The 230,686-nt window shown below is 43.9% G+C and carries 192 protein-coding genes, 1 tRNA gene and 4 pseudogenes (2 of these 197 running past the window's edge); 122 read left to right on the forward strand and 75 right to left on the reverse strand.

Annotation, left to right across the window (positions count from 1 at the left end; translation table 11 throughout):
- Together P4S59_RS19815 and P4S59_RS19820 are read left to right on the forward strand one after the other, a co-directional pair.
- Positions 1–957: the 3' portion of a DUF2804 domain-containing protein gene (locus P4S59_RS19815; RefSeq protein ID WP_104973594.1), read on the forward strand. It extends 54 nt beyond the left edge of the window; 957 of the gene's 1,011 nt are visible here — the last part of the coding sequence; its start codon lies off the left edge, out of view; the stop codon is at positions 955–957.
- 7 nt (positions 958–964) lie between these two features.
- Entirely contained in the window at positions 965–1,822 is an 858-nt protein-coding gene (locus P4S59_RS19820) for a sterol desaturase family protein (protein ID WP_005397136.1), read from the forward strand.
- A 17-nt stretch (positions 1,823–1,839) separates the two neighbouring features.
- Here the strand turns inward: P4S59_RS19820 and P4S59_RS19825 are convergent.
- Positions 1,840–1,914 (reverse strand) — tRNA-Gly (locus P4S59_RS19825).
- 371 nt (positions 1,915–2,285) lie between these two features.
- Between P4S59_RS19825 and P4S59_RS19830 the strand changes: the two genes are divergently transcribed.
- Both P4S59_RS19830 and P4S59_RS19835 read left to right on the forward strand, forming a co-directional pair.
- Positions 2,286–2,804: a DUF4136 domain-containing protein gene (locus tag P4S59_RS19830; RefSeq protein ID WP_005397138.1), complete on the forward strand. Its 519-nt coding sequence runs from the start codon at positions 2,286–2,288 to the stop codon at positions 2,802–2,804.
- A 575-nt stretch (positions 2,805–3,379) separates the two neighbouring features.
- Complete coding sequence (locus P4S59_RS19835; protein ID WP_164665540.1) at positions 3,380–4,060, forward strand: DedA family protein; 681 nt, start codon at positions 3,380–3,382, stop codon at positions 4,058–4,060.
- Between the two features lie 125 nt (positions 4,061–4,185).
- On the opposite strand, the gene P4S59_RS19840 is transcribed toward P4S59_RS19835, so the two are convergent.
- The 3 genes from P4S59_RS19840 to P4S59_RS19850 all read right to left on the reverse strand — a co-directional run bounded on the left by P4S59_RS19840 (position 4,186) and on the right by P4S59_RS19850 (position 6,027).
- Positions 4,186–4,509, reverse strand: a complete 324-nt coding sequence (locus P4S59_RS19840; protein ID WP_046875977.1) for a hypothetical protein — start codon at positions 4,507–4,509, stop codon at positions 4,186–4,188.
- 86 nt (positions 4,510–4,595) lie between these two features.
- Complete coding sequence (locus tag P4S59_RS19845; RefSeq protein ID WP_164665869.1) at positions 4,596–5,054, reverse strand: hypothetical protein; 459 nt, start codon at positions 5,052–5,054, stop codon at positions 4,596–4,598.
- Positions 5,055–5,385: 331 nt separating this feature from the next.
- A complete protein-coding gene (locus P4S59_RS19850) occupies positions 5,386–6,027 on the reverse strand; it encodes a murein L,D-transpeptidase catalytic domain family protein (RefSeq protein WP_006741014.1) in 642 nt (213 codons plus the stop codon).
- Positions 6,028–7,032: 1,005 nt separating this feature from the next.
- On the opposite strand from P4S59_RS19850, the gene P4S59_RS19855 reads away from it, so the two are divergent.
- Positions 7,033–7,608: an imm11 family protein gene (locus P4S59_RS19855; RefSeq protein ID WP_074190569.1), complete on the forward strand. Its 576-nt coding sequence runs from the start codon at positions 7,033–7,035 to the stop codon at positions 7,606–7,608.
- 141 nt (positions 7,609–7,749) lie between these two features.
- Here the strand turns inward: P4S59_RS19855 and P4S59_RS19860 are convergent, their stop codons facing one another.
- The gene (locus tag P4S59_RS19860; protein ID WP_337168922.1) at positions 7,750–10,116 is read right to left on the reverse strand and encodes an EAL domain-containing protein; all 2,367 of its coding nucleotides are present in this window, start codon (positions 10,114–10,116) and stop codon (positions 7,750–7,752) included.
- Positions 10,117–10,588: 472 nt separating this feature from the next.
- On the opposite strand from P4S59_RS19860, the gene rbsD reads away from it, so the two are divergent.
- The 14 genes from rbsD to vctC all read left to right on the forward strand — a co-directional run bounded on the left by rbsD (position 10,589) and on the right by vctC (position 23,284).
- Positions 10,589–11,008, forward strand: a complete 420-nt coding sequence (gene rbsD / locus P4S59_RS19865) for a D-ribose pyranase (protein WP_005397153.1) — start codon at positions 10,589–10,591, stop codon at positions 11,006–11,008.
- Between the two features lie 23 nt (positions 11,009–11,031).
- Complete coding sequence (gene rbsA / locus P4S59_RS19870; protein ID WP_337168923.1) at positions 11,032–12,537, forward strand: ribose ABC transporter ATP-binding protein RbsA; 1,506 nt, start codon at positions 11,032–11,034, stop codon at positions 12,535–12,537.
- On the forward strand, positions 12,534–13,517 hold the full coding sequence (rbsC, locus tag P4S59_RS19875) for a ribose ABC transporter permease (protein ID WP_006741011.1): 984 nt from the start codon (positions 12,534–12,536) through the stop codon (positions 13,515–13,517). Before rbsA ends, rbsC begins: the two co-directional genes overlap by 4 nt.
- 77 nt (positions 13,518–13,594) lie before the next feature.
- A complete protein-coding gene (rbsB, locus tag P4S59_RS19880) occupies positions 13,595–14,473 on the forward strand; it encodes a ribose ABC transporter substrate-binding protein RbsB (protein ID WP_005397160.1) in 879 nt (292 codons plus the stop codon).
- Positions 14,474–14,698: 225 nt separating this feature from the next.
- Complete coding sequence (gene rbsK, locus P4S59_RS19885; RefSeq protein WP_281189599.1) at positions 14,699–15,616, forward strand: ribokinase; 918 nt, start codon at positions 14,699–14,701, stop codon at positions 15,614–15,616.
- Between the two features lie 33 nt (positions 15,617–15,649).
- Positions 15,650–16,657 (forward strand): substrate-binding domain-containing protein, encoded by a 1,008-nt coding sequence (locus P4S59_RS19890; RefSeq protein WP_337168924.1) that lies wholly within the window; start codon positions 15,650–15,652, stop codon positions 16,655–16,657.
- Between the two features lie 229 nt (positions 16,658–16,886).
- The gene (locus P4S59_RS19895; RefSeq protein WP_005499106.1) at positions 16,887–17,105 is read left to right on the forward strand and encodes a hypothetical protein; all 219 of its coding nucleotides are present in this window, start codon (positions 16,887–16,889) and stop codon (positions 17,103–17,105) included.
- 161 nt (positions 17,106–17,266) lie between these two features.
- The gene (gene pnuC, locus P4S59_RS19900) at positions 17,267–17,998 is read left to right on the forward strand and encodes a nicotinamide riboside transporter PnuC (protein ID WP_005397168.1); all 732 of its coding nucleotides are present in this window, start codon (positions 17,267–17,269) and stop codon (positions 17,996–17,998) included.
- Positions 17,999–18,008: 10 nt separating this feature from the next.
- Positions 18,009–18,740: a nucleoside phosphorylase gene (locus P4S59_RS19905; RefSeq protein ID WP_301659046.1), complete on the forward strand. Its 732-nt coding sequence runs from the start codon at positions 18,009–18,011 to the stop codon at positions 18,738–18,740.
- A 132-nt stretch (positions 18,741–18,872) separates the two neighbouring features.
- The gene (locus tag P4S59_RS19910; protein ID WP_005397172.1) at positions 18,873–19,553 is read left to right on the forward strand and encodes a Crp/Fnr family transcriptional regulator; all 681 of its coding nucleotides are present in this window, start codon (positions 18,873–18,875) and stop codon (positions 19,551–19,553) included.
- Positions 19,554–19,716: 163 nt separating this feature from the next.
- Positions 19,717–20,625: a siderophore ABC transporter substrate-binding protein gene (locus P4S59_RS19915; RefSeq protein ID WP_134645591.1), complete on the forward strand. Its 909-nt coding sequence runs from the start codon at positions 19,717–19,719 to the stop codon at positions 20,623–20,625.
- Positions 20,626–20,647: 22 nt separating this feature from the next.
- The gene (gene vctD, locus P4S59_RS19920) at positions 20,648–21,583 is read left to right on the forward strand and encodes an iron chelate uptake ABC transporter permease subunit VctD (protein WP_041853077.1); all 936 of its coding nucleotides are present in this window, start codon (positions 20,648–20,650) and stop codon (positions 21,581–21,583) included.
- Positions 21,576–22,526, forward strand: a complete 951-nt coding sequence (gene vctG, locus P4S59_RS19925; RefSeq protein WP_012842333.1) for an iron chelate uptake ABC transporter permease subunit VctG — start codon at positions 21,576–21,578, stop codon at positions 22,524–22,526. Before vctD ends, vctG begins: the two co-directional genes overlap by 8 nt.
- A 2-nt stretch (positions 22,527–22,528) precedes the next feature.
- A complete protein-coding gene (gene vctC, locus P4S59_RS19930) occupies positions 22,529–23,284 on the forward strand; it encodes an iron chelate ABC transporter ATP-binding protein VctC (RefSeq protein WP_005397181.1) in 756 nt (251 codons plus the stop codon).
- A 54-nt stretch (positions 23,285–23,338) separates the two neighbouring features.
- Here vctC and cueR read toward each other — a convergent pair whose 3' ends face one another.
- Together cueR and P4S59_RS19940 are read right to left on the reverse strand one after the other, a co-directional pair.
- Positions 23,339–23,725 (reverse strand): Cu(I)-responsive transcriptional regulator, encoded by a 387-nt coding sequence (cueR, locus tag P4S59_RS19935; RefSeq protein WP_012842332.1) that lies wholly within the window; start codon positions 23,723–23,725, stop codon positions 23,339–23,341.
- 87 nt (positions 23,726–23,812) lie between these two features.
- Entirely contained in the window at positions 23,813–24,781 is a 969-nt protein-coding gene (locus tag P4S59_RS19940; RefSeq protein ID WP_337168925.1) for an AraC family transcriptional regulator, read from the reverse strand.
- 116 nt (positions 24,782–24,897) lie between these two features.
- On the opposite strand from P4S59_RS19940, the gene P4S59_RS19945 reads away from it, so the two are divergent.
- Positions 24,898–26,904 (forward strand): TonB-dependent siderophore receptor, encoded by a 2,007-nt coding sequence (locus P4S59_RS19945; RefSeq protein WP_256950865.1) that lies wholly within the window; start codon positions 24,898–24,900, stop codon positions 26,902–26,904.
- A 42-nt stretch (positions 26,905–26,946) separates the two neighbouring features.
- A complete protein-coding gene (locus tag P4S59_RS19950; protein ID WP_005397185.1) occupies positions 26,947–27,228 on the forward strand; it encodes a DUF2218 domain-containing protein in 282 nt (93 codons plus the stop codon).
- Between the two features lie 105 nt (positions 27,229–27,333).
- Here the strand turns inward: P4S59_RS19950 and P4S59_RS19955 are convergent, their stop codons facing one another.
- A complete protein-coding gene (locus tag P4S59_RS19955) occupies positions 27,334–27,570 on the reverse strand; it encodes a YgjV family protein (protein WP_337168926.1) in 237 nt (78 codons plus the stop codon).
- Between the two features lie 859 nt (positions 27,571–28,429).
- Between P4S59_RS19955 and P4S59_RS19960 the strand changes: the two genes are divergently transcribed.
- A complete protein-coding gene (locus P4S59_RS19960) occupies positions 28,430–43,801 on the forward strand; it encodes a retention module-containing protein (RefSeq protein ID WP_337168927.1) in 15,372 nt (5,123 codons plus the stop codon).
- Between the two features lie 159 nt (positions 43,802–43,960).
- Here P4S59_RS19960 and P4S59_RS19965 read toward each other — a convergent pair whose 3' ends face one another.
- The gene (locus P4S59_RS19965) at positions 43,961–44,263 is read right to left on the reverse strand and encodes a hypothetical protein (protein ID WP_104972471.1); all 303 of its coding nucleotides are present in this window, start codon (positions 44,261–44,263) and stop codon (positions 43,961–43,963) included.
- Positions 44,264–44,758: 495 nt separating this feature from the next.
- Positions 44,759–46,912 (reverse strand): YccS family putative transporter, encoded by a 2,154-nt coding sequence (gene yccS / locus P4S59_RS19970; RefSeq protein WP_337168928.1) that lies wholly within the window; start codon positions 46,910–46,912, stop codon positions 44,759–44,761.
- Positions 46,913–47,235: 323 nt separating this feature from the next.
- Between yccS and helD the strand changes: the two genes are divergently transcribed.
- Positions 47,236–49,305: a DNA helicase IV gene (gene helD, locus P4S59_RS19975; RefSeq protein ID WP_006742784.1), complete on the forward strand. Its 2,070-nt coding sequence runs from the start codon at positions 47,236–47,238 to the stop codon at positions 49,303–49,305.
- 77 nt (positions 49,306–49,382) lie between these two features.
- On the opposite strand, the gene P4S59_RS19980 is transcribed toward helD, so the two are convergent.
- Together P4S59_RS19980 and torT are read right to left on the reverse strand one after the other, a co-directional pair.
- Positions 49,383–49,838 carry a methylglyoxal synthase gene (locus P4S59_RS19980; RefSeq protein ID WP_005376571.1) on the reverse strand — a complete coding sequence of 152 codons (456 nt, stop codon included), beginning with the start codon at positions 49,836–49,838 and terminating at the stop codon, positions 49,383–49,385.
- Between the two features lie 64 nt (positions 49,839–49,902).
- Positions 49,903–50,952 carry a TMAO reductase system periplasmic protein TorT gene (gene torT / locus P4S59_RS19985; protein ID WP_301568498.1) on the reverse strand — a complete coding sequence of 350 codons (1,050 nt, stop codon included), beginning with the start codon at positions 50,950–50,952 and terminating at the stop codon, positions 49,903–49,905.
- A 43-nt stretch (positions 50,953–50,995) separates the two neighbouring features.
- On the opposite strand from torT, the gene torS reads away from it, so the two are divergent.
- Complete coding sequence (gene torS / locus P4S59_RS19990; RefSeq protein ID WP_258460035.1) at positions 50,996–53,959, forward strand: TMAO reductase system sensor histidine kinase/response regulator TorS; 2,964 nt, start codon at positions 50,996–50,998, stop codon at positions 53,957–53,959.
- Positions 53,960–54,008: 49 nt separating this feature from the next.
- On the opposite strand, the gene P4S59_RS19995 is transcribed toward torS, so the two are convergent.
- From P4S59_RS19995 to P4S59_RS20005, 3 genes are all read right to left on the reverse strand, one after another.
- Positions 54,009–54,200: a hypothetical protein gene (locus P4S59_RS19995; protein ID WP_005376565.1), complete on the reverse strand. Its 192-nt coding sequence runs from the start codon at positions 54,198–54,200 to the stop codon at positions 54,009–54,011.
- Between the two features lie 18 nt (positions 54,201–54,218).
- Positions 54,219–56,573 (reverse strand): fatty acid cis/trans isomerase, encoded by a 2,355-nt coding sequence (locus tag P4S59_RS20000; RefSeq protein WP_337168929.1) that lies wholly within the window; start codon positions 56,571–56,573, stop codon positions 54,219–54,221.
- An 89-nt stretch (positions 56,574–56,662) separates the two neighbouring features.
- A complete protein-coding gene (locus P4S59_RS20005; RefSeq protein WP_337168930.1) occupies positions 56,663–57,034 on the reverse strand; it encodes a winged helix-turn-helix domain-containing protein in 372 nt (123 codons plus the stop codon).
- 330 nt (positions 57,035–57,364) lie between these two features.
- On the opposite strand from P4S59_RS20005, the gene P4S59_RS20010 reads away from it, so the two are divergent.
- Positions 57,365–58,912 carry an arylsulfatase gene (locus P4S59_RS20010; RefSeq protein WP_005396662.1) on the forward strand — a complete coding sequence of 516 codons (1,548 nt, stop codon included), beginning with the start codon at positions 57,365–57,367 and terminating at the stop codon, positions 58,910–58,912.
- 124 nt (positions 58,913–59,036) lie between these two features.
- On the opposite strand, the gene P4S59_RS20015 is transcribed toward P4S59_RS20010, so the two are convergent.
- Positions 59,037–59,894 carry a LysR family transcriptional regulator gene (locus P4S59_RS20015; protein ID WP_337168931.1) on the reverse strand — a complete coding sequence of 286 codons (858 nt, stop codon included), beginning with the start codon at positions 59,892–59,894 and terminating at the stop codon, positions 59,037–59,039.
- Between the two features lie 140 nt (positions 59,895–60,034).
- On the opposite strand from P4S59_RS20015, the gene P4S59_RS20020 reads away from it, so the two are divergent.
- From P4S59_RS20020 to yegS, 11 genes are all read left to right on the forward strand, one after another.
- The gene (locus tag P4S59_RS20020) at positions 60,035–61,561 is read left to right on the forward strand and encodes an arylsulfatase (RefSeq protein WP_104973610.1); all 1,527 of its coding nucleotides are present in this window, start codon (positions 60,035–60,037) and stop codon (positions 61,559–61,561) included.
- A gap of 106 nt (positions 61,562–61,667) precedes the next feature.
- Entirely contained in the window at positions 61,668–62,969 is a 1,302-nt protein-coding gene (locus P4S59_RS20025; protein WP_337168932.1) for an anaerobic sulfatase maturase, read from the forward strand.
- Between the two features lie 85 nt (positions 62,970–63,054).
- A complete protein-coding gene (locus P4S59_RS20030) occupies positions 63,055–64,038 on the forward strand; it encodes an AAA family ATPase (protein WP_005376549.1) in 984 nt (327 codons plus the stop codon).
- A 12-nt stretch (positions 64,039–64,050) separates the two neighbouring features.
- Positions 64,051–65,013: a DUF58 domain-containing protein gene (locus P4S59_RS20035; RefSeq protein WP_021485282.1), complete on the forward strand. Its 963-nt coding sequence runs from the start codon at positions 64,051–64,053 to the stop codon at positions 65,011–65,013.
- On the forward strand, positions 65,014–65,592 hold the full coding sequence (locus P4S59_RS20040) for a DUF4381 domain-containing protein (RefSeq protein ID WP_104973613.1): 579 nt from the start codon (positions 65,014–65,016) through the stop codon (positions 65,590–65,592).
- Complete coding sequence (locus P4S59_RS20045) at positions 65,585–66,655, forward strand: vWA domain-containing protein (RefSeq protein ID WP_337168933.1); 1,071 nt, start codon at positions 65,585–65,587, stop codon at positions 66,653–66,655. Before P4S59_RS20040 ends, P4S59_RS20045 begins: the two co-directional genes overlap by 8 nt.
- Positions 66,648–68,378, forward strand: a complete 1,731-nt coding sequence (locus P4S59_RS20050; RefSeq protein WP_337168934.1) for a VWA domain-containing protein — start codon at positions 66,648–66,650, stop codon at positions 68,376–68,378. The genes P4S59_RS20045 and P4S59_RS20050 overlap by 8 nt, the downstream gene beginning before the upstream one ends.
- Positions 68,375–69,691 carry a BatD family protein gene (locus tag P4S59_RS20055; RefSeq protein WP_337168935.1) on the forward strand — a complete coding sequence of 439 codons (1,317 nt, stop codon included), beginning with the start codon at positions 68,375–68,377 and terminating at the stop codon, positions 69,689–69,691. Before P4S59_RS20050 ends, P4S59_RS20055 begins: the two co-directional genes overlap by 4 nt.
- 49 nt (positions 69,692–69,740) lie before the next feature.
- Positions 69,741–70,166: a bifunctional diaminohydroxyphosphoribosylaminopyrimidine deaminase/5-amino-6-(5-phosphoribosylamino)uracil reductase RibD gene (locus P4S59_RS20060; protein ID WP_337168936.1), complete on the forward strand. Its 426-nt coding sequence runs from the start codon at positions 69,741–69,743 to the stop codon at positions 70,164–70,166.
- Between the two features lie 173 nt (positions 70,167–70,339).
- Positions 70,340–71,245: a LysR family transcriptional regulator gene (locus P4S59_RS20065; RefSeq protein WP_337168937.1), complete on the forward strand. Its 906-nt coding sequence runs from the start codon at positions 70,340–70,342 to the stop codon at positions 71,243–71,245.
- A gap of 8 nt (positions 71,246–71,253) precedes the next feature.
- Positions 71,254–72,156: a lipid kinase YegS gene (yegS, locus tag P4S59_RS20070; protein WP_006742800.1), complete on the forward strand. Its 903-nt coding sequence runs from the start codon at positions 71,254–71,256 to the stop codon at positions 72,154–72,156.
- Positions 72,157–72,234: 78 nt separating this feature from the next.
- Here the strand turns inward: yegS and P4S59_RS20075 are convergent, their stop codons facing one another.
- The 4 genes from P4S59_RS20075 to P4S59_RS20090 all read right to left on the reverse strand — a co-directional run bounded on the left by P4S59_RS20075 (position 72,235) and on the right by P4S59_RS20090 (position 76,312).
- Positions 72,235–72,570 (reverse strand): NirD/YgiW/YdeI family stress tolerance protein, encoded by a 336-nt coding sequence (locus P4S59_RS20075; protein WP_054867424.1) that lies wholly within the window; start codon positions 72,568–72,570, stop codon positions 72,235–72,237.
- A 15-nt stretch (positions 72,571–72,585) separates the two neighbouring features.
- Positions 72,586–73,233 carry an AcfA family outer membrane beta-barrel protein gene (locus P4S59_RS20080; RefSeq protein ID WP_337168938.1) on the reverse strand — a complete coding sequence of 216 codons (648 nt, stop codon included), beginning with the start codon at positions 73,231–73,233 and terminating at the stop codon, positions 72,586–72,588.
- Positions 73,234–73,398: 165 nt separating this feature from the next.
- Positions 73,399–75,012: a VRR-NUC domain-containing protein gene (locus tag P4S59_RS20085; protein WP_337168939.1), complete on the reverse strand. Its 1,614-nt coding sequence runs from the start codon at positions 75,010–75,012 to the stop codon at positions 73,399–73,401.
- A 67-nt stretch (positions 75,013–75,079) separates the two neighbouring features.
- The gene (locus P4S59_RS20090; RefSeq protein ID WP_031780690.1) at positions 75,080–76,312 is read right to left on the reverse strand and encodes an L-lactate MFS transporter; all 1,233 of its coding nucleotides are present in this window, start codon (positions 76,310–76,312) and stop codon (positions 75,080–75,082) included.
- Between the two features lie 577 nt (positions 76,313–76,889).
- Between P4S59_RS20090 and P4S59_RS20095 the strand changes: the two genes are divergently transcribed.
- Positions 76,890–77,246 carry a hypothetical protein gene (locus tag P4S59_RS20095; protein ID WP_005398137.1) on the forward strand — a complete coding sequence of 119 codons (357 nt, stop codon included), beginning with the start codon at positions 76,890–76,892 and terminating at the stop codon, positions 77,244–77,246.
- Between the two features lie 68 nt (positions 77,247–77,314).
- Here P4S59_RS20095 and P4S59_RS20100 read toward each other — a convergent pair whose 3' ends face one another.
- The 4 genes from P4S59_RS20100 to P4S59_RS20115 form a co-directional block, all read right to left on the reverse strand.
- Positions 77,315–79,204, reverse strand: a complete 1,890-nt coding sequence (locus P4S59_RS20100) for a M48 family metallopeptidase (RefSeq protein ID WP_337168940.1) — start codon at positions 79,202–79,204, stop codon at positions 77,315–77,317.
- Positions 79,204–79,794: a LemA family protein gene (locus P4S59_RS20105; RefSeq protein WP_258687078.1), complete on the reverse strand. Its 591-nt coding sequence runs from the start codon at positions 79,792–79,794 to the stop codon at positions 79,204–79,206. Before P4S59_RS20105 ends, P4S59_RS20100 begins: the two co-directional genes overlap by 1 nt.
- Positions 79,795–80,020: 226 nt before the next feature.
- Positions 80,021–81,388 (reverse strand): anaerobic C4-dicarboxylate transporter DcuC, encoded by a 1,368-nt coding sequence (gene dcuC, locus P4S59_RS20110; protein ID WP_005398199.1) that lies wholly within the window; start codon positions 81,386–81,388, stop codon positions 80,021–80,023.
- A 355-nt stretch (positions 81,389–81,743) separates the two neighbouring features.
- Entirely contained in the window at positions 81,744–82,868 is a 1,125-nt protein-coding gene (locus tag P4S59_RS20115; protein ID WP_005398197.1) for an acyl-CoA desaturase, read from the reverse strand.
- A gap of 272 nt (positions 82,869–83,140) precedes the next feature.
- On the opposite strand from P4S59_RS20115, the gene P4S59_RS20120 reads away from it, so the two are divergent.
- Positions 83,141–83,689, forward strand: coding sequence for a GNAT family N-acetyltransferase (locus P4S59_RS20120; protein ID WP_005398196.1), 549 nt, complete (start codon positions 83,141–83,143; stop codon positions 83,687–83,689).
- An 86-nt stretch (positions 83,690–83,775) separates the two neighbouring features.
- Here the strand turns inward: P4S59_RS20120 and P4S59_RS20125 are convergent, their stop codons facing one another.
- A complete protein-coding gene (locus P4S59_RS20125; protein WP_337168941.1) occupies positions 83,776–84,393 on the reverse strand; it encodes an HAD family hydrolase in 618 nt (205 codons plus the stop codon).
- A gap of 367 nt (positions 84,394–84,760) precedes the next feature.
- Here P4S59_RS20125 and P4S59_RS20130 point away from each other — a divergent pair, with 367 nt between their 5' ends.
- Positions 84,761–86,806, forward strand: coding sequence for a hybrid sensor histidine kinase/response regulator (locus P4S59_RS20130; RefSeq protein ID WP_182033029.1), 2,046 nt, complete (start codon positions 84,761–84,763; stop codon positions 86,804–86,806).
- Between the two features lie 103 nt (positions 86,807–86,909).
- On the opposite strand, the gene cqsA is transcribed toward P4S59_RS20130, so the two are convergent.
- Positions 86,910–88,091: an alpha-hydroxyketone-type quorum-sensing autoinducer synthase gene (gene cqsA, locus P4S59_RS20135; RefSeq protein WP_161444694.1), complete on the reverse strand. Its 1,182-nt coding sequence runs from the start codon at positions 88,089–88,091 to the stop codon at positions 86,910–86,912.
- 339 nt (positions 88,092–88,430) lie between these two features.
- A complete protein-coding gene (gene ylqF, locus P4S59_RS20140) occupies positions 88,431–89,375 on the reverse strand; it encodes a ribosome biogenesis GTPase YlqF (RefSeq protein ID WP_005376521.1) in 945 nt (314 codons plus the stop codon).
- Between the two features lie 807 nt (positions 89,376–90,182).
- Here ylqF and P4S59_RS20145 point away from each other — a divergent pair.
- Genes P4S59_RS20145 through P4S59_RS20155 form a run of 3 tightly spaced genes read left to right on the forward strand, consistent with a single transcriptional unit; the run spans position 90,183 to position 93,269 of the window.
- Positions 90,183–90,617: a type III secretion system chaperone gene (locus P4S59_RS20145; protein WP_124007818.1), complete on the forward strand. Its 435-nt coding sequence runs from the start codon at positions 90,183–90,185 to the stop codon at positions 90,615–90,617.
- Positions 90,618–90,627: 10 nt separating this feature from the next.
- Positions 90,628–90,870, forward strand: a complete 243-nt coding sequence (locus P4S59_RS20150) for a hypothetical protein (protein ID WP_337168942.1) — start codon at positions 90,628–90,630, stop codon at positions 90,868–90,870.
- A complete protein-coding gene (locus tag P4S59_RS20155; protein WP_337168943.1) occupies positions 90,852–93,269 on the forward strand; it encodes a hypothetical protein in 2,418 nt (805 codons plus the stop codon). Before P4S59_RS20150 ends, P4S59_RS20155 begins: the two co-directional genes overlap by 19 nt.
- Positions 93,270–93,738: 469 nt before the next feature.
- Here P4S59_RS20155 and P4S59_RS20160 read toward each other — a convergent pair whose 3' ends face one another.
- Entirely contained in the window at positions 93,739–94,476 is a 738-nt protein-coding gene (locus P4S59_RS20160; protein WP_337169205.1) for an EAL domain-containing protein, read from the reverse strand.
- Between the two features lie 179 nt (positions 94,477–94,655).
- Positions 94,656–96,866, reverse strand: coding sequence for a M9 family metallopeptidase (locus P4S59_RS20165; protein ID WP_337169206.1), 2,211 nt, complete (start codon positions 96,864–96,866; stop codon positions 94,656–94,658).
- Positions 96,867–97,131: 265 nt separating this feature from the next.
- Here P4S59_RS20165 and P4S59_RS20170 point away from each other — a divergent pair, with 265 nt between their 5' ends.
- From P4S59_RS20170 to P4S59_RS20180, 3 genes are all read left to right on the forward strand, one after another.
- Positions 97,132–100,167, forward strand: a complete 3,036-nt coding sequence (locus P4S59_RS20170; RefSeq protein ID WP_337168944.1) for a M6 family metalloprotease domain-containing protein — start codon at positions 97,132–97,134, stop codon at positions 100,165–100,167.
- Positions 100,168–100,213: 46 nt separating this feature from the next.
- Positions 100,214–101,194: a GlxA family transcriptional regulator gene (locus P4S59_RS20175; protein ID WP_046876016.1), complete on the forward strand. Its 981-nt coding sequence runs from the start codon at positions 100,214–100,216 to the stop codon at positions 101,192–101,194.
- A 609-nt stretch (positions 101,195–101,803) separates the two neighbouring features.
- Positions 101,804–102,712, forward strand: a complete 909-nt coding sequence (locus tag P4S59_RS20180; protein ID WP_046876017.1) for a LysR family transcriptional regulator — start codon at positions 101,804–101,806, stop codon at positions 102,710–102,712.
- 57 nt (positions 102,713–102,769) lie between these two features.
- Here P4S59_RS20180 and P4S59_RS20185 read toward each other — a convergent pair whose 3' ends face one another.
- On the reverse strand, positions 102,770–103,207 hold the full coding sequence (locus tag P4S59_RS20185; protein WP_337168945.1) for an A24 family peptidase: 438 nt from the start codon (positions 103,205–103,207) through the stop codon (positions 102,770–102,772).
- A 194-nt stretch (positions 103,208–103,401) separates the two neighbouring features.
- Between P4S59_RS20185 and P4S59_RS20190 the strand changes: the two genes are divergently transcribed.
- The 16 genes from P4S59_RS20190 (at position 103,402) to P4S59_RS20265 (ending at position 116,727) form a co-directional block, all read left to right on the forward strand.
- The gene (locus tag P4S59_RS20190) at positions 103,402–103,653 is read left to right on the forward strand and encodes a Flp family type IVb pilin (RefSeq protein WP_046876019.1); all 252 of its coding nucleotides are present in this window, start codon (positions 103,402–103,404) and stop codon (positions 103,651–103,653) included.
- 56 nt (positions 103,654–103,709) lie between these two features.
- Positions 103,710–104,465 (forward strand): pilus assembly protein CpaB, encoded by a 756-nt coding sequence (locus tag P4S59_RS20195; protein WP_124007824.1) that lies wholly within the window; start codon positions 103,710–103,712, stop codon positions 104,463–104,465.
- Positions 104,466–104,467: 2 nt separating this feature from the next.
- Positions 104,468–105,811: a type II and III secretion system protein family protein gene (locus P4S59_RS20200; protein ID WP_337168946.1), complete on the forward strand. Its 1,344-nt coding sequence runs from the start codon at positions 104,468–104,470 to the stop codon at positions 105,809–105,811.
- Entirely contained in the window at positions 105,811–106,260 is a 450-nt protein-coding gene (locus P4S59_RS20205) for a hypothetical protein (protein WP_005445974.1), read from the forward strand. The genes P4S59_RS20200 and P4S59_RS20205 overlap by 1 nt, the downstream gene beginning before the upstream one ends.
- Before the next feature lie 3 nt (positions 106,261–106,263).
- Positions 106,264–107,463 carry an AAA family ATPase gene (locus tag P4S59_RS20210; protein WP_005445972.1) on the forward strand — a complete coding sequence of 400 codons (1,200 nt, stop codon included), beginning with the start codon at positions 106,264–106,266 and terminating at the stop codon, positions 107,461–107,463.
- Positions 107,460–108,725, forward strand: a complete 1,266-nt coding sequence (locus P4S59_RS20215; protein WP_005445970.1) for a CpaF family protein — start codon at positions 107,460–107,462, stop codon at positions 108,723–108,725. Before P4S59_RS20210 ends, P4S59_RS20215 begins: the two co-directional genes overlap by 4 nt.
- The gene (locus P4S59_RS20220) at positions 108,722–109,636 is read left to right on the forward strand and encodes a type II secretion system F family protein (RefSeq protein ID WP_301570909.1); all 915 of its coding nucleotides are present in this window, start codon (positions 108,722–108,724) and stop codon (positions 109,634–109,636) included. Before P4S59_RS20215 ends, P4S59_RS20220 begins: the two co-directional genes overlap by 4 nt.
- Positions 109,636–110,502: a type II secretion system F family protein gene (locus P4S59_RS20225; RefSeq protein ID WP_337168947.1), complete on the forward strand. Its 867-nt coding sequence runs from the start codon at positions 109,636–109,638 to the stop codon at positions 110,500–110,502. The genes P4S59_RS20220 and P4S59_RS20225 overlap by 1 nt, the downstream gene beginning before the upstream one ends.
- Positions 110,502–111,590, forward strand: a complete 1,089-nt coding sequence (locus P4S59_RS20230; protein WP_337168948.1) for a tetratricopeptide repeat protein — start codon at positions 110,502–110,504, stop codon at positions 111,588–111,590. Before P4S59_RS20225 ends, P4S59_RS20230 begins: the two co-directional genes overlap by 1 nt.
- Positions 111,587–112,129, forward strand: coding sequence for a TadE family protein (locus P4S59_RS20235; RefSeq protein WP_005445962.1), 543 nt, complete (start codon positions 111,587–111,589; stop codon positions 112,127–112,129). The genes P4S59_RS20230 and P4S59_RS20235 overlap by 4 nt, the downstream gene beginning before the upstream one ends.
- Complete coding sequence (gene tadF / locus P4S59_RS20240) at positions 112,119–112,697, forward strand: tight adherence pilus pseudopilin TadF (RefSeq protein ID WP_124007830.1); 579 nt, start codon at positions 112,119–112,121, stop codon at positions 112,695–112,697. The genes P4S59_RS20235 and tadF overlap by 11 nt, the downstream gene beginning before the upstream one ends.
- A 1-nt stretch (position 112,698) precedes the next feature.
- Entirely contained in the window at positions 112,699–114,081 is a 1,383-nt protein-coding gene (locus tag P4S59_RS20245) for a TadE/TadG family type IV pilus assembly protein (RefSeq protein WP_226420581.1), read from the forward strand.
- Positions 114,082–114,324: 243 nt separating this feature from the next.
- A complete protein-coding gene (locus P4S59_RS20250; protein ID WP_337168949.1) occupies positions 114,325–114,645 on the forward strand; it encodes an OmpA family protein in 321 nt (106 codons plus the stop codon).
- 309 nt (positions 114,646–114,954) lie between these two features.
- The gene (locus P4S59_RS20255) at positions 114,955–115,497 is read left to right on the forward strand and encodes a chromosome segregation ATPase (RefSeq protein ID WP_118789547.1); all 543 of its coding nucleotides are present in this window, start codon (positions 114,955–114,957) and stop codon (positions 115,495–115,497) included.
- Between the two features lie 20 nt (positions 115,498–115,517).
- Complete coding sequence (locus P4S59_RS20260) at positions 115,518–115,703, forward strand: diguanylate cyclase domain-containing protein (RefSeq protein ID WP_395188707.1); 186 nt, start codon at positions 115,518–115,520, stop codon at positions 115,701–115,703.
- A gap of 136 nt (positions 115,704–115,839) precedes the next feature.
- Positions 115,840–116,727 carry a LysR family transcriptional regulator gene (locus tag P4S59_RS20265; RefSeq protein ID WP_134645616.1) on the forward strand — a complete coding sequence of 296 codons (888 nt, stop codon included), beginning with the start codon at positions 115,840–115,842 and terminating at the stop codon, positions 116,725–116,727.
- Here P4S59_RS20265 and P4S59_RS20270 read toward each other — a convergent pair.
- A complete protein-coding gene (locus P4S59_RS20270; protein WP_053808489.1) occupies positions 116,724–117,332 on the reverse strand; it encodes a response regulator transcription factor in 609 nt (202 codons plus the stop codon). The genes P4S59_RS20265 and P4S59_RS20270 overlap by 4 nt on opposite strands.
- Before the next feature lie 478 nt (positions 117,333–117,810).
- Here P4S59_RS20270 and P4S59_RS20275 point away from each other — a divergent pair, with 478 nt between their 5' ends.
- Positions 117,811–118,791: a chemotaxis protein gene (locus P4S59_RS20275; protein ID WP_025998672.1), complete on the forward strand. Its 981-nt coding sequence runs from the start codon at positions 117,811–117,813 to the stop codon at positions 118,789–118,791.
- 48 nt (positions 118,792–118,839) lie between these two features.
- Here the strand turns inward: P4S59_RS20275 and P4S59_RS20280 are convergent, their stop codons facing one another.
- Entirely contained in the window at positions 118,840–119,376 is a 537-nt protein-coding gene (locus tag P4S59_RS20280; RefSeq protein WP_104972517.1) for a type II secretion system protein, read from the reverse strand.
- A 446-nt stretch (positions 119,377–119,822) separates the two neighbouring features.
- On the opposite strand from P4S59_RS20280, the gene P4S59_RS20285 reads away from it, so the two are divergent.
- The 4 genes from P4S59_RS20285 to P4S59_RS20300 all read left to right on the forward strand — a co-directional run bounded on the left by P4S59_RS20285 (position 119,823) and on the right by P4S59_RS20300 (position 122,673).
- Positions 119,823–120,545 carry a sulfite exporter TauE/SafE family protein gene (locus tag P4S59_RS20285; RefSeq protein ID WP_048624973.1) on the forward strand — a complete coding sequence of 241 codons (723 nt, stop codon included), beginning with the start codon at positions 119,823–119,825 and terminating at the stop codon, positions 120,543–120,545.
- Positions 120,546–120,646: 101 nt separating this feature from the next.
- Entirely contained in the window at positions 120,647–121,552 is a 906-nt protein-coding gene (gene rarD, locus P4S59_RS20290; protein WP_065646305.1) for an EamA family transporter RarD, read from the forward strand.
- 207 nt (positions 121,553–121,759) lie between these two features.
- Positions 121,760–122,146: an MAPEG family protein gene (locus P4S59_RS20295; RefSeq protein ID WP_170901745.1), complete on the forward strand. Its 387-nt coding sequence runs from the start codon at positions 121,760–121,762 to the stop codon at positions 122,144–122,146.
- Positions 122,140–122,673 carry a hypothetical protein gene (locus P4S59_RS20300; protein ID WP_047008291.1) on the forward strand — a complete coding sequence of 178 codons (534 nt, stop codon included), beginning with the start codon at positions 122,140–122,142 and terminating at the stop codon, positions 122,671–122,673. The genes P4S59_RS20295 and P4S59_RS20300 overlap by 7 nt, the downstream gene beginning before the upstream one ends.
- A gap of 291 nt (positions 122,674–122,964) precedes the next feature.
- Here P4S59_RS20300 and P4S59_RS20305 read toward each other — a convergent pair whose 3' ends face one another.
- Positions 122,965–124,329: an endonuclease/exonuclease/phosphatase family protein gene (locus tag P4S59_RS20305; protein ID WP_337168950.1), complete on the reverse strand. Its 1,365-nt coding sequence runs from the start codon at positions 124,327–124,329 to the stop codon at positions 122,965–122,967.
- A 352-nt stretch (positions 124,330–124,681) separates the two neighbouring features.
- On the opposite strand from P4S59_RS20305, the gene P4S59_RS20310 reads away from it, so the two are divergent.
- Positions 124,682–126,787, forward strand: coding sequence for a M4 family metallopeptidase (locus tag P4S59_RS20310; protein WP_337168951.1), 2,106 nt, complete (start codon positions 124,682–124,684; stop codon positions 126,785–126,787).
- Positions 126,788–126,937: 150 nt separating this feature from the next.
- The gene (locus P4S59_RS20315; RefSeq protein WP_005395239.1) at positions 126,938–127,252 is read left to right on the forward strand and encodes a DMT family transporter; all 315 of its coding nucleotides are present in this window, start codon (positions 126,938–126,940) and stop codon (positions 127,250–127,252) included.
- An 82-nt stretch (positions 127,253–127,334) separates the two neighbouring features.
- On the opposite strand, the gene P4S59_RS20320 is transcribed toward P4S59_RS20315, so the two are convergent.
- Entirely contained in the window at positions 127,335–128,240 is a 906-nt protein-coding gene (locus P4S59_RS20320) for a DMT family transporter (protein WP_054867480.1), read from the reverse strand.
- 184 nt (positions 128,241–128,424) lie between these two features.
- Here P4S59_RS20320 and P4S59_RS20325 point away from each other — a divergent pair, with 184 nt between their 5' ends.
- The 3 genes from P4S59_RS20325 (at position 128,425) to P4S59_RS20335 (ending at position 131,108) form a co-directional block, all read left to right on the forward strand.
- A complete protein-coding gene (locus P4S59_RS20325; RefSeq protein ID WP_337168952.1) occupies positions 128,425–128,883 on the forward strand; it encodes an NUDIX hydrolase in 459 nt (152 codons plus the stop codon).
- A 114-nt stretch (positions 128,884–128,997) separates the two neighbouring features.
- Positions 128,998–129,570 (forward strand): GNAT family N-acetyltransferase, encoded by a 573-nt coding sequence (locus P4S59_RS20330; RefSeq protein ID WP_337168953.1) that lies wholly within the window; start codon positions 128,998–129,000, stop codon positions 129,568–129,570.
- A gap of 125 nt (positions 129,571–129,695) precedes the next feature.
- Complete coding sequence (locus tag P4S59_RS20335; protein WP_337168954.1) at positions 129,696–131,108, forward strand: coniferyl aldehyde dehydrogenase; 1,413 nt, start codon at positions 129,696–129,698, stop codon at positions 131,106–131,108.
- A gap of 166 nt (positions 131,109–131,274) precedes the next feature.
- Here P4S59_RS20335 and P4S59_RS20340 read toward each other — a convergent pair whose 3' ends face one another.
- A complete protein-coding gene (locus P4S59_RS20340; RefSeq protein WP_006742302.1) occupies positions 131,275–131,754 on the reverse strand; it encodes an aminoacyl-tRNA deacylase in 480 nt (159 codons plus the stop codon).
- A gap of 157 nt (positions 131,755–131,911) precedes the next feature.
- Here P4S59_RS20340 and P4S59_RS20345 point away from each other — a divergent pair.
- From P4S59_RS20345 to P4S59_RS20360, 4 genes and pseudogenes are all read left to right on the forward strand, one after another.
- Positions 131,912–133,452 (forward strand): annotated as a pseudogene (locus P4S59_RS20345) (glutamate synthase-related protein).
- 185 nt (positions 133,453–133,637) lie between these two features.
- On the forward strand, positions 133,638–135,809 hold the full coding sequence (katG, locus tag P4S59_RS20350) for a catalase/peroxidase HPI (RefSeq protein WP_114323685.1): 2,172 nt from the start codon (positions 133,638–133,640) through the stop codon (positions 135,807–135,809).
- A gap of 165 nt (positions 135,810–135,974) precedes the next feature.
- Positions 135,975–136,427 (forward strand): type II RES/Xre toxin-antitoxin system antitoxin, encoded by a 453-nt coding sequence (gene parS / locus P4S59_RS20355; protein WP_006742299.1) that lies wholly within the window; start codon positions 135,975–135,977, stop codon positions 136,425–136,427.
- Position 136,428: 1 nt separating this feature from the next.
- A complete protein-coding gene (locus P4S59_RS20360) occupies positions 136,429–136,899 on the forward strand; it encodes an RES family NAD+ phosphorylase (protein WP_005376497.1) in 471 nt (156 codons plus the stop codon).
- An 80-nt stretch (positions 136,900–136,979) separates the two neighbouring features.
- Here P4S59_RS20360 and P4S59_RS20365 read toward each other — a convergent pair whose 3' ends face one another.
- Positions 136,980–138,830: an acyltransferase family protein gene (locus P4S59_RS20365; RefSeq protein ID WP_282174860.1), complete on the reverse strand. Its 1,851-nt coding sequence runs from the start codon at positions 138,828–138,830 to the stop codon at positions 136,980–136,982.
- Between the two features lie 241 nt (positions 138,831–139,071).
- Between P4S59_RS20365 and P4S59_RS20370 the strand changes: the two genes are divergently transcribed.
- The gene (locus tag P4S59_RS20370; protein WP_337168955.1) at positions 139,072–139,347 is read left to right on the forward strand and encodes a nitrogenase-stabilizing/protective protein NifW; all 276 of its coding nucleotides are present in this window, start codon (positions 139,072–139,074) and stop codon (positions 139,345–139,347) included.
- Positions 139,348–139,465: 118 nt separating this feature from the next.
- Here the strand turns inward: P4S59_RS20370 and P4S59_RS20375 are convergent, their stop codons facing one another.
- Both P4S59_RS20375 and gloA read right to left on the reverse strand, forming a co-directional pair.
- Positions 139,466–140,566 carry an alkene reductase gene (locus P4S59_RS20375; protein WP_337168956.1) on the reverse strand — a complete coding sequence of 367 codons (1,101 nt, stop codon included), beginning with the start codon at positions 140,564–140,566 and terminating at the stop codon, positions 139,466–139,468.
- A gap of 11 nt (positions 140,567–140,577) precedes the next feature.
- The gene (gloA, locus tag P4S59_RS20380) at positions 140,578–140,964 is read right to left on the reverse strand and encodes a lactoylglutathione lyase (protein WP_337168957.1); all 387 of its coding nucleotides are present in this window, start codon (positions 140,962–140,964) and stop codon (positions 140,578–140,580) included.
- A gap of 210 nt (positions 140,965–141,174) precedes the next feature.
- Between gloA and P4S59_RS20385 the strand changes: the two genes are divergently transcribed.
- Together P4S59_RS20385 and P4S59_RS20390 are read left to right on the forward strand one after the other, a co-directional pair.
- Positions 141,175–141,603 carry a PaaI family thioesterase gene (locus P4S59_RS20385; RefSeq protein ID WP_025604569.1) on the forward strand — a complete coding sequence of 143 codons (429 nt, stop codon included), beginning with the start codon at positions 141,175–141,177 and terminating at the stop codon, positions 141,601–141,603.
- Positions 141,604–141,629: 26 nt separating this feature from the next.
- The gene (locus tag P4S59_RS20390) at positions 141,630–142,019 is read left to right on the forward strand and encodes a MazG nucleotide pyrophosphohydrolase domain-containing protein (protein ID WP_337168958.1); all 390 of its coding nucleotides are present in this window, start codon (positions 141,630–141,632) and stop codon (positions 142,017–142,019) included.
- Positions 142,020–142,064: 45 nt separating this feature from the next.
- Here P4S59_RS20390 and P4S59_RS20395 read toward each other — a convergent pair whose 3' ends face one another.
- Positions 142,065–142,940 carry a universal stress protein gene (locus tag P4S59_RS20395; protein ID WP_005395202.1) on the reverse strand — a complete coding sequence of 292 codons (876 nt, stop codon included), beginning with the start codon at positions 142,938–142,940 and terminating at the stop codon, positions 142,065–142,067.
- 212 nt (positions 142,941–143,152) lie between these two features.
- Between P4S59_RS20395 and P4S59_RS20400 the strand changes: the two genes are divergently transcribed.
- The 7 genes from P4S59_RS20400 (at position 143,153) to def (ending at position 149,101) form a co-directional block, all read left to right on the forward strand.
- Positions 143,153–144,499 (forward strand): magnesium transporter, encoded by a 1,347-nt coding sequence (locus tag P4S59_RS20400; RefSeq protein WP_337168959.1) that lies wholly within the window; start codon positions 143,153–143,155, stop codon positions 144,497–144,499.
- 292 nt (positions 144,500–144,791) lie between these two features.
- Entirely contained in the window at positions 144,792–145,328 is a 537-nt protein-coding gene (locus P4S59_RS20405; protein ID WP_337168960.1) for an AAA family ATPase, read from the forward strand.
- A gap of 113 nt (positions 145,329–145,441) precedes the next feature.
- Entirely contained in the window at positions 145,442–146,887 is a 1,446-nt protein-coding gene (locus tag P4S59_RS20410) for an N-acylglucosamine 2-epimerase (RefSeq protein WP_337168961.1), read from the forward strand.
- Positions 146,888–146,987: 100 nt separating this feature from the next.
- On the forward strand, positions 146,988–147,239 hold the full coding sequence (locus tag P4S59_RS20415) for a DUF2999 family protein (RefSeq protein WP_005395194.1): 252 nt from the start codon (positions 146,988–146,990) through the stop codon (positions 147,237–147,239).
- A gap of 316 nt (positions 147,240–147,555) precedes the next feature.
- Positions 147,556–147,885, forward strand: a complete 330-nt coding sequence (locus P4S59_RS20420) for a YceK/YidQ family lipoprotein (protein WP_337168962.1) — start codon at positions 147,556–147,558, stop codon at positions 147,883–147,885.
- Positions 147,886–147,916: 31 nt separating this feature from the next.
- Complete coding sequence (locus tag P4S59_RS20425) at positions 147,917–148,375, forward strand: ABZJ_00895 family protein (protein WP_337168963.1); 459 nt, start codon at positions 147,917–147,919, stop codon at positions 148,373–148,375.
- A gap of 219 nt (positions 148,376–148,594) precedes the next feature.
- Complete coding sequence (gene def / locus P4S59_RS20430) at positions 148,595–149,101, forward strand: peptide deformylase (RefSeq protein ID WP_020842054.1); 507 nt, start codon at positions 148,595–148,597, stop codon at positions 149,099–149,101.
- Between the two features lie 66 nt (positions 149,102–149,167).
- Here the strand turns inward: def and P4S59_RS20435 are convergent, their stop codons facing one another.
- On the reverse strand, positions 149,168–149,575 hold the full coding sequence (locus tag P4S59_RS20435; protein ID WP_301575843.1) for a helix-turn-helix domain-containing protein: 408 nt from the start codon (positions 149,573–149,575) through the stop codon (positions 149,168–149,170).
- Between the two features lie 85 nt (positions 149,576–149,660).
- Between P4S59_RS20435 and P4S59_RS20440 the strand changes: the two genes are divergently transcribed.
- The 4 genes from P4S59_RS20440 to P4S59_RS20455 all read left to right on the forward strand — a co-directional run bounded on the left by P4S59_RS20440 (position 149,661) and on the right by P4S59_RS20455 (position 153,316).
- Positions 149,661–150,164, forward strand: coding sequence for a DUF2938 domain-containing protein (locus P4S59_RS20440; RefSeq protein WP_337168964.1), 504 nt, complete (start codon positions 149,661–149,663; stop codon positions 150,162–150,164).
- Between the two features lie 232 nt (positions 150,165–150,396).
- Positions 150,397–151,425 (forward strand): phospholipase A, encoded by a 1,029-nt coding sequence (locus P4S59_RS20445; protein ID WP_006742284.1) that lies wholly within the window; start codon positions 150,397–150,399, stop codon positions 151,423–151,425.
- 94 nt (positions 151,426–151,519) lie between these two features.
- The gene (locus tag P4S59_RS20450) at positions 151,520–151,978 is read left to right on the forward strand and encodes a hypothetical protein (RefSeq protein ID WP_005395188.1); all 459 of its coding nucleotides are present in this window, start codon (positions 151,520–151,522) and stop codon (positions 151,976–151,978) included.
- A 333-nt stretch (positions 151,979–152,311) separates the two neighbouring features.
- On the forward strand, positions 152,312–153,316 hold the full coding sequence (locus P4S59_RS20455) for a metal-dependent hydrolase (protein WP_337168965.1): 1,005 nt from the start codon (positions 152,312–152,314) through the stop codon (positions 153,314–153,316).
- Between the two features lie 41 nt (positions 153,317–153,357).
- Here the strand turns inward: P4S59_RS20455 and P4S59_RS20460 are convergent, their stop codons facing one another.
- The 3 genes from P4S59_RS20460 to P4S59_RS20470 form a co-directional block, all read right to left on the reverse strand.
- Positions 153,358–153,750, reverse strand: coding sequence for a hypothetical protein (locus tag P4S59_RS20460; protein ID WP_114323694.1), 393 nt, complete (start codon positions 153,748–153,750; stop codon positions 153,358–153,360).
- 490 nt (positions 153,751–154,240) lie between these two features.
- On the reverse strand, positions 154,241–156,001 hold the full coding sequence (locus P4S59_RS20465; RefSeq protein ID WP_337168966.1) for an ABC transporter ATP-binding protein/permease: 1,761 nt from the start codon (positions 155,999–156,001) through the stop codon (positions 154,241–154,243).
- Positions 156,002–156,175: 174 nt separating this feature from the next.
- Positions 156,176–156,790, reverse strand: coding sequence for a 3'-5' exonuclease (locus tag P4S59_RS20470; protein ID WP_181869542.1), 615 nt, complete (start codon positions 156,788–156,790; stop codon positions 156,176–156,178).
- A gap of 356 nt (positions 156,791–157,146) precedes the next feature.
- Here P4S59_RS20470 and P4S59_RS20475 point away from each other — a divergent pair, with 356 nt between their 5' ends.
- The 3 genes from P4S59_RS20475 (at position 157,147) to P4S59_RS20485 (ending at position 159,173) form a co-directional block, all read left to right on the forward strand.
- On the forward strand, positions 157,147–157,998 hold the full coding sequence (locus P4S59_RS20475; RefSeq protein WP_114323697.1) for an immunity 49 family protein: 852 nt from the start codon (positions 157,147–157,149) through the stop codon (positions 157,996–157,998).
- A gap of 196 nt (positions 157,999–158,194) precedes the next feature.
- On the forward strand, positions 158,195–158,455 hold the full coding sequence (locus P4S59_RS20480; protein ID WP_005376453.1) for a DUF5062 family protein: 261 nt from the start codon (positions 158,195–158,197) through the stop codon (positions 158,453–158,455).
- A 223-nt stretch (positions 158,456–158,678) separates the two neighbouring features.
- Positions 158,679–159,173, forward strand: coding sequence for a YcxB family protein (locus P4S59_RS20485; protein ID WP_114323698.1), 495 nt, complete (start codon positions 158,679–158,681; stop codon positions 159,171–159,173).
- 119 nt (positions 159,174–159,292) lie between these two features.
- On the opposite strand, the gene P4S59_RS20490 is transcribed toward P4S59_RS20485, so the two are convergent.
- Both P4S59_RS20490 and P4S59_RS20495 read right to left on the reverse strand, forming a co-directional pair.
- Positions 159,293–160,033 (reverse strand): helix-turn-helix domain-containing protein, encoded by a 741-nt coding sequence (locus P4S59_RS20490; RefSeq protein ID WP_181869543.1) that lies wholly within the window; start codon positions 160,031–160,033, stop codon positions 159,293–159,295.
- A gap of 104 nt (positions 160,034–160,137) precedes the next feature.
- Complete coding sequence (locus tag P4S59_RS20495) at positions 160,138–160,599, reverse strand: carboxymuconolactone decarboxylase family protein (RefSeq protein ID WP_109169927.1); 462 nt, start codon at positions 160,597–160,599, stop codon at positions 160,138–160,140.
- A 241-nt stretch (positions 160,600–160,840) separates the two neighbouring features.
- Here P4S59_RS20495 and P4S59_RS20500 point away from each other — a divergent pair, with 241 nt between their 5' ends.
- Positions 160,841–161,242, forward strand: a complete 402-nt coding sequence (locus P4S59_RS20500; protein WP_109169928.1) for a VOC family protein — start codon at positions 160,841–160,843, stop codon at positions 161,240–161,242.
- A 243-nt stretch (positions 161,243–161,485) separates the two neighbouring features.
- Here P4S59_RS20500 and gcvP read toward each other — a convergent pair whose 3' ends face one another.
- The 3 genes from gcvP to P4S59_RS20515 all read right to left on the reverse strand — a co-directional run bounded on the left by gcvP (position 161,486) and on the right by P4S59_RS20515 (position 166,208).
- The gene (gene gcvP, locus P4S59_RS20505; protein WP_225461076.1) at positions 161,486–164,350 is read right to left on the reverse strand and encodes an aminomethyl-transferring glycine dehydrogenase; all 2,865 of its coding nucleotides are present in this window, start codon (positions 164,348–164,350) and stop codon (positions 161,486–161,488) included.
- Positions 164,351–164,478: 128 nt separating this feature from the next.
- Entirely contained in the window at positions 164,479–164,859 is a 381-nt protein-coding gene (gene gcvH, locus P4S59_RS20510) for a glycine cleavage system protein GcvH (RefSeq protein WP_046876056.1), read from the reverse strand.
- 53 nt (positions 164,860–164,912) lie between these two features.
- Positions 164,913–166,208 carry a serine hydroxymethyltransferase gene (locus P4S59_RS20515; protein WP_337168967.1) on the reverse strand — a complete coding sequence of 432 codons (1,296 nt, stop codon included), beginning with the start codon at positions 166,206–166,208 and terminating at the stop codon, positions 164,913–164,915.
- A gap of 377 nt (positions 166,209–166,585) precedes the next feature.
- Here P4S59_RS20515 and P4S59_RS20520 point away from each other — a divergent pair, with 377 nt between their 5' ends.
- Together P4S59_RS20520 and gcvT are read left to right on the forward strand one after the other, a co-directional pair.
- Positions 166,586–167,209 (forward strand): helix-turn-helix domain-containing protein, encoded by a 624-nt coding sequence (locus tag P4S59_RS20520; RefSeq protein WP_164665596.1) that lies wholly within the window; start codon positions 166,586–166,588, stop codon positions 167,207–167,209.
- 260 nt (positions 167,210–167,469) lie between these two features.
- Positions 167,470–168,588, forward strand: a complete 1,119-nt coding sequence (gene gcvT / locus P4S59_RS20525; protein ID WP_337168968.1) for a glycine cleavage system aminomethyltransferase GcvT — start codon at positions 167,470–167,472, stop codon at positions 168,586–168,588.
- Between the two features lie 133 nt (positions 168,589–168,721).
- Here gcvT and vdeR read toward each other — a convergent pair whose 3' ends face one another.
- Positions 168,722–169,450 (reverse strand): efflux transporter transcriptional repressor VdeR, encoded by a 729-nt coding sequence (vdeR, locus tag P4S59_RS20530; RefSeq protein ID WP_006742273.1) that lies wholly within the window; start codon positions 169,448–169,450, stop codon positions 168,722–168,724.
- A 161-nt stretch (positions 169,451–169,611) separates the two neighbouring features.
- Between vdeR and P4S59_RS20535 the strand changes: the two genes are divergently transcribed.
- The 4 genes from P4S59_RS20535 to P4S59_RS20550 all read left to right on the forward strand — a co-directional run bounded on the left by P4S59_RS20535 (position 169,612) and on the right by P4S59_RS20550 (position 175,694).
- Complete coding sequence (locus tag P4S59_RS20535) at positions 169,612–170,685, forward strand: efflux RND transporter periplasmic adaptor subunit (RefSeq protein ID WP_074190630.1); 1,074 nt, start codon at positions 169,612–169,614, stop codon at positions 170,683–170,685.
- Positions 170,685–171,746, forward strand: coding sequence for an efflux RND transporter periplasmic adaptor subunit (locus P4S59_RS20540; protein ID WP_337168969.1), 1,062 nt, complete (start codon positions 170,685–170,687; stop codon positions 171,744–171,746). The genes P4S59_RS20535 and P4S59_RS20540 overlap by 1 nt, the downstream gene beginning before the upstream one ends.
- Positions 171,746–174,805, forward strand: a complete 3,060-nt coding sequence (locus tag P4S59_RS20545; RefSeq protein WP_074190632.1) for an efflux RND transporter permease subunit — start codon at positions 171,746–171,748, stop codon at positions 174,803–174,805. The genes P4S59_RS20540 and P4S59_RS20545 overlap by 1 nt, the downstream gene beginning before the upstream one ends.
- Positions 174,806–174,980: 175 nt before the next feature.
- Complete coding sequence (locus tag P4S59_RS20550; protein ID WP_337169207.1) at positions 174,981–175,694, forward strand: hypothetical protein; 714 nt, start codon at positions 174,981–174,983, stop codon at positions 175,692–175,694.
- Between the two features lie 82 nt (positions 175,695–175,776).
- On the opposite strand, the gene fruA is transcribed toward P4S59_RS20550, so the two are convergent.
- From fruA to fruB, 3 genes and pseudogenes are all read right to left on the reverse strand, one after another.
- Positions 175,777–177,516, reverse strand: coding sequence for a PTS fructose transporter subunit IIBC (gene fruA, locus P4S59_RS20555; protein WP_203347455.1), 1,740 nt, complete (start codon positions 177,514–177,516; stop codon positions 175,777–175,779).
- Between the two features lie 18 nt (positions 177,517–177,534).
- Positions 177,535–178,505: pseudogene (pfkB, locus tag P4S59_RS20560) on the reverse strand (1-phosphofructokinase).
- A 9-nt stretch (positions 178,506–178,514) separates the two neighbouring features.
- Positions 178,515–179,648: a fused PTS fructose transporter subunit IIA/HPr protein gene (fruB, locus tag P4S59_RS20565; RefSeq protein WP_005397987.1), complete on the reverse strand. Its 1,134-nt coding sequence runs from the start codon at positions 179,646–179,648 to the stop codon at positions 178,515–178,517.
- 374 nt (positions 179,649–180,022) lie between these two features.
- On the opposite strand from fruB, the gene cra reads away from it, so the two are divergent.
- Positions 180,023–181,003: a catabolite repressor/activator gene (gene cra, locus P4S59_RS20570; protein WP_006742265.1), complete on the forward strand. Its 981-nt coding sequence runs from the start codon at positions 180,023–180,025 to the stop codon at positions 181,001–181,003.
- 9 nt (positions 181,004–181,012) lie between these two features.
- Here cra and P4S59_RS20575 read toward each other — a convergent pair whose 3' ends face one another.
- The gene (locus tag P4S59_RS20575) at positions 181,013–181,966 is read right to left on the reverse strand and encodes an endonuclease/exonuclease/phosphatase family protein (RefSeq protein WP_337168970.1); all 954 of its coding nucleotides are present in this window, start codon (positions 181,964–181,966) and stop codon (positions 181,013–181,015) included.
- Between the two features lie 226 nt (positions 181,967–182,192).
- On the opposite strand from P4S59_RS20575, the gene P4S59_RS20580 reads away from it, so the two are divergent.
- Positions 182,193–182,726, forward strand: a complete 534-nt coding sequence (locus tag P4S59_RS20580) for an RNA-binding S4 domain-containing protein (protein ID WP_054867581.1) — start codon at positions 182,193–182,195, stop codon at positions 182,724–182,726.
- Positions 182,727–182,830: 104 nt separating this feature from the next.
- On the opposite strand, the gene P4S59_RS20585 is transcribed toward P4S59_RS20580, so the two are convergent.
- The 7 genes and pseudogenes from P4S59_RS20585 to P4S59_RS20615 all read right to left on the reverse strand — a co-directional run bounded on the left by P4S59_RS20585 (position 182,831) and on the right by P4S59_RS20615 (position 189,367).
- Positions 182,831–183,649, reverse strand: a complete 819-nt coding sequence (locus P4S59_RS20585; RefSeq protein WP_046876068.1) for an EAL domain-containing protein — start codon at positions 183,647–183,649, stop codon at positions 182,831–182,833.
- A 92-nt stretch (positions 183,650–183,741) separates the two neighbouring features.
- Positions 183,742–184,662, reverse strand: a complete 921-nt coding sequence (locus P4S59_RS20590) for an amino acid ABC transporter permease (protein ID WP_253651134.1) — start codon at positions 184,660–184,662, stop codon at positions 183,742–183,744.
- A gap of 81 nt (positions 184,663–184,743) precedes the next feature.
- A complete protein-coding gene (locus P4S59_RS20595) occupies positions 184,744–185,562 on the reverse strand; it encodes a transporter substrate-binding domain-containing protein (protein ID WP_182018566.1) in 819 nt (272 codons plus the stop codon).
- 9 nt (positions 185,563–185,571) lie between these two features.
- A pseudogene (locus P4S59_RS20600) lies at positions 185,572–186,370 on the reverse strand (amino acid ABC transporter permease).
- A complete protein-coding gene (locus P4S59_RS20605; protein WP_337168971.1) occupies positions 186,370–187,104 on the reverse strand; it encodes an amino acid ABC transporter ATP-binding protein in 735 nt (244 codons plus the stop codon). The pseudogene P4S59_RS20600 and the gene P4S59_RS20605 overlap by 1 nt, the downstream one beginning before the upstream one ends.
- A 170-nt stretch (positions 187,105–187,274) precedes the next feature.
- Complete coding sequence (locus P4S59_RS20610; RefSeq protein ID WP_337168972.1) at positions 187,275–187,922, reverse strand: lysoplasmalogenase; 648 nt, start codon at positions 187,920–187,922, stop codon at positions 187,275–187,277.
- 296 nt (positions 187,923–188,218) lie between these two features.
- Positions 188,219–189,367, reverse strand: a complete 1,149-nt coding sequence (locus tag P4S59_RS20615; protein WP_006742257.1) for an iron-containing alcohol dehydrogenase — start codon at positions 189,365–189,367, stop codon at positions 188,219–188,221.
- Between the two features lie 206 nt (positions 189,368–189,573).
- Between P4S59_RS20615 and P4S59_RS20620 the strand changes: the two genes are divergently transcribed.
- Entirely contained in the window at positions 189,574–190,455 is an 882-nt protein-coding gene (locus P4S59_RS20620; protein ID WP_053808441.1) for an AraC family transcriptional regulator, read from the forward strand.
- Positions 190,456–190,732: 277 nt separating this feature from the next.
- Positions 190,733–193,897: a chitinase C-terminal domain-containing protein gene (locus tag P4S59_RS20625; RefSeq protein WP_145535014.1), complete on the forward strand. Its 3,165-nt coding sequence runs from the start codon at positions 190,733–190,735 to the stop codon at positions 193,895–193,897.
- 97 nt (positions 193,898–193,994) lie between these two features.
- Here P4S59_RS20625 and glgC read toward each other — a convergent pair whose 3' ends face one another.
- The 4 genes from glgC to P4S59_RS20645 form a co-directional block, all read right to left on the reverse strand.
- On the reverse strand, positions 193,995–195,212 hold the full coding sequence (gene glgC / locus P4S59_RS20630; RefSeq protein ID WP_006742254.1) for a glucose-1-phosphate adenylyltransferase: 1,218 nt from the start codon (positions 195,210–195,212) through the stop codon (positions 193,995–193,997).
- Positions 195,213–195,622: 410 nt separating this feature from the next.
- Positions 195,623–197,371, reverse strand: coding sequence for a formate--tetrahydrofolate ligase (locus P4S59_RS20635; protein WP_337168973.1), 1,749 nt, complete (start codon positions 197,369–197,371; stop codon positions 195,623–195,625).
- Positions 197,372–197,607: 236 nt separating this feature from the next.
- Complete coding sequence (locus P4S59_RS20640) at positions 197,608–198,912, reverse strand: inosine/guanosine kinase (RefSeq protein WP_164665612.1); 1,305 nt, start codon at positions 198,910–198,912, stop codon at positions 197,608–197,610.
- A 231-nt stretch (positions 198,913–199,143) separates the two neighbouring features.
- Entirely contained in the window at positions 199,144–199,614 is a 471-nt protein-coding gene (locus tag P4S59_RS20645) for a CreA family protein (RefSeq protein WP_005397614.1), read from the reverse strand.
- Positions 199,615–199,876: 262 nt separating this feature from the next.
- On the opposite strand from P4S59_RS20645, the gene P4S59_RS20650 reads away from it, so the two are divergent.
- Both P4S59_RS20650 and P4S59_RS20655 read left to right on the forward strand, forming a co-directional pair.
- Positions 199,877–200,386, forward strand: a complete 510-nt coding sequence (locus P4S59_RS20650; RefSeq protein WP_048625018.1) for a hypothetical protein — start codon at positions 199,877–199,879, stop codon at positions 200,384–200,386.
- Positions 200,387–200,580: 194 nt separating this feature from the next.
- Positions 200,581–201,249 carry an HAD-IA family hydrolase gene (locus P4S59_RS20655; RefSeq protein ID WP_337168974.1) on the forward strand — a complete coding sequence of 223 codons (669 nt, stop codon included), beginning with the start codon at positions 200,581–200,583 and terminating at the stop codon, positions 201,247–201,249.
- Between the two features lie 429 nt (positions 201,250–201,678).
- On the opposite strand, the gene P4S59_RS20660 is transcribed toward P4S59_RS20655, so the two are convergent.
- Positions 201,679–203,109: a methyl-accepting chemotaxis protein gene (locus P4S59_RS20660; RefSeq protein ID WP_203342511.1), complete on the reverse strand. Its 1,431-nt coding sequence runs from the start codon at positions 203,107–203,109 to the stop codon at positions 201,679–201,681.
- Between the two features lie 569 nt (positions 203,110–203,678).
- On the opposite strand from P4S59_RS20660, the gene P4S59_RS20665 reads away from it, so the two are divergent.
- The gene (locus P4S59_RS20665) at positions 203,679–204,281 is read left to right on the forward strand and encodes an acyl carrier protein phosphodiesterase (protein ID WP_337168975.1); all 603 of its coding nucleotides are present in this window, start codon (positions 203,679–203,681) and stop codon (positions 204,279–204,281) included.
- Positions 204,282–204,348: 67 nt separating this feature from the next.
- Positions 204,349–205,607: pseudogene (locus tag P4S59_RS20670) on the forward strand (DEAD/DEAH box helicase).
- A gap of 27 nt (positions 205,608–205,634) precedes the next feature.
- Here the strand turns inward: P4S59_RS20670 and P4S59_RS20675 are convergent.
- Together P4S59_RS20675 and P4S59_RS20680 are read right to left on the reverse strand one after the other, a co-directional pair.
- Complete coding sequence (locus tag P4S59_RS20675) at positions 205,635–206,423, reverse strand: EAL domain-containing protein (protein ID WP_268853396.1); 789 nt, start codon at positions 206,421–206,423, stop codon at positions 205,635–205,637.
- 186 nt (positions 206,424–206,609) lie between these two features.
- Positions 206,610–207,242 (reverse strand): hypothetical protein, encoded by a 633-nt coding sequence (locus tag P4S59_RS20680; protein WP_337168976.1) that lies wholly within the window; start codon positions 207,240–207,242, stop codon positions 206,610–206,612.
- 186 nt (positions 207,243–207,428) lie between these two features.
- On the opposite strand from P4S59_RS20680, the gene P4S59_RS20685 reads away from it, so the two are divergent.
- From P4S59_RS20685 to P4S59_RS20695, 3 genes are all read left to right on the forward strand, one after another.
- A complete protein-coding gene (locus tag P4S59_RS20685; RefSeq protein ID WP_134645652.1) occupies positions 207,429–207,671 on the forward strand; it encodes a DUF2164 domain-containing protein in 243 nt (80 codons plus the stop codon).
- Positions 207,672–207,845: 174 nt separating this feature from the next.
- On the forward strand, positions 207,846–208,385 hold the full coding sequence (locus P4S59_RS20690; RefSeq protein ID WP_048625024.1) for a cytochrome b: 540 nt from the start codon (positions 207,846–207,848) through the stop codon (positions 208,383–208,385).
- Complete coding sequence (locus P4S59_RS20695; protein ID WP_005395526.1) at positions 208,382–208,951, forward strand: YceI family protein; 570 nt, start codon at positions 208,382–208,384, stop codon at positions 208,949–208,951. Before P4S59_RS20690 ends, P4S59_RS20695 begins: the two co-directional genes overlap by 4 nt.
- Before the next feature lie 138 nt (positions 208,952–209,089).
- On the opposite strand, the gene focA is transcribed toward P4S59_RS20695, so the two are convergent.
- A complete protein-coding gene (gene focA / locus P4S59_RS20700) occupies positions 209,090–210,541 on the reverse strand; it encodes a formate transporter FocA (RefSeq protein ID WP_203347438.1) in 1,452 nt (483 codons plus the stop codon).
- A gap of 303 nt (positions 210,542–210,844) precedes the next feature.
- Between focA and P4S59_RS20705 the strand changes: the two genes are divergently transcribed.
- Positions 210,845–211,750 (forward strand): LysR substrate-binding domain-containing protein, encoded by a 906-nt coding sequence (locus P4S59_RS20705; RefSeq protein ID WP_005395522.1) that lies wholly within the window; start codon positions 210,845–210,847, stop codon positions 211,748–211,750.
- Between the two features lie 442 nt (positions 211,751–212,192).
- Entirely contained in the window at positions 212,193–212,675 is a 483-nt protein-coding gene (locus P4S59_RS20710; protein WP_005395520.1) for a DUF1097 domain-containing protein, read from the forward strand.
- 150 nt (positions 212,676–212,825) lie between these two features.
- Here the strand turns inward: P4S59_RS20710 and P4S59_RS20715 are convergent, their stop codons facing one another.
- Positions 212,826–214,460, reverse strand: coding sequence for an ATP-dependent endonuclease (locus tag P4S59_RS20715; RefSeq protein WP_012842315.1), 1,635 nt, complete (start codon positions 214,458–214,460; stop codon positions 212,826–212,828).
- Between the two features lie 271 nt (positions 214,461–214,731).
- Here P4S59_RS20715 and P4S59_RS20720 point away from each other — a divergent pair, with 271 nt between their 5' ends.
- The 3 genes from P4S59_RS20720 (at position 214,732) to P4S59_RS20730 (ending at position 218,590) form a co-directional block, all read left to right on the forward strand.
- Complete coding sequence (locus P4S59_RS20720; protein ID WP_337168977.1) at positions 214,732–216,474, forward strand: bifunctional metallophosphatase/5'-nucleotidase; 1,743 nt, start codon at positions 214,732–214,734, stop codon at positions 216,472–216,474.
- Positions 216,475–217,100: 626 nt separating this feature from the next.
- Positions 217,101–218,120, forward strand: coding sequence for a TerC/Alx family metal homeostasis membrane protein (locus P4S59_RS20725; RefSeq protein ID WP_337168978.1), 1,020 nt, complete (start codon positions 217,101–217,103; stop codon positions 218,118–218,120).
- A 278-nt stretch (positions 218,121–218,398) separates the two neighbouring features.
- Positions 218,399–218,590 (forward strand): hypothetical protein, encoded by a 192-nt coding sequence (locus tag P4S59_RS20730; RefSeq protein WP_005376351.1) that lies wholly within the window; start codon positions 218,399–218,401, stop codon positions 218,588–218,590.
- Between the two features lie 190 nt (positions 218,591–218,780).
- On the opposite strand, the gene P4S59_RS20735 is transcribed toward P4S59_RS20730, so the two are convergent.
- The 4 genes from P4S59_RS20735 to P4S59_RS20750 form a co-directional block, all read right to left on the reverse strand.
- Positions 218,781–219,338 (reverse strand): PhnA domain-containing protein, encoded by a 558-nt coding sequence (locus P4S59_RS20735; RefSeq protein WP_005395511.1) that lies wholly within the window; start codon positions 219,336–219,338, stop codon positions 218,781–218,783.
- Positions 219,339–219,627: 289 nt separating this feature from the next.
- Positions 219,628–219,837: a YgdI/YgdR family lipoprotein gene (locus P4S59_RS20740; RefSeq protein WP_041853072.1), complete on the reverse strand. Its 210-nt coding sequence runs from the start codon at positions 219,835–219,837 to the stop codon at positions 219,628–219,630.
- Between the two features lie 135 nt (positions 219,838–219,972).
- The gene (locus P4S59_RS20745; RefSeq protein ID WP_337168979.1) at positions 219,973–222,381 is read right to left on the reverse strand and encodes a VolA/Pla-1 family phospholipase; all 2,409 of its coding nucleotides are present in this window, start codon (positions 222,379–222,381) and stop codon (positions 219,973–219,975) included.
- Positions 222,382–222,401: 20 nt separating this feature from the next.
- Positions 222,402–223,646, reverse strand: coding sequence for an outer membrane protein transport protein (locus P4S59_RS20750; protein WP_337168980.1), 1,245 nt, complete (start codon positions 223,644–223,646; stop codon positions 222,402–222,404).
- A gap of 423 nt (positions 223,647–224,069) precedes the next feature.
- Here P4S59_RS20750 and P4S59_RS20755 point away from each other — a divergent pair, with 423 nt between their 5' ends.
- The gene (locus P4S59_RS20755) at positions 224,070–225,098 is read left to right on the forward strand and encodes a site-2 protease family protein (protein WP_047010406.1); all 1,029 of its coding nucleotides are present in this window, start codon (positions 224,070–224,072) and stop codon (positions 225,096–225,098) included.
- A 74-nt stretch (positions 225,099–225,172) separates the two neighbouring features.
- Here P4S59_RS20755 and P4S59_RS20760 read toward each other — a convergent pair whose 3' ends face one another.
- On the reverse strand, positions 225,173–225,961 hold the full coding sequence (locus tag P4S59_RS20760) for a M48 family metallopeptidase (RefSeq protein WP_237285079.1): 789 nt from the start codon (positions 225,959–225,961) through the stop codon (positions 225,173–225,175).
- A gap of 203 nt (positions 225,962–226,164) precedes the next feature.
- Here P4S59_RS20760 and P4S59_RS20765 point away from each other — a divergent pair, with 203 nt between their 5' ends.
- From P4S59_RS20765 to cutA, 5 genes are all read left to right on the forward strand, one after another.
- Positions 226,165–226,599: a hotdog fold thioesterase gene (locus P4S59_RS20765; RefSeq protein ID WP_012842307.1), complete on the forward strand. Its 435-nt coding sequence runs from the start codon at positions 226,165–226,167 to the stop codon at positions 226,597–226,599.
- Between the two features lie 6 nt (positions 226,600–226,605).
- Positions 226,606–226,839: a DUF3389 domain-containing protein gene (locus P4S59_RS20770; protein WP_005395503.1), complete on the forward strand. Its 234-nt coding sequence runs from the start codon at positions 226,606–226,608 to the stop codon at positions 226,837–226,839.
- A 79-nt stretch (positions 226,840–226,918) separates the two neighbouring features.
- A complete protein-coding gene (locus P4S59_RS20775) occupies positions 226,919–228,628 on the forward strand; it encodes an SgrR family transcriptional regulator (RefSeq protein WP_012842305.1) in 1,710 nt (569 codons plus the stop codon).
- The gene (locus P4S59_RS20780) at positions 228,612–228,863 is read left to right on the forward strand and encodes a hypothetical protein (protein ID WP_012842304.1); all 252 of its coding nucleotides are present in this window, start codon (positions 228,612–228,614) and stop codon (positions 228,861–228,863) included. The genes P4S59_RS20775 and P4S59_RS20780 overlap by 17 nt, the downstream gene beginning before the upstream one ends.
- Before the next feature lie 14 nt (positions 228,864–228,877).
- Complete coding sequence (cutA, locus tag P4S59_RS20785) at positions 228,878–229,210, forward strand: divalent-cation tolerance protein CutA (RefSeq protein WP_041853070.1); 333 nt, start codon at positions 228,878–228,880, stop codon at positions 229,208–229,210.
- Here cutA and P4S59_RS20790 read toward each other — a convergent pair.
- Positions 229,172–229,768 (reverse strand): DUF2238 domain-containing protein, encoded by a 597-nt coding sequence (locus tag P4S59_RS20790; RefSeq protein ID WP_301657113.1) that lies wholly within the window; start codon positions 229,766–229,768, stop codon positions 229,172–229,174. The two genes, cutA and P4S59_RS20790, sit on opposite strands and share 39 nt — an antisense overlap.
- 242 nt (positions 229,769–230,010) lie before the next feature.
- On the opposite strand from P4S59_RS20790, the gene P4S59_RS20795 reads away from it, so the two are divergent.
- On the forward strand, positions 230,011–230,686 hold the 5' portion of the coding sequence (locus P4S59_RS20795; RefSeq protein ID WP_005376329.1) for an isopenicillin N synthase family dioxygenase. It continues 164 nt past the right edge of the window; only the first 676 of its 840 coding nucleotides appear in the window; the start codon lies at positions 230,011–230,013; its stop codon lies off the right edge, out of view.

The raw sequence follows: 230,686 nt of genomic DNA on the forward strand, positions 1-230,686 counted from the left end.
TTTGGCCATCTTGATGGGATTCCCACATCTTTACAGTTAGACAAGTTTACCTACCTTGACGAGATGGATAAGCCAGCGTCTAAGTGGCGCCGTTACTGTGACTATAAGCAGTTTCAGTTCGTTAATTTGGTCACACCTAACTACGTGATTGGGGTTGCGATTGCGGATATTAGGTATTTAGCATCTGGTTTTTGCTATCTGTTTGATATTCAAAATAATGAGTTAGTGGAGCAGCAGTGGTTAAAGCCTTTTAATATTGATTATCAAACTCAGCCTTCCAGTTGGTCTAGTCATGCCCATCTTGCTGACAAAAGTATTCAGTTTTCTATTCAGAATGGTATTTGGCACGTCCACTTTGTGACGAAATCTGTCAATGCTGATCTCTACTTACGTCCAGAAAGTATGAGTTTGCCATTAATGTTATGTACACCAACCGGTTATGCGGGTTGGACTTATACGCAGAAGCACAATGCGTTAACGGTAGATGGCAATTTATTCATATTAGGAAAGGAACAAGATCTCTCAGAAGTGGCTGCTGGTTACGACTTTTCCGCTGGGTACATGCGACGGGAGACAAGCTGGCGGTGGGCGAGTATTAATTGCTTTGAAAGCGGCAGACGGTTGGGGCTGAACTTAGCTGCGGGTGTCAATGAAACGGGCTACTGTGAAAATGTATTCTGGATTAATGGTGAACGGCATTTTTTACAGCCTGTTCAGTTTCAATTTTCACGAAATGATGAAGGACAAAGATGGCATATCACGTCGGAAGATAAACGGATTGACCTAGTATTCACGCCTTTAAATCTGCGTTCAGAAAAGAAGAACTTTTGGTTTCTCAAAAGCAATTTTCGTCAATATATCGGCTATTTCTCTGGCTACATCGTTGATGGGAATGGCATCAAACATCAGTTAGAAGAAGTCATAGGTCTTACTGAAGATCACTATGCAAAATGGTAGAAACACAATGGATTGGACACAGTTGATGGAACGCCCTGAATTACTTCTGATGATTTTGGCGCCAGTTTTCTTTTTATGTATGGTTGCAGAGTACTGGTTTGGACAACGAAGGGGACGTTTGCCTGAAAGCGCGACGTATTATATTCCGGAAGTTGTATGTAATTTTGTACTTGCGGGCTTACACCAAGCGACAGACATACTCACGGGTTTACTGATTGCTCAGTTATATTTGTGGTGGTTTGATTGGCGATTGTTTGATATCGAAATGAGCGTTTCAGCGTTTTTGCTACTTGTCGTTCTGCAAGACTTTTTCTATTACTGGTTTCATCGAGCTAGCCACCGTATTCGTTGGATGTGGGCTGCGCACGTGGTCCATCACAGCTCGGAGAGAATGAATTTCAGCACCGCGTTTCGTCAAAGCTTGATGTATCCGTTAGCGGGAATGTGGATTTTCTGGTTGCCTTTGGTGATTATTGGCTTTGATCCCAAGTGGGTCGTCTTCGTTGTGCTGTTTAATCTGGGCTTACAGTTTTTTGTTCATACTCAATCAATTCGCTCGCTTGGACCGCTAGAGTGGGTATTTAATACGCCATCTCATCATCGTGTTCATCATGGTATAAACCGTCAGTACATCGACAAAAATTACGCGGGAGTGTTGATTATCTGGGATCGGATGTTTGGAACGTTTGAACCAGAAGTGGAAACCGTTAGGTATGGAATTTCTAAACCTGTAAACAGCTTTAATCCCATTCGTGTGACGTTTGCAGAATGGAAAGATATGTTTTATGACGTAACACGACCAAATTTAACGTGGAAACAACGTTGGCGCTGTCTATTTGCTCCGCCATCGGATTCTTTTGAGTAGATTGAGATAAAAGAGATTGGAGCGGGCAGCGGGAATCGAACCCGCATCATCAGCTTGGAAGGCTGAGGTAATAGCCATTATACGATGCCCGCGCATCGATAGGACGCAGTTAATATGCCACACTGAACGAAAAAGAAAAGTCTTTTCTCATCAATTGTTTGTCAGGTGCCTAAAAAAGTAGCGTCTTGGTGTTAAAGTGTCCATTGTCTCTGTTTTTCAGGAGGGGCAGCGATTCCGCTTCTAAAATCGATGGCTGCTAATTAGGGGCAAACACACTGTCTACTAGCGTTTAGGCATTGATGATATTCAAGATTGTCAGTGTAAAGGTTAATCGCGTTTATTGAACAGTCAGGTTTCATGGTCAAGACTAGATATTGAAATGATTACTTTTTACTGCTGAAGCGTATGTATAGCACTAGCGTAATTCCGCTGAAACAGTCAGCTTAACCAAAGGAGATTTAACATGTGGAAAGGTTTGATATTAGGGGCGGTGATGATGCTCGTATCTGCTTGTACAACCGTAACGACGGATGTCGATAAGCAAGCCGATTTTTCAGCTTACAGAACGTTTGATTTCGGTGCCCAAGCAGAAGCCCCTACGAGTATTGATGGTCGACGTATTGAACAAGGATTGGCTGAACAGCTTGAAGACAAGGGCTTAATTAAAGTGAATAGTGGTGGGGACCTTTACGTTCATCATGATATCGTCGAAGAGTCCGAGCTTGTCTCTTCTGGGTCTTCGGTGAGTTTCGGTTATGGTTGGAATAGCTTTGGCGTGATCACTTCAAGCCCGGAACGATACAAAGAACGTAAGTATGGCAAACTGGTGGTAGAACTTGTTGATGCAAAGGCTAATCAGGTTGTGTGGAAAGGTGTTTCAAGCAGGAAACTATCTGAGTCTATGAGCTCTGAGAAAAGAGAGTCTCTGATTGAAGAAGAAATTGCGAAAATGTTTGAAAACTACCCTTACGGTGAAAAATAATTAGTATTCTTAACGATTAAGAATACTAATTGCCAATCGTTACGCACAGAGTTAAAAGAACTTACTATTTTGGTTTTGGTTACCTTTGTGCGTACGACTCTGATTGCTTTACTCGGACTACTTTTCTGCTTGTTGGCTCCGAGCATGAGTCTGGCGCACTCATACCCAAATTTTCTTTCCTTTCATAACCAGAATATTGCTGTTGACGCTAAGTCGAAGCACTTTTCAGAACACCCTGTCTCTCCAATACAACAAGACTATCCGAGTTTAAACAGCCGGAATATATTGAGGGTTAGCCATTCTAAGGAAACGAGCTCGAACGACGATGTAGAACTCGAATGGTTTGAAACGCTTGCTGTAGTATGGTGGATACATCGTTCGGCAATTCACTCGATGGGGCTGCTAAAACGCATCGGCAATGAGGCTTTAGGTCGTTGTGTTGAAAGTATTTTTACTCATTCTAAATACAGAATCGGTGCGAGGAAAGAATCGAATCTCATATACCGCTTTATACATGCTCGCTAACACATTCCATGTTTTTACAATTTTTGGTTAGTTATGCTTAGGAGCGGTTTATGTTTGATTCGATAATTCAGGTCTTGAGTGCCTTTTGGCATCAAGATTTCACGGCGTTAATGGCGCCAGGCGGTGCAGGATTGGTTTATTTTGTTGTTGCTGCGCTTATCTTTTTGGAAAGTGGTTTTATTCCTGCTGCGCCATTCCCATGCGACAGTGTCGTCGTATTATCCGGTACGCTGGCGGCGGTTGGTGTCCTTGATCCAATAATGATCATGTTGGTGATAGCTGTTAGTGCGGGATTGGGAAGTTGGGCGGCTTACTTACAAGGCAAGTGGCTAAATCGCTTACCTAAGGTCCAAGGCTGGGTGAGCGCGGTTCCTCAAAAGCGTTTGGAACAGGTCGACGTATTGCTCAGTAAACATGGATTGATCGCGCTTTTTTGTGCGCGGTTTATTCCGGTTGTTCGTTCCCTATTGCCATTAATGATGGGGTTGCGAGTGAAACGTATTAGTAAATTCCATTACTTTGCGTGGTTGAGTGCGATTTTATGGACGCTGATATTATGCGGTTTTGGTTTATTGCTTCCTTTGCTACCAGAGAATATGAGCAAAGCGATCACAATGCTATTAATGGCGGCCCCAATAATTACTCTTGTGATTGGGGTGCTTAGTTTCTTGTTTGTTAAAGCACGTCGAGCGTTCTGTAAATCCAAGGATGTGTCAGAGTTTTCTCAGTAAGTTTACTTTGATTTGCACTTTTAAGCTTGTATACAGATTAGACATCTAATCGGCTGGTTTTTATCAGTAAAAAGAAAGGCGCAATGTGTGCGCCTTTCTTTTTGAGTGTCGTTAGGGTTTCGAGTTTAATAGCCAATGCTATATAGGTACTCGCCAACCTCTTTACACTGAGACTTGTAGATAGTTTCTACTTCGGATTCATTCTTATCTGCTGCTTTAAATTCAAGCTCAGCAGAAGATAACTGGCTGAAACTATAGTTTCTTTCAGACATTAGGTAGTGTCTGAACATCGCTCTGTGTTCAGGAACCGCAATACGTGCATTAGAAACATTGGCACACTCTAGCAGAGTCTCATTGCTCATTTCTTCTGGCTTTGCTTCTGTGTTAGCGAAGGCTGAGCCCGTTGCAAATAGTAATGCTAGTGCGATAGTCGTAGCGAATTTTGTCATTATATGGACCTCAAATTGGTTCTAGTAACAATGAGCGTATTGGTTCTCATCGTTACATTTCCGTGTTCTCTGTATGTCATAAAAAGTTAAACAACAGGGAAGGCGTTGCGACCATGAGTAAAGACGTACATTAAATTAGCTTCTTTTCTTCCTGAAAGTCGATAGAGAGAGCGTTTACTCATCAGCCCGCCGTAACCATCAAGAGGTAAGCGAGATGCTTGTTTTGCCAATTCCAATAGTGGTGGGGAAGCGAAAGCAACAAGTAAAAAGTAATCAGGAGTAAAATCAGATGATAAAACACCATCAGTGGCGGATGTTCGGCGGCAGGAAACCAGCGCTAACAACTCGCGCTTTATGTGCAGATAATAACCTTCTGAGCCCCAAGAACTTGGAGAGGCAAATGTATGGAATTCGCTGTGTGCTAGTTCAAAGTCGTCTTGTTGCGCGAGTTTAAGCAAGCGTTCAGAGGTGTAATGTTTAGCGTGGTGATACGTATGCGCATATGAGGCAGCGATGAACCCTGAAAATAGGGACAATGAAAGCATCAATAATATACGGTGTAGATAACGCAAGAAGTAACCCTAAACATATAACGTCATAGACTATCACTATGACTACGGAATCTCAGTGACACTATGATAACAATGAAAATCGGTGTCTGACCAACTCAGCGTATACTAACGAGATGGAAGAGGGATGAACAGAGTTTTCTGATGTTATTTGGGTATAAGCTAATACCTAAATAATTTTAGCGTTGAAGCAAGCGAAAACTGGAGAAACAGGTAAAGAGAGTCATGAGACAAGGAAGCTTGAGTCAATCCGATTATTTGTTGGGGAAGAAATAGAGCATTCTTCCCCACATGAGTTGCACCCGTGTTATGCGCTTGCATAAATAACACTGCCGCCTTTTATGGTGTCAATGATCTCACGAGACAACTTCTTTGGCAGTGCAGGGCAACCCCAACTGCGCCCAAGGTAACCATTCTTCTTGATAAAAGAAGGGTTAGCATAGTCGGCACCGTGCACAACGATATAACGCTCGCGAGCTTTATCGTTCAACCCTGAGCTTAGACCATCTAGTCGAAGTGAATAGCCATTTGAGCCGTAGTAGGTGGTGTCAGTCAAAAACGTACCCAGTGATGTTTTACGCGAGTTCACCACATTTGAAAACTGCGTCGCTGTTTTCTTTCCACTGTTCACACCGTGAGAAACATAAGTATTGTAGATAAGCTTCTTTTTATCTAAATCAACCACATAAAAGCGTTTTTCAGTCGATGGTTTACTATAGTCGATGATGGTTAGTACTGATTTCTTTCTATCTGGTGTTTTTTGGTACGCGATATAAGCGTCACGAAACAATTTAAAGTCTACTACGCCATCTAACTTTGCTTGTTTGAACACTTGTTCAATTTGATTCTGTGGTATGTGACTTTTGACTTCGTTATCTGCTTGTTTTGCAAAGGCAAAAGGAGAGGCAGACAGAAATGTCCATATAAATAATAAAATTAACTTTTTCATCTTGGCTAAATAAAACTCTATGGTGTTACAAATTTACCGATTGCTTCATGCATTCGTTAAAACAACATGCACATCAATATAATTCTATTCCCAATGTTTCTTATTGTACGCTTAGGTACTTAATATTGGGTTAACGATAAGTTTTCAAGTTAAAAACTAACTGTTTGAAACTCAAATAAATTATGAAGTTAATCGATTGTTTCGATAAACTTCGGCATAAATAATATCTGATATGCGTAATTAATAAAACTGTGTTTAAGGATATTTGTGAGATGGCGAATTTATAAAAACAATGTTTTATTTTTTCTATATTAGAAACTCTTTTTATTTCAATGTTTTTGTCTTTTGTACGTCTATTCAGCCTGCCTTTAGGTTTGTGATTTGACTCGTAACAAATCGTAACGTCAACTCGTTATGTGTGTTAGTGCATTTTAAGTGAGTGGGTAAACAACAAGATGGATAAGAAAGGTAGAGAAATACCGAGAAGAAGGGCATTTCCTGTTCACAAGTGATAAAGCTAAGTCTAAGTTGAGCCGACAAATGAGCTTCTACACGAATCATCTAAGCCGGTGATTAGCAGTACAAAAGTAAGTTTTGTCAGCTTTTACTTATTTCCTCATGTTTTCAATTAAATACATAAAAGTCTGAACTAAACTTACCAGAAATTAATTCTATCGTTTTGATTAAATATTTAAATAACTGAGAGATTTCATCGAAAAACAATAATACCAAAAATTAACGTACGAACTTGTATCAATTTTTATCTTGTTGAATCTAAGAGTGATTTTTTATGTTGGACCTTATGTTTGATTCATAGAGAAAAATCCCCTTTCTTAGCTGAGTATCGAGTTTTTAATTTTGATCTTTAAACCTATTTTGTCATACCTGATAATGCAGTGACATTAACATACCAAGCATAATTGATATATTTAGCTAAGTAGGCGAAAATCTTGAGGGTGGAGAGTTCCCATTAAAAGAAGCTATTCAACCTGTTTAAGGATGGTTATGACAGCATTTAACAAAGTGTTTATTGTCACACCCAATGCGCATGATTTTGCAATCTTGCAAGAATCTGCATTGGAAATGTCCCTTCAAGTAACCACAAACGAACCTATCCAGCTGTATGGAGAATCTGTTAAAGACAGTTGGAGAAGTATTGATATTGAATGGTTAGATGTTGAAGGTGAAAACACATTACCTAGGCCTGATGTTGCTGCTTGGGGAGCGGTTACTTTCGCTGTGCCAGCTGCCATTGCTGATAAGCTTGGTGCGTTAAGCGAGAATGTCGAATTCTTGCCATTGAGTCTAAAAGGACAGCCTTGGCGAGCATTAAATATTATTACTCAAATCGATGCTATTGATAGCTCTGCTACCAAGTATAACCTTCGTAATGGGAAACCGAGTCGTACTAGGCCGTTTAAGAAACTCGTTTTGAATAGAGAAGCCATTAATGAAGCTGGCTTATTCAGAGTAAAAGGTGCGGGACTCAGAACGTTTTGCACGGACAAAAAAGGTGGATTGTACGATAGAGTCAAAGAACTAAATTTGACTGGATTGGATTTCAAAGAGGTGCTTGTTTAAGAGTAGATAAACGGTAATTTTATGCAACTGTATTATATCTATAGGTGTGTGATAGTAAGAGCTAGATTTTTTGTTCTCTTTATGAATCACACGTGACCAAGTACGTACAGCAGCCACATACATGGCTTCTGTACTTAATCTTTAATAAGATGTCCCTTGAACAGTAATTGAACTTACTATGGAACCATCGAAGCGGCTATCGTCATTTGCGGATTGCCACCACAAATTCAGTTGTTCCTTACTCATTGGCTTACCAAATAAATAGCCTTGCATATAGTCACAGCGGTAGGACGATAACCATTCATGCATCACATTGTGCTCAATACCTTCTGCGGTGACCGTTTTATTTTGAGCGTGGCATAGATCGATGATGGGTTTGATCACATGACCGTTGTTGGTTTTCATCAATGTAACGAGGAACTCTCGGTCAAACTTGATCTTTTGAACTGGATATTGAACAAGTTGAGTCAGCGATGTATAGCCAGAGCCAAAGTCATCAATGGCGAGACGATAGCCACGCTTCGACAGCTCATCAAGTAACGCTGTACCTTGTTGTTCTGCGGCAAAGGTTTCTGTTATTTCTAACTCAATACATTCTGGTTTCACACCGTTTTTGCTTGCTTGGTCATGAATATAATTCGCCATTTCGATGGAGTTAAGTTCTGCTGAAGAGAGGTTAATCGAAAGGACAATGTCTTTGCCAAAAATATTTCTTAGCTGGTGATATTCTGCAGTTGCATTGGCGAAAACCCATCGATCAATTTTATCAAATAAGCCCGCCTGTTCCGCGATTGGGATAAACTCTTTCGGAGGCACGGGACCAATGCCTTCCGCTTCCCAGCGCAATAATACCTCTAGTCCTTCAATCTCGTTGTCCCGATTATTCATATAGGGCTGAAAAACGAGATGGAACTCTTCTTCTACGTTGCCTTTTCTGAGCGCTCGCTCAAGCTGACTGCGTCTTTGAGACTCAACATTGAGAGCTGCTGAGTAATAAGCGTACTGGTTTTTCCCGGCTCGTTTGGCTTGATACATTGCCGCATCGGCACTGGAGAGTAATTTCGCGACGTCTGTACCGTCTTGAGGGTACTGAGCGATACCTACGCTTGCAGTCACGGGGAATGAATTACTCCAAGATGGACTGAGATTGCTAATCGGTTTTAGCAACTCTGAGGCCAGCAAGTCGGGTAGGCGTTGTGCATCCTGATTTGAGCTCAATAAAATAGCAAATTCGTCACCAGACAATCTTGCTGCAAAACAGGGACTATCGTAGTCGTGCGAGAATTTTTGACAGACATTTTTGATGTGTGATGAAAACACCTTTAATAAGTTGTCTCCCAGTTCATGCCCGTATTTGTCATTAACGTACTTAAAGTTATCGAGATCGACATAAATGACCCACAAATGCTGCGAAGGGGAGACGAGTTCACGAGTTGCAAGTTCATGGAAACGATGGCGATTAGCGAGTTGCGTTAGGTGATCCGTTTCAGCCAGGCGTTTTGTCTTCTTATATATGACGTTGAGCTCTTCATACATATCAAAAAAGCGTGAGGATAAGCGTCCTATTTCATCGTTTGTTTCTAGCTTTTCAATGTTGCCGCGTTGATTTGTTTCCAGCTCTTGTAGCTGTTTATCGAGGCGAGAAACGGGGTGTAATACATAACGATACAAAACCAAAACAATTAAGGTGATGGTGCAAAACGCCGCCACACCAAAGGAAAGGGCCAGTTCTAGCCACACTTTATCGACTTTATTCCACATCAAATATTCAGCGGGGGAGAGTACTGCATAAAAGTGTGGCAATAGTTCAATCGTCTGAGCGAGAGGAATATCGAGATAAATAGGCTTGTCGGCAAAAGTTATCACGCTATGCGTGTCGAACTCGATTTCGTGCTTGATCTCATTGAAGGCTTCGAGCGATACCGATACCACCACGAAAAAGACATTTTGCGGATCAAAACTTAGAGGTTGTGTCCCTGTTCGTTTGTCGATGAGTTCGTATTGCAGAAGAATACTTTGTCCGCTGGAATTGTAAATAAAGCCAGTATGGTTAAACGCTTCTCTCGTACTAAAGCTTCGCGAGATGTAATCCAATACCTTAGGGTCGACTACACCTGAAGATTCGTAGTATTTATTTTCTGTGTAATAAAGAAGGTTTTGTTTCCCGTCGAGAATCGCCATGCTTGCATCGCCTGTATAGCCATGGCTTAACACATCTGCGGTTTCATCGAGTCGGTTAAATAACACGCGCTCACGATACGGATTGCTATGATTCACCAAGTAGTCTTGCAATACATCACTTTTGCTTAATGTGTATGCATAACTATTGAGGAATATGTTGGCTTGTCGGAACTGCCCTGCGAGCTTTTCCATTTGCAATTGGATATAGCTGTCTTCTCGCTTGATGAGCGTTACTTTTTGAATGCTGTAAATAATATAACTTGATACCAGCGCGCTTAATAAGATCACTGGCGCGACAAGCAAGATGACTCGATTGCTTAACTTCATTATGGCTTTTAGTTTCCGTTTGTGTCCCTACAAACGTCGCATACCATATAAGGTACTGAACGGATGATGTGTTTTGCAAATTGTAACCAGATTGTAAGGTGAGCGTTCTCCAAAATCAGACAACCATCCAAGAACTGTGATGATGTGTAAGGTTTCCATCTCATTAACTAGAGTGTTTCTCAGTAATGGGACGTACCTCTTTTTCAACTGTCTTTAAAAACCTCACTTCAAGTGTCGATTAAATCAGCCATCGAAACGTTTCGATGGCAAAGTGTGACTCATGTACCTTTTTACTATTCGATGACCCGCTAATTACGGATCATTCTCACACCTTATCGATCTCACTCTGGTCAAATTACCACAACGAATTATTATTTCATCGAAACGTTTCGATGAGTTTTCTGTTAATAACGAAAACACTTTAAAACAGGCGCTCATGGTTGTATGAACGTGTAACCGAAAGGTCGATGAGATGAAAAAAAGTACCCTAATTAACTCAGATATTTCTTACTTGGTGGCGACGCTAGGCCACACCGATGAGATCACGATATGTGACGCTGGCCTGCCAATCCCTGAGCATGTACAGCGAATTGATTTGGCGCTAACGCATGGCGTACCAAGTTTTCTTGATACTGTTCGCGTGATTCTATCTGAGTCGCAAATCGAAGGGGTCATCATTGCGGAAGAGTTTTCTGATGTAAGCCCTGTTTTGCATCAAGCATTGCTTAACGAACTGAGCAAAGAGAGCGAAGAAACGGGTAAATCTATCGAGATCAGCTACGTGTCACATGAAGCATTTAAAGCACGCACGGCACAAAGCCGCGCTGTCGTTCGAACTGGCGAATGCTCGCCATACGCGAACGTTATCTTTCAAGCGGGCGTGGTTTTTTAAGCCAGAGATATTGAGGACAGATTATGACTCAAGCCATTCTACAACTGAGCGACATTGAGAAAGCGTTCCCGGGCGTGAAAGCACTGGACAAAGCGAGCCTGAATGTTTACCCAGGCCGTGTCATGGCGCTCATGGGAGAAAATGGAGCAGGCAAGTCAACATTGATGAAGGTGCTGACTGGCATCTATCACATGGATGCGGGTAGCATCCAATATCAAGGCCAACCTGCCGCGTTTAAAGGGCCGCGTGATTCACAGGAAGCGGGCATCAGCATCATTCACCAAGAATTGAACTTGATCCCTGAACTAACGATTGCTGAAAACATCTATCTAGGTCGTGAATTTACCGGCACGATGGGGCGTATTCAGTGGGGCAAGATGTATGAAGAAGCAGACAAGTTGCTTCAACGCCTTAACGTAAAGCACTCATCGAAAACGTTGCTTGGTGATTTGAGCCTAGGTGAACAGCAAATGGTGGAGATCGCGAAAGCGCTTTCGTTTGAATCGAAAGTCATCATTATGGATGAGCCAACTGACGCGCTGACTGATACCGAGACGGAGTCACTATTTAAAGTGATCAACGAGCTTCGAGAGCAGGGCTGCGGTATCGTTTACATCTCACACCGTCTTAAAGAAATCTTTGAAATCTGTGATGACATCACGGTGCTTCGTGACGGTAAATTTATCGGTGAATGTAAAGTAGCAGACACTGATGAAGACGGCCTGATCGAAATGATGGTTGGTCGTAAGTTAGAAGAACAATACCCACGTATTGATGTGCGACATGGCGAAACTTGCCTTGAAGTGATTGGCCTGACTGGCTCTGGCGTTCACAATGTGAGCTTCACGCTGAAACGCGGTGAAATTTTGGGTATTTCTGGTTTGATGGGGGCAGGCCGCACCGAACTGATGAAAGTGATTTACGGCGCGTTGCCAAGTGAGCATGGTGTTATCAACCTCGATAACAAAACCATTAACCCGGTTAGCCCACAAGATGGCTTAGCAAATGGCATCGCTTATATCTCTGAAGACCGCAAAGGCGATGGCTTGGTGTTAGGTCTCTCGGTTAAGGAGAATATGTCACTTTGTTCTCTCAATCATTTGACTAAAGGCTTCCAAATCCAACATAGCGACGAAGTGATTGCCGTGGAAGATTTTATCAAGCTATTTAATATCAAAACCCCTACGCGCGACCAAATCATTGGTAACTTATCCGGCGGTAACCAGCAAAAAGTGGCGATCGCGAAAGGGTTAATGACCAAACCTAAAGTTCTGATTCTCGATGAGCCAACACGTGGCGTCGATGTCGGTGCGAAAAAAGAAATTTATCAACTCATCAACAAGTTCAAAGCCGAAGGCATGAGCATCATCTTGGTGTCTTCCGAGATGCCAGAAGTGCTCGGTATGAGTGACCGCATTCTGGTTATGCATGAAGGTCGTATTACTGGCGAATTCGATGCGAAAGACGCCGATCAAGAAAAATTACTCGCCTGTGCCGTAGGCAAAAAGATCAATGAGGAAGCAGCATGAGTACTAATACCATGAGCAAACCAACCGAAGCTAGCAACAAGAAGTTGTTCACAAAAGAGTGGTTGATTGAGCAAAAATCACTGATAGCACTGATTTTTTTGATTGTTGTTGTGTCATTTTTGAACCCGAACTTCTTTACGGTCGACAACATTCTCAACATTCTTCGTCAAACCTCAGTGAATGCCATTATCGCGGTAGGTATGACACTGGTTATTTTAACCGCAGGCATCGACTTGAGTGTTGGTTCCGTACTGGCGCTATGTGGTGCCTTTGCGGCAAGCATGATTGCGCTTGAAGTCCCGGTGCTGGTGGCGGTTCCGACTGCTTTAGTCGCAGGTGCAGCGTTAGGTGCAATTAGCGGCATCATCATTGCTAAGGGCAAAGTACAGGCCTTTATCGCTACGCTGGTTACCATGACGTTACTACGCGGTGTGACTATGGTGTACACCGAAGGTCGTCCAATCTCGACAGGTTTTACTGACACAGCTGATGCGTTTGCATGGTTTGGTACCGGCTACGCGCTAGGTATTCCAGTACCTGTTTGGTTAATGGTGGTTGTGTTCGCAGCGGCTTGGTACTTACTTAACCACACTCGCTTTGGTCGCTACGTTTACGCACTAGGTGGCAACGAATCAGCGACTCGTCTATCTGGTATCAATGTAGACCGAGTGAAGATTGGTGTATACGCAATCTGCGGTATGCTGGCAGCGCTTGCAGGCATCATCGTGACTTCTCGTCTGTCTTCGGCGCAGCCAACAGCGGGTATGGGTTACGAGTTAGATGCGATTGCTGCGGTTGTACTTGGCGGTACCAGCTTGATGGGCGGTAAAGGACGCATCATGGGTACGCTAATTGGTGCGCTGATCATCGGTTTCTTAAACAACGCTCTTAACCTACTAGACGTTTCCTCATACTACCAAATGATTGCCAAAGCAGTGGTTATCTTGCTCGCAGTACTGGTAGACAACAAAAACAAATAATCCATAACCATTAAATCCTGAATACAAACCGAGCCAGTGGGCGTGTGCTGGCTCACCCTACACAAAGGACTAGAACGATGAAAAAACTTGCAACTCTTATCTCTGCTGCACTTCTTTCTTCCACTGTATCAGTAGCGGCACAAGCCCAAGATACGATGGCGATTGTGGTTTCGACGCTAAACAACCCGTTCTTCGTAACGATGAAAGACGGTGCGGAAGCTAAAGCCAAAGAATTGGGGTACGACTTAATTGTACTGGACTCGCAAAATGACCCGAGCAAAGAACTGTCGAACATCGAGGATTTAAGTATTCGCGGTGTAAAAGCAATTCTTATCAACCCAACGGATTCTGATGCTGTGTCTAATGCGATTCGTATGGCGAACCGTTCTAAGATCCCTGTATTGACACTAGACCGTGGCGCAAGCCGTGGTGAAGTCGTGAGTCACATCGCGTCCGACAACGTGATCGGTGGTGAAATGGCAGGCCACTACATCATGGAAAAAGTTGGCGAAAAAGCAAAAGTAATTCAGCTTGAAGGTATTGCGGGCACATCGGCGGCGCGCGAGCGTGGTGAAGGTTTCATGAATGCCGTGAAGGGCAGCGATATGGATCTTCTTGCCAGCCAGCCAGCAGACTTTGACCGTACTAAAGGCCTAAACGTGATGGAAAACCTACTCGCGGCTAACCCTGATGTACAAGCGGTGTTCGCACAGAATGATGAAATGGCGCTAGGTGCACTTCGCGCCGTTCAAGCTTCTGGCAAAGACGTCGTTATCGTTGGTTTTGATGGCACGGAAGACGGCATTGCCGCAGTTAACCGTGGCAAGCTAGCAGCAACCATCGCACAGCAACCAGATCTTATCGGTGCTTTAGGTGTTGAAACGGCTGACAAAGTCTTGAAAGGTGAAAAAGTAGAAGAATACATTCCGGTGCCACTAAAAGTAGTGACTAAATAAGTTTGACGTTCAATAAAGCGTCCTAATTTTTGCTCTCTCCTCCGTTTATATCTGTCGTTTAGGAGGAGAGGGCAAACATACCCAAGTGACTTAAAAATGCAGGGTATAGATGCCTTTGGCTTTTTATCGTGACTCCTTCGCTAAGAAGAGAAGTTAAAGTCATCTAATGTATTTTCCAAAATAGTTTTTCAAAAAAAGGGTTCATTCAGAACCGAGGATAACCGTATGAATAAGTTAGTGGTGTTAGGTAGTGTAAACGCTGACCATGTTCTTCAAGTGCCTTCTTTCCCTCGCCCTGGCGAAACGCTACATGGTCGCAACTATCAAGTTATCCCAGGTGGCAAAGGTGCCAACCAAGCTGTTGCTGCAGCTCGACTCAAGGCTGATATTGGCTTTATTGCTTGTGTAGGCGATGACTCGTTCGGCATCAATATTCGTGAAAACTTCAATATGGACGGCATCGACATCACTGGTGTGAAGATGCAACCAAACTGCCCAACTGGCATTGCGATGATTCAAGTGTCGGATAGTGGTGAAAACAGCATTTGTATTTCAGCAGAAGCGAATGCCAAATTGACAGCAGAAGCGATTGAGCCAGATTTAGAACGCATTCGCCAAGCGGATTACCTGCTGATGCAATTGGAAACGCCGATGTGCGGCATTGAGAAAGCCGCGCGAGTGGCGAAAGATGCAAAAACTAACGTCATTTTAAACCCAGCCCCTGCTCGTGAACTGTCAGACGAACTGCTTGCTTGTATTGATGTTATTACACCAAATGAAACCGAAGCTGAAGTGTTGACGGGGGTAACGGTAACGGATAATGACAGCGCGCAAGAAGCGGCGAATGTGCTTCATAGCAAAGGTATCGAAATTGTCATGATCACTCTCGGTGCGAAGGGTGTTTGGTTAAGTCAAAATGGTAGAGGTGAGCTCATCCCGGGGTTCCGTGTTGACGCGACCGATACCACCGCAGCAGGGGATACGTTTAATGGGGCATTCGTCACTGGCCTGTTAGAGGGTTTACCTTTAGAATCAGCAATTAAGTTTGCACATGCGGCGGCTGCAATTTCTGTGACCCGCTTTGGCGCGCAGACGTCGATCCCAACTCGCGAAGAGGTGGACGCGTTTCTCGCTGCACAATAGGGCTTAAACGCCTCATCAATTAGGAGTAATAACATGGCGACGATGAAAGACATCGCAAAACTGGCAGGGGTTTCCACTTCAACAGTGAGCCATGTTATTAACAAGACGCGTTTTGTGAGTGAAGAGATCTCCGAACGCGTCAATAATGCCGCAAAAGAACTTAACTACTATGCGCCATCAGCTTTGGCGCGTAGCCTCAAAGTCAATCGTACCCAAACCATTGGTATGCTGGTGACAACTTCAACCAACCCATTCTTTGGCGAAGTCGTAAAAGGCGTCGAACGCAGTTGCTATAACAAAGGTTATAGCCTCATTTTATGCAATACCGAAGGTGATAACGAACGCATGCGCCAATCCATTAATACGCTTTTGCAAAAGCGTGTCGATGGTTTGATCTTGATGTGCTCCTCGCTAGAAGGGGAGCGTATCGATGTATTTGAGCGTTATCCTGATATCCCTGTCGTGGTGATGGATTGGGGGCCGATGCTGTTTACGAGCGACAAAATTCAAGATAACTCGCTTCGTGGCGGTTACCTAGCGGCGAAATACCTGATTGATTGTGGCCACACAGAAATAGGATGTATCACCGGCCCTTTGATTAAACACCAAGCGCAAATGCGATACGAAGGTTACAAACGTGCGATGAACGAAGCAGGCTTGGAATTTAATGCCAACTGGATAATTGAATCGGACTTCGAATGTGAAGGCGGATATCAAGCATTTATGAAAATGGCGCAGCGAGGCACCTTACCCAGTTCGATTTTTGTTTCCAATGATATGATGGCGATGGGTGTGATTAACGCCGCAAATGAGCTCAATATTAAAGTCCCGGAACAGATTTCAATCATCGGTTACGATGACATACATATCGCGAAGTTCATGTCGCCTTCCTTAACGACCATCCACCAACCCAAATATCGACTCGGCCAAGCCGCCGTCGAAACTCTTGTCCGAAGACTGGACGACAAATCTAACGAAGCTCAAGTCGTTCAACTGGAACCAGCATTGGTTGTACGCAACAGTGTGACGAATTTCTCTTAATTAAAAACAAACGTATGGTTAACAAATTTAGTGCATATAATTTATAAAGAATGGGCTAAAAATAAATAAGCATGCAAAACAGATGTTCGAATTTATTAACTCAATATTTGAAAAGTGTGATTTTTTGCGAGTAACTCGAAAGATTTCGTGTAGATAGTGCTTAAAAAGCTTATTATTAATAAAGTCTATAATTAGATTTATAAATTATTGAGATGAATGGAAAATCTTTATGTTAGTTAAGAGATATGCACAGTATTCAGTAAAGAGGCCGTGGTTTCACCGTTTCAATATTTCACTAGTATTAACGGTGTTTGTCGTGAGTGTTTATGAGCTACTTGCGAATGAAGAGTATGTATACTTGGCTGGCGTGGTGTTTACATTTGCTTCGACTTTACTGTTCGCGTCAGCATCTACGTTCAAAAAGCGCTACCTAGGACACGAGTCCTAGTTCATTTGGAATGAATGGTTGAGATAAATAGGCGCTTTCAAGCAAATATTGAACTGAATTATGATCGAGTGCATCAAGAGGGGGACAAATGTCCTCCTTTTTGTTAGGTGTCACGCCCTAATATAGGCATATTCCCAAACAAAATAATAAAGGACATCGACATGGACCTACTTGCCTTACTCGATATAAACAACACCCTGGTTAACATTCCAATAGGCGGCGGTTACGCAATGAGTTGGATCGAAGCTTTCGGTACGGTTTTTGGATTGCTTTGCATTTGGTTTGCTAGCCAAGAAAAAACCATCAACTACTTATTCGGTTTGCTGAATGTCACTCTTTTTGCCGTTATCTTTTTCCAAATTCAGTTATACGGATTATTACTTCTTCAACTGTTTTTCTTCTGTGCGAACATTTACGGTTGGTATGCTTGGACTCGTCCAAATGCGGAAGGTGAAACGCTGGAAGTACGCTGGTTAAACAAACAGAAACTCATCGCCACTGCTTCTATTAGCGTTGTGTCTATCGCGTTGTTAACCATCTACATCGACCCTTTTTTCTTTGCATTAGCAAACATTGCTGTTGATAGCTTGAATCTCTTTGGTGCAGGTTTGGCTGATCCGGTACTTGAACCAGATGCGTTCCCGTTTTGGGATGCAACCATGACAGTACTTTCTGTTGTTGCACAAATTCTGATGACACGTAAATATGTGGAAAACTGGATTCTTTGGGTTGTGATTAACATCATCAGTGTTGGTATCTACGCGACACAGGGTGTTTATGCGATGTCCGTTCAGTATGCGATTTTGATGTTCATTGCTGCCAATGGTACGCGTGAATGGGCCCGTAGCGCCAAGCGCAATGGCGATAAAACCTTAGCTCAAGCTGCAGCTTAAGGAACGAAAAATGGCGAAACAACCTCATATTGGTGTTGATGAAACACAAGTCGCTCCTCTCGTCATTGTATGTGGTGAGCCAGACCGAGCTAATCGTATTGCCGCATTATTGGATGATGCAGAAATGATCTCGGAAAATCGCGAGTACCGAGTTTTTACTGGCAAATACAAAGACCAGCCTGTTTCAGTATGCAGCACAGGCATCGGCGCGCCATCGATGATCATCGCAGTTGAAGAGCTAAAACAGTGCGGTGTGACTCATGTGGTACGTGTCGGATCGGCAGGTGCGATGCAATCTGGGATTCAGCTTGGCGAGCTAATCATTGCCGAAGGTGCGGTAAGAGATGAAGGCGGCTCCAAAGCGTATGTGGATTCGGCTTATCCGGCGTACGCAAGCTTTTCCTTATTAAAGGAAGTTGAGCGTTACCTGTCAGTACAAGAGGCGCGTTATCATTTCGGTGTGGTACGTTCTCACGACAGTTTCTATACCGATGACGAAGATGCGATATGCCAATACTGGAACAAGAAGGGCGTCTTAGGTGCTGATATGGAAACCTCAGCTTTGTTTGCCGTTGGCCGATTACGTGGTCTTCATGTGGCTTCGATCTTAAATAACGTCGTTCTGTACCAACAAGATGTGAAAGAAGGGGTTGGCCAGTACGTTGATGAAGCGAAAGTAATGATGCAAGGTGAGAAGCTTGCTGTAATGACGGCGTTAGAAGCGCTGATTGCTCAGAGGTAGTCCGTACTAACCTCAGTAACTCTTATAAATCAATGAATGTAAAGCGACAGGCCACTGTCGCTTTTTTATTTGGTGTTACGGGGTACAATCCACCTGAGATAGTTATCAGTAACTTTTCTGAGAGAGCAGAGAATGAAAATCAGCCCGTATCCAACTGGCCGCTTCAAAACATACCTTGAAAAAAAGAGCGTTGCCTTTCGTGAGATGATCTATCAGTGTCAAATTAGTACGCGTTACTTTGATGCTGGGGAAGAAATTCTCCGCCAAGGTGAGCAACTTCAGTACTTATATGTTGTGCCGGTAGGTCGAGTGTCAATGAGCATATTGGCCGCGAATGGGCGACGCTTTCAATTAGGAGAGGCAAACTGCGACTACCATATCTATGGTGAAATGGAGTACTTCACTCAGACTCCTTGCCAATGGAATGTGATTGCAGATGAGCACATGCAGGTTGATGTCATCTGCATCCAAAAACTAACTGAAGCGCTACAAAAGCATCCAGAAATGATGGTGTTCTTTGCTTCAGCGTTGGCCGAAGATTATCAAGACTCTATGGATATCTATACCAATCGGTTATTGCATCCCATTACTTATAATATTGCGTATGATCTTTTCGTCCGTAATCAAACCAATACATTGCTCGGTGGCTTTGACAAAGTAAATCAAGAAGCTGAGCGATTTGGTACTTCTGGCCGTGTTTATCGACGTGCAGTTAAAGATTTGATTGAAAAGGGATTGATTGCAAAAACGGAAAACGGGTTGGAGATTATTGATGAGCCAGCACTCAAAGCATTTATCGAAGCGCATGAATGATACACCTAGATATTGCAATGAATGGTTTTTATAAGTCTTTGATATAGTTGAAGCTCGAATAAGCGTAACTAATGTAAAGTACCTTAAATTTTGTTGAATGCAGTAAAGAGTAACGCTATATTGCGAACGCGCATGATAATAGATCTCATTAAGGCTTAACAAAATGAAAAAATTCGTCGGTGCGGCTATGCTGTCGCTATTTACTGTTTCTCCTTCTTTCGCTGCTAAGGTTGTGATTGACCATTACATGGGTCAAACCGAGCTAGAACAATCACCAGAACGCGTGGTTGTGATTGGCTTTGGACCGCTAGATGCGCTGGACAACTTTGGCATCGATCCTGTTGCAGTTTCTAACTCTTCTAATCTGCCTAGCTACCTTTCAAAGTACAGCAAAGATAACTACACCTCTGCGGGTAGTTTGTTTGAACCTGACTTTGAAACCATTTACATGCAAAAACCGGATTTGATATTGGTTGGTCCGCGAGCGTCTGCGAAATATGAAGAGCTGAGTGAAATTGCTCCTACGGTCGTTTTTGCTGCGAAAGAGAATCAAGGTTACTGGGAAGGTACGCAAGCACAGTGGCGCAATATTGGTAAAATCTTCGATATCGAAGAAAAAGTAGAGCAGAAAATTGAAGCGCTAGATGCTCAATTCAAAGCAATCCGTGACTACAATCAATCAAATAACAATGATGCGTTAACGATTTTAAGCATGGGTGACAACATCAGTGCGTTTGGAGCTCAATCACGATTTGGTGTTATTTATAACGATTTCGGTTTCTTGGAAACGGTTGAACACGTGAAAACGGGCACTCACGGAGATGTTATTTCTTATGAATTTATTCGTGAAGCTAACCCGAAAAATATACTCGTAGTTGACCGCAATTCGCTGAAAGGCACGCCAGATAACGATATTCGTAAGTCCATGGATAACGACTTAGTCAAAGCAACCGCCGCATATAAGAATCACAAAATCACTTATTTAGATGTGGACGCGTGGTACTTGTCGATGTCTGGTGTGACTGCAACAGAAAAAATGGTCAGTGAGATCAAGCAAACCGTTGAACTGTAATCCAAGATAGCAGAGGTTAACTTTGAAAAAGTTATTGCTAACCCTTGTGGTTTTAAGCACGGTTTCGTTATTTGTTGGGGTGGCAAACATGACGCCCCAACAGTTATTTTCGGGTGATGAGAAAGCGTTAGAGCTTTTCTTTACCAGCCGTATACCACGTTTATTCGCCATACTGCTTGCTGGTGCAGGCTTAAGTATTGCAGGCCTTATTATGCAGCAAATCAGTCAGAACCGATTTGCTGCACCTTCTACAACCGGTACGATCGAATGTGCCATGCTGGGCTACGTACTGAGCGTGGTTTTCTTTGGAAACGACAATCACCTATGGCTTGTCTTTGGTATCTCGGTGTTCGGGACGCTAGCATTTATTTTCTTTATTCAACGCATTCAATTTAAGAGTGTGGTCTTTGTGCCACTTGTCGGAATTATTTTCGGCAATGTCATCCAATCCATGACTACATTTATTGCTTACAAATACGATGCGTTACAAAGTCTAAACGCTTGGACGGTAGCGAATTTTGCCAACATCTTACGTGGTGACTTTGAGCTACTGTACATCGCGGTACCAATGGCTATTCTAAGCTATCTTTTTGCCGCACGGATTTCAGCCGTGGGTATCGGAAAAGATTTCGCGGTTAACTTGGGGTTAAATTATCAGCAGGTTGTCACGATTGGTGTGCTGTTGGTGTCCATCATGTCGGCAAGTGTCGTGATGATTGTTGGGCAGCTGCCATTCCTGGGTCTGATTGTGCCAAATCTCGTTAGTCACTTTTATGGTGATAACCTCAAAAAGAACATCCCGCTTACGGCCATGTATGGGGCGACTTTAGTGCTGTGTTGCGACTTGGTGAGTCGTTTGATTATCTTCCCTCATGAAATGCCAATCTCTATCGTGATCAGCATATTGGGTGGTGTGGTATTCATCGCGATGTTGTTGCGAGGTAAGCAACATGCGTGATTCAACGAAAATCCTACTGCTAGGTGGCATTGCGGTACTTTTTGCATGTTTGTTTATTGGTATTGGGCTAACGGCTGACAACTACCAGTATTTTTTATCTCGTAGAGTTCCTAAAGTATTGGCGATAGTGCTAGCGGGTGTGGCTATTGCTCAGTCTTCACTTGTATTTCAAACCATTACGCACAACCGAATTTTAACGCCAAGTATCATGGGGTTTGATGCGTTGTATGTGTTGACGCAAATTTTGATCGTGCTGATTTTTGGTGGTTTGAGTACTTTAGTTCTTAACTTGTACGTCAATTTCACGATTGCCGTAATTGTAATGGTGTCGTTTTCGTTATTGTTGTTTGGTTTTTACTTTTCTAAAGGAAGCAAGAACTTGATTACGTTGCTATTGGTCGGCTTGATCTTTGGTCAGCTATTTTCCAATGCGGCGTCATTTTTCTCTTTGCTGATGGACCCAAATACGTTTGCAATCGTTCAATCGAAACTTTACGCCAGCTTTAATAATGTCAAAGTGAATTTGGTTTACTTTAGTGCGCCAGCTTTGATGTTTGCATGTTGGTTGCTATTTAGTATGCATCGCACTTTAGATGTGTTTTGGCTCGACCAAGACAATGCGAAAAGTTTGGGCGTCGACGTACCTAAGGTGACGCGAAATGTATTCATTATCTCGGCGGTTCTGATTGCTATTTCTACGGCTCTAGTGGGACCAATCATGTTCTTTGGTTTGCTGGTGACCAACTTAAGCCGAGAAATGTTCCGAAGTTACCAACACAAAACGCTATTGGTTGGTTGTTCGTTTCTCTCCATCAGCTCGTTACTGGCTGGGCAATGGATTATCGAGAACGTGTTCAGTTTTGAGACGACGTTGAGTGTCGTTATTAACTTTATTGGTGGTGCGTATTTCTTATACCTACTACTGAAAAACAAAGTTGTATAAATATGATAGTGATAGACAAATTAACGAAGGCCTTCGGTTCAAACAAAGTAGTTGATGAGGCCAATACTCAGTTTGAAAAGGGCAAGGTAACATCGATTATTGGCCCGAATGGTGCGGGAAAGAGCACGCTGTTATCTATGGCTTCGCGCTTAACGGAGCGGGATGGTGGTAGTGTTATCATTGATTGCAAGGAAATTGCGGAATGGGACACTAAAGAGTTAGCGAAAAAGCTGGCGGTACTTCGTCAAGCCAACTCTATTACCATGCGATTTACCGTGAAGGAGTTGGTCTCTTTTGGCCGTTTCCCATACTCCAAAGGAAATCTGACCAAAGAAGATCATGCGGTGATTGAACAAGCGATCGACTATCTAGATTTACAAGGTATCCAAGACAAATATTTGGATGAATTAAGTGGTGGTCAGCGACAGCTTGCGTTTATTGCCATGGTGATTGCACAAGATACAGACTACGTTTTTCTTGATGAACCACTTAACAATCTAGATATCAAACACTCTCTTCAGATCATGAAAGTGGTCCAGCGGTTAGCTCATGACATGAACAAAGCCATGGTGGTGGTTATTCATGATATTAATTTCGCAGCGTGCTACTCGGATGTCATATTGGCGCTTAAGCAAGGCAAAGTTGTGGCAAGTGGTGCGGTTGAAGAGGTGATTCAGGCGTCTACGCTAGAGGATATCTACGAAACGCCGTTTAACATTATCGAATTAAACGGCAAGCGCATGTGTACTTACCACTAATCCGACCTCAGGGCTTAATGAAAGCGATTCCTCAATGAGGATAGATAGGCGAGTTTACTTGGTGAGCTCGTCTATGATTGGGCATCGGCTTTCAGCGTCTCCCGGACAAGAAGAAACCCAACCTTCAAGTTGCGTTTTGATCTCCATAAGGTGCGCGATTTTTTCTTCAACCTCTCTCAGCTTATCCATGGTTCTTGCTTTTACTTCGCTGCTTTTTCGGTTGGGATTATGGGCAAGCTGCACAAACTCTTTGCATTCTTGCAGTGAAAAGCCAGCGTTTTTTGCGCGTGATACTAAGTTAAGCTCTTGAATATGATTATCTGAATATTCGCGATAGCCAGAGTCGCTGCGCGCTGGTGGAGATATGATCCCTTTGTCTTCATACAATCGAATCGACTTAGATGAAAGCCCAGTAAGCTTTGCGACAGCACCAATATTCATGTTCAACCTCCATAACGTTTAAGGCGAGTATATACCGATGTAGTGGATAAGACACTCCTAAATAACAGTCAGTTACCTGGGGCCTCTTTACTCTTTTATCACTTCATGCGGTGGTACACCAAATACCTTTTTGAAAGCGCAGGTGAAGTTGGAAGGGTGGTGGTATCCGGCTTCATAAGCCGCTTCCGTGATCGTCACTAGGCCACGTTCCAAGTGTTGCCTCGCAATCTCAAGGCGACGAAAGCGAATATAACCATTTACGGTCATATTCAGTGATTGTTTAAATCGGCGCTGCAGGTTTGAAACGCTCATTGAAAACACGCTTGCCAACTTTTCTAAGCCTAGTTCTTGCTCAAGGTGAGTTTCTATATAGCTAACAATATCCTCTATTCGACCATCTGTGTGCCGTTCATGGTTATTTTTATTAGCACTGAAGTTTTTGGGGATTTGCTCAGTCGCTTGATGCAAAATTTGATAGATCAAGCTTTCAACTTCCAACTTATCTTGGAATTCTTGTGGTGTTTCTCGGCTTGTCAGCGTTTCAGCCAGTTCGCATAACGCCTGGTTAAGCTCTAGAGGATGAAACGCCTGATGAGAGTTAAAAAAGGACCGATGACGACAGGTTTGGTCAAGGCGAGCCTCTAGCCACTGGGGCTTAACCAATATGTTGATCTTATTAATGACGTTATCTTTGAGCAGTGAACGACGAAAGTTTGCAGGTTTGAGTAGGTTCACCACAACACCTTTAGGGCCGTCGCTTGCGTCTAAATCAAATTGCAAATCGTCATAGCCAAACGAGAGCTTACCTTCTAAAAGAATAGTGACCAACAGTGAGGCGTGTACAGTAGAAACAATATGTGAATCAACAAGCTCTAGGCAACGTCCTCCATGAACAAAGATTTGATCATTGTACTGATATGATAGGAATTTGCCTTCTGCCAGTTGAGTTTGACAAGGTTGACCTTGAGTGACGATCCACTGCTTTTCTGTGGCTTCCAGTTTTTGGGTTAAAGCGATCTTGGCAATTCTAGTTCGTTTTGGTGTGACTTCCTGCATTTGACACTTCCTCATAACACTTGTGCGATTTCGCATAATCAAATCGCCTTTGTATTTATAAAACTCATGCTTATTATACCTGAGAATTATTATCATTAATATTTAGGAATGAAGTTATGGAAAGCCCTGCTTGTTCATCTATCAAGCTTTCAAGCCTTTGCCTTGCAGTGGGAATGGCGCTATCAAACCCTGTTTTAGCTCAAGATACCGAGTCACATTTTGAAGAAGTCGTTGTATGGGGAACAAAAGTTTCTAGCAATACCGAGTCGATGTTTGCAGACGATATGTCACTGAAGCAAGCGGATCATATGTCTGATTTACTGCGCGATATTCCCGGTGTGGATGTTGGTGGAACACACTCTGTGAATCAACGTATTACCATTCGTGGTTTGAGCGAAACCGATTTGGACATTCGTCTTGATGGTGCTTCTCAGCATGCGAGCATGTTCCATCACATTGGGAACTTGACGCTAAACCCTGACATTCTCAAATCTGCCGATATCCAGGTAGGTAATAACTCTGTGACTCAAAATGGCTTAGGCGGCTCGGTTTATTTTGAAACGAAAGACGCTCGCGATTTACTTCGTTACGATGAAACGTTTGGCGCTCGTGTTTATGGCGGTTATGCATCCAACGACAACCAACAAGGCTCGTTGACACTGTACGGGCTTTTGTCCGAAAACATTGATGCGATGGTTTATGGCCATTACGTTACGCGTGATGACTTCGAAGATGGTGACGGCAACAAAACCTATGGCGCTGCGGGTGATGTTTACAACATTCTGGCTAAGTTGGGGTATGAACTAAACGACATCCATCGTTTTGAGCTCTCTTATGACATGTACCGAGACAGTGGTGATTACAGTCCGCGTCCTGATATGTCGGGTAGTGCGAACAATGGCTTATCGAGCACGTTACTTATTCCTACGGATTATGACCGAGATACCGTTACCTTGAGTTACGAGCTGCGAGGCGAACAGCATAAAGGTAACGTCACACTTTATAATACCGAGACAGAAATTAAACGGGATGAGAGCGTTATGGCTCCTCGCTGGCCTTCGAACCGTTTATCGAAGAACACCGCTAAAAACCAAAACTTTGGTTTGAATGGTAAGTTCCAGTCGGATGTTATGTTAGGTGAGTTTGATAATCGAATCACCTATGGTTTCGACTACATGGATAAGACATCTTCAAGTTACTACGGTAGTCGTAAGTTCATGGATGAATCGGCCATTTCAACCGCATTGTTTGTAGAAGACCAGTTCTTCTTCTCTGATGCTTTCTTTGTTACCGCAGGTATGCGTTTTGATGATTACAAACGTGAAGCTGAAACGGGGACGAGTAACTATGATGATGTGACCTGGGCCCTAGCAGCAGAATGGGCAGTCACTCAGGATTGGACGTTGTTTGCGAGCGCACGCTCTCTATTCAAAGGCCCTGAGCTGATGGAAACCTTTATTGCTTACCAAGACGTTGCATTTTTAGAGGATGGACTAAAGCCAGAAACGGGGTTGAACACACAGGGTGGTGTCCGTTTTGATAAAACCTTTGATAAGCATTTCTTTGGAGCGAATATTACGGCATTCCAAACGGAAATTGATGATTACATTGCAGACCAGTACCAAAACGCGACTCAAACTTACCTGATTTACAACTTAGGTGATGTTGAGATTAAAGGCTTTGAGGCAAGTGCTTCTTATGGCTACGACAAGTTTAACAGCAAACTTTCTTACTCTAAGTCGGACACCAAAAACAAGAATACCGGTGGCCCTGTTGCTGGGGGTAATGGGCGTAGCATTGATATGGGTGATAGTATTGCTCTAACTTTGGATTACCAGTCAGACGCTTTAGAAACGATCTTCGGGTGGAACTCAATGTTTGTTCTAGAGGAAGACAACGTCTTTGATGGTCAGCCAAAGAAAGCAAGTTATGATGTACATAATCTATATGCTCAATGGGTGCCGTCTAATATTGATGGACTGTCGGTGACCTTTGGTATTGATAATGTATTTGACGAGTTGTACAGCTCTCATGCGTCTCGTTCGGGTACGGCACGTGGCTTCACGCTTGATGACTACGAGCCGGGTCGCAACTTCAAACTTTCTGCTGCTTATCAATTCTAATAGGGCTCCCGAGAGGGGGCGCTTCAAAACACGAGTAAATTCATGATTAAAGAAAGCACCCGAATAGATAGCGAACACGCTGACAAATACTTAGTGACACTTTGTCGGCATTTTGGACGAAAGGTTCCTGCTACTTGGAATGAAAACAGCGGTTTGGTGACATTTCCGACGGGAAAAGCGGAGTTTGCTCTTTGCGAGTCTAGCTTGACCATTATTTGTGAGGCGGATTCCGAAGAGAAACTGGGCAAAGTGAAGGCGATAATCTCATCACATGTAGACATGTTCTCTCGTCGAGAAACATTAGCACTTAACTGGGTTCGCTAGAGCTATTGATGAATGTGCAGAAAGTGAGAGCTCATTAAAAGCAAAAAGCCCGCGATCTTATCATTCGCGGGCTTTTATTGTTCGAATGCTATTGCTTTTTAGGCTCTAGATTCTAGGCTTTTTTTCCTGTTGCATTTTTGCTAGGAAGTAGATATTAACGCAAGCAATAAAGCCGTTAGTTAATACTACAGGCCAAGAATCAATCATTAGTCCGTAAGCAGTAAATAGCGCACAACCAATAAAGTTAAGGATACGAAGCTTAACAATATCTTTCATAGTTAGCGAAATTGCGACCATGATTGAAGCTGCATAACCTAAAATCTCAACCATATTCATGTCCATTTTTTGACCCTCTTAAAATCTGCCGAATTTTGTCGGTACCAATTCTTCTCATCTTGAGATTAATGAGGAAGCTCCATGCCTCGAATGGTCTTTTTTTGTTGTATGGACGCACTATATCAATGGAAAAACCGTGATAAAAGCCTCAAATCAAGGTTAAGAGAAGGTTAGCGATTACGCAAACGTTTAGGACGGGAATTACTGATAATTTTACTTATTGTGTTGATTGATAATAACGATGGTATTAATAGCTCTCACATCATTGAAAGTGGGGGAATATTTACATATGATTGAAAATGATAATTATTTTCAAGTGTGATGTTTATGTATTTTCTTATTAGCTTGCTCGTATTTTTTTACTGTATATCAGGACAAAGCCGAATTCGTGGTGCTCGGGAATTCATATTGTGAGCCACATTTTTATGGTTATATTTTGTCCAACGATTTATGTCATTCAATATTTAATCGTCACATTTTTCTCGTCACCAATATTGATTAAGTTGTCATCACGTTCAGGTGTATACAACATTCTTATTGCTTTTCTTCCATTATTGATTGCAACCGGTAGTTTGGCGTTTAGCTGAGCGTTTTCATCTATCTTCTTTTTTAAAACGACTACACTTATACGGAATAAGATATCAATTTCATATAATTAATCGATATTGCGGCGTTAGGACATGTGTCACATTTCTGTGACTACTAGTAAGTTTTACTTACTTTGCTCATTAGTGCGCCATTTATCGATTGTTTAATGAGTTGATACTTAGTCTAATCGTCTAAAGGTGTGCAGTATGCCGCACTAAATCATTTAAAAACTATCTAAAAAGGTTAATGGGAAACGTAGGCCATTAGCGGAGGTCAGATGAGTACGCAAACCGTGCCGCAGAACGCGATTGTAAATGCTGTCAAAGGTGAAGTCTTGGTTTTAGGTCTGGATGGAAAAGTCAGGTCTATAAAAGCGGGGGATGAGTTAATATCTGGCGAAGTGATCATTACTGAAAATAACGCTTCTCTTGATGTACAGATACATAATGAGCTGTATCTGGTTGATGCTAATTGTGTCGCGTGCCTTCCAGAACCTTCTTTTGAACAACCAGAAACCTTGCTGCAATCTCCAGTTAATGGCCAGGTTACTTTCGATCCAACAGCTATCGAAGGTGCTAACTTTGACGCTAATGATGTCGCGGCTATCCAACAGGCCATTTTAGATGGTGCTGACCCGACTGCTATTTTGGAAGCAACGGCTGCTGGTGCTGGCGCTGAAGGCTCAGCCAATGCTGGCTATGTGACCGTTGAATATAATAATCCGGAAGTACTTGCCTCCACCTTTTTTGAGACGTCAGCGACTCGTAGCGGTGTAGAAGAACGCGATGAAGCTGATGATTTGGATGTCACTATCTTTGCCGGTGGCGGACAATCATTGCAATCTAGCGTAACAGAAGGCTCAATTTCTCTATCAAGCTACCCGCAAACCATTTCGTCTAGTGTGCTGGTTGAAGCAGGGGATCTCGCACTTGATACCGCTTCATTTGTACCAGAAACGTCTTCTTTAGAGTCTTTGTTAACCGAGTTAAATAGTGACATTACCTCTGGTGGTCAGCCTGTGGCGTTCGTTTACGACGAAGCGCAAAATGCCATTATCGGCACTCAAGGTGGTAACGAAGTGCTTCGTATCGAGATCGAAGCGACATCTTTAGGCCGTGATTTAGAGTTAGAGGTCGTTACCACGATTAGCCAGGGTATTGACCATGTGGCGTCCATCGCTGATGGCCAAGTATCTATCGTCGGTGATCAAATCAATATTGCTTTTGATATTACAGGCGCAGATATTGGTGGTAACAGTATTCAAGCCCCTATTGATTTTACGACAACCGTTATTGATGGCGATGATCCGGCGCCGCAAAACGTTACTTTCGAAAACGTTGAATCTTCTTCTACTCCGATTACTGGCACCTTTGTTGATATTGGTAGTGATCAATTGGCAACGGTCACATTTAATCAAGAAGGACTTAGTCAATTTGATGGCCTATTGAGTGATAATCAGGCAACAGAGGCGGTACTCTCTGAAGACGGCAGCACTATCACCTTGTCCATTGCTGGCTCGAATGAAACCGTCTTAACCATCAGTCTGAATACTGATGGTACTTACCAATTTGAGCAATTTAAGCCGTTAGAACAAACAAACGGTGAAGATACGATTGAGCTCTCTTTACCAACCACAATCGTCGACTTTGACCAAGATACGGCAAGTAACACCTTTACGATGACCATCCTTGATGGCGATAATCCAGTGATTGAAAACGTGACGGGATTGTCTTTAGACGAAGCGGGTGTTGACCAAGGTTCACAGGAAGGCGCGGTAGTAACAAGTGGCGCTGGGTCGATCACGACAGCGGTCGGTAGTGACATCATTGATCACTATGAGTTGGAACCTACAGAGTTTAATGTTGGTGGAGGACTTCAATCTCAAGGGCAGGTTGTTCAACTAGAATTAGCGTCCGAGAGTAACGGCGTGCGTACTTACGAGGGCTTCATCGAGCTGGATGGCGTGCGTATCACAGTATTTGATGTGGCGATTGATACCCCTGTATTGGGCGAATACCAATTCAACTTGTATGAACAACTCGACCATACGGGTGCTAACGATGACTCGCTCACTTTCTCACTGCCAGTTTACGCGGTAGATGCGGATGGCGACCGCTCCTCGATTACCGACGGTTCGAACACACCAGAAGCGGCGCAAATTGTCATTCAAGTTCAAGATGACGTTCCTTCGATTGATGGCGTTGATGCGCTAGCCGTCGATGAAGACGATTTATCAAGCATTGGCTCCGATCAAAGCGACTCTGTGCTCGCGCAAGGTAGCTTCACGACGACTCAGGGCTCAGACCGAGTTGTAAGTTATCAATTAGAGAGCGGAACTGATCCACTCAATGGGTTGGAATCACAGGGTCGATCTATTTCTCTGACGGAAACAGCCAACTCAGATGGCAGCTTTACCTATTCTGCAACGGCAGAAGGGGACGCTATCTTCACCTTACAAGTGAACCCTGACGGTTCTTATTCATTTACTCTTGAAGGTCCAATCGATCATGCTGTGGGTAGCGATAGCTTAACTTTAGACTTCAATATTGTCGCAACGGACTTTGACGGTGACACCAGTTCACTTATTCTACCAGTGACCATTGCTGATGATGTGCCAACCATTAACGACGTTGTTGCTCTTACCGTCGATGAAGATGACTTAAGTTCGGTAGGCTCTGACCAATCACAGCCAACGCTGGTTGAAGGTCAGTTCACGACGACTCAGGGCTCAGATGGCGTCGTACAGTATCAGTTGGATGTAAACGCTGATCCTTTAAATGGCCTGCAATCTCAAGGGCAAACCGTCTCCATTGCCGAAACGCAAAATGCAGACGGCAGTTACACCTACAGCGCAACGGCAAATGGCAGTGCAGTTTTCACATTAATTTTGAATACCGACGGCTCGTACAGTTTTGAGTTGCAAGGTCCAATCGACCATGCGGCAAATAGCGACAGTTTAACTCTTGATTTTAGCGTTATTGCGACAGACTTCGATGGTGATACAAGCCAAATCGTGTTGCCAGTTACCATCGTGGATGATAAGCCAACCATTACCGATGTCGATGCGATTACCGTTGATGAAGATGACTTAGCAGCAATTGGCTCAGACCAGACTGATCCGATTTCAATTGATGGCAACTTCACCACCACACAAGGCTCGGACCGAGTGGTGAGCTATCAGCTCGATGCTTCTGCAACACCAGTTGACGGCCTTACATCACAAGGCGTTGCAGTCACGCTAACTGAAACCGCAAACGGCGATGGCAGTTTTACCTACCAAGCAACAGCAGGTACTGAGTCGGTCTTTACACTGACAGTGAACACTGATGGCTCTTATAACTTCACGCTAGAAGGGCCAATTGATCATGCTGTCGATAGCGACGAGTTGACGCTCAACTTCCCAATCATCGTGACCGACTTTGATAGTGATACCACAAACGCCACGATCCCTGTGACGATCGTGGACGATAAGCCAGTCATCACTGACGTAGATGCCATTACGGTTGATGAAGATGATCTAGCGTCAATTGGTTCAGACCAAAGTAATCCAATTTCTATTGATGGCAGCTTCATAACCACGCAAGGCTCAGACCGTGTGGTGAGCTACCAACTCGATGCTTCATCAACACCGGTTGACGGTTTAACATCTCAAGGTGTGGCGGTAACGCTAACAGAAAGCGCAAATGGTGATGGTAGTTTCACTTATGAAGCGACAGCGGGTTTTGAAGCGATCTTTACGCTGACTGTGAATACTGATGGTACTTACAACTTCACGCTTGAAAGACCAATTGATCATGCGGTTGATAGTGATGAGTTGACACTGAACTTCCCAATTATAGCCACCGACTTTGATGGCGACACAGTAACTGAAATCATTCCAGTCACGATTGTTGATGATGTACCGACTATTACAGCGGTTGATGCGTTGAGTGTCGATGAAGATGACCTTAGCGGTGTGGGCTCAGACCCAGGCGGCGATCTATTCGTTGAAGGCGCGTTTACCACCACTCAAGGCTCTGACCGAGTGGTGAGCTATCAACTGGATTCAACCGCTGATCCTGTTGCGGGGCTGACCTCTCAAGGTGAGGCGATTACCCTGGTGGAAACCGCGAATGGTGATGGCAGCTTTACCTATGTTGCGACCGCAGATGGCAATCCAGTATTCACGTTAAACGTCGCAACAGATGGTACTTACGACTTTACGCTGCAAGGCCCGGTTGACCATGCAGTAAATAGCGACAGCCTAACGATTGATTTCCCAATTGTTGCCACCGATTTTGATGGTGATACAACTTCAGCAAGCATACCAGTTACGATCACCGATGATGCACCAATCATCGATAATGTCGTGCCTCTGGCTGTGGATGAAGATGATTTATCAGGTATTGGCTCAGACCAAAGTGACGCTGTTTATGTAGAAGGTGCGTTCACGACCACTCAAGGCTCAGACCGTGTGGTGAGCTACCAACTTGATTCAACGGCTGATCCTGTTGCAGGTTTAACCTCTCAAGGTGAGCCTGTTACTCTGGTAGAGACTGCGAATGCCGATGGCAGCTTTACTTACGTTGCTACCGCGGATGGTAACCCTGTCTTCACCATGAATGTGAATGCAGACGGTACATACAACTTCCGTCTGGAAGGTCCGGTCGACCATGCGTTAAACAGCGATGAGTTAGTACTGAACTTCCCAATCATTGCGACGGATTTTGATGGTGATACGACGACCGCGACCATTCCAGTCACCATTACTGATGACGTTCCAAGCATCGACAACGTTGTTCCACTGACAGTAGACGAAGATGATCTCGCCACAATAGGCTCAGACCAAAACGATGATGCGTTTATGTCTGGTTCGTTTAGTACGACAGAAGGCTCGGACAGCGTTGTTAAATACCAGCTTGATGCAACGGCAAATCCAGTTGCTGGATTGACCTCTCATGGTGAACCTGTCGTGCTTGCTGAGACGGCAAACGGTGATGGTAGCTTTACTTACACTGCCACAGCAGATGGCAATGCCGTATTTGAGTTAGTGCTGAAGCCAGATGGCAGCTACACCTTTACTCTGCAAGGTCCACTAGACCATGCGATGAATAGCGACAGCCTACAAATCGATTTCCCGATTATCGCAACAGACTTTGATGGCGACACTTCAACTAAAATACTGCCTGTCACTATTGTTGATGATCAGCCAAGCATCATTAATGTTGATGCGATCAGCGTGGATGAAGATGACTTGGCTACGATTGGCTCTGATCAAAACGAGTCCGTGTCGATTGATGGTCACTTTGTCACGATGGGTTCTGATCATGTTGTGAGTTATCAGTTAGACGCGTCCTCTAACCCTATTAATGGCTTAACCTCACACGGGGTAGTGGTGACAATGACGGAAAGCGCGAATGCGGATGGCAGTTTCACCTATACCGCTACCGCAGGATCAGAAGCCGTATTTACCTTGACGGTGAACAGCGACGGCAGTTACAACTTCACGCTTGAAGGTCCAATTGACCATGCAACAGGTAGTGATGAGCTGACGCTGAACTTCCCAATCATCGCGACAGATTTTGATGGTGATACCACCACAGAAACGATCCCAGTCACCATCGTCGATGACAAGCCGACTATTACTGATGTCGATGCGATTACCGTGGATGAAGATGATTTAGCCACGATTGGCTCGGATCAAAACGATCCAATATCAATCGATGGCAACTTCACCACAACGCAAGGCTCTGACCGAGTGGTGAGCTATCAGCTTGATGCTTCTGCAACACCGGTGGCTGGACTCACATCACAAGGCGTGGCAGTTACATTGGCTGAAACCGCAAACGGCGATGGAAGCTTTACCTATAAAGCAACAGCGGGTTCTGAAGCGGTCTTTACGCTGACGGTGAATACCGATGGTAGCTATCAGTTTACGCTTGAAGGGCCAATCGACCATGCTGTTGATAGCGATGAGCTGACACTCAATTTCCCAATTATTGCGACAGACTTTGATTGCGACACCTTTGCTGAGACAATTCCTGTCAAGATCGTTGATGACAAGCCGACACTTGGTGGCATCGAAGCAACAAGTGTGCAAACGGTTGACGAGGACGATATCCCAACAGTTGGATCTGATGGTACGCAGTCGAACAGCATTGCCGGTAACTTCATCGCGACTGATGGCTCTGATGGCATTGTAGAGTATGGTGTTTCTGACCTAACGACGCCAGTACAAGGCCTGACCTCTGGTGGTCAATCACTGGTCATGGTTGAAGTCTCAAACGCAGGTGGCGTTTCAGTTTACGAAGCTCGTATTGATGGCACGACGACACCAGTATTCCGAGTGACCCTCGATGCCTCTGATGATAGCTACACGTTCGATTTGCTTGCTCCTCTCGATCATCCAAATGCTGATGGCCAAAATGAACTGGTCATCAATTTGCCGATAAACGCGACTGACTTTGATGGAGACGTGTCGAACAACATCACCTTACCAATTACGGTTGTGGATGATGTTCCGACCATTGATGGTTTACTAGCAGGCAGCGAACAAACCGTTGATGAAGATGACCTACCAGCAGGTACGGATGCTGCAAGTGCAGAAGATACTGTTATTTCAGGTACTTTTGATATAACCGAAGGTGCTGACCAAGTTGCTTCTATTCAGCTTAGTGACCTGACCACGCCTGTTGCGTCACTGACTTCAGATGGTGACGCTATCACCTTAGTTCTGTCTTCTAGCGCAAATGGCGTGAACGTATACCAAGGGATCGCTGGCAATCCTGCTGAAGTGGTGTTCGAACTGACGTTGGATGCAACGAACAACACCTACGAGTTCGATTTACAAAAGCCGCTTGATCACCCAGATGGTAACCAGCAAAACGAAATCATTATTAACCTTCCTGTGACGGCGACGGATAATGATGGTGATACGTCACCAGCCTTCACATTGCCAATTACCGTTGTGGACGATGTTCCAGTTGTTACCAATATTGAAAGTCTACGTGTCGACGAAGATGACTTACCTCTTGGTTCTGATGGCACTAAAGAGCCATTAACGGTATCAGGTGAGTTTGAAGTCACTAGCGCAGATGGTATTGATGCGTTCGAATTGGATCTGAGCTCAAATCCTATCCCGAATCTGAAATCGGGTGGAGAAGAGGTAACACTTTCTCAAGACGTTGGTGCTTCAACTGCTGATGCGCTTGTTTACGTGGGACAAACTCCGGGTGGAGTGACTGTCTTCACGTTGACACTTCATCAAGATGGTAAATACGACTTTGAGTTATCTGGTCAGTTAGATCACGCGGTTAACTCTGATGAGATTTTGTTGAATCTACCTGTGAAGATTACAGATGGCGACAACGATACCATCACTGCGACCTTGCCAGTGACGATCGTAGATGACAAGCCAACCATTGATGCTATTAGCTCTGGTAGTACCTTGTCTGTGGATGAGGATGATATTCCAAGCCAAGGTTCGGACGACACGCCAGAATCCAATATCATTGGTGGCAATTTTGACGTTACCGATGGTGCCGATACTATCGTTAGCTTCCAGCTGGATAGCTTAACGTCACCTGTTTCTGGACTTACTTCAGGTGGTCAAGCGCTTGAATTGGTTGAGTTTTCAAATTCAAATGGTGTGATTGAGTACCGAGCTTACGTACAAGGTACGACGGATATCGTCTTTAAACTGACGCTAAATGGTTCAGCAGACAGCTATGAATTTGAACTGTTGGGTGCACTTGATCATCCTGGGGGTAACGATGAAAACTCGTTAGTCATCAACTTCCCTGTCAACGCGACCGATTTTGACGGCGATGTGTCCAATAACATCACCTTGCCGATCACTGTGGTGGACGATGTTCCAGCGATTGTGAAAGTGACAGACTCTAGCCAACAAACCGTTGATGAAGATGATCTTGCCGGTGGCTCTGATACGACAAGTAATGATTCTACGGTATTAAACGGCGGATTTGAGGTCGTTGCTGGTGCAGACAAGATTGTCAGCTACCAAGTTTCTGACCTCGATGCAGTCGTGTCAGGCTTAACGTCGAATGGCAGCAGCATCGAGTTGAATCTAGTAGGCACCAATGGTGGAGTAACCAGTTACGAAGCGGTTATTACTGGCACATCAACTAAGATCTTCACGCTGTCTCTTGATGCGAATAATGACAGCTACCAATTTGAGCTGTTGGGACCCATCGACCATGACGCTGTTCAAGGTGAAAACAACCTTGTCATTGATATCCCAATTACAGTAACAGACTTTGATGGTGACACGTCATCATCACTGAATCTTCCAATTACCGTGGTTGATGACATTCCCGAAATTAAATCAGCAGATGCTTTGGCTGTTGATGAGGATGACCTTGCCAACGGCTCTCAGGCAACCAACAAAGGCAGCCTAGAAGCAACGGGCAATTTCGATACGCTGGAAGGGGCAGATACCGTTGTCTCTTACCAACTGGACCTGACATCTAACCCGATCCCAGGAGTAACTTCCGGTGGGTTAGCGGTGACACTTGTTCAAACTGCAGTAAGCAACAACAACTACACTTATCAAGGGCAGACTCCGGATGGAAACTCAGTATTCACGCTAGTTTTGAACGCTGACGGCTCTTACAAGTTTACGCTTGAGGGTGTGCTAGACCACTCAATCCAAGGCGAAGATACACTCATACTCGATCTTCCAGTCTTTGCTACAGATGTCGATGGCGATACGGCAGGTATTAACTTACCAGTGACGATTACCGATGATGTTCCAACCTTGCACGATGCATCTATTTCGCGTGTTGAGGGACAAGGCAGCCGCACGGTTCACTTATTCCAAGACCCTGTAGAAGCTGATGACGATCTTGGTGCTGACGGCGCACAAGTGACTTCATTTTCGGCTGATGATTCAGGCATTTACTTTAAGCAAAACGGTGTTGATTCTGATTCTGTCGATTTGAACGGCAGCGACCAAGTCGTATTTGTTCACAAGGTTCTTGACGGAGTGGATACTGAAATCGGTCGTTTGGTTGTTCGAACTGATGGCAGTGTGTCATTCCGTCCTAATGACGATCTTGACCATACCGAAACCGACTCGATTGATTTCACCATCAACGTTGTTGCAACCGATGGTGATGGCGATATCGCAGATGCCGATGTGGATATCTCGATAAGAGACCGTAATGCGCAAATTGACACGTCTACCGTTACTGCGTTCGAGGACCAAGGGCGTGATGGCGTCGTTGTGGGCGTTGACTCTGCAAATACTCAGGATAACTTGTCGACGCTGGATGTGACGCCGGCGAAAGTCAATTTGGTTATCGATTTGCATGATATCGATCGTAACGAAAGCTTAGGTGACATCACGATTCGAGATGCAAGCACGCACAACGGTACTTTCTATTACCGAGATGGCAGCGGTAACTTCATTGAACTGACACCAGTAGGCAATACGGTTGTTCTCGACGCATCAAATGTCGAGCAGTCATTCAATGGTGAGCTTGTCTCGTTAGATAACTTGTACTTCGTACCAGATCGTCATACATCAACCGATGCTTCTGGTATCGATCCTCGTATCCGTGTGGAAATTCTTAACAATGGTACGCCAGATCATACGATTAATGGTCGTTTAGACATTGAAGTTGCTGCCGTTGCAGATATTGCGACTTGGACGACGAGCAGCGAGTTTAACTATTCTGTCGATGAAGACGGAAACAACGTCGCACTTAACATCACGGCTGAAACTCAAGATACTAGTAACCCTGAAGGAATTGTGTACGAACTCGTCTTTACACAAGGGGAAGATAACGCAGAGTTAGTCTATTCAGATGGTAGTGCGATACCAAAATCTGGTGGTGTTTATCTCGTAGATGCCAGCCGAATTGGTGACGTTCAAATTGATCCAATCGATAATTTCTCGGGCGAAATCAAGATTGATGTAACCGCGATTACAACAGAAAACAATAATCCGTTATCAGGGAAGGAAACGGCACGTTCAGAGACAGAAACTATCATCATTGATGTTAACCCAATCGCGGACCCAGGTAGTTTTACGGTCAACCGAATCAATGTCTTTGAGGATAACGCTCGAACTCAAGATACCGTCAATCCTGTCACGGATCATGATCCACTTCAGTTAAGTGAAGTGATTACCATGAAGCCGTCTGCGGATTTAGATGGTTCTGAAGCACTATTTGTGCGTATTTCTGACTTCTCAATTGATGGCGTTACGTTAGTGTGGCTTGATTCAGCAAACCCAAGCCAAATCGTAGAAGTAACCGATTCAAGCGGCAATGTACTCTATTACGAAGTGCCAGAATCTGAGTTAGCCAAGGTCGAAGTGCTTCCTCCGTTGCACAGCAATGATGACTTTACTTTCAACGTTGAAGGTATCGTCAAAGACACGGCATCGTTATCTAGTGGGGTTGCCGAAGATATGTTGTCACTAGGCAGCAAAACAGTGATCGTCGGTGTGAAAGGCGTAGCTGACATACCATTTATTGAGCTTAATGATAAATCAGGGATCTGGCATGAGTTTAATGACGGCAATGTGAGAGGTATTGAGACTAATATCGATGAGAATGGTCAAGTAGAGTTGGGCTTTAGTGTCATCTCTGGCGAGTTACCAGATAACCCGAATGATCACTCAGAGTCGGTTACGGTTCTGCTATCCAATATTCCGGCAGGTGTCGAGGTATTTGATAGCGATGGTGCATCCGTCGATCTGACCTTTGTAGGCTATGACGCGCAAAATCAGCCAATCTATGAAGCCAATATCACCACGGCGAATATTAATTCTGGAATTGTTATTAAACCGGAAGCGTCATCGACGGAGAACATTCATATTACAGCGACGACGATCGTCACAGAGAATGATGGTCACAGTCGAACCTCATCGGGTGAGATCCGAATTATTGTCGCTCCTGTCATTGATGCGCAAGATAACTACACAGTTCAATCAGAAGGTGATGAAGATACACGCTTTAATATTGATTGGAAGCCAACGTTGGCTCAAAGCCCTGATACAGACGAGTTCTTTAGTGATGTGACGATTTCTGGATTTCCTCCAGGCAGCACGGTTTATGTCGATGGCGTAGCACAAACATTGGTTTCTGGAACATTAACACTTTCGCCACTAGCGAACGAGTCGGAGCAAGACTTTTCTGCTCGAATCTCTCAAAGCGGGTATGTCCAGGTGCAATTAGAGCAAGACTCTAGTACTGACTTTGATTTGAATACTACGGTGACGGTGAAAGAGATTGACCACGAATATGTCGATGCTTCTAATCCAGGGCAGGGAATTGCAGAAAAAACCATCAATGGCATGGTGCATGTCCAAGTCAATCCAATCGTTGAGCCAGAAAATACAACAGGATCGCTAGACGCCCAGACACGTTTGCTTGTTACTGAAAGCACTGGCGTTGTCACTGACATCGTGAAGTCAGACGGTCAAGGGAACATTGATTTTACGATCAATACTTCAACGGGTGGGGAGTCTGGTGCGAATATCATCAAATACCAAGAGTTTGACGCCTCTTCAGATGAAGTAGTGACTCAGCTTGTTGTTCAGTTCCACAATGTTGACCCTGAGATTCTCAATCAATTGGTCATTGTTGGTGCATTGAACGAAGGCGGCGGTCGATGGACAGTCATTGACGAAGAAAACTTCTCGATTAAAGCGCCTTCGGGTCTTGATTTAACGCCAAACGACGACAGCGATGATGGTGACAACGGCGGTCTATCTCAAATTGGGTTAACCATCTATGCCGAGGTCAACGATTTAGGTGAAGATGCCGTTGAAAAAGACGCAACAGTAGTAAGAGAGACTGACGTGACACTTGAGTTTCCGACGGTTCTCACGCCGCAAACAAGTGTTGCAGCTGAAATTCAGGTGACTGATGGCGTCCAAATTGAAGCATCGGAAGATAATGCGATCGACCTTGGCACTCAATTGACGTCGAAAGTCGATGCGATTAATGCGGATGGTGTGGAAGATGTTTTGACTGTTGTTATTGATCCATCTGCACCCGGTATTCCTCCAGGCTTGGTGATAACAGGCACTGATATCGATTTTGTCAATGGTAAATACGTTTTCCAAGCAGATATTGATGCTAGTGGCAATATCACAGGTTTGGACGGTTTAACGATGCACTTGGCTGAAGATTACGCTGGTGATTTCGAATTGCCTGTGAGGTTTGTCACCAAAGACACAGAGTCTGGCGACGAAAAAGAAAACAACGTGCGAATTCCAGTCCAGGTTTTACCGATTGCAGATGTTCCGAGTTCGGCGGGTGATCAGCCATTAGATGGTGATGTTACACCAAATGTGACAGTGGATATCACAGGTACTCTCGGTTTAGACGCTAACAAACAACCAGTTAATGACCTCAATAACGATGTACCAACGGCGGATGGTGTGGGTTATGAAGATGGTTTAATCCAACTTAATCTAAATGTCGATTTTGCTGACCGTTATAACAATATCCAAGGTGGTCAGGAAACGCTAACGAACATCAAGTTAGCACTCGATGATGCAACACTGGGGGAGTTTGTTGACGCAAATGGCAATAGCTTAGGGACAAGTATTGAGTTTAATGAAGCTGAGATTTTAGCGGGTGCGCTTGATAATGTTCTGTTTAAGCCGAAAGAAAATTATCCCGTAGGTGGGGGACAAAACACCGTCAAGATTAATATCGAAGGAGAGATCACGGACGAGGCTGTATTTGATCAGTCTATCCTAAATAACCCTGGCGATAATATCGATATAAGAACTTTTACTGATGACGTGACATTCGAAGTTACGCCAGTGGTGGACGATATTACGATTACAGGTGCCGATCCTACGAAGCCAATTACCGTGGTTGGTGACGAAGATACTTTAATTTCGTTGAATCAATCAGGCTCTGGGGTTTCGATCAGCTTAAACGATAATGATGGCTCTGAAAGTTTCGTTTCACTCAAGTTAACAGGGATCCCTGATGATTTTGTCGTGCAATCCAATTCCTCTGATTATGTTGTTAAGAACAACGGCGGAGGAGAATGGAGTATTCAGCTAAAAGACCTTACTCAGACATCCGTTGATTTGAGTGACATCCAAATCAAACCGCCGAAAAACTTCAGTGGCGAGGCAGAGATTGGCATTACCGTGTTCATCCAAGAAGAATTGTTACAAGTACCAACAGAGCGAACTAATAACTTTACGCTGGTTGTGAATCCTATTGGCGATGATGTCGATGTGAATCCTGATACTTCAGTTGCGGGGAATGAGGGAGAAGATATTGTTATCAACGTCAATGCGCTGGTGGTTGATAACAAAGAGTCCATCGGAGATGGCGCAACCTACCAGGAAAATGATCCAGAGACGCTGAGAGTTGAGATTTCAAATGTCCCTGATGGGGCGAGTGTTTCATTACCTGATGGAACGGTGTTTACTGACCAAGGAAATGGCGTCTTCGTATTAGAAATCGATGCTCAAGATTTGGATCAAGTGGTCTTTAATTCTGGTGATCGCAACGATAACTCATGGGGTGGGTCACTGCATTTCAAAGTGCAAGCGGTTGATACCGGGCTCGATGGTCGCCAAAGTTTAGGTTCAGCCGAGGAGTTTGACGTAGCTGTTGATGTTGAAGCGGTGAATGATCGACCGGACTTCGTGAATGTCATTGACGTTGAAACACCAGAAGACAACGCTATCCTGCTGGATACATTTGGTATTTCGGATGTGGATGCGGTACTTGATGATCCTACCGCAGAGTATGTCTTGAATATTGCTGTCGATAGCGGTTACTTGGCGCTCGAACCATCGATTATTGCCAATTACGGATTGACGGTTTCTGGAGACGGCACGGGTTCAATTGAACTGAAAGGAACCGTATCTGACCTTAACGCCGCTATCGCTGATGGTTTAGTGGAGTTTAACCCAGCGCTTAACTTCTTTGGTAACGTCAATGTCGATATCACTGTCGATGACCAAGGCAACGAAGGGATTGTGATTAGCGGTGTCGATGAAACACTCAATTCAAATAGCAGCCAATTTGTAATTGAAGTCACAGAGGTGAACGATGCACCAACAACATCTGAAGTGACGTTGACAAGTATTGATGAAGACAGCGGCGCTGTTATTGTTACCGCAGCAGACTTGCTGGTTAATGCGGTTGATATTGAGTCGGACAATTTAACCGTTAGCAATGTTACGCTTGTCGACCCTGCAGCAGGGACGCTTACTCAACTGAGCTCAACGGAGTGGAGCTTTGAACCTGATCCTGATTTTTACGGGGATGTAAGCTTTAATTACGATATTACGGATGATGGCATGACCAATGGCGTCTCGGATCCGAAGACCGTCAGTGGCTCAGCCGTGATGACAGTGCAGGCGATTAACGATGCTCCGGAGGTTGATGGCTCAATGGTCACAAATACGATTGTGGAGTCATCGGATCAAAAAATCTCAGGTTTCGAAATTACCGATGTTGATTTTGCAGGTATTCATGAGAATGAAATCATGACGGTGTCACTCAGCATCGATGAGGGTGATATAAGTGTCGTTGTCCCGGCGGGGAGTGGCATTACTCAAGGCGTTGGTTTAGCAGGTGAAACTGTACTGATGGGGACTTTGTCTCAGCTTAATAGTCTTTTCGCTTCGACGGATCCGGATGTCGGTGTATTTATTGATGCCAGTGACGTGAACAGCAATTCTATTGCGCTTACCGTTACCGCTGATGACAACGGTATCTTCTATGACAACTTAACGGGTACCTCACTACAAACATCAGAAACGTTTGATATTAACGTAACGCCTGTCGCTGACGTACCAAACTTGGCCATTGATCAGAACTTTAGTTACATTCAAAGAATTAGTGCGAGTCAAAGTGCAAGCCGTCAAGGCATCGCGCTAGTGGGTATTATGGCGGCGTTGACCGATGTCGATGAAGTACTGGCTTTAGAGCTCACTGGCGTGCCAAGAGGAGCCACTATCACGAGTGAAGCTACAACATCGAATATCAGCTTTGATGGTACAACATGGACTGTTCCAGAAGATGAAATTGATACGCTACATATCAATAATGCGATCCCGGGAGATTACGATATTACATTGACTGCGGTTTCTACTGCATCAAATGGTGACCAAGCGTATTCAACGCCATTAGACATTAATCTAAACGTTACACTAAATAGTCAAGATATTGATCAGTCAGCTGAAAGTGAAGACAGCTATCTTATTGGTAGTGATGCAGGCATTACTTTAGCAGCCGGTACGGGAGATGATTATATCCTAGGAGGAGATGGAGATGACGTGCTTATTGGCGGACTAGGCTCTGATATTCTGACTGGTGGTGCGGGTAGCGATATCTTTAAATGGACAGAAGACACGGTGGATAATGGTGCGATTGACACCATCACTGACTTTAGCGTCAATGAGGACACCATTGACCTCAAAGACGTGATCGCTGATTTGAATGATCCAACGGCAGGTATTGATGATTTACTTGCGCACATTCAAGCCGATTACGACGCATCAACAGAAAATGTTTCTCTGAACATTACGACGGATGCAAATGTCCAGCAAACCATTGTTGTGGAAAACTTAGGTACATCGATAGACTTCAACGGTCTTAGCTCCAATGAGATTGTAGAGTCATTGCTGAATCACGGTGTTATTGATAACGGATAAATTTGGATTCAACATAAAACGGGCGGCTTTAACAAGGCGTCCGTTTTTATTGGGAGTTATTGATTTTTATTGAGACTTATTGAATCGAAATAGCACAACATTAGGTAGCAAGAGAGGGCTTGTTACGGATTTGTAGTGACAGGTCGGAACTAAGAAGTTTTAGACGTGAATATCGAGTAAGCTGCCAATGACTTCATTGTTTTTCTCAATGACGGACGCACCCACTCGGTTGTAACCTGCAGCTTGCGTAAGGTTGATGAGTGATTCAACTTTTTGAGAAGGGAGGCTAGGAGTTGAAGCGGTTATTGCGACATCTGCCACTTTAGCCAAATCGATGTTGTGAGAAGCGATCTCTTCTTTCACTTTACCTAAGTTATCATTAATACCATGCGCGGCTTTTTCAGCCATCTGCTGTGACATCTGAAGAATTTGGTGCCCAGATTGAATTCCTGATACAGGCATATCACCACTCCCAATACTATGCTAATGAGAGCATAGGTGGAGTTTATAAAACGTTCAAGTGTTTTATATCAATGATTTGATTAAGCAAACAGTTTAGAAAGCATTTCTCTTTCTTCAACAGAAAGTACTGGGTTTTGTGTTTTTTTAACTTTACGCTTATCTCACCCTGTAATGATTTCAACTGACTCGCCGTTAAATCACTGAGCTTTTGTTTAAGTTCATTAAATTGTTGTGCGTTCATCTCAATACCCTCGTTGTAATTCGGTTTATCCTTCATTTCCCGAAATTCTTCGTCCTTTGGATACAACATATTTATTCAACCTAGATAGATTAGAATTTGATCGATTGCTTTTTGTCCGAACATTGTCAAGGTGTGTTAAGTGATACGTCAGATTTTTCCTATGAAGGTACATAATTACCCACTTTGGGGTAGATAGAAAAGTAGAAAGAAAAAAAGGAAGCGACAATTCGCTTCCCTTTTCTATCCGTGTGTTACTAGTTCACCCTCACTGCAAACTTACTGGCAAGTGAATGTAGCTCTGGGAGCATGCGATAGATAAGGTGAAGTTGCTGCAGCACCATGCGAGCGGAACTATCATCTTCATCTCGCCACTCATTCAAGCGTTGCTCAAGTCCTGCGTCGTCAATATTAGATAAATCGCACTCTTCGCAATGCTGGTGAAGCTGTTTATGGAGAACGTCTAAATGCTGATGAATACAGCGGTGTGCATCTAAAACGAGCTTATGAATCGACTCATCTTCAATGCGAGTTCGGTGCGCACCAAGAGCAGAAATATAGTTCAGCATTGCGTGATTTAACGTTAAGAAGCGGAAGCTCTCATCAACGGCAGCACGATATTTACCAGGTTCCGCAAGCATTGTACTGATGGCAGAAGAAAGTGAGGCATCACTGTTATGGGCTTGACGACGAGCAATGCGATAGCTCAAGTTGTCCTTTTTACCAATTCGATACTGACCAATGATCTGATCGAGATACTGTTTGTTAGCATCTATCGCATCCGACATGACTTTGTGCAGCCTTCTCGATTGCCAATCTGGCAAAATAACCAGCACGGCTCCTACAGCAAGCACACACCCGATGAGGGTATCAGCTAGTCGAGGAAGCACAACCGCGTAACCTTCACCTAACTGGTTGAATAAGAAGAGGACCAGAAGTGTGATGAATCCAGTTGCGTATCCGTAATTGTTCATCCGAAAGGCGAAAAACATCACGCCAGAAATAACGATGAATACTAACTGGCTTTCTTGAGAAGGGAAGAAAGTCAGTAATGGTACGCCAATTAACAAACCAGCTAATGTGCCTATGACTCGCGCAGTCAGTTTTTGACGCGTTGCACTGTAGTTCGGCTGACACACGAAGAGAGTGGTTAAGAGTATCCAGTAACCTCGGTCGATATTGAATACTTGAATGATTCCATAACCAATCGTCAAGGCAATCGACATACGCAATGCGTGTCGAAACAGCATCGAATCTTTGTGTAAATTCGCGGATATACGCTGCCACATGGCTTTTAATGTGTGCGGGTTAGTATCGGCGAGCGTATCTTCCTCTAGGCCCTCAACATCTGGGTTGTTAATGTTATTCAGTTGCTTTTCCACCGTCGCTAAGTTATTGAATAAATATGTTAACTGCATTAGCAGACGTTTCCAGTGTCCTTGCTTTTGTTCTTCTAAGTAAGCAAGTGAATTTTGCACTTCAGCTAAGGCCAAGATGGACTGATCGGTATGTGAGTATTCATTCCCTAGCTGAATCGCTAATGCAATATCACGACACGCTTGGGCTTGAGATTCCAAAAGATATTTAAAACGAAACAGCACATCAGAACGTTCAAATTCAGTTGCTAAATCTTGATAGCGGTAATGGCTAGAGCTGACTCGTTCGTGGATGTCTTGAGCGATGAAGTAGATATTTAAGAATCGATCACTAGGGCCATCAATGTGGCCGCGTTTCGAGCGGTTTAGTAATGTGGCTTTGCAAGCGTTTAGCGCCATCACCGTCGCTGCGTTGCACTTGGCGGCTTCAATCCGAAGTGGCTGTGGCGTTAGGTTGGTGACAGGGTGAAAAAGCTTGGCTTTCGCATCGAGATAATTTGCCATTTGGAAGAACACATTGGCTAAGCTTTGTTGCACAGGCTGAAGAGGCCAAAATATATGCCAAATCATCGACATGAAGTAATACCAAGCAGCACCAGTTAAAAGCAGTAGTGGCTGAAACCAAATGTTAGTACTTTCATGCGCACCAAGCATGGTGTAAATGGCGATCAGCAAAGAGCCAAAAGCAATGCTCGCGTATTTAGGACCTATCGCTCCAAGAATGATAAAACCAAAGGTTGAGATAAATAACCCTAATGCAAATGCCCAAGGGGTGTCGAACAAGATTTCAATTGAGAAAGCGGCGAGCGCAAAACAGAGAAAGGTCAGAATCAGCGCCTTGATGCGCCCAGTGAAACTATCATCACTCTCTGCCAAAGCAGCAGCAATAACGCCCAGTATTAGCGGCGTGATCAGCGTGTTTTGCTCGAAGTACCAAGTCGGGATAACTACACCCAGTAAGGTGATTAGGATAAGAACGCTGTAATTTATGGTCTTGTTTGCCCAATAGAGCCGAAATTTAGAAGTTGCTTGCACAATGCGCCTTATGTTTCCGATGAAAAACGGGGGAATACTACCAAACCCACTATAGCGCGTTTATGATTTACTTTAAGAAAAATTCGTTGTTGCTGATAAAATCAACAGGGATGTCATTGACTTATACTAAAGCAGCCATGCAATGTGTCTATAATTGTAAAGTCAGCTTCAAATAGAATGAGCTTTAGGTTACTAAATCGACAGTAATGTGAATTTTATTAAAGAATAAAAGAAGATGCTTACTTAGGTGCTCGCCATTGCTACAATTTGGCGCCTTAAAATGATATAAATCGACAACTTCTAAATTAAAAGGCGCACGTTTCATGCAGCTCACTGCCACTAGCAAAGCACAGTTTTTTATTCAAAATGAGTACCATCACGTCGAAATAAAAGAGAACAGTGTTTTATTAAGCTCAATAGGCAGTGAAGAACATATTCCTTTTACGATCTGGAATGGCAAAGTTAGCGTAAAGCGTGGGTTGTTATGGAGCTCTTTGCAGTTTTTTGCTCATGAGCACGAAGGCAAACAACAAAGTTGGCTAGTACAAGGGCTACCGTGGCCACAATGCCGTAAGTTTGCTCTTGAAGCTGTTCGTCAGTATCAAGAATGGCACAATACTCAGTGCCGAAAACTGGCTGAGTATCTACCTAAGTGGGAAGAAGAGCTCTACAAACTTAAGCATCTTCCTGCCTATCTATCGCACTCTCAAGTGGTCTCCTGGGTGGAAAGTCTTAACCAAGAGTTAAGCGAAATGAAAACCACTCTAGAAGAAGCCAAAATGCGGATGCCGAATCGCATGGCGGAAATCGAACCTTGGCTTATTGATACGTCTGCGACGCTTGGTGAGCGTAATCGTGATTGGCTTGAGGAAGAACGTCCGAATTGGGAAGTGCTGTTTAATCGCATAGAATCTTCGCCTTTAAACTTATCCCAGCAATATGCGGTGTTGCTTAACGATGATCACAACTTAGTCCTTGCTGGCGCAGGCTCTGGCAAAACCAGTGTTTTAACGGCTCGAGTTGCATACTTGTTGCAAAGCCACCAGGCTCAAGCAGAAGAGTTGCTTATGCTGGCTTTCGGTCGTGATGCCGCGACTGAAATGAAAGAGCGTTTAGTGGATAAAGTAGGCATGGCCGCAGACGGTGTGCGTGTGAATACGTTCCATCAACTAGGCTTATATATACTTAATCAAGTTGAGCAACAGCCTGTTGAGATCAGTCCGTTGGCGTTAGATGACAACCAGCGAACGGCATGGTGTGTAGATTGGCTGAAAAAGCATTGGATGACGCCTACTAACTTTAAACGTTGGCAAAAACATTTAGACAAATGGCCGATTGCCTATTTAAAAGGGGACGATGAGTTAGGAAGTCACTCAGAAAACCCAAAACTGATCGCGTGGCTAGACTCTCAGTTGTCTCACTTAGCTGCGGTAGGGCTAACCAAAAAGCAAGTGCAAGAAAAGTTGGTAAATCACCAAGACTATACTCGTTTAAACAGCGAACTCGCCTTGTGTTGGCCATGTTTTACGGCGTGGCAGAAAATGCTTAAAGAAAGCAATCAAGTGGATTTCCCTACCATGATCAGTCGTGCGACAGATTATGTAAATAAAGGGAAATTTGTCTCTCCATGGCGCTTCATTATGGTCGATGAGTACCAAGATATCTCTCCAGACCGTTTAGCACTGATTGAAGCACTGTGTGAATCCACACAGAAACAAGCGGGTGCGACGTTGTTTGCGGTTGGTGATGACTGGCAGGCCATCTATCAGTTTGCTGGTGCGGACGTCGATCTTATCACTGGGTTTAAAGAGCGCTTTGCTCACTCTACCGTTCATCATCTAGATACGACTTATCGTTTCAACAATCAGATTGGTGATGTGGCAAACACTTTTGTTCAGCAAAACCCATCGCAATTGCCGAAAACATTAAATAGCCACAAGCAACGTAAGCAGAAGAGTGTGCATACCGCACCGAGTAACCAAGTTGAAAAGATCTTGGATCAATTGAATCAACAAGCCAAGCAAACCAAGTCAGTCTTATTGTTAGGACGTAATCATTATCACAAGCCCGACTTGTATGACGATTGGTTGCGACGTTTTCCTAATCTCGATATTCGTTTTATGACTTGTCATGCGAGTAAAGGGCGAGAGGCTGATTTTGTCATTATTCTTTCTGTGGATGAGGGGCAATTCCCTGCGAAGAAGAAGCAAATTCACATTGATGGCGCACTGACCGAGTCCAAAGACAAATTCCCTCACGCAGAAGAGCGCAGGCTGTTTTACGTGGCGATTACGCGTGCGAAAGAGAAGGTTTGGATTACGCACACTGGCGCTGGATCCGCATTTGTTCAAGAGCTCGTCAATGGTGATTATCCGATCATCACTTCGCGTTGAAGGCAGAGTTCTGAATTTTAGAAATAATAAAGGCGATACTCAGTATCGCCTTTACGTTATTCGGTTGGCATCAAAGCTTACATGCGTTCAGCAAGATACGCTTCGTAATCCGGTACTTCAATATCCACTTCTTGCTCAAGAAGAGGGGAGTTAAACAAGAACTTAGCGGTGGCTCGGTTCGTTGCCACAGGAATATTCCAAACGCTAGCAATACGAAGAAGCGCTTTAACGTCTGGGTCGTGAGGTACGGCGTTTAGCGGATCCCAGAAGAAAACGAGAACGTCGATTTTGCCTTCTGAAATGAGCGCGCCAAGTTGTTGGTCACCGCCCATTGGGCCACTGATCATGCTCTTAATCGCCAGTCCAGTTTCTTTGCTCAACATGTGTCCGGTTGTGCCTGTCGCGTAAAGAAAGTGACTCTGCAGTTTTTCTTTGTTTTCTTTTACCCAGCGAAGTAGCTCAGGTTTGCAGTTGTCATGGGCAACCAAAGCCACATGTTTGTGGGTTGGCATGGTACGAATGGTTTTTTGCATCAAGATGTTTCCGTTTATATGATTTTAAAATTGTTGTTATTCAATAGAACACGTTTTTTGTCTTTCAATCAACAGCCTTAACACGGAATGTCGGCCTATATTCTGACGGAGATAACGATTCTTCGATCGTATCGTCATGAAGTGTCTTCGGAGTCAGTGGTTTGATCGTTGGTGAGGCATGTTTGTCATACTCTTCACCCCTCAAGTAATGCGCTGCTTGCATGACGGAAAGCCTGCCTTGCTGCACCATTTTATCTGTTGGCGCGAAGAGTACTTTGTTACGCAATAGGCCTCGGTAAACACCGTGACTTAAGTACACAGAAACCAAACCGATCTCCTCAGCTTTGCCTGCGCTACGCAGTTCACTGATAGCGGCTTCAATCGCAACCGCGCTGCCAACGATATAATCTATATTTCCCATATCAATCACACGTTGAACCAGGTTACGCTGTAACTCTTTGTCGTTGTCTGCCCAAAACGAGTCAACGATGTTGATATCACTTCCTTGGATCGCTTCATAAAATCCGGCAGTCACGGGCTTCGTACCTCCACGAGTACGCGGCCCCAGAAGTAAGGCAATGTTTGTTTTTCCTGATCCCTTTGGATGGCGAGCAGCCAGATATTTTCCTGCTTCGTATCCCATCCAGTGCCAGTCAACACCGACCGTACCTTTTAACAGCTCACTTTGCTCTTCATCCAGATCGAGTTGGTTCACAGTAGCAAAGACAGGAATGTTTCCGACCCAATTCTTAAGCGAATGTTCATAGGCTTGTGGGTCCACTGTCCCAAGAACAATCGCATCTGCTCCCCATTGGCTGCACAGTGCGAGTTGTTGCTCTTGACGCGTTTTGTTTGGGTAGCCACCCGCTTCAAGGACTCTCAGCTCGACGCCTTCTTTTTTCGCTTCGGACACCATTCCATAGTTTACTGATAACCAGTATGAATCCTTTAGGTGAGGGTAAATGGCACATACTTTTTCTGCTGCAACCACTGGTAAAGAAGCGACGAGGGCTAATGTGACTGCTGAATGTTTGAAAGTTGTGCGAAATGCGTGTTGATTTTTAACCATGAAATGAAGTTCGTTGGCATAGATTAAGTAAACACTGCAAAATATAACGTAATATGTCGCTGAACACGAACATTAAGGTCATGAAAATATGTTGCTAGCAACCGCAAGCATCGGTCGTAAACTCTTGTTGTCTTTCATTGCGATGGCAATGCTGGTTATGTTATCGGCACTTATTGGTGTGTCTGGATTTTCTTTAGTTGCCAAGACGGAAAGAAATGTCGTGGATTCTGCAATTCCCGCCATGATTGAAGCGAGGCAAGTCTCTGAGTTGAGTACTCGCATCATTTCGTCTGTGCAACTGTTATCAAACGCAAGAAACGAACAAGAACGGAAAGAGTCTGGACGTGTGCTTTTCGAACAGCTCGAATCATTGCTTACTCATATCAAAGAGCTGGGGAGTGAGTCGTTTGATTCTCAATTGCTAGAAGATCTCGAGAGTAACGTCCAGAACGTTATCGACAACTTGGCAGAACTTGGTGTTTCGGTTGAAAGAAAGCTGTGGCTGGCAAAAGAGATTGATACTCGTGTCGAAGAGATGCGCTTACTGAGTGAAGAGTTGGAACAGCTAACTCGGACGCAAGTTCAGAACACGAGCACCATTGCCGTTGCTAACGTCACACATATCTATGACTTATTAGAATCGAATAAAAAATCGCAAGTTTATCAGGCACTAGATGCGCTGGTGGAAGTGGATCTAGATCTGACAGAGCGATTGCATGAGCTGCACTTATTGGCTTTTAAAATGCTGAATCAAATTGAAGAAGCTCGCACATTAACCAATATTGAGCGAATCCAGCAGGTGCAAAGTGATTTTGAAAGTAATCTCAAAATCATGAAGCGCCGTGTGCTTGCCGTAGAAGATCCCACTCGCTCCAAACAAATGAGCCAACTACTAACAGAGCTCGGTAAGCGTCAGGTCGTGTTCACTATTTTGATGCAGCAGTATGAGAATAACGAACAATCTCAACAACTGATGCAAAAGACACTGGAATTGTTTTCGGAGCTGAATGGTACCGTAAACAAATTGGTTGATGATTCAAACAAAACAACAACCGTCGCTGTGGATGAATTGACGAGCACGCTGAAATTCGCTCAGTGGTCTCTAACGGTGATTTCAATTGTTGGTTTGATTGTGTTGGTGCTGATTTTATGGCGTGTTGTATACCTTTCTGTGGTTAAGCGATTGGCAGAGTACTCTGCTGCGCTGCTTTCTGTGGCGCAGGGTAACTTAGCCGTCGAGCTGGAGGTAAAAGGCAAAGATGAGCTAGCGCATATGGGGCAAGCTATCATCACGGCTCGAAATACAGCGCAAGCGCTAAAAGTGGTCGCAGAGGGAGAAGCTCAAGCCAAGCGAGAGCTCGAAGAGCACAAAGAGCATTTGGAAGAGCTCGTTGAGCAACGCACTTCACAGTTAAAACAAGCGAACCGCCGTTTGAATGAAGAGGTTTTGAATCACGCGAAAGCTCGTAAGCAAGCAGAGCAAGCGAGTCGAGCTAAATCAGCATTCTTGGCGACCATGAGCCATGAGATCAGAACGCCGATGAATGGAGTGCTCGGAACAGCACGTCTGTTGATTGACTCCGGCCTCAACCCTATTCAAAAGCGTTATGCGGAAATCATCAACCGCAGTGGTAAAACGTTGCTCGCGATTCTGAATGATGTGCTGGACTACTCCAAGATTGAAGCAGGGCATTTAGAGATTCGCCACATGGGCTTCGATTTACACCAAATGGTTGAAGACACTTTCCAGTTAATGAACAGCCGAGCTCAAGAGAAGAAGCTGTTGTTTTCCTATCATATTGAAAGTGATGTAAGTCGCTATTGGAAAGGGGATGTCACCAGAATCAGTCAAGTGCTTAACAACCTTGTCGGAAACGCGATTAAATTTACTGACGAAGGTGAAATTGATATCTACGTTAGCCTCAACCCAGAGGATGAGTCGCAAGTCCTATTCGAAGTATCAGATACCGGGATAGGTATTGCCAAAAAAGATCAGAGAACGTTGTTTGATGCCTTCACGCAAGCCGAAGGTGGGATGAGTCAAACTGGAGGAACGGGGCTTGGCCTTGCCATCAGTAAACGAATCATTGAAGCGATGGGCGGTATTTTAGAAGTCGATTCTGAAGAAGGACATGGCAGTCGATTCTGGTTCTCCATTCCATTAGAGGAAAGTGAGCCTGTTGAAACCGGTGCAGTGGCAACCGCGCGCTGCAAAGTGAAAGCGAAAGTCTTGTTGGTAGAAGACAATGAAGTAAACCGAGTGGTTGCGGAAGGCTTTTTAGAAAGCATGGGCCACCAGGTCGTGATGGCAGAAAACGGTTCACAGGCAGAGCAACTGATCAGCACGCAGGATTTTGATATCGCTTTAGTCGACATCAACTTGCCAGACTGTGATGGAACCGAGTTAATCCAACGTTTAAAACAAATTGAATGTAACAAACCAGCCAATAAAGCCCTTGCTGCTACGCCTATGATCGCAGTGTCTGCGCACGTTTTTGCCGAAGAAGTTGAGCGCTATTTAGCTGCAGGTTTTGACGGGTATTTACCTAAACCATTGGCAAAAGAAGCACTAGCGGCATTGATTCAGGATGTGCTGGATGGAAAACCGTTGTTATTGCCACAAAATGCCGACTGTACCCCGTTTGATCAAACTTCGCCTCAAGAACAAGCGATACAATCAAAGGTTGTTCAAGTCCCTAAAACAGAGGAATCAGATGTGGTCATCATTAACCCGAGCGTGATTGAGTCCGATATGAAAATCTTGGGCAGAGAGAAGATGTTGCACATCATTAATCTGTTTAGAACGACCAGTGCCGATGTACTAAGCAAGCTGCAAGCGTCTGCTGGTGGTAATGACAGTAAAGAAGTGAAGAACCTTGCTCACAAACTAAAAGGCAGCGCAGGGAGTTTAGGGCTTACGGCATTAATGAACTCTTGCCAAGCAATTGAAGCTGCGCCTCAACCTTTAGATACCTATATGGCGACTAAAGATCAATTGGCGTCTCAAGTGTCTGAATCAATTCAAGCTCTTGATGAGTTGATGGCGAAGTAAATCAATTGCATCCCAAAAACAAAAACCTCCGGCAAGCCGGAGGTTTTTTCTATTCGGTCATGTCATCTTCCCACTCGAATCGAGTGTCTAGGGCATAAGGGTCGTCATCAAAAGGATGCTCCACTTTGCCACGCAAGTATTCGAGTTGATGCTCAAGCATGTTGACCGTTTCGTAGTCTCCCTCAGAACAAGCAACGTAAATCTGTTGTTCAAGAGCGGCAATGTTATCTCGGATACCCATGAGAACCCCCTTAAATCATCATCGATTCTCAAAACGATTATAGTCAAGTAATCCAAATTCGATCGGTTGTTTTGTACGGTACCAATTGTGCAGACGATCGCTAAACGGCCAGAATTTTTCTGAGCTTCTGCGAATCGCAAAATTATCCAACAACTTAACGTAATCGGATTCATTTTGGATGGCACTAAATTGATCGACAAATTCTTTTACTTGATTTTCGTTGATCGAGAAAAATGCCGCTGGGTAGCTTCCCACAACGCCACGTACGATGGTCATATCATCGTTAGCAAAGTCGCGGTTGCTTTCTTCATCAAACAAGCTAGAAATATTCGTGTGTGCATTATTGTGAAGTAGGGTGAATAACTCATCTTTTCCAGACTGGCTTCTCACCATAAGCATGGTGATTTGCGGAACTGTTTTCAGGCCTTCTCCACGAACTTGGCCAATACGTCTGAGCTGTTTTTCACTTTGAGCAGAAAGCTCAGTATCTTTAATCTCGTAGCGCGGAAGAAGAACATCTGAGACTCGTTCTCTAAGCAACTCGACTAACTCTGTTTTTGGATCGTCAGTTTTGTACTCGACGCTGGTTGGTTGGTTAAATGGCTTCACGTTGCGTTGTAAAAAGTCACTTAACTGTGGACTTTGATCTTTATACCAGCTTGATTGCAGTTCATGACGCATGTCGGTTGGCAGCAAAGATATAAAGTTACTTTCGCCTTCCAGACGCAAGAAGTCCATGAACATTCGTGTCATGAGTTGGTGGCCGAAGTTGCCGTACACATCAAACCCAGCAACGAGCAAATAGTGGATGCGTTCTAGCAACGCGTAGTCAAGAATCCATACCGTTTTCGGCTGCTCGCCAACTAACCCTTGTACGACTGACGCGCTGTCAAAGTGGCGGAAAATCGTTAATGCCGCATTGTGGTTGGTGCCATTACCGTCCCAAATTACGTCGGTGGATAGGTTTTCGCCTTCCTTAAACCAGTTATTGGTAAATTCAGACTTGGCTTCTAGGTAGCGAGCTTGCTGACGCGCGTATTTAACCCAGTTGGTAACAGGCAGCGTGTTGCTTTCCTGCTCTGCTGGCAGTCTTAGGTTATCAGCCTGAGATCGGTAAAACTCATTTACTTCAGGGATATCTGCTTTATCTGGATCTAGAAAGAATATCCAAAAGCGATCATTGATAACGTTCAGTGCAAGTTGGCCACGACAAACAGGCCCTTTAATGTAAGCCATGATCGTGTTTTGCGCATTGTCCAACATAAACTTGAAGCGTGATTTAACCGGAAGATCGATAAATGATGTCATCGGGTTTGCAGCAACTTCAGGTTCATAACTCGGTAGTTGATTAACCGTGTAATCAGCATCGATAAACCAAGTGTTCCAGTTTTCAATACGTTGCTTGTTTAACGCGAACGGCATGTGTGTTTTATCTACAATCGTCCCTTGTTCTGGAATAATTCGATAAAACACGCGCTCAACCCCGGGAGCATCGTACGGGCGACGTGTTGAAATACGTTTTACTGGTTGCCCCGGTGGAGTAGAAGAACGAACTAACGTAAAGAATCGAGGATCTTCAGTGAGTTCTGAAAAGTAGAGGTGAGACAAAAACAAATGCTCGTAAATATAGCGAGCCATCAGTTGATTTTTTAGATCAGCGCGATTGAGCAAAGTTTCATACTTGTCGATTTGAGCTTGCTCTTGTTCACTAATTGGTTGGTGAACGTTCATTATCGCGCCGTTTTCCAGCCAAGTCATCAGTGTGTGGTATTCACTGTTTGATAGGTTTGGCATACCAAAAGGCATTCCCCAGGTTGGGTTATCTTTTTCGTACTGTTCGTACTCTTCAATTGTTGGACAGGTTTGTTCTCGGTCTATCGAAAAATCAAAACCTTCTAACTGGACTTGATCAGGCAGCGGGTGGCGTTCTTTTTGTTGTAGCAAACGTGCAATGAGGCCTGCATCAATGTTGGCCGCCATGCTCTGATCACGTTCGTTAAGTACCGGATGAAAACCCGCATCGCGCCACTCTTGGGTTGTTTCTGCATCTTCGAATAAGCGTGTTGGCGCGGCGGCAGTAAGTCTTGTTCCTTCATATACCAGTGCTTTGCTCGCGCCACGGTCAATACCCTCAACGGAAGAAAGCTTAAGCTGACATGGTGCATCGTAGCACGCATGACAGACGACACAGCGGTTATCCATAATGGGTTTGACTTCGCTTTGGAAGAAGTTTGCTTGAGGCGTAGCTACGTCCGCCGTACGTTCACGAACGAGCTGTGGACCAAACAGTTGGTCATAGTTAAGGCCCGCATAGGTTGCACAGCCAGCAAACAATGTAGCAATGCAAAGTATAAAAATTAAGCGCAAATTCATTGAGTTATTTTACGTGATTAGAATTTGCATTAATTAAAGCAAAATAAGCGGTCAATTACCAAAAGTTGGAGCAATTCGCCGCGATTTCTTTACTTTTTCGCATGCTTAAATACATAACCTTGTCGATGAACGGTCTGAATTCGATCCGCTTTAATCCCTTCGCTAACCAGGCGTTTTCTTATTCTACTAATGTGCATATCGAGTGCTCGGTCATGCTCTGAGAACGTGCGCTTCAGTACCGTTTCATAAAGGAAAGGTTTGCTAAGCACTTGATCTTGATAATGAGTCAGAGTACGGAGCAGCTCGAATTGAACGCTTGTAAGCTGAACTAACTTTTTGTCTGACGGACGATTTATCATCACAGTATGGCTGTGCTTATCCAGTACGAGCTCATATTCATTATTGAGACCGTTATCGGAAGCTGCCGTCTTAGGAGCAGACGAAAGGGTAGACTCAAACATATTGGTATTTTAATTATTAATGATAGTAAAAACTATTATCATTAATGTTGGCGTGAAATCAATGCTGTATTTTATTTGTAATGCAATATGTCGGAGTCATATCAAAATTCTGATATTGAAGAAATAACTCTTCGAGGGAACGAGCACCAATTTAAATCGCCAAATCAATAAGTACTACCACAATTTCTAAAGTAAATAATCAGCTATTTTGGGGACTAGAGCAGCTGTTAATGTCTCTAAAGTTCTTATTTCTAAGATTCGCTTATCCACTATTTCTAGACTATACATTCTGTTGCAGGAAGCTCTTTTCTAATACACACAGAGGTTTATATGACAGCGAAATATGGCGTAAAACGTCGATTAGCGATTCTTGCCGCCGCCTTAATTGGCGCGACAAGTAGCAGTATCGCGGCAGAGAAACCTAACATTCTCGTCATTTGGGGTGATGATATTGGCCAGTCCAATCTCAGTGCTTACACCTTCGGCTTGATGGGATACAAAACACCAAACATAGACAGCATCGCGAAAGAGGGCATGATGTTCACGGATTATTACGGTGAACAATCTTGTACTGCGGGCCGTTCTACTTTTATCACCGGCCAGACCGTCCTTAGAACGGGTTTAAGTAAAGTAGGGCTTCCTGGCGCAGATCTTGGCTTGAAGGAAGAAGATGCCACCATTGCCGAAATGTTGAAGCCGATGGGCTATATGACGGGCCAATTTGGTAAAAATCATTTAGGCGACAAAGACGAACACTTGCCTACTAACCACGGCTTCGATGAATTTTTTGGCAACCTTTATCACTTGAACGCCGAGGAAGAACCAGAAAACGTCGATTACCCTAAAGATCCAGAATTTCGTAAAAAGTTTGGTCCACGAGGCGTTATTCGCTCGTACGCTGACGGCAAAATCGAGGACACCGGGCCTCTGACTCGCAAGCGTATGGAAACCGTGGATGAAGAGACGTTGGATGCGGCACTCGATTTTATGGATCGTGCCGTCAAAGCTGAAAAACCTTTCTTCGTCTGGTGGAACGCAACGCGTATGCATTTCCGCACCCACGTGAAAGAAGAGAATTCGGGAAAAACAGGCATCAGTGAGTATGCAGATGGCATGGTTGAGCATGATAATCATGTCGGCCAACTACTGAAAAAAGTGGATGATTTGGGTATAAAAGACAACACGATAGTCTTTTATTCAACCGATAATGGCCCACACATGAACTCGTGGCCAGATGCAGGTACCACGCCATTCCGTGGAGAGAAAAATACCAACTGGGAAGGTGCGTACCGAGTTCCTGCAATGGTACGTTGGCCGGGTAAAATTAAAGCTGGCTCTGTCTCGAATGATATCATGCATCACATGGACTGGATGCCAACGTTCGTTGCTGCCGCGGGTGATGACGGTATCAAAGAGAAATTACTCAAAGGCTATAGTGCGAATGGTAAGAAATTCAAAGTGCATCTCGATGGTTACAACTTCCTGCCATATTTAACTGGCAAAGAAGAGAAAGCACCGCGTGAAGAGATTTTTTACTTCTCGGATGATGGAGACTTAACCGCACTTCGTTATAACAAGTGGAAACTGGTTTTCATGGAGCAACGAGCAAAAGGTACGCTGCGCATTTGGGCGGAACCATTCACCACACTTCGAGTTCCTAAGATCTTCAACTTACGTATGGACCCTTACGAAGTCGCTGATATCACTTCCAACACCTACTATGATTGGATGCTAGACCGTGCTTATATGCTGGTTCCTGCCCAAGCTTACGTAGGACGATTCCTCGAAACGTTTAAAGAGTTCCCACCAAGGCAAAAAGCGGCAAGCTTCTCGCTCGATCAGGTGATGGAGAAATTAAAAGAGAACCCAAATAAGTAGGCTAGTGCTACGTAAGCAATACGATGCAACCATATAGAAAAGAGGCTCATATGAGCCTCTTTTTTTCCGTCTAATAAAAGCTTTCAGAGCAACGAATGGCAAAGAAAATGCGAATCAACAAGTCCTACAAGGAAACTGGCTCGTAGTGGGCTGCCGTTAAGTTCGCTTTAATTTTTTCACGTAGCGCAATATGAGCAGGGTTGTTCATCTCTCGCTTGTGGTAAACAAACTTGTAAGGGATAGCGCATATAGAAATAGGGCAGTGCAGAACTTGAAGCTTAAGGGCTTTACTCCATTTGTTTGCAAAAGATTGAGACACTAAGCCTAAACAATCGCGTTGCGCGACGTACAACGCCATACCAGCAAGCGAAGATGTGATCAAATCGACTTTTCTCTCTTGAATAGTTTCTTGGGATAGCTGTTCAAAACCGCTCATGTTGTTCCATTTCCCTGAAAACAAACAGTGAGTTTCCTCATAAAACTGTTCTTTTGAGAGCGAGCCTTGCACGCGGGGATGATTCTCACGACAGATAATCACCGCCTCTTCTTCGTAGGCATCTTCAATATTAAACGCCGCATCTTTTGTGATAACAGTATCAATGACAAGATCGACTTTTTGTTGTCTTAGAAGCTCAAATAATAAGAACTTTTCGGGTGGTGATTCATAAAAAATAGTGTTCTTTATCGGGTCCATAATGTGCAATAAAATTTCGGAACAACACACTTCAAAATGATTCTTATCGGATATCGCATTATCAATGATATTAACCGCTTGCTGGAATTGCGGTAGCAGCTGATAGGCGGTAGATGTTAGTGCAATACCTCGCCCTTTTTTGACAAATAATTGCTTATCGACCACTTGTTCTAAACGCTTTATTGCAGCGCTCACAGCGGGTTGTGTCAGCCCCAATTGTTCCGCGGCTTTCGTATAAGATTGGAACTCCGCGACAACAAGAAAAGTTTGGATCAAATTCAAGTCCATAACGTTACTCATAAATTTAATTTATAGGTTAACTAATTCTGACTGCATTTATCGCCTGAAATTAGTGCTTTATCTTATATCAACAATGGTATTGAAAAGCGAATACCATTTTTACGCACTAGCGAACTCTTGGAGATAATATGAAAAATGCGACCAAAACGAGCAGTAAAAAACTCGTACTTAACGCATGTACGTTAGCATTAGGCGCTGCATCTGCAGTTGCACACGCAGCGGACAAACCCAACATTCTTGTCATCTTTGGTGATGATGTTGGTTACTGGAACCTTAGTACCTACAACCAAGGCATGATGGCGTACAACACGCCGAACATCGATAGCATTGCTAAAGAAGGTGCGAAGTTCACTAACTTCTACGCACAGCAAAGTTCGACAGCAGGCCGTTCTGCATTCATTACTGGTCAAATGCCAAAACGTACTGGTCTATCAAAAGTGGGCTTACCAGGCGCTCCGCAAGGTATCTCGGAAAAAGATCCAACGATTGCAACCGTGCTTAAGCAAATGGGTTATGCAACCGGACAATTTGGTAAGAACCATTTAGGCGACCGAGACGAACACCTTCCTACCAACCACGGTTTTGATGAGTTTTTCGGCAACCTATATCACTTGAACGCGGAAGAAGAGCCAGAGAACGTGGATTATCCTAAAGATCCAGAGTTCAAGAAGAAATTTGGCCCTCGTGGCGTAATCCACTCTTACGCTGACGGCAAAATTGAAGATACCGGTCCACTTACGCGTAAGCGTATGGAAAATGTTGACGGTGAATTCCTTGATGCTGCGGAAACCTTCATAGAAAAACAAGTAAAAGCGGATAAGCCGTTCTTTACTTGGTTTAACACCACTCGCATGCACAACTTCACGCATGTTCCTGAAGAATACAAAGGTAAAACAGGTGCTGGTTTCTACGCGGATGGTGTTAAGCAGCACGATGATCAAATCGGTCAGCTACTTAATAAGATCAAAGAGTTGGGTGTAGATGACAATACAATCATTGTTTACACCACTGACAACGGTCCTATGGTTGATTTGTGGCCTGATGCAGGGATGACACCATTCCGCTCTGAGAAAAACACTGGCTGGGAAGGCAGTTTCCGCGTGCCGATGTTGATTAAATGGCCAGGAAACATCGAAGCAGGTAAAACGTTCAACGGCATGATGTCATTAGAGGATTTCTTCCCGACATTGGTTGCTGCAGCGGGTGACACCAAAGTTAAAGATGAATTACTAAAAGGTAAGAAAGTTGGTGATATGGACTATAAAGTTCACCTAGATGGTTATAACCAACTGCCATATCTAACGGGTAAATCAGACAAATCTGCTCGTAATGAGTTCGTTTACTGGAGCGATGACGGCGATCTTGTGGCATTACGCCAAGGAAAGTACAAGTTCCACTTTATGATTCAAGAGAATGAAACAGGCATGGATGTATGGCGCAAGCCGTTTACTAAACTTCGTGTTCCATTGATCTTCGACTTGAGTATCGACCCATTCGAACGTGGTGACCAAGGTATGGGTTACTCTCGTTGGATGTACGAGCGTTCATTCTTAATGATGCCAGCGATGGATACAGTGAAAGAAGTGATGGGTACATTCAAAGAATTCCCACCTCGTATGGAAGCAGGTTCGTTCGTACCTAAGTCTTCTAAGTAATTAATATTATATAGCGCTTTTCGGAGCGCTATATACCCAAATAGCTTCAATTCCTGCTGAAATGTGATTACGAGGTTATTTGGGTATATTAAATAGTGAGAAACGTATGAGTAAGATTTCCCCTCGCCATTCTACTACTATGCCTATTGTTCCTCTTAAAACGGCGTCTAAAGCAACGGTTTCGGGTGCGTACGACCGTCGATTCCATGTGATGGCAAAGCCAGGCGGAGCAAAATGCAATATCGATTGTCAGTACTGCTTTTATCTGCATAAAGAAAATCTACTGCACCAAGAAAAGCAGCCAAAAATGGACGACGCAACATTGGAAGCGTTCGTGAAAAGCTACATCGAAAGTCAGGATGGCGAAGAAATTGTATTCTCATGGCAGGGCGGGGAGCCAACGCTGCTTGGGTTGGACTATTTCCGCAATGTTGTAGCTCTGCAAAGGAAACATCAGCCGAAAGGCGTTCGCATTGAAAACGACCTTCAGACCAACGGCATTTTGCTAAACGATGAGTGGTGTGCGTTTTTAAAAGAGCACAACTTCCTAGTTGGCTTGTCGATTGATGGGCCACGAGAGCTGCACGACAAATATCGCAAAACCCGCAGCGGTAAGCCGACGTCTGATCTGGTGATGAAAGCGGTAGATAAGCTCAAAGCGCATGGCGTGAAATTCAATGCGTTGGTGACGGTCAATCGGCACAATGCGAAATACCCGCTCGAAGTGTATCGATTTTTAACCCAAGAATTGGGTGTGACTTACATTCAGTTTGCACCGGTGGTTGAAGCAAACGACTTCCAAACAACCGCACCGCAGTTTTGGAACGAACAGATGATCCCAACCAAAGGCAGTGATCTGGCGAAACCGGGTCATCCAATGTCTATTGTGACGGATTGGTCGGTCGATCCTGAAGACTGGGGACTCTTTTTAATGGCGACCTTTGAAGAGTGGGTGAATAACGATCTTGGCCGTGTGCTGGTTAACCTGTTTGAAACCGCGGTAGCGCAAGTAATGGGGAAACCGTCTCAGCTTTGCGTGACGGCTGAGTTTTGTGGCAAAGGCTTGGCGATTGAGCACAATGGCGACGTGTTCAGTTGCGACCACTATGTGTACCCAGAATACAAACTCGCCAACATTCATGAACACTCATTGAATGACATGGCATTCTCTACACGACAATACACCTTTGGCATGGCAAAACGCGAATCTTTGCCGACGTATTGTAAGCAGTGTCCCTACTTGCCTTATTGCTGGGGCGAGTGTCCGAAAAACCGTTTGATCAAAACGCCGAATGGCGAGGCTGGACTAAACTATCTGTGTTCGGGAATCAAAATGTTCTTTGATTACGCATTACCGATGTTGGTTGGTCTTGAACAGCTTCTCCAATCTGAAGAACCGCAAAGATAACATAGTGAATATAACCTTAAGTTATTTCATTTGTTCTTATACTTAACTATTGAAAAGACGGCTTAAACCACTGAAAAGGTACCCTATGAACCACGCACAACAAGCGATAAAAGAACTCATCGAACAAACAGAAAAAAGCGTCATTGGACAAAGCCACGTGGTTCGAGCTTTAGTCATCGGGTTATTAACGAACGGGCACATTCTTCTAGAAGGTTTGCCGGGAACGGCAAAAACACGTTCTGTAAAATCGTTGGCCAACTTGTTAAACACCAGTTTTGGTCGAATCCAGTTTACGCCGGACCTTTTGCCATCGGACGTGACGGGAACCGAGGTTTATCAAGAGTTGGATGGCAAGCCGCAACTTCATTTTCAACCAGGGCCAATTTTTAACAGCATAGTGCTTGCCGATGAGGTCAACCGTGCGCCAGCCAAAGTACAAGCGGCACTGCTTGAAGCCATGGCAGAAGGCACAATCACGGTAGGCGATAAAACTCACGTATTGCCAGACTTGTTTATGGTGCTTGCAACGCAAAACCCAGTAGAACAAGAGGGCACGTACCCGCTGCCAGAAGCGCAAATGGACCGTTTTATCATGAAGGTTACCGTCGATTACCCAGAAGACGACGCTGAACGTGACATCATTCGTTTGGTACGCAGTGAAGAATTAGGTGCGGAAACCAGCAGCGAAATTATTACGCCAAAACACATCGAGCCAGACGTGGTGCTAGAAGCGCGCCGTCAGTTACCAAACATCGTGGTATCAGACCTAGTGGAGAACTACATTGTCGCGTTGGTGATGGCGACTCGTAAGCCAGAGCGTTATGCAGATTCAAACTTAGCAAAATGGATTGAGATTGGCTCTAGTCCTCGTGCTTCCATCGCACTAGACAAATGCGCTCGTGCGTATGCGTGGATGCAAGGACGTGACCATGTCACTCCTGACGATGTGCGAGCCATGGTTCCGTCTGTACTGGGCCACCGTTTTTCTTTGACCTACGATGCACTAGCAGACGGGGTCGATCACCAACGCGTCGTGCAAGAGCTGCTAGATTGTGTAGAAATTGGGTAAGCGGGAGGCATTATGGCTAAGCCAACTCTTGCGCCAAAATCACAGGGGATGGATCCCCGTTTGTACTGCGATTACGCTCGCTTAGTACGCTTGCAAGCACAAGCAGAATCATTCAGTTTACTTCCTCACCTAAAAGCGGGTAGCGTACTCTCAGGCCGCCACAATTCGCTGTTTCGTGGTCGTGGATTGAACTTCGAAGAGCTGCGCCATTATCAATTGGGTGACGACATTCGTAACCTGGATTGGAAAGTCACGATGCGCACAGGCAAGCCGCACGTGCGCAGCTACACCGAAGAAAAAGATCGCAACGTGATCGTGTGTGTCGACCAGCGCAGCGCAATGTTTTTTGCTTCGACACAAGTAATGAAATCGGTTGTCGCGGCAGAAATCGCGGCCATGTGCGGGTGGCGCGTTTTAAAAGATGGCGACCGAGTTGGTTTTGTCATCGCATCCCAACAGGCGTTGTTTCACAGCAAGGCACAGCGTTCGCAAAACGATCTTCTGGCGCAACTTAAGCGCCTCGCTAAAGCCAATCAATCGCTCAATGTGGACTCCCGCAATTCCGAAAAAGTGACGTTCAGTCAATGGATTGAGCTCATTAAACGCATGAAGCTCAAACAATCCACTTTGATTTTTATCAGCGACTGGAGCGACTGCGAGGAGCACCACCTTGATCACCTTAAACAGCTACAACAGCACAACGATGTTCTCGCCGTGATGGTCAGTGACCCATTAGAACAAGCGCTACCAGACGATTTGGCAAAATCGAAATGGGTGGTTGGTGATGGGCAGTATCAACTCAATTTAGACAGCCAAGCAAAGGTAGAAGCCGCGAGCGCAAAGCTTGAGGCTCGAACTAGCTTACAGCGACAATCACTCTCTCAACTTATGGCGATGAAACACCTTCCGCACATCGAACTCGATACGACAGGCGAGCACATTAAACAATTTCAAAAACTGGTAGGAGGGCGTTAAATGAGTGGTCTTCCTACGCCTCCGAGTACTTACATACTCAGAGAGCTACATGATGTGGCCGTGCCACCAAGTGTGAGTTGGTATCCGCAAACTATTGGCTGGAAGATTTTAGCGGCGGTTGCGCTCATTGCATTGGTGTATGTCGCGTATCGTTTGGTTCAACAGTGGTGGTGTAACCGCTACCGACAAGAAGCTCTGTTGACGATTTCGCAAATCAAACCGAGCGACAAAGGCATGCCTAAAGCATTGTTCTCTGTGCTTAAAATTGTGTTGATTCATGTTGATAGCCGTAACGCGAAATTGTTTGATACCGCCTTTTTGCGCAAGCTCGATGCGCTATATCCGCAAACCGGAGATTCTCAAGCAAACTCGCAAGTGGTCTTTAACGATGAGCTTTCAAAGCGCTGGCTACAAAGTATTGTTGACCCAAGCGTTATACTAACCAACGAAGAGCGAGTAACGCTTATTGCTCGTGCGAAAAACTGGGTGAGTGAACACCGTTGTGATGTTCAAAAAAGCGCGGCAAAGAAATCTCCATTATTGAAACGCAAAGCAAATCAGGGAGGTCAACATGAATGATCTTCTTGTATCGCTAACTGGTTTGTCTGGTTTTGAATTTGCTCACCCAATGTGGTTTCTGATTTTGCCGCTGCCATTGGTGGTGTACTACTTGGTGCCTGCATATCGCACTAAGCAAATGGCGATCAAAGTGCCGTTTTTTAGTCAGTTGGTGGAAGCGATTGGCGAGACGCCATCAGAAGGTGCAAGCCAGTTAACCCCAAGCTGGTGGCAACGAGCAACGTTAATTCTCTCATGGCTTTTTGTGGTGTGTGCGATGGCCAAACCCACCGTGTTAGGCGAGCCTCAAGTTCGCGAGAGTTTAGGGCGCGATGTGATGGTCGTGGTGGATCTTTCGGGTTCCATGGCTGAGCCTGATTTCACGTCTCGTACAGGTGAAAAAATTTCTCGCCTTGATGCGGCAAAAGAAGTGCTGACGGAGTTTGTTCAGTCTCGTAAAGGTGACCGATTAGGCTTGGTACTTTTTGGAGATGCCGCTTTCGTGCAAACGCCATTCACCGCAGACCAAAAAGTGTGGCTCGAACTGCTTAACCAAACCGATGTGGCGATGGCAGGGCAGAGTACCCATCTTGGTGATGCGATTGGCTTAGCGATTAAAGTTTTTGAGCAAAGCGATAAGTCGCGTGGTGCTTTGGAACAAACCCAAAACCGTGAAAAAGTCGCGATTGTATTAACCGATGGTAACGACACGGGCAGCTTTGTCGAACCGATTGATGCGGCGAAAGTTGCGAAAGCCAAAGGCGTGCGAGTGCACGTGATTGCGATGGGCGATCCGGAAACGATAGGTGAAACCGCGTTGGATATGGACACGATTCAGCGCATTGCAAAAGAATCCGGCGGTGAAGCGTTTGAAGCACTCAACCGTGATGAACTGTCGGCTGCCTACGACGAGATTGGCAAACTGGAACCTCAACTTTACGAAAGCACCACATACCGCCCAAAACAAAGTCTTCACCATTACTTGATGGCGTTAGTGGTCATCATGCATTTACTCGCGTTCAGCGTCGCGACACTCAAAAGAAGGGCTGCAACACGATCATCATTAGGAGAGAGCGATGTTTGATTCTCTTAGTTGGACGCAATTCTTTACGCAGTTTCATTTTATCCGACCGCTGTGGTTACTGGCTTTGATCCCTATGTTTTTCTTGGTGTGGTTGCGCTGGCGAGAAGAAAGCAAACCAAGCTGGAAGGATATTCTGCCCGAACATTTACGCAATGCTTTGACGATAGGCGAGCGAGGTTGGCGTAAGCAACTGCCGCTTAAACTCTTGATGCTGATTGTGCTAATCGCCATTGTGATTTGTGCAGGCCCAACGTGGCAACGTGAATCTTCTCCCTTTGGTGAAGATAAAGCCTCTCTGCTTGTGGTGCTTGATAACAGCGACTCGATGCTGCAAAAAGATCTCCCACCAAGCCGCCTTGAGCGTTCCAAACAGAAAATACGCGATTTGTTAGTTGCGCGAAAAGGCGGAAGAACGGGTTTAGTCGTGTTTGCGGGCAGTGCTCATGTGGCGATGCCTGTGACTCAAGACAGCAAAGTATTTGACCCATTCTTGGCGGCCATTACGCCAGAAATCATGCCCGTGCAAGGTAAGCTTGCTGAAAAAGCCTTGCCGTTAATTGATCAACAATTGCAAGGTCAACCAGGCTCCACCGTTCTGTTGGTGAGCGACGGCGTGAACCCGGCCACGATTAAGCAATACCAAGCGTATTTTGCAGGTAAACCTTATCAACTGTTAATTCTTGCTGCGGGGAATACAGACATCGTGAGTAACAACCCGATGGATTTGGATTCTCTGCAAAAACTGGCCAGCCAGACCAACGGTCGATTGGTGGAAGTGACGGTCGATAACAGTGATGTCGAACAACTGAATCGATACGTTGAGCGCAATATGCAGCTTAATGGCGAATCCTCAATGCCTTGGAAAGACATGGGTTATCAACTGCTGTTCCCAATCGCGTTAATCATGATGCTGTGGTTTAGAAAAGGGTGGTTAGTGCAGTGGTGCGTGATTGCAATGGTGAGCGGTACACTGTTGATGCCGACCAGTGCAATGGCGGAGAACATTTCTGTTAAAGCCGAACAGCCACAAGTTGTGCAAAAAGTGACGACCTTCGACAAGGTGGCGCAATGGTGGTGGGATTTGTGGCTGACGCCAGACCAACAAGGACAGCGTTTGTTCAACCAACAAGCGTATTTAGAAGCTGCAAAACACTTTGTCGATCCATTACGTAAAGGCACGGCGTACTACTACGCTAGCGAGTTTGAGCTCGCGCACAGTGCGTTTTTGGAAATGCAAAACGACCCGTCCGAAGAGGTTAGAGATTACGGTCTTTACAATGCGGCGAGCGCATTGGCGCGCCAGCGTGAATATTTGGCTGCTCGTGACTTGTTAAAATCCCTAGCCAGCAAGCCAACGTTGAGCGAGTCGTTAAGACCTGATGTTGAGCACAACTTGAAAGTGATTGCTGGCATCGTCGATGAGATAAATCAGATGAGTGAAAGTCAAGCCGGAACAGAGCAAGAGGCGTCAACCGAGCTAGGCGACAACCCTCAAACCGCAGAAGGAGCGGATGAACAAACGTCAGCAGAGTTGATGATTAAAGAGACGTTAAGCGCAGACGACATCTTAGGTAGCCAAGAACTAGCCGACAAGTGGCTAAAGCGAGTCGAAGCTGATCCGAAGTATTTCTTACGCGCTAAATTCCAAATTCAATTACGCTCGCCAACAACGGGTAGATCAACTACGACAACGGAACACAATACAGAGGAGGCTGCCCAATGATGATGAATGTCCATCGCGTTACCTCTTTTGCACTTCCTGTACGGATAGTGGCATGGTTAGTGGTTTGTTTGAGTCTGTTCGTAAGTCGTCACGTTTTCGCTCAGGACATTTACGATCTTCAACGCAATCATGGTGTTGAGTTGCAAGCGTGGGTTGGTCAACAACCAACGGCTGGAGAAAAGCGTAAAACGCCAAGTTTTAGTGTCAACGAGCAAGTCATTTTAACCATCGAAGTGGCAACGCCGCGCTGGTTTACGGGTGGGACGCGAATTGGCAGTATTGAAATGCCCAATGTTATCGCCAAACAGCGTAATCAGTTAGCCACTAACTTCACGGAGCACAAGGGCGGACAAACTTGGTCGCGTCAACGCTGGGAAGTGACTTTGTATCCACAAGCATCTGGTGATTTTGTGATTCCACCTGTCGCTGTGGGCATTCAGGTGTCGGCGCCGGACGGCGAGAAGGTGTCAGGCACACTTTACACGCAGCCGATTAAGTTCAAAACTGTCTTGCCATCGGGATTGTTGAGCGGTGATACGCCTTGGTTTTCTGCAACGCACGTAGACGTAAAACAAGAGTGGGAAACCTCCACTGAGTCACTCAAAGTTGGGGATGCAATCACGCGTAAAATCACCATTTTGGCTCATGATTCGCTATCTGTGTTGCTACCAGACTTGTTGAAAGGAGAATCAACAACCCGTTACCAAGCGTATCCTCAACCTCATCGTCTTACAGATACGCAAACACGTGGTGATTACCAGTCAACACGCACAGAAGAGAGCGTGTACGTGATTCAACAAGGTGGTGAATTAATCCTGCCAGATTATGAGTTCCGTTGGTGGAACAGTAAGACGCAGCAAGTGGAAACGGTGGTGTTAGAGGGCAAAACATTTGCCGCGAAGCACACGTTGAAATCCTTCATCAAAACGTATTTTGCATGGATTGTTTCCACGCTTGTATTGCTGGGTTTTGTGGTTATTTCATTGGTAGCCATTAAACGTTACTACCGCAACAGACCGACACCAGCATGGTTGACGTTCCACCGTTTGTTAAAGGCTAAACGTTGGTCTGAAGCAAGGACCGTATTGTACAAACAATTGCGTTTAAATACGGCAGAGTTGGAAATGACCAAAGCCGATTCGAGTGAATCGTGGCAAAAAAGTGCGTCGCGACTGCAAAGTGGTGAAAATAGCGCTCATTTAATGAAGTCGATGTGGCGCAAAATACAGACCAAACAACAACGCTTGAAACTCCGTATTCCGCGAGCGTTACCAGAACTGGACAAAGTCATTGGAAGAGATGGCAATGAATAAAACGGGGCGCTAATATAGCGCCTCGTTTTTATTAGAGAATAGAGTTCAAATGAGCCACGAGTTTATGCGCCGCGCATTGGAAGTGTCCAAAAATGCGCTTCCTGAATGTCAACCCAACCCGCCGGTTGGCTGCGTGTTAGTGAAAGACAATCAAATCGTTTCAGAAGGTCATACTCAAGCTATTGGTGGCAATCACGCGGAAGTAGAAGCGCTGAATGCATATCAAGGCTCGTTAGAATCGGTGACGGCATACGTTACGCTCGAACCGTGTTCGTTTGTTGGTCGCACGCCAGCGTGCGCGGTGACATTAGTAAAATCCGGTATTGGCAAAGTCGTCGTAGCCATGTTGGACCCAGATCCGCGCAACAGTGGTCGAGGAATCGAGATTCTAGAACAAGCGGGTATTGAGGTGGAAATTGGTTTATGCGGTGAGGAAGTCTGCGAGTTTCTTACCCCATATTTAGGCAAATCTTAATGTAAGCTTTGGCTTGCACGCTAGCTGCTCACTTATGCGGTGAATGGAGTACGTCAAAATTGAGTTAAAACTCATTAAAACAGGTCTTACCGCCCATTTCTTGTACTTGGTTGCGTTAACTATCATGCTGTTAGATTAAAATAGAAAAAGTGATTTTCGAAAAATTTAATAGCATGAAACCGACCGATCTGAATCTTATCCCCATCTTTATTGCCATCTATGAAGAGGGGAATTTATCTAAAGCGGCAGCACGTCTCAGTATCACGCAGCCCGCAGTCAGCAAAGCGTTGGCACGCCTTCGTGATATTTATGACGAACCTTTATTTCATCGCTGTACCAAGGGGGTAGAACCTACCTCTTTTGCTATGGATATTTACCCTGCGCTGCTTACTTCGGTGCAAAACTTTACTTCAACTCTGACGGCTTCTAGCGAATTTGACCCTAAAGTGTCGAATCGAGTGTTTTCCATTGCTTGTGTCTCTGTTGCAAGTTTTGAGTTGCTCCCTCAAGTCATGAAACAGATCCGTGAGTTAGCACCACATATTGCTTTAGAGGTTCATCCACTCTTTACGGAAGATTTTGAAAGCGATCTACGTTTGCAACGTTACGACTTGATCATTGATATCGCGCCAAGAGCACGAACGGTTTTAAAAGTTGAAACTGTGCTTACTGAGCGCTTGGTGGTGGTGTGTAGCGAGGATCACCCACGCTTAAAGCACGAGGTTACGACTGAACAATTTTTTGAAGAAGAACATGTGGTGGTTTCGCAGTGGCAGAGTCGTAAGAGCTTGTTAAACGCCGATGATATTGTCGACTTGGACAAAAGAAAGATAAAGTATCGAGCTTCTGGCGTGTTGGAAATGCTACCTGTTATCTGCGGTAGTGAATATATTGGTTTAATGCCCGAGTCGATGATCAACTTGTTCAACCACACCTATCATGTTAAATCTTTATCTATGCCATTTGATGAACAAACCTATGAGCTCTGCACAATATGGCATCCTAGTCGGACAAACGACAGTGCTCATCAATGGTTGCGATCACAGATTAAACAAGCAGGGAAAGTCATCAACCAATAGGAAGTGCAATGAAGAAGACAATACGTGCCATCCTTAACGGCAAAAAAGCTGGGAACCCAGAGTTAAGAGATGCAATCATGAAAATGAGAGACAAGGGCGTCGATGTGCAAGTGCGAGTGACTTGGGAATCTCAAGACATGCCGCGCTTGGTGAAAGAAGCGGTTGATGAAGGGATTGAACGTATTGTTGTCGCTGGTGGCGATGGGACCGTCAATGAGGCGGCTTCTGCGATTATCCAAATTGAAGAAGAAAAACGCCCTGAGTTAGCCATTATCCCTCTTGGTACCGCAAATGATTTTGCCACCGCGATTCAAGTGCCAGCTTCTATCAAGGCGTCTTTATCTCTCGCCGTAGAAGGGCAGTCTGCTTTGGTCGATTGTGTCAAGGCTAACGATCGCTACTTTATTAACGTGGCAACAGCAGGGTTTGGCGCAGAAGTTACGGCAGAAACGCCTGTTGAACTTAAAAACTTTCTTGGTGGCGGCGCTTATACACTAACTGGCGTTGTAAAAGCGCTCGGCTTTAAACCTTATGACGGAACAATAACAATTGAAGGCGGGGCTTATCAGGGAGAAATGTTGCTTGGCGCTTTCTGCAATGGTCGCTTAGCTGGAGGTGGGCAAGAGTTAGCATCGAAAGCGATGATTAATGATGGCTTGATGGATCTAACATTGGTGCGTCCATTCTTACCTCATGAGCTGCCAAAAGTTATCGAAGAGATCAATAATCCTAGCGAGAAAGGTGAGTTTGTAAAACACACAAGAGCAAGCTGGTTGGAGATAGACTTCCCAAATCCACTACCGCTTAATTTAGATGGCGAACCATATCATTCGAGAACAATACGGTTTGATGTTCAGCCTAAGAGTATACGATTAGTCTTGCCGCAAGATTGTCCTTGCTTGGTCAGTTAAAACGAGTAGTTTCACGGCCCATAAACAACACAGCCTCCAATATGTGGCTGTGTTGTTTGTGTTGAGGTGTCAGGCGAATTAAAGCTTTTGAATGGTCTCTACGTCGATCTGCTTGGTTGTCCACTCTGAGTCAACTTCGCCTCGAATCGTCACTTTATCGTTTGGACCAACGTCTAGCCCCATCCAATCTTCATTGTCGATTTCCACTTCGATTTCACCAGTCTCATCTTTGAACAAGTAAGTCTCGTTACCAAGAGATTGAACAATGTGCCCGGTTAACATGACTGCGCTGTCGTCGGTTGCGTTGTGCGCCTCTTTCACCGAATTAATTACGCCTATTTCTGGACCATTAAACGCGGCGAAAGCTGAGCTTGAAAGTAGGGCAAACATGGCTGCTAAAATCTTTTTTTTCATTATCGTCTCCTTAAATTAGAAGTAGTAAGTTGTGCCTACGTTAAAGGATGCAGTGTTCGCGTATCGGTCTAGTTGATATTTTGCGTTTACACCTATGGTGAGCTGCGGGAAAATTCTGTATTCCGCACCCACTGAGAGCATTGCGCCTAGCTCGTTGTTTTTCTCCGTGCTATGGAAAAGCGTGTTGTTCATTTCCACATCGTCGTTCGCGACAAGCTCGTATTCTTGATGTTTAGAAACCTTGGCGTTGTATTCCGTGTACGTTAAACCCGCTTTGAATTTTGTTGTCCATTTATCATTTAATGCATAGTTAAACACAGGTGCCAGCGACACTTGCTTGGCTTTGATTGACGCATCCCAATCCATTTCATGATGGTAATCTTTGCCATCGATTGACTTGATACCTAGGTTTTTTGAACGACTATCATCAAGGTCAAACTGGCTGTAACCCAGTTCTAATGCCCAGTTGTCATTAAATGCGTAACCGACAAAGCCTGAGAAAATACCGTCTTCAAGCTCAGGGTTGAGTGTTACGTTGTCAGTTGAAAAGTGAGGTTCCAAATCATGGTCAGTGGTGCCTAGTCCATATTCCAGAGCTACATAAGGAGCCGCAGATACCGAAACAGAGCAGGTAACAAGTAACGCAAGAAGTGTTTTGTTCATTTTATTTTTCCTCTTCAAGTCAACTTAGTGAGTAGAAGCGCATTTTGTGTGAAGAAGCGTGAAGCGATCGTGAAGAAACGAAAAAATGTTTAGAAAAAAGAGCAAGGGGCGATAACCAAGGGGCGGTTTGAGTGAACAAACACCAAGCTCTTTATATAGAGTAAGTTAAGTTGCTGCGACGTAACACACCGCAAACGGGACATTAAGGCGAGTAAACTCTTTGATCCAACGCCATTGGTTATCCTGGAGTTTATCGCCAGGGCCTTTCACTTCAATCCACTCGAACTCATTTTCTTTAAAAGCAATGAGATCCGGCATCCCATTACGGTAAAGCTTAAGGTCGCTCAATTGTATTTTGAACAGCGCCATCAGCATATTGGTTGGGATAGTGTTGAGCGCTGTTTCGAGTAGCTCTTTACTTATTAAATTCCAATGTACAAATGGATTACTAATGCCAAACTTCTCATCGTATTTTGTCAATAACGTCTGGGTGTTGCCCGCTTCTAGTTCGGCAAAAGCGGTGTCTATCAAAGCTTGGCGCTTGGTAACAAAATCTGAGTGATATAAATCTAAAGGACGGTGTTGATAAGCGTTAATGAATGCCCCTTCAATAGGAGCAAAAATCGCATCCCAGAATGTAAGCCCCAGTAGCGAGTTGAGCAACGCATTTTCAGCGTAAAACACATTCCAACCTAAGGACTCAAAATACGCTTTACTGGCAAGCTCGACTCGTTGTTGAGATAAATCCAGTTCAATATGGTATTCGGAGCAGAGTGGCTTTGCTACTCTTGGCATTTTCGCGCCTTGTTTTCGCTTCAACCGTTGCTCAAGTTTTTGTGCGACTTCGAGCTCAGACACATCAATTGGCGACTGCAGCATCTCTGTGACAATGTCACTAAATAAATCATCTTGGTTTAGTTTGTCATAGATACGTGCACGTCGTTCTCGGCTCGGAGCGAGCTGAGTTTGGCCAAATAGTGATAGGGCGGTCTCTAGCTCATCAATCCGTTCGTAATCACGTGCTATGTCATTCAACATGTGTTCACGTTTACGATCCACGTAATGGTGATTAACGGGCTGAGGCATTGCCTCAATTAATAAGTCGAGATTGGCTTTGTCTTTTCGATCAAATTGCCAGTACAGGTTGCTCAGTTGGCTCAGTTCAATTAAGCGGTCTATTTGCTCACGTGAATCAAAGAAACGGCGCACTTTACTCAATTGGTATTGCTCGAACTGATGTAGACCTAAGTCATCAAGCACAAACTGACTTAAGTCTTGATGGGTGTTGGCAAAAAATAGGGTGAGTAAAACATCGATCATGTGGGCGGAATTGAGTTTGATGATCGTAAACTCAAGCTGCTCAAAACGATCAAATTCCGTGTTGCTTAAACTCTCCACAAGGACATCTTTCTTTAATGACTTCGGTAGCTCTGGGTAAAGTGCAGAGATCTCCGGTTTCGTCAGTAAGTTAGACGCTAACTCTTGATGAGAGAGTGTGGGGGAAAGGGCCACAAACTCATGTTGACTCAATTCTGCCAGCGCTTCATTGATTGAAGGTATTTCTTGATAACTCAGCTTATCACTTCGAAACCAACACCCTTTTCGGCTGTATAAACGCACCAACAGGCACTGGGCGTGTTTGCTCAAGGAATCAAACGAGCAAAGCCAAGCGTGTTCTTCCTCAGCCAGTAAATCGCTGTACCAGGTTACTGCGTGGTGAGTCAGCTTAAAGAAGTTTTCTAGATAGTAGTCTGGTGCAAGTTCGATAGGGCTTTCCATAAACGACCGATAACAAAAAAGGCTTAACCCATAGGTTAAGCCTTTTCGCTATCAAATCAATTGGCAATTATGCGTTTTTTAGCTGCGCTACTTTTGCTTCAGACAATGGCTTGGTGATGAACGCAAGTACGATACATACTGCCATCATTGCTGATGAAATAGTGTAAGCCAAGGTGTAGCCTTCGCCGTTCGTCATAGAGAAGCCAACAACTGCTGCGCCGATTGCACCACCGATACCCCATGCAGTGTAAAGCACACCGTAGTTAGTACCGTAGTTTTTCAAACCGTAGAACTCGGCCGTTAGAGTAGGGAATACCGCTAGAAGTGTACCGTAACCTACCGCTGCGATCGCAGTACCAATGATCAGAGTGAACTCAGAGTCGAACGTTGCGAACAACACCATGTTTACGCCTTGTAAGACGAACGCAAGTAGAAGCGTACGAACACCGCCGATTTTATCTGCAAGCATACCCGCAGCAACACGGCCGCCTGAGTTAAATACAGCAAGAATAGACGCTAGGTAAACGGCGTTTGGTAAGTTTGCTTGAACGCTTGCGATGGTCGTGATGTTGCCGATGATCATTAGACCAACAGAAGCTGCGAATGCGTACATGATCCATAGAGAGTAGAACTGTGGCGTCTTCAGCATTGCTTTCCAAGTTAGATCATCTGACTTTTTAACCGCTTTAGGTGCTTGACCTTCTTTTACTTTCGGTTCTGCAGGCGTGTAGTCTGCTGGTGGGTTATTGATGGTTGCTGCAAGAGGAACTGCAATTGCCAGGATACCAACACCAAGAACCATAAAGCTCGTTTGAATGCCCATGCTGTCGATCAATGATGATGTTACTGGTGCTAGGTAGATAGCCGCTAGACCGAAACCAGCCGCAATAATGCCGTTAACCATGCCTTTCTTCGAAGCGTGGAACCATTTCATTGCAGAAGGTGATAGGCATGCGTAGCCAAAACCGATACCTGCACCTGTGATCACACCGAAGGTAATGTTCAGCATGAGTGGAGTGTCAACAAAGCCAGATGCGATCATGCCTAGACCTGTAAGAACAGTACCTAGGATAAGAATCATACGCGGACCCATGCGGTCTTGAAGAATACCTGCAACAAGAAGACAGATAGAGAAAGTTATGGTTGCAGTTGCATAAGGTGCAGAAGCTTCTGCAGCACTCCAGCCTGATTCAGTTACCAGTGCCTTGTTGAATACACTCCAAGCATACAGGATGCCAAGACAAAGGTTGATACAGAACCCTGCTAACAGGATGCGCATAGCTTTATCAATCTTGCTCATTTTCATTCTCAGTTTTTCCTCTTGTTGGCAATGCCGCAAAGAGGGTTGGTTTAAAGATGTTTTTTCTCAAAATTAGTTTGCGTTTTTCAACGATTAACGCAATGAGCGCGGATTATAACCAATAAATATGTGATTGGAATCTCTTTTTACCGTTACTGATAAAATAATTTGAAACATTAAAAGCGGATGTGAATTCATGGTTTTGTATGTGGTTAGCGTGTTATCAAAAAGTGATGATTTCTGTTGTTGGGAATGAGGAACTAGTCAAAATAGAGAATTCAGTGCGCAGTTGGGTGCACAGCTCACATTTCATATAAAAAATTTCAAAATGTTACCGTGTTAACTCCCTGTAACAAAAATGACTGAAATATCGTCTTATCGCCGTAAGTATTGGATGTAAAGGATTTCTTAAATTTAAATTGTTAACCTTTTGTAATAACTAGAGCTGATTAGGTTTTTTGTGCATTAAGTGAACAAAAAAGTCACTTGTAATTGCAGATTATAGGAGCAGAATATAGCGAAAAATGAGATTTCATTTATGAATGGATGCTTTTTTAGACTTGTTGTGAGGTGACTTATGAAACTGTTCCTATTACTCATGGCTTCGGTATCTGCTGGTGTCGCATCTGCAGATCACATCCATTCATTTATGTTGGGTCTATCTATTGCTTCTCTAGCGGTAGGGAGCTGCTATTTCTTTGCATTCCGTAGCTCGCGCTTTCCACAGCTTGCTTTATTCTTACTAATTTGCGGCATGCTTTCTAAGTTGACGATAACGGTTGTTGGTGTGATGTGGGGAATGTCGGCTGAATTAATTACATCTCCAATCGTATTCGCACTTTCGTATTTATTCTTCTCTCTCGCCGTGACCTACTTATGGTTTAGTTATCGAGAGAGTATCACTAAGATCCCTGATCGATTTAAGTCAGCGTAAATCGTCAAATAAGAAAACATAATGAAAAAACGCCAGCACTTTTGCTGGCGTTTTTGTTTAAAGCTAAGTCAGTTAGCTTGTTGTGTTTGGCTCGGTAGGGTTTGTTCTGTATTGACTGATACGGTTAGTGGCGGCTCTGGAACTTCTAAGAAGCAGGCGATTACTCTATAGAGTTCTCCTTCCGCAACGGTAACCTTTCCATCCGATTCAATCGCTAATCGACACGCTTTTACGAACAAGCGACGACTTTTCGGTTTGAGTTGCAGTAGGAGCTCTAAAGCAGCGCGATTTAGGCCCCAGTTCTTATTTGCGGGTTGTAACTCTGCATCATTAAAGCCCAAACAGGTTAGGGCGTTGCTAAATGCACGTTGAGCGTCTTCCGGTTGAGAGTGACTAACCCAAGCCAATTCGCGCAGTAGCCAAAACACACTCTCTTTTAATTGCTTTAAAGATTGGATCTGTTTTGTACATCCATACGATTCGAGTAGTTGCTTCTCCAATAAGTTGATGACACACCATTCTGCGAGTGAGTAGTGATCATCAGTTTGAGAGAGTTCGCGTAGCACCTGGCACAGTCTGTTTTTCTGACCCTCACTCAGCGATTTCAAGGCAGGGATGGAGAGTTCGAGTAATGGAAAGCGTAGATGAAGAGGCAAATCATAATCCAGCCATGGTAATAATTGTGCTTGAGACACATTTGGGATATGACTTTTTATCATCTCTCGCTGGAGTTCACTGCCATCAAATATCAAGGCAAAAGCAATAAAGCGCGCACTGTACGGTTCACGAGCGATGTCGACAAGTTCGGAAGGAAGTTGGTTAAGTAGTTGTTGACCTACTTCGCTGAGTTCTGCGGTGGTTGGTTTCTCCGGTTGTGTCGATGTCCCTGATGTGAATCCACTAACGTTATCATTCTCAAAGCTTGTCGTTGGACGATGCGAACTTTGAGAAAAACTTCCATCCCAACCAGGTTCAATTCGGCGAATCCGTTCTTCTAGTGGAGGGTGAGTAGCAAATAGGCCAGAAAAGCCGGAGAGTTTGCTTTGACCAAACATCATATGGCTCATCTCATCGCTTGCTTTTGTATTCAATGAAGAACCCGCCATATGACTACCAATTTTCTTGAGTGCACCAGCAATGCCTTGATCGTTTCGAGTAAATTGAACGGCACTGGCATCAGCGAGAAATTCACGTTGACGAGAGATTGCGGCTTTGATCATCGAGCCAAACAAGGTGCCAATCCAGCCCAGAACCAAACAGATAATCGCAATCAGCATGATAACCGCAAAGCCTTTATCGGAATCGGAAGAACTTCTTGATACGCGACTCGTATGATGAGTGTTATCTAAGACCAAGTGTCCAAAATGTGCAATGCAAGTGATGCCAAACAGTACGCCGATAAGACGCGTATTCAAACGCATATCTCCGTTTAAGATATGGCTGAATTCATGAGCAATGACACCTTGTAGTTCATCTCGCGTGAAGCTATCCAGTGCGCCTTGTGTGACGCCGATGACGGCATCATCAATGCTCATGCCTGCTGCGAAAGCATTGATGCCGCGCTCTTCCTGCATCACATAGACGGGAGGAACCGGAATGCCAGATGCAATAGCCATCTCTTCCACAACGTTGAGCAGTTGTCTATGTTTTGCATCTAAGGTGTTTGAGGAAATCAGCTTGCCACCTATGCTCTCAGCAACACCTCGGCCTCCATTGGAGGTGAGGGCGGATAAGCGAACCATTGAACTTATCGTAACAACCAGCAATACGCCAGCAAAGCACAACAAGACGTAGGTAAGTGCGGTTTCTTGATCAAAGTGTTCGCCTGTTACTCCGTAATAGATACCAATCGATAATACGCTTACCAAACCAGTGATGGTGACAACTGCTAAGGAAAACAGGAACACCAAAAGCCCAGTGCGTTGACGCGCGGTATCTTGATGGTCAAAGAAATCCATTAGAACTCAACCTTCGGGGCCGCTTGTATTTCAGCACTGTCAGAAAACTCTAACAGTTTGCCATCTTGGAATCCGAATGCGTTGGAAAACAACACTGGCGGGAACGTTTGTTTGTATGTGTTGTAGCTGGTTACCGCATCATTAAATGCTTGGCGAGCAAACGCAACTTTGTTTTCAGTGCTGGTTAATTCTTCTTGAAGCTGACTCATGGTTTCATTTGCTTTAAGCTCAGGGTAGGCTTCCACTACAACATTAAGTTTGCCCAACGCACTTTGCAGCATGCCTTCCGCTTGGTTTAGTTGGCTAATTGCCACATCACTACCAGGCGCGTCACTGGCTGCTTTCAGGCCAGCAATTGCTTGATTACGAGCTTGGATAACACGTTCAAATGTTTCTTTTTCGTGTTCCATATAGCCTTTTGCAGTATTAACTAAGTTCGGAATCAAATCGTATCGACGTTTTAATTGAACCTCTATTTGAGCGAAGCTGTTTTTGAAACGGTTTTGTAGAGTAACGAGCTTGTTGTAGATACTGACGGCGTACACCACAATGAGCAGGACAATAACGATAAAGACAATAAATGCAGTCATAATAAATCCCATTTTCTTAATGTATTCAGTTCTTATATAAACTGTTGAGATATTAAGCAAATGCTTCTGAAGAAGCGATGTAATAACCGAGAAATATGTCACGAGTTGAGTAACAATTAAAATGCATTTACAAAGCAATACAGAAAGAATAATGGCACTGGAGAGATGAAAGAAATAGGCCCAGCTAGAAGCCGGGCCTTGTCGATAAGCAATATTGGCGATGCCGTTAGGCACTCATTGGAACAAGTACCATAGTGCCAATAATAACTGTGATAAGACCTGCAAGAACCGGAACAGATGTACGTTTTACAACCTCAAACGGGCTGATGTTCGCCATACCGGATGTCGCAACGATTACGCCAGACACTGGTGAGATAGTACGACCTAGGTTTGATGCTTGAAGCATCGGGATAATTAGGAACGCTGGGTTTAGTCCCATTTTTGCAGCCAAAGATGGTGCCAACTCTACAAATGCATAGAAAGGCGCGTTACCAGACCCCGTTGCAATCGCTGCTGCAACTGTCAATGCAGTAAGGATAAGCATTAAAGCAACACCGCCTGCACCTGCATTGTCTGCAAGGTGAAGTAGGTTATCGATAGCGCCGATAGACATTAGACCTTGTGCAAAAACCCCCGCTGCAACCAAAAGCATCACAACGCCTTTGAACGCGTCAGCCATGCCAGCGTAACAAGAATCTAAATCTTCCAGTGATTTCTTACCATCAAACTTATTTACAACGTAATGGATCAGAGCGCCAAGGAAAATCGAACCGACCACAATAGTGTAAATGTCTAGGCTAAGTCCTGGAATGGTACGACCGTTGAATAGGAACACGCCGATGATAGGTAGAAATGGCAGTGCCGCATAAAACGCTGGAGCATCGGCTTTGATCTCTGATACGTCAATTTTTTCCATTGGCGTATTTTCTTTCTTATCTAAGTATTTGTTCCAGAAGAAAGCCGCGGCAGCCATCACGATGATTGCGCAAATAGAAACAGGCAACACTGTTTGTACCGCAAACACATCAAGCGCCAAGCCAGATTTTTCGGCGGCGATCACCACATCACCAGAGGTTGGAGAAAGAATGATTGCCGCAGGAGAGGCACAAACTGCAACTGCTGCTGGACGAGAGATCCCCATCGCGACCATCATTGGGAACAATGTCGCCATTAATAGTACGCCAAGGCCAGTTGCAGAACTTACCGCAAGAGACATCAAACACGCCACAATGTAAGCCGCTACCAAAAGGACATAAGGAGACTTGATAACAGAAAGCGGTTTAGAGAACTGTTTCACTACAACGTTATTCGCGCCGATGTGAGTCATATAGGAAGCGAAGCCACATAGCAACATGATTTGCATACCAAGGCCGCCGCCGCGGTATTGTAGCATGTATTTCACGTATTCTAGCGCGTCTGTCACCATGTTACCGGTTGAGGTGATTTTTGAGGGCAGCACGTCATGCCCCAATACGCCAGTCATAAGAAGTAAAGCAATACCAGCCGTCAGTAACACGCCCGCTGCTTTATAGCCTTTGACGATAAAGTAACCCACAGCAATGGTGACAACTAAGCCAATTAAGAGCTCTAACATAGGGATCTCCGAATGTTATGAAAAAAAGAAAGAAACTGTTTCAGTTTATGACAAGGAATTTACAGAATTCTTAACTGTGGCACGAGACAAATATGGGGCTTGCATGATCTGAGACAAATAATAATTTAATAATTAATTTCGTTAGATTGTATTGTTGGAATTTGGTTTTCTAAGTGTTATGTGCTGGTTTGAAGCTGTTTGCAGGAAGGAAAATATGACCAGAAATTTGAATAAATAGTGAGGGTATTGATTCAAAATGAGAAAAAGAAACAACTCAGTGAGTTGGGAGAGGGTAATAATCCTTGCAACAAAAAAGCTTCGCCGAAGCGAAGCTAAATCGTAAGGATGGGTTAAGTTAAGCGTATCGGCGCACCATTAGGTTCCAACTGCGTTGTTGCCGCTCGAACTCCGCTTTGATTTGCTGATACTTTATCTTTGTCACAGAGCACTCGTATTTTTTTACCACACTGGCTGTTTTTGCACCGAGTACTTCCTTGCGCATCTCATAATATTCCTGCATGTGATGAACTAGCGCATCAAACTCGTGTTGTAACTGATCAAGAATCGTTTGCGTATTCGGTTTTGCTCCCAGTTTTTCTTTTGCTTTCTTCAAGAGTTGAGTTGCGCGAGCTTTTTCAATTCTAAATGTAGGCGTTGTGCGCAACTTAGATGTGAGTCCAAGCCAAGAACAAGACTTAATCAACCACTTTGTCGGGTCGTAATGCCACCAATACACACCATTACGATAGTCATTCTCGAAGATATGATGGAAATTGTGGTAGCCCTCACCAAATGTGAAAAAGGCTAACACGCCGTTGTCGCGAGCGGTGTTTTTGTCCGTGAAAGTCTGTTTTCCCCAAACATGCGCAAGTGAGTTAATGAAAAAGGTCGTGTGGTGGCTCATAAAGAGTCGAGCGGCACCAACTACTAATAACATACCCCAAATATCGCCGTAGATAATACCAAGAGCGACCGGAAAGCCAATATTGGTGAGTAGAGCAAGTGGAACATAGTACTTATGTTGCCACATGACGATTTTGTCACGCTTTAAATCGCGGCAGTTGGTGTATTCGTTTTCCTGCGATTTGTTGTAGTCGCGTAACATCCAACCAATATGAGAATACCAAAAGCCACGTTTCGCTGAGTAAGGATCTTTGTCGTTATTGTCGACATGCTTGTGGTGTACACGATGATCAGAAGACCAGTGTAATGCACTATTTTGCAAAGAAAATGCTCCTCCAATCGCAAAAATAGCACGTAAAATTGGATGAGCTTCGTATGTTTTGTGGCTCCAGAGTCGGTGATAGCCTGCTGTAATAGAAAGATTCGTAAAACTGAATGCCATCACTCCCCAAACTAGATGCTCCCAACCCAGTCCAAAATGATATGCATACCAAGGCATTACAATAAAAGTCAGAACAAAACTGGAAGAAAATATCAATGTATTCAACCAGATAATGGGTGGTTTGTTTTGAGTCACAGGTGTATTCCTAACTTTGAGCTAACAACTGTTCGCCAGAGTATCAGCGTACACGTGTAAGTCAAATTAAAGTTAGACAAATGTGACTGTTCCTTTGGATGTACATTAAGGAACTTGATGGGATATTTTGCTTTTAATTGAATAATGAGTAGTATTAAAAAATGAGCTCTGGCTTAAGGTGTATAAAATCTGCCAAGAAACAAGTGTTATAAAGGTGGAATATGCCGAGACTCTATAAAGAAGTAAAAAATGTAAGAAAATAGGAATACGTAATGGATTTACGATTAGCGGAATATAAGGACTACGAGCGCATTGCGCATCTTCATGCGGATAGTTGGAAGCGTCATTACCGTGGCATTCTTAGTGATAACTATCTTGATAAAGAGGCGATTGACGACAAACTACTGATCTGGCAAACCCGTCTGACCAACCCACCATTCAACCAGCACATTGTCTTGGCGGAAGAGGGTGGTTTGTTGCTCGGCTTCGTTTGTGTGTTTGGCAACCATGACTTCGAGCGTGGAACCTTTATTGACGCACTGCATGTTGATGACAGCTACCGTGGTCGTGGTATTGGCAAACAGCTATTACTTGCTGTCGCAGAATGGCAGCAACAGTACTTTAAAGACACTGGTCTTTATCTAGAAGTCGTATCGCAAAACATTTCTGCAATTGAATTCTACCGCCATATTGGAGGTCAAGAATGTCAAGAGCGAACTTGGCGTGCGCCAGGTGGTACAGAAGTATTGGAGAAGGTATTCCGTTGGAAGAATGCTCAGTCATTAGTTAGTGGGATAGAAGAAAACGTTATTTACTCCTAGTCTGACGTTTTAGCTTAGCAATAAGAGCAGCATCAACGCTGCTTTTTTTTGTGCCTGTCCTAAAGTTTTGTGTTTCAGTGGGCGACTTAAAAGCAAAGCCCCATGGCTTTTAGCTCTGACTCGCATTGCTGAGCATTTTCAAATTGAATGGCTTCCATGCCTACCGCTCGGGCCCCTTCGACGTTGTATGGCATATCATCAAGAAATACCGTTTCCTCGGCCTGAAGCTGATATGTTGAAAGTAGGGCTTGGTAGATCTCGGCTTGTGGCTTTAGTAACTGCACTTCAGAAGAGATGATTGCACCTTCAAACAGCGGCCAGAATTCATAGGTAGTACGAAGATGCTCAACAATTTCGTTGACGTTGTCTGTGAGCGCATAAACGCGATATCCTGCACTTTTTACTCTTTTTAGCAGTTCGACACTGCCGTAAAGTAATATTTGTGTATGTTTGACATAGTAAAAAAAGCGGTCCATTTCTTCCGCTGTCACCTGATGCTCACGTTGATAGCACAGTTTGGCTTCCGTTTCGGAAATGATTCCTTTGTTTAAGTCTTTCCAGATTTGTGATGAAAACAGCAACTGGGCCATTTTTTCCGCTTCTACTGAGTGACCAAATGTTAAGCGAACAATCTCTACCGGAGACCAGCGTACTAATACATTTCCCACATCAAAAATTACGTTTTTTATTTGTAAAGGTTCCATAACACCCCCCAAGCCAATTGTTCATCACCGCGTTACATCCACAGTGAATGCTGTCGTTAAATCTTTGGAAGTTCGAGCCAAAGGCGCTGTTTAAATGTCTCGAACGTATATGAGATTAACATCCCTTAGGATACAACGCGATTATCGCAAAATTACACTAAACTATATGCAACTTCATTTATTTGGTTGTAAATCAAGTGTCGCTATCTTAAAAGATTGAAATTAAAGACAAGCGTCGCGAAATATTTGCGCCATTTCGCGCTGCTTATAAGCGTTAAGTAATATATAATTACTTAATAATAAAACGATAAGAATGAATGCAAATCACACTATTGGGACGTCAGGCGGAGTAGGCAAAATAGATAATATGGACTCGATACGTAAGGTTTATCAATATGCAGAACCCAACCTGACTCTCGTTGGTTGGATGGGGTTTCTTGGCTTTCCGCTGTACTACTTTGTTTGGGATTTTGTTTTCCCACAGGCTTATGAAAACTTGCCGCTCAGACTGTTTTGTTCACTATTGTTCTTTGGCATCATTTTTAGAAACCGCTTGTCGTCAACGTGGCGAAAATATATCCATATTTACTACCAAGTGACGATAACGATCTGCTTACCGTTTTTCTTTTTCTATATGTTACTGATGAATGACTGGTCCAATGTTTGGGTCATGTCCTTTATGTCCGCGATTTTCTTGCACATTCTATTGGTTCATGTCACAAGAGTTATGTTCGCTCAAACTTTTGCCGGAATAGGTTTAGCGACGTTCTTTGCTTGGGTGGCGAAAGGGTTTCATCTCGATTTAACAATGGACTGGACGCATGTGCCAATCTTTCTCTTTATTTATGTATTTGGCAATTTATTCTACTTTCGGAACCAAGTAGAGCACGAAGCGAAAGTGTCGTTGGCCAAGTCATTCGGAGCCGGAATTGCGCATGAAATGCGTAACCCTTTAAGTGGCCTTTGCACGTCAATCGATGTTATCCAATCAGTCTTACCCAATAAAAAAGAAGCCGAGAAAGACCAATATCTGATGAGCGGAGAGGATGTCACCCTGCTGCGCGAAGTTAGTGAGGATGCGATGAACATCATCCAGTCGGGCAACGAGACGATAGATTTACTTCTGACATCGATAGACGAAAACCGTGTCTCGCGATCCAGTTTTCAAAAGCATTCTGCTCACTCTGTGGTTGAAAAAGCGATTGAAAGCTTTAGTTATAAGCGTGCGACGGATCGCTTTGCTATATCCCTAGATGCGAGAAGTGAGTTTGATTTTCTTGGTAGCGATACCTTACTTAAATACGTTATGTATAACCTTTTCAAGAACGCCTTCCATCACCGCACATCTGAAGATTTCCACATACATGTGTCCATGACGAGCACGGAGCACTCAAACCAAATCGTTGTAACCGATAATGGTGCTGGTATTGCTCCTGATGTCCTACGTAATATATTTCAGGACTTTTACACAACTGGTAAGTCAGGCAGCTATGGTTTGGGTTTGCCATTTTGTAAAAAAGTGATGCGTTCTTTTGGAGGTAACATTGAATGCCAGTCTCAGCTAGGTGAGTGGTCTCAGTTCACGTTAACTTTCCCGCCGATCACATCTGATATCGTGACTGAAATTAAAAACGATTTGACCAAACTCAAAACCATCCTAACGGTGACTAATCAAGATATTCTTGTGTCGAAAGTGACGGACATTAGCCGTTTTATGGGTTTTGAATCAACGATCTTAGATGTTAATCAAGTGCTCAAAAAGAAAGAGTATGAGTTCGAATTCGACCTGATTTTTATCGATCTTGAGAGCTTGGATGCAAGAGCAAACCAATTAGATAGATTAGAATCTCTTCTGTCTTTCACGGAAGCTCGTATCGTTTATCTTTTTGAGCATCACCCGACACAGAGAGCACGCAAAGCGGCATATGAGCCTATTTGGGTGGAGACTCAAGCCTGGTTATTGAATACTAAGCCAACCATTGACCGTCTCTTGTATGACTCAAGCTATGTGTCGACACCAACGGCCTCAGTGGCTTTGGATACGTCAAATAAGCGGACAATTATGGTCGTGGATGATAACGAATCTTTGCGAAAATTTACCGCGATGTTACTCGAAAAGCAGGGCTTTGAAGTGATTCAGAAAGAAGACGGGCAGCAAGCACTGGATACATTAGAGCAAGAGAACGTTGACCTCATTCTTATGGATATCGAGATGCCCATCATGGATGGTGTAGAAGCTTCAAGGCGAATTCGAAGCTCGGATAAAAACTATGCGTCGGTACCTATTATTGCGCATACTGGGGATAGCTCACCTGTTACGCTGGACAAAATAGGCTCTTCTGGCATGTCTGACTTTATCGTGAAACCAGCGGATAAAAATCGCTTATTCGACAAAATCGCAAACTGGATTTAATCACTCGCAACTGTGTTATCTTGAGACGAGTTGATCATAACGCGAATACGGATAAAGAGCTCAGCAAAACTGCTGAGCTCTTTATTTTTACCTACACTCTAGCTTATACAAACTCTAGATCGGGATGAACAAACGCTTCTTGGCAGGCGGAAAGAACGTGATCGACTTCGGCGGCAGTCATGTCCGCATTGACAGAAAAACGAATGATGTTCTTGTTTCTTCCTGTTGCAGGGCGACAGAAAACTGCACCAAAGACATTCCTTTCTTCTAGAAAGTCGCGAACTCGCTCAGTGTTTCTTTCGTTGCCACATTCTAGCGCGATAATTTGCGACTCACTGCGAATAGTAAACCCAATACGTTTTAAACCAACGGCTAGAGACTTCGCTCTTTTAAACAAAATCTCCCGCTTGTCATCGGCTTTTTTTATGACGTCCAGTGTTTTTTCTAACCGAATAATTTCTTGCGGTAACACGGTGGAGCTGAAAATGGCAGGATACGCGACAAATGGAAGCGTCTTAGCCAGCTTTTCTGCACCTAAAATTGCGCCAGCACGATAAGCAAATGTCTTTGCAAGACTTACGGTTACAAAATCCACCATATGAGTCAAATCCAGCTCTTGCAGTAGCCCAGCGCCTTGCGTACCGTGCGTACCTAACGAGTGCGATTCATCCACAACTAAGCCGCAGTCAAACTCTTGTGCTATTTCGTAGATATCACGTAGAGGAGCAATGGTTCCGATAGTGCTGTAAACCGAATCCACAACAATAATTCCCGAACCATGGCGTGAAATCTGTTTTCGTAAGTGGTTGGTGTTGTTATGCATGAACGGATGAATTTGTGCTCCTGCGATACGTGCACCTTCCCATAAAGACATATGCGCAAAGAAGTCGATATACACAGGTATGTTCGGTGCACAAATAGTCTGTAATAAACCGACATTCGCAGCCCATCCCGATTGAGAAAGCAGACAGCTAGGCATGCCGACAAAACTGGCTAGTTGAGTTTCAAATGCAGGTTTCGACTCATCATCTTGCAAGAAAATCGCGGACATCACGACGTTGTCATCGTGTTGAGAAATCGCATCACGATGCGCGTTTTGAATCTCCTTGTTATGAGACAGTGCCAGGTAATCATTGCTTTGCATAACAACGGCATTACATGGTGGACGTTTACCAAGAACAAGGTGTTTCTTGTTCTCGTTCGGTTCAATTAGATCTTGAATATGAAAATCTAGGCGTTCCTCAATAAAGGAAGGAAGTGGTTTGCTTTGTATAGTTTCACTCATAATAAATCTCTTCTTCATATGGAAAAACGCCAGCGCTGACACTTATTCATATTGCGGATTTTGGGGAGAGTGTCACTAATCAGGTTGCATAAGTTTGCAGACCCTTGCAAACTCGACATTTGAGGGTTGGATGGTGGCTGTAACTCTATAGGGGCCCGGGGTCTAAACTAGTTTGTGCTTAAAGTTTATACGGCGATTTTGCGGTGGTTTTTTCGTGCTTCATATCTGGATTTTGTATGAGGAATATAAAGTTTGAAAAGTGAAAAAATGGGCGCATTAGATAACAAAAAGGCGCGAAAATCGCGCCTTAAAATATGATTGGGAAAAAATAATATCAGTTTATCGCTTATTACGTAGGTAGCGCTTGCGGCGCTCTTCTTTACGCTTCGCTTTTTCTTCTTCTTTACGAGCGGTTTCAATCTCGACTTCAATCAGCTCTTGAGTGATCATTTCTGGGCGCTCTAGTGTAATTTGGCCTAGTGTGCCTTGGCGAAGTTCGTGCAACAAAATCTCTGATACTTTGTGCAAGTCCACACGTCCACCTGCGCGTAGTGCACCACGGCGGCGACCAATCTCTTCCATGATCTCGATATCTGATTCAGGAAGCTCTTCGATTTGGTAACGCTCTTTAAGTTTGTCTGCATAGTGGGCTGCTAGGTACTCAATGGTGTAAAACGCAACCTCGTCGTATTCCATTGCAGTATCTTTTACAGCGCCAGTAGCAGCTAAACGGAAGCCACTGTGTGGGTTTTCCACTTTTGGCCACAGAATCCCTGGAGTATCGGATAAAACGATGCCATTTTGTAGGTTGATACGCTGTTGACGACGTGTTACCGCGGGCTGGTTACCAGTCACCGCGATCGTTCGACCAGCTAGAGTATTGATGATTGTCGATTTCCCAACGTTTGGGATCCCCATGATCATGGTACGAATGTTTTTACCGATCTCTTCACGGTGTGGGGCAAGTTTACGGCAAAGCTCCATGATTCGATGCACTTCTTGCGGTTCTGACGTCGTGATCGCCATTGCTTTTACGTGTTGCTCTTGCTCTAAGTGCTCAATCCATAATTGAGTTAACTCAGGATCGGCCAAATCACGCTTGTTCAAGACTTTAACGACCGGCTTGTCACCACGGATTTGAGAAATCAAAGGGTTTTCACTACTGAAAGGAATACGAGCATCCAGTACTTCGATGATCACATCCACTTGTGGGATTGCTTCTTCGATCTCTTTGCGTGCTTTGTGCATGTGGCCAGGAAACCACTGGATTGAGTTATTAACCATTTGAAAAATATACCTTTAGTTTTTATGGCTAAGCTGGTGTGGCATCAAGTGGGGTACCAAATGTATTTTATTCTTCACTTGTAGCTACAACAGCACTGATGTGACCATCTTAACATTTTATTTTGGGTACTAAAATGTTGATAACTACTAAGCCAACCTTTCTAGTTCTATTGCTAACAACGAAAAATGATGCGTAAATGCACTATTGAAGTTCAGAGTAATTGGTGTTGTGAGCGTAAAAAATAGGCATGTTTATATCATGATGAAAACTTAAATGCATCAAGTGTAATTATTTCACAGTTGTAGAACGAATTATTCCGAATACCTATAAAGTTATATGTACTCTATCGTTATCATGTATCCATATTAACGAAGGGAACTCCTAATATCGATTCAATTTGAAGTGACTATTAATTTCTTAATTTTTGATGTTTTAGGTGGGTTAGCTTGATGTTGTTTATAAATGACCATCATAAATAACATTTTTATATCTTATATTATAAATTCTTATAGGAATGCTTTTTGGGCAAGGTAATCATACTGTAAATATATTTATTATAAAGGATTAATAAAGTAGTAAGTTACCTTAAATACTAGTGTAAGCCGATTTAAAAAATATCGAAGAGAAAATAGAACTCTAAACATAACGCCTAAAAAATTTCGCCGAGTACTGATAAAAAAAAGTCTGTTACTGATAACGCCCTTTTTCTGAGAGTTTTAACATGAGCTAAAAACGAGGCCATAATAACAAACTGTATTTTGTTAACCGTGGCGTCAGAACCTCTCTTGGAAAAGTTTGGAGTTGTTATGGAAAAAACGCAGTGGGAGAAAGTGCTCGGTGACACAGTAGGTCAGCCAGTCTCTTTCGACGAATTCTCATTAACAGCGGTAATGTTTGAAGAGCCTAAAATGATAGTCAATCTCGAACTTCGCGTAAATGAACTTGTTATTTATGCCTTGGTTGGAGAACTGATAGAAGAAAGGCAAATGCGGGGGCTTCTTGAAGGAAACTGTCTCTGGAATTCAACCAATGGTGCAACGCTCTCGTTGCTCGATGAGAAGCGTGTTTTGCTCGCTATGTCTGTGAGCCACCAAGACCAACTGCGTTTTTCTGAACTTCTTTCCGGGTTTGTCGATGCTGCTAGCTACTGGCAGCAAAAGTTATTAGAGGCGGAGCCGGCGACAGTTGATGCGCAGGATATGAGTGGCTTCTCTTCTCCTCGCAGTTCTTTATTTGTTTAGGAGTGATGCCATGACTTCAGTGAATACGTCTTTCGTTGATCGTTCTCTTGATACTAAACCTGTACAGGAAGTGGAAGTTACTAACAACACCAGTCCGTTGGCGCTAAATGTAGCGAGCAATCCACAGCTAAGTGGCAAAGCTAGCTTATCATCTGCGCACCGCGTTGAAGCCTTGTTTAGCCAAAATCAACGGGAAATCTTCACTAATTTCCCCAATCTGTCCAAACGGCTTTATTGGAAACGCCTTATCTAAAAGAAAAGAGCGATACCTTATCAAACCGAGAGTTTGGGAAGGTGCTTGCTGCGGCAGGACACGTAGAAACGTATCTAGGTTCTACTTCTAGCAATCTACAACTGTTTGCCAACTCGGCGCTTGGTAACGTATTTAAAACTGGCGATCGTTCGCTATTACTTAAAGCGCTGGATCGTCTTCCTGTATCTGAAAGTGTCAATAGTGCCCGTGATGCGGTGTCAACACTAAAGAGTGCTAAGACCGCAGAGAACTACAGCAACGCATATCAAGCGCTAGCGAACGTATGCGAGACCTTGGAAAAGGGGTCTCCAGAGCAAACTCGAATTTCCGGACTAGCAGAACAACTGCGCAGCGGAGGGCTAGAGCAGCTACGTGATCAATTCAAACAGCAATTAACCGAGCAGTTCAGTGGATTAACTAAAGGCGGCACGGAGTCAGCCGTATCGACCTCTTTTGAGATAGGTCCTGCGCTTGGTCTGTTTAATCTTGAGGCCGCATCGGTAACCGTTGAGCTCAAATACGACTTCAAAGTGTTTGGTGGTAATTTGGGGCTGGGCGCAGCACAAAGCTTCCCGAATCTTAAGTCGTTTGTGGATTATCATGCCAATGATATGGTCGCGATGCTTGCAGGAAGTGGTGTTAAGAAACTGACCAATTTAGGCGGTATCCATCAAGCTCGTAAAGCTGACCGATTACTTGAATGTGTTGTCGCAAACAACCACAAACTACAGCAAGACTTACGTCAGCAAGGGATCTTAGGACAAGGCGACAAAATAGAAGTAAAAGGCAGAAAGTACGATGCTCCGGTGAGAGCAGAAGCCTTTGCTGGAAGTCTTTCTGGCGGTGCTGGTGTAGGGATAAAAGATCTTTCTAAAATCAGCGGTGGTGGCTCTGCGTCGATAACCGAGACTTACTTCACTAAGCATACCGATTTGCTCCAACAACTGCGTCAGCAACCTGTCCGACTTATGGCTCGTAATCCGGACTATTTTACTGTTTCAGTACCGTTTGAAGGATATGCAAAAGACGCTGAATTTCTTGGCAGTCGCCAGACTCTAAGCGGTTCACAAGGTTTAGAGTGGATGAAAGAAACGGCGTTGGAGGTCAGTGACCTTGCCCAAAAGGTAAAAGCAGATCCAACGGCTCAAAACCCCAAAACCGGCGAACTCAATGCTGATGTCTTGAAAGCAAAGCGTGCTGAGATCAAAGATGTCATTACCACTTTGTACAAAGAGTACGAGAGCTATTCAATCCTCGTTAACCAGAAGGATTCGAGTAAAAGCCGCGATGCGGATAAGCAAATGGGCGTTATTAAGCATGGTATGGAAAGTGACCGCGGTGCTGTTGGTCGAGGAGAGTATTTACGCGCGGTGATCTGTAGTCATGTCGCGTTAACCCAAGCTTACTTGGCGAGCTTCTCTGAGGGAGAGGTGCCTTATCTTAATAAAGACGAAGCAGGTTTTTGCCAATTCCTTACCGAGATCGACCGTGCTTATAGTAACCCTCAGATGAACCTTGACCAAAAGCGAGACATTGAAAAACAGCTAACGCTAGTGTCGGGGGCGCAAAGCACCAACGTACAACTGAGTGGTAATGTATCTGTGCAAGTTCCGGGTGTGAGCAAAGACATTGGAATGGTCGTCAAATACAACAATATTGTAGGTGACATCAACCCCGATAATGATGGTGAATACCTTAATATCGCCTTCACTGCCAATGTCCCGCTAGGTGAGCCGTCATCAAAAGAGGGAGCACAAGGTGAGAAGAAAACCTTTGCTCGTGCGGTTTTAGGGGAGGCGCTTAGTCAGTTTCTTTCGAGAAACTCCATCGAAGCTCAGTTGCCAAGTGACGCGACTTTAGGGCTGGAAGGTGCACTTGGACTCGGTGCTCAACTTGAGTTAAACATGGTGAAAGGGGAAGACAATAAATTCCATATTCAATACATTCGCGCGACGGAATCCAGCTCACTAGGTGGCAAAGGTTCCGTGACTGCAGGTGCTGTTAAGTTTGGTGGTGGTGTGAGTGTTTCTTCTAATACGCATTTATCTGAGTGGTTAGGTGATGACACGTTAACCTACTTACAAACCAAGTTTAACGGCTGGTCAGTGGGGCAAGAGCCACAGCTTTGGCAACGTTATTGCGATAATCACCAAAAAGGTTTGGAGAAGGTATTCAATAAACTGATTGAGCCTTCTAGCAATGCGGCAAAAGAGCTCACCAAGATGGCTGAAGGCTCGAAGGATATGAAAACACTCAAATCCGATCTGCTCTCTAAAATTGGAGAATGGGCTGAAGATAAGTCCGAGGCAACATTCACTAACGCATTAGACAGTTTCAATAAAGTGCTTGCTGAGCAACATCGCGCCTATAAAGATGAGGCCGTATCCCGCCTATATTAAAAAAAGCGCTAATCTAATTTATTACATAAAAATTAAAAGGGCCCTATCTATAGAGACAAGAGGGTCCTACTTTGGCAAATTTTTATAGTTCTTTATTTTTAATTAAGAAGTACATAACCAGTTTGGTCTTTATATAAGGCACACTCTGGAAGGAGAGTGGTTTCATTATTCTGACTACCTTTTCGGATAGTTGTAAGGTAAATGGGAGAATATTAGAGCTACTTTTAGAATGTGATTAGGCAAGCTTTAAAGTCTAAATGTCAACAATTTTACAGAGCTTGCTTTAAAGCATCAGCTCTAAATTGTCCTAGTTATCTTTAGCTACTCATAAACACGTTTTTTAGTCATTATATCTAGTGTTACGCTTTTATTTATCAGTTGGTTGCATTGTTCAGACGTTTTAAGTTCAGTGTTTATGCAAGGTTTGATTCCTGTGCGACCTCTATATTGAAAGTTTTGGGCTCTTTGTCTATCCTACATACGAGAGCTTTCCGGAGTCGGAAGCGCACGGTTTTGAATCGAGAGAGTTTAATGGGGACGGTCTAAAGTAATAGTAACCTTGAGTCAACGAGTGGCTTGTCTTTAACATCTTATGATGTTCGATGTACTCAGCACCCTCGAAGATCAATCCGTGTAAGCAGAAAGGGGCTAAGAAGTACTCTAGTGCTTGTATAGACTCTTGGTCGGCGTGTTTTAGAAAGCTTTTGTCAATCTTGATACGATCCCAAAGTATGTTGCCAAGTGACATGTTAGCCAGCTTGTTGTTACGGTGATAGTCATCCAGCCAAATCTCGATATTGTTCGCTTGTAACACTGATAAGTTTTCGCGTATTTCTTTTGATTCGGTATAACAATCAAGCTCGCTTATCTCAAGAGCAAACTTAGCACCATTGAAGCTTAAAAGCTCACGGACAAAATCTTCGTCAGCTAAACAAGAGAGTTTAATATTAAAAGAGTGTAGTTGGTGAGGGTATTTTTCAAGAGAAAATCGAATTTGTTGTAAAGCGAGAGTTTGAATAAACGTGTTGTCTATAATGGAAAAGAATACGTCGTTGTTTATGTTGCTTTTATCAAAAGTGCTTATCTTAGACAAAGTTTCGTAATATTGAATTTCTTGGCTTCTAGGACAGAGGATAGGTTGTACTAACGTTTTTATATCAAAGTCAGTCAATTTGAAGCTAGGTAGGTAAGGCATATTCCTTTTCATATTATCCACTTTATCCGTTTACTATTACTATGTTTGACTCACACTTAAACATCGTTTCATATTCTATATCTAAAGTTATTACGTCAGGAAATTAAGAATTATAATACCTCTATAAATAATATTTAATGTTCATTAAGCACCATCGAGAAAACAGGTGCCTAATGAACGATGATAGAAATTTATTTCGCAACAACAGACAGTTCTACGTCGAATTCTTCACGACCACTGATGCTGAAATAGTATTGTCCCATTTTGATCGACCCGTCTTCATTTTTTGGGATTGAAATCGTTTCGTTACTGCCATGGGTGTAGTTCGACCATTCGTACTCGAAGTAGTGGCATACTTTGTCGTAACAAGCGTATAGATCGGCATCACCAGTGCCGGAGATAGACACTTCCAGTTGATTATAACTTTCTGAAACATCGACAAAGAAGAGCGTTTCAGAGAACTTTTTACCACTTACTTGGATGCTGGTATTGAGTTCGATTTTCTTAGGCTTCTCTTTCGGTTTTGGCTGAGAAATATCCGAATCGTCAATGTCTTTCGTCACCTCATCCAGCCACGAATGAAACTCGGTATTGTAAGCAGGCCCTAATCGTTCAAGCAGTTTTACCCACTCTTTGTATTGGCCGGTACGCGAGTAACCTAACAGTTCAGTAACGTCTTCAGGATGCTTCTCTATCATGAAGCGCACAGCTAAGTAGCCCCAGCGGTACACACGGTTTAAACCGTCGCTGTAGTTCGTACTGAACACGTCTGCCAATGTGTGCGTCTTTTCTTTGCCAAGTACTAGAGCAGCATTGTAGCCTTCTTTGTAATACATGTATTCAGCAAAACCTTCCAACCACCACACGATATTGCCTTCACGCATTGTGTCATGGAAGTCACCGTATTGGTTGAATCGACCGTCTAAATAATGCACATATTCGTGCTCTAAGTTTAGAATCGAAAAGTCGTCGTCCCATCCGTTTTGATAAGCGACGAATCGAGGTACATTTCCTTGTTTTGATGGGTCTCGCTCAAGGAACTGTCCGCCGTTGTTGGTTGTGTTATCAAAAAGGAAGCTGGAGTAGGTTGAATAGTCACTTTTGGTTTTAAAAACAATAACATCGACACTATCGCTATGATCATCAGCGACAGGCTGATATCCGGTATTAACAGTTTGGTGGAAGTCATCTTCTTTGAGGTTTAATGTTTCGCAGCTTGTTATTGCTTGAGCTTCGGTCATCTCTTGAGCAAGAATTCGCGCGGGTCCGCGACAATCATAACTGAATGTCATTATTCGCTGTTTTAATACGGATTTTGAGTTACTTAGCCCTAGTTGCTCAAGATAATCTGATGCATAAGCGTCAACCATTTCGGCGATGCCAACCCAAATTCTGTCTGACTTACCGCCTAGCGGGTAGCGCTTTAACAAAGAATCTAAAGTGTCGACAACGACTTTTTTTGTCTCTGCATCTTCAGTTTTTATCAGCCTAGCGAGCTCTCGCGCGGCATTGCCAAGTAGTTGTTCAGAATCCGTGCCTATCGCCCATTCGTTGTTGGTAATAAAACCACTCAAACGATGGATATAACTTGAGTCAGATTCAATCACATCGTAAAACGCTTTGGTTTGTGAGTGTCCAGCCATAGCGACAAAGATATTGTTGATGGCTTTACGGTAGTAATAGCTGTCGCTTTTATCCGCTGAAAAGCTATCAAGAATAGCGAAAACATCGGGTGCGGCGATGGCGAGTTGACGAATACTATCAACAACAATCAACATGGATGCGAGCGCTTCTTGCTGTTCGCGACCTTCAGTTAGAGCGTATGGCGAGCGCAAAAACTGTTGAATGGTATTGGCAATATCTGCGCTTAATTCGGATGAGAAAGGTTGCAACTTTTTAGCAAAGGTATCGTGTCGGTTTTTGTAAGCTGCCTTAATGAACTCACCTAAATAGTATATTTGCTGAGCTTGCTCTTTTGTTCCTTTATAAGCTTCAATTGCCTTTTTTAATCCGCCAGTAATTCGACTCACGCTCATGGTACTGAAGACGACGTCTGCTTGCTCTAACGATGGAGAAAACCACGTTCTCATGCACTCGTAGTCACTGTTTGCGACTCTTGATTCGATATTGACTCGGTCAACCGTAAAATCTTCAACAGTACATTTTCCTTTGTGTGGGAAAAGCTCGGTATCGTCATCTACCACGGTGTCATCGTCAGTGGTATCGTCATCTTTCGTGGAATCATCATCGACGGTACTGTCATTATCTGTATCGTCATCTACAGTTGAATCTACGTCGGCGTTGTCATCGTTTTTGTCGCCAGAATCTACGCCAGCGACGGGAACAGTCTTGACTCCACCGGAAGAATCATCACCACCACATCCAGTTAAAACACCAAGCATGGATAATAGAAGACATGCAGTTTTAATATTTTTCATAGAATTAGTATTGTATTTGAAATGGGTGTCAAATATATATTTTTACTGATGCTTAGTTAAATAATAGAATTTAATGGCTAGATAAAAATGTATTATGCTCAACACGCCTATTTTTATGTGATATTGAACAAATAACTATTATTTATAAATTCAGTAGAAATGTTAATTGGGAAGGAAAAATTGATTTTGATATACATAACGCTTGGTTTTTATTTTAGTCGACGGGTATATGAAAAAAATATATTTTCCAATCATCAGCACTTTGATGGTTTCCTTTGCTCATGCCAATACGCTGCCTGCGCCAACTTGGCATCAATTTCAGTTAAATGATGGTTCAAAGAAAGAATTAAAACTTTATGGCGATCAAGAATCTTTCTGGTATCAAGATAGAGAAGGCATTATTTATGTCTACGATGAAGAGACAGGGTGGTTTTATGGTAATCATGAAATTGTTGATGGGCGTTTTGTCGTCACTTCTCTTGGGGTTGAAGCCAAATTAGAAATGCCACAAGTAGTGAGAGAGTTGTTAAAAGAGCGCGTCACTCCGACGTCTTCTTTATTGCATTCTGAGCACGTTTATCCGATGAGTGAGCCATATCTTGAGCAAACTCCCATTCGAGCACTAAACGCAACGAATGAGCCCACGCACCAACCTTTGCTCGTTGTTCAGGTGAGCTTTAACAACCAAGACTTTGTGAATGACTTCACCAATGTGATTTTTGGTGATAATCAGCAAAGTGTAAAAGACTACTTCAGTAAGAATAGCTACGGACGTTACATTGTAGAGCCTGCGAAAGAAACGGAAGGTACAGCGAACGATGGTGTCATCGACCTTACGTTGGATATCGCTCACCCGAACTGCCACTCAAAAAATGATGCGACTTGTGACAGTAAGCTAAATGAGGCTTTTAAAGCTGCTTACGACAAGTTAGACCGTTATGTGGATTTGTCTACTTACGATTTGAATAACGACGACAAAATCACACCTGACGAATTGTCTGTGATGTTTGTATTTGCGGGATATGACAAATCTGCCGGTTCGGTAAATACGCCGTACATTTGGCCTCATCGTTATAGTCATAATGCGATTGAGATCGATGGAAAGACCATTCGAGATTACTGCTTGTTTGCTGACTTCCAAGGTGACCATCAATCTACGATGGGCGTGATTGCCCATGAACTTGGACACTTGATGCTTGGTCTACCTGATTTGTATTCCTACAAACATTCCGGCTCTGTTGGTCAATGGGGATTAATGGGTGGCGGAAGCTGGGCAAGTAAACAAGGTGATACGTATGCAGGGGAAACGCCGGTCAATATGTTGGCATGGAGTAAGGAAGCTGCTGGTTTCATCAAACCGAAAGTGATTGAAGCGTCTGGTTCTAGCACGATCGAGACTCGTCAAGGCGAGGGTGTGGTGTATCTCGATCCGTATTTGAAACAGCAAGGTCCAAGAGCTTACTTCGAAAACAGAAGAAAAACGGAATACGACCGTGCGTTGTCAGGTGAAGGTCTTTTGATCACGGCCGTAAGTATCGACAACCGTTTCAATGACACTGGGCCAATGCAAGTTCAGGTATTCCAAGCGGACGGTCTGGATGAACTACAAACTCGTGGCTGGTCAGATCAAGGTGATGTGTTCCCGGGCTCAAGCAATGTGGTAACTATTTCGGACGATACAACTCCTTCTTTAAAACTCATCACCGGTGGCCGGGAAACCAATATCTCGATTAATGATATCGCCAGTACAGATCAAAGCGGCACGTTACGAGCGTCTATTCCTTCATCGATGAATAAATCGGCTTGGATAACGTCACTTTCAAGAACGTACGTGTATGAAGACAGCCGCAACAATACGATAGGGTTTGGGTTAGAAAACAACGACGGTTACCAATCTTTGGTTGGTTTCTACTTATTTGCTAAGCCAATCCTACCAAACTCCGAGATGCGTTATCGCATGTTTAAATATGACCTGACTACAAACCGTTGGGGGAATGCTGCTATTAACGTTGACACTCAAGTTGAAGTGTCATCGGGGGTGATTCCTACGTTTGGTGGTCGAGTTATGTTTGCATCGCCATTTGATATCGATGAAGGTGAGCAGTTGTTGGTCATTGAGCTAGAAAACGCTAAGCCAGAATACAGCTATTCATTCTTGGACGCTTATTTGTCTAACGGAGAGAAAAAGAAGCAGTTCTATGGAAATGCCAGTTCGTACAAGACGAGCGGATTAAGCGAAGGGCGTGGCCGTAACTATCCTTTTGCTGCTTTGTTAGAAAAACCTCAGGCGAAACCTAGTATTACGGTTGAAACGGATTCCGTCACCGTATTAAGCGGTGAAAGTATTACGATTGATGTACTGGCGAATGACCACTCATCGGATGCGAATAGCACATTGAAGCTAGATAAGATCACATCAAAGCCTTCGATTGGTAGCGCTGAAATCTCAGGACAAAAAATCCACTATTCTGTTCCTGTTTCGGACATTCCAGAACAACGAGCAGTAATGAAGTATCAAGTGTCTGACGATTTTGGGACGACAGCAGAAGGTGAGGTGGTCATCACGATCAATTCTCCAGTAATCACCGCCAATAGTCTTCAATACAAAGCGCTAGAAGATACGCCACTGGAACTTAACTTACGTCAGCAACAAGGACTAGAGAAAGGGGACACCATCGTCATTAAAAAGCCGCCGATGCACGGCAAGATTGATGGAAATACCTACCAAAGCAAGGAAAACTACTTTGGTAATGACCAGTTTGAGTTTTCTATTGTTAAAGAGAACGGACGTGAATCTAATACAGCTATGGCTGTAATTTCGGTCGAAGCGGTTAATGATGAGCCGATCTTTTCTATCGAAGCGAGTCGTAAAGAAGGCCTATCAAATGAAAAAGTCACACTATCTGTACTTGGCTTAAAAGACGTTGATTCAACCAATCATTCATTCAAATGGCGTCAAGTTTCTGGGACTAAAGCCCAGTTTGCCACCACGGACACGATAAGTGTAGAAGTGACGTTACCAAAAGTGAGTGAGAAAAGTGAAAAGCTGATGTTTGAAGTGACGGTAAACGACAATGATGGTGCAATTATTACTAAGAAGGTTGCTATGGTTGTTAAGCAAGAAGTTGTTGTGGAAAATGATCCTGGCAAGAGTGAAGAAGGTGGCTCTATGGGGCTGTGGGTCATTCTGTGTATGATCCTGATTAGTCTAAGAACAAAGGTTAATAATTTGTATATATTCGTAATAAGAAATGATATTTGGTAGAAAAATATTATAATTCATCGCCTTGTATTCGCAGGATGAATGAAGATTGAAGGAAACCAATAAGAAAAACCTCCGTGTCGTAGCGCTTGCTCCGACAGGGAGGTATTTTGCATCAATAATAAGCTCATTAGAGATCTTGGAAACAGCAGCTGAATTTGCAGAGTTCCAAGGTTTCATGACACACGTCGTTACGGCAAACAATCGGCCGTTAATTGGTCGAGGGGGAATCAGCGTTCAACCTACCGCACAATGGCAATCATTTGATTTTACAAACATATTAATCATTGGCTCTATTGGCGATCCTTTAGAATCGTTAGATAAGATCGATCCTGCATTGTTCGATTGGATCAGAGAGTTACACCTAAAAGGCAGCAAAATAGTTGCAATTGACACTGGTATTTTTGTCGTCGCGAAAGCCGGTCTTTTGCAGCAAAACAAAGCTGTAATGCATTCTTACTTCGCCCACCTCTTTGGCGAACTGTTCCCTGAGATAATGCTCATGACTGAGCAGAAAGCACTCATTGACGGAAACGTCTATCTTTCGTCTGGACCTTACTCTCACTCAAGTGTGATGCTGGAAATAGTAGAAGAGTATTTTGGAAAGCACACTCGAAACCTTGGTAACCAGTTTTTAAGTACAATAGAGAGCAGTGGAAACTCTCATTCATACTGTGATGTTTTCCGGTACATGCAACACAGAGATGAGCTGATTCTAAAAATCCAAAAATGGATTCTCACCACGGATCTAGACATCGTTTCTATCAGTGATTTAGCGAATGAAGCTTGCTTATCAGAACGGCAGTTAAAACGCCGATTTAAAGAGGCGACATCCATCAGTCCGTTAAAGTTTATTCAGTTAGGGCGTTTATCTTTTGCAAAAGAACTGTTGAGGTCAACAAAATTGTCAATTGATGAAGTGGCAAGTCGATCTGGTTATGTTGATACACAGTTTTTCAGGCAGATATTCAAACGAGAAAATGATTGTTCTCCACTTGAATATCGTAAAAGAAACCAAATTAAAGCTTAATGATAAGCATATCTCATGGCCAGAATTATGATCTATACAACATTATTAATTGAATAGTCATATTTACATTCGTTTTAAATCCATATTATAGTTCGAACGAAAATAGCAAACGTTTGCTATTTTCGTTCGAGTATAAATTAGTTAGTCTTGAATTAATTATTAATAACGGTAACTTATACTTATATATACGTATTCTTATAATTACTTAATTTCTATTAATAATATTGTCGTTCATATAATGTATATAGTTTGTTATGAAATAAAACAATATGAATATTATTAAGTGATTACTTAAAATAAAAGGGGGATTTAGACCTTATAAAGGGGGTGATTAAGACACAATATTATAAATTTCCCTTTTTTAAATCAATTATTTCTCAGCGTAAAATAATAATTAAAACATGTATTTGCAATGTTTTTTGTCTTTTCGGATCAGTGTAAAACTTAGTTAATAAGAAACTGGTTTTTTATACAACTGTTTAATGCTTAGACGTAAAATAAGAGACTGAGTTATAGAGGGGAGCTATTTATTAACTAGCTTCATCTGTAGCTTTATGGATTTATAAAAATTATAACTATCGGAAATTATTGGGTCTTGGTGTTATTAAAATGAAAGCAAATAAACGTACCATCGATGTAAAGTACTTGCGCACTTTTTCACATGTTGCAAGGCATAGAAGTTTTACTGCGGCAGCAGAAAGTCTATATTTAACCCAACCAGCCGTTTCACAACATATTAAAAAACTTGAATGTACTATAGGGGCTGAAGTCTTCGATCGAAAAGATGGATTCAATCTGACTAAACATGGCCAAATATTACTTAGTTATACAGACAGAACAATGTCTTTATATGACCAATTATTTGACGAATTGGCTCAAGTAGATATGTTTGATCGGTATTCTATTGCGATATCTGATTCATTTGCTCCAGAGTTGGTCGCAAAAGTAATTAGCTCTTTTAGAGTGTATAACGACGTCGAGTTAGCTATTACAAGTTATAGCGACATGAATTGTGTTGATAAAGAGAACCACGATTTAGTCTTCGCTATTGGTGACACCACATCCGTGGAAGGTCGCGTTTTCCCACTAAATAGAGAGCAATACATTTTGGCTTGCGGCTGTGCAGTCAAACCTGAGGAATGCTACCCTGAGCGAATCGTCTTTTGTAATACTTTGACTAGGCGAGATGCTGAGGTATTGCTTGACTCTTCTGGGGTGGATACTTCTAGAGTAAAACATTGGCTTACTACTTCTTCGTCTCGATTGATGATCAATGAACTGCAAGCGGAAAATACTTTTGTTATCTGTCCTAGTTGGACACTGGGCGATTACAAGTGTAGCCAGTATCCGCTATCCAAGTACATCGAGATGTACGTATGGTGTAATGATTCTGCTGCGAAGAAAATCGACCAAGAACGTTTGAGAAGTTTGATTACCGAAACATTCCGACTGACTTCTAAAGGCGTGGTTGGTAGACCACCTACGGGTCGGTTACTAACCAGTTGTGAAGTGATGTAGAAAAACGCCATGCCTATTGAATAAATAGACATGGCGTTTGTTTTAATAATGATTAAATTAATGACATGTAGAAGAAAAAGAGCCCACTCGTACCAATTGGTATTGTGTAAGGGATGCCGTTCTCAAAAAAATTTTTTTGTGATAAACAGACATTAACCACATAACCAATATTTGAATCCCACCCATTAATCCGATCGCTACTATTGCAGCTAACATATATTCATCGTTCACTCCTAAGAAAAGTGCACCAATGAGTTTTACATCTCCGCCTCCTACAATGTTTATCAACCAAAGTATAAAGAAACAAATAAAAACAGAGATACTCACTGTGAGTTGAGCTAGTGGTTCTGGAGTAAACAACAAGCTAAGTAGTGAAGTAATAAAGATAATAAGAAGAAATCGATGTTTCACAATTCTATAACGAATATCGTCATAGAATATGAGTAAGACGTTGACCAGGCAAGTTAGCCACAAAGCAAAATTTATATAATTCATTTTCCTATTTTAAATTTTTCACTTATAAATTCAAATTGTTTTCGATAATAAAAATTTATGTAATGGATTTCATTGATTTTATAACAACATCTTATATGTGAATAAAAAAGCTTAATTGGTGTGATTGTTTCTGTTGATGTAAATTTTATTCGTTCACGAAATGAGTGATTAATTCAAGGGAAATAGAGGTAAACATGCTTTTAAATATCAATAATAAACTTCGTAATATCCGCCATAAATTTAATTCTGACAAACGTGGTGTCACTGCTGTGGAATACGCAATCATCGCTGTAGCAATGTCTTCAATTATTCTATTTGTATTCAAAGATGGCACTTTGAAAACAACGTTAAATGATGCGATGGGCAAAATTTCCACTTCAATGGAAAGTGCTAACTCTGCTGGAGGTTCTGGCTCTGGCAATAAAGCTGACGGTAAACAAGGATAAGTTAACCAGTTATAAATTTAGAGAGGGGAAACCCTCTCTTTTAAGGTTTTTATTCTATGAGTAGAGCATTAGTTTTTGTATTTGTTGCCATCACTATGTTTTTGGCTTTTTTCTACGTCAGCGATTTTTTTGATCAGCCTGAGCCAGTGGCTGTGGTCGAAAATGAAGTGTTTGTAGAGGTCGCATTCGTTAATCGAGCTGTAAACAAAGCTGAGCCGGTTAACACCGATGCAATAGATATTCGTGAGTTTCCCGAGTCGGAAGCAAAACAGCATTCATACGTTCCTTACGCGAGTATCAAGATTGATTCAGGTGCTCTATGGGCGAAAGACGTCAATGAAGGTATGCAATTAACACCAGACTTGGTTTCTAATCCTGGTGAAAAAGATTACATGTATCTTTCACTTAAAAAAGACCAAGTGCCTTACTACTACTTGTCGCAAGGCAGTAGCATTGTAGAAGCGCTACCAATTCAACCTGGCGATCGCGTCAGTTTTGTTGCCACAACCTCATCTCAATCTAATTTATTAGAAAGTGGCTATTCCGATATCGATAGCTTAACGAGCAACGTCATCATTGACGGGGCTTTGGTTTTGCAATCGATGAACGTTTCTGAAGATGATGATTCGTCAAATGAAGAATATGGCTTGATTATCGCGTTGACCGTTAAACAGGTACTTAAGCTTGAAATGGCACAGAAAATTGGAGCCATAACTCTGGTTCCAGCAAAGATGGTTCATAAATACTTATCTGTAAAAAGTAGCGATTTGATTGAGCATCGATTTGGCGTTCGACAGCTGAGAGGGAATTAAGGGTGTTCAATAAAAATATATTATCGGTCACGCTGGGATTGGTTTTGCTTCTCCCGGTTTCCGCGTCTGCTGGGGATCTATTAAGCCTTGATAAAGGTGCAGCGAAGACGATTAATGTAAAACGCAACATTGATACCGTGTTTGTCGCAGATACCCAAATTGCGGATTACAAGGTCATCGCAAACGGGAAATTGGTGATTTACGGTATTGGCCGTGGCGCCACTTCCATTATCGCGTACGACCGAACAGGAAACGAAATTTACAACACAGAAGTGGTAGTAAATAAAAGCTTAAGGCTTTTAAAACAAACGCTTATTGCAAGGTATCCCGATGAAGACATTGAGCTGACCAATATTGGTGAGCAGGTTGTCATTGATGGTGTCGTGAGCAGCGAAGAAATCAAAAACAAGGTGTATCGCCACGTGGGTGAAATGCTGAAAAAGAGCAAACAAAGGAACACTTTTGAGCTCACTAATGCAAACGGAGAAGCTGGCGATGCTCTCGACTACACAGCGACTTATGTGTTTGAAGACATCATCAACAACCTGAAAGTTCTCACGACTGATCAAATCAACGTAAAGCTGACGGTTGCAGAAGTTTCAAGTTCATTCTTGACCGAGCTAGGGGTTTCATACGCTGAAACAAACGGTAAGTCCATTGGTGGTGCTGGTCAGTTCGTCAATAAAATTTTAGATTTTACTGCTGAGGATATCGTTGCGGTTATTTCAGCGAGTGGTAATGACAGCATTGGACAAGTGCTTGCCGAACCAAATTTATCAGTGATTTCCGGTGAGTCCGCAAGCTTTCTAGTCGGTGGTGAAATCCCTATTACAGTTCGCGATAACGATGGTATCTCTGTTACTTACAAAGAGTACGGCGTAAAGCTGTCGATGGTTGCTAAAGTAACAGACTCTGAAAATATTCGTTTGTCACTGCTGCCGGAAGTGAGCTCTATTGATAAGACCAATGGTGTGAACTCTGGACTCATCAGTGTGCCTTCTTTGAGGACTCGCAAAGCCCAAACGACCGTGCAATTGAAAGATGGTCAAAGCTTTGTTCTAGCGGGTCTGTTGACATCAGAAGAACAGGAATCATTAGCCAAAATCCCTTACCTGGGTGATATCCCGATTTTGGGTGCACTGTTTAGTAAAACCAATACTGAAAGAAGAAAGACTGAGCTGATTATCGTAGCGACAGTTAACCTCGTCGATCCTGTTAAAGAAACCGATATCAAACTGCCGAAGTTCAAACGAACGAGTGATCTTGAGCGTTTGTTGAAACTTGATCTTTCAAATGTTGATGACGAAGAGCTGGAAAATACGATAAAGGCGGGAGGCTTTAACTAATGAAGGCAAACCTATTGTTGGTGGTTTCTGTATTACTCTCGGGTTGCTCGGTATCGGTAACACCAAACAAAACAACCGTAGACACAATTGTAGAAACCTTTGAGTTTCGAGTCACAAACAAAGAAGTGGCGATGGATAAGTCAGTTAACTTCGTCAATCAAATTAATCTTCAGTATCCAAAGTCGACATTTGCAATCAATTACGACGCCAAAGAAAGTCAGTTTGTTGATGGCTTTGTGAAAGAAATCAAAGCCAAAGGCGTAAACAAGTTGCGTTATACCCTAAACGCAAACAGCGAAAGCAAAGGCGTAAAAATCGTTGCGAAATACCACAAGATGCAAGAGCAAACTTGTGATGCTGTTTCATTCAACACCCTTAAACATCATCCATTTGGGTGCAGCTTGGAATACAACAGACGCTTGAGTATGACGAATCCTGTGGCGGAGTAAAAAATGGATTTAGATAACCTATTCAAAACGACTTCATCAAGCAAAGATAAGAAGAACAACACCATTGATCTGGTTGTTTCAGATGATTTGGCTTTTCTTCAAGCAATCGACGAGCTCTACGCAATCGAAGGTTTCGCTTCACCTTTAAAAGTCGACGATATTGATGACGAAAGTTGGCATAAAACTAACGCTGAAATAAAACATGTCATTCTTGACTTAAGAGCATGTGGCGAGTTGATTTCAGAAGTTGCGGAGATCTCTTCAAGATTAGACGTCAGCATTTCTCTTATTGTAGTGAGTAACATGGACTCAATACTGATGCGAGATAAAGTCTTGTCATTGGGTGCCAACTACATTCTTTGGGACCCTGAACTCGATGGTTTGTTAGGGGCGCTTAAAGAGTCAAGTGCTGCGACATTCTCACCAACAGTTAAGAAGAAGTCTCGCATTGCCAAGCGAGTCTTAATGCTTGGTAGCAAAGGTGGGGTGGGCGTGTCCACGATCAGTGCCTTTCTTTCACACAGTTTGAGTCAACAAGCTAATTTAAAAACCTTGCTTGTTGAGCATGACACCATCGCACTAAACTCAGACATATTTCTAGGCTTAAAAGGGCTAAAAGCGCAGCAAAACAGCATTGATTTGAACCAGTCTGAACTGGATGCCGCGATTGCTGGAAGCTATGTAAAACCCGTTAAAGATAAGCTCAACTTCCTCACATTAGAAAAGAACGTTGCTTGCTTGAGCGATCATGTAGATTCGTTGTTTCGCATCTCTAATGAACTGGTTGATCAATACAACTTTATCATTGATTCCATGCCGCTCAGTGCGATTGATGAGTTGACAGCAGAAGACATCAGTGACCGATACAACCGTATTTTTATTGTTTGTGAACCTTCTGTGGCCTCACTAAGAGCGTACCACTCAATCAAGAAGAAGCTGGGTAAGTCTGAGCATCGAGTGATTTTCTCGATGACGCGATCTCAGAAGGACTACATGATGCCGCTTCAAGGGGCGAAAGAGAAAATCAAAGCCAAAGACGCGATTGATTTTGCTTATGAAGCCAATCTAGAGAAGCTCATTATTCAACAAGGCATTCAAAATACGGCAAAGCTTAAGTTTGCACCTGCCATTGCCAATATTGTGAATTCGTTGACGGGTAAAAAAGTCAAAGTACAGAAAAAGTTCGCGTGGTTTAAGAAATGAATCACTTGAAAGAAGTTTATATCGAGATCCGGGACGAAATCTTTGACGCTTTAGATGCAGCCTCGTTAGTTGACGTTGAACCGTTAGAGCTTGAGAGCCAACTAAAAGACTCCGTTAATATTCTTATTGAGAAGAAGCAACTTCAAATCAGTAGCTTAAAGCGTTTAGAGCTGGTTAAAGCACTGCTTGACGAGTTGAAAGGTCTTGGACCCCTTCAAGCGTTGGTTGATAACGATGAAATCTCGGACATCATGATCAATGGTCCCTCAGACATCTTTATCGAATTGAACGGTAAGGTAGAAAAATCACCAATTCAGTTTGTTAACGAGAAACAGCTCAACACCATTGCTAAGCGTATTGCCTCAAATGTGGGGCGTCGAATTGATGAATCAAAACCGCTTTGTGATGCTCGTTTGGAAGATGGAAGTCGTGTAAACATTGTTATTCCGCCTCTTGCAATCGATGGGACATCCATTTCGATTCGTAAGTTCAAAGAGCAAAAAATCAAGCTAGAAAACTTGGTTCAGTTTGGCGCGCTATCGGTTGAAATGGCAAAACTGCTTTCGATTGCCAGCCATTGTAAGTGCAACATCCTTATCTCTGGGGGTACGGGTTCAGGTAAAACAACCTTGTTGAACGCATTGTCCGGTTTCATTGGTAGTGGTGAACGTATCGTTACCATTGAAGATGCGGCCGAACTTCAGTTGCAACAACCACACATTGTTCGATTGGAAACTCGTCAAGCAAGCGTTGAAGGGACGGGTGAAATCACTGCGCGAGATTTGGTAATCAACGCTCTGCGTATGCGACCAGATAGAATCATTGTTGGTGAGTGTCGTGGTGGTGAAGCGTTTGAAATGCTTCAAGCAATGAACACTGGTCACGATGGCTCAATGTCTACGCTCCACGCGAACACCCCTCGTGATGCGATTGCTCGTGTGGAGAGTATGGTAATGATGGCGACAGCCAGTCTACCGCTTGAGGCGATTCGTCGAACCATCGTGAGTGCGGTTGACCTGATAGTCCAAGTACGACGACTCCATGATGGAAGTCGTAAGATCTTGTTTATCAGTGAAATTGTTGGTCTCGAAGGTGACAACGTTGTTATGGAAGATATCTTCCGGTTTGAAAACAACGGAATGGGTGATGAAGGCAAAATCTCGGGCGAATTCCGAACGCCAGGTCTTTCTAAGCGCTCTGTAATTTATGAGCGAGCGAAGTTCTTTGGCTTGGATGGGGCGCTGCAGGAGCTGTTCTCATGATGCTGATTGTCATTTTGCTATGGGTTGTAATTGCGTTGTTTCTGTTTATTGGGCATTCGAAAAAACAGAAAGAAATCACATCGATCATTGAGCAATCTAATACGTTCGAGGGCGTTTCTGGCTCTCGAGCGGTTATCGATTCAGAAAGCTTTGATATCAGCTACCGAAAAAAGATTAAGGATAAATTTAAGCAGTTGAAAAAGCTGTTGAGTCCTCATGCAGGAATCAAATTAATTGGCTTTTTTGCGGGCTCTTCATTAGCGGTTTACTTCGTTAACGATTGGTTCTTCATGTTTGAGTATTGGAAAGTGTTGCTTGCTTTGGAGCCAATACTATTTGTGATGTTTATTCTCAAACTTAGTGGCATTCAAGCGCAGCGATTCAAGGATAACTTCCCGGATGCGCTGAACATTCTTTCTGGTGCGCTCTCCTCGGGCCAGAGTATTGTCCATGCGTTCGAATATGTGGGCACTCAGCTTGATAATGAAGTAGGCGAAGAGTTCAAGAAGATGTCAGAGCGCCTACTTATCGGTGAAGACCCAGATGATGTCTTGGCGCGAAGTGCTGCGTCGTTCCCTTATGTTGAGTACTTTTTCTTTGCGGCGACGATTCGAATCAACTTGAGTCGAGGTGGCCAACTAAAAGATGTCATTAACCGCATCAACCGCATCATGTTTGAAGCAAGGGCAATCGAGAAGAAGAAAAATGCACTGACGTCAGAGGCGCGTGCTTCAGCAAAAATTATCGCGGCTCTGCCGGTAATCTTTATCATGATTTTGAAAGTAACCAGCCCTGAAAATTATAACTTCGTGATGTTTGAAGAAGGTGGGAAACCTATCTTTTATTACGTGCTGGTCAGTGAAGCTATCGGATTCTTCTTTATCTATATGATATTAAGAGGAGTGAAGTAATGGTCGACATTAAATTCATCTTTTTAGCATTAGGGTTGTTTGTTTCACTATCTGTCGCGTATTACTCGTTAAAAGTGTTTGATAAAACCAAAGCGAATATTTCGACAAAGAAGATCATTGACTCAACCCAAGAAAAGACGCCTTTTGCGGATAAGTTGGCAGTACAACTTTCGCGCCTGTCTTTTAATAAAGAAGAAACAAAAAACAACTTAGTTAGAGCAGGGATTCATAGTGATTTTATTGCGCAAGCTTATTACCTGCTGAAGGTTATACCACTGTTATTTTGCTTAGCATTTATTGGTTATTCTTACATGCAGGGAGACATGGAGTTTTCATCTGCGTTTATTTCATTCTCGCTTTCGATGCTTGTGTGTTTGATTGCGCCAGATATGTACATTTCATCGAAAGGGAATGCGAACGTTCGTCACGTCAGTAGTCGACTGCCTTTCTTGCTCGACTTGATGAATGTGTGTGTGCATACCGGGATGACGCTCGAAGCGAGCTTGGAATATCTGTCGAACGAGCTAAAAACAGTCGATGAAAACCTGGCTTATGTTGTTAAAAAAACGTCAGAACGAGCCAAAATTGTTGGTTTGGATCGAGCGCTTACTGAGCTCTATGATCTGGTTCCAACCACAGAAGCGCAAAGCTTTGTCATGACTCTTACTCAAAGCTTGAAGTACGGCTCATCAGTAGGTGCGGTATTAGCTTCCCTCGCTTCTGATATTCGAGAAATAAACATGCTCGATTTGGAAGAAAAAATAGGAAAGATGGGGGCAAAAATGTCCATACCAATGATCGCTTTTATCATGGTTCCTATTGTTGTTCTAATCGCAGCGCCAGGGATAATGAGGATGCTAGGATAATGAATGTAAAAAAATTTATTTCCCTTTTTGTTTTACTGCTTTTAAGTGGTTGTTCAACCATCAATCAGGAATTAGTAACCAAAGAAAAACTACTAACTAATGCTGGACAAACTGAACAACTGATCGAGTTTTATAAAGCAAATTTGGTTGAAGTTCCAAGCTATAAGATAAAACTGATCAATTTATACCTCGATAATAAAGACCAAAAGTCTGCCGAGTTATACATAAATACTCTTGAGAAGAAAGACCTCGAAGATCCAGAGATTATTTACATCTTAGCTAAGTTGGAATATCTAAAACGTAATTATGACGCAAGTGAACGCTATCTAGATGACTATTTAGAAAACGGTGGTCCGAAGGGTAATTATTATCTTTTGAAAGGCAAGATTTTAGCGCGTAAGAAAGATTACAACGGTGCAATCGTCAACTTCAACGACAGCAAGAAAAACGGCGCATCGGACCGAGAAGCGAATAACAATATTGCCGTCGTGATGATGTTGCAAGGTCGTCCGGAACCTGCGATGGAACTGCTCTACAGCTTGTTTGCGGCTAATCCGAACGATGAAAAAGTCCGCTCAAATCTACTATTAGCTTCGACTCGCTCACACCGACCTGACGTGGCACTGGAAGTGTTAAAGCACGACAGCAGCGAACAGGAAGCGCGAGTCAAACTGAAAAAACTCATGCAGAGCGTTAAACCGCTTCCTAAAAAAGTAACGAAAGCAGTTCCACCAAAGCAGGTCGCTAAAGTAAAGGAAAAGAAAAATATGGAAATGGAAACGAAATCAGTCGATTTGAAACCAAAGTACGTAGCACGCTCAGTTCTAGATCCAAAAAACTTACGCCCTAAAGCACCTTCAATTTACCGAATTCAAGTTTTGGCAACCTATAAGGTGATTCCTTCGGATTACTTAAACTATCTGAACGGCAATTATGGAAGTGTGTATTCCTACACGCACGGCTTATGGAAGCGTTACTGCATTGGTGAGTTCAGTGATATCAATGACGCAAAGAAATTTCTTGAAAATATGGATATCAAAGGTGCCTTTGTTGTTGATTACACGAAGAAAAGGTACGTCGAGCTATGATCAAGTTTCAAAAGGGAAGTTTGACGGTTGAGACCGCAATGGGCTTGCCAGTTTTACTAATGGTTCTGTTTACTTGGTTTGACTTGTCGGTTTTAACCTACTCAATGGGCGTCACGGATCATGCATTAACCACAGCAGTGATGAGCAGTAAAAAGCAAGGCAGCTCTCACAGTACTGAAAAAGTCGACTACCAAGACGTAATAAAAACCAAGCTTGAATCAAGTGGTGGTGCACTATGGTCAAAAGTTGTTGATCACTCAACGGTTTCGGCATCGGTTTATTACTTTAAAAACCTAACTGACTTTATCCATTGTAATCGCAGTGGAAAAGCGTTGAGTGAATGCCCAAACATCAAGAAAGGCGACACTGCTGAAAACTCAGTCAACATGCCAATTGCCATATACCAATTGAGCTTCACCTATCAGCCTCTGTTTAACTTTGTTATGCCAAGCATGAACATTAGTCGTGAGATGGTCGCGGTTCAGGAGTACGAGCGCTGCACGTTCAAGTTAGGAGAGGAGATCAGTTGTGGTAACTAAGTCAAAGCAAACCGGTGCTTTTATTGTTGAGCTTGCATTGGTCTTACTCTTTTTTGGCTCCATTATTGCCATGCATATCAACTACACCATCGCCGTTAATAAAAAAGGGCAGTTGGATAGGGTGGTGTATTCGATCGTCAGTGTTATTAGTGAACGCCGACAGTTGTTTGCCAATGAACTTGATATTTGCGGCGCAGGAGGTAAGCAGTGCGAGACACACATGAACAATTCGTTCGATATGGCGAAAGGCATGTTGAAACGCACACTACCAGATTTTGACGAAAATGAGCTGGGGATGCGAGTCTTAGAGCTATCTTTGATTGATAAAGATAAGAAGCTTGTTAGAACCACCGCCTTAAAGGGCATGACGGCGGGGTGTAATTTTCCGGATCTAGAGGACATTACGTTGGAAAAAGCAACAAAACTATTGCCTTTGACCACGCAGAACCGACGCCTTCCTCTTTATCACGTGTCTCTTTGCTACAAAACGCCGTTTAACATTATCGGTCTTATGAGCGGTGAGCCGATCAAAGTAGTGACCAGTTCCTATTCATTTGCAAGGATTTAATATGAATCGCTTCACTAAGCAAAAAGGGGTTGCTGGGATCATATTTCTTTCGTTTCTCCCTATATTAATCATCACTTTCTCGTTTTCTGTTGGCTATACGCAACGTTTGCTTGCGCACTCAAAAATAGAAGAGGCGGCTGAAGTTGCAAGTCTTGCCTTGATTGCAAGTCCGGGCAAAGACAATCAAGAAGACAAAGACTATGCGCAGAGAATTGTTGACTTATATATTACCGACAATATTAGCGACATTCAGATCAATGTATCGACCAAGAAGTGTGAGTACAAAGACGGTTGTGTTCAGAAAGCCAATGAGTTATCGCCATTTGCAGACTTCACCGTGGTTGCTACCTCTGAGCATGATTCATGGATTTCACATAATGAAATCGGCGTAGAGCCAAAATTCAAAGTGTCTGGCGACTCGATCACCCGGAAATACTTACCTCAACCGGTGGATATCTACTTCATACTGGATACCAGTCAATCGATGAGTAACCTGTGGTATGGGCAAAACAACAAAACTCAGATGCAGGTGGTGAAGGAAACGATCACCAAGGTTGTCGAAGATTTGAAGGACTTCAAAACCGGGGAGAATAAGAAGAGTCGCGTTGCCTTGTTGACTTACAACGCCTACAACGTGAAATACGATAAAAAGGATCGCAGACTAAAATTCTACGACTATGCAAGTGAGTTTTCTCACACAGAAGCATCTTTCCAAAGCATTGTCGATGATATGTTTGACCAGTCTGTGGATGAACAAAACGTGTACCACTCTAGTTATTATAATCAGGCACGAGATATTCCAATAACAGACAACTATCAGGACTTTATCAATATATTGAATTCCAACAAGGTAATGCCTGCAAGAGGGGGCGGTACCGACTCTTGGTTAGGCTTGATTGCAGCAGCGAAAGAAGCGGACAAAGTGAAGAAAGAAGATCGTAACCCGGAACAGGTGTTTATCTTCCTTTCTGATGGTGCAGATACAGACGTACGATTCCCTGACCATCTCCATAGAAATAGTACGTATAGAAACAAATACGATGTAGTCACAAAAAGTTATCGAGACAGTTATGGTTATATTCAGTATCAACAAGTTTACGACAAGTTCTTGAAGTCATTAGTGCGTGAACACAACCTTTGTGAACAGCTCAAGAAAAGAATTTCTAGCAAAGAAAATAAGTTTCAAAGTGAACACGCGAAGTTAGAAGGTGAAAAAACAAAAGTCACTATGGGCGTTATAGGTGTTAACTACAACGTACAAAAAGACGATGGGTTCGGTGATTGTGTTGGCGAGAAAAATATTTATCACGCAAAAAATGGTAAAGATGTCTACAAATATATATTAAATCTGATTAACGAAGAGACAGGACGATTAAAAGATTAAAATGAAAAAATTATTATCAATCGCGATTATTTTTACCTCAAATGTCGCACTCGCTAATTGTATTAATCATGATGAAAACTACGTGAGCTCTAAAATTCTTAAAAGTTCCGAAACCAAAGTCACTCAGGTTGTTGGTAAGTTAGCGGTGACGGTAAATGAAGAACGTTCTATTGTACAGGATAAAAGAGTAGTTAAGGTTGAGGGGGGAATGCCACCGACAGCTGCACCTTTGATAAGAACTCGATGTCGTTGTTCCTCAACTATGATACTGATAAATACCGTTTAACAGATGCTCACAAACAAGCGATTTCACAATACTTGGAACTGGTTGACGAGGGTACTCATGTTCTTGTTGAAGGGCATACTGATGAGGTCGGTTCTCAAGCTTATAACAAAGGCTTGTCTGCTCGTCGCGCGAATGCCGCAACAACATACCTGAAACAAGGCTTAGGTCTAGGCAACAGGATTGTTGAAAAAGCATTCGGTGAGTCTGCGCCGATTTGTAAGGTAAATGAAAACAAAGTATCTGGCTGTAACCGTCGAGTTGTACTGACTATAGAGTAATGTGCAATCCACTAGTTGCTGTCGTGATTTTAATATTTATGTGCTCAATTTTATGTGGTGTTTAAACGTCTTTGCTGATTTTTATATGGCGTCGAAATAGGTTGGAAATACTAAAAATTATAAACAAAGCTTAGAGTGGGTAGAGCGATAAATACTAGCGATATATTAAATATGAGCCCTATTCTGGGCTCAAAGTTTTCTTATTTGAATTGAAGGTAATTTAATGTGGTGAGTATAAATTATACTTTAATATTACATGGATTGATTTTTAGATATAGAACATTGTTTACAATATTTTCGGATTGATAAATGAAGCTTAAGTATGTTTTACAAATGCTAATTTTGTTTTTAGGAAACTCTTATTATTCTTATAGTAAAGTAGAAAATCTAAGTATGAGTGAACAACTGGAGGTGTATGTATATAACACACGTATAATTAAGGATACGTCAGATTCTTTAGTCGGGATAGACTTAGATAGAAATAGTATTCGTGATGACGTTGACAAAGCTATCGGTTATCTTTCGGTAAGCGAGGTTGATAAAGAATTTGTTTCTCGCTATGTAAAGTATGCAACAAAAATACTGGAATATAATTTCAAATTAGATAGGCTGGAAAATAAACTAGTTGCGGATGAGCTTTACAAAGAGCATATATATATTAAAAAATGTTATAAGGAGTCTGGCGTTGATGGCAAGGAACTATATGACTCAATAAATGCTTTAAATGTCTTAATTTTTAATACAGAAACTAGGATAATGGCTTACCTCTACTATGAGAAGTACTTAGATATAAGGCAAACTTACATGGGGGTAAGCTATGATTGTAAAAATAGTAATTTCTATCAAATATGATTATTTTGCCCGGATACAGCATGAGCACAGCTTCCATGTTAGCGAAAAAGCTCCGTGGCGTTGTTAAACACAATCGTTTAAATACATTAGATATAGAGATCAGCGTTAGTACTGGTGTTGCTGTGCGCGAAGAGGATGAAACGCTGCAAGAGGTGATCGTGAGAGCAGATGAAGAGTTATATGAAATGAAAAAACAGCGTGTTTGAGGACAACAATACATAACCATGACATAACTGTTTGATAAATTTGACCAAGCAGTACCCTTGGTCTTTTATATTAGTCGAGCAATGCATAATGCTCCTTTGATTGCTGATTAGCATAAGACCCAACTGGTACTGTATCGTGAACAAAGACCTTGATCTAAACCTATTAAAAATACTGGTTCTGTTAGAAAAGCATCGTCAGCTTAAACCCGTAGCGAAAGCCTTGGGCAAGAGTGAGGCGTCGATCAGTAAATATCTTGCTCGCTTACGCATCCAGCTTGGTGATGAACTATTCATTCGTCACCCACATCATTTAGAACCCACCAACTTTCTGATGCGTCAGCTACCCAAAATTGCAGATGCATTAGATAACTTAGAAACATGCTTAGTTCGATCAGAATTCAAACCAGAAAAATACAGTAAGGATATAACGGTCTGTTTACCCCAAACGGCTCAGTACTCATTTGGACACTTGTTGGCGATGGATTTAATGACGCTGTTTCCTAAAGCTCATATTACTGTCGCAACCATCACGGAATATACGGTGGACGAAATCCTTTTAGGCAAAGTGGATGCCCAGCTTCATTACTTCAATGATGAATTGCCAAAATCTATCCATCAGAAATTTATTGGCTACGCGCCTGCTGTGGTTGTTGTTCCGGAAGAGCTTGGGATCACCACTCTTGAAGAGGCTGCCAAACTGCCATTTATTATGCTTGAAATTATCGGTTGGAAAGAGAAAGAGCAGCTTGCAAAACGAGCAATGGAGAATCACGGTATGGTGATCAATCGAATTGCAGCGCTAGATAACGTGAGCAGTGTGCTAAAGCTGCTCAAACAAAAAAAGGCGGCGACGGTTTTTCTGGAGTATCAGGCGCCAATCGAAGGATATCGTTTTATTTGTATTCCTGAATCTTATTACCCCAATGGCTGGCCAAAGGTTGTACTTCAGATGAAGCAAAGCCATCGTCACGACGCAATGCACCAGATATTAACCGATGCCATTGCAAAATATATGAAGAACTAACGATCGCATTGAATGTTTTCAGCGCTTGGGATCGTATGCAGTAATTCAATCAATGAATCTGCATGGTATTTTTTCAAAATACGAGTTTTGTAAGTGCTGATGGTTTTAGCGCTGAGCGATAGTTGTTCTGAAATACGTTTATTTGAATAGCCCTGAGCTAAGTAGTGGAACACCATGGCTTCGCGATTGGATAGCGTGACATCACCAGTAGAAGGAGCGTGAGTAGACTTAAACATAGAGTACCCACGTGAGACGCTCACAATCGCGTCAGTAATCGCTTCTTTTGTCTCGTTTTTATTCAAGAAACCATGAGCTCCCATCTCGTAAGCCGCTTTAGAAAGGCTGGAATAGTCGCGTGAAGAAATGAAAAGTAATTTACCTTGATAGCCCGTTGCTAAAATATTCTTCGCCAAACGCATACCATCTCGATCACCAAGGACAACGTCTAGAATAATAAAATCAATTTTTGTATTTCGAACTAAGTCCATTACTTCTGCGCTGTCTTTCGACTGAATGACTTCGGCTGTGTTGATTACGCTCTCAACAAGAGAAGTTAGTGCTTCGCTGTAAAGTGGTTGGTCATCAATGATAAGAACATTATTCAAATGGAGCCTCACTACTATCCGAACTGTCATACCGCCCAACGCAATATGATTGTATTAAGAGGGATTGTAGGAAAAACCTTTCTGATGGAAAGGAAAATGACATTTTCTATAATTGAAATTCACTGAGCACAATTGAATAAGATACTGTCGAATACGCCAATACACGAGGGATTTCATATGTGTGGGTATAGTGATAGGCCAACGAAAAACATCAATATTAACCCTAAACTTTTCATCGAAATGGCCGCTAAAAGTGGGAAGGTAAGCTCGCACTAAGTTAACTCATGTTATCCTGTTCAAAAATGAGACATTTTTTCACAGTTTGATATGGAAATGTGCGTTGGCCGTCCTTTTGGTGGTTTACAAACTTTGTTGTAACGACTAAAAAGGATTCTTGGATTTTTAGCCTGAGAATGGCTTCTCATGGCGTTTGCATCAAACTTTTTCTGATGCGTATTTTGGTTGGATAATTGGCTTTATGAGTAACGTAACCAGCACCATTTTGACAGAAAGTGGTACCAATGAGCTTGAAATCATCGAGTTTCATTTAGAAAAAACATTGCCGGATGGCAGCACAAAAACTTGTTATTACGGCATCAACGTTGCGAAAGTACGAGAAGTGATTCGCGTACCAGAGACAACCGATTATCCAAACGCACAACCTCACATGATCGGGGTGTTTTCGTCCAGAGATGTATTGACGCCTTTAGTTGATTTAGCTGGTTGGTTAGGTGTACCAACACGCCAGGACCTAGAGCGTAAGTTTGTTATCGTTACTGATTTCAACAAAATGACCAATGGCTTTCTGATTGATAGTATTTCACGTATTCATCGTATTTCTTGGAATGATGTGGAATCACCAAGTCAGTTTTTGGAAGCGGGCGAACAAGATTGTGTAGTGGCAGTTGTCCGCAAAGAAGGCAACCTGATCATGATTCTCGACTTTGAAAAAATCATCGCGGATATTAACCCAGAGCTGAGTATGGAAAAATACGATGTGAAAGGGGATAAGTCGGTAGATCTAAACCAGAGAATGGTGGGTAAGCGTAATGCTAAAACGATCATGGTGGTGGATGACTCAGCATTTATTCGCTCTTTGATTCAAGATACATTAGCTTCTTCAGGTTACAATGTGATCACTTGTAAAGACGGTGGTGAGGCTCATGAGAAATTAATGAGCTTAATCGAGGTTGCGAAAGAAGAAAACTTGCCAGTTAAAGAGCTGTTAGATGCGGTGGTTACGGACGTAGAAATGCCTCGAATGGATGGTATGCACTTAGTGAAGAGACTACGCGATACTGAAGCGTTTCATGAAATGCCGATCATTATGTTCTCATCATTGATGAGTGAGGATAACCGAGCGAAAGCACTGTCTCTTGGCGCAAATGATACGATTACCAAGCCAGAGATTGGCCGTATGGTGAATATGATGGATAAATACGTGTTTAACTTTGCGTAAACAAACCCGATAAGATTAAAAATAAGGCTGCCGATGGGCAGCCTTATTTTATTGTGAGCATGGAAGAATTTCCAAGGTGTAATTTTCGTTTGGACCCTGCGGTGGCCCATATAAAATCCCACATTGAGTTAAACTGCTATTTTTATCATCTCTTGCTGAAATGACGACTTTAATGTTGTTAGTTTGAACAATTTTCCAGTCACTATCTCCATACTGATTCTCAAGTTCTGAGACTAATATAGCTAAGCTTGTTTCATCTGCATCAGGGTAACCGTACCTAAATGTACAGCTAAGAGAGCCATTCAACTCACAGCCTGAGAAAGGCAAATTTTCAGGGCCTTTACCTGAACCTGCGTCTGTGTGTTTGTTTGATATATATGGATAGTGTTCCAACCCTGCAATCGCCATTTTTCCATAACCGACACCGAGCGCTGATGCAATCGCGCCCTTCATGCCTTCTAAACGCGCTTCGCGGGCATCACTTTGAAGGTTTAAAAAGCGTGGTGCGGCAGTGACAGCAAGAATGCCGAGCACGACAAGAACTACGACTAACTCTATTAGAGTAAATCCAGTTTGTTTTCTCATATTATTTTCACAGCAAGTTAAAGGTAGAAAAAGTAACACTGACCGTACACTTGTTGTTGTGTAAATAAGTACGGTAATGACAAAACGATCAATAGTATAAAGCGATGAGTCATAAAGTGCTATACCGACGTAATGAGAATCGGCTACGCCTATATAGAGCAGGAGGAGGGTTCAAAGATCTAATGCGGCCGTTTTTGAGCAGTCATTAATTCCGTGGAAGAAATGCTGCATGAACAGTCGAGCATGAATTCGCCTAGATATAAGCATACGCGTACATCGGCTGAATGAAAGACGAAAAGAAGTGATGGCAAACCGCACAAATGGATTGTCTTTTTGTTCACTTTGATGAATGCTACGCGAGATTCATATCACAACACACTCGACGCATTCATCGTGCGAATGTGCTTTGGTTTCGTGTTTGGCTTTCAAATATAAGAATAATCTAAATGGAATTCGATTCGATAAACTTGCTTGCGATAGGGCTAATATTTCTTGGCTCTTATGTACAAACCGCAATAGGCTTTGGCTTGGCAATTGTTGCCGCACCTTTACTGATTCTTTGGGCGCCGGAGTATGTGCCTGCACCAATCTGTTTAGTCGCGTTATTTATTTCGTTGATGAATGCGATGAAGCACCGCAGTAGTGTTGAAATCGGCGGTTTAAAAATGGCATTGATTGGGCGTGTGCCCGGATCGGTCGCTGGCGGCTTGCTACTGTTTTTTGTCTCGACTCAAGCTCTTACACTTTGGATTGGTTTTTTGGTGTTATTCGCGGTTGTGGTGAGTGTTTTACCGTTTCGGGTTGAACCCACACCAGCGCGTATGACATTAGCAGGATTCTTTTCTGGATTGTTTGGTACCAGTTCGGCGATTGGAGGCCCACCGATGGCGTTGTTGTTGCAACATCAAGACGCGAATCAGTTACGTGGTAACCTGTCGGCATTTTTTGTTTTCAGTTCCATCATTTCGCTCGTTGTTCAAATTCCCGCTGGTTTCTTCACATTACACCATTTGGTGATTACTATTCCGCTATTACCTGCGGCAGCACTTGGGTATTGGCTCGCGATGAAAACCACCCAATCGTTACCAAAAGAAAAAATTCGGTTTGGAGCACTTATGTTGTGTTTTGTGAGTGGGTTTACAGCAGTAGTACAAGCGTTGAACCAGTAATGCCCTCAGCATCTTAAACTCACAGGGATATCGATCTCCTTTTATTATGCATAGCGCGATTTGTTTGCGCTGACTTGTTCGTTTAGATGAGCGATAGTTTTATGAATAACACTCGTTATGGCACTTTTATGGCAGCATTCTCCTTTGTAATTTGGGGGCTGTTACCCATTTATTATCGTTATTTACCGAATGCTTCAATGGATGAGTTACTGGCATGGCGAATCATCGGCTCAGTTCCTGTCGGTTTTTTAATTGTGCTTGGTATAACCCGTCGAGGACCGAATTGGAAAGAAATCTGGTGTGACAAAAAATCTTTGTGGTACACGTTTGTCGCGAGCAGCTTGATGTGTATTTCATGGAGTGCGTTCACTTGGGCTTTGACTCACCATCGAGTCATTGATGCAAGCTTAGGCTTTTTTATTGGACCGTTGGTGTCAGTGGCGTTAGGCGTGTTTATTCTTGGAGATAAGCTTTCAAAAGGTAAACTCATCGCAATTGTGCTAGCAACAATTGGCGTGATGTATCAAGTGATTCATTATGGCCAGTTGCCTGTTATCGCACTAACGATGGGGTTGTTCTTTGCTTTGTATGGGTTGTACAAGAAGAAGATAAAATATGACTGGAGCACCACCTTGTTTGTTGAGGCCCTGCTATTGACTCCAGTTGCCGTGGCGTATTTGTTTTACAAACAATGGACAGTGGGTGAGCTGGCTTCAGGCGTAGATATCACAACATTGCTTTTGTACTTTGGCAGCGCACCGATCACGCTTTTACCACTGATTTTTTATTCTATCGCGATACGTATAACAAACTTATCGACAGTTGGTTTAATGCAATACATTGAACCAAGCTTGCAGTTTGTTTTGGCTGTCATGTTTTTCGGTGAGCTGTTTGACGAAGTTAAAGCAGTGACCTTTGCCTTTATTTGGGTGGGGCTGTTATTTACAATCTTTGAAAGTATTGTCAAAGGGCATAAGCGTAAAAAGCTGGCCAATCATCCTTTATAGTACACTATTCTTGAATATTCACGATTTCACTCTCACGCCCTCTATTCGAGGGCGTTTTTAGTTCCATAAGGTATTCTCTTACTCGTTTTCTTATATTCGAGTCAAAGCATAATTTGAGGTTAACTGACGCATTATCATTAGGATACCGCTATATTTATAGCCAAGTAACACGCTATATAATGAAAACCGGATTAAAAAGGACGACATATGATCACAGCTCTATACGCTAGCATTCTTGCAATACTGATTATTTGGTTGGCCGTTCAAGTGATTAAGCAGCGTCGCTTAAATCAGATTGCTTATGCTGACGGAGGAGTGGAGGCTCTCCAAATCGCTCGTAGTGCACAGAGTAACGCGACAGAATATATCCCCATTACTCTGATTCTAATGGCACTATTAGAATCCAATAGTGCTTACCCAACCTGGATACATCTCACAGGCATTATTTTCGTGATCGGTCGAATTATCCATGCTCGAGGTATATTGAAAGAGGACTTAAAAAGGCGTGTTAGGGGCATGCAGGTGACATTCCTAGTGATACTTTCGCTGGTTGTGTTGAATATGATTTATCTTCCGTACGATAAGTTATGGTAAGTCTTCGTAGCTATATCCCGCCGCCATGGGTACTCGTTCTGATTGGGTTAGTACTGAATATTGGCGCGATCGTTCTTACTAGCTTGGTCCTTGATAGGCTTGGCAAACAGTATTCGCAACTCGCAGAGCAAAAGGCGGAAAACTTGTATTCCATCCAACTCGCGTGGAATAGCGTTGAAACTCTAGAAAGAAAAAGAGAGGCGTTGCTGCTTCACTTGCACATAGGTCAGAGCGCAGCGATACCTTCGGAGATAGAACAGATATTGGAAGGGCACTTATCCTCTTGGACTCATCACGAATCGGATGAAATACAAATAGATAAACTCCCTCAGCTAATGTCAAAGATAAACCAAGCACAAGCTTCGTATAGAGATCGCATTGATGACTATTACATTGAGAATGTAGAGCTCAATGAGGTAATGGCAAAGCAAGATGAAAAGATCGCTTGGTACAAGAATATCGGGCTCTTCTTACAAGTATTCGGACTCGCATTAATCCTCGCACGTGATTTGGCTAGGAAGCCATAGAACAAAAGTTAACGGTAGGGTTTATTGCGAAATGCTAATTATAATTTGCAAATTGCAATTCATTGCGTGAGCAAACAGTGGCTATTGGTGAAGTTTTAATGAAAGTGGTTAAATAACAACCTGTTTTTGTGCACTGCAAAGTTGGCACGTCTCATGCTTTAGTATGAGTGACCCTTTCTAAGCCGAGGGTCACCTAGCCAACTGACGTTGTTAGTGAACCACTTTGTTCACAAATATATACAGCCAATCACGAATCCTTGTGGTTGGCTTTTTTTATTTAAATGACACAGTTTAGAACTGTGCTTTAATCCAGATCATGCGATGGTCGGAAGACACATCTTTGCCATCACCATACTTGCCGATACGCGCATCGTTAAATAGCTTACGACCTTCTTCATAAGAAGCTGACCAGTATACACCAGAGTCCACCACATTTAGGTTTGCAGAAGGCAAGGCATAATCTACACCCAAGCCAAACGTCGAAGTGATGCGATTCGGATATGGGTGAGTGGAGCTGCGGTCAACAGCGTGTTCGGCTGCACCAAAGCTTGTCGGATAAAGCTCGCCATTCATCACGGTTTGGTTAACCAATGGATCATTATGCAGTTCTTGCATTACAGAGCTAATACCGTCACCGGCTACTGGATCAAGGTTTTGATCGCCCATCATTACGAATTTAGCCCCGCTCGATAAGCCACCTTGCTTACCTGCATCGTCGTAGAAATAGTCTTTACCTTGAATGTAGTGATGCCAGAACTCTACTTCGGCTGCGTTTTGCGCTTTGTTTTTACCTGGGTCGAATACTGGTGGAGTAGGGTGCGACATCAGTAGATGCACAACTTCCTCGCCATTGCGAGTCGGAATGATAATTGGTGCATCTACGTGGTTTTTAGAAGATAGGCGTACTTGATCCCATTCTTCTGCAGAGTACCACTCATCACCACACTTCATGCCATCTGGAATCTTTTGTGAGCCGTCACAGATAGTAATGGTTGGAATCTTCGCACCTTCCATATCTTTCCATTTAAACGCTTGGAACGTACGCGTATTTGCCGTATCAATCTTGTATTTAGACATTAGGGCAAAGGCATATTGACCGTGGTACATGCCAAAGCCCCATGCATCGCCCGGCATTTGACCTGCTGTTCCATTGTTGTCGAGGTCAAACTCGCTTAGCAAACCTGTGTTGGTAGAGTAAGACTCCGCGTAAGGATATTCGATAGGTTCAAGGTTCGCTTCACCGCCTGCACCATTGATGCTTTGCGCGACAGACAGGTAGTTCTTCTGGAAGCCTTCAAGGGCAGCTTTGTTTTCGCCTGTTCCGTCGTTGTTGTATTCCGCCATCATAAGAACGTCAGGGCGATTCTTCTGAATAATCGCAGCAACGTTCCGAATTTGAATGACTTTTTCCGCAGTGGTTTTGTCTTCAGCGGCGATAGAACCGTCTAAATAGGCAGTAACCAATACAGCTTGCTGCGCTGGTTCAATTTGCATTTCACTCACTAAAGCTTCAAAAGTTGCACGATCAAAAGAGAGGTTGTAAGTCGCTATTTTTACTTCTTTAGGCTGAACATTGACGTATTCAGTGTCGTCATTACATCCAGATAATAGAGCGGCGCCAACAAGGAGAGCGATAGAGGTTTTGATTGTTTTCATGGGTACGTCATACCTTATAATTGATTCGGCTGAATATTAAAGTCATCAGTAATTGTTTTAAGCGATATCAATCACACAAACGTTTTCATATTTACATGTTCAATTAGTTTTTGTGTGATTTGTGCAATAAACGCAACACTTTCAACACCAAAAGGTTATATGCAAATTGTTAAAAAACGGTGTCGCTTTTAATAGATGAAATGGCACTAAAACATAAGCTGTATGATTGTGTGTGCTAAAATCAATGAGCGGGATGATTACGATAAGTTTGACTTCACTTTCGGGTGAGAAACAAACAAATAAGATCTGGTCAGTTTGGCTTTGCTATTGATGCAAAATAGGGGGCTAACCGATGGGTTCAGTATCAAACTACCAGAGCAGGTTATTTGTCACGGCAATGCTTGCTTCACCACTTCTTTTTTCAACATCTTTATCCGCCGCTCAGTCCGAACGGCTAGAGCAAAACCATGGTCTTGTTGTTGCTTTAGAAAAACGCAACCTTGCAGCCACACAAAATATAGATCGTGTGTTAGGTTTACAAAATGGAAATCGTGTACAAAAGCTGAAAACCAACAAAGGTAAAAACGGCGGTACGCATAGTCGTTATCAGCAGATGTTTAAAGGCGTCCCGATTTGGGGCAAGCAAATTGTCGTACATCGTGATAAACAGGGCCAAATCAAGCACATCAACGGCACTCTCGTAAAGGATATTGCCCGAGATATCAATGATATGGTGCCTAGATTGTCGCTTTCTCAAGTAATGTCTTCAACGCAAAAGTCGTACCGTGAAAACGGATACCAAATAGATAATCAGCGCCAAGGTTTGCGTATTTATGTCGATAAAAGTGACGTGGCGCACTTAACTTATATTGTCCAGTTTTTTGCTGATAATGAGCATGGTGGTAAGCCTACGCGTCCCACCTTTCTTGTTGATGCTAAAACAGGAAACATTTTGCTGCAATATGAAGGGTTAGCGCACGTAGAAGCGAATGGTCCGGGAGGAAACCAAAAAATTGGTCGTTATCATTATGGTGTGGACTTTGAGTCTCTATTAGTCCAGCAATCCGGTGATACGTGTTTGATGGACATTCCTGGCGTGGTCAAAACCATCAACTTGAATGGTAGGACGTCTGGCAATACACATACGTTCGTTTGTCCAACCAATAGTGTTAAAGAAATTAATGGAGCGTACAGCCCGTTAAACGATGCGCATTACTTTGGCAAAGTGGTATACGACATGTACAAAGATTGGCTGAATACTGCTCCCTTAACGTTTCAGCTTCAAATGCGAGTGCATTACCGCAAACGCTATGAAAACGCCTTTTGGAATGGCTCGAGCATGACTTTTGGCGACGGTGCGAGTTATTTCTATCCTTTAGTGAGTTTAGATGTCTCAGCGCACGAAGTTAGCCATGGATTTACAGAACAAAACTCTGATCTGATTTATTCAGAGCAATCTGGCGGAATCAATGAGGCTTTCTCAGATATGGCAGGTGAGGCGGCTGAATTCTATTCACGTGGTTCTAACGATTGGAAAGTTGGGTACGATATTAGAAAGGCTGCCAATGCGGCGCTGCGCTACATGGATAATCCGCCCCTTGATGGTCGTTCAATTGATCACGCGTCTCAGTATGTGAGTGGCATGGATGTGCATTATTCAAGTGGTGTGTTTAACAAAGCGTTTTATCTATTGGCGGTTGAGTACAATTGGGGAACGCGACAAGCGTTCGAGGTTTTTGCGTACGCTAACCAGAACTACTGGACGCCAAGCGAAACGTTTGACTCTGCAGCTGCGGGTGTATTGGCGGCCGCCCAAAGCTTAAACGTGGCGGCGAATGATGTAGCCGACGCTTTTGCTCAGGTCGGTGTTTCAGTTGATGGCGGAGTCGTCGAGCCACCATCTAGCACGTGTGAGGCTATCGCCCTAAACAATGGTGTTTCCAGCAACATTGACTCTTCATCTACTGGTGAGTGGCATTGTTTTACGATTGATGTGCCTACCAACAGTTCAGACTTTATTGTTACCACATCGGGAGCAAACGGCGATGCGGATCTTTACGTTAAGCTGGGAAGTGAACCAAGTTTAACCAACTACGATTGTCGCTCATACAGTGGCAACAGTAATGAAGCATGTAGTATTACTTCTCCGAATGAAGGAACGTGGCACATTGGTGTGTACGCTTACAGCAGCTACAGTAACTTGAATGTGGAAGCAAGTTATGTAGGAGAAGAGGCGCCACCACCATCTGATGAAGTTACTACACAATCGATCAACAATGGTAAAACATGGACGGCGATTATTACTGGTTCTGGCTTGATGAATGGCGTGTGGAATGTTATTTCAAATACGCCGTGTGATAACGATAACGAGTGCAGTTTATCCGGTATCGGAAAGAAAACCAGTGAGGTTAGCTTTACGTTGACGGATGGTACCGTATTCATCATCGCTAAGCCCTAGCGATTTTTATGTAAAGAGGCCCTGAAATATCAGGGCCTTATTTTTTTACGTTCAATTTTCTGTATATAATAGCGAGTCACAAAGAAGTGAGGACGACCTCACCGCTCTATCTTTTCTCGGGGACGACCCCATCTCGTTGGGAAATATGACATGGCTTGGGGAATTCTCTTCATTGCTGGCTTATGCGAAGTGGCATGGGCTGTCGGACTAAAATACTCACAAGGTTTTACCAAATTGGCGGCATCTGGCTTTACCGTTACGTTTATGGTGTTGAGCTTTTGGTTACTTGGAATTGCATTAAGGACGCTACCACTCGGTATCGCTTACGGCGTTTGGGTAGGTATAGGAGCGATTGGAACGGCAATCGTCAGTATCTACATATTTAACGAGCCCGCGACGCTGATAAAATTGCTGAGTTTACTGCTTATTGTTGCCGGTATCGCTGGATTAAAATTATCCGCTTAACGTCAGGTTAAACATAAAACGAAAGCCAGAGTCGACTCTGGCTTTTTACGTTTTAGTGTTGTCTCGCTTTGGGGCTGAAGGGTTAAGCGCTGCGCTTAACGAATGGCAATCGCAAATGGCGGCCAAATACGTTAATGAGTGCGCCCGCTACAATTAGTGCACCACCGATGTACGTCCAGATGAGCGGGATTTCGCCGAAGAAAATGATGCCTAACAACACAGAAAATACGATCTGAATATACGAGTAAGCAGACGCTTTGCCCGCTTGCTGAGTTTGCATTGCTTTGGTTAATCCCAATTGCCCAACTTGGGTGAATACACCAACCAAAACCAACATGAAAGTCAGATACAGGTCGGGCATAACAAAATCATCGCCAATCAGTAAGAGTGAAGCGGGCAGAGCAACCAGAGGGAAATAGAAAATGATCACTGAACTATCTTCAGTTTGGCTAAGTTTTCTAACAATGACATAAGCAATTGAGCTACCAAATGCGCCCAAGATTGCAATCATTACGCTAAACATAGGTAAAGTGCGCTCTGCTTCTTGTCCTGTTTCTGGACTTACCATTATATAGATGCCGAGTAAGCACAAGGCAATACAAAGGAACGTCGATGGTTGAATGCGTTCCTTCAAGAAAAAGACGGCTAGGAGCGCAGTAAATACTGGGTGAATGTATTGGAATATGGTCGCTTCTGCCAAAGGTAAGGTAGTCACCGAATAATATACGCACATCAATGCCATGGTACCCACTGCGCCACGCGCAAACAGTAATGGCTTATTATTGCCCCATACAGAAATTCGTTTTCGCTTAACATCTAAATAGCTGATAACAAGTGAGACGAGTGCCCTCGCTGCAACAATCTCAAATACAGGGATACCATGAAGACTGACATGCTTTACTGTGGCAGACATTAGCGCGAAACCGAATGCGGAGAGCACCATAAAGCGCACACCAATGGGAACCAGAGTGTTGAATGAATTAGACATTTTACTGCTCATTTGTTGCGACAGATCGCACTTTAGCATACTCAGCTCACAAAATGATCCGTGATATTCAAACACATCTGCCGAGAGTGAGAATAAGCAGTAGACTATGGGTTCTCAAGCAACCCTATCTTTCATTCGCGCATGGAGCGCATCTAGGAAATATCTAGATATTTAAGGAGCATACATGATCCCAGTACAAGCAACGCATAGTTCTGGCGTTGTCATTTCTAAAATTGATGGCGTCGATAAAATGCTGTTGCTCAAACGTGTTAAAGGTGGTTATTGGTGCCATGTTGCTGGTGGTGTAGAGGCCGGTGAAACCGGATGGCAAACTATTCTCAGAGAACTGAAAGAAGAGACGCAAATTGACGATGTTGAGTTACATACTGCAGACTTTCTAGAACAGTTCTACGAAGCAAAAAATAACCGCATCATGGTTATTCCATGCTTCGTATTATTTTGTCCACCTAACCAATCGGTTGTACTTAACGAAGAACACACAGAGTATTGTTGGTGTACGCTTGAAGAAGCAAAGCGACTAGCCCCGTTTGCAAATCAGCACCACCTTTACGAACATGTGTGGAGGTATTACGTGGATGTGGAATCGTTGACGCCATTTACGTTGATTGAACAAACAGACTAGACGAGAACGCCATCCTTTTAAGCACGTTTGACATAATGAATATGGAAGTTTGTTCTCAACGCAATGAGGCGGTAGGATTTGTGAGTAGTGTTTACTGAAAAAGGGATAATGTGGATGGATGAGGTCATGTGCCAAAAGGCGTATCAAGGAAATAGCATGCAGGCCAGTTTTTCTGTTTCAGAAAGGGTCTCAATTGAGCCTCTCACCACCAAACACGCGACTGTTTTACTGGAAGTGGTGAACACGTATCGAAACAGCCTCTCTGGCTATTTGCCTTGGACGGACTTTGTGACCAACCGCAGAGAAGCGGTGAACTACATCTCTCAGCGCGTGAACAGCAAAGCGTTAGATGCCCACTGGTGCGCTATTTATTTTGATGGGCAGTTTACGGGTGTTATTGGCATTAAAGGTGTGGATTTGCACACACGGGTCACTGAGATTGGCTATTGGCTTGCCAACAATGGGCGAGGACACCGAGTGATCGACCAAGTACTCGCGGTGTTGATTCCTTTTTTGAAGCAGAAAGGGCACGCGCAATTCATCCAATTCCACTGTATGGAAGACAACATTGCCAGCATCAATATTGCTGAGCGTGCTGGTGCTACATTAAAAGAATACGTTGATCACGAGTTCGAGACGCTTGACCGCTCTCAACGGCTCGGCATTTATGAGTTGCGTCTGACTTAGCTCCAAACCCACTGATATTTTAATCAGAGTTCGAACTCTAATTTCGCGAGCGCTACAATAGTAACATTGTTGCGCTCGTGTTAATTTGGAGCGTCATTGGTTGAAACTAGGTTAGGAGAAGCATCATGAACGCAATCGCAGAGGTTGAAGTGGACAACCTGTTACAACAAAGCCTTGATCGCTTAAAAGCAGCGTATGCCGCCGAACCTTATCCTAGTCTGGATGAACGTAAGCAGCGCCTTGTCTTGCTAAAACAAGCTCTGATTGCGAATAAACAAGCATTGGTGGAAGCGCTGAGTGACGATTTTGGCTATCGTTCCGAATTTGATACCGCCATGACCGACGTTTTGCCGACGGTCTCGCACATCAATTACACCCTCAAGCAGCTAAAAAAGTGGTGCAAACCAAGTAAGCGTGAATCCGGTCTGTTGCTTGCTCCGTCGAAAGTGACCGTTCAGTATCAGCCACTCGGCGTGGTCGGGATCATTTCGCCGTGGAATTTTCCTGTTATTTTGAGCCTTGCGCCTTTAGTTACTGCTTTGGCCGCAGGTAACCGTGTGATGATGAAGCTCAGCGAATTTACGCCCAAAACCAATAAAGTCATCGTCAATATTTGTCGCGAGTTGTCTGAATATGTCGAAGTATTTGAAGGTGAAGCGGACGTTGCACAATCATTCAGCCAACTGCCATTCGATCATCTTTTGTTTACTGGCTCGACAAATGTTGGTCGCGCTGTGGCAAAAGCAGCGGCTGAAAACCTGACTCCAGTGACGTTAGAACTGGGTGGGAAGTCTCCGGTGATCATTGCAGAAGATGCAGACATGAAGAAAACCGTTGATGCGATTTTGTTTGGTAAATGCATCAATGCCGGCCAGATTTGTGTGGCGCCTGATTACGCGTTTGTACCACAAGAACGCGTCGAAGAGTTCATTGCGCTGTTCTTAAAACGTTTTGAAAAACTCTATTTGAAATCCAACAAGAATCAAAAGCTGACCCATATTATTAATCAACGACAGTATGATCGTTTGACTGCGCTACTTGAGGACGCCAAAGCTCAGGGCGCAAGCATCCATACTGTTGAAGCGTCACCTCAACAGGAAAGGCTTTTGTATCCTCATTTGATCACAGACGTGTCGACAGATATGCGCATCATGCAAGAGGAAATATTTGGGCCATTTCTACCCATCAAGCCTTACAAAGCGGTAGATGAAGCGATTGACTACATTAATCAGCACCAGCGACCACTTGCGCTGTATGTTATGTCGGACAACAAATCGACCATCAGACATATTGTACGCAACACACACAGTGGCGGCGTCGGCATTAACGACACGGTATTACACGTTGGCGCTGAGGATGCGCCTTTCGGTGGCGTTGGTGAATCAGGCATTGGTCATTATCACGGAGTGGAAGGATTCAGAACCTTTAGCCACGCGAAAACCGTACTCCACACGCCGAAATGGCTACCAAGGACGGGGGCATTAATGCGTCGCAGAGCTATGGCGATAAAAGCGATTCAAAAGATTTTTGTTCGATAGTGGTTGGATTGTAAAAAACCGCTCAAACGGGCGTTTTTTGTTTCTATGTGTTCTGAATTGCGGATTACCTAAGGTCGGGAAGTTTCCACCACGCGCTGCCAATAGAGAAAGAAAGGCTCTTTTTGAAAGAGCCTTTTTCACGAAATGTCGACAGATTTTTGGAAGTTTAATGCAGAACTTCACTGCTGAATCTTAAGTATTTGCAGTCGTTCATTAGCTCTTTAAATGCCTTTCTATCTAGCTTAATCAGAGTTTCATGATCGCCGGCTTCAAGATAGACATGTTCCAAGTTTGCTAATCTTTCATCACAAACGGTCGACATGTGGTAAGGACTACCAATCGGTGGAATCGCGCCGTGCTCACAATCAGTGAAGAGTCGGTAAACCATACGCTCTTTCACCAAGTGGAAAGTAGCGTTAAATTCATCGTTTAATCTCGACAAACTGATTTTGTTGTTGGCAGGTAAGACTGCCATCATATGATGCCCTTCATGATCCTCAAGAATGACGCCTTTTGCGATATTCATTAAAGGCACACCTGCGGCAACACCACTTTGTAGCGAGCTATGACTGTGGCTGTGATTCACGGTTTGAAAGTGAATGTTATGCTCAGTCAAATATTCATCTAATCGGGTTGCAATCGTCATATAGCCTCCACGTGTATGAGACCCATAAAGAGTATAGGTGAGGCAAGCGACAATCGCGTATTTTACACTGGTTTCGCTGACGCTCTTTCCGCTCCTGTTCTACGCTTATTGCAAGCCAGCGAGAAAGCGTGGTTAACAATAATAAATAGGGGGCAACATGAGCAAGCCAATCATCGCCGATAATAAGCCGATTAAAGTGAATCTAACCGAAGGGCAAGAATATTACTTTTGCCGATGTGGACGTTCTAAAAATCAACCTTATTGCGATGGGTCGCATTCGGGAACAGGCTTAAAGCCAATGAGCTTTACTGCGGAAAAAGATGAAGAAGCGTATCTCTGCCAGTGCAAGCACACCTCTAATGCCCCATTTTGTGATGGAACACATAAGCGTTTTTCTGCTGAGCAAGTCGGCAAAGAAGGCCCTGAGAAAAAACGAGAGAAAAGTGACAAACCGACTGCGTCCGCTACTCAAGAAGAACCAACCCTAGAGTTTATCCACCAGTTAGCGAGAGAAGGGCTCTCTAAACTCGGTCATCATGGTCCGATGGCTGCAATGGGGGTTCCTAGGCATTTGCTACCACATTGGGATGCTATACAAATCATGGTGGCGCAAATGGCGACACAACCGTTGTTAGAAGACGTTCCCGTATCAACTGAGTTGATTGTGGGGCCAAACGCACGTAAGCCGCTCAAACTTGCTATCCCTTTATTGGTATCGGACATGAGTTTTGGCGCACTTTCGGAAGAGGCGAAAATTGCGCTAGCAAAAGGTGCTGAGTTGGCAGGGACTGGGATTTGCTCCGGTGAAGGGGGATGCTACCTGAAGAGCAAGCTGCAAATTCGCGGTATTTCTATGAGCTTGCCAGTGCTCAGTTTGGCTACGATGAATCTAAGCTTCTTAATGTTCAGGCTTTTCATTTTAAAGGTGGGCAGGGCGCCAAAACAGGCACGGGTGGTCATCTTCCAGCAAATAAAAATGTGGGTAAGATCTCTCAGGTGAGAGGTCTCCCCGAAGGACAACCAGCGATCTCACCGCCAACATTTAAAGATCTTCATACTACTCACGATTTCAGAAAGTTTGCTGACAGAGTCCGTGGCATCACGGGCGGCATTCCAATTGGCTTTAAACTCAGTGCAAACCATATTGAGCAAGACATACAATTTGCGCTCGATGCGGGTGCCGATTACATCATCTTAGATGGTCGCGGTGGTGGCACGGGCGCGGCGCCAACTATGTTCCGTGATCATATTAGCGTGCCAACCATTCCTGCGCTAGCTCGTGCGCGTAAGTACTTAGATGAAAAAGGCGCAAGTGACCGCGTCACATTAATCATCACTGGTGGGTTGCGAGTTCCTACGGATTTTGTCAAAGCGTTGGCACTTGGGGCAGACGGAGTGGCGATAGCAAACAGTGCGATGCAATCGATCGGTTGCGTCGCGGCCCGGATTTGTAACACCAATAATTGCCCTGCGGGGATCGCAACGCAAAATGCCGATTTGAGGCAGCGTCTCGACGTCGAAAGGTCATCTCAGCAACTGAGAAATTTCTTCGAATCCTCGGTCGAGCTCATGCAAGTTATGGCAAGGGCATGTGGTCACCACGCTCTGAATGAATTTAGTCGCCATGATTTAGCGACCTGGGATAACAACATGGCGAGGCTGTCTGGGATCAAGTATTCAGGTATGGACTTAAACTGATCTCTATCCATATTTTCTGCATATAGGTACATGTTTGATAACAATTATTTATTAGCCGAGATATGGAAATTTTGACTTGGCGTTAACTAAAAATTCAGTGTATGAACTACGCTGTTTGAGGTGGATATTCGATTTATTGAATAACAAAGAGTGGTTACCACAACCACGATACGAAGGAGCATTATATGAGCAACACAAACGGCGGTTCGGTAGGTAAATGTCCAGTTATGCATGGTGGGCAAACATCTACAGATAAGTCGGTGATGGATTGGTGGCCGAATGCCTTAAACTTAGACATCCTGCATCAACACGACTCCAAAACCAACCCATTTGGCCAGGACTTTAATTACAAAGAAGAACTGAAAAAGCTAGATGTCGAAGCACTTAAAAAAGACTTAAAAGAGTTAATGACTGATAGCCAAGACTGGTGGCCTGCCGACTGGGGACATTACGGCGGTTTAATGATCCGAATGGCATGGCACGCAGCGGGTAGTTATCGTATCGCGGATGGACGTGGCGGCGCTGCGACAGGCAACCAGCGTTTTGCTCCTCTCAACTCTTGGCCAGATAACGCAAACCTCGACAAGGCTCGCCGCCTTTTATGGCCCATTAAGAAAAAATATGGCAACAAATTAAGTTGGGCCGATCTGATTGTCCTTGCCGGTAACATGGCGTATGAATCCATGGGCTTTAAGACCTTTGGTTTTGGCTTTGGGCGAGAAGACATTTGGCATCCCGAAAAAGACACCTACTGGGGTTCCGAGCAAGAATGGTTAGCCACAAGTGATGCTGATAACAGCCGCTATTCTGGTGAGCGAGATTTAGAAAATCCACTTGCCGCAGTAATGATGGGGCTTATCTACGTCAACCCAGAAGGGGTGGACGGGAACCCAGATCCTCTCAAAACAGCACATGACATGCGTGTGACCTTTGCGCGAATGGCAATGAACGATGAAGAAACTGTCGCGCTTACAGCGGGTGGTCATACGGTCGGTAAGTGTCATGGTAATGGTGATGCCGCAAACCTTGGTCCAGAGCCCGAAGCCGCAGACGTTCATGAACAAGGTCTTGGCTGGATTAACCACAAAACACGTGGCATTGGCCGTGACACGGTAACGAGTGGCATTGAAGGTGCTTGGACGACACACCCTACACAATGGGACTACGGATACTTCCACCTACTATTTAAGTACGATTGGGAACTGAAGAAGAGCCCAGCAGGTGCGTGGCAGTGGGAGCCTATCGACATTGAAGAAGAAGACAAGCCTGTCGATGTTGAAGACGGTTCTAAGCGCTACAATCCAATCATGACTGACGCCGATATGGCGCTCAAAATGGACCCTGAATATCGCAAGATTGCAGAAAAGTTCCAAAATGACCCAGCGTACTTTGATGACGTTTTTGCTCGTGCCTGGTTTAAGTTGACACACCGCGATCTAGGACCAAAATCATGTTATTTCGGCCCTGATGTGCCAAGCGAAGATCTTATTTGGCAGGACCCAACGCCTGCAGGTAAGACAGACTACGATGTTGATTTAGTGAAAACAAAAATCGAAGCAAGTGGCCTATCCATTAGTGAGCTAGTAAGTACGGCGTGGGATAGTGCGCGTACTTACCGTGGCTCTGACCGCCGAGGTGGCGCAAATGGTGCGAGAATTCGTTTGGCTCCGCAAAAAGATTGGCAAGGAAACGAGCCAGAGCGTCTAAGTCGTGTTCTTGCTGTGCTAGAAAAAATAGCAGCAGAAGAGGGCTGTAGTGTTGCGGACGCTATCGTGCTTGCTGGTAACGTAGGTATTGAACTGGCTGCGCGTGCCGCAGGTCATGATGTTTCCGTACCATTCGCGCCAGGCCGAGGTGATGCCACCCAAGAGATGACGGATGTTGAATCATTCGAAGTTCTTGAGCCTGTTGCTGACGGTTTCCGAAATTGGTTGAAGAAAGACTACGCGGTTAAGCCGGAAGAGTTGTTGCTCGACCGAGCGCAGCTTATGGGTTTGACAGCACCAGAAATGACGGTACTCATCGGTGGTATGCGCGTTTTAGGCAGTAACTACGGCGGTGGAAAAGAGGGCGTATTTACTGACCGAGTAGGCACTTTGTCGAATGATTTCTTCGTGAACCTTACTGACATGGCATATACGTGGAAACCAGTGAGTGCTAATCAATATGAAATCCGTGATCGTAAAACCGACGCTGTGAAGTGGACGGCAACCCGTGTGGATCTTGTCTTTGGCTCAAACTCGATTCTACGTTCGTACGCGGAAGTGTATGCGCAAGATGATAATCAGGAAAAATTCATCCACGACTTCATCGCTGCATGGACGAAAGTCATGAACGCCGACCGTTTTGACTTGTAGTAAGTGAAACGATGCAAATCGGTAGATGCGTAAACAAAGTTGATGAATAAGTAAGAGAGGCGGGCGCAAAGCTCGCCTTTTTCTTTACCTGTCTTTTTACTTTGATTGAAAGTTGAGCTCATTTGAACCATAATAACTAGACCATATGAACCATAGGAGCTTGATATGGCAACTGCAGCATTAAAAAGCTTTAAGCCGAAACAATCTCATAAAGCCAATTTCTGGCTTATGTTAGGTATTGAAGATGCTGAAACGGGTCGTATTGATGCGGTTCACAAAGGCTTTGAGCCCAAGGTATACCGGAACATTGTTGATCGAGTAAAGCTTTCTCAAAGTGAATTCCAACATGTGACACTGATTCCTGTTAGTACAATTAAGCGTCGTCTTAAAAATGATGAGCGTTTTAATACTCAAGAGAGTGATGCAATCTATCGATTAGCGATGTTATTGAAACTCGCAACAGAGTTGTTTGACGACGAAGAACGCGCGTTAAAATGGATGAGAGAAAATGTGTACGGCTTAGGTGGAAAACGTCCACTTGATATGGTGTCGACCACGGTTGATTTTGAAATCGTAAAAGATTTGATCGGCCGTTTAGAGCACGGGGTGTTCTCGTAATATGAAGCTCTATCGTCTCACACAAAAGAAATTCGCTGACACGCCATTTAGCCCCGTTGGCGCAAAGTTATTTGGAGGGCGATGGAACTCAAAAGGAACCGAAGCCCTCTACTTCTCTGAATCGGAATCCCTTTGCTCGTTGGAAGTGTTTGTTCACGTAAATAACGATCCAGCTATCACCAAACTGTACGATTTATATCGTATTGAAATGCCCGAATATCTCATCGCCACCTTAGATGAAGAAGATCTCCCTGTGACGTGGCGAGCAATACCGGCGAGCGAGTCTACACAGTACATTGGTGACCAGTTTCTCAATGATCCTCATCCTGAGTTTGCCGCACTGCAAGTGCCTTCAACGATTTCACCTCGTGATAAAAACTACGTGGTGAACCCAAATCATCCCAAAATGAAAGAGATCATCAAGAAAGCCGAAAAGCTCGATTTCGCGTTTGACCCACGCATTTTCAAATAAACGCGCTGGCTTTCTCTCGCTTTAAAATATTCAGCGCTTACCTGAGATAAGCGCTGAAGCATAAAAGCTTATTCTCTTGGTTATTGTCGGTCGTAAGTGAACTGTTGCGCTTCATTTGCACTATTGTGGTAATGCCCAAGCACCAACTCCGCACCTTTGTAAGATAAATGGCTGTCATCCGTATACATCGCGTTGTTCGCACCAACTTTCATTCGACATACGCCATTTCTGCAAATGGCACCGGTCAAGTCGACAAACTCAACGTGCTCAAATTGATCAAAGTAGTTCACTAACTTCGCCACGTTTTGAGGGTGATGTCGCTTGGGAGAGAAATCGCACGCGGACTCTTCCGTCTCGCCAAACAAACGCGCTTTCCAAAGGCATTCACCTACCGCAAACGGTGCAGAAGGGGTTGGGCCGAAAACGACCACTTCTTTCCCTTCCAGTTCATTTAACAAACCAGTCAATGATGCCTCATAATCTGCTTGTGAAAGCTCTTTATTGAAGTTGGAAGAGATAACGACGCGACGAATAGAAGGGGTACGCAAAATGGTATCGACTGCCTGTTTGAAGAACTGTCGGCAAGAAATTGAGCCAGCAGCTTCGAGGATGTCGACATAACCGACTGCACAGGAATCTTGAGTAAGTTGCACCACGCCAGTTGGTGTTACTTCGGACAGACGCTTTACGTAAACCATGCTGTGGCTATTACCTAACACAGCGATGGTGGGCTGCGGCGCAGACGAGCACACATCGTTAACGTCGGTGTTGCCGTTGCAATCTAAACCGTAACCGTTGTTAACGCGCATGGCCTCGAAAAATGCACTTCTTTCTGGAAAACCACCGTTTTGATGACCAATAACGCCGAACGTCAGCAAGGGCAGCGTCAGCAACACAACAACCGCAGACACAGTGCGCATGCTCATGGCTTTTCGGCTGCGGAACGGCTTTTCCACAAAGCGCCAAGTGAAGTAAGACAGTACAAAAAGAGCGGCAATGTAAAGCGAGATATTGACGTCTTGAGTTGCGTCCAGCATGTAGCGGTAAAACACAAATAGCGGAATATGCCACAAGTACAAGCTGTAGCTGATTAAGCCGACGAACACGACCCATTTTAGGCTCAGCAATTTACCGCAGACATTGTCTTTAGAGGCAAACAAAATCACTAACGCGCTACCGATGACCGGCACCAACAAAGTGATACCCGCGCCATCTTGCGATTTTTCAAACAAAAGCGCGGAAGCCAATATCAAAACGATGCCAATGGTTGCTAGAGTATCGTTAGATTGAACTTGGACTTTTCTCATCACTAATGCGAGTAATGAACCGGTTGCCAGCTCCCAAGCACGAGAGAAGATCATGTAGAAGGCGAAATCAGGATCGTTGCTCGCATAGACAATAGTCATCAAACTCAGCGCAAATACCGCGACAAAAAAAGTCAGGAAAAACGCGTTTTTGCCACGAGCGAGAAGCATGAGTAGCAAAGGAATGACAATGTAGTATTGTTCTTCAACGCCCAAGCTCCAAGTGTGAAACAGCGGATTGGCTTGATCTTCTAAACCGAAGTAATTGTGGCCTTTTAAATACAGAAGAATGTTGGATGAAGAAAGAATAGAAGACACTGCGAACTGACCAACGTCTTTGTGCGCTTGTGGCAAAAATAACCACCAAGACATCAAATAGCTTACGGCAATCACCACCAGTAACAGGGGAAGTATGCGGCGAATGCGTCGCTCATAAAAATCACCGAGGCTGAACTTCTGGTTTTCCAAATCGTTAATCACGATGGTGGTAATCAAATAGCCGCTGATAACAAAAAATACGTCGACGCCAATAAAGCCACCAGCGAATTGCTCAACTCCTGCATGAAACAAAATCACTAACGTGACAGCAATCGCCCTTAATCCGTCTACTTCCGCTCTGTAAGTCATATTGTGTCCCTCCAACATTCCGTTTAACGAAGTAGAGCAAAATATGAACCAGAAATAATATTGCTTTAAATCAGCACCTTAAATTGATTGTCAAAATGAAAAGGCTGGGGGAAATAACGAATTCCCAAATTGAATTTCAATATGGAAATCCCAGAAAGAGTGATGTTAAGAAGCGCCAAATCAAAGAACGTAAAGCGCTAGGCTCTTAGACTTCATTGAAAATGATAACGCTAAAGAAACGATGACAGAGAATACGATTCAGGAAAAAATTGCCAGCTTTACTTGTATCGAAGAAGCGTTGGATTACTTAGAAATCGAGTTTGATAGCCGATTTATCGAAAACAACCGAACCGAGTTGGTTAAGAGATTTAATGGCTATTTAATCCTCACTAAGCCAGATGATTGGTTTTCAGGCCGCCGCGCACTGAAAAATGCCTACTGTAAAGTACAACGCAGTTTACTAAGTAAAACGACGCGCTCTGCGTGCCGAGGTTGTACATCTTGTCAAAGACGTTAATTCTTGGTGGCTGCCTAAAAAAGAACCCTGCATCTTGGTGTCACAGGGGGAAGATCAAGGTTCTTTTGGGTTAGCTATTGGTTTGTCGCGAGTTGCGAATCAGCTTTACGCAGATGAGTTAACCCGCGTGATAAGCAGGGTAGTCCACTAAGCCTTTTTCACCGCCGCCGAACAATGTCGTAGGGTCATGTTCTGCCAGCGGATAGCCATGCTTGATGCGGCTTGGTAAGTCTGGGTTTGCAACAAACGGACGACCAAAACCGATCATGTCGGCTAAACCACTTTCAATCGCGTGTTGCGCCTTTTCTGCGTTGTAACGACCGGCATAGATCAGTTTGCCTTTATACGCCTCACGAACTGCGGTTTTAAAGTCGTGCGGAGTGTCTGGCGCGTCGTCCCAATCCACTTCTGCAATGTGAATGTAAACCACATTGAGTTTATCAAGTAGCGCAGCAGCAGCGGTGTAGGTGTCGACTGGTGTGCTATCAACGGTGCCGTTTAACGAAGTGAATGGTGCAAGGCGAACACCAACACGCTCTGCGCCAATGGCTTGCGTCATTGCTTCGACCACTTCACCAAGAAAACGCAGACGGTTTTCAATTGAGCCGCCGTATTCATCGGTGCGGTTGTTCGCTTCAGAATCGATAAACTGGTTAACCAAGTAGCCATTTGCTGCATGAAGTTCGACACCATCAAACCCAGCTTTTATCGCGTTTAATGCGGCTTGGCGGTATTCTTCAATAACATTCTTGATGTCTTGTTTGGTCATTTCACGCGGCTCAACCACGTCGACAAAGCCAGGTTCGTCTGTGCCATTGTCGATAAATACTTTCACGTTTTCTGCTTTAAGCGCAGAAGAAGAAATAGGTTGCTCGCCGCCGATGTTGTCAGGATGAGTCACACGACCAACGTGCCATAATTGCGCGAAGATAACGCCGCCTTTCTCGTGCACTGCATCAGTTACTTTTTTCCAGCCAGCAATTTGCTCTGGGCTATAAATACCCGGTGTCCACGCGTAGCCTTGACCCATTGGTGAAATTTGTGTGCCTTCAGCAACGATTAATCCCGCTTCGGCGCGTTGAGCGTAGTAGGTGGCCATCATGTCGTTGGCAACATTACCCGGTTGAGAGGCTCGAGAGCGCGTCATCGGAGGCATAACGATGCGGTTTTTTAATGAGAGAGAGCCAAGTTGAATCGGTTGAAATAATGCGTCTATCATAGGAAACCTCGTTATTTGTGAGTTTGGATGAGTTCGATTTGGTAGCCGTCGGGATCTTTAATGAACGCGATGTGCGTTTCTCCTCCTTTCATTGAACCGGGTTCGCGAGTGACGTTACCACCAAGCGCTTTGATTTTTTCGCAAGCTGCGTAAATGTCTTCACACCCAAGCGCCATGTGTCCGAATGCGTTACCTAAGTCGTAACTGCCGGTATCCCAGTTATAAGTTAGCTCGATGGTCGCGCCATCTGGTTGATTAGGGCTACCAACAAACACCAGTGAGTAACGGTATTCTTGGTTTTCAAAACGATCCAAAACGCTCATACCCAGAACTTTTGTATAAAATTTGATAGATTTGTCTAGGTCAACAACACGGATCATCGTGTGGAGAAACTTCATAAGTCGCCTTTCATAACGTTGCGTAATCACGATGCAAACCTTATCGCCACTCTAAATAAACTGGAAATTATCGTTAATTATGAAAATGATTATTTAACGTTATGGACAATGAGGTTGTTGGTCCTACAACGTGCAAACAAAGATTACTCGCCGTTTCTTTTTAATAATTGGCATATGCTAATTACTCTTTTTACAAGCCGAGTACTTATCATGTCCGCAAACAGCCACTTTCATTCCACTCACGAAGCTCATTATCAATGTGCGGTTTGTTCTTCAATCGATGCGAATCCGAACTCTTTGGCTGTGAACTACCAGTGCCTAGCCGATGGTTCTGTTGTCGGAGAGTTTCACGTTTTACCGCGTCATCAAGGTTACACAGACCTGTTGCATGGTGGCATTGCGAGTTCGCTGCTCGATGGTGCAATGACGCACTGTTTGTTATTTAGAGACATTCAAGCCCTTACCGCGCAGTTGGATGTGCGCTACCATGCACCTATTGAGCTAGATGAGCACGTTATGATTACTGCACACTGTGAAGGTGAACGCCGCGGTATATATCAATTGGTGGCTCAATTGCTGGTCAATAATGAAGTTAGAGTGACGGCAAAAGGGAAGTTTATTCGTCCTAAAGAGGCGTAAATAAAAACTCGTTCTACGGAGAGATAATGAAGAAATGTGATGAGCTGTACGCAATTGCGACGAGAAAATCTCAATATGACCAAACCAACACTTGGTTTAAAGGCGTAGAGACTTATCTGGAGGCCATTGGCAAAGAAGTCGATGAAGTCCGTGAAGAGATTCGTGAGGATCGTCTTTGTCATTTGGAAGACGAGTTAGGCGATGTGTTGTGGAACTATCTTAACGTATTAAAAGTGTTGGAAAGAGAAAAGGGCATAGATCCTGAGAAAGTACTCGAAAGAGCCTGCACTAAATACGAGCAGCGTGTATCTGCGATTGAATCGGGACGCAGTTGGGATGAGGTTAAACAGCAGCAGAAACAAGCCTTGAACGCGGAACATGAAGCCGCGCAGTTAGAGACCATGAAGAGCCAATAACTGCGCGTGATATTATTTAAGATGCGGCGGAATGGGGAAGCCTGATCAATCCTTCGTGCTATTGACCAACAGCAGGTCACAAGGCGGTTGATCAAGTAACGTGTCTACAGTGCTGCCAGACCAAAATTGGGATGACATGCTTCGCTTACACGCGCCCATAATCAGAATTGCCGCTTGTGATTGCTTAACTGCTTTTGGTAACGCCGTTTCAGGGTTTCCTTCTGGCAGCAGTAGTGGTACTCGTGTTAACTTTTGCGCAGTAATAAAGTCCGTAATGCCTGCTTTTTGGTTGCTCAAAATCTCTGCACGATAGCGAGATAGATAAGGCGCAACGTAGCGGCAGTAAACTAACGTCATTTTTCCGCTCAAGGTTTTTTCTAGCTTTGAGCCTCGCGATACGATGGCTTTATCTACGACCGATTTTGCATCTCCGCGATGAAGCGGATCTATCGCGCAAAGCATGTTGGCGTGAGAAGGCCATGAACGCTCACTTAATAGCAATAAATCACAATCGTTTTTTGCTAGCTCGGTGAGTAAGGTTTGAATGTCGTGCTTGTTAAAATGCCCCACGAGCAGTAAATCTGTGTGGTCGACAAGCCGTTTCGCGACTTGAGCAATCCAATGACTCCCTTTGAAATGCTCGTAAGAGAGTGTTGGCGTTTCAACTTCCTCTTCTTCACAAAGTTCGATAACGAAGTCTTTAAATTTTGATGTCCAAGCTTCAAACTCAGCTTGTCTCTTTTCTATATGATCAGAGTTGAAACTAAGGAAATGCGCGAACGCGTGATCTTCACTCCGGCGGTGATCTTCCACCAATACCACGATGGGTTGAGCCAGCGCTGTCGCAAACTGAATCACTTTACGAAGCACCTTACGACTTGGTAAGGCGGCTTGCTGAGTCAGAAAAAATACTGGTGCCATTGATTACTCCATTATCAAACGAGGCAAATGCGCCTAATGCACACTAAAAGTTTATACCATCCCCTTATGCAAAGACGTTCTGTTTCTGCGAGCAAAATATAAATTCCGCAATTGTGCGTGCCATTGCCTAGAATTTTAACATCAGGATCTCATGCCTTTAGGTAATAGACATCGTGTTGACACTAACGTGATGCCCAAGGAAATCGGTGACAATGATGATAGATTCCAGCCAATTACAAATTAATCGCAAAGTGCCTCATTTGCTTACCGAGATCATTAAAGCGATAGAGTCGACCGAAGACCTCAGTTTTTTGAAAGACTATCAGGAAGCGCAAATCGCGAACATTTTGGAGTCGGTCAACATTGCTTATCGTAAACGCGTGATAGAAGCAGTGCCGCCAGAGAAGTACTGGACGGTATTAAATTTGCTGCGATACGACACCGCCAAGCACATTCATCAATCACTCAACAAAGAGCTACAACATGAACGCTTAGCGTACATCACTGATTCGGAACTGATCATCTTTGCAGACTTTCTACCGACCGAATTTGTGGATGAGTACCTTATCGACCAAAGTGAAGAGTCGGTCGCGCACATTCAACAAGCGCTGTCGTATGAAGATAACAAAGTGGGGAGATATGCCGAGCCGCATTTTTTAGTCGCAAATCCTAAAAACAGCGTAGGAGGCATCAAAACCGAGTTGTTAAAACGCGGACAAAGCCCGGTGCGATTGATCATCGTGCGTGATGTCGGAGGCGTTATTGGGACGATAGAACCTCAAACCCTGTTGCTGCATGAGAACCATACCAAACTCACAGACTTGACCGTAGTCACGCCAATTCTGGAAGATATCCAAACGATTCAGAGCGTCAGTAAACAGGTCTCGATTGATGGTGGAGCGCATTGGTTTCCTATCATGGCTGGTGGCAAAATTATGGGCGTTTTGTCGATGGCGATCATCGCGATTACGTTACGTGAACTCAGCCTACAAGCTGTAGTGGCAGAAAACGTACGAAGCGAAGAGGATTTGTTTACACCATTAACTGTGGCGACAAGGCTAAGAGCACTTTGGTTGGTGATTAACTTGCTGACCGCTTTTGTTGCCTCTGCCATCATTGGTATTTTTGATAATGTGGTCGAGCAAGTCGTTGCGCTTGCGATCTTAATGCCCGTCGTGGCGAGTATGGGCGGCATCGCAGGTAGCCAAACCTTAGCGGTGGCCATTCGGGGTATCGCATTGAACCATTTGCACCGAAGTAACTTGAAGCTATTGGTGAATAAGGAATTAAAAATCGGCACCATTAATGGCTTGATTATGGGATTAGTCATCGCGGGTGTCGTCTACATGGTGTTTGACTCTTGGCCATTGGCGCTTATTATCTGCTGCGCAATTTTTCTCAATAGTCTGGCGGCTGCGGCATCGGGTACGCTGATACCATTCACGTTGAAGAAGTTTAACATTGACCCCGCCGTGGCTGGCTCGGTAGTATTGACGACCGTTACTGATGTCGTCGGTTTCTTTGCATTCTTAGGCTTAGGTGCCATTTTCTTGATATAGAAAGCCAATTGACGCGCTAACCCGCTGAAGCAATCTCTCCATTTTCCAACCCAATTTTTTGGGCAAGCTTAGTTCGCTCAAAATTCCTCCGTTTTTCATAAACGCTGAACACGCCGTTTAAGCTTTCATTTCATCAATATTTTTTTCACTGCTCATTTCTATCCCAAAACATTCCACTGCCGATCTCGCTTAACGCTGGCGTGCCAAATGCCAATTTCAAACGCCAGATCATGCCAATTATCTTGGCTGTACACGCATTACTTCACTCAAACAAAAAAATAAGGAAACAATTTTGAATAAACTCATCGTATTCACTGGTGGCCCCGGCGCAGGAAAAAACTCGGTTATCGAACAACTAAAAACACAAGGCTTTATCTGCTCGCCAGAAACAGGTCGTCACGTAATACAAAGGCAGGTTACGAATCACGGTTCAGCATTACCTTGGAATGACAAACAAGCCTTTCGAGACGAAATGACAAAAGAAGAAGTGGGCAATTACCGAGCTTTCAATGTGCACCAAGCGGAGGTGTTTTTTGATCGCGGTATTGTGGATGTATATGGCTACAGCAAGTTGGAACAACTGCCAATCTCGGATGAGCTCATCACGCATTGCCAAACGCTTCGTTATCATTCTCAAGTATTCATTTTTCCACCGTGGGCATCGATATTCAGAAACGACGAAGAGCGAAAGCAAGATTTTTCTGAAGCGGTCGCCACGTATCAACAGATGGTCGATGCATACCACAAGTTCGGTTATCAATTGATCGAAGTGCCCAAAATGTCAGTCGAAGACAGAGTGGCGTTTATTCTCGACTCAGTCATCGAATAAGGCAGACAGATGAATAATGCAAACAAATGCGTAAGGCGATTGTGACCACGACGACAATATGTGTAAAGGGAGTTATTTATACTGGATAAAATTCAATAACTTAATTGAGAATTATGTCTTTTAAATATCTTAAATTATTGCTCGCAACGACGAGCATGAACAGCTTTGCTGATGTGGACCTGCCTTCGGGGGATGATTGGTTAAACCATGTGACAAATGGCCTAGCGCCATATTGGATGATGGAAAGCGCACATGGGCAACCTGCGGGGAATTTTCCGACATTTCGTTGTGATAACGGTGTCATTCTCGACCCACAAAAGCCGTGTGAAGAATTAAACAAAGGGTGGATTAGCCCGCACTTCGATCGCGAATACACACGTATGAAATCGCGTCAAACTTACGCTTATGGCGTGCTTTTTCATCTTACGGGTGACAAACAAGCATTAGAGCTAGCCAAGAAAGGGGCTTATTACCTGATTGATCATCTACAAGATGAGAAAAACGGTGGCTTCGTGAGCTTTACGCGTAGTGGAAAACCGGGGATGGAGTGGCAACAGCGAACTTCTCAAGACCAAGCTTACGCCTTGGTGGGCTTGGCGATGTACTACTACTTGACGCAAGATCCAAAGGTTGAACAAGCACTTATCGACCAGCAAGCGTTTATATTTAAACAATACCGACGAAGCGATGATCGCGGTCTGGCGTGGGTTTTGAAAGATGGTGATGGAGAAAGTGAGAAGCAGCAAGAGTTAGTCGCTCAACTTGACCAGATCAATGGCTATCTGTTGTTAACGGCATCACTCTTACCAGAGCCAGCGCAAGCCAAGTGGAAGCAAGATCTGCAATGGCTGACGCAAGTGATGCTGGATAACTACCACTCCGACAAAGAGCAGCGCTTTTATGGCGCGATACACCACAAAGCGGTAATGATGCCAGATGCGAAACACAATGATTTTGGACACACCATCAAAGCGTATTGGATGACGTATCTAACTGGTCAGTTGTTGGAGAATTCCAATTGGACAGAGTTTGGTTTCAAAGGAATGAAACACACGCTTAAACAAGCGCAATACCAGCAAAACTTTGAGCAAGTCAAAGCGCTCTTCTCGCCAGAATGGCAGGGTAAATGGACGCAAGAGAGCATTCTTGCTTGGCAATCAAGACCGCACAAACACTATAGCTCGTCTTGGGAATGGGCAGAACTCGATCAAGCGGCGATGACGGTTTCTCTTGTCGATGATTCGATGAAAGAAACGTTGCAATACACGTTACCCACCTTTATGGACGTGTGGGTGGATCATCAATACGGAGGTGTTGGTCTGAATCCTAAATCAACCAAAGCGTTCCATTGGGGAAATGGTTACCACCAGTTTGAACATGCGTTGGTCGGGTATTTGTACGCGCAACAAATGGCAAAACAGCCCGCTAAGCTTTACTACGCGCGACCAGCCGAGAGTAAAATACCACTTAATCCATATTACTTTAACGCGGATATAAAAGCGCTTTCATCGCAAAGTGATGGAGTCACTACCGCAACGTTCACCAATATTCGACCATAACTTGGTCGATGGTGGTGTGGTGGTTAAAGTCTGCGTGCAAACTAACAAAACCCAATGGTAAACTGCGGGTCTGTTTTACATAGTATTTAAAGGTAATTTGATGAACCCGATTCTTGCGATGTTGAAAGAAAACAATATTAGCGACGAGCAAATCAACGAGCTATTTCAGGCGTTAACTCAAAACCCTCTGGCTGCAATGGCAACTATCAGCCAACTAGGTCTGCCACAAGATCAGCTTCAAGCGTTAATGGCGCAGGTAATGCAAAATCCTGTACTGATTAAAGAAGCAGTGGAAGAGCTGGGCCTGGACTTCTCCAAAGTAGTAGAAGCCAAAGCTAAGCTACAGCAGTAATCGAGTTTTCGATAAAAACAAAAGCCGCCAGAGCCAAATGGTTCTGGCGGCTTTTTTACATTAGATGAAAGGTACGCGACTCCAACGGGAAAACGAATAGGTTGATCTTAACTTGGTTCTTGCATAAAAAATTAAGTGCGATTCTAGTCACGTCGCATGAACTCACGGGTGCTATTGGAAATAAATGAATTGTTTCTAATACATAGAACGTATTAACATGGTTGCACTAGGCCCATATGAGTGAATTCATTGAATATACAATTTGAGATAGAAGGTTTAGTTTTAAAAAATAACAGTTAGTTGGAATCTAGGTTAAATGAAAATAAATATATTTAAAAAGCTACAAGTTGTATTTCTTGTGGTGTCAGCATCTTTAATGGTGGGGTGTTCATCTATAGGTGCGCATGCTGGTGGCGGATACGGAAAGCCGTTTTCCGGCACCGCGTTATCAGTCGCACGACAACCTTGCTATTTAAGATCTGATATTACTTCCATCGCGTTATACCCACTTTCATTGATTGACATTCCTTTGTCGTTAGCAACGGACGTTGTGTTTCTTCCTGTTGATTTAGTCATGGTAGCTGCACCAACAACGAGTTATGGCGGCGTTGTTTCTCTAGGTTGTCCAAGCGGCAGCATGATCTAAAGTCTGATTTTATTGAAATAAATGGAAGGAAATGAAAGTGGAATCGAAAAATAATTACTCAACAGAAAACAACGCTCCCTCGGTGCTCTTTGTAACGTCGCTTTTGTGTTTAGCATCAGTTTGTTTGGCCATACTGCTATTTATTATTGAGTACATTTCTGGCATGGAAATGAACGGTGTCGGCTTTCTCGGGACGTTAATACCAGCGATGAGTGTAGGATATTATTTTGGCTATAAAACAGGGAATATAATGCCTTCGACAACGAGATGGTATTCAGTGCTGCTTTGGAATTTATCGAGCTTAGTGGCGTTTTCTCTCATCTTAATGTTTTTGGGCATCTCTATATTTGAACTGATAGCGGAACTAGGCTGGTTCAGTATTATTATCGTTGTATTAACGTTAATAACCGTTTGTCTCGGGTACTTTATTTTCAAGAGTGGTGAAAAAATAGCGATTAAGGTTTTGCTAAAAGCGCAAAAGAGTGCGTAACTCACATATAACGAACGCTTAAAGATAGATACGTAAAAAGACGCCAGCCATATCGTGCTGGCGTTATTGTTTTCTCTTTCTTTGTGCCTCTTTGGTCTCTAGCAAAATCGAATGTTTTAGACGAAACGGTATTTCTACGAAAACTCAACATGTTTATGTCTGCCCAAACGTGTGTATAATTCGCCGGAAATTACGATTTACAGATAACGAAAGGTAAGTATGGCAGTCCTCGAAATTCTCTCCATTCCAGACCCAAGACTTAAAGTAAAAGCAGAAAAAGTCACTGATGTATCGACAGTACAAACGTTGATCGACGATATGCTAGAAACACTTTACGCAACGGGCAATGGCATCGGTTTAGCTTCAACCCAAGTTGGTAGAAAAGAGGCGGTTGTTGTCATCGATATCTCTGACGAACGCAATGATCCTTTAATCTTGGTCAACCCAGAAGTGGTGAGCGGAGAAAACAAAGCGCTTGGTCAAGAAGGGTGCCTATCTGTTCCCGAATACTACGCCGATGTAGAGCGTTACACATCAGTTGTTGTGTCTGCATTGGACCGTGATGGCAACCCAATTACAATCGAGAGCGATGAGTTCTTGGCGATTGTGATGCAGCACGAAATTGATCACCTATCTGGTAACTTGTTCATTGATTACCTTTCACCGTTAAAGCAAAAAATGGCGATGAAAAAAGTGAAGAAGTACGTAAAAGCGCAAGCTAAGTAAAAAATGAGAGGAAGTAACTCACAACCGCGAGTTGCTTCCTTTTAAATCAAGAATAAGTAGAGTGTTTTATCTCGCTTTGTGGGGGACATAACGCTTTACGACCTTCATAAGCCTCTGAAATGAAGAACAGTCCATATGTGACTCATGAGGGCAGGAAGCAACATGGTTTAGGCTGTCTCGCACCGCTTTCAAACGTTTTATTTGCTCATCAATTTCAAGCGCCTTTTTCGCCAGTAAGTCACGATCAATGTATGGTTTTGAACCTTCTGAGTGATTCAACATTTCTGCCATTTCGTTAAGTGATATTCCAGCGATACGCCCCAAACTAATGATGTTGAGTTTATTGAGTACCTCTGGTGAATATTGACGTCTCAATCCATTCCTTCCTATCGAGCGAATTAACCCCAACTGTTCGTAGTATCTGAGCGTTGAGGTCGGCAATCCTGATTTTTTAACCACTTCTGCAATATCCATACTATTCCTCATTGACTTCAAGTCGACTTTAAGTTGTAGCATGCAACTAAGACCTTAACAAATCAAAAACTTGAGGAGTGAAAAAATGCTGTTTTTAATAGGATTACAAGCGGCGCTAATAGGGATTGGTGCGACTTTGATAACGGATTTATGGGCTTGGCTACAAAGGAGAGTGTTTGGTATTCCCTCACTAAACTATGCATTGGTTGCGCGCTGGGTTTTGTACATGCCCAAAGGAAAGCTTATGCATGCGCCAATTATGGCAACAGACCCGATGTCGGGAGAAAAAGCACTCGGTTGGTTTTTGCACTATGCCATTGGTGTTGTTTTCGCTTTGGCTCACATTGCTGCTTTTGGGCATCATTGGTTGGTAGAGCCTAGTCTAGTGCCCGGCTTAGCCACTGGTGTGGTCACGTTGGTCTTCCCATTTTTTGTCATTCAACCTTGTCTAGGATTTGGTTTTGCTGCCAGTAAAACCCCAACACCTTGGAAAGCCCGTTTTCTTAGCACATTGGCGCATTTGGCTTATGGCTTGGGTTTATTCATAGCCGCGTTTGCAATCAAAGTGGCGAGCCAGTATTTTGCATAGGGAATATGAGCATCATGCAAACGAGTCTTTTTTGTTTTTATTTATGATGCTCAACTCTTGGTCGTTTTTGGCGCGTTGCTCATAGTGGGCGGATATGTTTGAGGTCTGTCGTATTTATTCAAGACGTAAAGTCAGCGAACATTTAACATTGCCTTAACGCCGGAATGGCAAGCGGTTTACCAAGAAAAATTAAAATTATCTGGTTTGACATAAAGAATATTAAGGGTTTCAGATGGCTTCAAAAGTGGCAGGGATATCAATACTGAGCTTATTGGCAGCGCCAGTTGCGATGGGAGAAACAGCCAGTGCTTATGATTTATGTTTGCTAGACAAAATTAAGCAAAGCAAAGGTGAGGAAACCATAAAGAGCATTCGTGCGCAGTGTGAGCTCGATGCAGTAACAAGTACAGTGCCCGCAGATCCAGAAATTGAAGAACCTGAGGAGCTTCAGGAAAGCTTGGTCGACAAGCGTTTGGAGTCAGAACGAGAAAACGCCTTTGAACCATTTAGTTTGGTAGCGCATCGTGTTAACTACATCTTGCCGTTCACTTACAGTGATCGCGTAAATAAGCGTGCTTATGCGGACACTAAGTACGGGGATGAGCTGCGTAAGGAAGAAGCGGAGTTCCAAATTAGTTTTAAAGTGCCAATGAACTACGACGATTTGTTGTTTGATGGGGATGGTTTGTTCTTTGGTATGACGCTCAAGTCATTTTGGCAGGTGTATACAGGAGCAGCATCGCGTCCATTTCGTGAAACCAATTATCGTCCTGAGCTTTTTTATTATACTCCGACAGACTGGAAGCCACTTGATGGTTCGACTTGGTTAGGTTTTGGTATTGAGCATGAGTCGAATGGGCAGAGACAAGAGTTATCGCGCAGTTGGAATCGTGTTTACGCCAACTTAACCTTTGCGAAAGACAATTTTGCGGTTTCTCTTCAACCGTGGTGGCGTATACCTGAGGATGAAAAAACATCTCCGAATGATCCTAAAGGTGATGATAACCCGGATATCGAAGATTACATGGGGCACTTTGAGCTATCGAGTGCGTACAAATGGAATGGTTATGAGTTTACCTTCTTAGGCCGCCAGAACTTCCAAACGCATAAAGGCTTTGCCGAATTAGGGGTGTCATTTCCGATCTGGGGCAAACTTCAGGGATACGCACAGTACTCGACGGGGTATGGTAAGAGCTTGATTGACTATGATCATAATCAGCAGCGTATTGGTGTTGGTATTGCGATCAACGGTGTTCTGTAGTTTTTCGGTAGCCCAATAGAAATAAACGCTGGCAATTGAGATTTCAGTATTTAGAATGCGTGGCTGAAATTGATTTCCAACCTAGAGTGATTTTATGCTTCGTGATTACACCTTCGATTGTCTTGTAACCATGCCTCGTCATGAACTGGAAGAGTTTAGTGCTCGCATGATCAGTAAAATGGTGCCTGAAGACGTGATGAATGAGCTATTTACTTTCGATCAAGAAGAAGTGGATAGCGAAGACCGTATGTTGTCTGCACGTCTTGATGCCATGTTACGCATGACAGCAATCGCACTGAGTGAAATTCAACAAGCGTTTGATGACTCAGACAATGCGAAGCAAAATAGCGAGCGAATGACGCGACTGGTTCTTTGGCATTTCTATGCGATTTCATTCCATTTGGAAGAGGCGATCACGTTAGAAACACACTGTGCACTAGTGGAAAAGCTACTCGAAAATACACCTTCGGATGTTTTTGATTGGGTAAAAACATTGACGGAACTTCTGCACACTTACGCTGAAATCAACGCGAAAGAAAACCCTCAAGACTAAGGTTTTTGTCGTTAATCCTTCAGTAAACAAGGCGAGCCATCCGGTTCGCCTTGTTTTATTTTTGCATCTGTAAAATCCGCAGTTTTGTACTTTTGACGTACACCACAAGCCTCGCTTTAGGTTCGCTTCTCACTAGCGAATAGGGCGATTCCTTCTTACACTAAAATCAAAGTGTTTGTTTTCGAACACTTTAATGCGTCATTAAGGTGTGTCTTCCAATCCACTTAAATACGGATAATTTATGTCGGAGAACGTTCTGGTTTTTAAATTTGAGCCTATTTTGAAGCGTATATGCCTTCTATCTTGGCTACATTTTCGTTGCGGGCGTAAATAATGGACCCGTTAACGCAAGGTTTACTTGGCGCTGCTTTGCCACAGTCTGCAAGTAACAAGCGGCACATTGTGGCTGCTGGCGTGTTAGGCGTGGTTTCAGGGATGGCACCGGATTTGGATGTACTTATCCGTTCATCAACTGACCCATTGCTGTTTTTGGAATATCACCGACACTTTACCCATTCATTGTTGTTTATCCCTTTTGGCAGCTTTCTCTGTGCTTTAGTGTTGTATCCGTTGTTAGCAAAAAAGCGAGGACTAAGCTTCCGGCAGAGTTGGTTTTATTGTGCCCTTGGTTATAGCACCCATGCGCTGTTAGATGCTTGCACCAGCTATGGGACTCAGCTTTTTTGGCCGATAAGCAACACACGCTATGCCTGGAATACGATCTCTGTTATCGATCCCGCTTTCTCACTTCCGATTTTGATCCTGCTTTTCTTTGCCGCACTGAAGCGAAATCGAAGCTACGCGCGTGTCGCATTTCTATGGTCTCTGGCTTATCTGACTCTTGGGGTTATTCAACGAGATAGAGCAGAAGCGGCCGGGTGGAAAATCGTCCAAGAGAGACAGCACAGCGCTTTGCAGCTAAAAGCAAAACCAACCTTCGGGAATCTTTTGGTCTGGAAAGTGATTTATGAAACGGAAGATAACTACTATGTGGATGCGGTAAGAGTGGGGCGTTCAATAAAAATCTACCCAGGCGAATCCACACCAAAGCTCAATGTGAAGACTCAATTTCCATGGCTCGATCCGCAATCGCAGCAAGCGAAAGACATCGAACGTTTCCGTTGGTTTTCAAATGGTTTTGTAGCGCAAGACCCGAATAACGAAATTCGAATTGTTGACGTGCGTTACTCCATCGTTCCAAACCAAATTAACGCGCTGTGGGGCATCAATCTATCCCCAAAAGCCAGCGCGGATGAACACGTCGAATACACTGCTCATCGAGGTAGTACAACGGAAGACCGCCAAACTTTTCTCAATATGCTTACGGATTTTGAGTGATGGTTTTTACTTTGGGTACCGATGCGGTGTCGTAATAACCATCACGCTGACTGAAAGTCCTTCACTAGGGTAGGCTTGCTGGCGAAGAAAACTTTGCCAAACAGAGACTTGTACTTCCATCCAAGGGACAACAGTCGTTTTGCTAAGCTTTTGTTTTCAATGATAGTTACTTCAACGCCTTGGTAATGATATGGATGGCTTTTAATGTAGTCGATAAATGCAGTAAGCACACCTTGCCCGCGAACGGAGGGCGCAAAGTTGACTGCAACAATGGAAAAGCGCTGACTGCCAACAGGGCAACGGACAAAGCAGTGCCCAAGCGGATGAGTGATGGTCTCGGAAAACTCAGGAAACGCGCGAGACTCTAGCTCTTGAGAGAGTGCATCGTATTGTTGACATAAATGATAAAAAAGTTGTTTCGCTTCGCTGTTCATATCGGTGCCGCTTACTTGTAACTTGGTTTAAAGGCATTGATTTCAAAAACATTGTAACCATAGGCAGAAAGACAAAATGCGGTGAATTTTTACAGTGGTGATTTCCTATTTTTGAAACCTAACTTGTTACAAGTGAAGTTGATTGGATTTTATATGGTACTTGGGGATGAGTGTTTCTAGTTGAAGGGAGAATACGCTGGTTACTGGATTCTTACCGGAGTTCCTGTATTAAAAGGAGAACCTCTTGGTTTAATGCCGCTCGTTTAACTACGAGTGGCATCTTTTTGTATTTCGTCATCTTGTACAGCGACGAAGGTGCGTGATATAGGATCTTCTATCCTAGCTCTTTATGGTCAAAATTGTCTCTTTAACCACTCAGCACGTTGCTATTAGATTCCTAGTCTCGCTGGAATGACACAAAACATCGTTAAGCTATTGGCATTAAATCACTTGGTCCGTTTTTGCTTATTCTTGAGGGCTTAACTAGGCGCTACTCTAAGTGCTTAAATTGCAACGCCACAAGTCGCTGATACAACTCACAGCTTTGCATTAATGATTGGTGGTTACCAACATCGACTAACTCACCATTGTCGAGCACCGCAATTTTATCCGCGTGTTGGATGGTCGAAAGACGATGAGCAATGATCAGCGTTGTGCGTCCTTTCATCAGTGCTTCAAGTGCTTGCTGAACGTGATGTTCACTTTCACTATCAAGAGCGCTGGTAGCTTCGTCTAGCAGTAAGATTTTTGGATCTTTTAGAATCGCGCGAGCAATCGCAATGCGCTGTTTTTGTCCGCCCGATAGCCTAACGCCGCGCTCGCCTAAAAAGCTGTGATAGCCTTCGGGAAGCTTCTCAATAAACTCATGGGCATGAGCTTTTTTGGCGGCTTCGATGACTTGTTCATCCGTGGCTTCTGGATTGCCGTAGCGAATATTGTGGAACACATCATGGCTAAACAGCGCTGGCTGTTGTGGTACGAGTGCCATTTGGCGTCGAAGCTCTTTTGGGTCGAACTGTCGAATATCTTCGCCACCAAACAACACTTGCCCCTGTTGTGGGTCATAAAAGCGTTGCAGCAATTCGAATAGTGTTGTTTTACCTGCACCAGAAGGGCCAACCAACGCCAATACTTTGCCTTGTTCTGCGGTTAGATTTAATTCTTTGATAGCTGGTTGATTTGGGCGAGAAGGGTAGTTGAAACTCACCGAATTAAAGTTAACCTCAGCAGGTATGTCCGGACGGACAGGCAAATAGTTGCTTGGCGCTTTAATATCGCTGTCTACTTGAAGAATCTCAATCAGTCGCTCGGTAGCACCTGCGGCTCTTTGCAGTTCACCCATGACTTCGGAAATGGTTGCAGTCGATGAGGCAACCATAATGGCGTAAAACACAAACGCTGCTAGGTCTCCCGCAGACATCTTTCCGTGAATCACATCGCTGCCGCCAACCCAAAGCATGCCTGCAATTGCGCTGAACACAATCACAATAACGCCTGATATCAGGATTGCGCGTTGTTTTACTCTCTGTCTGCCCACTTCATACGCTTTTTCCACCTCGACAGCGAAAGCCGCTCGTTCGTACGGCTCTGAGCTAAAACTTTGCACGGTTTTAATATGTTCTATCGCTTCACCTGCGTAGCTGCCGACATCGGCCATTGAGTCTTGACTTTGGCGAGAGAGCGCACGCACGCGTCGTCCATAAAACAAAATCGGAACCAAAACCAAAGGCACAGAAGCAAGCACAATCAGCGTGAGCTTAACGTTAGTGGCAAACAACATTATGATGGCCCCAAAGCACATCAAAGCGCTACGCATCGCCATCGAGAACGATGAACCAATAATGCTTTGCAGCAACGTGGTATCGGTAGTCAGGCGCGACATAATATCGCCGCTACTGTTGGTCTCAAAATAGCTCGGATGCAGCGTAATCACATGGTTAAACACCGCAAGGCGAATATCCGCACTGACGCGCTCACCTACGGAAGAGACAAGGTAAAAGCGAAAGAACGTCCCAATGGCAATACACAGTGTGACACCAACAATAAACTGAATCGCATTGGTAAGCTCTTGCAATGATTGCTGAGCAAAGCCTTGGTCGATAAGAATACGCACCCCATAGCCAACGGATAACGTCAAGCTTGCCGTCGCGACAAGGGCAACCAAAGCCGCCACAACCCGCCATTTATAAGGTGCAATAAAGGTGTTGAGTTTAAGAAGAATGCTGAGATTTTTGTTATTTTTTCGGCTCATGAGTGACTCACAAAGCGTTTTAGGTACCTGGCATAGTAAGCCAGTTTGGTTGGTGAGACCAGCGAACTGCCGTTTTCGGAGTAGGAACTTCACTGGGATGCTCAATATCTTATGTATATCGAAAGTTGCTTAAATGTCTAAGAGTCAAAAAATGAACTTTGAGTGAGGAGGGAGTTAAGCACGGCTTTTGGCGAGTAGCAGGTCGACCTTTCCTTTTGCTGTTTTACTAACCGTTTGCATCAACTGAAAACTTGGCTTAAGGATACCTGAGTTTTCTAATCCTTCGACCATTAAGAGCCAAAGCTTGGCCGTCATTTGTGCATCGGCTAGTGCGCGGTGAAAAACACCGTTGTTGTCGATATTTTTATAGCGAACAAGTTCGCCTAGCTTGTGTGACGGAGCATCTTGAATGAGCCGTCTTGCTACCAGCAAGGAGCAAGCAAACTCACCCGAATAACCACAGTTGATTCGTTCAAGCTCTGCATCTAAAAATCGTTTATCGAAAGACGCGTTGTGAGCGATAAGGTTCTCGCCAGCAATGAACTCACTAAATGACGCCATTACCTCTTCGCAGCTTGGTGCCGATCGCAACATATTGTTGGTAATGCCGGTGTAGTTCTCAATGAAAGAACTCACTCTGAAACCGGGATTCATGAGTCGCTGAAAACTATCGACAACCTCGCCATCGACTAACTTTACTGCACCAATTTCTATTGCGCGATCACCTAAAGTAGGAGAGAGACCTGTGGTTTCAAAGTCGAGTACGACCACAGAGTTTGCTTGAGGCATAAAATTTTCCAGCTGAGTAATATTGCGCAAGAGTATTATCGAAAGCGACAGAAAAAGAAAGGCGAACGCAATGGTGAATATCTGTTTATCTTTACTCCACAAAGTCAGTGTTCGTCGTCCACTGTTTATGGACAGGTACGTTCTGGCTTACCCATCGTGGCTTGCGCATTAGCCTTATATCTCAAATGTTTTTCGGCCTTTTGATTCATTTCAATTAAGCATTAAATTTCGATATAAAATACTGATTATAAATTGATTTTATAAATCAACTTCGGCATCATTCACTGCTTGATTTTGAGAATGAACATCTTCACGGCGAAAAATTATAACAACTATAATACGAGGCTAGGGTACCAATGAAAAATCACTATTTAGATATACCTGAAGAAAGAAAATTGCGTATTTTTCGTGAAGAAGATGAAAATTTTTACAGCTTCTGGGAAAGAATGCTTGATGAAAAACAATCTTTTTATCAGCAACCTCTCAAAAGAATGAGTAGCGACGCTTGGTATTCGCTTGATGCATTCTTCACTGCTTCCGAATTCGGACAACATCAGGCCTCGCCAGCTTATATAAAAAGGGCGCTTGAGTTACTGAATAACGTGTACTTGCTGGCCAATCATTCAGACCAAGTTGTTGAGTTCTCCGTTGGGCACCGACACTTTTCGGAAGTGGGTAACCGTTCTATTGCAGGAGGAACAATGGATGCTTGGCTGGATGAAATCTGCTTAGCGATGGCAGCGAGAGATTGGCGCTGCGTAGAGCTGATGACCATCATGGATGAGTCATTATTGTCTATAAAGACGCCGTTTAATGTTGCTCTAGTCGAGTTCGTTAGCGGTGTATTTAGCAATTCATCAGCGTTACCTGAGTTATTGCAAACTGTGATGGAGAAATCCTCCCCGCAATATTTAGAATCAACCAGGGTGCCATATGTACACTCTTTGTTTATTCCATTTGTGAATGTGTTTGTTGCCATTATCGATGGCGATGAGGCACATTATCAAGAAGCACTGAGAGATGCGTTAGAGGCGCATTACCAGTTTTACATGAATGAAGATGTTCGTTATTCGCCAAAAGGGAATGTTTCTTTGAAACTGACTGGTCTAGCTGCATTGGCATACGATAAGTATGGCTGGACTATTCCGGAAACCGCATATTTACCGAAATGGCTCGTTTACGGTGAACATGATCTCTGTTCTAAATAAATTATTCGGAGGCTGGCCCTCAAGCCCACTCGGAGTTGCAGCTCGGAGGCATACACAGAAAATACGCCTCGAAAAAGGTCGTTTTTCAACCAGTAACTCGGAAGCAAGGCATAAACTTATCAATATGCGAGCTTACTAACACGCCATACGTGACACTTCATGTATCCTTAATTGAAGCGAAGAAGAGGATTTATCAATGTCAAAAAGCTCCAAGCTTCACAATGAAGACAAACTGGTTAAGAAGGCACTAGAGATTGGTGGTAAGATGGCGAAGCTACAAGGTTTTGACCTTCCACAGTCACCACAACCTCTGAGAGTAAAAGCGATTTACCTATTCTTGGTCGATGCCAAACAGATCACGCCACTACCGGAAAGCAAGCTAGACGGCGCAAGCATCAAACACCGACTGGCAGTCTGGATACACAGTGCATTGCCAGACAACGACCCTCTAAAGTAGAAAACCTTATAAGTCATATAGGTCATTAATTAACAAGGCGAGCCAAATGGTTCGCCTTGTTTGATCTTGGCGAGTGCACCGAGGTCTTTTTGCGTGGCGGTATCATTGATTTACAAAACAGAATCAAAAGGACTAAAGATAAATCCCGATAAGCGCTACAATGCAGGCGTTGCGAGAGTGCAACCAAGATTACTCATTTACAGAAGCCTTGAAGTAACCATACATGTCTAAAGATTTCGAATTCACTACAGAATACATACTCGACAAACCTTTCTTTGCTGAGTGTTATGATCAAACTAGCCAACCAACGAAGTTTCCACAGGCGTACCTAAAAGGGATGCTGTTTCTTATCTTTGGTGTGGTTTTATTGGAGTTTGAACTGCTACCTAACGGTTATGTCGGTTGGTTCTTTATCGTATTGAGTGTGATTGAAGCGTGCAGCGTTTACTTCAAAAGAACTTGGTGGCTTTGGCGTCAAACCATCAGTTCAAGCCGTGGCAGCAAAGTAGTGTTTGAAGTAAATGCAGATGGCGTGCGCTACAAAAGCGGTAAAGTTGACCGCAGCCTCGCATGGAATGAAATTGACCAACTGGAACAAACTGATTTGGGCTTTATCCTTCATCTTGGTAAACAGCGCCAATACATCAGCAAATCTTGCTTAAATGAAGAAGTGATCGCGTTTATGGTAGAACAGCACGCGGCATCAAAAGCGAGCTAACAAATTCACATCAAGCTGGAATGAGCGATCTGAAAAGTAGGTGATATATGATCGAACTTCATGACAAGTGCTTGGTTGATTCTGAATCAACTGGGTTTGATGTACAAAACTAATAGGGTTTAGAGATTTCTCTTTCGGACAAACTGCTTCGGTGTCATGCGCGCAATCTGCTTACACTCTCTAGTCATGTGTGCTTGATCGGAAAAACCTTGCTCCAGCGCCAACTCCGATAAAGTAAGATCGGGTTGCGCTCGGAGTTGCTCTAAAGTGTGCTTCACTCGTTTAATGCGTTGGTAATGTTTAGGAGTAATCCCTAACCATTTCTGAAAATTGCGCTCTCTCTGGCGCTGACTGAGCGTCCCTGTAGGCTGGTCAATGATGTGGCCGACGTACTGTGGTTCATATTCCTCAATCAGTGCTTGAACCCAGCGATACAAAGTAGAAATCCTTGCAGACGGCGAACGCGCTGTTTGCAGAGACTCAAATGTTGCTAGCGCAGAAGAAGCCAAAGGGTGGTCATCTTGAATCCGCAATAGCTGTTCTAGGCGTTTACCAAATAGTTGATAACCAACAGCAGGATGAAAGCGTACGCCAGTCATCACCGCGCCTGGCGGTAGGCAGACTTGATGTGCCAGAATGCTTACAGGTAGTAGGACAACCCCTGGCGTTTGCCACTCACCATCCATTTGTACTTCATTTTGTAAAATGAATACCACACCTGTACCAGCATCACTGAGTAATTGTTTACGTACGGTTTGCGTCGTATCAGGTTTGACGGATGCTGACCAAATGGCTTGAACATAGCCAGCTAAAGCCCTTTGAGGTTTTAAAATATCAAATTCTAAGTTCAAATGAATCATCCTATTTAACCTCAACTTAAATGAGAAAGTGATACACATGTACTTTTCATCATATTAAGTTGAGGAATAAGCAGTGACTTATATGTAAAAACTGTCAGATAGAATTATCTAGGTTTATAGACTCCAACCTTTGGCTTAAATGCCTTAACTATTCGGTTCCAACTGTTGATCGCGTTGATCGCAATTGTTAGGCTGACCATAGCTTCTTCTCCGAAGGTATTCAAGGTCAGCTGATAGGTATCATCATCTACAGGTCGGCCAGCAGTTAGTAATTCAGCCCAGCCTAGTGCAACGTGTTCTGCATCGCTGTAGAATGGCATATCTTTCCATGCACTAAGCCCCCATATGCGTTCCGGCTTTTCACCTAACTTAAGCGCATCTTTACTATGCATGTCGATACAAAATGCACATTGATTGATTTGCGATATGCGTAACTTAACCAGTTCCCATATGATCATGTTCATGGTTTCTGATTGGCTAAATTGTTCATGGAAGTAAGCTTCCTGAGCGTATAGGATTTCTATTGCCTTTGGCGCTACTTCAATATAGTTGAGTCGTTTTTTCATGGTCATTCTCCTCTGTTTTTCACATAATAAAAAACGCTCTTAGCAAAAGATTGAAGATTTTCGACATGCACTCAATAAAGTTAGATAAAGGAGTGAACGAAGAAAGCGAAAAAGGATGTCTATTTGATGCTATGCGTAAACATTCGTATTGTGTGCCTTACACTTTTGCAAGGCGTTACGTGCTTTCTAGAAAAGTCTCAAAATAGCGTACAATTAGCGTTTTGACACAGCGGAAATCATCATGGCCAAAACTGTTCAGCAGCAAATCGGAAACATTGCTCTAGTCGTTGAAAATTACGACGATGCTATCGAATTTTATACTCAAAAACTTCAATTCACCCTGGTTGAAGATACCAGCCTAGGTGGTGGTAAACGCTGGGTTCAAGTTTCTCCTCCAAACTCCAATGGTACAAACCTTCTTTTGGCTCAAGCGAGTACACCGGAGCAAACGCACGCAGTAGGAAATCAAACAGGTGGTCGTGTTTTCTTGTTCCTGCAAACTAATGATTTCTGGCGTGACTATGAGTTGATGAAGAAAAATGGTGTTGTATTTAATGAAGAGCCTCGTGTGGAAGAATACGGGACAGTGGTGGTGTTCCAAGATCTCTATGGTAATAAATGGGACTTACTGCAACTGAACTGAGAAATTACACAGCACCTGCATAACATAGTGTTCATGAGGAGTTTCCAACAAGCTTTTAAGGTTCTGAGATATTAGTGCTAATTCAAAGGTTCTCAGAAGTCACAATATTTCTAAATCACTTTTGTGCAAACAATAACTAGCCATCATTCCTTCTTGATGTATCAACAAATGTTAGGGCGGCACACCAAAAACAAAAAGGCGAACCAAACGGTTCGCCTTTGTCTATTTAGATGCTGCCAAAAATTAATCTTCGTAGTTATCGATGCTTGGGCACGAGCAGATTAGGTTACGGTCGCCGTATACGTTATCTACGCGGTTTACTGTTGGCCAGTACTTCCAAGATTTGGTCGCTTTAGAAGGGAAGCAGCCAAGCTCGCGAGAGTAAGGACGGTCCCACTCTTCAGCAGAAAGGTCAACTTGCGTGTGTGGCGCATTAACGAGAGGGTTGTTCTCTAGTGGCCATTCACCGTTTTTCACTTTTTCCATTTCTTCGCGGATAGCGATCATCGCATCACAGAAGCGGTCTAGCTCTTCTAGATCCTCCGATTCCGTTGGCTCAACCATTAGCGTGCCCGCTACAGGGAACGACATAGTTGGTGCGTGGAAACCGTAGTCCATTAGACGCTTAGCAATGTCTTCTTCGCTAATGCCTGTCTCTTCTTTAAGCGGACGGATGTCGATAATACATTCGTGCGCTACGCGACCATTTTTGCCACGGTAAAGAACAGGGTAGTGTTGACGAAGTGTTTCCATCACGTAGTTTGCGTTCAGAATTGCTACTTTTGTTGCATCTGTTAGGCCTGCTTCGCCCATCATTGCGATGTAAGCCCAAGAGATCGGTAGGATAGAAGCGCTACCCATATCTGCTGCTGATACTGCAAAATCTTCGCCTTCTACGCCGTCTTCAATATGGCCTGGTAGGAAAGGCGCTAGGTGAGATTTCACACCGATAGGACCCATACCCGGACCGCCACCACCATGTGGGATACAGAAGGTTTTGTGTAGGTTTAGGTGAGAAACGTCTGAACCAATAAAGCCTGGTGATGTTAGACCAACCTGCGCGTTCATATTAGCGCCGTCTAGGTAAACCTGACCGCCAGCGGCATGAACCATTTCACACACTTCTTTCACTTTCTCTTCGTAAACACCGTGCGTAGAAGGGTAAGTGATCATAATGCTTGATAGGTTGTCTTTGTGCTTCTCGATTTTCGCTGCTAGGTCGTCGATGTCGATGTTGCCTTCTTCATCACACTTAACCACGACAACTTTCATTGACACCATAGATGCTGTCGCAGGGTTAGTACCGTGCGCAGAGCTTGGGATCAAACATACGTTGCGGTGACCTTCGCCGCGGCTTTCGTGGTAGCGTTGAATCGCGATAAGACCTGCATACTCACCCGATGCACCAGAGTTTGGCTGAAGTGAGAATGCGTCGTAGCCTGTGATCTCACAAAGCTTCTCTTTTAGATCTTTCGCTAGTGCTGCATAGCCTGCCGCTTGTTCTGCTGGCGCGAATGGGTGGATAGAACCAAACTCTGGCCAAGTGATTGGAATCATCTCTGCCGCGGCATTCAGCTTCATCGTACAGCTGCCTAGTGGGATCATGCCGTGCGTTAGCGAGAAGTCTTTGTTCTCTAACTGTTTCAGGTAACGCATCATTTGCGTTTCGCTGTGATGCGTATTGAATACAGGGTGAGTCAGGTATTCTGTTGTGCGGCGTAGCGCTTCTGGAATTGCCGCAAACTCGTTGCCTGCGATTTCCGTCGATAGTGCTGCTACGTCTTCTTTTACACCAAAGACTGAAAATAGTGCTTCTACATCAGCGACCGTGGTTGTTTCGTCACAGCTAATACCTAGCTTGCCAGGTAGTAGACGTAGGTTGATGTCTGCTGAAAGTGCTTTTGCGTAAAGCTCTTCTGTTTTTGAACCTGTGTTGATCGTGATGGTATCGAAGAAGCTGTTATGAGCAAGTTCAAAGCCGCCTTTGGTTAGGCCAGCGGCGATAATCGCAGTCATATGGTGTGTACGGCGAGCAATAGTGCGTAGACCTTCTGCGCCGTGGTAAACCGCGTAGAAAGACGCCATGTTCGCTAGCAATGCTTGAGCGGTACAGATGTTCGATGTCGCTTTTTCGCGGCGGATATGCTGCTCACGGGTTTGCATTGCCATACGCAGTGCTTGGTTGCCGTTAGTATCGATAGAAACACCGATCACACGACCTGGCATGGTGCGCTTGTGTTTGTCACGCGTTGCCATGAATGCCGCGTGTGGACCGCCGTAACCCATAGGAACGCCAAAACGTTGTGCAGAACCGATTGCTACGTCTGCGCCCATTTCACCAGCAGGCTTCAATAGGGTAGAAGCAAGCAGGTCAGTCGCAACAGTGACAAGCGTTTTGTTTGCCTGCGCTTTTGCGATAATGTCCGTTAGGTCACGAACTTCACCTGTTGTGCTTGGGTATTGAACTAGTGCGCCGAACACGTCTTGCTCTGGTAGGGATTCTAGCGAACCAACCAGAACTTCAAAGCCGATGAATTTTGCACGAGTTTTTACTACTTCTAGCGTTTGTGGGTGAACATCGTCAGCCACAAAGAATACGTTGCTCTTGCTCTTACCTGCGCGCTTACACAGAGTCATTGCTTCTGCTGCCGCTGTTGCTTCGTCTAGCAATGAGGCGTTCGCGATTTCCATACCAGTTAGGTCGATGATCATTTGTTGGAAGTTTAAAAGGGCTTCCAAGCGACCTTGAGAAATTTCAGGTTGGTAAGGTGTGTAAGCGGTATACCAGCCAGGGTTTTCTAGCACGTTACGTAGAATGACGTTTGGAGTAAACGTGTTGTAGTAGCCCTGGCCAATGAATGTACGTTTAATTTGGTTTTGTTTAGCAAACTGCTTCATCGTCACTAGCATGTCTGCTTCGCTTTTCGCTTCTGCCAACGTCATTGGTTGTTCTAGGCGAATTTGTGCAGGCACGGTTTCTTCGATGAGGGCGTCAAGGCTTACCGCGTTGATGGCATCCAACATTTTTTGTTGGTCTGATTTGCTTGGTCCGTTGTGGCGTCCAACGAACTCATTTTGTGTGCTGAGGCTTTGAAGTAATTCAGTCATTGTCCTTTACCTACTCCTTGGCTCGGGTAACGGAAATGGTCGTTAGTGACACATTTAATTATACGTCCGAACCTAGAAAAAAAGCTGCTCTCTAAACAGGCTAGGGAACAGCTTTCGTCACATCCTAATTACTCTTCTTCGATAGAGTTTAGGTATTCTTCCGCGTCTTTTAAGTCATCCAACTCAGATGGGTTTGAAAGCTTCACTTTCACAATCCAACCACCTTCGTACGGTTCTTCGTTGATTAGCTCTGGGCTGTCTTCTAGTTCTTCGTTGATTTCTACGATTTCACCGGTAACAGGAGAGTAGATATCTGACGCTGCTTTTACAGACTCAACCAAAGAGAAGCTTTCACCTGCTTCTACTTCGTCTTCTACGTCTGGTAGGTCAACGAATACTACGTCACCCAACATTTCTTGCGCATGCTCAGAAATACCAAGTGTTACTGTGCCGTCACCGTTGTCACGTACCCACTCGTGGCTATCTGTAAACTTCAGTGTTTTGTCCATTGCTTAATCTCCAAATAACTTGTCAGGAATTATTGTGATTTTTAAAAAATCGTTTATTGGTAAAGAGGGAAGCGACTGCAAAGCTCTTTTACTTCTTTGCGAACGCGTTTTTCAACGTCTGCGTCACCTTCTGGGTTGTTCACCAAACCATCCAGCACGTCACCTATCCAATTACCGATGAGTTTGAATTCTTCAGCGCCAAAGCCGCGGCTTGTACCCGCAGGCGTTCCTAAACGGATGCCCGATGTAATCATAGGCTTCTCTGTATCGAATGGGATGCCATTTTTGTTACATGTGATCCCAGCACGTTCTAGAGCTTCTTCTGCTTTGTTGCCTTTCAAGCCTTTAGGGCGAAGGTCAACCAGCATTAGGTGCGTGTCTGTGCCACCAGTTACGATGTCGCAACCGCGAGTTTGCAATACTTCCGCTAGGACTTTTGCGTTATTGATCACCGAATCAATATAAGTTTTAAATTCAGGGCCAAGCGCTTCTCCAAATGCAACCGCTTTTGCTGCGATAACGTGCATCAGTGGGCCGCCTTGTAGGCCAGGGAATACGGCGGAGTTGATTTTCTTAATGATGTCTTCGTGGTTAGTAAGAATCATACCGCCGCGAGGGCCACGCAATGTTTTGTGTGTTGTGGTTGTCACAACATGCGCATGTGGCAATGGGCTAGGGTGTGCACCTGTTGCGATAAGGCCAGCAATGTGCGCCATATCGACCATAAGAATTGCGCCAACTTCGTCAGCGATTTCACGGAACTTAGCAAAATCGATAACGCGTGGAATAGCACTGCCACCTGCGATGATCATCTTTGGTTTGTGTTCTACTGCAAGTGCACGAACGTCGTCGTAGTTGATTTCCAGTGTTTCGCGATCAACGCCGTATTGAACTGCGTTAAACCATTTACCAGAAAGTGCTGGGCGTGCACCGTGCGTTAGGTGGCCACCAGCGTCCAAAGACATGCCAAGAATGGTGTCGCCTGGTTGAAGAAGAGCCAGTTTCACCGCACCATTTGCTTGAGCGCCTGAGTGAGGTTGAACGTTTGCGTATTCGCAATTAAAAAGTTTTTTCGCGCGTTCGATAGCAATGGCTTCCACTGTATCTACGTGCTCACAACCACCGTAGTAACGACGACCTGGATAACCTTCAGCGTATTTGTTTGTTAGGCATGTGCCTTGAGCTTGCATTACCGCTTTAGAAACAATGTTCTCAGAAGCGATAAGTTCGATTTGTTCGTTTTGGCGAGCGGATTCCGCCTGAATTCCAGCAAAGACAGCATCACCTGTCGCAGAGAGGTTGGTAGAGAAAAAGTTTTCCAAGCTGTGGTTAGGGTAACTCTTATTCATGGTAGTTGACCTTCCAAATCTTAAAATGAACCCGCAATAGATGAATTATGATTTGCGGTTGTGGTTCATTTGTCCTCAAAACAGCTGAACTGCATAGCAGAACAGAGTGAACATCCGGCCCTAAATGTGGGCAAAAACTCCGTCGGATTGCGTGTTTCCTTTACCAATCTCTTACGGAAATATGCATCTCTACATCTAACAAGTTGGTAACATAGCGCCTGCAGCGGGAACAATCAACCAAAAATTTCCTATAGGAAACAAGATTTCAAAAATTGTTAACAAGAGCACGGTTTAATTCACGTGGTGGACTTTTATCCACTATGTGCTTCATGCACAATGCTAGTAGGATAAAAATAAGGATATCTATAGAGGGATTTATGGCAGAAAGTATTTACGATGAATACCCATCGATGACGTTAGCGAAAGAGCAAAATGAGCAAAATATCGAGCCATTAAAGCTGGGTCAGCGTATCAAGGATATCCGCTCAAAACTTGGTATTACACTAGAAGAAGCCAGTCAGCGAACAGGGCTTGCTCGTTCTACACTGAGTAAAATAGAAAATGAGCAGATCTCTCCGACATTTCAAGCAATGCAAAAATTGGCGCTTGGCTTACAAATTGATATGCCGCAACTCTTTGAACCACCTAGAAAAAAGGTTGCGACAGGGCGTAGGGATGTTACCAAGAAGAATGAAGGCAAACCACACCCAACGCAAACCTATGAACATGAACTGCTCGCTACTCAACTTTCCAATAAGAAAATGATGCCGTTTAAGAGCCAAATTCGTGCTCGCAGTTTTGATGAATACAAAGACTGGGTTCGTCATGATGGCGAAGAATTTCTGCTTATCTTATCTGGTGAGGTCATGTTCTATTCTGAGTTCTACGAACCTGTTGTTCTAAGCGAGGGCGACAGCGTCTATTACGATGCGAACATGGGACATATGTTGACCAGTGTTAGCGAGGAAGATGCGCACATTTTGTGGGTGACAGCCAAATAGTGATAAATAGTTGTAAATTTCCTATAGTGAAAGCAAACGATTGCTGTTGGTGGTCGTTATGATGAAAAAGCGCTTTTTTGATGAGAACACACTCATTAAAGCGCTTTTTTTGTACGATTTGTTGTGATTAAAATGTTAAGAGTCACACTTTTGCAAGTCGATCTACGTCTTGTTCGTGCAAAATAGAATGAGCCGTGTTTATTATTGGAAACACATCGAATGCCGATAGCATTCTCGGGTCTATCTAAATGGAGACGAAAATGACTCAAGAACTACTGAAAACACCACTACACGCACTTCACGTTGAAGTTGGTGCCAAAATGGTCCCGTTCGCGGGTTACGATATGCCTGTTCAGTATCCTCTAGGCGTAAAAAAGGAACACTTACACACTCGTGATGCGGCAGGTCTGTTTGATGTTTCTCATATGGGACAACTTCGCCTACTCGGTGACGGTGCAGCTGCGTTCCTAGAAACATTAGTGCCAGTAGATATTGTGGATCTTGAGTCTGGTAAACAGCGTTATGCGTTCTTCACTAATGAAGAGGGCGGCATCATGGATGACTTGATGGTAGCGAACCTAGGCGATCACCTTTTTGTGGTTGTGAACGCGGCATGCAAAGAACAAGACATTGCACACCTACAATCGCATTTGCCATCTGGTGTTGAGTTAGAAATTATTGAAGACCGTGCTCTGCTTGCGATCCAAGGCCCTAAAGCGGCAGCTGTATTGGCGCGTTTTGCCCCAGAAGTTTCTGACATGCTGTTCATGGATATTCGTAATGTCGATATTTTAGGCGCCGAATGCATTGTTTCTCGTAGTGGCTACACTGGCGAAGATGGTTACGAGATCTCGGTTCCTGCTGACAAGGCAGAAGAACTAGCACGTAAACTGACCGCGGAAGAGGAAGTTGAATGGATTGGCCTTGGTGCTCGTGATTCACTTCGTCTCGAGTGTGGTCTTTGCCTATACGGTCATGACCTAGACACAACAACTACGCCTGTAGAAGCGAGCTTGTTATGGGGCATCCAAAAGGTTCGTCGTATCGGCGGTGAACGTGAAGGTAGTTTCCCAGGTGCGGATATTATTCTTAAGCAGATCGAGACCAAAGATGTGGCGCGCAAGCGTGTCGGTTTAGTTGGCCAAACTAAAGCACCAGTACGTGAAGGCGCGGAATTGTTTGATGCTGATGGCGTTAAAATTGGCGTTGTCACCAGCGGCACTGCGGGTCCAAATGCAGGTAAGCCTGTCTCAATGGGTTATGTGCGTGCTGATCTTGCTGCGATTGGTACCGAATTGTTCGCTGAAGTACGCGGTAAAATGCTACCAATGACGGTTGAGAAAATGCCGTTTGTACCGCAACGTTACTACCGCGGTTAGGTTACTCATTATTGTCATTCTTCGCGTATTCGCGAGGCAAGAAACAAGCAAAAATGCCGAGCTTTCTAGCTCGGCATTTTTATGTATATCGGTTTTATTTATACGCTTGGAAGTTATCGTAGTTTCTGCAGCCTTATCCGACCGCTTTGTCGATTGTACAACACATGTCGATAACGATATCTTCAAGTTTTTCCGGATGAATCATGTCTTCTTTTGCAATCCCAAACTGAGACGCCATGATCGTATTGAACAACTCCCAATGTTTGATCAGCATTTTTTCGCGATTATCAGCGATGTCAGGCCATGTCTCTTGCATCATCGGAGTAAGACTGATTGCACCATGTGCAAAAATCAACATCTGCCACTTTGATTCCCACTGATCAAATTGGGCGTTAGGGTTTTCACTGTTGTACTGCTCAAAAATTCCGGTAAATATCGCAGCAAACTCATCTTTTGACTTTAAGAAATACTGCAGCAGGGCACCATCATCGCCTTGGCGAATAGCATCAGCGATCATCTGTACTGGGTGAGGATTAACGAGCGCAAATGCCAGCATGCGAACCATGAACAGATAAATTTTTCTATTCGAAGGTGTGTTCTCAGGCATCTCATTGATTAATTCAGCCATATAGCACTGCATGAATTCATCCATCGCGTCGCTAACCGCTTGCCAAATCTTCTCTTTGCTGCCGAAGTGGTGACGGATCAAACTATGTGAAACACCAGCCTTTTCACTGATATTGCGCAGTGAGACACGCTCGTAACCAAGTTCACAAAACATATCTGCTGCCACCTTAAGGATCAGACACTTAGTTTGTTCTGCGGCTTCAGCACTTCTACGCCCCTGCTTTCTTTCATTCATAGTTCGAATTTTCCCGAATATTAATCAACGCGCTTACTTTTACCAGAAACCGGACGCTTTGACTAATTAATTTGCTTTCCACCTGGAAAATATCTTGATCGATTTCAAATTCTGCATATACTGCACGGCTGTGTAATAAATAAAACCTACGGAGAAAGCGGGTGCGAAAACAATATTTAAAGCGCACTTTAGTTGGTGCTGTGGTGACATTAAGTCTCTCTGGCATGCTAACTGGGTGTAACAAAGCCATTTCCGAGCCGTCTGAACCTTTAATCAAACCTGTAAAATTACTGGCGGTGAAAGATCTAGAAGTTGAAGACTCGCATGCCTTTTTAGCGCGTATTGATGCGACACATCGCGCACAGCTTTCTTTTCAGGTTGGTGGTGAGGTCGATGAATTACTTGTTCGCATGGGCCAAGAGGTAAAAAAAGGTGAAGTGCTTGCAACGTTAGACCCTAAAGATCTTCAGCTTGCGTTAGACGCCTCTCAAGCTCAGTTCGCGTTAGCAAAAACGCAATGGGAGCGCGCGAAAAACCTTTATGGAAAAAAGCTGATTAGTACAGATGAGTACGACCAGAAAGAAACTCAATATAAAGCGGCATTGGCAAACTACGAACAAGCCAAAACAGATTTGAGTTATACCAAGATTCACGCACCTTTTGATGGCATCGTGTCATACACCTATGTTAACCCGTTTCAAGTGGTCGCAGAGAAGCAAGAGATCCTGAATCTTATCGATAACACGACCTTAGATGTGTCGTTCACACTGCCAGTCAGTTATGCGGAATCCGTATCACTTGAGTCACTGCAAAATTCCGATATGTGGGTGACGATGGATAGCGAGCCAGGAAAACGTATCCCTGGAAAATTTAAAGAAATTTCGACTCAGCCAAATGTCGATACCAATAGTTATGAGGCGATCGTAACTATAACTCGACCAGAAGATCGCAATTTGCTAACAGGTATGACGGGGCAGGTACACATAGCTAAACAACATCTATCGGACGCGATGACGTTGCCTCAATCCGCTTGGGTAAACAAAAAAGAGACGCAAGGCGAAGTGTGGGTAATGGACAGAAACACACAGCAAGTTAATAAAGTCACAGTGTCTCTTGATGCCTCTGGAGGTGTGAAAGCAGGGCTTGATAACAATGATTACGTTGTTGTTGCTGGCGTTGAGCGACTGGTCGAAGGACAAGTCGTGAAAGCTTGGGTTCGTGAGGGAGGCATTTAATGAAACGATCTCTATTTACGATCTCTGCAATTGCGCTTGCAGTTTTAACGGGTTGCAAAAATGAAAACCAAGCTTTCGTCGAGCAGCCGCTTTTTGTGTCGACTATCTCTGTGGATGCGCCGGTACAAAGCCAATATCGAGCTTTTAAAGGAATAGTTGTACCAGCAGAGCAAACGCCTATGGCATTCCGCCGCGCGGGAGAAATTCAACACGTGTTGGTGAAAGCAGGCGACGTTGTTAAGCAAGGCCAAATGATCGCAAAGCTGGATGATAGTAAAGAAAAGCAAGCCGTAAATGACGCAGAAGCGCAATATACACTGGCGATTCGTCAGCTCAAACGCGGCGAAGACCTACACGCACGTCAGATGATCTCAAAGGCCGAGCTTGATGAGCTAACGGCTAATAAAGAGTTGGCAGAGGCTAATTTCTATAACGCCACCAATCAATTGAACTACACCCGTTTATTTGCCCCGTTCGCCGGTAAAGTGTCTGACGTTTTCAAAGAGCGTTTTGAACGTGTGGCAGTTGGAGAGCCAGTGTTGAACCTATATCAAAACGATTTGGTGTACGTGCGTATTGAGCTTTCCGACAATGTTCTCGCTATGGTGGACCCAAATTCAGACAACATGAGCTACAAGCCTAGAGCAACCTTCTCCGGCATTAATGACACATTTGCTTTGGACTATTTAGAGCACACAAGTGAGCCTAACTCCGAAACTCAAACTTACGAAATGTATTTGACGATGCCACAGCCAAAACCAGAGATATTGCCGGGAACCAGTGTCAGTGTTCTGGTTGATATGGTTAAGGCGGGGATTACCTCCATCGATGGTTACAGTATTCCAGTAACGGCGCTTCAACCGGGCAGCGAAGAGAATGAGTTCTTTGTATGGAAAAAAGAGGGTGACGTTGTCACTCGGGTGCCTGTGATGATTTCCCAAGTGAATGGCAACGGAGCCATTGTGTCGTCAGGAGTTAAGCAAGGCGACGTTCTGATTAATTCAAACCTACGTAAATTACGTGAAGGTAAACATGTGGATGTTGTGGAGAATAAACAATAATGAACATTGCTGAGTACTCAATAAAAAATAAAGTCATCAGCTGGTTGTTCATTATTATCCTTGCTGTTGGTGGTCTAACGTCGTTTTTGGAGCTTGGACGACTAGAAGACCCGGCATTTACGATTAAAGATGCCATGATCATTTCAACATACCCTGGCGCGACGTCGAAAGAGGTTGAAGAAGAGCTGACGTATCCTTTAGAAAAAGAGATTCGAAAACTCCCTTACATAGACAAAATTACCTCTACGTCTTCTGATGGTATGTCTCAAATCACGGTCAGTATGGAAATGGACTATGGTCCTGATGAACTGCCGCAAATTTGGGATGAAATGCGCCGTAAAATTAATGACTTGCGACCAACTTTGCCTCAGGGTGTACAATCTTTGCAGATCATTGATGATTTCGGTGACGTTTATGGCGTGATGTTAATGCTCACTGGTGACGATTACGACTATGTGGAGCTAAAACGCTATGCTGATTACCTGACTCGTGAAATCGAGCTGGTTGATGGCGTAGGAAAGGTGGATATCACGGGCGATCAACAAGAAATGCTGTTTGTTGAGATCTCTCTTGACCGCCTTGCGGCATTGAACTTAGACATGAACGTGGTTGCGAGCTTGTTGAACCAACAAAACAATGTGGTTTCAGCAGGGGAAGTGATGGTCAATGGCGAAAGCCTTGTCATTCGTCCAAGTGGTACCTTAAACACCGTAGAAGCGCTAGAAAACTTGATCATTCATGGTCGTGACACTGGGAACCTAATTCGTCTAAAAGACGTAGCAACGATTTCTCGCGGTATCCAAGAGAAGCCAAGCAACGTCGTACTCTTTAACGGTCAAAAAGCAATTAATATCGGTATCTCGTTTGCGTCAGGTGTGAACGTGGTTGAGGTTGGCGAACGTTTGGATGCGGAGCTTGCGAGCCTTGAGTCTATCAAGCCTGCTGGCATCGATATGAACTACTTTTACAACCAAGCCAATGAAGTGGATGAGTCCGTTAAAGCGTTCGTAATTAGCCTAGCAGAGGCAGTGGCGATCGTTATCATCGTTCTGCTGTTTACGATGGGCTTACGCAGTGGTGTCATCATTGGCGTCGTGCTGTTATTGACGGTGTTCGGTACCTTCATCTTGATGAACTACAACAATATCGAGCTGCACCGTATTTCTCTTGGCGCGTTAATTATTGCTCTGGGCATGCTGGTTGATAACGCGATTGTGGTCGTGGAAGGCATCTTGGTTGGCCTAAAAAAAGGGCGCACTAAAGTTCAAGCGGCCGTCGATATTGTAAAGCAAACACAGTGGCCTTTGCTTGGCGCAACCATCATTGCGATTACGGCTTTTGCACCTATCGGTTTGTCGCAAGATGCAACGGGTGAGTTCATGGGCTCTCTATTCTGGGTGCTGTGTTTCTCACTATTTTTGAGCTGGATTACCGCTATTACGCTGACGCCATTCCTCGCAGATCTATTGTTGAAAGAAGAGGACAAGGGCCAAGATACTAACGAAGAAGATCCCTACAAAGGTTGGCTGTTTGTTGTATTTGGCGCATCGCTGAAATTCGCACTGCGATTCCGTTGGCTAACGGTTGCTGGCATGGTCGCGCTATTAGTGGGTGCTGTCGTGGCATTTGGTAATGTAAAACAGCAGTTCTTCCCACCATCGAACACGCCGATGTTTTACGTTGATATGTGGATGCCAGAAGGTACGGACATCCGCGAAACGATCAAAAAAGCTGAAGAGGTCGAAAGCTACATTCGTCAGCAAGACGATATTGACTTTGTTTCTGCTTCAATTGGGCAGGGTTTGCAGCGTTTCGCTCTGACTTACCAGCCAGAGAAAAGCTACGAAGCGTACGCCCAGTTCCAAGTTCGCGCCACTGATCGTGAGAGCATGTTCGGTTTGTTGCACAAGTTAGACGCTAACCTTGCGAAGACGTTTGATGCACCGACATTTCAATTTAAATTGATGGAATTTGGCCCTTCACCAGCGTCTAAGATCGAAGCGCGTATTACTGGTCCCGATCCGCAAGTTTTACGTGATTTAGCGGTGCAAGTTGAAGACATCCTTCATACCGACCCTGGTGCCCGAAACATTCGTCACGATTGGCGAGAGCGTACTAAGGAGCTTGTGCCTGTTTTCAATGAGTCTAAAGCTCGTCGCTTGGGCATTTCGAAAGAAGATCTTTCAAGCACACTACAAATGGCGTTTGGTGGTAGCACGTTGGGTTACTTACGCGATGGTACACACACTTTGCCAATTATGACGCGCCTTCCTGAAGAAGAACGCGTGGACTTTGAATCACTACAAAACGTGACCATTTGGAGCCCATCACTGCAAACGTATATTCCGGTCGACCAAGTGATTGATGGCGTTAAATTGGATTGGAGCGAGCCGCTAATTCAGCGTCGTGACCGCAAGCGCACGTTAACTGTGCTCGCTGACCACGATGTGTTGAGCGACGACACGGCGGCAAGCTTGTTTGCGCGTGTGCAGCCTAAAGTGATGGCACTGCATATTCCAGAAGGTTACGAAATCACATGGGGGGGTGAGTATGAATCATCGAAAGATGCGCAAGAAGGTCTGTTTGGTTCGTTGCCGATGGGTTACTTGTTGATGTTCATCATTACTATTTTGCTGTTTAACTCAATTAAAAAGCCGTTGGTCATTTGGTTCACCGTGCCGTTGGCGATCATTGGTGTTGCTTTTGGTTTGCTTACCACGAATATGCCGTTCAGCTTTACAGCATTCCTTGGTTTGCTGAGCCTAAGTGGCATGATTTTGAAAAACGGTATTGTGTTGCTTGATCAAATTAACCTTGAGTTGGAGTCAGGGAAAGAGCCTTACCTCGCGATTGTCGATAGTGCGATCAGTCGCGTTCGTCCGGTAAGTATGGCTGCTCTAACGACCATCTTGGGGATGATTCCACTCGTCTTCGATGCCTTCTTTGGATCGATGGCAATAACGATTATGGCAGGTCTTGGTTTTGCTACAGTACTGACACTGATTGTAGTGCCAGTAATGTTTGCGATTCTGTTTAGGGTAAAACCGACCACTGCATAGGGACTCCTGGCTATTTGCCAGCTTCCTGCCTAGCCCTGAAGGTTTTCTTCAGGGCTTTTTTGATCTTACCAATATACACCAATCCATTCATTTACTTGATTCTAATGATTTTCTTACGAATGCAATGCAAATCATGCGTATACTGATGGAACGATACATCAAAGAGCGAGATAACATGAACAAGCGCGTATTACACGGACTCTTCTTCGTCGGTTCTTTCACCTTGGTCGGCTGTACTACGACAGACAGTATGACTACAGAAGAGGCTAAGCAAGCCGTTCCTAAAATCAACAGCGTTAGCACTGAAGTCATCTCCAACTGGATTGATAACAAGGTTTTAGCGCCTGAAGGGCTTTCACTCGAACAAGACAATCTACGTTATATATCGGGTAGCGCCGACTTAAACAGCGATGGCAATGCAGAACACATTGTATTGCTACAAGACCGTTATTTCTGTGGCAGCGGTGGTTGTGCAGCTTATATGTTTGATAACGAGGGGAACGTTATCAATCGAATGTCTGTCACTCGCACGCCTATTGTACTTGCAGATAGTTACAGCAATGGCTGGCAAGATTTCATCGTTTGGAGTAATGGCTCATATCGACTCATGAGTTACAACGGTGAATCTTACCCGAGTAACCCTTCTTTAGAGCCAAAGGTGGATCGTGACTCAAACCTGCAGGCGGCAATTGCGAATGTAATGGCGACAGAGCTTTATCAGCAAGATGGCTATGACATTATGCCCGCTGATTCGAAAGCTTTGTGGACGCCAGCCAATGTATACCACTTCACCTTTAAACATTACGGTGATCCGCATAGTACTTATAAAGCGACGGTGGATATGAACAGTGGGGAAGTAGACATTGTTGCCGTTCCGGCTGCGGAATAAAAAACACCTCCCTTAACCGGAATTAAAGGGAGGTGCTGAATGCCAAATTCGAGGGTGGCATTGTTAAGCGGAGTAATTCTGTTTAAGCCGCGACTTCTTGTTTGGCTTCTGCTTTGCTTTTTAAGAAAGCGTAAGTAAAGCCAGTTACTGCTGTACCAGCTGCGATAGCCACTAAGTACATTAACACTGGTGAAATGGCGTTAGGGATTAATAGTACGAACAGACCGCCGTGTGGTGCCATTAATTTTGCACCGAACAGCATAGATAGGGCACCAGTAAGCGCGCCACCTGCCATACAAGATGGAATCACACGCATTGGATCTTTGGCGGCAAATGGAATAGCACCTTCAGAGATGAAACACAGGCCCAATACAAATGATGCTTTACCAGCCTCACGTTCATTTTGTTCAAATTTGTTCTTCGCAATGAAGGTCGCTAAACCCATACCTAGCGCAGGAACCATACCAGCAGCCATGATTGCTGCCATTGGCGCGTAAGTTTGCGAAGCCAATAGACCGACGCCAAATGCGTAAGCGGCTTTGTTTACTGGGCCACCTAGGTCGAAACACATCATTGCGCCAAGGATAATACCCAGTAGTACTGCACTGTCAGAACCCATGTTGTTTAGGAAGTCAGTCAGGCCGTTCATGATGCCTGAAACTGGGCCGCCTACGATGTAGATCATCACAAGACCAGTGAACAATGTTGCCACAAATGGAATGATCAGAATCGGTTTAAGCGCTTCCATCGATTGTGGCAGTTTCACCTTATCTGCGAGGAGTTTCGCTGCGTAACCGGCAATGAAGCCAGCTGCGATACCACCTAGGAAACCAGCACCCGTTGAACTTGCTAGCATGCCGCCAACAAGACCAGGAGCCAGACCCGGACGGTCAGCAATTGAGAACGCGATGTAACCCGCAAGAACAGGAATCATCAATGCGAATGCAGAGCCACCACCAATGTTCATTAACGCTGCTGCTAGCGTGCCTTCTTCTTTAAATGCTTCAATACCAAACACGAACGATAGGGCGATGATCAAACCACCAGCGACAACCACAGGCAGCATGTGCGATACCCCTGTCATCAAGTGTTTGTAAGCGCCTTTCTTCTCGTCCGCTGCCGAAGCAGAATTTGCAGAGCCTGAGTGTTGGTAAATCGTGGCTTGCTCGAATGCTTTGTCCATCTCTTCGGCTGTTTTCTTCAGAGCTGGGCCTGTTTTCGTGCGGTACATCTTTTTGCCGTTGAAGCGATCAAGTGGTACTTCGATATCGGCAGCAATGATAACGAGATCAGCGTCTGCGATGTCTTGGTCAGTCAGTTGGTTTTTCGCACCAACTGAACCACGAGTTTCCACCTTGATTTGATGTCCACGGCGTTTGCCTTCTTCTTCTAGCGCTTCTGCTGCCATAAAGGTATGCGCAACGCCAGTAGGACAAGCGGTGATTGCGACAATTTTCTTCTCTGCTGATGTTGCTTCAGGAGTGATAGGGGCTGCAAGTGTGGTTGCTTTTTCAAGTAAAGTGGCGTTTTCAACCGCTTGCTGAAGAAACGCAGTTGCGTCTTTTGCTACTTCGCTGATTTCCGCTTGGTAAACCTTTTTCCCTACGAAACGAGAAGTATCCACGCTAGTATTTGCCGCAATGATAATGACTTCTGCTTGTTCAACGTCAGCTTCCGTCAGCAGTGTAGGTTCAACCACACTTGATTGACATTCGATTTTTGCATTCCAAGTTAATTTTGCGGCTGCTTGTTCTAGTAACCCTGCCGCAAGGATGCTATTTGCAACACCGCTCGGACAGGCAGTAATAATGGCAATATTCATACGATAACCTTCTGTTCCTTAGTTTTGTTCTAAGTTTGTAATAGGGTAAAGCTCGCTAACTTCAGTTTGCTGCTTGATGTTCTCCAGTTCTTCCTGACTGGTTAGCCCTACGCCGACTTGACTAACTGCCAAGGCAGAAAGTGCTGTAGCGAAGCGCAATAAATCGTTTTTCGGCATCAGTTGCATGTGGCCCCAACACAAGCCAGCAACTAGCGTATCGCCTGCGCCAACGGTGCTTACCACATTCATTCGAGGGGGTGTGCACGAAGCCATTTGCCTTGGTTTAGCCACATCACACCGTCAGCGCCCATCGACACAACAATGTTCTCGATGCCTTTGTCACTCAGTGTTTGCGCGGCGGCTTGGCATTGTTCTGGTGTTTCTAGGTGTTCGCCAACAAAATCACCAAGTTCTTCATCGTTAGGCTTAATCAACCATGGGTGAGCCTCAATACCTGATTTCAATGCGGCTTTACTGCTGTCGAACAACACCTTTTTGCCTTGTTGATGCAGTGCTTTTATCCACGCAGCACATTGTTCGGCGGTTACGCCTCCAGGTAAGCTACCCGCAAGCACAAAGTAATCGTGAGTCTCTGCGAGACGGAATAGCGTCTCCTCAAAGCGAGCAATTTCGTCAGCCGTTACTTGAACACCAGGGAAGTTAATGTCACTAACGTTGCCACTAGCCTCAACGAGCTTGACGTTGATACGAGTGGCACCTTGTACTTCTACAAACTCATTCTTAACGCCGATGTCATTGAAAAGCTGATGGAATAGCTCAGGGTTATCTTTACCAAGAAAGCCGGTAACCGTGACATCTGCGCCTAAATCGCTCAACACTTTTGCTACGTTGACACCTTTACCTGCAGCATGGAGATTGCTTTGCTGCACTAGGCTCACGGAACCAACGTTTAGCTCATTTACTGAACCTGTTAAATCTAATGCCGGGTTGAGCGTAATAGTGACAACTTTACTTGTTTTGTTCGTCATATCGGCTCCTTAACCTTCACCAAGGCCAGAAGCGATAGCATTCCCGATAGACTCCAAGGCTTGCGGTGCATCAGGGCCTTCCGCAGTAAATTGAAGTTGATGACCGTGCTTAACGCCAAGCGCAATGACTTTCATTAGGCTCTTCGCGTTTACTGTTTTGCCATCACCGTCTAGGTTGGCAACGCGAATAGTGGATTCAAATTTTTTCGCTTCCGCCACTAACATTGCACCCGGACGAGCATGTAAACCATGAGAGTTTTTGATTTTAAATACAGCGGTATTGCCTTCTTCTGAGGATGCGGCTGTGACTTCTTCACCTTTAAACAAAGCAAGAATCTGTTCTACTGATGCATCTAAAAGCTTGCCGTGCTCATTGTTAAACACGATATTAGAAAGCGTTTTTAGGATAGGCTGGTGAGCATTGTTACATGCCGCAAACGCGACAAGTGCACGCACTTTTTGACCTTCATATTCGCAATCGTTTGCCGTCGAGACAAATGACACGCCTGTGCGAGTTACATGTTTGTCACTGCCAATTAACCAAAGGCCATTACCTAAGTGAGTTGGTGTTTTGGTAACGAGATCTGCGACGAACTCGTTATCAGCACAGCCCGTGTTTTTCAAAAGACCACCAGCAACAGCACTCATTTGTAGCATATCGCTCGCAGGGAACATAAGTTGAATTAAAGAGGCGTCAAAGTCTGCTTCAAGCTGAACATCACCGTGGAGCAGGGCAATAATCTCGTCTTCATTTTTTGCATTACGTAGGCGTTCTTCTACGCCGTCAGCGCCTAGCACTTTCGTTAGCTGTTTAAGAATGCCAAGGTGCTCATCAGATTTAGCAGCAATGCCGATAGCGACGAATACCGTGTTACCATCGCCCCAGTCGACACCTTGTGGAAAGTGGTGCACAGCAACACCCGTTGTTTTCACCATTGAGCGAGTGTCAGTCGTGCCGTGCGGGATGGCAATACCGTTCCCCAAAAACGTAGAGTTTTGGTTTTCACGGTTTAGCATGCCTTCCACATAACCTTGTTCAACAAGGCCTTTGTCTGTCAGGCTTTGCGCAATATTCTTGATTGCTGCAAACTTATCTGTCGCTGATTGCGAGAGGGTAATGTCGTTCTTATTTAGCTTAAGCATGGTGCTTCTCCAGCCTTAAGGTATCAATTTAAAAATGTATTCTGTGTGAGAAGTTGAACGCTGCTTCTGCTGAGCGCTTATCACTCCTCAAACCATTCTATTTTTCAAGCTAAATCGATTCAGCTTATTGGTAAATTTTTTAAAAGACTCAGAAAAACTATTTTAAAAACTGACGTTAACAAATGAGTCTTTGGCGCTGTCCTATAGCCTAGCCTACAAATTGGTTTGTTGTGTATTCAGGTGATTTACGTCAATTTTTAAGTTTTGCTGAATCCTTTCAGCTTTTATACTGAATCGGTTCAGCTTATAATTCAACTTATCGAAAGATCGCTGATGTATTAATATGATCGCGCGCACAGAATAAGGTTTAGAATATGACACTGGATGAAATAGCCAAATTAGCAGGCGTTTCTAAGACAACTGCAAGCTATGTGATTAACGGAAAAGCGCAGAAATACCGCATCAGCGAGAAGACTCAGAAGAAAGTGATGGCCGTTGTAGAAGAATACAATTATAAGCCAGATCATGCGGCGTCTTCTTTGCGAGCAGGTAATTCACGCTCATTTGGGCTTATCATCCCAGACTTAGAAAACACCAGTTATGCGCGTCTTGCAAAACTGATTGAACAAAACTCGCGTAAAGCAGGGTACCAAATTTTAATTGGCTGCTCTGATGATGATCCTGATACAGAGCAAAAGGTGGCGGAAGCGTTAGTCAGTCGTCGCATTGATGCGTTGTTTGTGGCAAGTGGTATGCCCACTGCAAACGAGTATTATCTTAAGTTGCAAAATTCTGGTACGCCAGTTATCGCGCTAGACCGCCCAATGGATGATGAGCACTTTTGTTGTGTCATCAGCGAAGATTTTGACGCCGCACTTGAACTCACTCAGTCAGTACTGTCCGAGGATATAAAGTCCATTGGCTTAATCGGTGCATTGCAAGACCTTCAAGTTTCAAAAGAGCGTGAGCTCGGTTTTCGATCCGCTTCTCAACAAGGTGGCAAAACGGCAACAGTGGGTTATGGGCAGCACTTCTCCCGAGAAGAAGGTAAGAAAGTCTTAGAGAGATGGCTAGCAGAGAACGAGCTGCCAGATGCCATTGTCACAACGTCATACACACTGTTAGAAGGTGTGTTGGATGTGATGCTCGAAAAGCCAGAACTCATGAGCAAAGTTCGCCTAGCGACGTTTGGTGATAATCGACTGCTGGACTTCTTACCAGTGAAAATCAACTCTTTACCTCAACAATTTGAGTTGATCGCGGACAGCGCAATGGAGTTAGCGCTCAACGCTTCCGCCAAACGTTATAAACCGGGTGTTGAGTTGATTCCACGTAAAATTGTTAAACGTCACTAAACAGGTTACTCAAAGCTTTACTTCAGCCGTCAGCGCCACAAATGCGTGGTCGCTGGCGTTTTTATCTCTGTCATAAATCGGGTTGATCAGATGTTGGTTAGACACCTGATAATCAACAACCTCGGCAACCGATATATCTGATAAGGTGTCAAACTCTTGAGAGAGCAAGATATAGTCGAGCACATTCCCAGTGGAAAAATGATAATGCGTAGCGGGGCGTTCATCCTTCAGAGCGTCACTTTGTAATGACCATCCATCTTTGAGTTGCAATTCAGTGACACTGTCACCAGTATTGAATACCAATGCGCTATTAACACTGGTTGGAGTGATAGGTTGATTCATATCACCCATTAACACCGTTGGCATTGGCTCCTTTCTATACCTTTTTTGCATCGCGTCTCTTAACATCGCTGCTTCCCAACCTCTTTGCTGGGTGGATAACCAGCGCCCAATAATCGTGCTAGACGTTTCTGGTTGTTCTGAGTCGGCTGGGCGTTGAGATTTTAGGTGCGTCACGTAAACGGCGATATGACCGAGTACAGGATGTATGACTTGGGCATAGATAGGTTTGCGACTGAACTCTGGAGCAACACTCACTCCAAAAAGCTCAAGCGTTGCTAAGTCAAACTCTACCGCTTGTACTTTTTCTATTGGAAACCGAGATGCGATTGCCACAACAGGGCTTGAGTAAATGTACTCATCCTCTACATGTGGGGTGTCAACGGTCGCAAAGTAGGGGTAGCCGATGGTTGAAAAGAATGCCTGAGTCTTCTCGATACTGAACACTTCTTGTAAGCCAATCACGTCGCCTTCCAGTTTTTCAACTTGACGTTGCGTCCAAGTAAGTTTGTCTTGCCATTGCTCTAACGAGTAGATGTTTTCGAAATCATAGTAGGCATCAGGAGGTGCGACAAAATTAAACAAGTTAGCCGTGACAAAGGTAATTCTGCTTGGTTGAGACAAAGTATTCGCTCTTTTCAACAATAACTTGAAGAGTATATACCTTCAGACTGCGTAATTGCAGCTTCGTTTGAACCAAGCCTCGACATACAAGCTAACGAGCAGCAAGTTAAATGGGTTAAGAGGTACTCAAATGCCAAGGCTAATCGGTGATTGAGCATCGGCAGAGGTTTCTATTTTTAAGCATTGCGTTTAAACTTCAGGGCATCAAATAGTAAGAGTAAGTAACATGACCCAAGATTACGACCACGAAGAGTATTTAGAAGGCGAAGAGATTGAGATCGAAGCGATTGGCATCGACGTTGATGCGCATCCGATCGAACTGTACAAGCTTTTTAAAATCGCGAACTTGGTCAGCGGTGGCGGCGAAGCAAAGCATATCATCGAAGAAGGTTACGTCGCGGTGAATGGTGAGCTAGAAACACGTAAGCGCCGCAAGATGTATGATGGTGACTTTTTTGAGTTTAACCAGGAATATTATGTTGTGGTTTGCGATGCGCCGGTAACTGAACCTGAAACGGCAGAGCAAAAAGCGGAAAAGAAAGCGAAGAAAGAAGCGCAATCCGCACGTAAAGAGAAATCTCGCCAAAGCAAGCCTGCTAAAGGCTCTGGACCTAAGTCAACAGGCCGAAAAGCAGCGCATAAAGAGCGTAAAGCACAACAAAACGCGCTGTCGCAATCGGCGAAGAAAGGTAAGAAAGCTGAAAAGCCGCAAGCGACTCGTGATCCGAAGAGCGGACGTAACTCTATTGACTTTTTCTAAGCAAATTAATACCTAACTAAGCAGGTCATCGCCAAGCAAAACCCAAAAAGCGCCGAGTATATATCGGCGCTTTTTGGGTTTTACTGTATTGTAAGGGGGCAGTGTCAATGCACTGTCGTCTCAATGTTTAGGCTATCGGTCCAGTGATGAATGGCGCAAGGCTTACCTAAGTAAAAGCCTTGGTAATAATCCAAATCAAGTTGATACATCGCTTGCAGCTGCACGTCTTCTTCTACCCCTTCTATGATCACTTTTGCTCCCATATGAGCCGCGAGCTCAACGGCGCTATGTATGGAAAAGGTTTCTCCGGCGCAGTAATCAAGTAGATAGGAGCGATCGATTTTTATGATGTCAGGGCAGAGCTGCTGAACACGTGCGATATCAGAATGTTGAGCGCCAAAATCATCGATAGCAAAGATAAAGCCATTCGCTCTCATTAACTGCACGGCTTTGATCAGTAAATCAGTATCACCGCATGACTCTTCGACTACTTCAAACACCACGTCTGATGGGCTCATACCAAGTTCGGAAAGGCGCTTGTAAAGCAGGCCGTTGTCTTTAAAGCCCATGTCTTTGGTTAGGGTGAGTAGGGTTTGAGGCATGACATTGAGAAACAGTTTGATAGGCGTTCCTGCGAAACAGCGTGCAAAATTTCGAATGTGCATTGCTCTGGATAAAAACTCAACACACAATCGAAAGTAGGGATCGAGGCCATTGTTGGCCAGAAATACATCAGGACGAATTAACGAACCATCAATGCCACGAATTCGCAGTAGAGCTTCCATTCCAATAATACGCTGGTGCTTATCAAAAATCGGCTGATAAACACTGTGAAAAGTGAATTGATTGAGAACTACGTAATATTCACCAAGATTATCTTGCTTAATGTATCGCTCGTAGTCCGATTGATTCTTTAACTCCATGAAAAACGCCGAAAATTTAGCATCTTTTCAATGTAACAGGATGCAATTCTGATTTGAAGATTCAAATGTGTCTAATTACATATACGGTTGAGTTAATTTGAAATGGATTCCGATTTTGCTTCAATGTAGCGAAAAGTAAGTGACAACCCGAAACAAATCAAAAAGTAAGCAAGGCCGACAATCAGCCAAATTTCAAAGATATATCCTGATGAGTTTGCCATCTCTGTCCCAACGAAAGTCATTTCTTGTATAGAAATTAGCGAAACGATGGAGGTGTCTTTCACTAGAGAGATGGTTTGACCTGCAAGTGCTGGGGTGATGACTTTGAGCACTTGCGGCGCGATAACGAATCGGTATTTCACCCACCGAGACAAGCCCAATGAATCTGCCGCTTCCCACTGTCCTTGGTCGATACTTTGTAAACCTGCACGCACCACTTCTGCAACGTAGGCAGAAGATAGTAGGCCGACGCATAACACGCCAGAGGCAAGATTTTCCCAAAGGTTATAAGGCCCAAAAAGAAAGCTCTGTAGCGCATTTGGTTCGCTGTTATAGTTTCGTAGAATATCTTCCAAACCGAGTAACGGGATCAACTGGTTAGAAATGAAAAAGTAGAAAATAAAAACAAAAACCAACGGTGGGATGTTTCTTACCAACTGGATAAATGTGTTTGCAGGTGTGCGCAACCAAACGGAGCGAGAGAAGCGCGCTAAGCCTAGCAACGTGCCAAGTACTAACGCGAAGCTGATGCTCCAAATACTGAGCCTTAACGTCGAAATCAAACCTTGGAAGAAGTAGGGCAAACCACCATCGGCTCTGGGCGTAAAAAGTAGTTCAAACGCCTCTTTCCACTGCCACAAATAATGCACACCAACAGTGGAGCGATGGTACAGCCAAACGCCACCAATACCACAGATAATAAGCAGTACCCAATCTAGCGTGTTTAACCGCGATAGAAAGGAACCTGTGTTGGAATTAGTGGGTACTGTGCGAGTGGTGGTTTGTTCGCCCAAAAATTTGACTCCGATAGATGATGAAAAAGTAAAATGGATGATTGGAAAGTATAGGCTCGCGAAGACCACGAGCCATTTAGATTACTGGCCTCGCGCGACTTGATCTTGCCAATCTAATGTCGAGAACCAGTATTCATAACGCTGTTTTAACCATCCATCTTGGGTTCTTTCTTCAATCCATTTATTGAAAAAGGCTTTTTTATCTTCTTCTCCTAGGCGAACCGCAAAGGCTTCGTTACCTTTTGAGAGTCGCTCGGAGAATGGAAGGAATAGTTTGTCGCTGTGTTTCACTGTCTCATGCTCTGGTTTTGGGCTAGAAGCGATGACCGCATGGGCGTTACCATTCAGCACCTCTTGGAACGCTTGAGCGTCATCATCAAATTGCAGAATCTTCGCTTTCGGGAAGGTTTCTCTGGCTACTTGAACGGTGAACGCACCGCGACGAGCCGCTATTTTTACGCGTCGTGAGTCAAAATCGGAGAATTCGCTAAAACCTGAAGCCAGCTCTTTGTTCGCTGCCACTTGAACTCCAGAGTGCGAGTAGGGCTCAGTAAACAACACGCTTTTGGAACGCTCAGGCGTGACCGACATGCCACCGATAATCACGTCGAACTTTTTCGCCAGTAGTGCGGGAATAATGCCATCCCATGCAGTCGGTACAAATTCCACTTTCAAACCTGAATCTTGTGCTAAGCGTTTGGCCACATCGATTTCAAAACCGATTAACTCACCTTGCTTGTTGCGCATTGCCCAAGGTACAAATGTTGACATACCAACGCGCAAAGTGCCTCGTTCTTTGATTTGATCTACATTGGGTGTGGCAACATCTTCTTTCGCGATTGTAGGCATAGCGATGGCTAGCCCTAATAATGCAGTAATGGTCGCTTTGAATAACTTCATGTTATCTCCTTATAATTTGCGCCAACTGGCTCCGAGTTTGTGTTCTAGCCATGCAGACAAGCCAGAAAGTGATAGAGTGAGAGCAAGATAAATTGCTGCCACGGTAAACCAAATTTCAAACGGCATCGCCGTCTCAGAGACGATGTTGCGTGCCTGTGTTGTTAAATCAAAAATCGCCATCACGCTCACAATGGAAGAGTTTTTGATCAAAGAAACCACTTCATTGGTCAATGGCGGTAATGTGCGCTGTAAAACCTGGGGCAAAAATTACGTCTTTGTAAGTGTAAAACGGTGATAACCCGAGTGTTTGTGATGCTTCGAATTGCCCTTTAGGAATACTGTTTAAACCTGCGCGGAATATTTCTGCAGTGTAAGCACCTTGAAAAAGGGACAAAGCCAAAACGGCGGTGCTGAATCGGTCCAAACCAATCACGGGGCCAAACACGAAATAGAGCAAATAGATTTGCACCAACAACGGCGTGTTACGTATTACCTCGACATAAGTGGTGCCAATAACATTGCCGACTTTCGAATCGCTAAGCCTTAGTAACGCGGTGACCAACCCCAACACTAAGGTGAAGAATAGACTAATGGCCGAGATGTTAAGCGTGACCAATAGCCCATCGATAAGTTCTGCGGGCCACCATTCGCCATCTTCATAAAAAGCGATGTAATCAGGCACGCGTTCCCATTGCCATTGATAGCCCATAGCATCGGCACCAGAGTCCAACACCCACACAATCGCGATGAAGAGGAGCATCATTTGCAGTAAAGCTTGAAGGACGGGTTTGATTACGCGAACTATCATCAGTAACTTAAAATTTGGTTCAAAAATGCTTGGGTTCGTGGATGCTGTGGCGTCTCAAATAAGGCGATCGGTGAGTTCATTTCCAGGATTTGGCCTTCATCCATAAATACCACGCGGTTCGCTACTTTTTTGGCAAATCCCATTTCGTGCGTGACACAAATCATCGTCATTCCGCTTTGTGCCAGCTCAACCATGGCATCCAACACTTCATTGATCATTTCCGGATCAAGCGCCGAAGTTGGTTCGTCAAACAGGAGCAAGTCCGGTTCCATGCATAAGGAGCGGGCAATCGCGACGCGTTGCTGCTGACCGCCAGAAAGCTGGATAGGGTACTTGCTCGCTTGCTCTTCAATGTTGACTCGCTTTAGGTAATGTCGTGCGCGTTTTTCAGCTTCTTGTTTTGACAATTTGAGTGTGCGAATCGGCGCTAAGGTGAGGTTTTCCAGTACAGTCAAATGAGGAAAAAGGTGGAAGTGCTGGAACACCATGCCGATTTTACCGGGCTTGAGAGATTTTGCGTGAGAAGGCTGGTCGAATACATGAAGCTGGCCTTCTTGAATCGATTCAAGATGGTTGATGCAACGAATGAGCGTTGATTTTCCTGAACCAGAAGGGCCACACACCACGACGATCTCGCCAGAATTTACGGAGAAGTTGATATCTTTTAGAGCGTGGTAATCGCCATACCACTTGTTTACGTTGCTAAATTCAACAACAGGAGTGTTCTCTTTCAAAGGGGCACGCTATAAAGGAAAAATATCCTTCTACAATAGCAAGTTGTGCGCATTATTTCATTAAGAACAAGCTTATATTCAGGTTCTAAGATTAAGAACCTGCTCACTTTAGTGCTTGATAAAGTGATGTTTTAAGAATTAGGCACAAAAGCTATTACTAATAAGTCAGTTCAACTGAGATACGGATAACGAACTACGATGGCAACAACGGACATTACCATCAATGTTTGTGCGGAATAGTAGGTCACCATGACGACTTGTCGCGAAAATACGGCTCGTCCCCCGAAGCGTTCAAAAGCTAAGACGGTACCAGAAACGATGAAGATAAAGCTTCCGAGCACTGCAAACGAGGACGATTGTGTTTTTCCACTCAAATAATACTCGATAGCAGCCCAACACATGGTCATCAATACCAATATGTAACTGGCAACCGGGAGCTTTTCTTGACCAAGGTCCGGTCGAAACAACCAATAGAAACATACACCGAGTCCAAATAAAGCAATAGGGAGCCAAGGCGTAAAATGCCAAGCGGACATGATGGTAAAACCGTAGCTATAGGAAAGATGGGCAGAGCAGAAGAGCACTAATCCGGTAATAAACTTATCTCTAGGGAGCATTAATAGTAGATCACCAAGCAACGAGAGCGATAAGCCAATCAAAATCCAATGCGTATATGGCATATGATAGGCAGGAGACTGGATTAAAATTCCTAACATACAGAGCACTGGTAATGGTTTGGATACGTAGAAGACCCACTTAGGACCTTTACGGATACTGATGATATGTATGAATGCTAATACGACAACAACTAGCCACATAAAATGGATTCTCGAACAGACAAGCTAATGTAGTGGATAACTACAACAAATAAAAGGTCCATTAAATGAGTAAGTTAGACCTTTGAATTCAATTTTATTTTTGTTTGTGTAAAGCTGGACAGTTGTCTCTTTACTGACCTACACGATCAATGAGTTTGTAGGGATTAATCGTTATTTTGAGGAGTTCCCGAATTTGAACGTGATGAAGCTTACAAAATAGCATAAAAAAACGGTATTGTGACCGTTAAGTCACAATACCGTTAAACCCTAGAAAGGGCAGTGAACTGTTTTTGCTGTTAGGCAACAGCGAGCTCTAAAATTTCACGACTACGTTCAAGAGTAATCGCCTGGTTTTCACCGAGAACGGTCATTCCGTGTTTATTGAGTTGTTCGATGATGGCATCGATCGCTTGTTCACGACTTTCACCATAGTTTTCTAGCTTAGTTGCGACATCAAGTTGATGATAAAACGCTTCGATCGCTTCGATGGTACGTTCAGCAAGATCGTCTCCAGCTTCAAGTCCAAATACGTTGCGACCCATTTGCTCTAGTTTAGGACGTTTAAATTGCATTTGGTTGCGAAGTAGCGATGGTTGGACGATTGCAAGAGAACGTGCATGATCGACGCCCCATAGAGCCGTTAATTCATGGCCGATCATATGTGTCGCCCAGTCTTGTGGAACGCCACTACCAATTAACCCGTTCAATGCTTGGTTAGCAGACCACATTAAGTTTGCGCGCCACATATCGTCGTCTCGCTCGGCAAACTGTTCTCCGAGTGTTTTTAAGGTTTTCAGCAGTGTTTCTGCATAACCATCTTGAACCATTGCGCCGGTAGGAAGCGTCAAGTATTGCTCACATACGTGCACCCACGCGTCAACAATGCCGTTGATCAACTGGCGTTCTGGCAATGTTTTCATTACATCTGGGTCTAACACAGCAAATTTAGGCTGTACTGCTGGAGACATGAACGGAAGTTTGTCTTGAGTTTCTTTTTTAGTGATAACTGCGCCCATGTTTGACTCTGAGCCTGTTGCTGGCAATGTCAAAATTGCAGCTAGAGGCGTCGCTTCAGTGACTTGGTGTTTACCAATCATGATATCCCAGCCATCACCATCATACTTAGATGCTGCTGCTACGTATTTAGAGCCATCAATGACTGAACCACCACCTACAGCAAGAATAAAGTCAACACCATGTTCTTTTACCATTGCGACCGCTTTATCGAGCGTTTCTTTGGTTGGGTTGGGTTCAACACCAGAAAACTCTAGCCATTCATGTCCCTCTAGTGCTTCTGAGACTTGGTCGTACACGCCATTTTTTTTAATTGAGCCACCGCCGTATACCACTAAAACTTTTTGGTCGGATGGGATAGCTTCTTTGATTGCAGCGATTTGTTTTTGACCAAAGAAAATCTTGGTTGGGTTTACATAAGAAAAGTTCATTATTAGCCCTCTTGCTTCCAGTAAAGGAGATTGAATACGTGCATATTAGTCCTGATTAACGTTCGTTAACAGGTCGATTTCTGCAAATAATTTGCCTATTTCTACAAAATTAATGCTCTTGAACTAGAAAGTTAAAGTTGAGAGGAAGTATAGTGCTCACAATAATAATAGAGACCAAACTCGTTGGTCATTGATGGAGCGCTCTAATGCACACTCTCGCAGATATCATGCAGCAATATGTTGAAAAGCAGGGACTGCATGACTTAGAAGGTATGAAGAAAACCGCAATAGATGGCGTATGGTTTTATCGCAGTAGCAAAGGAAATCATCGACAGCCGTTTGTCTATCAGTCTGGCATTATTGTTTTAGGTCAAGGACATAAGAACATTCATATTGGTGATACACCTGTCCAATATGGGCCCGATGATTACCTTGTTGTAGGAGTTCCCATGCCCCTGGAGTGCGAAGCGTTTGCGACAAACAATGAGCCTTTACTTGGCATCTCGATAGATATTTCGCCAACGCTTCTTCATAAGCTCGTTAAAAAACTTGAGGCTGAGAAATTCAGTAATAAGTGTCTGGATGCTACCCGTTGCGGCCTTAAATCGGTACGCATGAGCGAAGGTATGCTGGATGCATGCAAGCGACTAATGAGCGCGTTGTGTAATGAGCTTGATGTTGTCATGCTCGGTGATCTACTTCTTGAGGAAATTGTTTATCGCACTTTGGTAAGCAAAGAAGGGTATGTTTTATTTGACTTAGCACACCAAGAAGGCTCTTACGCTAGAGTGGCCAAAGCACTGAATCGTGTTCATCAAGCGTACCATGAACAGTTGAGCGTACAAACATTGGCAGAAGAAGCCAATATGAGTGTGTCTGCTTTCCATCAAGCTTTTCGCAATGTCACGCTTGAATCTCCGTTGCAATACATTAAGAAAGTTCGACTTAATAAAGCGCGCGAGTTAATCCAGTTGGAGGGGCGACGTGTTAATGATGCCGCGAGACTGGTCGGGTACACGAGCCCATCACAGTTTAGTCGTGAGTACAAGCGACATTTTAATGAAACGCCAAGGTCAACAAAGGCTTAGTGATCTTTATTTCAAAATAACGACTTTTTTTGCCTTTTTTATTAATTTGCGAGTGACATATTTATTTGATTTATAAAATTAGTTACTGGTGCCAAATAATAGGTATGTTGTTGCAAGCATTTAGTGGATTGTTGCGAGGCGGTGTGGAAAACTCGTAAATAGATAGTGTGAAATCACCAACTTGTACTTAAGTTATTTTACGTCGAAATAAAAGTATAAGTGCGCTTTGTTTAGCGCATTTAGTATTGTTTTAACAATAACTTAAGGAAGAGCGATTATGCACCTTAAAAACGGCAACGCAGTGAAAAGCGTGTTCACACTAAGCACTCTCACCGCTTCTTGTCTTATGGCCTTCAATAGCTACGCAGCGGTTGACTGTGCCCCTCTAGAAACTTGGCAATCATCAAAAGTTTATAACGGTGGTGACCAAGTTCAACATGAAGGTAATGCTTACAAAGCACGTTACTGGACGCAAAACAGTAACCCAGCGCAATCTGGTGAGTGGGGCGAGTGGGAAACACTTGGCGCATGTGATGGCACTGGACCGGTTGATCCACCTCAGAATGAAGTCCCGACTGTTACTCTGACATCGCCTTCTGCGTCGGCTTCTGTGACTGCGGGGGATGTTGTTAACCTAGCTGCAGATGCAGCAGATACCGATGGAACCGTTAGCAAAGTAGAATTCTTTGTTGATGGCGTATTAGTTGGTCAGGCAACGTCTGCGCCTTATGCTGCGTCATGGACAGCGACTGAAGGCCAGCATGAATTCTCTACTAAGGCGTATGATGATACGGGTGCAGTGAGCACAGCAAGTGCTGTGACGTTAACTGTGGCACCAGCACAACCTGGTAACGAAGCGCCGACAGTGGATGTTGCACTTTCTGCGACTTCTATTGACTTGGGTGGCTCCGTCACACTGACTGCGAATGCCGCAGATGCGGATGGCACCGTTGCTAAAGTTGATTTCTATGTGGCGGGTGTCCTTGCTGGCACCGCAACAACTGCACCATACACGCTTGATGTAACGCCTTCACAAGCTGGTTCGCTAAGTGTTTATGCAAGAGCAACCGATGATGCCGGAGCAACTGCAGATTCTGCACTTGCTACGTTAACGGTAAACGGTGGCGCGGTGACATCTAACTGTCGCCCTGATGGCTTGTATCAAACAACGGGTGTAGACGTCCCTTACTGTTCTATTTATGACGAAGAAGGTCGCGAGAAAATGGGCGCCGATCACCCACGTCGTGTGATTGGTTACTTTACTAGTTGGCGCGCAGGTGAGGACCCTCAATCGACTTACCTTGTTAAAGATATTCCTTGGGAGCAACTTACTCACATTAACTACGCGTTTGTGAGCATTGGTTCTGATGGTAAAGTAAACGTTGGTGACGTTAATGACCCTAACAACCCTGCTACGGGTAAAACTTGGCCTGGCGTTGAGGTAGATCCTGCTCTTGGCTTTAAAGGTCACTTTGGTGCGCTCGCGACTTACAAGCAAAAACATGATGTTAAAACGCTAATCTCTATCGGTGGTTGGGCTGAAACGGGCGGTCACTTCGATACGAATGGCGATCGTGTGGCTGATGGTGGCTTCTACACCATGACGACGAATGCGGACGGTTCTATTAACCATGCAGGCATCGAGAAGTTCGCAACTTCAGCCGTTGAAATGATGCGTCAGTACAAGTTCGATGGCCTGGATATCGACTATGAATACCCGACATCAATGGCAGGTGCTGGTAACCCTTACGACAAAGATTTCATGGAACCACGTCGTCAGTATCTATGGGCGTCTTACCAAGAGCTGATGAAAGTATTGCGTGAGAAACTTGACGCGGCATCCGCGCAAGATGGCATTCATTATATGCTGACTATCGCAGCACCATCTTCAGGTTACCTACTGCGTGGCATGGAAACCTTCGATGTAACTAAGTACCTAGACTACGTAAACATCATGTCTTACGACTTGCATGGGGCTTGGAATGATCACGTTGGTCACAACGCAGCATTATTCGATACAGGTAAAGACTCGGAGCTAGCCCAGTGGAACGTATACGGCACTGCTGCATACGGTGGTATCGGTTACTTGAACACAGACTGGGCTTACCACTATTTCCGTGGTTCTATGCCAGCAGGTCGTATCAACATCGGTGTTCCTTACTACACCCGTGGTTGGCAAGGTGTTACTGGTGGTGAAAATGGTCTGTGGGGCCGAGCAGCACTGCCAAACCAAGCTGAGTGTCAACCTGGTACCGGTGAAGGTGAGAAGAACAACTGTGGTCACGGTGCTATTGGTATCGACAACATGTGGCACGATACAGACCCTAAAGGCAACGAAATGGGCGCTGGCTCTAACCCAATGTGGCATGCGAAGAACCTAGAAAATGGTATCTGGGGCTCTTACGCAGCCGCTTACGGTCTTGATCCAGTTAACGATCCTTCGGATAAGTTTGTTGGTACATATACACGTCATTACGATAGCGTTGCTGTAGCGCCTTGGTTGTGGAACGCAGAGAAGAGCGTGTTCCTATCTACGGAAGATAAAGCTTCTATCGAAGTGAAAGCTGATTACGTTATCGATAAAGAAATCGGCGGTATTATGTTCTGGGAACTGGCAGGCGACTACAACTGTTACGTACTGGATGCAAATGGTAATCGTACGGCAGTAGATGCAACTGAACAAGCTTGTGCAGCTGGTAATGGTGAGTACCACATGGGTAACACTATGACCAAAGCTATCTACGACAAGTTTAAGTCTGCAACACCTTACGGTAATAAAGTCGCGACGGGTCCGACACCAACAGAAGCGGTAGACATTACAGTCAGCGTTGGCGGCTTTAAGGTTGGCGACCAAAACTACCCAATTAATCCGAAGATCACGTTTACGAACAACACTGGTCAAGCGATCCCTGGTGGTACTGAATTCCAGTTTGATATCCCAGTATCAGCTCCTGATAATGCGAAAGATCAATCTGGTGGCGGTTTGAAAGTCATTGCTTCTGGACATACTCGTGCAAACAACATCGGTGGCTTAGATGGCGTAATGCACCGCGTATCGTTCTCTCTACCTGCTTGGAAAGATTTACCAGCGGGCGGTACTTACGAGCTTGATATGGTTTACTACCTACCAATCTCTGGTCCGGCTAACTACTCAGTGATTTCTGGTGGTAAAGAGTTTGCGTTCAAGTTTGAACAGCCAGAACTGCCAATTGGTGACCTAAATGCAGGCTCGGGTGATGGTGGTACTACTGAACCAGGTACGTGTGATACGACAGGTTTAGTGACATACCCAGCTCTACCACAAACGGATTGGGCTGGTAACCCAAGCCACGCTAACCAAGGCGATAAGATCATCCACAACGGTGTGGTTTACCAAGCGAACTGGTGGACAGCGGCTGAGCCGGGCACAGATGGTAGCTGGTCAACGGTATGTAACATCTAATCGTTTTTGATTAACTGTTATAGCCTAACGTTAATAGGCATTTAAACAAAAGCGCATGATGATGATCGTGCGCTTTTTTGTTGCGATGGTTTGTCGTTTAATCGAATTGATAACTTTCGGGTATGACGACAATACCTTTGTCTGAGATTTTAAATCGCTTCGCATCTTCTAGTTTGTTTATGCCAATTTGAGTATGTGGCGGAATACGAACATGTTTATCCACAATACAGTTGACCAACTGACTTCCTTCACCGACCTCTACGTCATCAAAAATGATGGAATCGACTACCGTGGCGCTGTCTTGAATGCGTACGTTAGAGGAAATAATGGAATGCTGTACTGAGCCTCCAGAATTGATGACACCGGTAGCAATGATGGAGTTAATAAAAATACCTTCATTACCCGTGGCTGACGATACGGTACGAGCTGGTGGAAACTGCGGCTCGTAAGTACGAATCGCCCAATTGGATTGATATAGGTTCATTGGTGGTACTGGCTCTAGCAGATCCATATTCGCTTCATAGAAGGAATCAATGGTACCCACGTCGCGCCAGTAGCAATCCTTATCAACGCGCCCTTTACTGCCACAAAATTGATATGCATAAACGGATTCCGTATCAATCAGCTTAGGTATGATGTCTTTTCCGAAGTCATGGCTTGATGAATCGAGTTTTGAGTCGTCTTCGAGTGCTTCTTTTAAAACATCCATGTCAAAGATATAAATCCCCATGGAAACGAGGCTTCTGGTTTTACTTCCTGGAAGGGTAGGTGGGCATTCTGGTTTTTCTATAAATGAAGTAACTAGCCCGTTTTCTGCGGTGCCCATTACCCCGAATGCTGAAGCATCCTCTACGGGAACATCCATACAGGCAACGGTGAGCTTAGCACCTTTCTCTTTATGCTCTTCAAGCATCGCGGCGTAGTCCATTCGATAGATATGATCGCCGGATAACACAACCACATACTTCGCGTCATTGCGCGATAGTAACCACATGTTGTGATAAATCGCATCAGCGGTTCCTTCATACCATGCACCACCTTTGCGCATTTGAGGTGGAACCGCAGTAATGTACTCGCCAAGCTCTGGATTGAATATTGACCAACCATCTCGCAAGTGTTTTTGAAGTGAATGAGATTTGTATTGGGTCAAAACAAGGATTTTACGTAAACCTGAGTGTAAACAGTTGGTTAGTGTGAAATCTATAATTCTATACTTTCCGCCAAAAGGTACTGCTGGCTTGGTTCTATCATCGGTGAGTGGGCTGAGCCTAGACCCCATCCCCCCAGCTAAAATTACGGCGAGTGCGTCTTCCATATTATTCCCTTTCCCTTTTTTGCATGCATCAAAACGGTGCTAACCAGGAGGAAGTGGTGTACAGCGCAGAGGTTTTGAAAGTGCATGTGCTGATGTGTTTACTACTGCAAACTTTAGTACAAGATTCGAGCCATAGAATATCTCTTTAAAAATCAAAAGGGTTAAAAGTTCATCGCAAGGTAATTGCACCACATTAGTGAAGTGCTAAGTAGGCCGTGCATCAAATTGGCGCAAGATTATAGGGAAGGGGAGAAAATAAGTATGGATTTACAATGTAAAGTGAGGATAAAACAGTAAGATAAAGATAATCAAGCGCGCCTCTTCATCTGTTCAAAGTGAGTGGATATAGAAGTAAACCACTCACTCTTTAAACGTGCTTCCTTTATAGTCAACTATACGTTGACGTTACACTAAGAGAGACCGACGATATTTCCTTCATCATCAAGGTCTAAATTCATAAATGCAGGTTTATCAGGCAAACCTGGCATCGTCATCACCGTGCCTGATAACGCATACACAAACCCAGCGCCAGCACACAGACGTAACTCGCGGATAGGGACTGTAAAACCTGTCGGCGCGCCTTTGACAGCGGAATCTGTTGTTATCGATAGTGGGGTTTTCGCTATGCAAACCGCTAAGTTGTTAAAACCTAGATTTTCAAAATGGTTGAGCTGTTCAGTAGCAAGGGAACTCATTTCTATATTGGCGGCACCATAGCCAGCTTCACACACAGCCATAAGTTTTTCGTGTAACGATTGTTCTTTATTGTATAAAGGACGAAACTCTGTAGGCTGGGTACAAGCGTCAATAACATGTTGAGCTAACTGAGTTGTGCCTTGCCCGCCTTGCGCAAAAGCGGTGCTGATAGCGACTTTAACTTCCGGATTAAATTGCTGAACCAGCTCTTTAAGTATTTTAAGCTCTTTCTCACAATCTTGCGGGAACTGGTTAATAGCGACAACAGCTGGAATGCCATATTTATGAACGTTATTAATGTGCCATTTTAAGTTTTCAAATCCCGCTTCCAATGCTGCTTGGTCTGGATTAAAAATGGAATCTGGAATGGCCATACCTGGTCGTAAATCATAGTGTCCAGAATTTGCTTTGAGGCCGCGTAATGTCGCTACTATCACTACACAATCTGGCGCCTTGCTGGCGGCGGCAGCTTTAATGTTACACGCTTTCTCAAATCCCATGTCCGAACCAAACCCCGCCTCAGTTACAGTGTAACTTGATAGTTTTAGCGCGATATCGTCGGCAATAATAGATGAATTTCCATGGGCGATGTTTGCAAACGGGCCTGCGTGAATCAACGTAGGAACACCTTCCAGAGTTTGCATCAGTGTCGGTGCTATGGCCTCTTTTAATGTCACTGCCATTGCTCCTGCAACTTGCAGATCCTCAGTGGTTAGCGGGTTTCCGTTCAAATCGTACGCTACGACAATTTTCCCAATACGCTGACGTAAATCTTTTAAATCTTTAGCCAGTGCAATGATAGCCATTAACTCAGACGCGGCAGAAATATCGAACCCTTCGTCGCGTTCGTATCCATTGATGACTTTTCCTGGCTCATTTAACCCAATTTTGACTTTACGTAGTGCACGATCATTATGGTCCATTACTCGTTTCCAAGTAATGCTCGCCGTATCGATTTTAAGTGCCTTTAATCCAGTACGTGCTTCAAAGGCATCATAGCCTTCGCGCTGTTCATGATACAAGCGAGCATCAAGCGCGGCTGAAGCTAGATTATGCGTCGCCGTCACCGCATGGATGTCACCAGTAAGGTGCAAGTTCAGTTCTTCCATTGGAGCAACTTGGGAATAACCACCGCCAGCAGCACCGCCTTTAATACCGAATACAGGCCCCATAGAAGGTTGTCTAATACATGCGATAACGGATTGTCTAAGCTTAGCTAAACCTTGCGCCAGTCCGACTGTTGTAACGGTTTTTCCTTCGCCAAGTGGGGTAGGAGTGATCGCAGTAACAAGCACAAGCTTACCGTTATCATTCTCTTTGAGCCGCTCCAAACATTTTGGATGGACTTTGGCTTTGTGCTTCCCGTGAGTGTCATATTCTTCGGGTAATAACCCTACTTTTTCCGCAATAACATCAATAGAAGAAAGTGGTGTGTTTCGGCAAATTTCAATATCTGACTGCATGGATAATCCCTAAAGTGACTCGCAGGTAGTGTTGAAAAACAATCTGAGTTGGAGCAAGTATCATTGTTGGGCAAACGTTTGCTCTGTGATGGTACTGTTTCGATTCGGTATGTAAAGAGTTTACTGCTCTATACTGTGCTACATACTAACAAAATCTACTAATTACTGCGCCAGATCAAAACAAAAAGGCCACCAAATGGTGACCTTGATGTATTTTTAGCTTTAAAGCTGTGATCTTAACGATCCCAGTAAGTTTCTTCTAAGCTATCTTCCCGTTCAGGAAGTGCTCGCGATAGGCGAGGAGAGTGTTGCGTCAACACTTCATAGCTTACTCGGTTTGCATATTTACAGATCTGAGAAAGTGATGAGTAAGTCAAACAGCGTACTTCGTGCTTTTCTGAGTTAGGCACTTCTTTTTGATGGAAAGAGTTTGCAGCCATATCATGCAGTAAAGCAGAAAGTGCCGCATCACCTGCGCCGTTGGTGTTCTTAATCTCTAGTGGACCACCTAGGTAAGGACCAATGTAAGAGTATACCTTCATTGGCTTCTCACAATCTCCTTTACGCATCGCACGACTAAATTCGTATTGGTTAAAGGCTTCAATTGAGCCTTCAAGAATGTCGTGTGTGGTTTCTCGTTTTACTTTTTCGTCAGTGTAACCTGCCATGTATAGGCCATTTGGCCCAGCAGTACATAGAACAAGATCGACCCACTCAAGTGCTTTATTAGCAGCCGCTAGCGGTTCTGTCTCGCCTGTTAATGCGGCGCCTTCTTCTTCATTCATTGCAACAACAGATATGTTCTCGCGAATGTACTCTTGCCACCACTGCGCGTTACCTTCGATAACGTACTTTGTGCCTAAAGTCAGTACAACAGGGACATCGTGCTTCTTGGCAAAGTCGATCGCTTTTTGTACTGCTCTCGGCATTGGATCCTCTTCTTTACCGCGCATTAGGTAAGAAGAAACAACCAGAGCTGATGCTTTCTCAAAGATCTCTTCAGGAATGCTTTCCGGAAGTAGTTGGTTCATGTGACCTTCATTGATAGCAAATGTGCGTTCGCCATCTTGAGAAATCAGGGTATAACAACGACCAATAGGACCATCTACCGTTTGTAGGTGGTTGAGGTTCATGCGTGAAGACGTGCGGCAAAGGTAACGGTAAGCAAAAGAACCGACTTGAATGTTCTTGGACATCACACCGAGCAAAACGGATTTGCTATCCGCCAATACTGAGTAATTGTGCAGAGTGTTGCCAATCGTGTCACCTGGGTATTGGTGTGTGATCAGGCCTTGCTCAACCAGTTCTTCGTAAAGTGCATCTGCTTTGCTTTCTTCAAGAACGAGTGAATGTCCTTTACTTAGGTTGTATTTTTCTAAAAACGCATCATCTACACGCGCTTCGATATCTACGATGGTTTGACCGACACCAACGATAGTTGGGCGATATAGCTTAGGCGCTTGTCGGATTTGGTTTACTAATGGATCTCGAGCGTGAGTTGGGAAGTAGTGTTTAGATTTACGCTGACCAGGAAACTTCATGCTTGTTCTTGAGTGAGAAAAAAAGAGGCGGGATTGTATCACAAAAAAATGAAAATCGTGGCGTTTTATTACAAAGAAGTTTGCCCGCTGAAAAAACCAGCGAGCTGGAGAAATTGCGACCAAGATAACCTAAATTACTGATGCTTATAGTACTGCAATTGGTCGCTTTTCAGATTGTTGATCGGTTATTCTCTTTAACAACGAGCTTGGAGCTACCCAAAATTAGCTGCGTTACTTTTTAACTTCAGTTGGCTCAACGTAAGCCTTGGTGCCCCAAAGTGGAACCGTCGATAGGCTGTGCTTAAAGCTACCGTCTGTCTCTTTTGTTGTGTAAGACAGGTAGAGTAAGGTTTGGTTGTCTGCATCATAAATTCGGCGAACCTTCATTGTTTTGAAGAAAATACTTTTTGACTTCTTAAATACAATTTCGCCAGACTTACTTTTATCTATTTTTGCAATCATTTCCGGCGTGATTTCGCCAGTCTGACGACATGATATTGAGCTGTCACTTGGATCCGCTAAGCTAAAATCGGCTTCGATAGAAGCTATATGACACGTTACCCCCGTGACTACCTCGTCTTTTAATTCACCGACTTTGATGTCTTTCAAAGTAAACCAACCGAGTCCTACATCAGCGACATCGTTATCTGAACAACCAACCAGCGTAGTAGCAAGCAATGCACTTAACAGCATCTTTTTCATTATTTTTGTCCTTAACTAGGAAAGATATTGATGAAATCTATCAGAGGTTTGCAACTAAAACAAAATTTAGCCAAGGAAAGGTCTACGTACGCTAGGTTTGTTGTGGGCTTCATGCTAATGTACTGCTCTAAACGAAATGATGAGTTAGAGTGACCATACTTTCTCCCAATATGACTTTATATCGCTTGTCGCTCTGTCTAAGCTTCACTCTATGTGAGAATGAAACACTTTGCACATTTCGTTTTGCAACTAAGGTATCAAAATGAATGAACAACAGTTAGCCAGTATCGAGCGTAAAAATGCATGGCTGTATGATCTGGTTGAAGTTGAATTTCCAACACCAGAGAGTCTGAAAGGGCGTGATGTCTATTTCAAAGCACTAGAACAAGCAACCTATCAAGTGGTCGACAAAGACACGCTACTTGAGAGTAATTCTGAATTTAGCTCTGACGATATTTTTCTGGTCGATTTTCACCGACTTACTATCATGTTTTCTGTCCTGCAGTCTCAGCGTTGGGATCAACAGTACGATAAAGATATGATTGTGGAATATCTCACTCAGATAATTCTAACGCCAGATTTTGAATTATATGTTGGTTTTAAAGCTGGAGCTCCAATTGGTGCCGCTATTATTAGCCACCTTGAAGGAAACACGCTTATCTCTGATGTCGCGGTTTCTGAATCAAAATACAAGAGTTCGTTTGTGGCGGATCTTGCTAAAAGACTAAGTACCGAACACAAGCTTTTAGATTCGGTGATTATTGAAAGCTAATTTGCGCACTCAAATGCATAAAAAGCAAAGCAAGATGACGATAGGTGATCTTGCTTAGAAAAAATGTAATTGCTCCCCTCTATTTCCATGAAATGCCAAGCTCGTCGTTTCAACAATCCCAAACTTAAATAAGATTAAGCCAACATTTTTAAAATCAGCTAGGGCATTAGCCTTTAAGATGTCTGGAGATGGCTATGGCAATTACCAATATTAAGTGCGTGATATTTGATTGTGATGGTACGTTGGTCGATAGTGAACGATTGTGTTGCCAAGCTCTCGTCAATGTATTTAACCTGCATGGCGCAGAATTAACGATGGAAGAGTGCGTTTCTCATTTTAAAGGAGGAAAGCTCGCTGACATCCTTTTAGATACTAAAGAGCTGAAAGATATCAAAGTCCCTATTGATGTCTTAGAGCCGCAATACCGTGAAGAAGTCCAGTCTCTTTTTGTTCGCTACTTACAGCCGATGGATGGCGCAAAGCGATTAATTCAGTTTTTAGATTCGCATAATATCGAATATTGTGTCGCGTCCAATGGGCCGAAAGATAAAATAGAATACGCATTGGAGTTAACAGGATTGCTCGATTCTTTCCAGGGGAAAGTGTTCTCTGCATTCGATGCGAATAGTTGGAAGCCTGAACCTGACTTAATTATGTACAGTGCAATGAGCATGGGCTTTTTACCGAGCGACTGTCTTTATATTGATGACACACCTAAAGGCGTAGAAGCGGGATTAAACGCTGGCATTAAAACCGTACAGCTATTTAATGGTGAGACAATCAATCGTGTTGATGATGAACGCGTAATTCGCATTCAACATTTAGATGAATTAAAAGAGCAGCTATTTAGCTGCTCTGTTTAATCTCTTAATGGCACACCGTACTTAAGCTATGGATATGTTTAAGTTTGGACTGTAGGTAAGGGGTTTGATGTAGGCATTGGATGGATGAGAAGCTTTTTGTATGAAATCCGCAAGCAGCGCATGTGAATTTCTCTCCATCCGATGAAATGAGATATTCATCCCCCTGGCAGAGAGGGCAACTTAGGTTTTCGATGTCTTTTGTATCTTTGTAATTATTCATATTGTTTTCCAGCAGCAAATTGGAATTGGCAGGATTAAGCATAGCGGAACGCTTTGTTTATGAACATTATTTCATCAGGTACAGCGAGAACTTGAGATTCACTTCAAATATCCACTTGTGTGTAGTAGAAAATATCGACGATAACGGCTGAAAACGGTTTAAAGAAAAGGGCTCCTGAGGAGCCCTTGTTGATCATAAATGCTGTAAAGTTATGCTGTGCGGTAGCGTTGTAATACCTCACCAAGAGACACTGACGCCTGAGTGAGATTAGCTACCCCTACGGTAGATTGCTCTGCAACTTCTCTGATTGTGCTCGACTGGCTGCGAATTTCTGAAAGCTCAGATGCAATATCGTTGGCGACTGCGCTTTGTTCTTCTGCTGAGGTGGAAATTTGGATACTCATGTCCATCAATGAGCGTGCGGATTCAGCAATGGACGTCACATCATGACCAATTTCATCAATAAGCTGGCTACTGGTTTGCGCTTGTTGAACGGTTCGATCAGTGATTGAAGCAATGTTCTGGCTCTCGGTTTGTAGTTTCTCAATCATGGCTTGAATTTCTACTGTTGCCTGTTGAGTTCGGCTTGCCAATGTACGCACTTCATCAGCAACCACAGCAAATCCACGACCTTGCTCCCCGGCGCGTGCCGCTTCAATTGCCGCATTCAGAGCCAATAGGTTGGTTTGTTCTGAAATGGCATTGATCGTTGTGATAACGTCATTAATCTGCGTCGTGTTTTCATTTAAATTGGTTACTGATGTGGAAGCCTGTTCAATATAGCTGGATAACGTCTCAATTTCTCCAATCACATTTTGCACGCGATTTCTGCTTAGCTCGATCTTTTGAGCATCCTGATCGGATTGCATCGTCGCTTGTTGGGAAATGCTGGATACTTCTTTTGCAGAGGCTGTCATTTCTTCCATTGCTGTCGCGACGGAATCGAGTGTTTGATATTGATGAGATATCTGCGTTTCGCTCAACTGCATATCTTTTTCGAATGCAGAAGATGTCTCACTCAATGTAGCCGCATTATTTTTCACACTGTTAACCAGTTCACTTAAGGTGTCCATAGATTTATCTAACGCGCAACCAATGGTGCCAAACTCGTCTCGGCCAGGATGAAAACCAAGGCGAGAGGTTAAATCACCTTCACCAATTTTTTCGGTTGTCGTATATAAAACCCACAGGGCGCCTCCTATAAAGGTCGCAACCCAGTAAGAGAAAAGGGCAAAAGGAACAACCCATAAAAAGCTGAGTAACAGAGAGGTTAAGGCTGACGACTTTGTAGATTCGTATTGCGCGGATACGTTTTGAGTCAACTTGATCACTTCGCCAGAATGCAGCTTTGCATAAGCGGTGACAGAGCCATCAACAAAAGAGCTCTCGCTTACGCGACTTGATTTCGATACGCCGTCAATTTGTGGAACATGACCTGGTTGAGCGTCAACAATACCAGAAAGTTTCGCTTCGCTAGCAGAAATCGCTTGTTGTTTAAATTGTTGTATTTCATTGAAGTAGCGGCTTCCAGCCACAGAAGTGAGGGCTACTAAAAACAGCAGGAATATAACCCACATTTTGTCGTTGATAGACATCTTGATAAACAGCCTGTCTATCGTTCTAAACTCAACTTCTCTCATTTAAAGCTCCATTAGAGATAAAAGATATTGACCAAATCTATTGCTATATCGAAACAAAATATGCGAAGTTAATCAGCAAAATATGTAACGAAAACTAAATTTAGTTTAAGAAATGAGATCTAAGGACGCCTATAACGGTATGTTATATCTTTAAATTGACATAAATATTGATAAAAGAGCTATTTCTCTGTAGTGCTAAGTAGATATGAAATCTGGTTGCAAACGTTTACTTTTGATTCTGCTCATAGGTTTTTAAATCTTTACTTCTCGCTGTCATGAATGTGTCATATAAAGACTATAAAAAGGAGTTGTTGACGTGGATATGGCAAGGCCAAGCCGTCAGCAAGTACAAGCAAGAGAGCTTAAAAATAAAGGAGGTCACAATGAGCGACCAATACCAAAACGATGAGAGCCTAGAGCTGCTAGATGCGCTTGAAATTGGCATTATCTTGTCGGAATACGTTGGCTCAGACAACGAAGCCGAATAGCGGAACACTCTCATCTCGTCGTAATTGACGTTATACTAAGTTCATGTCACACCAAGCCTTAAAGGCCAAAACTGGCGTCGGATGAACTTTCTAGCCCACCTGCATATCGCAGACCACTGTAACAGCCATTTATTGGGAAACTTGCTTGGAGACTTCGTAAAAGGAGATCCAAGCAAGCTGTATGAACGTGATATCTCGAACGGCATCAAATTGCATAGATTTGTTGACCGCATTACCGATCACCATCATATTGTTAACGAATGCAAACCTCACTTCAAAGGTACTGCGCGGCGCTTTGCCCCTATCGCTCTCGATATGTTCTGGGACCATTGTCTTGCAAAACACTGGGACGACTTTTATGCCGTATCTCTCGAACACTTTGTCGACTCGGCATACGAGCGAGTAAACCGTGACGTTGATGAACATTTGCCGCCGCGTTTTTTGGTGCTCCACAGCCGGATGTGGCAAGGTCGATGGCTTCAGTCATACCAAGACCTGGATAGTATCGAATTTGCATTACATCGAATGTCGCAAAGAAGTCCGAGAATGGCTGACCTTACTACAACATTTAAAGTGATTGAGAGTGATTACACAGTATTGGAAGAGAAGTTCTCGACACTCTATCGAGACGTTTTACGTCAGTCGTATGATTTTCAGCAACAGCTTATTGATTCAGCCCAATGAGATAGAAAAGTAGTATGGCTATTGGGGCTCTGGTAAACTCTGCGCTCCAAAAATAATGAGGTTACACATGTCTGTTAATTTTGCTGAGTTAGGCATTGAACAAAAGCTAATCGAGACGCTAAGCGATCTAAATATCGTGACGCCAACACCAGTGCAAGAAAAGTCTATTCCACATGTCCTTGAAGGAAAGAACTTACTTGCTGCTGCACAAACTGGTACGGGGAAAACAGCTGCGTTTGGTTTACCTATTATACAAACCGTTCAGCAAAAAAACTCAACGGCACGCCTCAAGCATTGATTTTGGTTCCAACACGCGAGCTTGCGCAGCAGGTATTTGATAATTTGAATCAGTACTCTGCACAAACAGAACTTCGCATTGTGTGTGTTTATGGTGGTACAAGCATTGGCGTACAAAAGAGGAAGTTAGAAGAGGGCGCTGATATTTTGATTGCAACACCAGGCCGCCTTTTGGATCATCTGTTTAATGGTAACGTAAACATCTCCAAAACCAGTATGCTCGTTCTAGACGAAGCCGACCGTATGTTAGATATGGGATTCTGGCCTGACTTGCAACGCATCTTCCGACGTTTACCCGCCGACAAACAGATCCTGTTGTTCTCTGCGACATTTGAAAAGCGAATCAAGACTATTGCGTACAAACTCATGGAATCGCCGATTGAAGTTGAAGTGTCACCAGCAAACACGACGGCTGAAACGGTAAAACAGATGGTTTATCCGGTAGACAAAAAGCGTAAACGTGAATTATTGGCGTACTTGATTGGCTCGCGCAATTGGCAGCAAGTGCTTGTATTTACAAAAACTAAGCAAGGTAGCGATGAGCTAGCAAAAGAGCTTAAGTTAGATGGCATAAAAGCGGTTTCAATTAACGGGGATAAGTCACAGGGTGCGCGTCAAAGAGCGTTGGATGAGTTCAAACAAGGTAAGGTGCGTGCGTTGATTGCGACAGATGTAGCAGCACGAGGGCTGGATATTCAAGAGTTAGAGCAAGTGGTGAACTTTGATATGCCATTTAAAGCCGAAGATTATGTCCACCGTATAGGCCGTACTGGCCGTGCAGGAAAGTCAGGATTAGCTGTGTCTCTAATGAGTCGGGATGAAGAATATTTATTGCATGCTATCGAGAATTTGCTTGATCAACGCCTACCGCAAGAATGGTTGGCAGGCTTCGAGCCAAGCCTTATAGAAGAAGTCGAGCCTGAGAAAAATGGTAGTGGACGCCGTCGAAGCCGTTCATCAGAGAAGCGTAAGCTAAAAGCAAAATTAGCGATTCATAAGAACCGTGGTAAATCACGTAACTCTCGCTAAACCGCACAAACTTTTGTTCTTACATAGTCAGGCTGTTTTTGCCTCTTCATAAACGTCTAACGTTTGCGGGATAGCGAGTAGGTATCCTTGATACATATCGAAACCGAGTTTTTTCATTAAGTTAAGTTGATGCTCGGTTTCAATTCCTTCGATAACGGTTTTAGAGCGCAACGTTCTTGCTAGTGATAATGCATCGACTAGAGCTTTCCAGTCACCATTTTCGTATCTCAGCATTAACGAGCGATCCATTTTTATTATGTCTGGACGAACGCCTTTCACTCGTTCAATTGTCGATGCATTGACGCCATAATCGTCGATCGCCAATTTAAACCCGCCTTGGCTTAATTCACGAGCTGCTTGCGACAAAGAGGACTCGTCTTCTACGTTCAACTCAAGCAACTCCATGACGATTTGTTCATTTACTAAATGAGATTGATAAATGGTTTGTTTTAGCAGCCTATTGTACGTGATGTCTCTGGCTAGTATTTTTGCTGCTTCTGGTAATACATTAAGAAACAGTTGTTTATTGTGAAAGTGAGATTGGGCAAAGTTTTTGATATGAATTAGGCGACTTAAGCGTTCAACATTGAGTAGGTCTTGAGCGGAAATGGTTTTTGATTGGAAAAACTGATCTGGCCTGATCATGGCGCCATTAGCATTGGTAATTCTTACTAGTGCCTCAAGTCCAACGATAGAAATATCTTTTTTATATATAGGTTGAAAGACACTTCGAAGAGTGAGCTTTGCGTATTTCGCAATGTATTGCCCGTCGGCTTGTTTGCGGATGCAACTAAGGAGTTGCGAGGTGCTCATCATTGTTACAACAACCTAAATCAATGCTTCTACATCAGCGCTATCGCGCTAATTTTTTATTTCATTGGCAGTGAATCTAAGTGGGCTCATGAACTCAAGCAAGAACGATGGTAAGAGATGATTAGATTTGTCGAGTGATATCAAACAAATTGATGAAATGACTGACAATCTTCCTATTGCAATTTGATGTTACCATTGTAGTACTGCATACAGTTGCAAATATTTTCTGACTAACTGCTGTTTATTCGAGCGACGTAAAGGATGACCAAACTTAATGTAACAAGGACTAATGCCAAATCGAGTGTCTAACGATTGCGTGAGCTGCGATTCGCTGGTGTACAGCGTGATGCCTTGCTCCGTGTATTCATTGATCTGATCGGGCAGTTCTCCCATCCACCAATGAAGCAACTCTCGGCTCGTTTTGCTGCGACTGATCCAATGATCACAAACTAAAAAGAGTAGATCATTCGGTTGCAGCGCATAACCATATTCGCTTTGCCATTCCGTAATTGATGAGAGTAAGTTTTCTCGACAAAATTTTCCCGCACTGACCATATGGTGGCTCAGGACCCAAACCGTGCCTATTTCGGATGAAATACGATAGTGATGAGGCAGATCCGGAGTATTTAAAACTTCAATTGGTTTTACCACGCTGTTGTATCCGAAGTGACGGAAAGTGTGTTCCATTCTTCTTGAAAACGCGAGACCAAGATGATGCTCACTCATGCCTTGGTTATGTACCGCAGGGTAATGCTTTTCACACAGCTTAAGACAGTCGTCTTGAAAATCATTAACACTTTGAATCACTAGGTCGAGTAGCAAAGAATATCCCTTAATAATTAACAAAACGAACTGCAAAAGGTTAGCATAGTCTTTTGAGAATAGACTAATTTACTTCGGCAACTTCTTGATCTAAACACCAAATTTCTCACAAATGATCGCGCCTACTCTTTAAGAGAGCAATACGATAGAAGCACACATAGAACAAAATTCTGAAAAAGGGCAAAGATGATAAAGTTAGAACGTGCACAAAAAGAAACGCTGGCAACCGCCATTCAAGATTATATGCAGGACGAACTAGATGTTGAGATTGGCCAGTTCGATAGTGAATTTCTTATTGATTTCATTACAGAAAAACTAGGGCCAATTTATTACAACAAGGGACTGGAAGATGCAAAATCACTGGTTGAACGTAGAATGTTAGAAGTGTCCGAAGAGCTGTATGAGATAGAACAAGAAGTTAAGCTGTAAGTTTCAGTTTTATAAACGATTTAAAGTTCCTTCAAAAAATTCGAACAACTTGATAGATACGGTGCCATTGGCTGGATGTAAATGATGGTAAATAATCTGTTTCATATGACGTAAATAGGTTAATGTAGTGTTTCTTGCTCAACATTAACTTAGGAATATATCTAGGAACTTGAGATGGATACACTGGTAAAGAATTACAACCTTACTGCACGCGTGATGCACTGGTTATCTGCGCTGTGCATTATTGGTCTATTTGCAGTGGGTTTGTGGATGGTCGACCTTAGCTATTACAGCGAATGGTATCGAACTGCGCCACATTACCATCGCTCTGTCGGTATTTTACTCGCTATTTTAACTTTGGCACGCATTGTATGGAAACATGTTACGTCGTCACCAAAGGTAGAAGGCAAACCTTACGAAGTGCTTGCTGCTAAAGCGGCGCATGGTGTTATGTACCTACTATTGGTCACCATCTTTGTTTCAGGTTACCTCATTTCAACGTCTGATGGACGCGGTATCGAAGTGTTTAATTGGTTTACCGTGCCAGGAGCGGGAGAGTTATTCCCTGGACAATCAGACATAGCGGGTGAAATTCACTTCTACGCAGCTTGGGCCGTCATCCTGATAGCAGGTTTGCACGCTATTGCTGCGCTAAAACACCACTTTATCGATAAAGACAACACATTAAGAAAAATGTTAGGAGCTTCAAAATGAAAAAGTCACTCTTCGCTACAGGATTAGCTATCGCTATGGCACTACCATTTGGTGCGCAAGCTGCAGATTATGTCATCGATACCAAAGGTGCTCACGCTTCAATTAACTTTAAAGTTAGTCACTTGGGTTACAGCTTCATCAAAGGTCGTTTCAATACATTTTCTGGTGACTTTTCTTTTGATGAGAACAACATTGCTGATTCAAAAGTGAATGTTGTTGTTGATACAACTAGCTTAGACTCCAACCACGCTGAACGTGACAAGCACATTCGTAGTGGTGACTTCATTGATGCTGGTAAATACAGCGAAGCGACCTTTAAAAGCACAAAAGTGGTTGATAAAGGCAATGGCAAGCTAGATGTAACTGGTGATCTAACGCTACACGGTGTTACTAAGCCTATTACTATCGAAGCTGAATTTGTTGGCGCAGGTAGTGACCCATGGGGTGGTGAGCGCGCTGGCTTCGTTGGTAACACTCGCCTCGAGCTTGCTGACTTTGATATCCCAGTAATGGGTGCTTCAAGCTATGTTGATATGGAACTTCATATCGAAGGCGTTAAGAAGTAACGAACTTCTTTTAGATACAGTAAAAGCGCTCTTCAACGGAAGAGCGCTTTTTTATTACCTCAATCACAATCGACAACATTGGCAAGCCAGTCAGTGACAGCGATTGAAAGCCAACAGACGTTGCAAGCGTTTAATGAATTACGCTGTTTCTAACTCGTTTTTTTCTACTAGGTTTAAACGCTCACCAAAAATCGGGCGTAGTGCTTTTAATACTTCAGTACGAGTAACAACACCGACCATCTGGCCATTTTCAAGTACTGGAAGTACTTGTGGCTTGCTCACTTTGATGCTTTTTGCGCGTTCTTCTAAAGATAAAGACGTCATGCGAGTGGCGATGCCCATGTTGCTCGTTGGGTACAACTGCTCTTTATCGATACATAGGAACTCGACAACATCAACGAGACGGTCACCAGCATCAATTGCGACCACATCGCGGCTCATGATGTCGACGACTTTTTGGTCTTTCACCGGAATGTAGTCCTCACACCATAGTTCTACCATCACATCGTGAGCAGAGAAGAAGCCAACCAATCGATTTTGTACGTCTACAACAGGTGCGCTAGTTACGTTGTTGTCAAGTAGCACATCCAGTGCGATTGCTATCGGTGTTTCTGCACTGATGGTAACTGGTTTTGGGTTCATAATGTCTTTAACAAAAGATGCGTTTTTCATGGTGAAATCCTTAACTGACGAGAGTGTTGTAGTCGTTGTGATAGAAGATATATTCGCTGCTTTTAGTTCTGGTCGGCGAAAAATACACCAGTTTGCAAGACCAACTAAAACCGCTCCGCCGACGATGTTGCCAAGCGTGACAGGAATTAAGTTAGCGGTAATAAAGTGCCCAATATTTAAGTCTGCGTACTGTGAAGCGGGCACACCGACGGAGGCCCAAAAAGACTCAGGTGCAAAATTCGCGATAACAATGCCAAGTGGAACCATAAACATGTTCGCGACACAGTGTTCAAAGCCACTGCTGACAAACATCGCCACAGGCATAATTGTCATTGCTGCTTTTGTCATTGCATTTGCAGAGCTAAACGTTAACCAAATCGCGAGGCAGACCAATAGGTTACAAAGGATACCGAGCGCAAACGCCTGAATGAGAGTGTGATGAAGCTTGTGCTGCGCGATGTTAAGCGCATTTAACCCCCATTGACCGCTATCCATTTGATAAAGACCAGCTGCAGTAACTAGCGCAAGTAGGAACATCGCACCAATGAAGTTGCCAACGTAAACCTTGCCCCAAATAGAAAGCATTTTTCCGAACGAGATTTGCTTATTGGCCCATGAGATACTGGAAAGAACTGAGCTGGTAAATAGTTCACCACCGCAGATCACGATGAGGATCAAGCCCATACTAAATGCTAATCCGCCAGCAAGACGGCTTAAGCCCCAACCAGCGCCAGCGCTGCCAGTAGTCACCGTGATGTAAAACAAGAACGCCAATCCAATGAACGCGCCCGCCATGATGGCAAGACTCAGTGTCATACTGCTGGTTTTGTTTGCTTTACTTAACGCAAATTTTTCCGCTTCAGCCATCATTTCTTTTGGAGAAAAGTACTGGTGATTTTGAGAGCTGGTCACCGCCATATTGACTCCTTAATTTGTAATCGCATAAAAATTCCTTGGTTATTAACTCAAAAATGAAATTGTTGTTTTTATTTAGAAGCCTCAATGACTTCAGTCTCAAAGTCATTGGGGCTTGCGGTGTTCCCGAACCGCACAGTCAGAATAAGGAGAAGGGTTTGGTAGGTAAAATTGATAATATTTAGAAACCTCATCAAATTAATTGATAACTTTATGCGGCTAGGTAAAATGAACTCTATTGCTTATTGGGGCATGTTTTTAACGATTGTGAGGGTATGAAAATACTCACCAATAATGGAGGACACTTTGCGCTACTCACTTAAGCAATTAGCGGTTTTTGACGCAGTTGCAGATACCGGCAGTGTAAGCCAGGCCGCAGAGAAACTGGCTTTGACACAATCAGCGACAAGTATGTCGCTTGCGCAATTAGAAAAAATGCTTGGCAGGCCTTTATTTGAGAGGCAGGGCAAGCAAATGGCGTTAACCCATTGGGGTATGTGGTTACGACCAAAAGCAAAACGCTTATTACAAGACGCACTGCAGATTGAAATGGGCTTTTATGAGCAACATTTGTTAAGCGGTGAGATTCGCATGGGCGCGAGTCAAACTCCGGCAGAGCATCTGGTTCCAGACCTTATCAGTATCATTGATAATGACTTTCCAGAAATGCGTATTTCCCTTGGTGTGCAGAGTACAAAAGGGGTTATTGATGGCGTATTAGATTATAAATATGACTTAGGGATCATCGAGGGGCGTTGTGACGATAACCGTTTGCACCAAGAAGTCTGGTGCCGAGACCATCTTACTGTTGTCGCTGCTTCTCATCATCCCTTTGCTCGCAATCAATCTGTAAGCCTCGCGCAGTTAGAACAAGCGAAGTGGGTGTTGAGGGAGCATGGCTCTGGCACACGAAAAACATTTGATAGCTCTATTCATCATCTAATTGAAGATTTGGATGTGTGGCGAGAGTACGAGCACGTTCCGGTGTTACGCAGCTTAGTTGCTAACGGCCAGTACCTTACTTGTTTACCGTATTTAGATGTAGAGCGATATATAGAAGCGGGTCATCTTGTTGCGTTAAATGTGCCCGAGCTAAAAATGGAAAGGACACTTTCATTTATATGGCGAGCTGACATGGCAGAAAACCCACTAGTCGACTGCATTAAACGAGAAGGTCTGCGAATGATGAAAGGTAAGCCTTCGGTATTGTAAGTTACTACTCAATACACGCAATAAACTCTAGAGGCACAGCAATGCCACTCGCTTAATTGGGAGTGGCATATTTCTATGTACAGTATACTGAACTTCGAAGAACAAGCGTGATTCAGGAGCTTTTATGCACTCACTTGGTGATCTATGATTCTGCACGCCGATATTAGCTTCCTAGTCTCGTTAAAGCTTGCTGGAGTGACTTATTGGAACTATCCAACACACATCCTTTTTACCTAGCAATAGAAATACTCATTCCCTAAATCTGTTGATTTATCGGTTGCGTCAAACTTTTGGTGCAAGTCATGAAATTGTTATAACCTTATTGTGATCACTATCACCGATAAACAAGACTGATGTATCTAACATGTGTCCTTGATTTCAATGTATGAAGGCAGTTATTGAGCCATATGGGTACGATAATAGCCAAGCAGGTACGACTACCATGACGACACTTTTAGCTATCTCTATCACTACTGGAATTTTATCTGGCGTATGGGGTTGGATCGCCATTTCTTTAGGTTTGCTTTCTTGGGCTGGTTTTTTAGGTTGCACGAGCTACTTTGCTGCGCCAACTAGCGGATTGAAAGGACTTGGTATCAGCTTAATCACTAATATGACGGGTGTATTCTGGGCAATGGTAATTATCCACGGTTCAACTTACGTTGGTTTGGAAATTATCGGTTATGTGATTACCGCTATTGTGGCATTTTTCATGTGTATTCAAGCGAAACAGGCTTGGCTCGCGTACATTCCAGGCACTTTTATTGGTTCCTGCGCAACATTTGCCGCTGATGGAAACTGGCAACTTGTCATTCCATCTTTGCTGCTAGGTGGTGTGTTTGGTTATCTAATGAAAGCGACTGGACTTTGGTTGCATACGAAATCAAGCACTACTTCTTCTACGCTTGCTGAGCAAGCACAGTAGTGAACCCCCGATCTTATTTGTATCCACTGTGTATTGAGTTTTATCCCTCTCAATACCTTTAATCAAAATTAATGATGTTTGATACAAGCACACCAATTTGGTGTGCTTTTTTTGTATTACAAGGCAAGGCAAGGTGTGAAATACTCTAACTCATGTATTGCCGTTTGCCATGGTGACAACGCGCTTAAGTGTCCAACGCAGAAGTACAGGAATGCATTCCATACCTCTCTCTTCACAGTGAGAGACAATGGCCAAAGCTAAGTCCGGTTTTGCATGCTTTTTCAAAACACGGTTTACGACTTTTTTAGCTGGGATAGGGTGATCATGAGGAACTTTGATGATGTCCTTAAAGAAAAGTTCAAACCCATGATTATATAGAAAATGTTCGATATCTCGATCAGGTAACTCTGTAAGTCTATGCCTTTCCTGATCATGATCGAGTTGCGCTCTCACGGCATGCGCGTACTTTTTACCTGCCGGGTCACCATCGGTAACAACATGCCAGTCGATACCGAACTCTTTTGCTACTTTGATCAGTGACTTCAGTCCTGACTGTGCAAATTCAACGATTTGAACTCCTTCCGCAGCTAAGTCATATCCGCATTGACGAGCCAGTTCATGAAATAACCAAACTTCAGTTTCGCCCTCTACGAGTAACCAACACCGTGCAAACAACGCCCCTGAGCGATGAAAACGAATGTGGAAACCAATTCGGCGTAACTCATCTCTACCAAACTTGGCAGAATTTAAGCTCTTGGCAATGGTTCGGTCTGACAAGCGAATCAAACGCCGGATTGAATAAAGTGGAACCGAGCCAAGTAACGTACCGCTGTTGGTAGTTAAAATCTTTTGCATTGGCAACAACTGCAATAATGACCACGCTCTAGCGAGATGAGTTGGGTGTAGTCGGCCTTCTGGGTCCTCGATGATCAGTATCGGTCTTGCGCAGCGTCTTAAATCGGTAGGGCCTTTTGCTTGAAGGTAAGCATTGAGAAGCCCCATTAAAAGCAAACGGCTTTGTTTATCATTTGTTTCCTTAAGGAATTGACTTAATCCTTTATCAGAGGAAGGGCTTGTATAAAAAAGACCATCACGTGGTTTTCGTGGGTTACCTTTGCTGACACTGCGGAACGCAAAATAGTGTTCGACAAGTGTTTGCATTGAATCGAGACTACTGCGAATCTCACCCTTGTTTACGTGCCCAGGCATCGCCAATAGCCGTCGACAGGTGTTATTGATTCGTTTTTCAATCCGAGCATTTTTGCTGTCGCCGTTGACGTGGTTTAGATCTGGGAAGCGTCGGGAGTCTCGTAGGCGGATAACAGGGTGAAGAGTCATCAACTCTACGGCGAGTTTCTCAGAGTGGTGCAGTTTCTTCGGCTTACCGTTATGATCCAAAAATGCGTATTCAGTTTTAATATCATACTCGTCGCGAGACGCACTAATTCGATAGTAAATGACCTGCTCACCATCTTCGTTTGTGCACCATGCAGGTTTTATCCGTCGATAACGCCCAGCTTTTACTTCGTTCTTGTCTTGTGCTTTAAAGCAAACAATGATCTGCAAGTGTTGGGTTTGTGGATGAGAAATTGAGTAATCAACGTGAAAATCTTTTAGTTCGAATTGATATAATGAGCCATTAGCAGGTAGCGCGATAGAAAGGGCATCGAGCAATGATGATTTGCCCCACGTGTTCTCACCGATGAGCGTAGTGAGTTCGTCAAAAGAGAGTGAAAGGCGTTTGATGCCTCTAAACCCGGAGATTTCGATGCGTTCTAGTCTCATCTCAATCCTCCTTGCAATTATTTGAATTATAGAGAGTTATTTTGCTACTCCTAAGCATATATTAATTCGAAATATTGGAGTTAAGCTCAGTTCACAAAATTACGAGAGCCCCTTAATGAATAGAGACCGCAACAAGCGACGCTTGCTTTCAAAAGTAGTGTAGATAGCATCGTGATCACTTAAACATGAAATCAAAAAATCACAGTTTCATAAAATTCATGATTCTGTCATGATTCACTTCTTATTATTATAAGGAATGAAAAGAGAGAAGATGAAGATGAATAACAATCATAAGCCAGTGAGAATCAAACTGGCACACATCAATGACACACATTCCTACTTTGAGCCAACGTCATTACAGTTAAAGCTTAAGATCAACAAAGAACTCACATTAGAGCCATACGTGAGTGCTGGCGGGTTCTCTCGCATCGCAACCCGAGTAGAGCAGCTACGAGACGACGCTCAGCGTCAAGGGCATGGGATGTTATTTCTCCATGCTGGAGACTGTTTCCAAGGCACACTTTATTTCTCATTATTTAAAGGTAAAGCCAACGCCGATTTGTTGAATGCGGCAAAGATTGATGCGATGGCGTTAGGCAACCATGAACTGGATATGGGTAATGAACCTGTTGCCTTATTCTGTCAACGCACTCAGTTTCCATTGCTTGCTGGTAACTGGGATCTATCAAATGAATCGCTTGAAAAGCCTCACCGAGTCAGCGATAGCAACAATGTGTATAGCTATCAAACGGAGACACAAAGCGCACAATACATCGTCAAAGAGTTTCACGGTGAGCTGGTTGCGATTTTCGGATTATCCATTGATAAAATGAGCGATATCGCGAACCCAGATGCAGATACCCCATTTAAGTCTGCAATTGAAACCGCTAAGGCGACCGTAAAACAAATTCACTACTCTGGTATTAAGAATATCATTCTTCTAAGCCACTTAGGTTATGAAGGCGATTTAGAGTTGGCTGAACAAGTTGAGGGGATTGGTATTATTGTTGGTGGACATAGCCACCGACTGCAAGGCGATTTCTCATCAATAGGTTTAGGGCAAGATGACCCTTATGGTGTCAAAGTAAAAGATACCTACGTTGTGCAAGCGGGCTTTCATGCTTTGACTATGGGGCACTGCGTCATTGAATTTGATGAAAACGGCAAAGCAACCATGCTGAGTGGTCAAAATGAACTGTTACTTGGCCGACGTATTTTTTGGGACTCGACACTAAATCAACAGCTTGACCAAGGCGTATTCGAAACCGCGTGTGACTTTATCCATGGTCAACCTAATGTGGTGGTCTGTAAGAAACACCCAGAGACTCAAGCGATCCTAAGTGATAAATACATCCCTCGGGTAAGACAGTTACAGTCACAAGTCATTGCTAGTATTGACACCAAAAAGCGTCATGTGCGAATCCCAGATGAGTTTGGTGAGAGCGAGCTGGCTTCTTCTGTTGCTCGTTCATTTTTGTACAGCCTAAATAAACGCGGGCATGAGGTTCAATTTGCGATTCATAATGCGGGTGGCGTGCGAACATCATTGAATCCTGGCAACATCACAGTGGCAGATATTGCCGGACGATTGTTGCCTTTTGCCGTTCCGATCGGCTTTTACGACGTAAAAGGCAGTGCTATTCGCCGAGCACTTGAAGGCGCAATAAACAATGCACTCAACAATGATGTGGAAGGTACTGGCTCTGGCAGTTATCCATACACTTACAATTTAAACTTTGAGTATCGAGCTGATGCCCCTAAAGGTGAAAGAATTCAGTCATTAGCAATTTTTGATGGTCAACAATGGGTAGACGTTCAAGACGACACCTGGTATCGAGGCACTTCCTCCGCTTATACCATGAAAGGGAAAGAAGGTTACGATGCGCTACTGGAGATGAAAGGCGAGGGGCGTGTAACCAACTTATCCATGGCAGACTGTTTTATTGAACTTCTAACCGATGAGCCAAACTGTTTGAATCAAAGTCACAAACTTTATACACAGCAACACAGGTAGTAGATATTGGTATCGATTTTGCTGTCTTTCAATTGCTACATGCGATGATGAGGGTGGCAGTATGTGGAATAAAGATTGGACAGATACGGCAGTGGTGGTTGCTTGGGTCGCAATTTGGTCAACGTTAGTTTACTTTGTACCTTTGAGCGGTTTTTGAATTGCTAATAACACGGAAGTTAGGAAAGGAGCTGTTATGCTCCTTTTTTGTGTCTATGTTCTCAAAGACAACGCTCTGACTCTTAAATGTATCATCTTGAGTCACTTGCAGATCTTTACGTCTAATAACAAAAGTTCACGTGGTTGAACCAATTCCTTTGTTTTTATATTTCTTTCTGATTTTTAATAAGAATTTTATTTCGATTAGACAAAGTTTTTTTGTTGGAAAGCGTTACATTCGGCGTTATCATTGCGGCGTTTGGGGAGTAGTTAGCGCAAGTTTACTTATCGTCATCTCGTTAAGCATCAGCTTATCCGGTAAGTAAAGGTGTTGCGTGATTCATCCACGCCGACACTTCAACGAGACCAACGCATTCATTGACTGGCAGCACATGATTACTATGTGACTGCATGTTGTTATTGTCTGCGGAAGGTCACCAAACTCATGTCCTTCCGCCATGGGAGGAAGCATGTCTCTTATCGAAAGTACCACCCAATTGAGCCAATCGGCACCACTTCAAGAGTCATTGGCGATGTATGGCGCTTTTGGCCTTTTTACGCTTGTTCTTGTTGCGCTTGATATCTATCAAACGCGTGGTGGCGTTATAACGATGAAAAAAGCCATCCTTTGGAGTGTTTTCTGGTTCTTACTTGCCTTTGTTTTTGCAGGTTCTATCTATTTATTCTGGGACTTTTACGCACCGCACAGCACTTATACGAACGATAAAGCAACGGTTTCATTCTTAACAGGCTACTTACTAGAGAAGTCGCTAAGCGTGGATAACTTGTTTGTGTTTGCCATCATCTTTGCACAATACAATGTGCCGGAGCATTTGCGTCCGCGAGCGCTGCTTTGGGGCGTGATTGGTGCGTTAGTTCTACGAGCTATCATGATTGCGGTTGGTGCTCAGCTACTTGCGCAGTACCACTGGGTGTTGTACCTCTTTGCCGCATTCCTTATTTGGACAGGTATTAAGCTTGCTCGCGACAAAGGTGAAGCAGAAGAGGTTAACCCATACCCTGAGCAGTTTATTCGCAGAATATTGCCAGTTACGGATGATTACCAAGGAAATCACTTAATCTTAAAGCAAGCTGGTAAGTGGGTGGCAACACCAATGCTGATCGTAGTCGGTGTAATTGCAGTGATGGACGTAATGTTTGCACTGGATTCTATACCTGCCATATTCGCGGTAACACGAGAGCCATTTTTAGTCTTAGCCGCGAACGTGTTTGCACTGTTGGGTTTGCGATCTTTGTACTTTGTTCTGCAAGCGATGTTAGACAAGTTTGTGTACTTAAAACCAGCATTATCGGTGATCATGATGTTTATCGGTGTAAAGATGTTATTGGTGGGAACAGAGTATGAGATTCCGACAACGTGGTCACTCACATTCTTAATCGTTGTGATGACATCAGCGGTTGTGGCATCGCTCCTCAAAAATAAGTCGAACAGTCGCTCTAGCGTTAAAATTACTAATCAAAAAATATAAGTAAAGCGCTAAAAATAAAATAAATAACGAAACTTAATGTTAAAAATATGTTGTTGGTCGAGATGGCTTTATGCAGGTAACGTTAAGTTATTCAACATAATTAGACAGTTTATGACTATTTATGCTGTTATTATTCATTTGTATTTTTGATGTTTGTAATGGACTTGTTTTATTAGATAATATAATCCGAATGGGTAAAATTTGTCATTTCTTAAACAATAAGAAACTGACTAATATACAACCAACAAAACAGACTACTGCTTTAAAGAGAGGCAATCATGGCACAAGCAATGCAAATGACAAATGTAGCTTTACCAACCTCTATGGATAAGAAAACCTACGCGGTTAACTTCAAAGGACTGATTGCTCACTTACTAGACATTCTATTCGTAGATAATACTGCACCACGCAGTTACTATGCGGAAGATTTGTCAGCTCACATTCAAAAAGATATCGGTATGTACCGTTAATCTTGAAATAATGAATGAAAATACCGGCTTATAAGCCGGTATTTTTTTAGCTGCTCAAACGCGAATAACGGAGCTAGAACTCTATACAGAGTCAATCCGGAGTAGAGGAGCTTATTCCAAATTGGTGTTCATTAGAAATGAAAACGGGGCACTAATAGTGCCCCGTTTTGACTTGTAGAGTAATACGATATTACTTCTTACGGCAGTATTCTGCGATCACGTACATTGACTGACCGCCATTTGCCTTGCCCGAAACTAGTTTCGGATCATCACCAAGGCTGATACCACGGATCACTGTGCCTTGTTTGATTACTTGGTTAGTGCCTTTAACTGGTAGGTCTTTGATTACCGTTACATCGTCACCTTTCTTAAGTTCAGTGCCGTTGCAATCTAACGTTTTGTCATCATCAGACATACCCTTCATCGCCCAGTTCATTTGCTCTTCTTCCATGTACATCATGTCAAGAGCATCTTGAGCCCAGCTTTCAGAGTTTAGGCGAGTGAGTTGGCGCCATGCTGTCACTTGTACTGCAGGAACCTGGCTCCACATGCTTTCGTTTAGACAACGCCAGTGGTTAATGTCTTTTGGCTCATCGATCTCACCCAGACACTTATCACAAACCATGATAGCAGTATCAACGGTCACGTTACCGTGAGGTGGGACAGCGTATGCTGTTAGTTGAGATTCAGAAGAACACAGTTCACATTTTGACTCGCAGCGCGCAAGCAGAGTAGCTTCAATAGACATAAGGACTCACCTTAGTAATGTTATTTTGTGGCGGTATTATCCACTTTATCCTGAGAAATAAAAGGGTGTTAGCGAATTAAAGCCGAGATTTTACAATATTCCAACCTGATTAGTGTGAAGATGTAAAATATTCGCTAAACAAATAATACCTGTATATAAGACAATGCATTGATTGCTTTTGGTGATGAATTGGTTGCCTCATTTATTGAGGGAGTTAGAGGTTCGTTGGGAGTATTGACTGCGCTCAGAGGTATGGGGAGAGCCCTCTAAATACATAGAGGGCATATCGCTAGCGTTCAATAATCTGCACAATTTGATCTTTTGAAATGCTCATTTCTTTCCCATCCATGTCTTCATACTCGTACATACCCGTTTCTTCGTTAAGGTCTGGTTTTCCGTAAGAAGTAATAATTTTCCCTTCATTTGTCGACATAAGATATTGGCTACTTCCGCATGCAGCAAGAAGTAAAGCAGTGGCCATTATAGTGAATATGCGCATAGAGTTTTCCTTTCAAACAAGTAAGTTAGGTACGACACCGATTTAACTATAGCAAAGGATATACGGGACGGTTTTTTATGATAGAGAACGAAAAAGCCCAGTCGAAACTGGGCTTTGGTAAGAGAGGTAATACGATTACTTCAGAACGGAAGTATTAGTCACACCCGTTAAAGTGTCATCCATTAAGAAGTCTGTGTTTTCCATTTGCATCTCAACGTGATGGTCAATATCAGACAGAGTGCCATTTGGCGAAGCAAAAGTACTGTGCGATGCAGCAGCATTAAACTGTACAAAGCTCGCAGTTGCATTCACAGTAGTGTCCGTACTGTTCACAGTTTTCAACCCTAGCTTATTAGCAAGCGGTTCAGTACCCGCGAATGGTGCATTTGGAACGCTGTTTGGTACTGTGCTATCGCCATCCACCTCTGTCATAAAGAATGGTGTCGTTAGCGAACCAGATGCCACTAAATCTGAAGCGTTTGTGAACGGATCGACAGTGTCTAGTGTAGTCTGTGCTGCATAGATAAATTGTGAGAAACCTGCTTCTAGGGCTGCTACTTGAGCTTCCGTTGCCGCAGCCTCAAATGCTTCGTAACATGTTTTATCTTCTAGATCCGCACATGATGCATCAGCGTAATTCGCATAGTCTTTTGATGCTGCATAAGCGAGGTTATGTTTGATCTGAGGGCCGTAATTGTCTGAACCTAGTAACAAATTACCAATTTGACCACCAGAGTTCTGCACAGAAGCAGAGCTAAAGGTGTACAGCGCATCCGCAGTAGGGCTGCCCAATGTATTGTTTGCTGCTGCGACGGCAGATGTAGCTACAATACCGCCAAGTGAATGGCCTAGCATTTTGACTTTTGAACCCGTCATTGGGTTGAAGCCTTGCAGAGGACCTCCAGCTAAAAGACCGCCTTGCGCCGATACTACCAAGCTAGCGCGCAAACCTAATACATCCAGAACACTTTGACGTAGATTGTCACGCGCAACGGCTAAGTTGGAAAGATTTAGATAAGCCAGTACATTCGCATTTGCGGAACGTTGTTCATCTAAGCTGCGCGTACCGTGAATAGGTAAGTCAATAGCAATAACAGCCACACCTGCTTTTACCATATTGAACGCGAACGCGTACGCATTCTCTTTCGCTGAAGTGATGCCGTGTTGATAAATCACAACGTCGGTCGCGACACCAGATTTAGGTGTGAAGACAAGTACTTCGACATCTTCTACCGATTTAACGACTGGAACTGGGGAGTAGCGAGTCACAATACGTTCACTGTCGAGTTGGGTACCATCGCTTAATGTGAGTTTAGCACCCACCAGTTTTAGCTGCTCTGTAGGATCGGTTGCAAGCTTTGTCACGTCAACAGGGTTATTTGCGAAAACGCCGGTTGATAGCTGCTGGACCATGTTCGCTTGCTCGTTCGGATCCGCCAGTGCTGCACTTAGCTTCGCTAGGCTTGGCATCGCAGATACCATTGGCTGCATGTTCCAGTTTGCCCCTTTTTCTAGATAATGAGGCAGTCTGACCACACCTTGACTCACATTTACATCGGCACCTGACTTCGCATAAAGGCCTTTAATTGCCGTTTTTGCCGCGTCTAGGTCACTAACGTACTTACTAAAGTCATCGTCAGAGTCTAGCGCAGTGCTAAAGTCTTGGGTTGCACCAAGTGTCATTGTGTAGGCTGTTGATAAATCTACTGAACCTTCGTTCGCATCGTTTTTGTAAACGGCGTTTAGTGTATTTGCACCTGTTGAGAAACCGGTTGCGGTTACACCTTTAACCGCCGCCAAAGTATCACCTACAGACTGAGTGCTGAACCATGAGGAGTAAACGATGTCGTCAGGGTTAACTTGAGCTAGACCAAAAATGCCTTCCACCGCTTGTGTCACCGCTTGAATAGAAGCAAGAGCACCAGTTTCATAAACGATTTCTTTAGATTTACCTGTCGCGTAACTGGCTGATGTACCGATTGGCTCACCATTCACGTCAGTGACATCTTGTGTTACTGCAAAAATGTACTCGCTTGACTCATCAAGCGCATCCATGAACTGGATATATAGAGAGTTGCCTTTTGCTTGAACAACGTAGTCTTGGTTCTGAACGAGAACTTCTTCGATTGGGTTAGACTTACCATCCCACTCGGTCAAACGTTGATTAATCTTGATGACTTTAATACCAGACGGCAGCATACCCGTTACAAAACCATCGCCTTTAAAGTTCAGAACGATTGGCATAGACGTTGACCATCCATCCATCGTATTCATCGAGGCTCTTGGGTTGGTTAAGGCATCATCACCTTCAGTTGGCAGACCAAGCGTGCCATCTGTTGTGTCCATTAATAGGTAAGAGGGCGCAGGTACATCCGCATTCGCACCTTGAAGCGTAAAGCTGATAGATGTTCCACGGTCGAGCAGTGCTTGGACTTCATCTTCAAATTGAACTTTGTCGGAAGTACCAGAGCTTGATGTATTATCACCACAACCAGCAAGAAGGATTGCAGAACAAAGCATTGATAATTTAAACGTGTGTTTCATTGGTTTACTCCGTAATCCCATTATTTGAAGGTGTAGTTCATCTGTACCGCGCTGATGTAAGCAGTACCTTCAGAGTCGAACTTGATCTCTTCATCCTGAGCGTTCATCTCGGTGAAAGAGCCTGATTTACTCTTAACAAGTGCAAAGCCTGCATCGAAAGTTAAATTCTCATTCATTGCGTAAGTCAGGCCCGCGCTGTACCAAAAACGGTCACTGTCAGGGATGCTCAATGTGGCTTCACCTGCTTGTTCGTCGTATGCAAAGCCTGCACGGAATGTCCAATCCGCATTGAGGGTGTAAGTTGCACCAATAGAATAACGGTTGTTGTCTTCGTATTTCTCTGGTTTGTAGAAACATTGACCAGCAGTTCCATCATTACATTGAGGACTCGTCGCTTTCAGTTCTTTAAATGTGCTCCAATCGGTCTGTTGCCAGCCGTAATGTACTGCCCATTGTTCATTCAGTTGATGGAAAGCCGATAATTCGATAATTGAAGGGAGAGAGATTTTTAAACGGCCATCCACTTTTGGTGATGGAGCTCGGCCTGAGTCGTAACTACTAAACTCACCGTCGTCAAAATCTAGATCAACTTTAGAACGGTAACCAAAGCCAAAACGGTTGTTTTCATTTAGCTCGTACAAAGCGCCAATATTCCAACCCCAAGCAAAAGTTTCGCCTTCCATGCCGACAAGGTTATCGGACTTATTACCACCTAAAATACCGGCGAGTGCGCCTTTATGACGAGTCAGCTCCGCTTCCGCGTACACTAGGTTGATACCGCCACCGACACTGAAAGACTCATTGATACGGTAAGCGACATTAGGGTTGATGTTTACTGAAAGTAGGGAAGTGTCACCCGCCATGTCACCCGCAGAAATATCATCTGGATAATCAGTAGCAACACCGTATGTTGTGAACATACCGATACCCCAAGCCCAGTTATCGTTGATAGGGCTGATGTAATAACCCGCTGGCACGACTTGTAAAGGGGCAACATCTTTCGCATGTTCTTTGTTAACTGTGTCATACACATCGACTTCAGGATCGATGATAGATAACGCGCCCGAGAATTGAGCTTCTTTGAAAAGCGTCATCGCTGCTGGGTTTCGTGCAAGAACGCTGGCATTGTCTGCGACCGCTCCTTCACCTGAAAATGCTCGACCAAGACCAGATGCTGAATGTTCAGCTACCTGGAAGCCCGCTGAATGGGCATTACACGCAAACAATATTGAAATTGTAAGCAGAGAGCAGTGCTTCTTGTTCATCCTTGACCCTCCTAGGGTGTCATAGTGTTGGACCGAAGTCCTTGTAATTGTTGTGTGATACTTACACCAGTTGTTAATACGTGACATACAACTGTGATGTAAATTTAATGTTAATTGTATGTTTAATAACTTGTCAAAGTTTGAGCGTATTTTGCGTTTTAAATATGATGCATAGGTCAAACGGTGATTCGTAAGGGCATGTATTATCGTTATATTTTTTAAGAGAATGGTACGACCAGAATTGTTTTACGGGCTTTATGGTTAAATGGCATTCAAACCAAGAGATAGCGGGCTTTGCCGTTTCTGTACTTAGCAGGCATAATTCGCGCCTCGCTTTGTTGTTATTCAATAGACGCAATAGGAATCGTGTTGGAATTACTGAATGTTGAATTTTTAGGTCGTTCGTTAAGGCTCGAAGGATCGATGGCTGGTTGGCAGCAGTTATATTGGGATAACACCTTGGTGTCCCAAATAGATGCCAGTGATAATGTTGCAGACACTTGTCTTCACCAGTTTAGACTCTCTGCAGGGGAGGAAGTCCTGGTATGCCATTTGGAGTGTTCATTAACATGGCAACCGTTTGAATTGAGTTACAAGGTCACAATTAACGATGAGCTTATTAGCGAAGGTTGCCGAAATGAAAAAGACATCGAACGCCAAGTACCAGAAGTTGAGCCGCCAACGGAAAAGCGTTTAAGTGTGATAGGGCTAGTATCGCTTGGAATGAAAGCACTCAAGAGTGCGAAAGTAATCAAAGTGGCGTTAGCATCTGCAAGTCTTGCTGCATATTCTTGGCTATTTTCTATCGAGTTCGCGTTAGCTTTGATCGCCTGTTTAGTTTTCCATGAGTATGGCCATATTAGAGCGATGAAGTACTTTGGAATGAAGACCAAGGGCATCTATTTGATTCCATTTCTTGGCGGTTTAGCGCTGAGTGATGAAAAGATCAACACACGCTGGCAAGATGTGGTTATCTCGATTATGGGACCATTTTTTGGTTTAGTTCTTAGCATCGCGTTTACTTTGCTTTATTGGATGACTGGAGAGGTGCTCTTCGCTGGCCTAGCAGTGTTTAACGCGTTACTAAACCTGTTTAATCTGTTGCCCATTCTGCCACTAGATGGTGGTCATGTACTCAAAAGCATTACCTTCTCGATGAACACTTGGGTTGGATTAGTCGGCAGTATAGCTGCTGCCTTGTTGGGTATTTTTATCAGCTATTCTTTCGGGCTGACGTTGCTTGGGTTTTTATTGTTAATGGGGATGCTAGAAGTGGTCATGGAATGGAGAGGTCGACATCATAGTCATTTATTGCCGTTAACCCGTTACGGACAACTCTTCTCACTTGCTTGGTACTTGGTTTCTGTCGGTGGTTTTGTCGCTATCATTTGGTATTTTGCTACCCTTGGAGATAGCCTATTGAGCTTGCCACTACAGATACTGGGTACTTAAACTATTCCTTATACCCATTAAAAAAGCTCCTTAGGGAGCTTTTTTTGCAAAAAATAGACACTGGTAGCAGAAGTTTAGCCACATTTTGGCGCTTTCGTGTTATACGCAGGCAACTTATTTATGGTTGCTTGTAAATCTTTAATACGCGTACTGTGCGATGGGTGAGTTGAGAAGAATTCAGGCGGTTGAGAACCGCCGGATGCAGCACTCATATTTTTCCATAAATCGACACTTTGACGTGGGTCGAAGCCTGCTTTTGCCATAAACTCAAGCCCGACAATATCAGCCTCGGATTCCTGTGTACGACCGTATGGTAAAATAACACCGTATTGGACACCGACACCAAGTGCCGCCATCGTCATTTGCTGATACTGTTTGTACTCGGAAGCTCCTATAGCAACGTTTGCCAGAGACAATCCCGCATTTGCTAACTGGCTTTGTGAAAGGCGTTCATTACTGTGGTCAGCAAGGACGTGAGCCACTTCGTGACCAATGACTGTTGCCAACTGATCTTGGTTTTTCGCGACACCTAAAAGCCCGGTGTAAACGCCGATCTTCCCACCAGGTAGAGCAAACGCATTGACTTGTTCACTATCAAAAACAACCACCTCCCAATCTTTAAATCCAGCTTGTGCAGGAATGGTGTCTGTGATGTGTTTGGCAACGCATTGTACGTAGGCATTCGTTTTGCGATCTTTGCTGATTGGGATATCTTTCTTCATTTGTTCGAAAGATTTGGCGCCAAGCGATGACATTTCTTGATCTGAAAACATCAGGATCTGGTTACGGCCAGTCGGTGATGCGCTACATGCCGTTAAGCCCGCGATAGTTAAAAGAGCAGAGGCTTTCATCCATACCTTCATAATAGGCTCCATCTAAATTATTTTTGTTTTGAAGCAATAGTATATACCCAAATAGTAACACGATGCATGGATCAAATTATTCATCAACTGGCAAGGAGGCCAAGATGTTACACCTTGAAGTTAGACCTAAGTAAAGTCTATGCTAGCTCTCTAATAAATCGTTACAATCCGACAAACCAATTTGTGAAATTAAGAGTAAAACAATGAGTATATGGAAAAAGCCCGTTAGCATAGAGATTCTGAATGCTACATCAAAAAATACCCTGATCGAGCATCTACAAATTGAATACACAGATTTCACGGATGACTCCCTTACAGCAACCATGCCTGTATGTAGTTTTACTCATCAACCTTTAGGAATGCTTCATGGTGGCGCTTCTGTTGTACTCGCAGAAACATTAGGCTCTTTAGCTGCGAATTTCTCTGTTGATGAGGGGAGTTACTGTGTCGGTTTGGATATCAACGCGAACCATGTACGTGCAATGCGAAGTGGTCATGTGATTGGTACGGCAAAACCCGTACACCTTGGCGTTTCAACACAAGTGTGGCAAATCGACATAACTGATGAACGAGGCCGATTAGTGTGTACCAGTCGCTTAACTATCGCAGTGAAGCAACATAAAACGAAGTCGGTATAAAGCAAGATGGTGATTGAGTTTTCATTAGGAAAAATCATTGCTACCCAGCGTGAAATCGTGATTAAGCTCTCCGGCAGTGCAATGGTAACCTTACAAGCGCAAACCGATTCTATCCAGTTACTGGGTAGAGGAGCGAACGTTGTTTTATCTCATGGTGCAGAGTGTAAATGGTCTATCAAGCTGGATAATGAGGAACAACTGGCCGATCTTGCACGAGAAATTGGCATCGATATTCAATAATTTACTGCGTGACGTTTGCACTTTTTGATAAAAATGAGGAAACTTAGCTTATCAACAATAAGATAAGAATTTCCTCTTTATGAGTAGCCCTCGTTTACGTGTTCAGTTCGAAACACTGTTTGAAAAATTCGCCGGTCACGATACGGACGTTCAGCTAGAAGACATTACCGAAGCGCTGTTTTGTACACGTCGCAATGCCCGTATTGTTCTCAATAAATTAGAAGAGGAGGGCTGGATTGAATGGCATCCAGCGGCGGGTCGAGGAAAACTCTCAAAACTCGTTTTCAAACGTAACCGTAGCGATGTCAGTGAAAACCTCGCCAGACGTTATCTCGACGAAGGGAAAATTGGCCAGGCTCTAGATGCGCTTGATAACGACGCGGCTCGATTAACGCAGGTTATTCAGGGTTATTTAGGGCTTCAGCATCGGCAGGGCGAACAGGTGGTACGTTTGCCATATTACCGACCATTGGCGATGTTAAACCCACAGAAACCGATGCGGCGTTCTGAACAGCACATCGCCCGACAAATTTTTAGCGGGCTCACTCGTCTTGATGAAAATGAACAACTTCAGCCAGATTTAGCCCACACATGGGAAGCCATTTCTGATACACACTGGCGTTTTTATCTTCGTCGTGGGGTGCGTTTTCATAATGGTGAACCGTTATCAACCAGTTGTGTACTTGAAAGTGTGCTTGCACTAAGTAGCCTGAACCTGTTTTCTCATATAAAAAAGGTATCTTCACCACAGGAATGGACCGTCGATATTGAACTCGTCCGTCCTGATCGCTACCTGCCTTTGGCGCTGAGTGAGTCGCAAGCAAAAATTTTGCTACCAAGCGCTTTGCGTTCAGAAAACTTCGATAGACAACCGATAGGGACTGGGCCGTTCCAAGTTAAAATGAATGATGATAAGCGTCTCATTTTGACTGCTTTTGATGGCTACTTTGGCTTTCGTCCCTTGCTGGACCAAGTTGAGGTGTGGGTAATTGATGAAGCGTACTCTTCAATGGTCTATCCAAGCTTGTCTAAGCCAAAGATGGATAAACAAGGTTCATCTGATGAGGTCGAGCTTGATCCTGGCTGTACATTTCTATTACTAAACAAAAACACCGGGATTGCAAAAGACCCACGCTGGGCAGAATTTCTATCACAAACTCTCAACAGTCACCAGATTTACGCGCATGTTCCTCAAGATAAAGTGATGGAATTGGGTGTATTGCAAGCCTTTGGCCTTAAGCCAGGTTGGATTGATCTTAGGCCAGCAGAGGCGGGCAGCGTGCCGCAGGCTGATAAGGTGATTTCCGTAGCGTATCAGAAAAAGCATCCGATGTTTCCAGTAGTTGCCAAGGCCATCAAGACACTCTTAAAACCGCACGGTATAGAGGTCGAGTTTATTCGTTATGATTCTCAACCGCCCGCACCGGAGGAAGTGGATATTTGGGTGAAAGCCATGGGTATTGCAACGAATCGAAATGACGCGTTGGCTGGTTGGCTTCTGGATTACAGTGATATTGAGAAATTCAGTTCTGGTTACGATTTTAGCGAATGGGCGAAGCTCGTTGATCAGTGGCGTGCTGGTGTTTATCCAGACTTCCCTGCACGTGAGTTAGGACGTCAGTTGGTAAAAAGTTGTCAGGTGATTCCGATGTTTCACTGCTGGTTGGGTGTCAATAAAGACCACAGCGGCGCCTTACAAAATGCAAAGTGTAATGCCTTAGGTTGGTTTGACTTTAATAACGTATGGGTAAAACCTGATATAGAAATGAATCATGGCGAAACCGAATAAGAAACAGCCGACGAAAACCGTCGATATCTATTGCTCAAAGTGTAAAACTCAACTATTCAAGTACCGTAAAGGCGGAAAAGGCGCACTGGTCAAGTGCTTCAAAGAGCGCATTGTTGACGATTTCACACAAACTCCATGCACCTGTCCCAGTTGCGGGCAAGAGTTTGCAAGAGATACCCTAGTGAGAGGAACGCCCGCTTACAAAATGATTGGCGGCAAAGTGACAATGAAATAATGAAGGGCTAGAAAATGAGTATAAAACATGACTACTGCATGGTGTTAAGCACAACCAGCAACGAAAAAAATCGAGATCAGATCATTAAAGGTTTGCTAGATGCCCAATTAGCCGCGTGTATTCAAACGATGCCTATTGAAAGTCACTATGTGTGGAAAGGGGAGATTTGTACTGACAACGAATGGTTGCTGGTGATCAAAACTCGCCGAGAGCTCTATGAATTGGTGGAAGAGAAAATAGAAAACCTGCACGAATATGAAGTAGCACAGATCGTACAGGTTCCAATTGTTGATGGGTTTAACCCTTATTTAGAGTGGCTGAGAAAATCGACGCTGAGCCGACATTAAAAACAGCGACAACGCTGCACCGACGGTGTCGCACAACATATCTTTCTGGGCGTCCCATATGTCACCTTGCGAGCCCAGAAAGGCGATTCCTTCATCGCCGCCAGCCAATTCTGCATACCACCATTCGATAATCTCATAGCCTGCTGCAAGCGACATGATCGCAAACAAAGCAAACCAGCAAGAGAACGTTTTGTTGAACTTGTTCTTGTGTATCAAGTATTCAGCTATCGGATACGCATAAAGGCCAATCGAAAAGTGCGCAACGCGATCAAAGTTGTTTCTATCTGAACCAATCATGTCGTTAAACCAGTCAAATGGTACTTCGGAAAACGTATATTTCGCTCCGATAGTGTGCAAACAGAGCCAGATGAACATTAAAAAGTAAGCCGTATTACTGAATTGATAGCGAATCGAAATTGTCCAAATAGCAACAAGAATACCAATTGCTGGAATAATCTCCGCAAACCAAACGGCACGTGAGTTAGGTTCTAACGCAGAAAATAAAAACACGATGGCATAAAAAATCGTCAATCCTAAGAGTGTCGAGGTGCTTTTCATAGAGTTACTTGATCCTTCAATTTATCTTACAGTGGGACTCCATAGACTTGGGTAATGATTACACTTAATTGAACGGTGTGCAATTGTTATTTTGATGGTGTTTTTGATCACTGAAAATGTTGATTTATTGCCAAACTGCTCAACATTAAAACGTTTGCGCGTGCACTTTTCATTAAAGTTTGATTTACAACATGCCCATCCATAGAATCCGTGATTCAGTCTAATAAAAAAGAAGTAAAGCCATGAAACTGGAAACTGTCGATTATCTTGCTGACGATGCTGCTCAACAGTTCGTTACCTCTCTGCGCGAAACAGGGTTCGGTGTGTTGAAAAACCACCCGATTCCACAAGAGCTTGTAGAGTCAATTTACAAAAACTGGCATGAGTTTTTCTGTTCAGATCAAAAGAATGATTTTCACTTTAACGTAGACACCCAAGATGGCTACTTCCCACCTTCTGTGTCTGAAGTAGCGAAAGGGCACAAAGTGAAAGACATCAAAGAGTACTTTCATGTTTACCCTTGGGGCCAGATCCCAGAGCAACTTAAAGCTGAAATCTTAGAGTACTATGAGCGGGCGAATGCATTTGCTCAGGAGCTATTAGGCTGGGTTGAAGCGTACGCACCTAAGGACGTTCAAGAGAAGTTTTCTATCGCGTTGTCAGAAATGATCAATAACAGCGACAAAACATTACTACGCGTTCTTCACTACCCACCAATGACAGGGGAAGAAGAGCCAGGCGCTATCCGTGCTGCCGCGCATGAAGACATTAACCTGCTAACGGTTCTGCCAGCCGCTAATGAGCCTGGACTGCAAGTAAAGAGCAAAGAAGGTGATTGGATTGATGTACCCTGTGACTTTGGTAACTTAATTATCAACATTGGTGATATGCTTCAAGAAGCGTCGGGCGGTTACTTTC

The organism is Vibrio sp. M60_M70, from assembly GCF_037162085.1.
Classification (GTDB): domain Bacteria; phylum Pseudomonadota; class Gammaproteobacteria; order Enterobacterales; family Vibrionaceae; genus Vibrio; species Vibrio diabolicus.

Excerpts from the sequence above, each read along its gene's own strand:
- P4S59_RS19820 (WP_005397136.1), top strand. The coding sequence starts at position 965 with ATGGATTGGACACAGTTGATGGAACGCCCTGAATTACTTCTGATGATT.
- P4S59_RS19830 (WP_005397138.1), top strand. The coding sequence starts at position 2,286 with ATGTGGAAAGGTTTGATATTAGGGGCGGTGATGATGCTCGTATCTGCT.
- P4S59_RS19835 (WP_164665540.1), top strand. The coding sequence starts at position 3,380 with ATGTTTGATTCGATAATTCAGGTCTTGAGTGCCTTTTGGCATCAAGAT.
- P4S59_RS19840 (WP_046875977.1), bottom strand. The coding sequence starts at position 4,509 with ATGACAAAATTCGCTACGACTATCGCACTAGCATTACTATTTGCAACG.
- P4S59_RS19845 (WP_164665869.1), bottom strand. The coding sequence starts at position 5,054 with ATGCTTTCATTGTCCCTATTTTCAGGGTTCATCGCTGCCTCATATGCG.
- P4S59_RS19850 (WP_006741014.1), bottom strand. The coding sequence starts at position 6,027 with ATGAAAAAGTTAATTTTATTATTTATATGGACATTTCTGTCTGCCTCT.
- P4S59_RS19855 (WP_074190569.1), top strand. The coding sequence starts at position 7,033 with ATGACAGCATTTAACAAAGTGTTTATTGTCACACCCAATGCGCATGAT.
- P4S59_RS19860 (WP_337168922.1), bottom strand. The coding sequence starts at position 10,116 with ATGAAGTTAAGCAATCGAGTCATCTTGCTTGTCGCGCCAGTGATCTTA.
- rbsD (WP_005397153.1), top strand. The coding sequence starts at position 10,589 with ATGAAAAAAAGTACCCTAATTAACTCAGATATTTCTTACTTGGTGGCG.
- rbsA (WP_337168923.1), top strand. The coding sequence starts at position 11,032 with ATGACTCAAGCCATTCTACAACTGAGCGACATTGAGAAAGCGTTCCCG.
- rbsC (WP_006741011.1), top strand. The coding sequence starts at position 12,534 with ATGAGTACTAATACCATGAGCAAACCAACCGAAGCTAGCAACAAGAAG.
- rbsB (WP_005397160.1), top strand. The coding sequence starts at position 13,595 with ATGAAAAAACTTGCAACTCTTATCTCTGCTGCACTTCTTTCTTCCACT.
- rbsK (WP_281189599.1), top strand. The coding sequence starts at position 14,699 with ATGAATAAGTTAGTGGTGTTAGGTAGTGTAAACGCTGACCATGTTCTT.
- P4S59_RS19890 (WP_337168924.1), top strand. The coding sequence starts at position 15,650 with ATGGCGACGATGAAAGACATCGCAAAACTGGCAGGGGTTTCCACTTCA.
- P4S59_RS19895 (WP_005499106.1), top strand. The coding sequence starts at position 16,887 with ATGTTAGTTAAGAGATATGCACAGTATTCAGTAAAGAGGCCGTGGTTT.
- pnuC (WP_005397168.1), top strand. The coding sequence starts at position 17,267 with ATGGACCTACTTGCCTTACTCGATATAAACAACACCCTGGTTAACATT.
- P4S59_RS19905 (WP_301659046.1), top strand. The coding sequence starts at position 18,009 with ATGGCGAAACAACCTCATATTGGTGTTGATGAAACACAAGTCGCTCCT.
- P4S59_RS19910 (WP_005397172.1), top strand. The coding sequence starts at position 18,873 with ATGAAAATCAGCCCGTATCCAACTGGCCGCTTCAAAACATACCTTGAA.
- P4S59_RS19915 (WP_134645591.1), top strand. The coding sequence starts at position 19,717 with ATGAAAAAATTCGTCGGTGCGGCTATGCTGTCGCTATTTACTGTTTCT.
- vctG (WP_012842333.1), top strand. The coding sequence starts at position 21,576 with ATGCGTGATTCAACGAAAATCCTACTGCTAGGTGGCATTGCGGTACTT.
- vctC (WP_005397181.1), top strand. The coding sequence starts at position 22,529 with ATGATAGTGATAGACAAATTAACGAAGGCCTTCGGTTCAAACAAAGTA.
- cueR (WP_012842332.1), bottom strand. The coding sequence starts at position 23,725 with ATGAATATTGGTGCTGTCGCAAAGCTTACTGGGCTTTCATCTAAGTCG.
- P4S59_RS19940 (WP_337168925.1), bottom strand. The coding sequence starts at position 24,781 with ATGCAGGAAGTCACACCAAAACGAACTAGAATTGCCAAGATCGCTTTA.
- P4S59_RS19945 (WP_256950865.1), top strand. The coding sequence starts at position 24,898 with ATGGAAAGCCCTGCTTGTTCATCTATCAAGCTTTCAAGCCTTTGCCTT.
- P4S59_RS19950 (WP_005397185.1), top strand. The coding sequence starts at position 26,947 with ATGATTAAAGAAAGCACCCGAATAGATAGCGAACACGCTGACAAATAC.
- P4S59_RS19955 (WP_337168926.1), bottom strand. The coding sequence starts at position 27,570 with ATGGACATGAATATGGTTGAGATTTTAGGTTATGCAGCTTCAATCATG.
- P4S59_RS19960 (WP_337168927.1), top strand. The coding sequence starts at position 28,430 with ATGAGTACGCAAACCGTGCCGCAGAACGCGATTGTAAATGCTGTCAAA.
- P4S59_RS19965 (WP_104972471.1), bottom strand. The coding sequence starts at position 44,263 with ATGCCTGTATCAGGAATTCAATCTGGGCACCAAATTCTTCAGATGTCA.
- helD (WP_006742784.1), top strand. The coding sequence starts at position 47,236 with ATGCAGCTCACTGCCACTAGCAAAGCACAGTTTTTTATTCAAAATGAG.
- P4S59_RS19980 (WP_005376571.1), bottom strand. The coding sequence starts at position 49,838 with ATGCAAAAAACCATTCGTACCATGCCAACCCACAAACATGTGGCTTTG.
- torS (WP_258460035.1), top strand. The coding sequence starts at position 50,996 with ATGTTGCTAGCAACCGCAAGCATCGGTCGTAAACTCTTGTTGTCTTTC.
- P4S59_RS19995 (WP_005376565.1), bottom strand. The coding sequence starts at position 54,200 with ATGGGTATCCGAGATAACATTGCCGCTCTTGAACAACAGATTTACGTT.
- P4S59_RS20000 (WP_337168929.1), bottom strand. The coding sequence starts at position 56,573 with ATGAATTTGCGCTTAATTTTTATACTTTGCATTGCTACATTGTTTGCT.
- P4S59_RS20005 (WP_337168930.1), bottom strand. The coding sequence starts at position 57,034 with ATGTTTGAGTCTACCCTTTCGTCTGCTCCTAAGACGGCAGCTTCCGAT.
- P4S59_RS20010 (WP_005396662.1), top strand. The coding sequence starts at position 57,365 with ATGACAGCGAAATATGGCGTAAAACGTCGATTAGCGATTCTTGCCGCC.
- P4S59_RS20015 (WP_337168931.1), bottom strand. The coding sequence starts at position 59,894 with ATGGACTTGAATTTGATCCAAACTTTTCTTGTTGTCGCGGAGTTCCAA.
- P4S59_RS20020 (WP_104973610.1), top strand. The coding sequence starts at position 60,035 with ATGAAAAATGCGACCAAAACGAGCAGTAAAAAACTCGTACTTAACGCA.
- P4S59_RS20025 (WP_337168932.1), top strand. The coding sequence starts at position 61,668 with ATGAGTAAGATTTCCCCTCGCCATTCTACTACTATGCCTATTGTTCCT.
- P4S59_RS20030 (WP_005376549.1), top strand. The coding sequence starts at position 63,055 with ATGAACCACGCACAACAAGCGATAAAAGAACTCATCGAACAAACAGAA.
- P4S59_RS20035 (WP_021485282.1), top strand. The coding sequence starts at position 64,051 with ATGGCTAAGCCAACTCTTGCGCCAAAATCACAGGGGATGGATCCCCGT.
- P4S59_RS20040 (WP_104973613.1), top strand. The coding sequence starts at position 65,014 with ATGAGTGGTCTTCCTACGCCTCCGAGTACTTACATACTCAGAGAGCTA.
- P4S59_RS20045 (WP_337168933.1), top strand. The coding sequence starts at position 65,585 with ATGAATGATCTTCTTGTATCGCTAACTGGTTTGTCTGGTTTTGAATTT.
- P4S59_RS20050 (WP_337168934.1), top strand. The coding sequence starts at position 66,648 with ATGTTTGATTCTCTTAGTTGGACGCAATTCTTTACGCAGTTTCATTTT.
- P4S59_RS20055 (WP_337168935.1), top strand. The coding sequence starts at position 68,375 with ATGATGATGAATGTCCATCGCGTTACCTCTTTTGCACTTCCTGTACGG.
- P4S59_RS20060 (WP_337168936.1), top strand. The coding sequence starts at position 69,741 with ATGAGCCACGAGTTTATGCGCCGCGCATTGGAAGTGTCCAAAAATGCG.
- P4S59_RS20065 (WP_337168937.1), top strand. The coding sequence starts at position 70,340 with ATGAAACCGACCGATCTGAATCTTATCCCCATCTTTATTGCCATCTAT.
- yegS (WP_006742800.1), top strand. The coding sequence starts at position 71,254 with ATGAAGAAGACAATACGTGCCATCCTTAACGGCAAAAAAGCTGGGAAC.
- P4S59_RS20075 (WP_054867424.1), bottom strand. The coding sequence starts at position 72,570 with ATGAAAAAAAAGATTTTAGCAGCCATGTTTGCCCTACTTTCAAGCTCA.
- P4S59_RS20080 (WP_337168938.1), bottom strand. The coding sequence starts at position 73,233 with ATGAACAAAACACTTCTTGCGTTACTTGTTACCTGCTCTGTTTCGGTA.
- P4S59_RS20085 (WP_337168939.1), bottom strand. The coding sequence starts at position 75,012 with ATGGAAAGCCCTATCGAACTTGCACCAGACTACTATCTAGAAAACTTC.
- P4S59_RS20090 (WP_031780690.1), bottom strand. The coding sequence starts at position 76,312 with ATGAGCAAGATTGATAAAGCTATGCGCATCCTGTTAGCAGGGTTCTGT.
- P4S59_RS20095 (WP_005398137.1), top strand. The coding sequence starts at position 76,890 with ATGAAACTGTTCCTATTACTCATGGCTTCGGTATCTGCTGGTGTCGCA.
- P4S59_RS20100 (WP_337168940.1), bottom strand. The coding sequence starts at position 79,204 with ATGGATTTCTTTGACCATCAAGATACCGCGCGTCAACGCACTGGGCTT.
- P4S59_RS20105 (WP_258687078.1), bottom strand. The coding sequence starts at position 79,794 with ATGACTGCATTTATTGTCTTTATCGTTATTGTCCTGCTCATTGTGGTG.
- dcuC (WP_005398199.1), bottom strand. The coding sequence starts at position 81,388 with ATGTTAGAGCTCTTAATTGGCTTAGTTGTCACCATTGCTGTGGGTTAC.
- P4S59_RS20120 (WP_005398196.1), top strand. The coding sequence starts at position 83,141 with ATGGATTTACGATTAGCGGAATATAAGGACTACGAGCGCATTGCGCAT.
- P4S59_RS20125 (WP_337168941.1), bottom strand. The coding sequence starts at position 84,393 with ATGGAACCTTTACAAATAAAAAACGTAATTTTTGATGTGGGAAATGTA.
- P4S59_RS20130 (WP_182033029.1), top strand. The coding sequence starts at position 84,761 with ATGGACTCGATACGTAAGGTTTATCAATATGCAGAACCCAACCTGACT.
- cqsA (WP_161444694.1), bottom strand. The coding sequence starts at position 88,091 with ATGAGTGAAACTATACAAAGCAAACCACTTCCTTCCTTTATTGAGGAA.
- ylqF (WP_005376521.1), bottom strand. The coding sequence starts at position 89,375 with ATGGTTAATAACTCAATCCAGTGGTTTCCTGGCCACATGCACAAAGCA.
- P4S59_RS20145 (WP_124007818.1), top strand. The coding sequence starts at position 90,183 with ATGGAAAAAACGCAGTGGGAGAAAGTGCTCGGTGACACAGTAGGTCAG.
- P4S59_RS20150 (WP_337168942.1), top strand. The coding sequence starts at position 90,628 with ATGACTTCAGTGAATACGTCTTTCGTTGATCGTTCTCTTGATACTAAA.
- P4S59_RS20160 (WP_337169205.1), bottom strand. The coding sequence starts at position 94,476 with ATGAAAAGGAATATGCCTTACCTACCTAGCTTCAAATTGACTGACTTT.
- P4S59_RS20165 (WP_337169206.1), bottom strand. The coding sequence starts at position 96,866 with ATGCTTGGTGTTTTAACTGGATGTGGTGGTGATGATTCTTCCGGTGGA.
- P4S59_RS20170 (WP_337168944.1), top strand. The coding sequence starts at position 97,132 with ATGAAAAAAATATATTTTCCAATCATCAGCACTTTGATGGTTTCCTTT.
- P4S59_RS20180 (WP_046876017.1), top strand. The coding sequence starts at position 101,804 with ATGAAAGCAAATAAACGTACCATCGATGTAAAGTACTTGCGCACTTTT.
- P4S59_RS20185 (WP_337168945.1), bottom strand. The coding sequence starts at position 103,207 with ATGAATTATATAAATTTTGCTTTGTGGCTAACTTGCCTGGTCAACGTC.
- P4S59_RS20190 (WP_046876019.1), top strand. The coding sequence starts at position 103,402 with ATGCTTTTAAATATCAATAATAAACTTCGTAATATCCGCCATAAATTT.
- P4S59_RS20195 (WP_124007824.1), top strand. The coding sequence starts at position 103,710 with ATGAGTAGAGCATTAGTTTTTGTATTTGTTGCCATCACTATGTTTTTG.
- P4S59_RS20205 (WP_005445974.1), top strand. The coding sequence starts at position 105,811 with ATGAAGGCAAACCTATTGTTGGTGGTTTCTGTATTACTCTCGGGTTGC.
- P4S59_RS20210 (WP_005445972.1), top strand. The coding sequence starts at position 106,264 with ATGGATTTAGATAACCTATTCAAAACGACTTCATCAAGCAAAGATAAG.
- P4S59_RS20215 (WP_005445970.1), top strand. The coding sequence starts at position 107,460 with ATGAATCACTTGAAAGAAGTTTATATCGAGATCCGGGACGAAATCTTT.
- P4S59_RS20220 (WP_301570909.1), top strand. The coding sequence starts at position 108,722 with ATGATGCTGATTGTCATTTTGCTATGGGTTGTAATTGCGTTGTTTCTG.
- P4S59_RS20225 (WP_337168947.1), top strand. The coding sequence starts at position 109,636 with ATGGTCGACATTAAATTCATCTTTTTAGCATTAGGGTTGTTTGTTTCA.
- P4S59_RS20230 (WP_337168948.1), top strand. The coding sequence starts at position 110,502 with ATGAATGTAAAAAAATTTATTTCCCTTTTTGTTTTACTGCTTTTAAGT.
- P4S59_RS20235 (WP_005445962.1), top strand. The coding sequence starts at position 111,587 with ATGATCAAGTTTCAAAAGGGAAGTTTGACGGTTGAGACCGCAATGGGC.
- P4S59_RS20245 (WP_226420581.1), top strand. The coding sequence starts at position 112,699 with ATGAATCGCTTCACTAAGCAAAAAGGGGTTGCTGGGATCATATTTCTT.
- P4S59_RS20250 (WP_337168949.1), top strand. The coding sequence starts at position 114,325 with ATGTCGTTGTTCCTCAACTATGATACTGATAAATACCGTTTAACAGAT.
- P4S59_RS20255 (WP_118789547.1), top strand. The coding sequence starts at position 114,955 with ATGAAGCTTAAGTATGTTTTACAAATGCTAATTTTGTTTTTAGGAAAC.
- P4S59_RS20260 (WP_395188707.1), top strand. The coding sequence starts at position 115,518 with ATGAGCACAGCTTCCATGTTAGCGAAAAAGCTCCGTGGCGTTGTTAAA.
- P4S59_RS20275 (WP_025998672.1), top strand. The coding sequence starts at position 117,811 with ATGAGTAACGTAACCAGCACCATTTTGACAGAAAGTGGTACCAATGAG.
- P4S59_RS20280 (WP_104972517.1), bottom strand. The coding sequence starts at position 119,376 with ATGAGAAAACAAACTGGATTTACTCTAATAGAGTTAGTCGTAGTTCTT.
- P4S59_RS20285 (WP_048624973.1), top strand. The coding sequence starts at position 119,823 with ATGGAATTCGATTCGATAAACTTGCTTGCGATAGGGCTAATATTTCTT.
- rarD (WP_065646305.1), top strand. The coding sequence starts at position 120,647 with ATGAATAACACTCGTTATGGCACTTTTATGGCAGCATTCTCCTTTGTA.
- P4S59_RS20295 (WP_170901745.1), top strand. The coding sequence starts at position 121,760 with ATGATCACAGCTCTATACGCTAGCATTCTTGCAATACTGATTATTTGG.
- P4S59_RS20300 (WP_047008291.1), top strand. The coding sequence starts at position 122,140 with ATGGTAAGTCTTCGTAGCTATATCCCGCCGCCATGGGTACTCGTTCTG.
- P4S59_RS20305 (WP_337168950.1), bottom strand. The coding sequence starts at position 124,329 with ATGAAAACAATCAAAACCTCTATCGCTCTCCTTGTTGGCGCCGCTCTA.
- P4S59_RS20310 (WP_337168951.1), top strand. The coding sequence starts at position 124,682 with ATGGGTTCAGTATCAAACTACCAGAGCAGGTTATTTGTCACGGCAATG.
- P4S59_RS20315 (WP_005395239.1), top strand. The coding sequence starts at position 126,938 with ATGGCTTGGGGAATTCTCTTCATTGCTGGCTTATGCGAAGTGGCATGG.
- P4S59_RS20320 (WP_054867480.1), bottom strand. The coding sequence starts at position 128,240 with ATGTCTAATTCATTCAACACTCTGGTTCCCATTGGTGTGCGCTTTATG.
- P4S59_RS20325 (WP_337168952.1), top strand. The coding sequence starts at position 128,425 with ATGATCCCAGTACAAGCAACGCATAGTTCTGGCGTTGTCATTTCTAAA.
- P4S59_RS20330 (WP_337168953.1), top strand. The coding sequence starts at position 128,998 with ATGGATGAGGTCATGTGCCAAAAGGCGTATCAAGGAAATAGCATGCAG.
- P4S59_RS20335 (WP_337168954.1), top strand. The coding sequence starts at position 129,696 with ATGAACGCAATCGCAGAGGTTGAAGTGGACAACCTGTTACAACAAAGC.
- P4S59_RS20340 (WP_006742302.1), bottom strand. The coding sequence starts at position 131,754 with ATGACGATTGCAACCCGATTAGATGAATATTTGACTGAGCATAACATT.
- katG (WP_114323685.1), top strand. The coding sequence starts at position 133,638 with ATGAGCAACACAAACGGCGGTTCGGTAGGTAAATGTCCAGTTATGCAT.
- parS (WP_006742299.1), top strand. The coding sequence starts at position 135,975 with ATGGCAACTGCAGCATTAAAAAGCTTTAAGCCGAAACAATCTCATAAA.
- P4S59_RS20360 (WP_005376497.1), top strand. The coding sequence starts at position 136,429 with ATGAAGCTCTATCGTCTCACACAAAAGAAATTCGCTGACACGCCATTT.
- P4S59_RS20365 (WP_282174860.1), bottom strand. The coding sequence starts at position 138,830 with ATGACTTACAGAGCGGAAGTAGACGGATTAAGGGCGATTGCTGTCACG.
- P4S59_RS20370 (WP_337168955.1), top strand. The coding sequence starts at position 139,072 with ATGACAGAGAATACGATTCAGGAAAAAATTGCCAGCTTTACTTGTATC.
- P4S59_RS20375 (WP_337168956.1), bottom strand. The coding sequence starts at position 140,566 with ATGATAGACGCATTATTTCAACCGATTCAACTTGGCTCTCTCTCATTA.
- gloA (WP_337168957.1), bottom strand. The coding sequence starts at position 140,964 with ATGAAGTTTCTCCACACGATGATCCGTGTTGTTGACCTAGACAAATCT.
- P4S59_RS20385 (WP_025604569.1), top strand. The coding sequence starts at position 141,175 with ATGTCCGCAAACAGCCACTTTCATTCCACTCACGAAGCTCATTATCAA.
- P4S59_RS20390 (WP_337168958.1), top strand. The coding sequence starts at position 141,630 with ATGAAGAAATGTGATGAGCTGTACGCAATTGCGACGAGAAAATCTCAA.
- P4S59_RS20395 (WP_005395202.1), bottom strand. The coding sequence starts at position 142,940 with ATGGCACCAGTATTTTTTCTGACTCAGCAAGCCGCCTTACCAAGTCGT.
- P4S59_RS20400 (WP_337168959.1), top strand. The coding sequence starts at position 143,153 with ATGATGATAGATTCCAGCCAATTACAAATTAATCGCAAAGTGCCTCAT.
- P4S59_RS20410 (WP_337168961.1), top strand. The coding sequence starts at position 145,442 with ATGTCTTTTAAATATCTTAAATTATTGCTCGCAACGACGAGCATGAAC.
- P4S59_RS20415 (WP_005395194.1), top strand. The coding sequence starts at position 146,988 with ATGAACCCGATTCTTGCGATGTTGAAAGAAAACAATATTAGCGACGAG.
- P4S59_RS20420 (WP_337168962.1), top strand. The coding sequence starts at position 147,556 with ATGAAAATAAATATATTTAAAAAGCTACAAGTTGTATTTCTTGTGGTG.
- P4S59_RS20425 (WP_337168963.1), top strand. The coding sequence starts at position 147,917 with ATGAAAGTGGAATCGAAAAATAATTACTCAACAGAAAACAACGCTCCC.
- def (WP_020842054.1), top strand. The coding sequence starts at position 148,595 with ATGGCAGTCCTCGAAATTCTCTCCATTCCAGACCCAAGACTTAAAGTA.
- P4S59_RS20435 (WP_301575843.1), bottom strand. The coding sequence starts at position 149,575 with ATGGATATTGCAGAAGTGGTTAAAAAATCAGGATTGCCGACCTCAACG.
- P4S59_RS20440 (WP_337168964.1), top strand. The coding sequence starts at position 149,661 with ATGCTGTTTTTAATAGGATTACAAGCGGCGCTAATAGGGATTGGTGCG.
- P4S59_RS20445 (WP_006742284.1), top strand. The coding sequence starts at position 150,397 with ATGGCTTCAAAAGTGGCAGGGATATCAATACTGAGCTTATTGGCAGCG.
- P4S59_RS20450 (WP_005395188.1), top strand. The coding sequence starts at position 151,520 with ATGCTTCGTGATTACACCTTCGATTGTCTTGTAACCATGCCTCGTCAT.
- P4S59_RS20455 (WP_337168965.1), top strand. The coding sequence starts at position 152,312 with ATGGACCCGTTAACGCAAGGTTTACTTGGCGCTGCTTTGCCACAGTCT.
- P4S59_RS20460 (WP_114323694.1), bottom strand. The coding sequence starts at position 153,750 with ATGAACAGCGAAGCGAAACAACTTTTTTATCATTTATGTCAACAATAC.
- P4S59_RS20465 (WP_337168966.1), bottom strand. The coding sequence starts at position 156,001 with ATGAGCCGAAAAAATAACAAAAATCTCAGCATTCTTCTTAAACTCAAC.
- P4S59_RS20470 (WP_181869542.1), bottom strand. The coding sequence starts at position 156,790 with ATGCCTCAAGCAAACTCTGTGGTCGTACTCGACTTTGAAACCACAGGT.
- P4S59_RS20475 (WP_114323697.1), top strand. The coding sequence starts at position 157,147 with ATGAAAAATCACTATTTAGATATACCTGAAGAAAGAAAATTGCGTATT.
- P4S59_RS20480 (WP_005376453.1), top strand. The coding sequence starts at position 158,195 with ATGTCAAAAAGCTCCAAGCTTCACAATGAAGACAAACTGGTTAAGAAG.
- P4S59_RS20485 (WP_114323698.1), top strand. The coding sequence starts at position 158,679 with ATGTCTAAAGATTTCGAATTCACTACAGAATACATACTCGACAAACCT.
- P4S59_RS20490 (WP_181869543.1), bottom strand. The coding sequence starts at position 160,033 with ATGATTCATTTGAACTTAGAATTTGATATTTTAAAACCTCAAAGGGCT.
- P4S59_RS20495 (WP_109169927.1), bottom strand. The coding sequence starts at position 160,599 with ATGAAAAAACGACTCAACTATATTGAAGTAGCGCCAAAGGCAATAGAA.
- P4S59_RS20500 (WP_109169928.1), top strand. The coding sequence starts at position 160,841 with ATGGCCAAAACTGTTCAGCAGCAAATCGGAAACATTGCTCTAGTCGTT.
- gcvP (WP_225461076.1), bottom strand. The coding sequence starts at position 164,350 with ATGACTGAATTACTTCAAAGCCTCAGCACACAAAATGAGTTCGTTGGA.
- gcvH (WP_046876056.1), bottom strand. The coding sequence starts at position 164,859 with ATGGACAAAACACTGAAGTTTACAGATAGCCACGAGTGGGTACGTGAC.
- P4S59_RS20515 (WP_337168967.1), bottom strand. The coding sequence starts at position 166,208 with ATGAATAAGAGTTACCCTAACCACAGCTTGGAAAACTTTTTCTCTACC.
- P4S59_RS20520 (WP_164665596.1), top strand. The coding sequence starts at position 166,586 with ATGGCAGAAAGTATTTACGATGAATACCCATCGATGACGTTAGCGAAA.
- gcvT (WP_337168968.1), top strand. The coding sequence starts at position 167,470 with ATGACTCAAGAACTACTGAAAACACCACTACACGCACTTCACGTTGAA.
- vdeR (WP_006742273.1), bottom strand. The coding sequence starts at position 169,450 with ATGAATGAAAGAAAGCAGGGGCGTAGAAGTGCTGAAGCCGCAGAACAA.
- P4S59_RS20540 (WP_337168969.1), top strand. The coding sequence starts at position 170,685 with ATGAAACGATCTCTATTTACGATCTCTGCAATTGCGCTTGCAGTTTTA.
- P4S59_RS20545 (WP_074190632.1), top strand. The coding sequence starts at position 171,746 with ATGAACATTGCTGAGTACTCAATAAAAAATAAAGTCATCAGCTGGTTG.
- P4S59_RS20550 (WP_337169207.1), top strand. The coding sequence starts at position 174,981 with ATGAACAAGCGCGTATTACACGGACTCTTCTTCGTCGGTTCTTTCACC.
- fruA (WP_203347455.1), bottom strand. The coding sequence starts at position 177,516 with ATGAATATTGCCATTATTACTGCCTGTCCGAGCGGTGTTGCAAATAGC.
- fruB (WP_005397987.1), bottom strand. The coding sequence starts at position 179,648 with ATGCTTAAGCTAAATAAGAACGACATTACCCTCTCGCAATCAGCGACA.
- cra (WP_006742265.1), top strand. The coding sequence starts at position 180,023 with ATGACACTGGATGAAATAGCCAAATTAGCAGGCGTTTCTAAGACAACT.
- P4S59_RS20580 (WP_054867581.1), top strand. The coding sequence starts at position 182,193 with ATGACCCAAGATTACGACCACGAAGAGTATTTAGAAGGCGAAGAGATT.
- P4S59_RS20585 (WP_046876068.1), bottom strand. The coding sequence starts at position 183,649 with ATGGAGTTAAAGAATCAATCGGACTACGAGCGATACATTAAGCAAGAT.
- P4S59_RS20595 (WP_182018566.1), bottom strand. The coding sequence starts at position 185,562 with ATGAAGTTATTCAAAGCGACCATTACTGCATTATTAGGGCTAGCCATC.
- P4S59_RS20610 (WP_337168972.1), bottom strand. The coding sequence starts at position 187,922 with ATGTGGCTAGTTGTTGTCGTATTAGCATTCATACATATCATCAGTATC.
- P4S59_RS20615 (WP_006742257.1), bottom strand. The coding sequence starts at position 189,367 with ATGAACTTTTCTTATGTAAACCCAACCAAGATTTTCTTTGGTCAAAAA.
- P4S59_RS20620 (WP_053808441.1), top strand. The coding sequence starts at position 189,574 with ATGCACACTCTCGCAGATATCATGCAGCAATATGTTGAAAAGCAGGGA.
- P4S59_RS20625 (WP_145535014.1), top strand. The coding sequence starts at position 190,733 with ATGCACCTTAAAAACGGCAACGCAGTGAAAAGCGTGTTCACACTAAGC.
- glgC (WP_006742254.1), bottom strand. The coding sequence starts at position 195,212 with ATGGAAGACGCACTCGCCGTAATTTTAGCTGGGGGGATGGGGTCTAGG.
- P4S59_RS20635 (WP_337168973.1), bottom strand. The coding sequence starts at position 197,371 with ATGCAGTCAGATATTGAAATTTGCCGAAACACACCACTTTCTTCTATT.
- P4S59_RS20640 (WP_164665612.1), bottom strand. The coding sequence starts at position 198,912 with ATGAAGTTTCCTGGTCAGCGTAAATCTAAACACTACTTCCCAACTCAC.
- P4S59_RS20645 (WP_005397614.1), bottom strand. The coding sequence starts at position 199,614 with ATGAAAAAGATGCTGTTAAGTGCATTGCTTGCTACTACGCTGGTTGGT.
- P4S59_RS20650 (WP_048625018.1), top strand. The coding sequence starts at position 199,877 with ATGAATGAACAACAGTTAGCCAGTATCGAGCGTAAAAATGCATGGCTG.
- P4S59_RS20655 (WP_337168974.1), top strand. The coding sequence starts at position 200,581 with ATGGCAATTACCAATATTAAGTGCGTGATATTTGATTGTGATGGTACG.
- P4S59_RS20660 (WP_203342511.1), bottom strand. The coding sequence starts at position 203,109 with ATGAGAGAAGTTGAGTTTAGAACGATAGACAGGCTGTTTATCAAGATG.
- P4S59_RS20665 (WP_337168975.1), top strand. The coding sequence starts at position 203,679 with ATGAACTTTCTAGCCCACCTGCATATCGCAGACCACTGTAACAGCCAT.
- P4S59_RS20675 (WP_268853396.1), bottom strand. The coding sequence starts at position 206,423 with ATGATGAGCACCTCGCAACTCCTTAGTTGCATCCGCAAACAAGCCGAC.
- P4S59_RS20685 (WP_134645652.1), top strand. The coding sequence starts at position 207,429 with ATGATAAAGTTAGAACGTGCACAAAAAGAAACGCTGGCAACCGCCATT.
- P4S59_RS20690 (WP_048625024.1), top strand. The coding sequence starts at position 207,846 with ATGGATACACTGGTAAAGAATTACAACCTTACTGCACGCGTGATGCAC.
- P4S59_RS20695 (WP_005395526.1), top strand. The coding sequence starts at position 208,382 with ATGAAAAAGTCACTCTTCGCTACAGGATTAGCTATCGCTATGGCACTA.
- focA (WP_203347438.1), bottom strand. The coding sequence starts at position 210,541 with ATGGCGGTGACCAGCTCTCAAAATCACCAGTACTTTTCTCCAAAAGAA.
- P4S59_RS20710 (WP_005395520.1), top strand. The coding sequence starts at position 212,193 with ATGACGACACTTTTAGCTATCTCTATCACTACTGGAATTTTATCTGGC.
- P4S59_RS20715 (WP_012842315.1), bottom strand. The coding sequence starts at position 214,460 with ATGAGACTAGAACGCATCGAAATCTCCGGGTTTAGAGGCATCAAACGC.
- P4S59_RS20720 (WP_337168977.1), top strand. The coding sequence starts at position 214,732 with ATGAAGATGAATAACAATCATAAGCCAGTGAGAATCAAACTGGCACAC.
- P4S59_RS20725 (WP_337168978.1), top strand. The coding sequence starts at position 217,101 with ATGTCTCTTATCGAAAGTACCACCCAATTGAGCCAATCGGCACCACTT.
- P4S59_RS20730 (WP_005376351.1), top strand. The coding sequence starts at position 218,399 with ATGGCACAAGCAATGCAAATGACAAATGTAGCTTTACCAACCTCTATG.
- P4S59_RS20735 (WP_005395511.1), bottom strand. The coding sequence starts at position 219,338 with ATGTCTATTGAAGCTACTCTGCTTGCGCGCTGCGAGTCAAAATGTGAA.
- P4S59_RS20740 (WP_041853072.1), bottom strand. The coding sequence starts at position 219,837 with ATGCGCATATTCACTATAATGGCCACTGCTTTACTTCTTGCTGCATGC.
- P4S59_RS20745 (WP_337168979.1), bottom strand. The coding sequence starts at position 222,381 with ATGAAACACACGTTTAAATTATCAATGCTTTGTTCTGCAATCCTTCTT.
- P4S59_RS20750 (WP_337168980.1), bottom strand. The coding sequence starts at position 223,646 with ATGAACAAGAAGCACTGCTCTCTGCTTACAATTTCAATATTGTTTGCG.
- P4S59_RS20755 (WP_047010406.1), top strand. The coding sequence starts at position 224,070 with ATGGCTGGTTGGCAGCAGTTATATTGGGATAACACCTTGGTGTCCCAA.
- P4S59_RS20760 (WP_237285079.1), bottom strand. The coding sequence starts at position 225,961 with ATGAAGGTATGGATGAAAGCCTCTGCTCTTTTAACTATCGCGGGCTTA.
- P4S59_RS20765 (WP_012842307.1), top strand. The coding sequence starts at position 226,165 with ATGAGTATATGGAAAAAGCCCGTTAGCATAGAGATTCTGAATGCTACA.
- P4S59_RS20770 (WP_005395503.1), top strand. The coding sequence starts at position 226,606 with ATGGTGATTGAGTTTTCATTAGGAAAAATCATTGCTACCCAGCGTGAA.
- P4S59_RS20775 (WP_012842305.1), top strand. The coding sequence starts at position 226,919 with ATGAGTAGCCCTCGTTTACGTGTTCAGTTCGAAACACTGTTTGAAAAA.
- P4S59_RS20780 (WP_012842304.1), top strand. The coding sequence starts at position 228,612 with ATGGCGAAACCGAATAAGAAACAGCCGACGAAAACCGTCGATATCTAT.
- cutA (WP_041853070.1), top strand. The coding sequence starts at position 228,878 with ATGAGTATAAAACATGACTACTGCATGGTGTTAAGCACAACCAGCAAC.
- P4S59_RS20790 (WP_301657113.1), bottom strand. The coding sequence starts at position 229,768 with ATGAAAAGCACCTCGACACTCTTAGGATTGACGATTTTTTATGCCATC.